Annotated in this window: 214 protein-coding genes, 4 tRNA genes and 1 pseudogene (1 of these 219 cut by a window edge); 116 read left to right on the top strand and 103 right to left on the bottom strand. The window is 65.0% G+C overall.

Going from position 1 to position 230686, the window contains the following annotated elements:
* The 7 genes in view from puhA to hemA are tightly spaced (at most 23 nt apart) and all read left to right on the top strand, a layout consistent with a single transcriptional unit that may run on beyond the window.
* Positions 1-712 carry the 3' portion of a photosynthetic reaction center subunit H gene (gene puhA, locus I603_RS11745; RefSeq protein WP_068865277.1) on the top strand. Its footprint begins 95 nt before the window's first position, so 712 of the gene's 807 nt are visible here — the last part of the coding sequence; its start codon lies off the left edge, out of view; it ends in the stop codon at positions 710-712.
* The gene (puhB, locus tag I603_RS11740; RefSeq protein WP_068865275.1) at positions 703-1476 is read left to right on the top strand and encodes a photosynthetic complex putative assembly protein PuhB; all 774 of its coding nucleotides are present in this window, start codon (positions 703-705) and stop codon (positions 1474-1476) included. Before puhA ends, puhB begins: the two co-directional genes overlap by 10 nt.
* Complete coding sequence (gene puhC / locus I603_RS11735; protein WP_068865274.1) at positions 1473-1958, top strand: photosynthetic complex assembly protein PuhC; 486 nt, start codon at positions 1473-1475, stop codon at positions 1956-1958. Before puhB ends, puhC begins: the two co-directional genes overlap by 4 nt.
* A complete protein-coding gene (locus I603_RS11730) occupies positions 1958-2266 on the top strand; it encodes a hypothetical protein (RefSeq protein ID WP_068865272.1) in 309 nt (102 codons plus the stop codon). Before puhC ends, I603_RS11730 begins: the two co-directional genes overlap by 1 nt.
* Positions 2263-3345 carry a magnesium-protoporphyrin IX monomethyl ester (oxidative) cyclase gene (gene acsF, locus I603_RS11725; RefSeq protein ID WP_068865270.1) on the top strand — a complete coding sequence of 361 codons (1083 nt, stop codon included), beginning with the start codon at positions 2263-2265 and terminating at the stop codon, positions 3343-3345. The genes I603_RS11730 and acsF overlap by 4 nt, the downstream gene beginning before the upstream one ends.
* Complete coding sequence (puhE, locus tag I603_RS11720; protein ID WP_068865268.1) at positions 3339-4157, top strand: putative photosynthetic complex assembly protein PuhE; 819 nt, start codon at positions 3339-3341, stop codon at positions 4155-4157. The genes acsF and puhE overlap by 7 nt, the downstream gene beginning before the upstream one ends.
* Before the next feature lie 23 nt (positions 4158-4180).
* Positions 4181-5401 (top strand): 5-aminolevulinate synthase, encoded by a 1221-nt coding sequence (gene hemA / locus I603_RS11715; protein ID WP_068865267.1) that lies wholly within the window; start codon positions 4181-4183, stop codon positions 5399-5401.
* Positions 5402-5494: 93 nt separating this feature from the next.
* Here the strand turns inward: hemA and I603_RS11710 are convergent, their stop codons facing one another.
* From I603_RS11710 to I603_RS11700, 3 genes are read right to left on the bottom strand one after another with little or no spacing between them, the layout of a single operon-like run.
* Positions 5495-7582, bottom strand: coding sequence for a glycoside hydrolase family 97 protein (locus I603_RS11710; protein WP_084440076.1), 2088 nt, complete (start codon positions 7580-7582; stop codon positions 5495-5497).
* 31 nt (positions 7583-7613) lie between these two features.
* Complete coding sequence (locus I603_RS11705) at positions 7614-8978, bottom strand: alpha-amylase family glycosyl hydrolase (protein ID WP_068865262.1); 1365 nt, start codon at positions 8976-8978, stop codon at positions 7614-7616.
* Positions 8978-10564, bottom strand: coding sequence for an MFS transporter (locus I603_RS11700; protein WP_068865260.1), 1587 nt, complete (start codon positions 10562-10564; stop codon positions 8978-8980). The genes I603_RS11705 and I603_RS11700 overlap by 1 nt, the downstream gene beginning before the upstream one ends.
* A gap of 310 nt (positions 10565-10874) precedes the next feature.
* Between I603_RS11700 and I603_RS11695 the strand changes: the two genes are divergently transcribed.
* Genes I603_RS11695 through I603_RS11680 form a run of 4 tightly spaced genes read left to right on the top strand, consistent with a single transcriptional unit; the run spans position 10875 to position 16927 of the window.
* Positions 10875-12701 (top strand): alpha-amylase family glycosyl hydrolase, encoded by a 1827-nt coding sequence (locus I603_RS11695; protein WP_068865258.1) that lies wholly within the window; start codon positions 10875-10877, stop codon positions 12699-12701.
* The gene (locus tag I603_RS11690; protein WP_068865257.1) at positions 12701-14362 is read left to right on the top strand and encodes an alpha-amylase family glycosyl hydrolase; all 1662 of its coding nucleotides are present in this window, start codon (positions 12701-12703) and stop codon (positions 14360-14362) included. Before I603_RS11695 ends, I603_RS11690 begins: the two co-directional genes overlap by 1 nt.
* Positions 14363-14364: 2 nt before the next feature.
* Positions 14365-15393, top strand: a complete 1029-nt coding sequence (locus I603_RS11685; RefSeq protein ID WP_068865254.1) for a LacI family DNA-binding transcriptional regulator — start codon at positions 14365-14367, stop codon at positions 15391-15393.
* A gap of 1 nt (position 15394) precedes the next feature.
* Positions 15395-16927 carry a tryptophan halogenase family protein gene (locus I603_RS11680; protein ID WP_267889884.1) on the top strand — a complete coding sequence of 511 codons (1533 nt, stop codon included), beginning with the start codon at positions 15395-15397 and terminating at the stop codon, positions 16925-16927.
* A gap of 191 nt (positions 16928-17118) precedes the next feature.
* Here the strand turns inward: I603_RS11680 and I603_RS11675 are convergent, their stop codons facing one another.
* Positions 17119-19896: a TonB-dependent receptor gene (locus I603_RS11675; RefSeq protein ID WP_068865252.1), complete on the bottom strand. Its 2778-nt coding sequence runs from the start codon at positions 19894-19896 to the stop codon at positions 17119-17121.
* Between the two features lie 478 nt (positions 19897-20374).
* Here I603_RS11675 and I603_RS11670 point away from each other — a divergent pair, with 478 nt between their 5' ends.
* Positions 20375-21001: a DUF6445 family protein gene (locus tag I603_RS11670; RefSeq protein ID WP_068865498.1), complete on the top strand. Its 627-nt coding sequence runs from the start codon at positions 20375-20377 to the stop codon at positions 20999-21001.
* Positions 21002-21021: 20 nt separating this feature from the next.
* Entirely contained in the window at positions 21022-22548 is a 1527-nt protein-coding gene (locus I603_RS11665; RefSeq protein WP_068865250.1) for a tryptophan halogenase family protein, read from the top strand.
* 87 nt (positions 22549-22635) lie between these two features.
* Here the strand turns inward: I603_RS11665 and I603_RS11660 are convergent, their stop codons facing one another.
* Entirely contained in the window at positions 22636-23181 is a 546-nt protein-coding gene (locus I603_RS11660) for a c-type cytochrome (protein ID WP_232305369.1), read from the bottom strand.
* Positions 23182-23391: 210 nt separating this feature from the next.
* Here I603_RS11660 and I603_RS11655 point away from each other — a divergent pair, with 210 nt between their 5' ends.
* A complete protein-coding gene (locus I603_RS11655; RefSeq protein WP_068865246.1) occupies positions 23392-24204 on the top strand; it encodes a DUF1499 domain-containing protein in 813 nt (270 codons plus the stop codon).
* On the opposite strand, the gene I603_RS11650 is transcribed toward I603_RS11655, so the two are convergent.
* From I603_RS11650 to I603_RS11635, 4 genes are read right to left on the bottom strand one after another with little or no spacing between them, the layout of a single operon-like run.
* Positions 24201-24806 carry a CDP-alcohol phosphatidyltransferase family protein gene (locus I603_RS11650; RefSeq protein WP_068865245.1) on the bottom strand — a complete coding sequence of 202 codons (606 nt, stop codon included), beginning with the start codon at positions 24804-24806 and terminating at the stop codon, positions 24201-24203. The two genes, I603_RS11655 and I603_RS11650, sit on opposite strands and share 4 nt — an antisense overlap.
* Positions 24799-26115: a NupC/NupG family nucleoside CNT transporter gene (locus tag I603_RS11645; RefSeq protein WP_232305368.1), complete on the bottom strand. Its 1317-nt coding sequence runs from the start codon at positions 26113-26115 to the stop codon at positions 24799-24801. Before I603_RS11645 ends, I603_RS11650 begins: the two co-directional genes overlap by 8 nt.
* Positions 26079-28220 carry an FAD-dependent oxidoreductase gene (locus I603_RS11640; protein ID WP_068865242.1) on the bottom strand — a complete coding sequence of 714 codons (2142 nt, stop codon included), beginning with the start codon at positions 28218-28220 and terminating at the stop codon, positions 26079-26081. The genes I603_RS11645 and I603_RS11640 overlap by 37 nt, the downstream gene beginning before the upstream one ends.
* A gap of 53 nt (positions 28221-28273) precedes the next feature.
* Positions 28274-29401, bottom strand: a complete 1128-nt coding sequence (locus tag I603_RS11635; RefSeq protein ID WP_068865240.1) for an FAD-dependent oxidoreductase — start codon at positions 29399-29401, stop codon at positions 28274-28276.
* A gap of 309 nt (positions 29402-29710) precedes the next feature.
* Here I603_RS11635 and I603_RS11630 point away from each other — a divergent pair, with 309 nt between their 5' ends.
* From I603_RS11630 to I603_RS11620, 3 genes are read left to right on the top strand one after another with little or no spacing between them, the layout of a single operon-like run.
* Complete coding sequence (locus I603_RS11630; protein ID WP_068865238.1) at positions 29711-31486, top strand: ABC transporter transmembrane domain-containing protein; 1776 nt, start codon at positions 29711-29713, stop codon at positions 31484-31486.
* Positions 31483-32514, top strand: coding sequence for an HlyD family secretion protein (locus I603_RS11625; protein ID WP_068865236.1), 1032 nt, complete (start codon positions 31483-31485; stop codon positions 32512-32514). The genes I603_RS11630 and I603_RS11625 overlap by 4 nt, the downstream gene beginning before the upstream one ends.
* A gap of 2 nt (positions 32515-32516) precedes the next feature.
* On the top strand, positions 32517-34004 hold the full coding sequence (locus I603_RS11620) for a TolC family protein (protein WP_084440075.1): 1488 nt from the start codon (positions 32517-32519) through the stop codon (positions 34002-34004).
* Here the strand turns inward: I603_RS11620 and I603_RS11615 are convergent.
* The 9 genes from I603_RS11615 to rpsU form a co-directional block, all read right to left on the bottom strand.
* Positions 33973-34968, bottom strand: coding sequence for a YfjI family protein (locus I603_RS11615; protein ID WP_068865234.1), 996 nt, complete (start codon positions 34966-34968; stop codon positions 33973-33975). The two genes, I603_RS11620 and I603_RS11615, sit on opposite strands and share 32 nt — an antisense overlap.
* Positions 34965-35558, bottom strand: a complete 594-nt coding sequence (locus tag I603_RS11610; RefSeq protein WP_068865232.1) for a hypothetical protein — start codon at positions 35556-35558, stop codon at positions 34965-34967. The genes I603_RS11615 and I603_RS11610 overlap by 4 nt, the downstream gene beginning before the upstream one ends.
* A gap of 104 nt (positions 35559-35662) precedes the next feature.
* Positions 35663-36118 carry a tRNA (cytidine(34)-2'-O)-methyltransferase gene (locus I603_RS11605; protein ID WP_068865488.1) on the bottom strand — a complete coding sequence of 152 codons (456 nt, stop codon included), beginning with the start codon at positions 36116-36118 and terminating at the stop codon, positions 35663-35665.
* 29 nt (positions 36119-36147) lie between these two features.
* Positions 36148-37644, bottom strand: a complete 1497-nt coding sequence (gatB, locus tag I603_RS11600) for an Asp-tRNA(Asn)/Glu-tRNA(Gln) amidotransferase subunit GatB (RefSeq protein WP_068865229.1) — start codon at positions 37642-37644, stop codon at positions 36148-36150.
* On the bottom strand, positions 37641-37799 hold the full coding sequence (locus tag I603_RS11595) for a glutamyl-tRNA amidotransferase (protein WP_232305367.1): 159 nt from the start codon (positions 37797-37799) through the stop codon (positions 37641-37643). The genes gatB and I603_RS11595 overlap by 4 nt, the downstream gene beginning before the upstream one ends.
* Positions 37796-39277, bottom strand: a complete 1482-nt coding sequence (gene gatA / locus I603_RS11590; protein WP_068865225.1) for an Asp-tRNA(Asn)/Glu-tRNA(Gln) amidotransferase subunit GatA — start codon at positions 39275-39277, stop codon at positions 37796-37798. The genes I603_RS11595 and gatA overlap by 4 nt, the downstream gene beginning before the upstream one ends.
* A gap of 1 nt (position 39278) precedes the next feature.
* Complete coding sequence (gatC, locus tag I603_RS11585) at positions 39279-39581, bottom strand: Asp-tRNA(Asn)/Glu-tRNA(Gln) amidotransferase subunit GatC (RefSeq protein ID WP_068865223.1); 303 nt, start codon at positions 39579-39581, stop codon at positions 39279-39281.
* A gap of 10 nt (positions 39582-39591) precedes the next feature.
* Positions 39592-40176, bottom strand: a complete 585-nt coding sequence (locus I603_RS11580; protein ID WP_068865220.1) for an FKBP-type peptidyl-prolyl cis-trans isomerase — start codon at positions 40174-40176, stop codon at positions 39592-39594.
* Between the two features lie 138 nt (positions 40177-40314).
* Positions 40315-40521: a 30S ribosomal protein S21 gene (gene rpsU / locus I603_RS11575; RefSeq protein ID WP_066772550.1), complete on the bottom strand. Its 207-nt coding sequence runs from the start codon at positions 40519-40521 to the stop codon at positions 40315-40317.
* A gap of 231 nt (positions 40522-40752) precedes the next feature.
* On the opposite strand from rpsU, the gene crcB reads away from it, so the two are divergent.
* The 5 genes from crcB to I603_RS11550 are packed head-to-tail and all read left to right on the top strand — an operon-like array spanning position 40753 to position 43976.
* Entirely contained in the window at positions 40753-41166 is a 414-nt protein-coding gene (gene crcB, locus I603_RS11570; RefSeq protein WP_068865217.1) for a fluoride efflux transporter CrcB, read from the top strand.
* Positions 41163-42383 carry an RluA family pseudouridine synthase gene (locus I603_RS11565; protein ID WP_068865215.1) on the top strand — a complete coding sequence of 407 codons (1221 nt, stop codon included), beginning with the start codon at positions 41163-41165 and terminating at the stop codon, positions 42381-42383. The genes crcB and I603_RS11565 overlap by 4 nt, the downstream gene beginning before the upstream one ends.
* Positions 42380-43048 carry an HAD-IA family hydrolase gene (locus I603_RS11560; protein ID WP_068865213.1) on the top strand — a complete coding sequence of 223 codons (669 nt, stop codon included), beginning with the start codon at positions 42380-42382 and terminating at the stop codon, positions 43046-43048. Before I603_RS11565 ends, I603_RS11560 begins: the two co-directional genes overlap by 4 nt.
* Positions 43045-43275 (top strand): hypothetical protein, encoded by a 231-nt coding sequence (locus tag I603_RS11555; RefSeq protein ID WP_068865211.1) that lies wholly within the window; start codon positions 43045-43047, stop codon positions 43273-43275. Before I603_RS11560 ends, I603_RS11555 begins: the two co-directional genes overlap by 4 nt.
* Entirely contained in the window at positions 43275-43976 is a 702-nt protein-coding gene (locus tag I603_RS11550; protein ID WP_068865487.1) for an ATP12 family chaperone protein, read from the top strand. The genes I603_RS11555 and I603_RS11550 overlap by 1 nt, the downstream gene beginning before the upstream one ends.
* Here the strand turns inward: I603_RS11550 and I603_RS11545 are convergent.
* From I603_RS11545 to I603_RS11530, 4 genes are read right to left on the bottom strand one after another with little or no spacing between them, the layout of a single operon-like run.
* Positions 43973-44593: an ABC-type transport auxiliary lipoprotein family protein gene (locus I603_RS11545; RefSeq protein ID WP_232305366.1), complete on the bottom strand. Its 621-nt coding sequence runs from the start codon at positions 44591-44593 to the stop codon at positions 43973-43975. The two genes, I603_RS11550 and I603_RS11545, sit on opposite strands and share 4 nt — an antisense overlap.
* A gap of 11 nt (positions 44594-44604) precedes the next feature.
* The gene (locus tag I603_RS11540; protein WP_068865207.1) at positions 44605-45552 is read right to left on the bottom strand and encodes an MlaD family protein; all 948 of its coding nucleotides are present in this window, start codon (positions 45550-45552) and stop codon (positions 44605-44607) included.
* 51 nt (positions 45553-45603) lie between these two features.
* Positions 45604-46410: an ABC transporter ATP-binding protein gene (locus I603_RS11535; RefSeq protein ID WP_068865204.1), complete on the bottom strand. Its 807-nt coding sequence runs from the start codon at positions 46408-46410 to the stop codon at positions 45604-45606.
* A 3-nt stretch (positions 46411-46413) separates the two neighbouring features.
* Positions 46414-47526 carry an ABC transporter permease gene (locus tag I603_RS11530; protein WP_068865203.1) on the bottom strand — a complete coding sequence of 371 codons (1113 nt, stop codon included), beginning with the start codon at positions 47524-47526 and terminating at the stop codon, positions 46414-46416.
* A 95-nt stretch (positions 47527-47621) separates the two neighbouring features.
* Here I603_RS11530 and I603_RS11525 point away from each other — a divergent pair, with 95 nt between their 5' ends.
* On the top strand, positions 47622-50441 hold the full coding sequence (locus tag I603_RS11525; RefSeq protein WP_232305365.1) for a valine--tRNA ligase: 2820 nt from the start codon (positions 47622-47624) through the stop codon (positions 50439-50441).
* Between the two features lie 124 nt (positions 50442-50565).
* The gene (gene thiD, locus I603_RS11520; protein ID WP_068865482.1) at positions 50566-51387 is read left to right on the top strand and encodes a bifunctional hydroxymethylpyrimidine kinase/phosphomethylpyrimidine kinase; all 822 of its coding nucleotides are present in this window, start codon (positions 50566-50568) and stop codon (positions 51385-51387) included.
* Here the strand turns inward: thiD and I603_RS11515 are convergent.
* From I603_RS11515 to I603_RS11505, 3 genes are all read right to left on the bottom strand, one after another.
* Positions 51384-51923 carry a GNAT family N-acetyltransferase gene (locus I603_RS11515; RefSeq protein ID WP_068865201.1) on the bottom strand — a complete coding sequence of 180 codons (540 nt, stop codon included), beginning with the start codon at positions 51921-51923 and terminating at the stop codon, positions 51384-51386. The genes thiD and I603_RS11515 overlap by 4 nt on opposite strands.
* The gene (locus I603_RS11510) at positions 51904-52779 is read right to left on the bottom strand and encodes an LOG family protein (RefSeq protein WP_068865199.1); all 876 of its coding nucleotides are present in this window, start codon (positions 52777-52779) and stop codon (positions 51904-51906) included. The genes I603_RS11515 and I603_RS11510 overlap by 20 nt, the downstream gene beginning before the upstream one ends.
* Before the next feature lie 95 nt (positions 52780-52874).
* A tRNA-Gln gene (locus I603_RS11505) sits at positions 52875-52948 on the bottom strand.
* Positions 52949-53135: 187 nt separating this feature from the next.
* On the opposite strand from I603_RS11505, the gene I603_RS11500 reads away from it, so the two are divergent.
* Together I603_RS11500 and I603_RS11495 are read left to right on the top strand one after the other, a co-directional pair.
* Positions 53136-54377: a Ppx/GppA phosphatase family protein gene (locus I603_RS11500; RefSeq protein WP_068865197.1), complete on the top strand. Its 1242-nt coding sequence runs from the start codon at positions 53136-53138 to the stop codon at positions 54375-54377.
* Positions 54374-55039, top strand: a complete 666-nt coding sequence (locus I603_RS11495; protein ID WP_068865195.1) for an RlmE family RNA methyltransferase — start codon at positions 54374-54376, stop codon at positions 55037-55039. Before I603_RS11500 ends, I603_RS11495 begins: the two co-directional genes overlap by 4 nt.
* A gap of 50 nt (positions 55040-55089) precedes the next feature.
* On the opposite strand, the gene I603_RS11490 is transcribed toward I603_RS11495, so the two are convergent.
* Positions 55090-55782: a c-type cytochrome gene (locus I603_RS11490; protein ID WP_068865193.1), complete on the bottom strand. Its 693-nt coding sequence runs from the start codon at positions 55780-55782 to the stop codon at positions 55090-55092.
* A gap of 119 nt (positions 55783-55901) precedes the next feature.
* Here I603_RS11490 and I603_RS11485 point away from each other — a divergent pair, with 119 nt between their 5' ends.
* From I603_RS11485 to bla, 8 genes are all read left to right on the top strand, one after another.
* Positions 55902-56795, top strand: coding sequence for a prephenate dehydratase (locus tag I603_RS11485; RefSeq protein WP_068865191.1), 894 nt, complete (start codon positions 55902-55904; stop codon positions 56793-56795).
* A gap of 61 nt (positions 56796-56856) precedes the next feature.
* The gene (locus I603_RS11480; RefSeq protein ID WP_068865189.1) at positions 56857-57561 is read left to right on the top strand and encodes a hypothetical protein; all 705 of its coding nucleotides are present in this window, start codon (positions 56857-56859) and stop codon (positions 57559-57561) included.
* Positions 57558-58814 carry a DUF4350 domain-containing protein gene (locus I603_RS11475; protein ID WP_068865186.1) on the top strand — a complete coding sequence of 419 codons (1257 nt, stop codon included), beginning with the start codon at positions 57558-57560 and terminating at the stop codon, positions 58812-58814. The genes I603_RS11480 and I603_RS11475 overlap by 4 nt, the downstream gene beginning before the upstream one ends.
* Positions 58815-58836: 22 nt before the next feature.
* Positions 58837-59793, top strand: coding sequence for an AAA family ATPase (locus I603_RS11470; protein ID WP_068865480.1), 957 nt, complete (start codon positions 58837-58839; stop codon positions 59791-59793).
* 4 nt (positions 59794-59797) lie between these two features.
* Positions 59798-61156 (top strand): DUF58 domain-containing protein, encoded by a 1359-nt coding sequence (locus I603_RS11465; RefSeq protein WP_068865184.1) that lies wholly within the window; start codon positions 59798-59800, stop codon positions 61154-61156.
* Positions 61157-61166: 10 nt separating this feature from the next.
* Complete coding sequence (locus tag I603_RS11460) at positions 61167-62237, top strand: stage II sporulation protein M (protein WP_068865181.1); 1071 nt, start codon at positions 61167-61169, stop codon at positions 62235-62237.
* Positions 62234-63169 (top strand): RDD family protein, encoded by a 936-nt coding sequence (locus I603_RS11455; protein ID WP_068865179.1) that lies wholly within the window; start codon positions 62234-62236, stop codon positions 63167-63169. Before I603_RS11460 ends, I603_RS11455 begins: the two co-directional genes overlap by 4 nt.
* Positions 63166-64116, top strand: coding sequence for a class A beta-lactamase (bla, locus tag I603_RS11450; protein WP_084440074.1), 951 nt, complete (start codon positions 63166-63168; stop codon positions 64114-64116). The genes I603_RS11455 and bla overlap by 4 nt, the downstream gene beginning before the upstream one ends.
* Here bla and I603_RS11445 read toward each other — a convergent pair whose 3' ends face one another.
* Positions 64117-65262 carry an isoaspartyl peptidase/L-asparaginase family protein gene (locus tag I603_RS11445; RefSeq protein ID WP_068865177.1) on the bottom strand — a complete coding sequence of 382 codons (1146 nt, stop codon included), beginning with the start codon at positions 65260-65262 and terminating at the stop codon, positions 64117-64119. It abuts the gene before it with no gap.
* 74 nt (positions 65263-65336) lie between these two features.
* On the opposite strand from I603_RS11445, the gene I603_RS11440 reads away from it, so the two are divergent.
* Both I603_RS11440 and I603_RS11435 read left to right on the top strand, forming a co-directional pair.
* On the top strand, positions 65337-65849 hold the full coding sequence (locus tag I603_RS11440) for a GNAT family N-acetyltransferase (protein WP_068865175.1): 513 nt from the start codon (positions 65337-65339) through the stop codon (positions 65847-65849).
* Between the two features lie 15 nt (positions 65850-65864).
* Positions 65865-66815, top strand: coding sequence for an SDR family NAD(P)-dependent oxidoreductase (locus tag I603_RS11435; RefSeq protein ID WP_068865173.1), 951 nt, complete (start codon positions 65865-65867; stop codon positions 66813-66815).
* Here the strand turns inward: I603_RS11435 and I603_RS11430 are convergent.
* On the bottom strand, positions 66812-67813 hold the full coding sequence (locus I603_RS11430) for an alpha/beta hydrolase (RefSeq protein WP_232305364.1): 1002 nt from the start codon (positions 67811-67813) through the stop codon (positions 66812-66814). The two genes, I603_RS11435 and I603_RS11430, sit on opposite strands and share 4 nt — an antisense overlap.
* A 35-nt stretch (positions 67814-67848) precedes the next feature.
* Between I603_RS11430 and ispG the strand changes: the two genes are divergently transcribed.
* From ispG to I603_RS11400, 6 genes are all read left to right on the top strand, one after another.
* Positions 67849-69006, top strand: a complete 1158-nt coding sequence (gene ispG / locus I603_RS11425; protein ID WP_068865170.1) for a flavodoxin-dependent (E)-4-hydroxy-3-methylbut-2-enyl-diphosphate synthase — start codon at positions 67849-67851, stop codon at positions 69004-69006.
* Positions 69003-69536, top strand: coding sequence for a thioredoxin family protein (locus tag I603_RS11420; RefSeq protein WP_068865168.1), 534 nt, complete (start codon positions 69003-69005; stop codon positions 69534-69536). Before ispG ends, I603_RS11420 begins: the two co-directional genes overlap by 4 nt.
* A gap of 12 nt (positions 69537-69548) precedes the next feature.
* A complete protein-coding gene (locus I603_RS11415; protein ID WP_198157250.1) occupies positions 69549-70100 on the top strand; it encodes a manganese efflux pump MntP in 552 nt (183 codons plus the stop codon).
* Positions 70101-70107: 7 nt separating this feature from the next.
* Positions 70108-71040 carry a histone deacetylase family protein gene (locus I603_RS11410; RefSeq protein ID WP_068865166.1) on the top strand — a complete coding sequence of 311 codons (933 nt, stop codon included), beginning with the start codon at positions 70108-70110 and terminating at the stop codon, positions 71038-71040.
* Positions 71041-71072: 32 nt separating this feature from the next.
* Positions 71073-72569, top strand: coding sequence for an NAD(P)-binding protein (locus I603_RS11405; protein WP_068865164.1), 1497 nt, complete (start codon positions 71073-71075; stop codon positions 72567-72569).
* 65 nt (positions 72570-72634) lie between these two features.
* Entirely contained in the window at positions 72635-73351 is a 717-nt protein-coding gene (locus I603_RS11400) for a murein L,D-transpeptidase catalytic domain-containing protein (RefSeq protein ID WP_068865475.1), read from the top strand.
* 4 nt (positions 73352-73355) lie between these two features.
* Here I603_RS11400 and I603_RS11395 read toward each other — a convergent pair whose 3' ends face one another.
* Positions 73356-74795 carry a L,D-transpeptidase family protein gene (locus I603_RS11395; protein ID WP_068865162.1) on the bottom strand — a complete coding sequence of 480 codons (1440 nt, stop codon included), beginning with the start codon at positions 74793-74795 and terminating at the stop codon, positions 73356-73358.
* A gap of 148 nt (positions 74796-74943) precedes the next feature.
* Between I603_RS11395 and I603_RS11390 the strand changes: the two genes are divergently transcribed.
* From I603_RS11390 to I603_RS11360, 7 genes are all read left to right on the top strand, one after another.
* A complete protein-coding gene (locus tag I603_RS11390) occupies positions 74944-75834 on the top strand; it encodes a DMT family transporter (RefSeq protein WP_169711372.1) in 891 nt (296 codons plus the stop codon).
* 117 nt (positions 75835-75951) lie between these two features.
* On the top strand, positions 75952-78624 hold the full coding sequence (acnA, locus tag I603_RS11385; RefSeq protein WP_068865159.1) for an aconitate hydratase AcnA: 2673 nt from the start codon (positions 75952-75954) through the stop codon (positions 78622-78624).
* An 8-nt stretch (positions 78625-78632) separates the two neighbouring features.
* Complete coding sequence (locus tag I603_RS14325; protein WP_084440073.1) at positions 78633-79151, top strand: rhodanese-like domain-containing protein; 519 nt, start codon at positions 78633-78635, stop codon at positions 79149-79151.
* 35 nt (positions 79152-79186) lie between these two features.
* Positions 79187-79885, top strand: coding sequence for a prolyl hydroxylase family protein (locus I603_RS11375; RefSeq protein ID WP_084440072.1), 699 nt, complete (start codon positions 79187-79189; stop codon positions 79883-79885).
* Positions 79886-79995: 110 nt separating this feature from the next.
* On the top strand, positions 79996-80343 hold the full coding sequence (locus I603_RS14840; RefSeq protein ID WP_068865157.1) for a hypothetical protein: 348 nt from the start codon (positions 79996-79998) through the stop codon (positions 80341-80343).
* Between the two features lie 108 nt (positions 80344-80451).
* Positions 80452-81045: a hypothetical protein gene (locus I603_RS14585; protein WP_143736713.1), complete on the top strand. Its 594-nt coding sequence runs from the start codon at positions 80452-80454 to the stop codon at positions 81043-81045.
* Between the two features lie 246 nt (positions 81046-81291).
* On the top strand, positions 81292-81549 hold the full coding sequence (locus I603_RS11360) for a hypothetical protein (protein ID WP_068865153.1): 258 nt from the start codon (positions 81292-81294) through the stop codon (positions 81547-81549).
* Between the two features lie 52 nt (positions 81550-81601).
* Here I603_RS11360 and ruvB read toward each other — a convergent pair whose 3' ends face one another.
* From ruvB to ruvA, 3 genes are read right to left on the bottom strand one after another with little or no spacing between them, the layout of a single operon-like run.
* Complete coding sequence (gene ruvB, locus I603_RS11355; protein WP_068865151.1) at positions 81602-82654, bottom strand: Holliday junction branch migration DNA helicase RuvB; 1053 nt, start codon at positions 82652-82654, stop codon at positions 81602-81604.
* A complete protein-coding gene (locus tag I603_RS11350) occupies positions 82651-83196 on the bottom strand; it encodes a DsrE family protein (protein ID WP_068865150.1) in 546 nt (181 codons plus the stop codon). Before I603_RS11350 ends, ruvB begins: the two co-directional genes overlap by 4 nt.
* 47 nt (positions 83197-83243) lie before the next feature.
* Positions 83244-83852: a Holliday junction branch migration protein RuvA gene (gene ruvA / locus I603_RS11345; RefSeq protein WP_068865149.1), complete on the bottom strand. Its 609-nt coding sequence runs from the start codon at positions 83850-83852 to the stop codon at positions 83244-83246.
* A gap of 121 nt (positions 83853-83973) precedes the next feature.
* Here ruvA and aroC point away from each other — a divergent pair, with 121 nt between their 5' ends.
* Positions 83974-85044 carry a chorismate synthase gene (gene aroC, locus I603_RS11340; protein ID WP_068865148.1) on the top strand — a complete coding sequence of 357 codons (1071 nt, stop codon included), beginning with the start codon at positions 83974-83976 and terminating at the stop codon, positions 85042-85044.
* 96 nt (positions 85045-85140) lie between these two features.
* Here aroC and I603_RS11335 read toward each other — a convergent pair whose 3' ends face one another.
* From I603_RS11335 to I603_RS11300, 8 genes are all read right to left on the bottom strand, one after another.
* Positions 85141-86751: a hypothetical protein gene (locus I603_RS11335; RefSeq protein ID WP_068865146.1), complete on the bottom strand. Its 1611-nt coding sequence runs from the start codon at positions 86749-86751 to the stop codon at positions 85141-85143.
* Positions 86752-86962: 211 nt separating this feature from the next.
* Positions 86963-89329, bottom strand: a complete 2367-nt coding sequence (locus tag I603_RS14730; protein ID WP_198157249.1) for a glycosyltransferase family 2 protein — start codon at positions 89327-89329, stop codon at positions 86963-86965.
* Positions 89326-89718: a GtrA family protein gene (locus tag I603_RS11325; RefSeq protein WP_068865144.1), complete on the bottom strand. Its 393-nt coding sequence runs from the start codon at positions 89716-89718 to the stop codon at positions 89326-89328. Before I603_RS11325 ends, I603_RS14730 begins: the two co-directional genes overlap by 4 nt.
* On the bottom strand, positions 89715-91790 hold the full coding sequence (locus tag I603_RS11320; RefSeq protein ID WP_068865142.1) for a hypothetical protein: 2076 nt from the start codon (positions 91788-91790) through the stop codon (positions 89715-89717). The genes I603_RS11325 and I603_RS11320 overlap by 4 nt, the downstream gene beginning before the upstream one ends.
* Positions 91783-92940, bottom strand: a complete 1158-nt coding sequence (locus I603_RS11315) for an FAD-dependent oxidoreductase (RefSeq protein WP_068865140.1) — start codon at positions 92938-92940, stop codon at positions 91783-91785. The genes I603_RS11320 and I603_RS11315 overlap by 8 nt, the downstream gene beginning before the upstream one ends.
* A complete protein-coding gene (locus I603_RS11310) occupies positions 92940-93962 on the bottom strand; it encodes a hypothetical protein (RefSeq protein ID WP_068865137.1) in 1023 nt (340 codons plus the stop codon). The genes I603_RS11315 and I603_RS11310 overlap by 1 nt, the downstream gene beginning before the upstream one ends.
* On the bottom strand, positions 93955-94800 hold the full coding sequence (locus I603_RS11305) for a sugar phosphate isomerase/epimerase family protein (protein ID WP_232305363.1): 846 nt from the start codon (positions 94798-94800) through the stop codon (positions 93955-93957). The genes I603_RS11310 and I603_RS11305 overlap by 8 nt, the downstream gene beginning before the upstream one ends.
* Before the next feature lie 8 nt (positions 94801-94808).
* Positions 94809-95789: a Rossmann-fold NAD(P)-binding domain-containing protein gene (locus tag I603_RS11300; RefSeq protein ID WP_068865132.1), complete on the bottom strand. Its 981-nt coding sequence runs from the start codon at positions 95787-95789 to the stop codon at positions 94809-94811.
* A 433-nt stretch (positions 95790-96222) separates the two neighbouring features.
* Between I603_RS11300 and ahpC the strand changes: the two genes are divergently transcribed.
* The 4 genes from ahpC to katG all read left to right on the top strand — a co-directional run bounded on the left by ahpC (position 96223) and on the right by katG (position 101175).
* A complete protein-coding gene (ahpC, locus tag I603_RS11295) occupies positions 96223-96789 on the top strand; it encodes an alkyl hydroperoxide reductase subunit C (RefSeq protein ID WP_068865130.1) in 567 nt (188 codons plus the stop codon).
* A gap of 226 nt (positions 96790-97015) precedes the next feature.
* A complete protein-coding gene (ahpF, locus tag I603_RS11290) occupies positions 97016-98605 on the top strand; it encodes an alkyl hydroperoxide reductase subunit F (RefSeq protein WP_068865128.1) in 1590 nt (529 codons plus the stop codon).
* 59 nt (positions 98606-98664) lie between these two features.
* Positions 98665-98790: a hypothetical protein gene (locus tag I603_RS14895; RefSeq protein ID WP_267889882.1), complete on the top strand. Its 126-nt coding sequence runs from the start codon at positions 98665-98667 to the stop codon at positions 98788-98790.
* Positions 98791-98970: 180 nt separating this feature from the next.
* The gene (gene katG, locus I603_RS11285; RefSeq protein WP_068865126.1) at positions 98971-101175 is read left to right on the top strand and encodes a catalase/peroxidase HPI; all 2205 of its coding nucleotides are present in this window, start codon (positions 98971-98973) and stop codon (positions 101173-101175) included.
* A gap of 64 nt (positions 101176-101239) precedes the next feature.
* On the opposite strand, the gene I603_RS11280 is transcribed toward katG, so the two are convergent.
* A complete protein-coding gene (locus I603_RS11280) occupies positions 101240-102064 on the bottom strand; it encodes a LytTR family DNA-binding domain-containing protein (RefSeq protein WP_068865124.1) in 825 nt (274 codons plus the stop codon).
* Positions 102065-102229: 165 nt separating this feature from the next.
* Between I603_RS11280 and I603_RS14890 the strand changes: the two genes are divergently transcribed.
* From I603_RS14890 to I603_RS11250, 6 genes are all read left to right on the top strand, one after another.
* Positions 102230-102781: a DUF2306 domain-containing protein gene (locus I603_RS14890; protein WP_068865121.1), complete on the top strand. Its 552-nt coding sequence runs from the start codon at positions 102230-102232 to the stop codon at positions 102779-102781.
* Positions 102782-102878: 97 nt separating this feature from the next.
* Positions 102879-103481 (top strand): hypothetical protein, encoded by a 603-nt coding sequence (locus tag I603_RS11270; protein ID WP_068865119.1) that lies wholly within the window; start codon positions 102879-102881, stop codon positions 103479-103481.
* On the top strand, positions 103478-104653 hold the full coding sequence (locus I603_RS11265; protein ID WP_068865115.1) for a GNAT family N-acetyltransferase: 1176 nt from the start codon (positions 103478-103480) through the stop codon (positions 104651-104653). Before I603_RS11270 ends, I603_RS11265 begins: the two co-directional genes overlap by 4 nt.
* A 117-nt stretch (positions 104654-104770) precedes the next feature.
* Entirely contained in the window at positions 104771-105676 is a 906-nt protein-coding gene (locus tag I603_RS11260) for an SPFH domain-containing protein (protein WP_068865113.1), read from the top strand.
* Between the two features lie 7 nt (positions 105677-105683).
* Positions 105684-105899 (top strand): type II toxin-antitoxin system antitoxin, encoded by a 216-nt coding sequence (locus I603_RS11255; RefSeq protein ID WP_068865111.1) that lies wholly within the window; start codon positions 105684-105686, stop codon positions 105897-105899.
* The gene (locus tag I603_RS11250; protein WP_068865109.1) at positions 105892-106212 is read left to right on the top strand and encodes a hypothetical protein; all 321 of its coding nucleotides are present in this window, start codon (positions 105892-105894) and stop codon (positions 106210-106212) included. The genes I603_RS11255 and I603_RS11250 overlap by 8 nt, the downstream gene beginning before the upstream one ends.
* Here I603_RS11250 and bchJ read toward each other — a convergent pair.
* The 4 genes from bchJ to hppD all read right to left on the bottom strand — a co-directional run bounded on the left by bchJ (position 106209) and on the right by hppD (position 110318).
* Positions 106209-106814: a bacteriochlorophyll 4-vinyl reductase gene (bchJ, locus tag I603_RS11245; RefSeq protein WP_068865107.1), complete on the bottom strand. Its 606-nt coding sequence runs from the start codon at positions 106812-106814 to the stop codon at positions 106209-106211. The two genes, I603_RS11250 and bchJ, sit on opposite strands and share 4 nt — an antisense overlap.
* On the bottom strand, positions 106804-108417 hold the full coding sequence (gene bchE, locus I603_RS11240) for a magnesium-protoporphyrin IX monomethyl ester anaerobic oxidative cyclase (protein WP_068865106.1): 1614 nt from the start codon (positions 108415-108417) through the stop codon (positions 106804-106806). Before bchE ends, bchJ begins: the two co-directional genes overlap by 11 nt.
* Positions 108418-108642: 225 nt before the next feature.
* The gene (locus I603_RS11235; protein WP_068865104.1) at positions 108643-109206 is read right to left on the bottom strand and encodes a VOC family protein; all 564 of its coding nucleotides are present in this window, start codon (positions 109204-109206) and stop codon (positions 108643-108645) included.
* Positions 109203-110318 carry a 4-hydroxyphenylpyruvate dioxygenase gene (hppD, locus tag I603_RS11230; RefSeq protein WP_068865102.1) on the bottom strand — a complete coding sequence of 372 codons (1116 nt, stop codon included), beginning with the start codon at positions 110316-110318 and terminating at the stop codon, positions 109203-109205. The genes I603_RS11235 and hppD overlap by 4 nt, the downstream gene beginning before the upstream one ends.
* Positions 110319-110444: 126 nt before the next feature.
* Here hppD and I603_RS11225 point away from each other — a divergent pair, with 126 nt between their 5' ends.
* Together I603_RS11225 and I603_RS11220 are read left to right on the top strand one after the other, a co-directional pair.
* A complete protein-coding gene (locus tag I603_RS11225; RefSeq protein ID WP_068865100.1) occupies positions 110445-110987 on the top strand; it encodes a VOC family protein in 543 nt (180 codons plus the stop codon).
* Positions 110987-111625 (top strand): carboxymuconolactone decarboxylase family protein, encoded by a 639-nt coding sequence (locus tag I603_RS11220; protein ID WP_068865098.1) that lies wholly within the window; start codon positions 110987-110989, stop codon positions 111623-111625. Before I603_RS11225 ends, I603_RS11220 begins: the two co-directional genes overlap by 1 nt.
* Here the strand turns inward: I603_RS11220 and I603_RS11215 are convergent.
* Both I603_RS11215 and I603_RS11210 read right to left on the bottom strand, forming a co-directional pair.
* A complete protein-coding gene (locus I603_RS11215; RefSeq protein WP_232305362.1) occupies positions 111622-113154 on the bottom strand; it encodes an acetyl-CoA acetyltransferase in 1533 nt (510 codons plus the stop codon). The genes I603_RS11220 and I603_RS11215 overlap by 4 nt on opposite strands.
* Positions 113147-114415 (bottom strand): acetyl-CoA C-acetyltransferase, encoded by a 1269-nt coding sequence (locus I603_RS11210; protein WP_068865096.1) that lies wholly within the window; start codon positions 114413-114415, stop codon positions 113147-113149. Before I603_RS11210 ends, I603_RS11215 begins: the two co-directional genes overlap by 8 nt.
* A 115-nt stretch (positions 114416-114530) precedes the next feature.
* On the opposite strand from I603_RS11210, the gene I603_RS11205 reads away from it, so the two are divergent.
* Both I603_RS11205 and I603_RS11200 read left to right on the top strand, forming a co-directional pair.
* On the top strand, positions 114531-115304 hold the full coding sequence (locus I603_RS11205; RefSeq protein WP_068865095.1) for a crotonase/enoyl-CoA hydratase family protein: 774 nt from the start codon (positions 114531-114533) through the stop codon (positions 115302-115304).
* Between the two features lie 148 nt (positions 115305-115452).
* Entirely contained in the window at positions 115453-116616 is a 1164-nt protein-coding gene (locus I603_RS11200) for an acyl-CoA dehydrogenase family protein (RefSeq protein WP_068865093.1), read from the top strand.
* Between the two features lie 191 nt (positions 116617-116807).
* On the opposite strand, the gene I603_RS11195 is transcribed toward I603_RS11200, so the two are convergent.
* A complete protein-coding gene (locus I603_RS11195) occupies positions 116808-119381 on the bottom strand; it encodes a TonB-dependent receptor (RefSeq protein ID WP_232305361.1) in 2574 nt (857 codons plus the stop codon).
* 343 nt (positions 119382-119724) lie between these two features.
* Here I603_RS11195 and I603_RS11190 point away from each other — a divergent pair, with 343 nt between their 5' ends.
* Genes I603_RS11190 through I603_RS11175 form a run of 4 tightly spaced genes read left to right on the top strand, consistent with a single transcriptional unit; the run spans position 119725 to position 124008 of the window.
* Entirely contained in the window at positions 119725-121233 is a 1509-nt protein-coding gene (locus tag I603_RS11190) for a flavin-containing monooxygenase (RefSeq protein WP_068865091.1), read from the top strand.
* Positions 121234-121293: 60 nt separating this feature from the next.
* The gene (locus I603_RS11185; RefSeq protein ID WP_068865089.1) at positions 121294-122055 is read left to right on the top strand and encodes a competence/damage-inducible protein A; all 762 of its coding nucleotides are present in this window, start codon (positions 121294-121296) and stop codon (positions 122053-122055) included.
* 57 nt (positions 122056-122112) lie between these two features.
* Positions 122113-123090, top strand: a complete 978-nt coding sequence (locus I603_RS11180) for a polysaccharide deacetylase family protein (RefSeq protein ID WP_068865087.1) — start codon at positions 122113-122115, stop codon at positions 123088-123090.
* 9 nt (positions 123091-123099) lie between these two features.
* A complete protein-coding gene (locus I603_RS11175) occupies positions 123100-124008 on the top strand; it encodes a GNAT family N-acetyltransferase (protein WP_068865085.1) in 909 nt (302 codons plus the stop codon).
* Here I603_RS11175 and I603_RS11170 read toward each other — a convergent pair.
* From I603_RS11170 to secE, 8 genes are all read right to left on the bottom strand, one after another.
* Positions 123976-124287 (bottom strand): hypothetical protein, encoded by a 312-nt coding sequence (locus I603_RS11170; protein WP_068865082.1) that lies wholly within the window; start codon positions 124285-124287, stop codon positions 123976-123978. The two genes, I603_RS11175 and I603_RS11170, sit on opposite strands and share 33 nt — an antisense overlap.
* 286 nt (positions 124288-124573) lie before the next feature.
* Entirely contained in the window at positions 124574-125266 is a 693-nt protein-coding gene (gene rplA, locus I603_RS11165; protein ID WP_068865080.1) for a 50S ribosomal protein L1, read from the bottom strand.
* Positions 125267-125270: 4 nt separating this feature from the next.
* Positions 125271-125702: a 50S ribosomal protein L11 gene (gene rplK, locus I603_RS11160; protein ID WP_068865077.1), complete on the bottom strand. Its 432-nt coding sequence runs from the start codon at positions 125700-125702 to the stop codon at positions 125271-125273.
* Between the two features lie 455 nt (positions 125703-126157).
* Positions 126158-126547, bottom strand: coding sequence for a VOC family protein (locus I603_RS11155; RefSeq protein WP_068865075.1), 390 nt, complete (start codon positions 126545-126547; stop codon positions 126158-126160).
* 96 nt (positions 126548-126643) lie between these two features.
* Positions 126644-127126: a VOC family protein gene (locus I603_RS11150; RefSeq protein WP_158093649.1), complete on the bottom strand. Its 483-nt coding sequence runs from the start codon at positions 127124-127126 to the stop codon at positions 126644-126646.
* A 466-nt stretch (positions 127127-127592) separates the two neighbouring features.
* Positions 127593-127787 carry a hypothetical protein gene (locus tag I603_RS14305; RefSeq protein ID WP_084440069.1) on the bottom strand — a complete coding sequence of 65 codons (195 nt, stop codon included), beginning with the start codon at positions 127785-127787 and terminating at the stop codon, positions 127593-127595.
* A gap of 139 nt (positions 127788-127926) precedes the next feature.
* Positions 127927-128463, bottom strand: coding sequence for a transcription termination/antitermination protein NusG (gene nusG / locus I603_RS11145; RefSeq protein ID WP_068865074.1), 537 nt, complete (start codon positions 128461-128463; stop codon positions 127927-127929).
* A 60-nt stretch (positions 128464-128523) separates the two neighbouring features.
* Positions 128524-128751, bottom strand: a complete 228-nt coding sequence (secE, locus tag I603_RS11140) for a preprotein translocase subunit SecE (RefSeq protein ID WP_068865073.1) — start codon at positions 128749-128751, stop codon at positions 128524-128526.
* 298 nt (positions 128752-129049) lie between these two features.
* Here secE and I603_RS11135 point away from each other — a divergent pair, with 298 nt between their 5' ends.
* Entirely contained in the window at positions 129050-130573 is a 1524-nt protein-coding gene (locus I603_RS11135; RefSeq protein WP_068865072.1) for an alanine/glycine:cation symporter family protein, read from the top strand.
* 124 nt (positions 130574-130697) lie between these two features.
* Here I603_RS11135 and I603_RS11130 read toward each other — a convergent pair.
* A tRNA-Trp gene (locus I603_RS11130) sits at positions 130698-130773 on the bottom strand.
* An 80-nt stretch (positions 130774-130853) separates the two neighbouring features.
* Between I603_RS11130 and aat the strand changes: the two genes are divergently transcribed.
* A complete protein-coding gene (aat, locus tag I603_RS11125; RefSeq protein WP_084440068.1) occupies positions 130854-131606 on the top strand; it encodes a leucyl/phenylalanyl-tRNA--protein transferase in 753 nt (250 codons plus the stop codon).
* Here aat and I603_RS11120 read toward each other — a convergent pair.
* From I603_RS11120 to I603_RS11105, 4 genes are read right to left on the bottom strand one after another with little or no spacing between them, the layout of a single operon-like run.
* The gene (locus I603_RS11120) at positions 131510-132037 is read right to left on the bottom strand and encodes a DUF2155 domain-containing protein (protein ID WP_232305360.1); all 528 of its coding nucleotides are present in this window, start codon (positions 132035-132037) and stop codon (positions 131510-131512) included. The two genes, aat and I603_RS11120, sit on opposite strands and share 97 nt — an antisense overlap.
* A gap of 8 nt (positions 132038-132045) precedes the next feature.
* Positions 132046-132474 carry an NADH:ubiquinone oxidoreductase subunit NDUFA12 gene (locus tag I603_RS11115; RefSeq protein ID WP_068865069.1) on the bottom strand — a complete coding sequence of 143 codons (429 nt, stop codon included), beginning with the start codon at positions 132472-132474 and terminating at the stop codon, positions 132046-132048.
* 45 nt (positions 132475-132519) lie between these two features.
* On the bottom strand, positions 132520-133023 hold the full coding sequence (locus I603_RS11110; RefSeq protein ID WP_232305359.1) for a DUF192 domain-containing protein: 504 nt from the start codon (positions 133021-133023) through the stop codon (positions 132520-132522).
* Positions 133017-133577, bottom strand: a complete 561-nt coding sequence (locus I603_RS11105; protein ID WP_232305358.1) for a regulatory protein RecX — start codon at positions 133575-133577, stop codon at positions 133017-133019. Before I603_RS11105 ends, I603_RS11110 begins: the two co-directional genes overlap by 7 nt.
* Positions 133578-133799: 222 nt before the next feature.
* Between I603_RS11105 and I603_RS11100 the strand changes: the two genes are divergently transcribed.
* Positions 133800-135533: a fatty acyl-AMP ligase gene (locus I603_RS11100; RefSeq protein ID WP_068865064.1), complete on the top strand. Its 1734-nt coding sequence runs from the start codon at positions 133800-133802 to the stop codon at positions 135531-135533.
* A gap of 4 nt (positions 135534-135537) precedes the next feature.
* On the opposite strand, the gene I603_RS11095 is transcribed toward I603_RS11100, so the two are convergent.
* Positions 135538-137193: a TIGR00341 family protein gene (locus I603_RS11095; RefSeq protein WP_068865062.1), complete on the bottom strand. Its 1656-nt coding sequence runs from the start codon at positions 137191-137193 to the stop codon at positions 135538-135540.
* 214 nt (positions 137194-137407) lie between these two features.
* Here I603_RS11095 and I603_RS11090 point away from each other — a divergent pair, with 214 nt between their 5' ends.
* The 5 genes from I603_RS11090 (at position 137408) to I603_RS11070 (ending at position 143024) form a co-directional block, all read left to right on the top strand.
* On the top strand, positions 137408-138619 hold the full coding sequence (locus I603_RS11090) for a toxic anion resistance protein (RefSeq protein ID WP_068865060.1): 1212 nt from the start codon (positions 137408-137410) through the stop codon (positions 138617-138619).
* Positions 138619-139434, top strand: coding sequence for a hypothetical protein (locus tag I603_RS11085; protein WP_068865058.1), 816 nt, complete (start codon positions 138619-138621; stop codon positions 139432-139434). Before I603_RS11090 ends, I603_RS11085 begins: the two co-directional genes overlap by 1 nt.
* A 4-nt stretch (positions 139435-139438) precedes the next feature.
* A complete protein-coding gene (locus I603_RS11080; protein ID WP_068865056.1) occupies positions 139439-139738 on the top strand; it encodes a polyhydroxyalkanoic acid system family protein in 300 nt (99 codons plus the stop codon).
* Between the two features lie 158 nt (positions 139739-139896).
* A complete protein-coding gene (locus I603_RS11075; RefSeq protein WP_084440066.1) occupies positions 139897-140484 on the top strand; it encodes a biliverdin-producing heme oxygenase in 588 nt (195 codons plus the stop codon).
* Positions 140481-143024: an HWE histidine kinase domain-containing protein gene (locus I603_RS11070; protein ID WP_068865054.1), complete on the top strand. Its 2544-nt coding sequence runs from the start codon at positions 140481-140483 to the stop codon at positions 143022-143024. The genes I603_RS11075 and I603_RS11070 overlap by 4 nt, the downstream gene beginning before the upstream one ends.
* Here I603_RS11070 and I603_RS11065 read toward each other — a convergent pair.
* From I603_RS11065 to I603_RS11055, 3 genes are all read right to left on the bottom strand, one after another.
* Positions 143021-143794 (bottom strand): class I mannose-6-phosphate isomerase, encoded by a 774-nt coding sequence (locus tag I603_RS11065; protein WP_068865455.1) that lies wholly within the window; start codon positions 143792-143794, stop codon positions 143021-143023. The two genes, I603_RS11070 and I603_RS11065, sit on opposite strands and share 4 nt — an antisense overlap.
* A gap of 26 nt (positions 143795-143820) precedes the next feature.
* Positions 143821-144864 (bottom strand): mannose-1-phosphate guanylyltransferase, encoded by a 1044-nt coding sequence (locus tag I603_RS11060; RefSeq protein ID WP_068865052.1) that lies wholly within the window; start codon positions 144862-144864, stop codon positions 143821-143823.
* Positions 144865-144966: 102 nt separating this feature from the next.
* Positions 144967-145689, bottom strand: coding sequence for an energy transducer TonB (locus I603_RS11055; RefSeq protein ID WP_068865453.1), 723 nt, complete (start codon positions 145687-145689; stop codon positions 144967-144969).
* Positions 145690-145811: 122 nt separating this feature from the next.
* Between I603_RS11055 and I603_RS11050 the strand changes: the two genes are divergently transcribed.
* The gene (locus I603_RS11050; RefSeq protein ID WP_068865050.1) at positions 145812-148766 is read left to right on the top strand and encodes an ATP-binding protein; all 2955 of its coding nucleotides are present in this window, start codon (positions 145812-145814) and stop codon (positions 148764-148766) included.
* 100 nt (positions 148767-148866) lie between these two features.
* On the opposite strand, the gene I603_RS11045 is transcribed toward I603_RS11050, so the two are convergent.
* The 3 genes from I603_RS11045 to I603_RS11035 all read right to left on the bottom strand — a co-directional run bounded on the left by I603_RS11045 (position 148867) and on the right by I603_RS11035 (position 155004).
* Complete coding sequence (locus tag I603_RS11045) at positions 148867-152301, bottom strand: TonB-dependent receptor (RefSeq protein ID WP_068865048.1); 3435 nt, start codon at positions 152299-152301, stop codon at positions 148867-148869.
* A 249-nt stretch (positions 152302-152550) separates the two neighbouring features.
* Positions 152551-153480: an isopenicillin N synthase family dioxygenase gene (locus I603_RS11040; protein WP_068865046.1), complete on the bottom strand. Its 930-nt coding sequence runs from the start codon at positions 153478-153480 to the stop codon at positions 152551-152553.
* Between the two features lie 45 nt (positions 153481-153525).
* Positions 153526-155004 carry a NupC/NupG family nucleoside CNT transporter gene (locus I603_RS11035; RefSeq protein WP_084440065.1) on the bottom strand — a complete coding sequence of 493 codons (1479 nt, stop codon included), beginning with the start codon at positions 155002-155004 and terminating at the stop codon, positions 153526-153528.
* 193 nt (positions 155005-155197) lie between these two features.
* Here I603_RS11035 and I603_RS11030 point away from each other — a divergent pair, with 193 nt between their 5' ends.
* Positions 155198-155908, top strand: a complete 711-nt coding sequence (locus I603_RS11030; RefSeq protein WP_068865043.1) for a queuosine precursor transporter — start codon at positions 155198-155200, stop codon at positions 155906-155908.
* A gap of 53 nt (positions 155909-155961) precedes the next feature.
* Positions 155962-156285, top strand: coding sequence for an MliC family protein (locus tag I603_RS11025; RefSeq protein WP_068865041.1), 324 nt, complete (start codon positions 155962-155964; stop codon positions 156283-156285).
* A gap of 103 nt (positions 156286-156388) precedes the next feature.
* Here I603_RS11025 and I603_RS11020 read toward each other — a convergent pair.
* From I603_RS11020 to I603_RS11005, 4 genes are all read right to left on the bottom strand, one after another.
* Positions 156389-156464: transfer RNA gene (locus tag I603_RS11020), tRNA-Lys, on the bottom strand.
* Between the two features lie 32 nt (positions 156465-156496).
* Positions 156497-156997, bottom strand: coding sequence for a 2-amino-4-hydroxy-6-hydroxymethyldihydropteridine diphosphokinase (folK, locus tag I603_RS11015; protein ID WP_068865039.1), 501 nt, complete (start codon positions 156995-156997; stop codon positions 156497-156499).
* Positions 156994-157872 carry an N-carbamoylputrescine amidase gene (aguB, locus tag I603_RS11010; RefSeq protein WP_068865037.1) on the bottom strand — a complete coding sequence of 293 codons (879 nt, stop codon included), beginning with the start codon at positions 157870-157872 and terminating at the stop codon, positions 156994-156996. Before aguB ends, folK begins: the two co-directional genes overlap by 4 nt.
* A gap of 18 nt (positions 157873-157890) precedes the next feature.
* Positions 157891-158769, bottom strand: coding sequence for a class I SAM-dependent methyltransferase (locus I603_RS11005; protein ID WP_068865035.1), 879 nt, complete (start codon positions 158767-158769; stop codon positions 157891-157893).
* A 110-nt stretch (positions 158770-158879) separates the two neighbouring features.
* Here I603_RS11005 and msrA point away from each other — a divergent pair, with 110 nt between their 5' ends.
* Positions 158880-159422: a peptide-methionine (S)-S-oxide reductase MsrA gene (gene msrA / locus I603_RS11000; RefSeq protein ID WP_068865033.1), complete on the top strand. Its 543-nt coding sequence runs from the start codon at positions 158880-158882 to the stop codon at positions 159420-159422.
* A gap of 12 nt (positions 159423-159434) precedes the next feature.
* Here the strand turns inward: msrA and I603_RS10995 are convergent, their stop codons facing one another.
* Positions 159435-160658, bottom strand: coding sequence for an NRAMP family divalent metal transporter (locus I603_RS10995; RefSeq protein ID WP_068865030.1), 1224 nt, complete (start codon positions 160656-160658; stop codon positions 159435-159437).
* Between the two features lie 56 nt (positions 160659-160714).
* Positions 160715-161965, bottom strand: a complete 1251-nt coding sequence (locus I603_RS10990) for an RsmB/NOP family class I SAM-dependent RNA methyltransferase (protein ID WP_068865028.1) — start codon at positions 161963-161965, stop codon at positions 160715-160717.
* Between the two features lie 54 nt (positions 161966-162019).
* Between I603_RS10990 and I603_RS10985 the strand changes: the two genes are divergently transcribed.
* Positions 162020-162190, top strand: a complete 171-nt coding sequence (locus I603_RS10985) for a DUF1674 domain-containing protein (RefSeq protein WP_068865026.1) — start codon at positions 162020-162022, stop codon at positions 162188-162190.
* A gap of 218 nt (positions 162191-162408) precedes the next feature.
* Here I603_RS10985 and I603_RS10980 read toward each other — a convergent pair whose 3' ends face one another.
* From I603_RS10980 to I603_RS10965, 4 genes are all read right to left on the bottom strand, one after another.
* Complete coding sequence (locus tag I603_RS10980; RefSeq protein ID WP_068865024.1) at positions 162409-163824, bottom strand: cytochrome P450; 1416 nt, start codon at positions 163822-163824, stop codon at positions 162409-162411.
* A gap of 66 nt (positions 163825-163890) precedes the next feature.
* Positions 163891-164925: a ferrochelatase gene (gene hemH, locus I603_RS10975; RefSeq protein ID WP_068865022.1), complete on the bottom strand. Its 1035-nt coding sequence runs from the start codon at positions 164923-164925 to the stop codon at positions 163891-163893.
* A 79-nt stretch (positions 164926-165004) separates the two neighbouring features.
* Entirely contained in the window at positions 165005-167278 is a 2274-nt protein-coding gene (locus I603_RS10970; protein WP_068865020.1) for a xanthine dehydrogenase family protein molybdopterin-binding subunit, read from the bottom strand.
* A gap of 4 nt (positions 167279-167282) precedes the next feature.
* On the bottom strand, positions 167283-168290 hold the full coding sequence (locus I603_RS10965) for an Mrp/NBP35 family ATP-binding protein (protein WP_068865017.1): 1008 nt from the start codon (positions 168288-168290) through the stop codon (positions 167283-167285).
* Positions 168291-168423: 133 nt separating this feature from the next.
* Here I603_RS10965 and hflK point away from each other — a divergent pair, with 133 nt between their 5' ends.
* The 3 genes from hflK (at position 168424) to I603_RS10950 (ending at position 172092) form a co-directional block, all read left to right on the top strand.
* Positions 168424-169524 carry a protease modulator HflK gene (gene hflK / locus I603_RS10960; RefSeq protein ID WP_068865449.1) on the top strand — a complete coding sequence of 367 codons (1101 nt, stop codon included), beginning with the start codon at positions 168424-168426 and terminating at the stop codon, positions 169522-169524.
* Positions 169525-169528: 4 nt separating this feature from the next.
* Complete coding sequence (hflC, locus tag I603_RS10955; RefSeq protein WP_068865016.1) at positions 169529-170374, top strand: protease modulator HflC; 846 nt, start codon at positions 169529-169531, stop codon at positions 170372-170374.
* 191 nt (positions 170375-170565) lie between these two features.
* Positions 170566-172092 carry a Do family serine endopeptidase gene (locus I603_RS10950; RefSeq protein WP_084440064.1) on the top strand — a complete coding sequence of 509 codons (1527 nt, stop codon included), beginning with the start codon at positions 170566-170568 and terminating at the stop codon, positions 172090-172092.
* A gap of 69 nt (positions 172093-172161) precedes the next feature.
* On the opposite strand, the gene I603_RS10945 is transcribed toward I603_RS10950, so the two are convergent.
* The 4 genes from I603_RS10945 to I603_RS10930 form a co-directional block, all read right to left on the bottom strand.
* Entirely contained in the window at positions 172162-174345 is a 2184-nt protein-coding gene (locus tag I603_RS10945) for a transglycosylase domain-containing protein (RefSeq protein WP_068865014.1), read from the bottom strand.
* 120 nt (positions 174346-174465) lie between these two features.
* The gene (gene msrB, locus I603_RS10940; protein WP_068865012.1) at positions 174466-174876 is read right to left on the bottom strand and encodes a peptide-methionine (R)-S-oxide reductase MsrB; all 411 of its coding nucleotides are present in this window, start codon (positions 174874-174876) and stop codon (positions 174466-174468) included.
* A gap of 105 nt (positions 174877-174981) precedes the next feature.
* Entirely contained in the window at positions 174982-175650 is a 669-nt protein-coding gene (locus tag I603_RS10935) for a glutathione S-transferase family protein (RefSeq protein ID WP_068865011.1), read from the bottom strand.
* Between the two features lie 74 nt (positions 175651-175724).
* Complete coding sequence (locus tag I603_RS10930; RefSeq protein ID WP_068865009.1) at positions 175725-176120, bottom strand: hypothetical protein; 396 nt, start codon at positions 176118-176120, stop codon at positions 175725-175727.
* A 110-nt stretch (positions 176121-176230) separates the two neighbouring features.
* On the opposite strand from I603_RS10930, the gene I603_RS10925 reads away from it, so the two are divergent.
* Positions 176231-176623, top strand: coding sequence for a VOC family protein (locus I603_RS10925; RefSeq protein ID WP_068865007.1), 393 nt, complete (start codon positions 176231-176233; stop codon positions 176621-176623).
* Positions 176624-176625: 2 nt separating this feature from the next.
* Here I603_RS10925 and metW read toward each other — a convergent pair whose 3' ends face one another.
* Positions 176626-177213 carry a methionine biosynthesis protein MetW gene (metW, locus tag I603_RS10920; RefSeq protein ID WP_068865004.1) on the bottom strand — a complete coding sequence of 196 codons (588 nt, stop codon included), beginning with the start codon at positions 177211-177213 and terminating at the stop codon, positions 176626-176628.
* Entirely contained in the window at positions 177210-178322 is a 1113-nt protein-coding gene (gene metX / locus I603_RS10915; protein WP_068865002.1) for a homoserine O-acetyltransferase MetX, read from the bottom strand. Before metX ends, metW begins: the two co-directional genes overlap by 4 nt.
* 106 nt (positions 178323-178428) lie before the next feature.
* On the opposite strand from metX, the gene hisC reads away from it, so the two are divergent.
* Entirely contained in the window at positions 178429-179529 is a 1101-nt protein-coding gene (gene hisC, locus I603_RS10910) for a histidinol-phosphate transaminase (protein ID WP_068865445.1), read from the top strand.
* Entirely contained in the window at positions 179526-180434 is a 909-nt protein-coding gene (locus I603_RS10905) for a prephenate/arogenate dehydrogenase family protein (RefSeq protein ID WP_068865000.1), read from the top strand. Before hisC ends, I603_RS10905 begins: the two co-directional genes overlap by 4 nt.
* Positions 180435-180560: 126 nt before the next feature.
* Here I603_RS10905 and I603_RS10900 read toward each other — a convergent pair whose 3' ends face one another.
* The 4 genes from I603_RS10900 to ftsE are packed head-to-tail and all read right to left on the bottom strand — an operon-like array spanning position 180561 to position 183471.
* Positions 180561-181259 (bottom strand): lysophospholipid acyltransferase family protein, encoded by a 699-nt coding sequence (locus I603_RS10900; protein ID WP_068864998.1) that lies wholly within the window; start codon positions 181257-181259, stop codon positions 180561-180563.
* Complete coding sequence (locus I603_RS10895) at positions 181256-181789, bottom strand: YdcF family protein (RefSeq protein WP_068864995.1); 534 nt, start codon at positions 181787-181789, stop codon at positions 181256-181258. Before I603_RS10895 ends, I603_RS10900 begins: the two co-directional genes overlap by 4 nt.
* A 9-nt stretch (positions 181790-181798) precedes the next feature.
* The gene (locus I603_RS10890; RefSeq protein ID WP_198157248.1) at positions 181799-182731 is read right to left on the bottom strand and encodes a cell division protein FtsX; all 933 of its coding nucleotides are present in this window, start codon (positions 182729-182731) and stop codon (positions 181799-181801) included.
* Positions 182728-183471 (bottom strand): cell division ATP-binding protein FtsE, encoded by a 744-nt coding sequence (gene ftsE, locus I603_RS10885; RefSeq protein ID WP_068864994.1) that lies wholly within the window; start codon positions 183469-183471, stop codon positions 182728-182730. Before ftsE ends, I603_RS10890 begins: the two co-directional genes overlap by 4 nt.
* 154 nt (positions 183472-183625) lie before the next feature.
* Between ftsE and I603_RS10880 the strand changes: the two genes are divergently transcribed.
* Both I603_RS10880 and I603_RS10875 read left to right on the top strand, forming a co-directional pair.
* The gene (locus tag I603_RS10880; protein ID WP_068864992.1) at positions 183626-184639 is read left to right on the top strand and encodes a zinc-ribbon domain-containing protein; all 1014 of its coding nucleotides are present in this window, start codon (positions 183626-183628) and stop codon (positions 184637-184639) included.
* Between the two features lie 142 nt (positions 184640-184781).
* Positions 184782-184868 (top strand) — tRNA-Leu (locus I603_RS10875).
* Positions 184869-185229: 361 nt separating this feature from the next.
* Here the strand turns inward: I603_RS10875 and I603_RS10870 are convergent.
* Entirely contained in the window at positions 185230-186399 is a 1170-nt protein-coding gene (locus tag I603_RS10870; protein WP_158093648.1) for an OprO/OprP family phosphate-selective porin, read from the bottom strand.
* A gap of 190 nt (positions 186400-186589) precedes the next feature.
* On the opposite strand from I603_RS10870, the gene I603_RS10865 reads away from it, so the two are divergent.
* The 4 genes from I603_RS10865 to I603_RS10850 all read left to right on the top strand — a co-directional run bounded on the left by I603_RS10865 (position 186590) and on the right by I603_RS10850 (position 190601).
* Positions 186590-187678 (top strand): DUF1611 domain-containing protein, encoded by a 1089-nt coding sequence (locus I603_RS10865; RefSeq protein ID WP_068864988.1) that lies wholly within the window; start codon positions 186590-186592, stop codon positions 187676-187678.
* Positions 187675-188700 carry an ABC transporter ATP-binding protein gene (locus I603_RS10860; RefSeq protein ID WP_068864986.1) on the top strand — a complete coding sequence of 342 codons (1026 nt, stop codon included), beginning with the start codon at positions 187675-187677 and terminating at the stop codon, positions 188698-188700. Before I603_RS10865 ends, I603_RS10860 begins: the two co-directional genes overlap by 4 nt.
* A complete protein-coding gene (locus tag I603_RS10855) occupies positions 188697-189482 on the top strand; it encodes an alpha/beta hydrolase (protein WP_086621794.1) in 786 nt (261 codons plus the stop codon). The genes I603_RS10860 and I603_RS10855 overlap by 4 nt, the downstream gene beginning before the upstream one ends.
* 66 nt (positions 189483-189548) lie before the next feature.
* Positions 189549-190601 carry a porin gene (locus tag I603_RS10850; protein WP_158093647.1) on the top strand — a complete coding sequence of 351 codons (1053 nt, stop codon included), beginning with the start codon at positions 189549-189551 and terminating at the stop codon, positions 190599-190601.
* A gap of 87 nt (positions 190602-190688) precedes the next feature.
* On the opposite strand, the gene I603_RS10845 is transcribed toward I603_RS10850, so the two are convergent.
* Together I603_RS10845 and I603_RS10840 are read right to left on the bottom strand one after the other, a co-directional pair.
* Complete coding sequence (locus I603_RS10845; RefSeq protein ID WP_068864980.1) at positions 190689-191486, bottom strand: hypothetical protein; 798 nt, start codon at positions 191484-191486, stop codon at positions 190689-190691.
* Positions 191483-191992 carry an RNA polymerase sigma factor gene (locus I603_RS10840; RefSeq protein WP_068864978.1) on the bottom strand — a complete coding sequence of 170 codons (510 nt, stop codon included), beginning with the start codon at positions 191990-191992 and terminating at the stop codon, positions 191483-191485. Before I603_RS10840 ends, I603_RS10845 begins: the two co-directional genes overlap by 4 nt.
* A 170-nt stretch (positions 191993-192162) precedes the next feature.
* Between I603_RS10840 and I603_RS10835 the strand changes: the two genes are divergently transcribed.
* Both I603_RS10835 and I603_RS10830 read left to right on the top strand, forming a co-directional pair.
* Positions 192163-193761 (top strand): S8 family serine peptidase, encoded by a 1599-nt coding sequence (locus I603_RS10835; RefSeq protein WP_068864976.1) that lies wholly within the window; start codon positions 192163-192165, stop codon positions 193759-193761.
* A complete protein-coding gene (locus I603_RS10830; RefSeq protein ID WP_068864974.1) occupies positions 193761-194417 on the top strand; it encodes a hypothetical protein in 657 nt (218 codons plus the stop codon). The genes I603_RS10835 and I603_RS10830 overlap by 1 nt, the downstream gene beginning before the upstream one ends.
* Here I603_RS10830 and I603_RS10825 read toward each other — a convergent pair.
* The 7 genes and pseudogenes from I603_RS10825 to rpoB all read right to left on the bottom strand — a co-directional run bounded on the left by I603_RS10825 (position 194414) and on the right by rpoB (position 207090).
* Positions 194414-194998 carry an aspartyl/asparaginyl beta-hydroxylase domain-containing protein gene (locus I603_RS10825; RefSeq protein WP_068864972.1) on the bottom strand — a complete coding sequence of 195 codons (585 nt, stop codon included), beginning with the start codon at positions 194996-194998 and terminating at the stop codon, positions 194414-194416. The two genes, I603_RS10830 and I603_RS10825, sit on opposite strands and share 4 nt — an antisense overlap.
* Before the next feature lie 442 nt (positions 194999-195440).
* A pseudogene (locus I603_RS14830) lies at positions 195441-196185 on the bottom strand (IS3 family transposase); the annotation flags it as partial.
* 13 nt (positions 196186-196198) lie between these two features.
* Entirely contained in the window at positions 196199-197560 is a 1362-nt protein-coding gene (gltX, locus tag I603_RS10805; protein WP_068864966.1) for a glutamate--tRNA ligase, read from the bottom strand.
* 42 nt (positions 197561-197602) lie between these two features.
* Positions 197603-198043, bottom strand: coding sequence for a DNA-directed RNA polymerase subunit beta' (locus tag I603_RS10800; RefSeq protein ID WP_068864964.1), 441 nt, complete (start codon positions 198041-198043; stop codon positions 197603-197605).
* A 160-nt stretch (positions 198044-198203) separates the two neighbouring features.
* A complete protein-coding gene (rpoC, locus tag I603_RS10795; protein WP_068864961.1) occupies positions 198204-202499 on the bottom strand; it encodes a DNA-directed RNA polymerase subunit beta' in 4296 nt (1431 codons plus the stop codon).
* Positions 202499-202900: a hypothetical protein gene (locus I603_RS10790; protein WP_068864959.1), complete on the bottom strand. Its 402-nt coding sequence runs from the start codon at positions 202898-202900 to the stop codon at positions 202499-202501. The genes rpoC and I603_RS10790 overlap by 1 nt, the downstream gene beginning before the upstream one ends.
* Positions 202897-207090: a DNA-directed RNA polymerase subunit beta gene (gene rpoB, locus I603_RS10785; RefSeq protein WP_068864957.1), complete on the bottom strand. Its 4194-nt coding sequence runs from the start codon at positions 207088-207090 to the stop codon at positions 202897-202899. The genes I603_RS10790 and rpoB overlap by 4 nt, the downstream gene beginning before the upstream one ends.
* A gap of 353 nt (positions 207091-207443) precedes the next feature.
* Here rpoB and I603_RS10780 point away from each other — a divergent pair, with 353 nt between their 5' ends.
* From I603_RS10780 to csgH, 15 genes are all read left to right on the top strand, one after another.
* Positions 207444-208484 (top strand): 50S ribosomal protein L11 methyltransferase, encoded by a 1041-nt coding sequence (locus I603_RS10780; protein ID WP_068864955.1) that lies wholly within the window; start codon positions 207444-207446, stop codon positions 208482-208484.
* A gap of 152 nt (positions 208485-208636) precedes the next feature.
* On the top strand, positions 208637-208774 hold the full coding sequence (locus I603_RS14725) for a hypothetical protein (RefSeq protein ID WP_169711371.1): 138 nt from the start codon (positions 208637-208639) through the stop codon (positions 208772-208774).
* Positions 208775-208800: 26 nt separating this feature from the next.
* On the top strand, positions 208801-209349 hold the full coding sequence (locus I603_RS10775) for a DUF2975 domain-containing protein (RefSeq protein WP_068864953.1): 549 nt from the start codon (positions 208801-208803) through the stop codon (positions 209347-209349).
* Complete coding sequence (locus I603_RS10770; protein ID WP_068864951.1) at positions 209349-209591, top strand: helix-turn-helix domain-containing protein; 243 nt, start codon at positions 209349-209351, stop codon at positions 209589-209591. Before I603_RS10775 ends, I603_RS10770 begins: the two co-directional genes overlap by 1 nt.
* 320 nt (positions 209592-209911) lie before the next feature.
* Positions 209912-210427: a 50S ribosomal protein L10 gene (gene rplJ / locus I603_RS10765; protein ID WP_068864949.1), complete on the top strand. Its 516-nt coding sequence runs from the start codon at positions 209912-209914 to the stop codon at positions 210425-210427.
* Positions 210428-210496: 69 nt separating this feature from the next.
* Positions 210497-210874, top strand: coding sequence for a 50S ribosomal protein L7/L12 (gene rplL / locus I603_RS10760; RefSeq protein ID WP_068864947.1), 378 nt, complete (start codon positions 210497-210499; stop codon positions 210872-210874).
* Positions 210875-211159: 285 nt separating this feature from the next.
* On the top strand, positions 211160-211579 hold the full coding sequence (locus I603_RS10755) for a curli assembly protein CsgF (protein ID WP_068864945.1): 420 nt from the start codon (positions 211160-211162) through the stop codon (positions 211577-211579).
* 10 nt (positions 211580-211589) lie between these two features.
* On the top strand, positions 211590-212555 hold the full coding sequence (locus I603_RS10750; RefSeq protein WP_068864942.1) for a CsgG/HfaB family protein: 966 nt from the start codon (positions 211590-211592) through the stop codon (positions 212553-212555).
* Positions 212556-212727: 172 nt separating this feature from the next.
* Complete coding sequence (locus tag I603_RS10745) at positions 212728-214695, top strand: beta strand repeat-containing protein (protein WP_084440059.1); 1968 nt, start codon at positions 212728-212730, stop codon at positions 214693-214695.
* Positions 214696-214784: 89 nt separating this feature from the next.
* Positions 214785-216086, top strand: coding sequence for a hypothetical protein (locus I603_RS10740; RefSeq protein ID WP_068864939.1), 1302 nt, complete (start codon positions 214785-214787; stop codon positions 216084-216086).
* Positions 216087-216286: 200 nt separating this feature from the next.
* Positions 216287-217765 (top strand): hypothetical protein, encoded by a 1479-nt coding sequence (locus I603_RS14580; RefSeq protein ID WP_158093646.1) that lies wholly within the window; start codon positions 216287-216289, stop codon positions 217763-217765.
* Between the two features lie 116 nt (positions 217766-217881).
* Positions 217882-219120, top strand: coding sequence for a hypothetical protein (locus tag I603_RS10730; protein ID WP_068864935.1), 1239 nt, complete (start codon positions 217882-217884; stop codon positions 219118-219120).
* A gap of 108 nt (positions 219121-219228) precedes the next feature.
* On the top strand, positions 219229-219873 hold the full coding sequence (locus I603_RS10725; protein ID WP_084440058.1) for a hypothetical protein: 645 nt from the start codon (positions 219229-219231) through the stop codon (positions 219871-219873).
* Between the two features lie 16 nt (positions 219874-219889).
* Positions 219890-220654, top strand: a complete 765-nt coding sequence (locus tag I603_RS10720; RefSeq protein WP_143736711.1) for a hypothetical protein — start codon at positions 219890-219892, stop codon at positions 220652-220654.
* A gap of 68 nt (positions 220655-220722) precedes the next feature.
* A complete protein-coding gene (gene csgH, locus I603_RS10715) occupies positions 220723-221019 on the top strand; it encodes a curli-like amyloid fiber formation chaperone CsgH (RefSeq protein WP_143736710.1) in 297 nt (98 codons plus the stop codon).
* Positions 221020-221041: 22 nt separating this feature from the next.
* On the opposite strand, the gene I603_RS14575 is transcribed toward csgH, so the two are convergent.
* Positions 221042-222043: a hypothetical protein gene (locus I603_RS14575; protein ID WP_143736709.1), complete on the bottom strand. Its 1002-nt coding sequence runs from the start codon at positions 222041-222043 to the stop codon at positions 221042-221044.
* A gap of 118 nt (positions 222044-222161) precedes the next feature.
* Here I603_RS14575 and I603_RS14570 point away from each other — a divergent pair, with 118 nt between their 5' ends.
* Positions 222162-222509, top strand: coding sequence for a hypothetical protein (locus tag I603_RS14570; RefSeq protein ID WP_143736708.1), 348 nt, complete (start codon positions 222162-222164; stop codon positions 222507-222509).
* Between the two features lie 276 nt (positions 222510-222785).
* Positions 222786-224210: an MATE family efflux transporter gene (locus I603_RS10705; protein ID WP_068864925.1), complete on the top strand. Its 1425-nt coding sequence runs from the start codon at positions 222786-222788 to the stop codon at positions 224208-224210.
* Here I603_RS10705 and I603_RS10700 read toward each other — a convergent pair.
* Positions 224158-225057 (bottom strand): mechanosensitive ion channel family protein, encoded by a 900-nt coding sequence (locus I603_RS10700; RefSeq protein ID WP_068864923.1) that lies wholly within the window; start codon positions 225055-225057, stop codon positions 224158-224160. The genes I603_RS10705 and I603_RS10700 overlap by 53 nt on opposite strands.
* Positions 225058-225281: 224 nt before the next feature.
* On the opposite strand from I603_RS10700, the gene groES reads away from it, so the two are divergent.
* Positions 225282-225569, top strand: a complete 288-nt coding sequence (groES, locus tag I603_RS10695; RefSeq protein ID WP_068864921.1) for a co-chaperone GroES — start codon at positions 225282-225284, stop codon at positions 225567-225569.
* Between the two features lie 54 nt (positions 225570-225623).
* Positions 225624-227255: a chaperonin GroEL gene (groL, locus tag I603_RS10690; RefSeq protein ID WP_068864919.1), complete on the top strand. Its 1632-nt coding sequence runs from the start codon at positions 225624-225626 to the stop codon at positions 227253-227255.
* A 184-nt stretch (positions 227256-227439) separates the two neighbouring features.
* On the opposite strand, the gene ssb is transcribed toward groL, so the two are convergent.
* From ssb to I603_RS10675, 3 genes are all read right to left on the bottom strand, one after another.
* Complete coding sequence (gene ssb / locus I603_RS10685; protein ID WP_068864917.1) at positions 227440-227973, bottom strand: single-stranded DNA-binding protein; 534 nt, start codon at positions 227971-227973, stop codon at positions 227440-227442.
* Between the two features lie 128 nt (positions 227974-228101).
* Positions 228102-228788 (bottom strand): COQ9 family protein, encoded by a 687-nt coding sequence (locus I603_RS10680; protein ID WP_068864915.1) that lies wholly within the window; start codon positions 228786-228788, stop codon positions 228102-228104.
* Position 228789: 1 nt separating this feature from the next.
* Positions 228790-229431 carry an ankyrin repeat domain-containing protein gene (locus tag I603_RS10675; protein WP_232305357.1) on the bottom strand — a complete coding sequence of 214 codons (642 nt, stop codon included), beginning with the start codon at positions 229429-229431 and terminating at the stop codon, positions 228790-228792.
* Positions 229432-229505: 74 nt separating this feature from the next.
* On the opposite strand from I603_RS10675, the gene I603_RS10670 reads away from it, so the two are divergent.
* Together I603_RS10670 and I603_RS10665 are read left to right on the top strand one after the other, a co-directional pair.
* On the top strand, positions 229506-230114 hold the full coding sequence (locus I603_RS10670) for an SCO family protein (protein WP_068864910.1): 609 nt from the start codon (positions 229506-229508) through the stop codon (positions 230112-230114).
* Complete coding sequence (locus tag I603_RS10665; RefSeq protein WP_068864908.1) at positions 230102-230587, top strand: YcgN family cysteine cluster protein; 486 nt, start codon at positions 230102-230104, stop codon at positions 230585-230587. The genes I603_RS10670 and I603_RS10665 overlap by 13 nt, the downstream gene beginning before the upstream one ends.
* The last annotated feature ends 99 nt before the right edge of the window (positions 230588-230686 follow it).

The raw sequence follows: 230686 nt of genomic DNA, 5'->3' as shown, positions 1-230686 counted from the left end.
CAAGGAAAGCCGCCGCGAAGGCTACCCGCTCGAGGACGAACAGACCGGCAAGATCCATCCCGGCAGTCTGTTCGACGGCGACAAGAAGAGCTTCCCGCTCCCCCACGGCCGCGGCACCTACGTTCCCGAGGATGTTGCCCGTGATGATGTCAGCGTCCCCGCGACGCAGGCCTTCCGGGCCCCCGGTGCGCCCTGGGTGCCGACCGGCAATCCGATGAAGGACGGCTTGGGTCCGGCCGCTTGGGCCAACCGCTCGAAATATCCCGACCTGACCTTCGATGGCCGCCCGCGCATCGTGCCGATCGCGAACAGCCACGAATTGATCGTCTCGCCCAATGATCCCCAGCTGATCGGCTGGCCGGTGATGGCGGCCGACAAAAAGATGGTCGGCAAGGTCAGCGATATCTGGGTCGATCAGGCGGAACACATCATCCGCTATCTCGAAGTCGAGACCAACACCGGCAAGAAGGTGCTGGCACCGATGATGGTGGCCGTCGTCCACGGCAACAGCCTTATCGACGCGCTGCTGCCGATCGTGGAAGACAAGCCCAAGTTCGTCGAGATCGACGCGATCACCGCTGCCCAGTTCGAAGATGTTCCGGCGATCGAGACACCGGGAATCATCACCCGCTATGAAGAAGACCGCATTCAGGCCTATTTCGGCGGCGGCTACATGTATGCGACGCCGGAAAGGGCCGAACCGTGGATCTGAACAACGCCGAAAACCCGGCGACCGCCATCGCGCAGGTCGCCGGGATCGATCACGCCGAACTGGAGAATGACGGCCCGACCGCCCACGGCGATCGCCTGGGTACCCCGGCACCTGATGAAAAGGTGCTGTGGAAGGGCCGTCCCAGTCTTGGTCTGCTTGCTCGCACCGCTTTTCACACCCGCACGCTGGGGCTCTACATGTGCGCCTTGGCAGTGATTGCGCTGGCGACGGGGCGTCCGGATGCGGCACTGGTTGCGATCGGTGGCGGAGTGATCCTGATCGCGCTGCTCTATTTCCTCGCCTGGCTGAGCGCGCGCAGCACGCTCTACATCCTCACCGATGTCCGCCTGATCATGCGCATAGGCATGGCGATCGAGACGCGCATCAATGTGCCGCTGAAGCAGGTCAAGGCAGCTCATCTGCGCGACCGGGGCAAGGGCTACGGCGATATAGCGCTCGAACTCAATGGCGAGCGGCTGCTGGGCTACGTGCTGTTGTGGCCGCATGTGCGCCCGCGCCGCTATGCCCATCCGCAGCCGATGTTGCGCGCGGTGCCAGAGGCCGCGGCACTTGCGCAATTGATCGCGGAGGTCAGGGCACGCTATGGCGAGATCGCCACGAATTTGACCGAGATCAAGGATGAACCGGCTTTGACCGGTCATCAGCCTGCGGTCACCGCTCCGGCAGCAGCCCGGGTCGCGATGACCAATCGTGTGGGCGAAACTGGCCTCGGCGACAAGGGACTGGAGGGAGCTCCCGCATGATCATTCGCGAGTACGAGAAGGACGAAGTCACCGTCGACAAGGTGCCGCTCATGCTCATGGGCGGGATCGTGCTGATCTCGCTCGTGCTGACGGCGCTGGTGCAATTCGGCTTTTTCGAGAAGACCGCAATCCCCGACAAGGCGCGCGCGGAAGCGGGAATCAAGCCCGCGGCGATGCAGACCCTGCGCTTCTTCGACGAGGAAGACGGCACGGTGCGGGTCGAAAACGGGCCGCGAACCGAGGTGCTGGGCCGTTTCGGTCCGGGCGAAGGCGGCTTCATTCGGGCCAGCGTGCGCAGCCTCGTCCACCAGCGCCGGATCCGCGGCGAGGGTCCCGAGGTTCCCTTCGAACTCACCGAATGGGAAAACGGCAACATCACGCTCAATGATCCGGTGACGGGCAAGAGCGTTGAGGTCGCCTCCTTCGGGCCGGACAACCGCGCGATCTTCGCCAATATGCTGCCTGCGAAGGAGTCGCGCTGATGCCGCTGCTGTTCCTCGGTCAGAGCCAACGCATCTTTGACGTGCCCTGCACCGTCACGATCGAGCAAAGCCCCGAGCACTTCCACGCGCATGTCGAGCTAGAAGGCGATATCCGCCTTTATCCCGGTGACGAGGTCAAGGTGCACGGTGCGCCCGTGACGGTGGATTTCGGGCAGAGTCTGCAATTCACCCGCATGGCAACTGTCAAACGCGCCACCCCGCTGACCCGCGCCTGGACGCGCATGGCCGCCTATTTCGATCTCACCGAACTTTATGAAGTCAGTTTCAACCCCGGGAGCCTGAAATGAACGCCCACTCGACCATCACCGCCGCAGGACAGGATGCCGCGAAGCCCGATACTTTGGCGATGGCGACCCATGAGACCGTGCTCTCGCCGCGCTTCTACACCACCGATTTCGACGCGCTCGACAAGATCGACGTCAGCCTCGTGCGGGCCGAGTGGGATCAGCTGATGGCCGACATGGTGGCCGACCCCAACAAGAAGCATTTCAAGAAGAATGCGACCTTCGACGGTGTGATCGAAGCGCTGGAGCCGGAACTGCGCGCGGAATTCATCGATTTCCTCGTCAGTTCGCTGACGTCGGAATTTTCCGGCTGCATCCTCTATGCCGAAATCGCCAAGCGGACCAAGAACCCCGACATGAAGCAGCTGTTCAAGCTGCTGGCGCGCGATGAGAGCCGTCATGCCGGCTTTATCAACGAAACGCTGAAGGATTCAGGGATCGGCATCAATCTGGGCTTTCTGACCAAGTCCAAGAAATACCACTATTTCAAGCCCAAGTTCATCTGGTATTCGGTCTACCTGTCCGAGAAGATCGGCTACGCGCGCTACATCACGATCTACCGCCAGCTCGCCAAGAACCCGGAATACAAGTTCCACCCGATCTTCGACTGGTTCGAACAGTGGTGCAATGACGAGTTCCGCCATGGCGAGGCTTTCGCCATGATCATGCGCGCCGATCCCAAGCTGCTGACCGGCCTCAACAAGCTGTGGATCCGCTTCTTCCTCGTGGCGGTCTATGCCACGATGTATGTGCGCGACCATGCGCGTCCGGCGTTCCACAAGGCACTCGGGGTCGATCCGACCGAATATGACTATCAGGTGTTCGAGGTGTGCAACCAGATCACCCGGCAGGTCTATCCGATCGAGCTCGACATCGACAGTCCGGCCTTCCGGCGCCAGATGGAGAACATGCGCCTTGCCTCGCTCAAGATCGAGGAAGGCAAGAAGCGCGGCGGTATCTCGGGCCTCGCCATGCGTGCCTCGGGGATGGCGGGCGCCGCGCTCAGCTTCGCGCGGCTCTATTTGCACCCGACCAAGTCTAACGCCCTGCCCCAGTCGATCAGGCTGCAACCCGCGTGGTAAGCTGGGAAGGTCATGTTGTGCCGTTCATCGCGACGGTGGCGATCTGGTTCATCGCCACCGGCCTGATCGCATGGGCGGACAACCGCGAACACACTACCTTCTCGCGCAGCATGAAGATCGGCGGCGTTGCCGGGATCGGCGGACTGGTCGTGATCCTGTTCGCCTCGCTTTCGGCCGAGGTCTGGGCCGTCTATCTCGGCTTTGTCGGGGCCTTGATGGTCTGGGGCTGGCATGAACTCGCCTTCCTCACCGGTGCCGCCGCAGGGCCGCGCCGCGGTCCGATTGATCCCGGCCTTACCGGGATCGCGCGTTTCCGCCAGGCCGCCTCGACGGTGATGCACCACGAAGTCGCCCTTGCCCTCACCGCGCTACTGTTGATCTCGCTGTCCTGGGATGTACCCAACCAAATCGGCGCCAGCGTGTTCGTTCTGATGTTCGGGATGCGATTGACCTCGAAGATCAATCTTTTCGTCGGGGTGCCCAACACCACCTCGGAAATGCTGCCCGAACATCTTGCCTATCTTAAGTCCTATTTCGGCCCCAACCGGATGACCTTACTTCTGGTATTCTCGATTGCGGGGATCACGGCGGTCTCGGTCTGGTTCGCCCAGATCGCGCTCGCCGCGCCGGTCGGAAGTGCCGAGATGGTCGGGGCCAGCCTGCTGTTCACGCTCAGCCTGCTGGGCGTGCTTGAGCATTTCTTTCTTGCCCTGCCGTTCCGGGACGGCATGCTGTGGGGATGGGCCCTGCCCAAGCGGGCCGCTCCGCAGCGCGACAGTGCCACGCTGCAGGGACGGAACATAACGACATGACAAAAATGAACGAGGAATGCCCGATGGATTTCGAAGCTTTTTTCGCCAGCGAGTTGGACGCTGTTCGCGCTGACGGACGTTATCGGGTCTTTACCGACATCAAGCGCCATCGTGGCCGTTTCCCGCACGCCACCCGCTTCATCGAGGAAGAAACGCAGGCCGTCACCGTGTGGTGCTCGAACGACTATCTGGGCATGGGCCAGCATCCCGCCGTGCTTGAAGCGATGCATTCGTGCCTCGACGAATGCGGCGCCGGCGCGGGCGGCACGCGCAACATTTCGGGCACCAATCACTACCACGTGCTGCTGGAACAGGAACTGGCGGACCTCCACGGCAAGGAAAGCGCGCTGCTCTTCACCAGCGGCTATGTGTCGAACTGGGCAGGCCTCGGCACGCTGGCCAGCAAGATCCCGGGCTGCGTCGTATTTTCGGACGCGCTCAACCATGCATCCATGATCGAAGGCATCCGTCATTCGCGCGCGCCCTACAAGGTCTGGCGCCACAATGACGTCGAACATCTTGACGAGCTGCTGTCGCAATACGGCCCCGAGGTACCGAAGCTGGTCGCCTTCGAAAGCGTCTATTCGATGGACGGGGACATCGCACCCATCGCCGACATCCTCGATGTATGCGAAAAGCACGGCGCGATGAGCTATATCGACGAAGTCCACGCCGTCGGCCTCTACGGCCCGCGCGGCGGCGGGATCGCCGAGCGCGAAGGGCTGATGGATCGCATCACCGTGATCGAAGGCACTCTGGGCAAGGCCTTTGGCGTGATGGGCGGCTATATCGCCGCAAGCCGCAACCTCGTCGATTTCGTGCGCAGCTTCGCCAGCGGCTTCATCTTCTCGACCGCGCTGCCTCCTGCCGTCGCCGCTGGCGCTACGGCGAGCATCCGTCACCTCAAGGTCAGCAGCGTCGAGCGTGAAATGCAGCAGGAACGCGTGGCGCAGGTGCGCCGCAAGCTCGACATGATGGGCATCCCGCACCTCGACAATCCCAGCCACATCATCCCTGTGATGGTTGGCGATGCCAAGAAGTGCAAGATGATCAGCGACTGGCTGATGGACAATCACGGCATCTATGTGCAGCCGATCAATTACCCGACTGTGCCGGTAGGGACCGAGCGGCTTCGGGTTACGCCCTCGCCGGTGCACACAGATGGCGATATCGATCGCCTGATCAAGGCTCTGTCCGAGATCTGGTCGCATTGCGAACTCGCGCGGATGGCCACCGCCGCATAGCAGCCGACTACCGACGTTTCCGGTTCTCCCTTGGACGGGAGTGCTTGAGGGCGGGCACCTTGGGGGAGGTGCCCGCCTTCTTTCGTTATCGGATCAACGGTCAAGCGGAAGGAAGCGCACCGCCACCCCGCCCGAGGCAGCCAGCCGCACAGCGAAGCTCTCCCCGCCGGTGACGATCTTTTCCTCGATCACGAGGTCGTAGGGATTGCTGTCCCAATGCGCGTCCGGCCCGTCGCGGTAGATCTGCGCGCGGTATTTCTGGCCGGGTTCAAGGAACGAGAGCGGCAGCACCAGATCGCGCGCTTCTTCATCCGTCACCGCGCCAAGGAACCACTCCTTCGACTTCCTCCCCTGCCGCGCGAAGGCGACAAATTCGCCCACCTCACCCGCCAGCGCGATGCTCTCTTCCCAGTCGGCCTCGACATCCTTGATGAACTGGAAGGCGTCCATGCGCGCTTCGTAATTCTCCGGCAAGTCGGCGGCCATTTGCAGCGGCGAATAGAGCACCACGTAAAGCGCCAGCTGCTTCGCCAGCGTGGTCTGCGGGCGGTTCGCCGGATCGCCACGCGGGATATCGGCCCTTACCGGAGGGCGTTCATTGGGCCTCAGATCGAAGATGCCGGGGGTAAAGTCCATCGGCCCCGCCAGCATCCGGGTGAAGGCGAGCATCGGCACATGGCTGGGCGGATTGGGCGGCGAGCCCCAGGCGTTGAACTCCATGCCGCGCGCGCCTTCGCGGGTCATCCAGTTGGGGTAAGTCCGCCTGAGGCCCGTATCCTTGACCGGCTCGTGCGCGTTAATCGAAATCTGCCGCTCGGCCGCCGCCTTCACCACCCGCAAATGATGGCCGACCATGAACTGGCTGTCGTGCCATTCGTAGCGGCGTACGCCGTTTTCATCGACGCGCACGACATCGCCCGCATCGGCGACATAGCCGGTCTTGACCTGCGCCACGCCGACCTTGCGATAGAGATCGAAGGCGGCCTCCGTCTGGCTTTCATAGTTGCTGATATTGGCCGAGGTTTCGTGGTGCCCGATCAGCCGCACGCCCTTGGCCTGCGCATAGCGGCCCAGCTCCGCGAGGTCGAAATCAGGCATGGGCTCGGTGAAGCGGAAAAGGTCGCCATTATTGAACCAGTCGCCGTCCCAGCCGATGTTCCAGCCTTCGACCAGCACGCCGGCAAAGCCATGCTCCGCGGCGAAATCGATATAGCGCTTGGTCTCTGCGGTGGTCGCGCCGTGGATTCCGTCGCGGCCCCAGCTGCGGTCGCGGATATGCATCGCCCACCAGATTCCGACATATTTGCCCGGCTCCACCCACGACACATCGCCCAGCGCGTTGGGCTCGTTGAGGTTGAGGATGATGTCGGAATTGATCAGGCCGACCGCCTCGCGTGCGATCTGGATGGTGCGCCAGGGCGATTTGAACGGCGCGCGGGTCTTCACCTTAGGTCCGCCCTGCCAGCTGCGAAGCCGCGCCTCGAAGGTGCCTGGCCTGAGCGCGCCGAGCGACATGGCCGAGTAATCGACTAGAGCGGCCTCGTGGATCGCGAAATGCACCCCGCTCGCCTGGCGGAAGGTCGCGGGCGTATGTGCGTCATCGACCTTGCCTGCGGGCGCGGTGCGGGTAACGTATTCGTAGCGGTTGAATTCGTCGGAAGGCGTATACCACATCGTGGTCTGCTCGCCGACGGCGAACTGGGTCAGCTCCTCAACGATGGCGATATCGCCCGTCAGCGCCGCCTGCTCGGGCAATTCATAACGGAAGCCGACGCCGGTATCGAAGGCACGGAAACGGACGGTCATCTGCCGCTCCGGGCCGGTGGCGGAACGGAACGTCACCGCGAGCTCGTTGTGCTGGTCGCGCACCAGCCAGCGTTCGCCCCAAGGTTGCTCCCAGGTGCTGTCCTTGCTCGCGCGGGTTGATCCGGCAATGGCAAGGTCCCGCTCGAAGCCGTGGTGATCGGCAAACAGCATCCCGAGACGCGAGGGCGCGATCACCTCTTCACCTTCGAAGCTGACGGCATAGGTCGCCTGTCCGCCATCATCGCTGACCGTGACGGTGATCTTTCCATCGGGTGAGGCGAGCGTCAGGCTTTCCGCATGGGCGGGCGCTGCCGCCCCCATGGCCGCCCATGCGATCGCCGCGAGCGCGACCAGTGGTTTCCAGTGCTTCGTCATGCGTGCCTCTCCCGCGCCTTGATGCGGCGCCTCACTTGGTCTCTGCGAAAATCCTGTAGCCCCAGGCGGGCAGCTCGAGCGTCTCGCCGCCAGCGAAGCGCGCGGGCGTGCCGCTCAAGGCATCGGCATAGGTGCCGTGGTGACGCGCCTTGTCGAAGGTCACGCTGTGCGGCCGCGGCGAAAGGTTGAACACGGCGAACACCCGGCCACCCTTCTCCCCTCGCGTGAAAGCATAGACATCGGCGGTATCGCTGGTCGGCACCTCGATCATCGGTGCGCCGAAGCGCCCGTTATGGAGCGCGGGGCTTGCGGTCTTCAGCGCGATCAGCTTGCGCAGCAACGCATCATAGCGCCCTTCGCGCCAGGTAATAGGATCGCGCTCGAAGAAAGCCAGCTGACGGTCGTTGTCCGCCTCCTGTCCATTGTAAATGAGCGGCAGGCCAGCGCCCATGAAAGACAGCGCAATAGCCGCCTCGTAGGCCGGGCCGTAGATGTCGCTCGCCACCCCGTCCCACGAATTCTGGTCGTGGTTGTCGGTATAGACCATGCGCATCGCCGCGTGCGGCCAGGTTTCTGCCTGTCCGGCGTAATAGCCGCGCATCGGCCCGGCGCCCTCGCCGCTTGTGACAAGGCGCTGCATCGCCTCTTTCCATCCCCAGCCATAGGTCGCATCGAAGGCGCGGTGGTGCAGATCGCGCTGCTCCCATTCAGCGAGCATGAAGACCGGCTTCACCTCGCCGAGCTCGGCGCGCGCGGTTTCCCAGAAGTCGGTTGGTACATAGCCCGCCACGTCGCAGCGGAAGCCATCGATCCCGTATTCGCGCACCCAGTAGACGAGGCTTTCGGTCATGTAGCGGCGCAAGGCGGGCTGGCTGTAATCGAAATCCGCGACATCCGACCAGTCGGTGCCTTGCGGGCTCATCAGCGCGCCGTCGGGGGTGCGGGTGTACCATTCCGGGTGGCTGAGGGTCAGCGGATTGTCAGTGGCCGAATGGTTGGCGACCCAGTCGAGGATCACCTTGAGTCCCAGCCGGTGCGCCTCCTCGACAAAGTCGCGGAATTCGGCTTCGGTGCCGAGCTCCGGATTGACCGCGCGGTAGTCGCGCACAGCGTAAGGGCTGCCAAGGCTTCCCTTGCGATTGGCCTCTCCGATGGGATGAATCGGCATCAGCCAGATGATATCGACGCCCATGGCGGCGAGGCGCGGCAGCTGCTTTTGCGCGGCGGCAAAGGTGCCTTCGCTGGTAAACTGGCGGGTGTTGAGCTGGTAGAGCACCGCGTCCGCCGTCCATGGGGCGTTCTCCACCTGCACCATCTCGCGCGGGGCGTAGTCCGGTTCGGCCAGCACCGGGGCCGCGCCCAGCGTGCTCGCCAGCAGGACAAGGGCGAGACGCATCACGCCTCACCCGCCCGTAGTGGCGAAACGCCCGCAGCCTCGCCATCACTCACGAACAGGGTCGCCGCCGCCGCCAGAACGAAGCTCACCGCCGCGATGCCCATGGCGTAGATCGGCGCGCCGCCAAACAGGTTGGTGACGAGAAAGCCCAGCACCGTCGCGGCGAGCAGCTGCGGCACGACGATGAAAATGTTGAACACCCCCATGTAGATGCCCATTTTTTCCGCCGGCACGCAGCCTGCCAGAATCGCATAGGGCAGCGAGACGATCGAGGCCCAGGCGATGCCGACCCCGATCATCGACACCCACAGTAGCGCCGGATCGCGGATCAGCAGCATGGACGCGAAACCCGCTGCGCCGAGGGTCAGGTTGATGGCATGCAACCGCCGACGGTCGATCCGCGCGGCGATAAGGATGAAGCCGAGCGCCGCCGCCGCTGCAAGCCCGTTCCGCACCGACCCCAGCAGACTCCACCAGTCAGCCGCATCCTGATAGCCCCGGGTGGCGGGATCAGGGGCGGTGAAATGGTACTCGGCGACGGCAGGCGTGCCGTAGATCCACATCGCAAACATCGCGAACCAGCTGAAGAACTGCACCACGGCGAGCTGACGCATGGTTCTGGGCATGGCGAAAAGATCGCTCACTACCTCCATGAAACCGCTGTCATTGCGCCCTTGCCCGCGCAGGACACTCGCGACAAGCTGAATGATACCGAAACCGCCAAGCAGGGCGGCGAGCACGAAAAGCTCCTTGGAGATGGCAATATTGCCCAAAATGGCGGGGCGAGCCTCGCTGCGGGCGACAGCAACGAAGAACGCAAACACCAGCCCGGCGATAACCCAGGCAAGCCCGCCTCGGGCAAACTGCGCCGCACTGCGCCGGAGCGGAGCGGAGGCGTGTTCGCCAAGGCCGAGTTCGCCGCGTCGTGCCGCCTCGAAGCGCGCCATTTCCTCGGGAGAATATTCCCTGGTCGTGAACACCGTCCAGCATACCGCCGCCAGCAACGCCGCTGCGCCGATATAGAACGCCCAGCGCACTGTCTCGGGAATATCGCCCGCAGGCGCGACATTGCTGAGTCCCAGCCAATTCGTCATCATCCATGGAAGCGCGCCCGCCACCACGGCGCCCACACCGATAAAGAAGCTCTGCATCGCATAGCCAATGGTCCGCTGGCGATCGGGCAGATTGTCGCCGACGAAGGCGCGGAACGGTTCCATCGTGATGTTGAGCGAGGCATCCATGATCCACAATATCCCTGCCGCCACCCACAGCGCGGGCGAATTGGGCATCACGAACAATGCGAGGCTGGCGAGCAACGCGCCGACGAGGAAATAGGGCCGCCGCCGGCCGAAGCGCCCCCACGTCTTGTCTGAAAGGTGGCCGATGATCGGCTGCACGATCAGGCCGGTCATGGGGGCTGCGATCCAGAGAATGGCGAGTTCGTCGACCTCGGCGCCGAGGGTCTGGAAGATGCGGCTGACATTGCCGTTCTGCAGGTCGAAACCGATCTGGATTCCGAGAAACCCGAAGCTCATGTTCCAGATCTGGCCTGCGCTCAGCGCAGGCTTGTGGCCGGCTTGCGTCATGATTGTCTTGCCCTCTCCCCCGCTTCTCACCCATGCTCGGATGACGCGGCATCGCACAAGTTGTAGCCTGTCCGCTCTTCCCGCCAGACTTCGCGCCACAACCCCGTGATGACAGTCTGAAGCTCCTGCAAAAATTTGCAAGAAACTTTACAAATTTCTCCCGTGAATTTCGCGAAGGTCGTCGGATTATGACTATATATCTCTTTTTTTCATAATCTTAAAATCAAGCCCTCCCCTTGCGCCGCGCTGCTACAAAGATTTGCAAAAATCCCGACATGGTGTCAGAAGCCCTCTCGGAGGGAGTTGGGTCATGACGCGAATCTTCGTGAGCCTCGCGGCTGCTCTGTGCGCCAGCTCGGCAATCGCGAGCGGTCCGGCATCGCCGGCAGCTGACATTGCCGCAAGGGCGCCGGAGGACGAAATCATCTATTTCGTCTTGCCCGACCGCTTCGCAAACGGCGATCCGGCCAATGACCGCGGCGGGATCAGGGGCGACCGGCTGCGACACGGTTTCGATCCCACCCACAAGGGCTTCTACCATGGCGGCGATCTCAGGGGGCTCACCGCAAAGCTCGACTATATCCAGGGCATGGGCGTCACCGCGATCTGGTTCGCGCCGATCTTCAAGAACAAGCCGGTACAGGGCAAGCCGGGCGAGGAAAGCGCCGGCTATCACGGTTACTGGGTAACGGATTTCACCAGCGTCGATCCGCATTTCGGCACCAATGCCGAATTCAAGGCCTTCGTCGATGCTGCCCATTCGCGCGGGATGAAGGTCTATATGGACATCATCACCAACCACACCGCCGACGTGATCGACTATGCGGAGGGCGAGGCCACGGGCTATGCCTATCGGTTCAAGGGCGAATACCCCTTCTCGCGCCGGGGCGGCCCCGATGGCGCGTCGATCAACCAAGGGTTCACAGGCGACGACAACCCCGACCCTGCCAACTGGGAAAAGCTGACCGATCCGACCTTTGCCTACACCCCGCAGGTCGCTGATGCGGAAAAGAACGTGAAGGTGCCAGCCTGGCTCAACGACGTCACGCTCTACCACAACCGCGGCAATTCGCACTGGATAGGCGAAAGCAGCGTCTACGGCGACTTTTCGGGGCTTGACGATCTGGCGACCGAGAATCCGCGCGTCGTGGCGGGGATGATCGAAATCTTCGGCGCATGGATCGACGATTACGGCATCGACGGCTTCCGCATCGACACCGCGAAGCATGTGAACCCCGAATTCTGGCAGGCCTTCGTCCCCGCCATGCTGGAGCGCGCCAAGGCCAAAGGGATCGACCATTTCCACATCTTCGGCGAGATCGCCTATGAGGAGCCGACCGCTACGCTCGCCGCGCAGGTCATGGCGGAAAGCGGCCTACCCTATGCGCTCGACATGGGTTTTGCGAAAGCCGCGCAATTGGTGGCGAGCGGCAAGGCGCCCCCGCGCCTGATGGCAGAATTCCTCCAGCAGGACGCGATCTATCCGGGCGGGGCCAGGACCGCGCTCGGCCTGCCGACTTTCCTGGGCAACCACGATTTCGGCCGCTTTGCCATGTTCGTGGCGCAGATGAGCGCAACGCAGGACGAGGACGAATTGCTCGCACGCGTCAGCCTCGGCCATGCGCTGATGTTCCTGCTGCGCGGCGTGCCGACAGTCTATTACGGTGACGAACAGGGCTTCATATCCGACGGCAATGACCAGCTCGCGCGCGAAGACATGTTTCCGAGCAAGGTCACGGTCTACAACGACAACCGCCTGATCGGCACCCGCGCCACCACCGCCGAGAACAATTTCGACACCGCCCATCCACTCTATCGCCTGATCGCCGATCTCGCCAAGGCACGCATGGCCAGTCCGGCGCTTCGGCGCGGGCTGACCGAAGTACGCGCCTTCGAGGAAGCGGCGCCCGGCTTGCTTGCCGTCGAGCGCCACGATCCCGCCAGCGGACAGCGCGTGTTATTGGCCTTCAACACCGGCGCATCGGCGCTTTCGCGAAATATCGAGGTAAGCTACCGCGCCACCGGCGTGACACCGCTGGTGAAGGGTTGCCAGGCAATCCTCGCTGCGCCCGGCACGCTGCGCATCGCGCTGGAGCCGTTCGGCTTTGCCGCCTGCATTCTGGAGACCGACGACTAATGGCAACCGCTCTTGCCACAACCACCTCTGCCGCCACCCACCCGCTGGCGTGGTGGCGCGGCGCGGTCATCTACCAGATCTACCCGCGCTCCTTCCGTGACACCAACGGCGACGGTATCGGTGACCTTGCGGGGATTGCCGAGGGGCTCGACTACATCGCCGGTCTCGGTGTCGACGGGATCTGGATCTCGCCTTTCTTCACCTCGCCGATGCGCGATTTCGGATATGATGTGGCCGATTATTGCGGGATCGACCCGAGCTTCGGCTGCTTCGCGGATTTCGACCGGATCATCGAAAAGGCCCACGGGCTGGGCCTCAAGGTAATCATCGACCAGGTCTATTCGCATACCTCGGACGAGCACGCCTGGTTCCGGGAAAGCCGGCAGGATCGCACCAATCCCAAGGCCGACTGGTATGTCTGGGCCGACCCGAAGCCGGACGGCTCGCCGCCGTCGAACTGGCAATCGGTGTTCGGCGGCTCGGCATGGCAGTGGGACGGACCGAGGAAGCAGTATTACCTGCACAATTTCCTGACCTCACAGCCCGATCTCAACGTCCACAATCCCGACGTGCAGGAAGCACTGCTGGATGTCGCGCGGTTCTGGCTGGAGCGGGGCGTCGACGGGTTCCGGCTCGATGCCCTGAACTTCTCGATGCACGACCCCGAACTGCGCGACAATCCGCCCTCGGACCTGCCGATGGAGCTGGTTACGCGGCCCTTCGACATGCAAATCAAGCGCTACAACCAGTCGCACCCCGACATCACCGCCTTCCTCGAGCGCATCCGCCAGACCATCGACGAGTTCCCGGGCCGCTTTACCGTCGCCGAAGTCGGCGGGCCGGAGCCGCTAGCGGAAATGAAGGCCTTCACGGCTGGAGGCAAGCGGCTGGATTCGGCTTACAATTTCGATTTCCTCTACGCTCCGCGCATCACCGCGCCGCTGGTGCGCGCCTCGCTCTCGCAATGGAGTGGGGAGCCAGGCGAGGGCTGGCCTTCCTGGGCTTTTTCCAACCACGATGCACCGCGCGCGGTCACCCGCTGGACGCTGGGCGGCGACATGGCACGCATGGCACGGCTCAACATGCTGCTGCTGCTGGCGCTGCGCGGTAATCCGATCATCTATCAGGGCGAGGAACTGGGCCTCCCGCAGGGCGAGGTCGCCTTCGAGGACCTGCTCGATCCCGAAGCCATCGCCAACTGGCCGCACACGCTCGGCCGCGACGGCGCGCGCACCCCGATGCCATGGCAGGCACTTGCGCCCCAGGCAGGATTTTCGAGCGCCAACCGCACATGGCTCAAGCGTGATCCTGCCCATGCCGAACTTGCTGTCGACCGGCAGACCGAGGACCCGCGTTCGACCTTGCGCTATACCCGCAAACTGTTGCGGCTCCGCAAGCAGCATCCGGCGCTGGTCTGCGGCGACATGACGCTGCTCGATACGCCCGAGGCGATCGTAGCCTTCGTGCGCCACGAGGGCGAGAGCGCGGTGCTGTGCGCCTTCAACCTCAGCGATGAGGCGCTGGACTGGACCCCGCCCGAGGATTTCGTCGATGCTTGCCTGCTGGCCAGCGAAAGCGACGTGGACGAGCCTGCCAAACCGCCCATGGTGCTTGCGCCCGGTTCGGGTTATTGGGCCGCGAGCAAAGCGGAGCAAGCCTGACAATGAACGCCAATCGTCCTGCATCGCGGCGCAGCGCCACGCTGGAGGATATTGCGCTCGAAGCCGGGGTCTCGGTCTCCACCGTCAGCCGCGCCTTGAACGACAGCCCCTCGGTCAAGCGCCGCACCAAGCAGCAGATCTGGCAGATCGCGCGGGCGCATGATTACGAATTTCGCGCCTCGATGCCTGCCGGGCCAAGCGGTGCGGATGCCACCATTGCGGTGGTCGTGCCTGCCCCGCAGGCGCGCGAGAGCCGCGTCGCGGACCCCTTCTTCCTCGAGCTTCTCGCCGGGATCGCGGAGGCCGCGCGCGAGCGCAACGCCGATCTCATCATCAGCCATCTTACCCCGCGTGCCGGAGAGGATCTGGACTACGCCATGAGCACCAGCCGTGCGACCGGCGTGATCTTCATCGGGCAGAGCTCGCTGCATCATGCCTTCAATACCCTGGCCGCGCGTGACAATCGCTTTGTCGTCTGGGGCGCTGAGTTTCCCGATGCGCAGTATTGCTCGGTCGGATCGGATAACGTGGCAGGCGGGCGCAGGGCCACATCGCATCTGGTGCGTCTCGGACGCCGTCGGATCCTCTTCCTTGGCGATACAGAGGCTCCCGAAGCGGAACAACGCTCGCGCGGGTATCGACAGGCGCTGACACAGGCCGGGATTACCGTGGACGAGACCCTCATCGTTCCCGCCCATTTCGAGGTGCACTCGGCCGAGGCCGCTGCTCGCAGCGCGATTGCCCGCGGGCTCGAATTTGACGCGGTCTTTGCCGCCAGCGACCTTATCGCGATCGGCGCGATTCGTGCGCTGACCCGTTCCGGAATGAGCGTGCCGGGTGATGTGTCGGTGGTCGGGTATGACAATATCCCCGCCGCGCGGCTCGTTACTCCGCAGCTTACCACTATCGATCAGGACGCAAATCTTGCAGGGCGGATGCTGGTGTCCAAGCTGATCGACCGCGGCGATGGTCCGGCGATTTCCGAACGGCTTGAAACCAGCCTCATGATCAGGGAAAGCTGCGGCGGCTAGCGTGACGATCGAAGCCAGTTCTCCCCCTGCCCCGCTCAAACGCATCGTCATCGTCGGCGGCGGCAGCGCAGGCTGGATGACGGCCGCGGCGCTGGCCGAGGCGGTGGGGCGGGACTGCTCCATCACCCTGATCGAAAGCGAGGCGATCGGCACGGTCGGCGTGGGCGAGGCGACGATCCCGCCGATCCGCCACTTCAACCGCCGGCTGGGGATCGACGAAGCGACCTTCGTGCGCGAGACGCAGGGGAGCTACAAACTCGGCATCGAATTCGTCGACTGGGGACGCAAGGGACATCGCTACTTTCATCCCTTCGGCCAGTATGGTGCTGAATTCGATAGTGTTCCCTTCTATCATCACTGGATGCGGGAGAGCCTGGCCGGGCGTGTTGACGGGCCAATCGACGATTTCGCGATGTGCTGGGCGATGGCGAAGGCGGGCAAGTTCGCGCACCCTTCTACCAACCGGCGGCTGATCCAGTCGACTTTCGACTATGCCTATCACTTCGACGCCGGGCTCTATGCCGCCTTCCTGCGGCGCTTTGCCGAGGCCCGCGGTGTTGTGCGCAAGGAGGGGCGCGTCGCGGACGTTGCCTTACGCGGGCAGGACGGGTTCATCGAGAGTGTCACGCTCGAGGGTGGGGAGCGCATTGATGGTCAATTCTTCATAGATTGCAGCGGTTTCCGGGGCCTTCTGATCGAAGAGGCACTGGCGGCGGGCTACGACAACTGGCAGCATTGGCTCCCCTGTGACCGGGCCGTTGCCGCGCCCTGCGAAAGCGGGGAATTCACTCCCTATACCCGCTCCACCGCGAAGGAGGCGGGCTGGCAGTGGCGTATCCCGCTCCAGCACCGCACCGGCAACGGCTATGTCCATTGCAGCGAATTCCTGTCGGAGGACGAGGCGAGCACGGAGTTGCTTTCAACCCTCGACGGCAAACCGCTCGCCGATCCGCGCACCCTGCGCTTTGTCACCGGCAAGCGGCGGGAATTCTGGAAGAAGAACTGCGTTGCGATCGGGCTTTCGGCAGGCTTCATGGAGCCGCTGGAATCGACCTCCCTCCACCTCATCCAATATGGCATCCTGCGGCTCATCGCACTGCTGCCCGACAGCGCGATGTCACCCTTGCTGGCACGCGAATATAATGCCCAGACTTCAAGGGAATACGAGCTGATCCGGGACTTCCTGATCCTCCACTACAAGGCCTCGACGCGGGACGATTCCGCGCTCTGGCGCTATTGCGCCGCCATGCCGATCCCCGACAGCCTGCAATACAAGATCGACCATTTCCGAGCGCACGGGACGCTGGTTTCCGATCCGGGCGAACTGTTCGCCAATCCCAGCTGGATCGCGGTCTATCTCGGCCAGGGGATCGTGCCGCGGCGCGCTCCGGCGCTGGCGGCGATGCGCAGCGGTGTGCCTGTAGCAGAACGGCTGGCGCAGATCCGCCAGGCGATGGACGAGGCGGTGGCGGCCATGCCGACCCATCGCGAATTCATCGCCCGCCACTGTGCCGCTCCGATCCCTGCCGCCTGAGAGTGTTTCACGTGGAACAGCGCCGATAGAGGGGGGCGAAGGGGGGTCTGACACGGGTCTAACCCGCCGTGATGCGGCGCAAAACCAGCGCAAACCCCCTGTAACCTGCCACCTTGCCGCCCAAAGGAAAGGGCCCGCCGTTTCCGGCGAGCCCTTCCTGCAACCCTGGTACGACCCGAGGGCGCGGGACGTCAGAAGTTCTTGCGGATCGTGAAGTTGAACGTCCGGCCATACAGCTCGTGGCGGCTCGGGAAGGCCCCGATGTTGTTGCCACCCGCATCGAACAGGTCGTTCTCGGTCACGAAAGGCGCGTTGGTCAGGTTGAACACCTCGACCAGCACGCCCAGCCCGTTGAGGAAGCTGCCGGGCCGGTCGAAGGTGTAGCCGATCTGCGCGTCGAGAATGGTTTCCGGCTGCGCATTGGCACCCGACAACGACCCGTCGAAGTTCTGCACTTCCGACAGGAAGCCGCTGCGGTAACGGGCCGCCAGCTTGGCGCGGAAGCCGTTCTTCTCGTAGAAGATGTCGCCCGACCAGGTGAGATCGGAATAGCCCGGGATCGGCAGCGGGTTGAAGTTCTGGTTCTGCACCTCGGCATCGGCATAGGTGATCGAATAGAACCCGCCGAACCCGTCGAGCGCGCTGGTCAGGTCGCCGAAGTTGACCCGGACCGTGCCTTCGATACCGGTGATGCTGCCATCAGCGAAGTTGACCGGACCGCTGAAAACACCGGTGGCGAGTTCGGGCGCGGTGTTCAGAATGCCACCGAAGCCCGAATTCACGATCGGCTGCGTCAGATCGATCAGCTCGTTGAAGTCGATGATCCAGTCCGACAGGTCCTTGTGGAAGGCGGCGACGATGATCGCCGAGCCGGGCGAGAAATACTTCTCGAAGGAGATATCGTAGGCGGTCGAGCTGTAGGGCTGCAGGAACGGGTTGCCGCCGCTCAGGTTGAAGCACACCAGCTGTGGCGGGTTGAACCCGATCACCGTGTCCGGGAACTGGTCGCCGTCGGTGTCGGTGCAGCTCAGCGGGTTGAAGTTGATGTTCTGGTTCGCGGTCATCTGGTCGAGCCGCGAGCGGGTGATGGTCTTGGCCGCGGCAAGACGGATAAAGGTGTCGGGCATGATCTCGAAGGAGAGGTTCATGCTCGGCAGCCAGTTGTCGTAGCTGGTGCCGACGGTGTTGGTCAGCCCGCCGCCGATCGTGCCGGTCGATTCCTGCGAGGTGTCGGCATAGCGCAGACCGATATTGCCGCGCACCGGGACCGGGCCGAGATCGCCGTCGATATTGGCCTGGATGTAGAAGTTGTGAACCTGCTCCTCGACGATCCACTGGGTATCGAAGGTGGCCTTCTCGACCAGATAGGTGCCATCGGTCAGGAAGCGCGAGGGATCATAGGCCAGAATGTCGTTGTTGAGGCTCTTGGTGTTGGTCGCCCCGACAATCGAGCCGGTCGGAACCGCCAGCCCGTCACCGAAAGCGGCGGTCGGACGCAGGAAGCTCTCGTTGGAATCGAAGTTCTTGGAACGGTCCGTGTAAAGCCAGCCCACCACGATGGAATCGATGATACCGCCGTCGAATTCCCAATAGGCCTCGGCACGCAGCTGGTGCAGCTCGTCCTCGATGATCGGCTGCTTGATGAAGCCGACCTGGCCCCACCCGCCCGGATCGGTCAGCAGCACGTTGGCCGGATCGGTGTAATCCAGCAGGCCATCGATGCTGTACTGTCCGTCGGGAGCGAAGTTGAAGGTCAGCGTGTCCTGCGCGCCCGAACGCGCGCGGCCGGTGCCGGCGTAGCTTTCATAGTCGATGTCGTTGCGATCAAGCGTCGAATAGCCGTAGTCGAGGACGAAGCCGAGATTGTCGGTCGCCTTCCATTCCATGTTGCCGCCGATTGCGAAGATTTCGGATTTGCTGCCCTCGGTATCGGTGCGCAGGATCGGCACCACCGCCGAATAGGTAGCGCTGTCCGCGAAAGGACCGCTGCCGGTTGCGCCTTCGAACTGGGCACCGCTCCACGAGGCGATCGGGGTTTCGGTACCACGGAAGATGCCTGAGTCCTGCGTGTCGGTGTAGAAGCCGTCGATGTTGAGCGAGAAGCTGTCGCTCGGTTCGAACTGCAGGGTGCCGGCAATCGAGGTACGCTCGAAATTGCGGCTCACGACGCCCTGGCGCGGGTTGTCGGCGGGATAGATGACCCCGTCGGCAGTGCGCGCGACCTGGAACTGGTTGGTCTTGAGCTCGCGGCTGATGAACTGGGTCGGAATCGACTGGATCGTGGCACCCAGCGACCAACCGAGCGTGCCGGCTTCGTTCTGGTCGATATAGGATGCGAAGAAACGGTAGCCGTCATCCGAAAAATCGGGGTTGAGCGAGCCGTTGTCGTTGATGGTGTAGGTGGCCTGCGCGGTGATCTGGCGATCCTTGTAGTCGAGCGGCTTGATCGTGCGCAGATCGACCGCGCCGGCAATACCGATGGCGGCCAGTTGCGCATCGCCGGTCTTGTAGACAACGCCCGAGCCGATCAGTTCGGACGGGAACTGGTCGAACTCGATCCCGCGGTTGTTGCCTGCCGAAACCACTTCGCGGCCGTTGAGCAGCGCGAGGGAGAAGTCGGGGCCGAGGCCGCGGATCGAAATCTGCTGCGAACGGCCGCGCACGCGCTGGGCGGTAACGCCCGGCAGGCGCGCGAGGGTATCGGCAATCGAGAGGTCGGGCAGCAGGCCGATGTCTTCCGCCGCGATCACCTCGACGATCGAGGTGGCGTTGCGCTTGGCATCGAGCGAGGTCTGGATCGAGCTGCGGATCCCGGTGACGATGATCGCATTGTCTTCGCCTTCGGCGGTGGTGACAGCCTGTTCCTCGGCATCCTGCGCGAGCACGGGTGCGCCGGTCGCGGTCAGCGCCAGAAAGGTCGCGGCCCCGCTCAGCAGGCGCGCGCTCATAGTGATCCCGTTGGTCTTCATCGAAACTCCCCTCCCGCAAGCAACATCATGCGTGTGCTTTTGCAGATTTTTTCATAGCGCAATCACAGGCACAGGTAAATTGCCATTCGCACTTTGCCGGCCGAGGCAGGCTGATTTTCTTATTATTGTTTTATTTCATTAGTTTGAGCAGAACCTTTGCGCCCGAGTGACGTCCCCTTCGGCAAGCTTTCAACAATTTGTTGCCGGATTGTCACAGTCTTGAGAGCAGCCGTGTCCTCGTCGCCCGATCGAGGCCGGAAGGCAATGACGCCGTCGCACCAAGGCGGCAGGATGGCGTGGTTTATAGCACTGTTATTTCTACATTACCTTATATTCCTTGGCCCACTTGAGGCGCTCTGATAGGCTTGCCTCCATGGCGAAAGCGCACACATTGGCCCCGGATCCGGCAGCACCCGGATGGCAGATTGCCCCGGAAGACGCGCGCATCACGCATTTCTCCTCGCAAAACCACAGGCTTGTGGCAGTCCACGGACTTCTGGAGAACGCTTCCCATGCCGTCTCCCAAGCTTTTTTGCAAAAATTTGCAAGAATCACGCCGCAATATCCCGGCGTGCGCGCGCCGCTCGCTCCCGAGGTTTGCGCCGCATGGCTCGGCCGGCTTGGCCCGTTGCTCGCTCGATGGTTCGATGCGCCCGGCACGGTCTGGGAAATGCAGGCGTGGTATTCGCTCGTCACCACCCCGCCCGCAGGTCTCGCGCCGATCCAGCGCCTGCCCCATGTCGACGGCACCGATCCGCGCCAGATCGCGATGATGCTCTACCTCCACCGGACCGGGCACGGCGGCACGGCCTTCTTCCGCCACCGTTCGACCGGGCTGGAGGCGCTGACGCAGGCGGACTACCCGCGCTATGCCGCCGCCTTGCAAGCCGACGTGGCGCGTACCGGCCTGCCGCCCGCGGCCTATACCACCGACGGCGCCCCCCACTTCGAGCGCATCCACGCGGTGCCGGGCCATTTCAACAGCGCCGTATTCTATCGCGGCAACATCCTGCATAGCGGGGTGATCGACAATGACACACCGTTGAGCGCAGACCCGCACGAGGGGCGGCTGACGATCAACGCCTTCTTCCGTCCGGCGGAATGAAGGGCACGACGGGGACGAGGATGACAGGCGAAGGATCGGTGCAGAAGCTGGTGATCGTCGGCGGGGGCACCGCAGGCTGGATTACCGCGGCAGCCTTTGCCCGGCTGCTGGGCGGACGGCTCGACATCGAACTGGTCGAATCCGAAACCATCGGCACGGTCGGCGTGGGCGAGGCAACGATCCCGCAGATCATCCGCCTCAACGCGATCCTCGGCATCGACGAGAACGAATTTCTCAAGGCCACTTCGGGCACTTTCAAGCTGGGGATCGAGTTCGTCGACTGGGGGCAGAAGGGCAGCAGGTATCTCCACACCTTCGGGGATACGGGGATGAACCTCGGCAATGTCGCCTTCCACCATTACTGGCGGCGCAGCATGGGGGCGGGCGGCAACCCCAAGGGGCTGTGGAACTACTCGCTCCACCAGCGCGCCGCCGACGAGGCGCGCTTCGGCAAGCTCGACCGGGTCGGCAACACCGCCATGACGGGGCTGGCCTATGCCTATCATTTCGACGCCAGCCGCTATGCCCTGTTCCTGCGCGCCTATGCCGAAGGACGCGGCGTCACCCGCACCGAGGGTATCGTCGAGCGCGTCGAGCGCGATGGCGAGAGTGGCGACATTACCGCCATTGTGCTCAAGGGCGGGGAGCGCGTCGCGGGCGATTTCTTCATCGACTGCACCGGCTTCCGCTCGCTGCTGCTCGGCGGGGAGCTGGGGGTCGGTTATCAGGACTGGTCGAAGTGGCTCCCCTGCGACCGCGCGCTGGCCGTGCCGAGCGAGCGGCTGGAGACCCTTGTCCCCTATACCCGCGCCACCGCGAAGGACGCAGGCTGGCAGTGGCGCATCCCGCTCCAGCATCGCACCGGCAACGGGCATGTCTATTCCTCAGGCTTCACCACCGATGCCGCCGCCGCCGATACGCTGCTGGACGGGCTCGATACAAAGGCGCTGGGCGATCCGCGCCCGATCCGCTTCACCACCGGACGGCGCGAGGCGTTCTGGGCGCACAACTGCGCCGCGATCGGCCTGTCGAGCGGCTTCCTCGAACCGCTCGAATCAACCTCGATCCACCTGATCCAGTCGCATGTCAGCCGGCTGATCCAGCTCTTCCCGCGCTCCGCCAACGCCGCGGCAATGCGCGCCGAATACAACCGCAGATGCGCCGCCGAATTCGCGCAGATCCGGGACTTTCTCATTCTCCACTACCACCGCACCGATCGCGAGGACACGGAGTTCTGGCGGTACTGCAAGCACATGAGCGTCCCCGACAGCCTGACCCACAAGCTGGAGCTGTTCGCCGCCTCGGGCCGGGTGGGACGCGACACCGACGATCTTTTCCGCGATGCCAGCTGGGTGCAGGTAATGCTGGGTCAGGGCATCATGCCCGCCGATTACGATCCGATGGCCGACCAGATCGACGATGCCCAGCTGACCGGTTTCCTCGAAAGCCTGCGCGCCATCATCGAACGCAGCGTGGCAGGGCTGCCGCGCCACGAAGACTATCTGGCCCGCCATTGCCCCGCCGAAAAGCTGAATGCCGCAGCCTGAAAGCAGCGGGGGCGAGCGCCCACGAAAAAGGGCGGCCCGGTTGTCCGAGCCGCCCCCTTCGATTTCAGCAAGCCTAAACCCGTGCGCTTACTTGGTCTGGCTGTCGAGATAGGCCACCAGGTTGGCGCGGTCCTGATCGTTCTTGATGCCCGGGAAGGCCATCTTGGTGCCCGGCATGAAGCCCTTGGGATCCTTGAGGTACTCGAACAGCACGTCGGTGGTCCAGGTCACGCCGCTGTTCTTGTTGGCTTCCGAGTAGTTGAACCCGGCGACCGAGCCCGACTTGCGGCCGACGATGTTGTAGAGCGACGGGCCGACGCGGTTCACGCCTTCCTCGAGCACGTGGCACGAACGGCACAGCGCGAAAGTCTTTTCACCCTTGGCCGGATCGCCGGTCAGGCCGGCGAGCTGGAGACCGGCACCGGCAGCAGCGGTTTCGGTCGCCGCAGCATCGGTCGCCTCGGTGGCTTCGGTCGCCTCGGCTTCAGCCGGAGCAGCTTCTTCGGCAGCCGGAGCAGCCGCGGTTTCTTCGGCCGCCGGGGCCGGGGTTTCGTCCGCCGCACCGCCGCCGCAAGCCGAAAGAGTCATCAGGCCCGCCAGCGCGGCCGCACCCATCAGGAAATTACGCTTCATGGTCGTTTTGTCCTCTGAACAATTATGTCCTCCCGTGTCCGCGGGCCGACATAACTTAGTTTTCCCGGCATGGAAAGCAGGACTTCGGCATGCCTTCAGACCCTGCCCCTCCCGTCGCCGTAGCGTTCCAACGCATGAATGCCAAAGGGTTTCCCGACCAGTTTTCAACCGGCGATTGCCTTGGCGCGCGCGTTTGTTAAACAGCATGCCATGACCACACTTCCCTGGCACACCAAGCTCGTCCTCGCCTTGCTGGCGTTTCTTCCGGCCTTCTTCCTTGTTTCCGCGCTGGGGACGAAGATCGGGCTGTGGGGCTGGCAGATCGGCCTGCTCGCCCTGACCATGGGCGGCGGGGTCATCCTGCTCGGCATCACGGCCCTGGCGGCGCTGGTATCGCTGATCATCGCCCTGCGCGCCAAGCCGCGCCGCAATCCAGTGCTGGCGGCGGCGATCGTCGGCCTGCTGGTGCCGGGCGCGATCTTCGTGATGTTCATGGCGGCGGGCGTGAAGGCCGGGGAGAACCCGATCCACGACATTTCGACCGACACCGGCAATCCGCCCGCTTTTTCGGACGAGACGCTGGCCGCGCGCGAAGCCGCCGGCGCCAATCCGCTCGCCGACTACCAGACGCCGCTCGGCGAAATCGAGATCTACCAGCAGGGCATTGCGCCCGAACTGGCGGTCAAGTCCCACGCCCAGATCATCACTGCCCGCAAGGACCGCCCCGCCCCGCTGCCATTGGGCGGCGCAAGCAAGGCTCAAGGCGTGGCCGCAGTCGCCGCGGCGATGAGCAAGATGGGTCTCAAGGACATCCGCACCGATGCCGAAGGCGGACGGGTCGAAGGTGTCGACGAGACCTTCTGGTTCGGGTTCCGCGATGATGTCGTCGCCCGGGTCGGCGACCAGCAAATCGATTTCCGCTCGGTCAGCCGGGTCGGGCAGAGCGATCTGGGTGCCAATACCGCGCGTATCGAGGAATTGCGCAAGGAAACCGAGGCGCTGCTCGGGTCGGCCAGTCGCTAATCGCGAAACACGCTCACCGCGACCACACTGCGCTGGAGCACGGTGAGCGCGCATAGCGCCGCATAGCCATAGGCGAGCACCGCGAACCACGCCGGGAACAGGCACATCGCGATGAATACCGCGATCGTCTCGGTCCCCTCGGCGATGCCCGTGGAATAGAAGAAGCTCTTGCGCCCATGCGCCTCGGTCGTGGTGCCGCGCTTGGCCGCGATCACCGCGAAGGCAAGAAAGCTCACCCCGGTCAGCACGAAGCTTGCCACCAGGACCAGCGCCGGAACAGAGTTGGCAGGAGCGAGGATGCCGAAGCCGAGCGGGACGGAGACATAGAAGGCGAAATCCGCGACAATATCGAAATAGCCGCCCAGATCGCTCGGCCCGCGTACGCGTGCTACCGCGCCGTCCAGCCCGTCGAGCAGCCGGTTGGCGATAATCAGCGCAAGACCCCAGCCGACATGGCCGAATGCAATCGCCCCCGCTCCCGCCAGCCCCAGCGCCAGCCCGGTGAAGGTGAGGCCATTGGCGGTAACGCCCAGCCCTGCCAGCACCCTGCCCACCCGGTTCAGCGGCGGATCGATCAGCGGGCGCAGCCGCGCGTCAAGCATAGGTCACCAGCCCGATCCAGGCACCGGTCATGGCGCTGGCGAGATTGCCGGCAATCCAGCTTTTCATGCCCAGCCCCGCGGTTTCCGCGCGGCGTTCGGGGCAGAGCGTGCCGATGGTCGAGACCAGCAGGCCCACGCTGGCTAGGTTCGCCACCCCGCACAGCGCGTAGGTGACAATCAGCAAGCTGCGCGGCCCGAAGGTGCCGGGGGCAAGCGCGGCGAGTTCGAGATAGGCGACATATTCGTTGAGCACCGCCTTGGTGCCCATCAGCGCGCCTGCCGCCTGCGCCTCGGCCCAGGGAACGCCAAGCAGCCACATGAAGGGCGAAAACAGCCAGCCGAAGATCCGCTTGAGCGTCAGCGGCTCGCCCTCCACCAAGGGCAGCAGCGCCAGCGCCTGATCGGCCAGCGCCACGAAAGCGAAAACCACGATGATGACGGCGATCACGGCAAGGAACAGCTGCATCCCGTCCATCGTGCCTTTGACGATCGCGTCGATGCTGCCTTCGTATTTCAGGCCCGGGTCTTCCCTTTCCACCTCGGTCGCGATGTCCTCGAGCGTTCCCGGCACCATCAACCGCGCAATCAGCAGCGCAGCGGGGAGCGAGATCAGCGAGGCGGCAATCATGTGGCCGACCGCGTCCGGCACTGTCTGGCGCAGGGTCGTCGCGTAGAGGATAAGGATCGCGCCCGAAATGGTCGCCATGGTCAGCACCATGATCTGGAACAGTTCGCCACGGCTCATGCGGGCGAACCAGGCACGGGTGACAAGCGGCGCCTCGACCACGCCGAGGAACATGCTCGCTCCGCCCGACAGTCCGACAACACCCGACACGCCGAGGCTCCGGCGCAGCAGGAAGGCAAGGCCGTTCACCATCCAGCGCAGCACGCCCCAGTGCCACAGCAAGGCGGCAAGCGCGGAGAAGACGATCACCAGCGGCAGGATCTGGAAGGCGATGACGAGCGGCGGCTGCGCGCCCTCCTTCAGGGCGAAGGGCAACTCCGCCCCGCCGAGATAGCCGAACATATAGGCAGAACCCTTCAGCGTCGCGGCCTCGATGGCGCTGACGGCGGAATTGGCGAGGCCCACTGCGGTCCACACCGCCGGCACCCGCAGGATCAGCACCGCCAGCAGCCCCTGCAAGGCGAGCGCGCCCAGGGTCCAGCGCCAGCCGGGATGGCCCGCGCGGTTCTCGCTGAGGGCCCAGGCAAGGCCCAGCAGCACCGCCAGCCCGATAAGTCCCCTGAACTGGTCGAACAGCTCCATGCGCGTCAGCCCCGCATCCAGTCGTGATACTTCCCGACCCACTTCAACAGGCCTTCGGGCTTGTGAGCCTTCTTCCAGTTGCCGGCAGCGAACTTGTTGGCCTCCACCATGGTCGGGTAGGCGTGGATCGTGCCGAGGATCTTGTTCAGCCCGATCCCGTGCTTCATCGCCAGCACATATTCGGCGATGAGTTCGCCCGCATGTGCGCCCACGATGGTTGCGCCCAGCACTGTGTCCTTGCCGCCCGCAGGGGTCAGCACCTTGACGAAGCCCCTCGTCTCGCTTTCGGCAATCGCGCGATCGAGATCGTCCAGCTCGTAGCGTGTGACTTCGACCGCGATCCCCTGCTCGGCCGCCTCGCGTTCGTTGAGGCCCACGCGCGCGACTTCGGGATCGAGGAAGGTGACGGCGGGGATCACGCGGTAGTCCGCCTTGAACTTCTTGAACGTCCCGAACAGCGCGTTGACGCTGGCATACCACGCCTGATGGCTGGCGGTGTGGGTGAACTGATACGGCCCCGCCACATCGCCCGCGGCAAAGATGTTGGGAAACTTGGTAGCGAGGAATTCGTCGGTGTTGACGGTCCTGGCGGTGTCGACCCCGATATCCTCCAGCCCGAAGCCGGTCAGCCGCGCCTTGCGCCCCACCGCGACGATCAGCGTATCGAAGGGGATGCGAAGCTCCGCCCCGCCATTTTCAGCAACCAGCACATTGCCTTCGATCCGCACCGCCCGGTGATCTGTGTGAACGCTCACACCATCATCCTCGAGCATCTTGCGGGCGAGCGCGGACACGTCCTCGTCCTCGCGTCCAAGGAGCTGACCGGCCATCTCGACCTGAGAGACTTTCGAGCCGAGGCGTGCAAGTGCTTGCGAAAGCTCGCATCCGATCGGCCCGCCTCCGAGCACCACGACCCGCGCCGGCGCGGTGTCCATCTGCGCAAAAGCCTCCCACATAGTCTCGCTGGTAAGATAGCCGCTATCGGCGATTCCCGGGATATCAGGCACGACGGGCTCTGCGCCTGAAGCTATCACGATGGAGCGGGTGGTCAGCTTCTGGGTACCCCCGTCGTTCAGCGCGATCTCGACCGTCCAGGGATCGATGATGCGGGCATAGCCCTTGACCACATCGACCCCGAGACCTTCGTAACGCTCGACACTGTCATGCGGCTCGATGGCCTTGACCGCTTCCATCACCCGCGCAATGACCGCCTTGAACGGCACCTGCGGTTCGACCGGAGCAAGGCCATAGCTGTCCGCACCGCGCATCATCGCGGCCACCTTGGCGCTCTTGATCAGCGCCTTGGACGGCACGCAGCCGGTGTTGAGACAGTCGCCGCCCATCTCCTTAGCCTCGACCAGCGTCACCTTCGCCTTGACCGTCGCGGCGATATAGGCCGACACCAGCCCCGCCGCGCCCGCGCCGATCACCACCATGTTGCGATCGAATGTCTTGGGCCGATTGAAGCCGGCATAGACCCGGCGGCGCTTGATGATGCCGGTCACCAGCTTGGCGATCCACGGGACGATGCCGAGAAATGCGAAGCTGCCGATCAGAACGGGCGAAAGCAGCCCGCTCGTGCTTTCGATCCGCGCCAGCTGCGTGCCCGCATTCACATAGGCGATGGTGCCCAGCAGCATTCCCAGCTGGCTGACCCACACATAGGTGAGGGTCGGGATACGCGTCAGGCCCATCACCAGATTGACGACGAAAAACGGGAAAACCGGGATCATGCGCAGGGTGAAGAGATAGAACGGCCCGTCGCGCTCCAGCCCGGCGTTGATCGCCTTCAGTCGTTCGCCGAAGCGCGCCTCGATGGAATCGCGCAGCAAATAGCGCGAGGACAGGAAGGCGAGGGTAGCCCCGAGCGTTGAGGCAAAGGAGACGAGGATCGTCCCGGTGACCACCCCGAACAGCGCGCCCGCCGCCAGCGTCATGATCGCCGCTCCGGGGAGCGAGGCTGCGGTAACCGCGACATAGGCAAGGAAGAACACGGCCAGCACGACAAGCGGATTCTCGGCGTAGAAGGCCTCCCACTGGCCCACAGCCTGCTTGATGCCGTCCAGCGTGAGATATTGCCCCAGATCGAAGGCGAAATAGGCGGCCACGACAGCGGCCAGTGCGGCAAGGATAACGAGTTTCTTCAAGGGGCCTCCCGATTGGCTTTCGCGCCCTGCTTTCGGCCAAAGCGCGCCGGTGGTTACGCCGTTCCCGCCAGCTTCGCGTATTGCGCGATCCAGCGCTTGTCGATGGCATGCTTGAGCGCCAGCACGAAAGCCCCCTCCGCCGCCAGCCGCCCATAGCTGGCAATCGCGCGCCCGTCTCCGGTATTCATCAGGTAGAGACTGTTCCCGCGCGGGCGATAGGTGCTGGCCGGGTGCTTGCCTGCCAGCACGCTGCGAAGATTGCCGGCAAGCACCGGCCCGGCGAACACCGCGTGGACGCCGGAATGCGCCAGTGGACGGTCGGCGCGCGCGCTGACGTCGCCGGCAGCGAAAATGCAAGGGTGGGACAGCGAGCGGTGGTGTTCATCGACCAGCGCAAAGCCCGCCTCATCGACGGCGATGCCGCTGGCGCGCACCCAATCGGGCGCGGCGCTACCCAGCGCGGCGACGATAAGATCGGCCGGTTCGAGCTTAGTCTCGCTCGCCGGTATCGCCCCGCCTTCCAGCCGCGCATCGGCAAGATGCAAGGCAATGCCCTGCCGCACCAGCGCGGTTGCGACGCGGCGGCGGACCGCATCCGAAAAGCCCGGAAGCAGACCATCCGCGCCGGTTGCCAGCGCGACTTCAGGCCGCACCTCGGCCCAGGCGAGGTTGCGCAGGCCGAAGGCCAGTTCGACTCCGCCCGCTCCTCCGCCTGCCACCACCACGCGGCGCGGGGGCGGCATCGCGGCGATGCGGGTGACGAAATCCTCGATCGGGCGAATATCGACGAGCCGCGGATCATCGCCCAGCACCGCGCTCCCCCGCCCGACCCCGCCGGTGTCGAGCGAAACGCAATCGAAGGCGAGGCGCGCGCCGCTGTCGGTGGTGACTTCCCGGACTAGCGGGTCGAGCGCCGCACAGCGCCCCGGCAGCCATTCCACTCCCGCACGGCAGGCGAGCGCGGCGAGATCGACCAGCCCCTCGTCCTGCCCGTGCTGTCCCGCCAGCCAGCCCGGCACCATGCCCGAATAGCGCAGCACCGGATGCGGGGTCAGCAGCACGGTGCGCGTGCCGGCGGGAGGGCCTTGGCGGATCCAGTCAGCCAGAACCGCGACATGGGCATGGCCGCCGCCCACCAGCAGCAGCGTGCGCCCTTGCGCGGCGGTTGGGGCCGAAGTCATCGGGGCCTCATGCCCGATTGCGCCCGGTTCAGCTACCGGCAAGGTTGATGCGCTAACGCGCTCGCCAAGCGACAATGCCTCGCAATAGCTTGATTTAGGTTCATATCTTCATGATTTGGCACATTAGCTCGGGACCGGAACCCTCGGCCCGCTGGGCGATTAAACATTTGCAGCCGAAGCTGTTGCGCGGCATGCACCGGGCCTGCACAAGCCGGAGCGCAGGCAACGGGGAAGCGCACGCATGTGAAACGCGTGCTATCCGGTGCCCGATGGACGGCACGAATACAGGTTCTGGACAGAAAGGCTTCCATGGCGGTTGAAGGCCCCTCCTACGGCTCGCAGATATCGCTGACCAAATTCTTCCGGATCTTTGCCGAGATCCTGAAGCCGGAGAGCAGTTTCTACTGGCTGGCCGTGGTCTACGGCATCGGCATCAGCCTGCTCAGCCTCGCCACGCCGATTTCGGTGCAGATGCTGATCAACACCGTCGCCAACACCGCCATGCCCGCGCCGCTGGTGATGCTGTCGATCACGCTGTTCGTGCTGCTGCTGTTTTCCTCGCTGCTCTATGCCCTGCGCATTCACCTGATGGAGCTGTTCGCGCGGCGCTTTTACGCCCGTATGGTAAGCGAGATTTCGCTGATCGCGATCTACGCCCAGAACCCGTTCTTCAGCGACACCACCCGCGGCGCGCTGTTCAACCGGTATTTCGACGTGATGGTGATCATGTCGCGCATGCCGATCCTGATCCTCGACGGGTTCTCGATCCTGCTCGGCATCGCCGTCGGCTTTGTGCTGGTGTCGCTCTATCACCCGCTGTTCCTGATCTTCACGCTGGTGATGATCGTGCTGATCTGGATCGTCTGGCTGACCTGGGGCAGCCGCGCGATCCGCGCAGCGATCGACGTGTCCCACGCCAAGCACGGCACGGCAGTCTGGCTGGAGCAGATCGGCGAATCCAACGGCTTCTTCAAGTCGCAGCAGCGCGTCGACTATGCCATTGCCGAGACCGACCGGGTCACCCACGGCTATCTCAAGGCGCGGCGGCATTACTTCCGCCAGCATTTCTCGCAGACGCTCTCGTTCCTGTTCATGTATGCGCTGGCAAGCGCGGTACTTCTGGGGCTGGGCGGCTGGCTGGTGATCCAGTTCGAGTTGACCCTCGGCCAGCTGGTAGCGGCCGAACTGGTGCTCTCGGCAGCCTTCTTCGGGGTGTCGCAGCTGGGCAACTATCTCAACTATTTCTACGAAATGTGCGCGGCGGGCGAGGAAATCTCGCTGTTCTTCGATGTCGAGCAGGAAAAGCCCGGCGGGGCCGACCCGATCAGCGGAGAGGATCACACACTGGCATTCCGACAAGTGCGAGGTCGCGCGCGCTACGAGGAAGCCGAGCTCGATTTTACCATTCCCAGCGGCGCGGTGGTGATGGCCTCGACCAGCCAGCACGGCCTCCAACGCCTGTTCACCAATGTCATAAAGCTCTACGAATTCCCGGCCACGGGCTATTGCACGCTCGGCGGCACCGACATCAAGGATATCGAGGCGCATCACCTGCGCATGGCGATTTACGTGCTCGACCGGCCGACCTTCGTGCCGATGACGATCCGGCAATATCTCAGCCTGTCCTGCCCCAGCGGAGAAAGCTGGCGGATGCTGGATGCGCTGCAGGCAGTCGGGCTGGCCGAAACCATCCCCGGCCTTCCGAACGGGCTGGACACCAAAATCGCGGCGACCGGCTATCCGCTCTCCACGGTCGAACTGCTCAAGCTCAAGCTGGCGAGCGCGATCCTCGCCCGGCCGCGGGTGCTGGTGCTGACCCGCCTGTTCGACCTGATCGAGGCCGATGACCTCGCGCGCGCGCTCGCCGCATTGCGCGCCCAGGCCTTCACCACGGTGGTCTATTTCTCCAACCGCGAGACAGCGCTGGGCTGCGACCGCTTCCTGCATATGGAGGCGCGCGCGCAGCGCTGGTTCGACAACTTCGCCGAATTCGCCGCAGTTCGCCGCGAACGGCGCAGTGTCGCAGGCGACGCCGCCAGCCTGCGCGCCGAGCTTGGCTCTTCGGGCACGGGAGGCGAGGCATGAGCGCGCTGCAACGCCTGCCGCACCGCTTCACGGCGCTGGAATCGGTCAAGATCCCGCGCGTGATGCGCACCGTGTTCTACATGCTGCTGGTGGCCTTTCTGTCGGCGCTGGTGTTCCTGATCTATGCCCCCTGGGTGCAGACCGCGACCGGACGAGGGCAGGTCAACACCCTCAATCCCAATGAACGCAAGCAGGATATCAACGCCCTGGTGCCGGGCCGGATCGAGGAATGGTATGTGCGCGACGGCAGCGCCATCAAGGCGGGCGATCCGATCGTGCGGATTGCCGATATCGACCCGCAACTGATCGAGCGTCTGCAGGCCGAGCGGCAGCAGGTCCAGCTGCAATTGCAGGCCGCCCAGAGCGCGCTCGCCACCGCGCGGCTCGATGAACGCCGCGCGCGCGAACTGTTCGAGGCCGGCCTTGCCGCAAGGCGCGATTTCGAACAGGCGCAGATCCGTATCGCCGAGATGGAAGGCCGGGTTGCCGCAGCCCAGGCCAATCTCAACCGCGCCGACGTCAACCTGTCGCGCCAGTCGGTGCAGATCGTGCGCGCGCCGCGCGACGGGTTCATCCAGAGCCTCAACGCCGGCGACGCGGCAACCTATATCAACGCGGGTGACGTGCTGGCGACCTTCGTTCCCGACGGTGCCGAGCGGGTGGTCGAAATCTTCATCGACGGGCGCGACGTCGCGCTGGTCAAGCGCGGTGACAAGGCGCGGGTGATGTTCGAAGGCTGGCCTGCGGTGCAATTCTCCGGCTGGCCCTCGGTCGCCGTCGGCACCTTCGGCGGGATCGTCGTCGCGGTCGACCAGTCGGCCCAGCCCAATGGCCGTTTCCGCGTGCTGATCGCCGAGGACAAGGCCGATGCCCACCCCTGGCCGGAAGAGCGCTTCGTTCGCTTCGGCGCCAAGGCGCAGGCCTGGGTGCTGCTCGAGACGGTACCGGTCGGCTACGAAATCTGGCGCCAGCTCAACAATTTCCCGCCGGAACTGCCGCCGGGTGAAACAGCCGCTGCCGGCGAGTGACGATGCGCGGCGGCCTTGCCCTTGCCGGATGGCCCTGGCTCGCCTGCGGTGCCGCGCTGCTGGCGCTGGCGCCCGCAGCGGCACTGGCACAGGATATCGCGCCGCTCGGCGATCCGATCGAAGAGGCGTTGACCACCGGCCCGCTGCTGCCCGAAGAAGTGCTGCGCTCCTCGGCGCTCACCTTCCCTTCGATCCTCGAGGCCTTCGAACGCGAGGCCGCGGCGCGTTCCGACCAGCTTGCCGCGGACGGGGCCTTCGACCTGATGCTCAAGGGCGAGGCCTATGATCGCGTCACCGGCACATTCTCCGGCGGTTTCGCCAAGGCCGAGGCCCGCCAGCCATTGCGGCCCTTAGGCGCGGAAGTATTCGGCAGCTACCGGGTCTCGGACGGGCGATTCCCGATCTACGAGAACATCAACAATACCAACCAGCTGGGTGAGGTAAAGGTCGGCGCGCTGTTCTCCCTGCTGCGCAACCGCGACATCGATAGCCGCCGCTTCGGGATCGAGGACACCCGGCTGGCCGCCAGCCAGGCGCAGCTTGATGTTATGCTGGTGCAGCTGAACGTCCAGCACGAGGCACTGCGCGCCTATTGGCGCTGGGTCGCGGCGGGCGAGGAAATCCGCGTGTTCGAGGAGCTGCTCGAAATCGCCGAGGCGCGGCAGGTGGGCCTTGCACGCGAGGTGAGCGAAGGCGCGCGCCCGCGCATCGCGCTGACCGAGAACGAACAGAACCTGCTGATCCGCCGCTCGCTGCTCGAAGAGGCGAAGCGCAATTTCCTGATCGCCGCGAACAGTCTCGGCTTTTACCTGCGCGGATCGGACGGGAAGATGATCGTGCCCACCCGCGAGATGCTGCCCGATCAGGCGCGCATGGAGGCCGTCGCCCCGGTCGAGGAACTTGTCGCGACCCCGGTGAGCGAGGTAATCCAGCGGCGGCCCGAACTCCAGACCTTCAAACTGGCACTGGAGCGGGCCAACAACCGCGTGGCGCTGCGGCGCAACGACCTTCAGCCCAGGCTTGACGCCAGCGTCGAATTGTCACGCGATTTCGGTGCGATCGGCGATGGCGGACCCACCTTCGATTCGACCGATACGGTGGTGGGCCTGACCTTCACGGTTCCGCTCCAGCGGCGCGAGGCTCGCGGACGATTGCAGCGCGCCGAGGCCGAACTGCGCGAAACCGAACTGCGCCAGCGCCGGATTGCCGACCAGATCACAACCGAGGTCAGCAATATCATCGACAATCTCTCGGCCGCCCTAAGGATAGCCGATCTCGCCGATGCCGAGGTCAAGCAGGCGAACACGATGGTGCAGGCCGAACGTACCCGTTTTCGCCTCGGCGCGGGCGAGTTCTTCCTCGTCAACGCGCGCGAGGAAGCCGCCGCCAACGCCCAGGTCAAGGCGATCCGCGCCAAGCTCGCCGGCCGCCTGGCGGAGGCGAGCTATAATGCGGCGACTATGAACCTTGACGCGCTGGGTCTGGAGTAGCCAGAGGCTCTCCCTCGCCGCCCATGCCCGCTTCGGTTTCGGCAGCCGCCGCTCCGGTCGTCTCCGTGGCAGGGGCGGGGGCAGGCTCGACCTCGACCTTGCCCTCGGCCAGTCCGACCAGATCGATCGGAATGTCACGGTCATACCCCAGAACCCCCGGCACCGGCGGAATCCGTCCGACCAGCGCGCTCAGGAAGTTGTTGCGCTTGCCCGCGGCACGCAGCTCGGCTTTAGCGTGGGGATACTGCGCCAGCGCCTCCGGCACGCTCCAGTCGGTGGGAACCGCCGGGCGATCGGGCAACAGGGTGCGTTCGAAGGTCGATTGCTCCAGCGCCGCGCGGTCAGCCCAACCCAGGCTAAGGAAGTCGCCGAGCGAGGTAATCTGCCCCGCCTTGGCCTCGAACTTCACCGAACCCATGCAATAGCAAACACCAAAGGTCTGCGTGCCGGGCAGGTAGAGGATCGGCCCGAGATAGGTATATTCGCCCGGCTCGACCTCGACGAGGTAGCTGTAGGTCTTTGTCTCGCCATCGGTCTTCTCGAAGACGAATTGCGGACCGAAAGGCACGATCATGCGCGTTTCGATCGGGGCGATGGCAAAGTTTTCCTCGGTCGGCTCGATCGGCTTTTCGGCTCCCTTGCGCCCGCTCTTCTGGATCACCTCCCAGCTTGCCAGCCGGCGAGGATATCGTTTGACTTCCTCTTCGAACTCCTCGCGCCACTTCGCCTCGAAATTGGCAATCTCCCCGGTGCTCGGGGTCTTGAGGAAGACTCCATTGGTGCGGTTGGCCGGGCTGCGCACGAAGATGTAAGCCTTCGCCGGATCGATTTTCTGCTTGCCCGAGACAAGGTTCTTGGCCTCGACCGCCTTGTATTCGGCGATGTCGGGCTTCGTCTTCTCGGCGGCGACAGGCGCGGCGACGAGCGCGAGTGCGCCCGCGATCAGGGTCACTATGCGCTTCATGGTTCAAGCACCTCGTATTGCGGTTTGGGGCCGGAGGCGACGCGCGCCTGCTTGAGCAGCGCGGCCTCGCGATCCTTGGCATTCTCGCGGTTCAGCCCTTCCTCGAAATGGAATTCCTGCCACAGATCCTTTTCCAGGCCGTAGCGGTCATAGCCCTTGTAGAACATGCAGTTGCGCAGGTTGATACGCTTGATCCGGCGCCGTTCGGCGCTACCGAAGATGGCATCGGCCATCAGCCCGCCAATCGCCCCGCCGATACCTCCGGCCAGCATGCCGTAATTCGCCGAGGCCGCCGCAATCGCCGCGTCATTGGCGCCCATGTAGAAATTGATCCCGCTGGCGAGCGAATCGCATTCTGTGATGTCGGCATAGGCGCGGCTGAAGTCCGTCCCTTCGCGGTGGAAGAAGAAATACTTGTCGAAATCCGCCGCGATCCTTTCATCGGGCGTGTAGGCAAGTTCGGGCATGGCAATCGCCTCGATCTCACCGGCGGAGAAGATCTTCATCTCCGGCTCGCTCTTGATCGCCTGCGCCTGTGCCACCGCGGCAAGCGGCAGCAGCGCAAGGCCCGTCCATCGGACCATTCGCATAGTGTAAGGTTCCCCCGTTGTGATCCCTGCCTGCGAATTCGCACAAGTCGGCAGATGCGACAAGCAGGCCGATTCTGGCGCGATCAAATATTGAGGTGGATAACCTAAAGCTTGCCGCGCAGCGCCTGATAGGCCGCTGCCGCAACGGTGTTGGCAAGGTTCAGTGAGCGGATGACATCGGATCGCATCGGAAGCTTGAACAGCCGCTCAGGGTGCTGGTCGATGATCGCCTGCGGGATGCCTTTGGTCTCCTGGCCGAACACCAGAAAGGCGTCTTCGGGATAGTCGGGCTCATAGAACGAGCGCGCGCCGTACTCCTCGAACAGGAACAGCTGGTCGGGACGCGGAGTGCGCGCCGTGAGGAAAGCCTCCCAGCTGGCATATTCGGTCAGCCGCACATGCGGCCAGTAATCGAGGCCCGAGCGTTTCACCCGCTTGTCGCTTATCTCGAACCCCAAGGGGTGGATCAGGATCAACTCCATATCCAGCGCCACACAGGTACGCCCCACCGCCCCGGTATTGCCGGGGATTTCGGGCTGGACGAGGACGATGGCGGTCATCGGGACGAGGCCCATGCGGGTCTTTGGCCTCAGCCCAGCTTGTCCTTCAGCAGCTGGTTGACCACGCCCGGATTGGCCTTGCCCGCCATCGCCTTCATCACCTGGCCGACAAAGAAACCGAACAGCTTGTCCTTGCCGCCGCGATAGTCCTCGACCTTGTCGGGATTGGCGGCGATGACGGCATCGATCGCGGCTTCGATCGCGCCGGTATCGGAGACCTGCTTCAGACCTTCGGCTTCGGCGATTTCGGCCGGATCGCGGCCGGTCTTCAGCACGATCTCGAAGATTTCCTTGGCCTGTCCGCCGCTGATCTCGCCCTTGTCCTGCATCGCGAGGATCGCCGCCTGCGCGGCTGCGGTGGCATTGGCGGGATCACCCTCGTCGCCCAGCGCCTTGACCACCCCCGGCGCGACCGAGAGCGACCAGTTGGCGACCTGCGTGGCGACCTCGGGTTCAACCTTGCCAATGGTGTTTGCGGTTTCGGCCAGCAGGGTTTCAAAGCGGGCGAAGGTTTCGACCTCGGCGGTCAGCTCACGCGCGTTGTAGGGCGTGAGGCCAAGCACCTCGACGTAACGCTTGCGCTTGGCATCGGGCAGCTCCGGCAGGCTGGCGCGGCATTCGGCTAGGAAATCCTCCTCCAGCACCAGCGGCAGCAGATCGGGATCGGGGAAGTAGCGATAGTCGTGCGCGTCTTCCTTGCTGCGCATGGTGCGCGTGGTGCCGGTGCCGGGGTCGAACAGGCGGGTTTCCTGCACCACCGTGCCGCCGGCTTCCAGCACATCGACCTGCCGCATCGCCTCATGCTCGATCGCCTGCATGACGAAGCGCACGGAGTTGACGTTCTTGGTCTCGGTGCGGGTGCCGAACGGCTCGCCGGGGCGGCGCACCGAGACGTTGACGTCGGCGCGCATCGAGCCTTCTTCCATATTGCCGTCGCAGCTTCCGACATAGCGCAGGATGCTGCGCAGCTTCCTCACATAGGCCCCGGCTTCCGCGGGCGAGCGCATGTCGGGCTTGGAGACGATCTCCATCAGCGCCACGCCCGAGCGGTTGAGGTCGACATAGGACATGGTCGGGTGCTGATCGTGCATCAGCTTGCCCGCGTCCTGTTCGACGTGGATGCGCTCGATGCCGATGACCTTGTCTTCGGGAATGCCCGCCTTCTCGTCCGCCTCGATCAGCAACGAGCCCTCACCCACCAGCGGGTGATAGAGCTGGCTGATCTGGTAGCCCTGCGGCAAGTCGGCGTAGAAGTAGTTCTTGCGGTCGAACCGCGACCACGCGTTGATCTGCGCCTCGATCGCCATGCCGGTGCGCACCGCCTGGCGGATGCATTCGCGGTTGGGCACGGGCAGCATACCCGGCATCGCGGCATCGACGAGGGAGACCTGGCTGTTCGGCTCGGCCCCGAACGCGGTCGCCGCACCACTGAACAGCTTGGAGTTCGAGGTCACCTGCGCGTGGACTTCAAGGCCGATCACGACCTCCCATTCGCCGGTAGCGCCCTGAATGCGGTAGTTGCTCATTTCACTTCCTCGTCCTCGATCACCTTGCCATCCGGCCCGAACCGCATCTCGCCGTGATCGACGTTCTTCCTGACCCAATTCGCGACCATGAAGGTCACCGGCACCGCAAGGGCAATGCCGATCCCGGCAAGCAGCAGCGGCGTATCGAGACTCACCACCACTTGTCCGGCATCGCGGTGAAACCCGCGCGTTCCTGGATCGCCAGCCCCGCATCGAGCACGCCCTGTTCGTCGAACGGGCGGCCCACGAGTTGCAACCCAAGCGGAAGGCCATCGGCGTTGACCGTCGCCGGAACGCTCATCGCGGGAAGGCCCGCGAGGCTGGCGGGGACCGCGAAGACGTCGTTCAGATACATCGTCAGCGGGTCTTCGTTCATCGAACCCAGCGGGAAGCTCGCCGTCGGCGTGGTCGGCGCGAGGATCACGTCGCACTGCTCGAAGGCACGCTCGAAATCGCGGGCCACCAGCGCGCGAACCTTCTGCGCCTGCGTGTAATAGGCATCATAGAAGCCCGCCGAGAGCACATAGGTGCCGATCAGGATGCGGCGCTTGACCTCGTCCCCGAACCCGGCGGCGCGGGTGGCGGCATACATATCCTGCAGGCCGACGCCATCGGGCAGATCGCGCATGCCATAACGCACCCCGTCATAGCGTGCGAGGTTGCTCGATGCCTCGGCGGGGGCGACGATGTAATAGGCGGGCAGCGCATATTTGGTGTGCGGCAGCGAGACGTCGACGATCTCCGCGCCCGCGTCCTTCAGCCACGCCTTGCCCTGCTCCCACGAATCGAGGATCGCTTGATCGGTGCCCGCCATCCGGTATTCGCGCGGGATGCCGACCTTTTTGCCGCGCAGGTCGCTGTTCAGCGCGGCTTCCCAGTCGGGAACGTCCATCTGCAGCGAAGTTGCATCCTTGGGATCGAAGCCGGCCATGGCGCCAAGCATGATCGCGCAATCTTCCACCGAGCGCGCCATCGGCCCGGCCTGATCGAGCGACGAGGCGAAAGCGACGATGCCCCAGCGCGAACAGCGGCCATAGGTCGGCTTGATCCCGCAGATGCCGGTAAAGGCCGCGGGCTGGCGGATCGAGCCGCCGGTGTCGGTGCCGGTCGCGGCAGGCGCAATTCGCGCAGCCACAGCCGCCGAGGAACCGCCCGAGGACCCGCCGGGCGACATGGCCGCGTTGGAACCGGCCTTCTTCCACGGCGAGGTGACATTGCCAAAATAACTCGTCTCGTTCGACGAACCCATCGCGAACTGGTCGAGGTTGAGCTTGCCCAGCATCCCTGCGCCCGCGTCCCACAGCTTCTGCGAGACGGTGGATTCATAACGAGGCTCGAAGCCTTCGAGAATGTGGCTCGCAGCGGTGGTCTGCACGCCATGGGTAGCAAACAGGTCCTTCATGCCGATCGGCACGCCTGCCATGCGGCCCAGTTCCTCGCCAGCAGCACGCGCCGCGTCCACCTTGTCGGCGGCGGCAAGCGCGTGATCCGGGGTGGTGACGATGAAGGCGTTGAGCGCGGCGGCTTCGGCCACTGCGGTATTGAAAGCTTCCGCCACTTCGCGGGCGGTGAAGCTGCCACCACGAACGCCGTCGCGGATGTCCTTGACACCAAGAGAGGTCAGGTCGGTCATGCTATTCGATCACTTTCGGAACGCCGAAGAAACCATGCTCGGCAGCAGGCGCGTTGGCGAGCACATCGGCCTGCTTGCCGCCGCCGGTTAGCGGATCGGCATCGACCACGTCATCGCGCAGACGAAGGGTGTTGGGGATCACCGCCGCCATCGGCTCGATCCCGGTCACGTCGACCTCGCCCAGCTGTTCGACCCACTGGAGGATGCCGTTCAATTCGGGGACCATCCGTTCCAGCGCATCATCGTCCATGCGGATGCGCGCCAGCGACGCGATCTTGGCGACGGTTGCCTTGTCGACCGACATGCGCGCCTCCTTACTGACCCGGCACCGGCGGCGCACCCACCGGACCACCCGGACCGCCCTGCCCCATCTGACCCTGCATCGCTTGTTGCAGGATCGAGAGATTGCGCTCGAAGGTCTGCTGGCTCATCACATCGATCACCTCGATCTCGAATTCGAGATCGGCATTGGGCGGGATCGGCGCGCCCGGCGGCGGCTCGGAACCATAGGCCATGTCGGCGGGGATGAAGAGCGTGTATTTTCCGCCTTTCTGCATCTGCTTCAGCCCCTCGAAGAAGCCCGGGATGGTCGCGCCTTCCTCGATCGGGAAGGGTGTGCCTTCGGGGAAGATGCCTTCGACGGGCAGCGGGATGTCGCGCGATTCGTCAAACACCGTGCCGTCGGCAGCCAGCTTGCCCTTGTACTTGATGAACAGGACGTCGCCGGTCTGCGGCGTCGGGCCGGTACCTGCAGTGATGGTATCGACGTCGAGCCCGCGCGGCACCGCCGACCAGGCGAGCCCCGCACCCACGGCGATGGCAAGGATGACGCCGATCCATAGCTTGGTCAGCGAGCCCTTGGCGACGGGCTGGATCGGAACGCGGGTGATCTCGGTCATGGTGTGGTCCTGAGTGACGGCGCGACCTGCGCCGTGATTGCACGGCAAAAGGGCGCGGGGATGAGCCGCGCCCTGATGGCTTATCGCAAAGAGGTATTCAAGCGGCTTCCGCTAGGAAAACAGCGCTTGAGAACGGGATTACTTGACCCCGTCGCGCTCCATCCGCTTGCGCTCGAGCTTGCGGGCGCGGCGCACGGCGGCAGCCTTTTCACGGGCGCGCTTTTCCGAGGGCTTCTCGTAGTGGCGACGCAGCTTCATCTCGCGATAAACGCCTTCGCGCTGCAGCTTCTTCTTGAGCGCGCGCAGGGCTTGATCGACATTGTTATCGCGAACGATGATTTGCATAAGTGACGACTACCTCATTTCCTCAAACGCCCATAGCCCGCCTCGATTCTCGCGGGGATGCGCGGTGTATTGCCAATGGAACGCGGGCGAATCCCAAGCAGGAGCCGCCCTTCAAACCGCGCCCCGATAGTCCAACAGCGCCCGAAAGGCAAGCCGCGAGCGCGCGAGGTATGTCGGGCGGGGTGCGACCCACGCTAGGCAGAGCGCCCTGCCCTCGCTATGGGCGGGGCCATGAACTCTGAACTCTCCCCTCTATCCGCAAGCCTCAACGTCGCCCTCGGCGGCGCGATTGGCGCGGTGCTGCGCTATCAGGTCGGGCTTGGCGTCGCGCGGCTGGCGGGTGCGGGCAACAGCTTTCCATGGGGAACGCTGGCGGTGAACATCGCCGGCAGCCTGGCAATGGGCGTGCTGCTGGGCTGGCTGGCGCGCGGCGGTATCGCGGCCCAGACTGCCGAGACCATGCGGTTGCTGATCGGCGTCGGCGTGCTCGGCGGCTTTACCACCTTCAGCGCCTTCAGCGCCGAAATGGTGACGATGCTTCACCGTGGTGAAGCGGGCTTCGCGCTGGGCTATGCCGCAGCCTCGCTGGTCGCAGGCATGGCGGCGATGATCATCGGCCTCGTGGCCGCGCAGAGCGTCCAATGACCCGGACCGATACCGACAACGTGCGCCAGTTCACCGTTGGCGAGGATGATGACGGAATCCGGCTCGACCGCTGGTTCAAGCGCAACCTCCCGCAGGTCGGCTTTGCGACCGTCTCGCGCTGGGCGCGAACCGGGCAGATCCGGGTCGACGGAAAGCGCGCCAAGCCGGAAGATCGGCTGGCGGCCGGGCAGGTGCTGCGGGTTCCGCCCGGCGGCGAGGATGCGCAGCGCAAGCCCTCTGCCCCCCGCGCCCGCCCGCTCAGCCCCGAACAGATCGCCGAGGCGCGCGAGATGGTGATCCGCGAGACGCCCACCGCGATCGTGCTGAACAAGCCCCCCGGCCTTGCCACGCAGGGCGGCAGCAAGACCACCAAGCATGTCGACGGGCTGCTCGATGCCTTTGTCGAAAGCGATGCCCCGCGCCCGCGCCTCGTCCACCGGCTCGACAAGGATACTTCGGGCGTCTTGCTGATCGCCCGCACGCCGGGGGCTGCTGCGAGTTTCTCCAAGCGCTTCGCCAGCCGCTCTGCGCGCAAGGTCTACTGGGCGCTGGTCGTCGGCGTGCCGCAGCTGGCCGAAGGCGTGATCGACGCGCCCCTCGCCAAGCAGCCTGGCACCGGCGGCGAGAAGATGCATATCGACGAGGAAAACGGCGCGGCGGCCAAGACCCGCTATCGCGTCGTCGACCGTGCGGGCCAGCGCGCGGCGTGGGTGGAGCTCGAACCGCTGACCGGCCGCACCCACCAGCTGCGCGTCCACATGGCGGCAATCGGCCACCCGATCGTGGGCGATGGCAAGTATGGGGGGCAGGATGCCTTCCTTACCGGCGCGGTCAGCCGCAAGATGCACCTGCATGCGCGCCGCCTCATCATCACCGAGCCCAAGGCGGGAGAGGGGGCCAAGAACAAGGAGGGGGGCGGCAAGCTAGACGTCACCGCCGAACTGCCGCAGCATTTCGCCATGAGCATGGAGGTGCTGGGCTTTGATCCGGCCCTGTCGGATGCTTCGCCCCTGCGCGAGGAAACGCCCGAAAAGACGCCCGAGGAGAAAAAGCAGGCCGCCCGCCGCCACTTCAAGCAGACGCGCAAGGAAACCCGCGCGCCCCGCCGCGCCCGCAGCACGGTGGCGGCGAAGAAGGGCAAGGCCAGGCCCGGCCTGAAATCCAAGCCCAAGCCCAAGCCCAAACCGGGGATCAAGCCGAAAGGCCCCCGCAAGTGAGCCGCACCCGTCTTGCCGTGTTCGACTGCGACGGGACGCTGGTCGATGGACAGGCCGATGTCTGCTGGGCGATGGAACGCGCCTTTTCGCGCGCGGGGCTGGCCGCGCCGGACCCGTCGCTCGTGCGGCGCATGGTCGGTCTCAGCCTGCCGGTCGCGGTGCGCGAGCTAGCGCCGGATCTCGGAGAGGAACAGACCCGCGCGGTCACCGAATTCTACAAGTCGAGCTTCCGCGCCCGGAGGGAAGAAGGCCTGCTCGACGAGCCGCTGTATGATGGCATCGCCGACCTGCTGGCGGGCCTGCGCGATGCAGGCTGGAGCCTTGCGGTCGCCACCGGCAAGTCCGACCGCGGGCTCGCCGCCTGTCTCGCGACGCACGGCATCGCCGACCTGTTCGTATCGCTCCAGACCGCCGATCGCCACCCCAGCAAGCCGCATCCCGCGATGCTGGAGGCCGCGCTGTTCGAGGCAGGCGCCGAACGCCAGGAGGCAGTGATGATTGGCGACACCAGCTTCGACATGCTGATGGCTCGTAGCGCTGGAGTACGCGCAGTGGGGGTCGCATGGGGCTATCATGCACCCGCCGAACTCATGGCGAGCGGGGCGCTTTCGGTGGCCGAAAGCGTCGCCGCGCTCGAAACGGCCCTGTCCGAGGCGCTACCATGAGCCGCGGACAGGACGACGCGCAGACCCGCAATCGCTACCTTGTGCTGAACGCGGTGCGCGTCGGCGGGCTGGCGATGCTGATACTGGGCCTCGCCATCGCGCGCGGGGTGATCGACGCGCCCTATTGGCTCGGCGTGAGCCTTGCCGTGGTGGGCCTGCTCGACTTTTTCTTCGGCCCGCGCCTGCTTGCACGCGGATGGTCATCGCAAGGCAACACGCGCCGATGATCCGCCGGTTCTACAACGAGGTGACGCTCGCGGAAAACGCGGGCGGGTTTCAGGTGATGCTGGACGCGCGCGCAGTGAAGACCGTGGGCGGTAGGCCGCAGATCGCGCCGACGCGGGCGCTAGGCGAGGCGCTGGCGGCGGAATGGCGGCGGCAGGGCGAGAAAATCGATCCCCAAAGCCTGCCGCTGCGCGACATGGCCGATTACGCGATTGACATCGTTGCATCCGGGCCGGCTGCCGTGGCCGAGGGCCTCATTGCCTATGCCGAAACCGATACGCTGTGTTACCGCGCCGACCCTGACGAACCACTTCACGCACGCCAGCAGGAGATGTGGGAGCCCCTGCTCGCCAGTTTCGAAGCGGCCCATGGTATCAGCCTTACACGGGTGAGCGGCGTGCTCCACCGGCCGCAGCCACCGGCAAGCCTTGCCGCCCTCAAGGCGCGGCTCGCCGCGCTCCAACCCTTCGCGCTGGCAGGCGTCGAGGCGATGGCCAAGCTCGCCGCCTCGCTGGTTATCGCGCTGGCTGCGCTTGATGCCGAGGGCGAGGATGCCCCGCTGGCGTTGTGGCAGGCGGCCTGTCTCGAAGAGGAATGGCAGGCAGAGCTGTGGGGCCGCGACGCAGAGGCCGAGGAACGCCGGGCGCGGCGCGAGGCCGATTTCCTGCGCGCCTGCGGCTTTGCGCGGCTGGCTCGGGTTTAGCTCCCCACTGCCCAGTCGGCGGCCTGGCCCGCGACCTCGTTGGCGGCCCGGTTCAGTGCCGCACCCACCGCGCGAGCCTGCGCGGGAACCCCGCTTTCACGCGCTTCGAAACGTCGGGTAATGGCATTGCCCTGCGCATCGACGCGGATCGCGTCATAGCGCACGACCACCGAAGAGGTGGGCGCGTCGTAGCCCATGTCGATCAGCGTGCCGCGCAAGGTGGTGGTGGCAAGCGCCACGGTCTCGTCCCCGTCCAGCACCAGCGCCGCACCGCCGCTGCGCGCCCGCAGTGTCTCGCCCAGCAAATGCCGGAACAGGCGCGCGGGCTTTTCCACCCAGAAGGCTTCCTGCAGATAGGCCAGCTCGGTGTCGGACACCTGCACCGGCACGCGCAACACGTCGAGCTTGGCCGGCGTGTCGAGCGCAAGCACGGCGATCACCTTGCGATCGTCCGATGCCGTCGCACCGCTTCCGGCAGGCGCGCGGGTGCTCGGGCTAAGGGTCAGCAGGCTCTCGGGCGGGGGCCCGCCAAGGCTGATGCAGCCCGCCAGCCCGAGCGCCAGCAGCGCCGGAGCGGCAAGGCGCAGAGCCACCTTCGTCATGCCTGTTTTCGTCACGGCCATTTCCTTCACGGCTTGTAGTCCGGCAGCGCCTTGCCGCCCACCAGCGCGCCCGCGCCTTCGCTTTCGAGCTTTTCGGTGATCGAACGCAGCGCGCGGCTGGTGGCGCGCAGGTCCTGCAAGGTCGCCTCGGCATTGGGCAGCGTGCTTTCGCGCAATTGCCTTGCTGCGGGGCGGGTATCCTCCAGCGTAGCGGCAAGCGAGGTGGCGGCCGCATTGGCCGATCGCAGCGTGGCGCGCAGTTCGGCGGCCAGCGGCTTGCCCTCGTCATTGACCAGCTTTTCGGTGGTGAGCGTCAGCTGCTCGATCGAATCGAGTGTCTGGTTGAATTCCTGGAGCGTGGTCTGGAATTCCTCGAGATTGGCGACCAGCGCCGGGGTCGCGTCCGCCAGACCGCTCGACAGGCGGTTGGTGTTCCTCAGGATCCCGGCAATCTCCTGCTGGTTTTCCGGCCCGAGGATGGTGTTCAGTTGCTCAGTAAGCGTTGCCAGTCGTTCGAGCAGCAGCGGCGCATTGGCGACGATCTCTCCAAAGCCCCCGCGCCCGGGCGGGATCACCGGCCGGCCTTCGGGGCAGGCGGTGGTCTTGCAGGTAATTTCGGGCGCCCCCTTGCGCGCGCCGTCGAGCAGGATGGTCGAAACCCCGGTGAAGCTTGCCTCGATGGTCGCACGCGTGCCGACGAGGATCGGCACGTCGTCCTTGACCTTGATGCGCACCCGCACGAATTCGGGATTGCCCTTGGCCAGCGCGATTTCGGTCACCTGCCCCACCGGCACCCCGGCAAAGGAGACCTGGCTGCCATTGGCAAGGCCGGATACCGATTGCCCGTAGAAGATGTCGTATTCGTCCTGCTGGCCCTGGCCGAGGCGGGCGATCCAGATGATGAATGCCGCCAGCGCCGCCAGCAGCACCAGTGTAACCGCACCGACCCAGAGATGGTTCGCTCTTGTTTCCATGTGCGTTCCCTATGCAGCCCGGCGGGCGTGAATGTCCAACATTCTCTCGCCCTAGCCTTTCGCCCGCGCATGCGAATCGCGCGCCGCCCGCCCGCGCGGGCCGTTGAAATACTCCTCGATCCACGGATGGCCCGTCGCGATCAGTTCGGGGATGGTACCTACCGCAATGATCCGCTTCTCGGCGATCACCGCCACCCTGTCGCAGATCTCGTAAAGCGTATCGAGGTCGTGGGTTATGAGGAACACGGTAAGGCCCAGCGTTTCCTTGAGTTCGCGGGTGAGCCGGTCGAACGCGGCAGCGCCGATCGGATCGAGCCCGGCGGTCGGTTCATCAAGGAACAGCAATTCCGGATCGAGCGCCAGCGCGCGGGCCAGACCGGCGCGCTTCTTCATGCCGCCCGACAGTTCGGACGGATATTTCGTCACCGCGCTTTCGGGCAGGCCGGAAAGCATCACCTTGTAGCGAGCGATCTCCTGTCGCAGTTCGGGGCTGAGATCAGGGTAGTATTTGCGCAAGGCCACTTCGACATTCTCGCCCACGGTGAGCGTCGAGAACAGCGCTCCGCCCTGGAACAGCACGCCCCAGCGGCGGCGCACGCCGATACCGCGATCAAGGTCGACCCCGGTGATGGTATGCCCCAGCACGTCGATCCGCCCCTCGCTGGCGCGTTGCAGGCCGATGATGGCGCGCATCAGCACCGATTTGCCGCTGCCCGATCCCCCCACCACGCCAAGGATTTCTCCGCGCCGCACGGTCAGGTCGAGATTCTCGTGAACGACAAAATCGCCGAACCGGATCCCAAGCCCCTCGACCACGATCGGGGGTGCATCATCGGGAGAAGAGACAGAACCGCTCATCGCCTACCCCCAGCCCACTTCGGTGAAGAACACCGCGAAGAAGGCATCCAGCACGATCACTGCGAAGATTGCCGAGACCACGGCCATCGTCGTGCGGCGGCCGACTTCCTCGGAATTCCCGCGCACCTGGAGCCCGTGGTAGCATCCGGCCAGCGCGACGATCAGGCCGAACACCGGTGCCTTGATGAGGCCTACCCACAGATCATGCGTGGGCACCACTTCCTGGATGCGGGCAAGGAAGGTCCAGAACGGGATGCCCAGCGCAAGCTCGCCGACCACCGCACCGCCGACAATCGCCACAACCGAGGCATAGAAGCCCAGCAGGATCATCATGAAGGTCGCGGCCATGATCCGCGGGATAACCAGCACCTCGACCGGCGAGATGCCGATGGTGCGCATCGCGTCGATCTCCTCGGTCAGCTTCATCGTGCCCAGTTGCGCGGCAAAGGCGCTGCCCGAACGGCCGGCAACCATGATTGCCGTCATCAGCACGCCCAGTTCGCGCAGCGTTATGCGTCCGACCAGATTGACCGTCAGCGCCTCGGCCCCGAACTGCTCAAGCTGCACCGCGCCCTGCTGGGCGATGACGATGCCGATCAGGAAGCTCATCAGCCCGATGATCGGCAAGGCGGTGACGCCGACCAGCTCCATCTGGTGCACCAGCGCCTTGACCGGGAAGCGGGCGGGATTGCGCGCAAGGCTCGCCGCGCCAATCAGGATCTGCCCGAAAAAGCCAACCACGCCGTACAATCCAGCGCGGGCTGCATAGACCTTCTCGCCCAGCTTCACGGGCACGCGCTCCCATGCCGGAAGACGCGGTGGGTGAATTTCGCTGCCGGGTTCGATCCCGCGGACCGCGCCAAGCAGGCGCTGTGCCGCCTCGCTGGCTGCGGTAATCTCGGCCTCGTGCGCACGGGCGAATTGCAGCACCACCCATGCGCCGACGGTGTCGATATCCTCGACCCCTGAGAGGTCGATCGACGCGATCGGACCGGGCATGGTGTGCAGCGCGCGTTCGAGAGGAGCAATCGCGGCAAGCGTAAGCGTGCCGGACAGCATCAGCCTGGGGCCGCCCGCGCCGTCCTCTACCAGCGAATATTGCGCGGATTTCTCCATCGGGTGTCAGCTATGGGGAGATTTTGTGCCACGGGCAAGGCTCTCGGGCCATGCGGCGTGCGCTTGCATGATTGCATCGCAGCATCGCTGCTGGCATGGCGCGGCCCATCATGCCAAACCCGACCGACACGACCTTGCCCACCACCTTCGACCCCGCCGATATCGAGGCGCGCTGGTATGCCCATTGGGAGACGAACGGCCTGTTCCGGCCCGAGCGCCCCGAGGCGGAAGCCTTCACCATCGTCAACCCGCCGCCCAACGTCACGGGCAGCCTGCATATCGGCCACGCGCTCGACAACACCTTGCAGGACGTGGTGATCCGCTATGAGCGCCTGCGGGGCAAGGACGCCTTGTGGGTTGTCGGAACCGACCATGCGGGCATCGCCACCCAGATGGTGGTCGAACGCCAACTTGAAGAGCGGCAGGACAAGCGCACCAATTATACGCGCGAGGATTTCATCGCGAAGGTTTGGGAGTGGAAAGAGGAAAGCGGCGGCACCATCACCCGCCAGCTGCGCCGTCTGGGCTGCTCGATGGACTGGAGCCGCGAGCAGTTCACCATGGACCCGCACTTCACGGCTGCGGTGATCAAGACCTTCGTTGACCTTTACAACGACGGTCTGATCTACCGCGACAAGCGGCTGGTGAACTGGGACCCCAAGCTCAAGACCGCGATTTCCGATCTGGAAGTCGAGAGCCGCGAAGTGAAGGGCCACATGTGGCACTTCAAATACCCGCTCGCGAATGGCGCGACCTACACATATGTCGAGCGCGACGCGGAAGGGAACGTCGTGCTCGAAGAGGAGCGCGATTACATTTCCATCGCCACCACCCGTCCCGAAACCATGCTGGGTGACGGCGCGGTGGCGGTGCATCCCTCGGATGCGCGCTATGCGCCGATCGTGGGGATGATGTGCGAAATCCCGGTCGGACCGAAGGAACACCGCCGCCTGATCCCGATCATCACCGATGATTACCCGGATCCAGACTTCGGCTCGGGCGCGGTCAAGATCACCGGCGCGCATGACGAGAACGATTACGGCGTTGCCACCCGCAACGGCATCCCGATGTACCGGCTGATGGACGAGGTCGCGGCGATGCGCAGCGACGGCGCGCCCTATGCCGAATGCGCCGCCCGCGCCCGCGAGATCGCCGCCGGGGCGGAATTCTCGGCCAAGGAAGTCGATACGCTCAACCTCGTGCCCGACGAATATCGCGGGCTTGATCGCTACGAAGCGAGAAAGCGCGTCGTCGCCGACATCGATGCCGAAGGCCTGATGATCAAGGTGGAAGACAAGGTCATCATGCAGCCCTTCGGCGACCGCGGCGGCGTGGTGATCGAGCCGATGCTGACCGACCAGTGGTATGTGAACGCGGCGGAACTGGCGAAGAAGCCGATCGCGGCGGTGCAGACCGGCGAGATCCAGATCGTCCCCAAGAGCTGGGAGAAGACCTTCTTCAACTGGATGAACGACATCCAGCCGTGGTGCGTCAGCCGCCAGCTGTGGTGGGGCCACCGCATTCCGGCGTGGTTCGATGCCGAGGGCAATATCTACGTCGCCGAAAATGCCGAACAAGCGCAGAAGCAGGCTGGCGAAGGCGTGGCCCTTCGCCAAGACGAGGATGTGCTCGACACGTGGTTCTCCAGCGCGCTGTGGCCCTTCGCCACGCTCGGCTGGCCCGAAGGCGACGCGCCGCTGCTCGCGAAGCACTTCCCCAACTCGCTCCTCATCTCCGGCTTCGACATCCTGTTCTTCTGGGATGCGCGGATGATGATGATGGGCTTCTACAATATGGGGCAAAAGCCCTGGGACAGGCTCTACCTCCACGGTCTCGTGCGCGCGGCCGACGGGGCGAAGATGTCGAAGTCCAAGGGCAATGTGGTCGATCCGCTCGGCCTCATCGACCAGTACGGCGCGGATGCCTTGCGCTTCTTCATGGCGGCGATGGAAAGCCAGGGCCGCGACATCAAGATGGATGAAAAGCGGGTCGAGGGATACCGCAACTTCGCCACCAAGCTGTGGAACGCGGCGCGCTTCTGCCAGTCGAACGGCATCGGGGCGTCCGACACGATCAAGGCTCCGCTAGCGCGCCTTGCCGCCAACCAGTGGATCATCGGCGAGGTGCAGCAATGCGTCACCGCGATCGAGAACGCGATGGCCGACCTGCGCTTCGACGCGGCGGCCAATGCGATCTACCAGTTCACATGGAGCAAGTTCTGCGACTGGTATCTGGAACTGATCAAGCCGGTCTTCGCAGGCGACGCCGACAGCCCGCCCGCCATCGAGACCCGCGCCGTCGCCGGATGGGCGCTCGACCAGATCCTCGTCATGCTCCACCCCTTCATGCCCTTCATCACCGAGGAGCTGTGGCACAAGCTGGGCGAGCGTCCGTATGAGTTGATCGTGGCGCAGTGGCCGAAGCCGGAGGCGGAAGTCAGCAAGGAAGCGACCGACGCGATCGACTGGGTGATTGACCTTACCACCAGCACCCGCAGCGCGAAGAACGAACTCGGCATCGCACCGGGGGCGAAGCTGGCGGCATGGTTGGCGGCACCTTCGAACGTGGCGGCGCGCACCATTGAGCGCTCCAGCGCCGCGATCGAACGCCTTGCGCGCCTGACCCCGGTGACCATCGGCGATCCGCCCGCTGGCCCGGCGATGCAGGTGACCGCAGGCGAGGACGTGTTCGTGATCCCGCTCGAAGGGATCGTCGACATCGCGGCCGAAAAGGCGCGGCTCGAAAAGGCGCTGGCAGCCTCCCAGAAGGAGGCCAAGAGCCTGGAAGGCCGCCTGTCGAACCCCGCCTTCGCCGAAAAGGCCAAGCCGGAAGCGGTGGAGAAGGCGCGTGCCGATCTCGCCCACCACTCCGGCGAGGTCGAACGGCTGACCGCCGCGCTGGCACGGCTGGGGTAGTCCCCCGTCCCCGCGCGGGCCGAAGCCAGCAGGGAAGGTTTTCCCAATCGCCCCTGTCTCCTGCCGGTCTGCCCGCCCCGAAAAACCGTCCCGCCTTGCCGGTGAGCTTGCTATGGAGCTTGGCATGACGACGCGCCCCCCACCTCGCATCCTCGCCATCGCCGGCTCCGATTCCTCGGGCGGTGCGGGCATTCAGGCCGACCTCAAGACCATCGCCATGCTCGGCGGATACGGCATGACCGCGATCACCGCGGTAACAGCGCAGAATACGGTGGGGGTGCAGGCCATCGCGCCGATGGCGGGCGACATGGTGGCAGAACAGATTGCCTCCTGTATCACCGACATCGGGGTTGATGCGGTCAAGATCGGGATGCTGCATGATGCCGACATCATCGCCCATGTCGCCCGCGCGCTGGAGGGTGTGACCGCGCCCGTGGTGGTCGATCCGGTGATGATCGCGACCAGCGGCGCGGCGCTGATCGATCCCGAGGCCATCGCCGCCTTGCGCGAGAGCCTGTTCCCGCGCGCCGCACTGATAACGCCGAACCTGCCCGAACTCGGCCACTTGCTGGGCCGCAAGCTTTCCACGAGTGCCGAGATGGTCGAGGCGGCCGAGGAGCTGTCGCACCTGACCGGCGCGGCAGTGCTGGCCAAGGGCGGGCACACCTCGGACGCGCGGATCATCGACGTGCTCTACATCCCCGGCTCGGCCGCGGGAGAGGGGCGCGCGGTGCAGTTCGACCACCGCCGGATCGACACGCCCCACACTCACGGCACGGGTTGCACCCTGTCATCCGCCATCGCGACGCTGCTGGGCCACGGCCAGCCTTTGGAGCACGCGGTCAGGCTGGGTCGCAACTTCGTGATCCGGGCGATCGAGGCCGCTCCGGGCTTCGGCGCGGGCAATGGCCCGCTGGGACATCACGCGGTCCGGCGGCTGGATTAGGCGCGCGCCAGCCAATCTTCCTGCGACAGCGCGAAATAGACCGAATCGCACCATTCGCCGCCAATCAACATGGTCCGTTCGGCGCGATGGGTTTCGGCAAAGCCGAGCTTCCCGAGAAGCCGGATCGAGGCGGTGTTGCGCGGATCGACATCGGCAATGATCCGCTCCTGTCCATGCAGTGTAAAGGCCCGCGCGATGACAGGCACCAGCGCCTCGGCCACCAACCCCTGCCCCCACAGCGCCGGGTCGATGATGTAGCCGATGTCGGGAAAGCGGAAGAACCCGACCTTGCCGACCGCGCGCCCCTGATATTCGATGATGAAATCATCGCCCTCTTCGGGCGCGGTCGCAGCCATCGCTGCCAGCCAATCGCGGGTCTCGGCCTCGGTCTCGTGCGGCGGCGTGGCCCAGTAGGCCATGGCCTGCGGATCGCACAGCAGGCGGTGCATCGCGGCGAAGTCCGCTTCGGGCCGCACCCGGCGAAGCACCAGCCGCCCGGTTCGGATGATCGGGCTGTCAGTCGCGGGCGAGCTCATAGAAATCCGCGATGCAATCCCAGGCTTCCTCGGCGGTTTCGCACCACTGGAACAGGTCGAGATCGGCCTTGGAAATCGTGCCTTCCTCGGCCAGTGCCTCGAAATCGATCACGCGGGTCCAGAAATCCTTGCCGAACAGGATGATCGGGATCGGCTTCATCTTGCCGGTCTGGATCAGGGTGAGCAGCTCGAAGAATTCATCGAAGGTGCCGAAACCGCCCGGGAACACCGCCACCGCCCGCGCGCGCAACAGGAAGTGCATCTTGCGCAGCGCGAAGTAATGGAACTGGAAGCTGAGGTAGGGTGTCACGTAGGGGTTCGGCGCCTGTTCGTGGGGCAGCACGATGTTGAGGCCGATCGATTCGGACCCTGCGTCCGAGGCGCCGCGGTTGCCAGCTTCCATGATCGACGGGCCGCCGCCGGTGGTGACGACGAACTGGCGCTTGCCATCCTCGATGATCGCCTTCTCGCTCACCATGCGGGCAAGCTTGTAGGCCTCGTCGTAATATTTCGCCTTCTCGGCGAGACGCTGGGCGACCTTTTTCTCGTAGTCGGAGCCGTTCTGCGCCGCCTCGATCCGTGCCTCGGCCTGAGCAGGCGAAGGGATGCGGGCCGAACCATACATCACCAGCGTCGAGCCGACCCGCGCCTCGTCGAGCAGCATTTCGGGCTTCAGCAGTTCCAGCTGGAAGCGGATCGGCCGCAATTCGTCGCGCAGCAGGAATTCGGTGTCGCGGAAGGCCAGCTTGTAGGCCGGATGCGCGGTCTGCGGGGTGCGCTCGGGCACGCCCTCGGCAAAGCGGGTTTCCTCGCCAGCGCGGTAGAACTTGCGGTTCGTCAGGTCTTTTTCGGTCATTCCAGACCCCTAGTAGGGGTGCCGTTGACCCGCAATAGTGATGCTTTGGCAATGTTTCACATGGAACATTGCGGACAGGTTTCAGGCGATGTGGCTGGATGCCCCGCGAGGATTCGAACCTCGATTGACGGAGTCAGAGTCCGTAGTCTTGCCATTAGACGACGGGGCATTGGCCGGGGCGCCGGGATTCGGCGGCCTCAAGCGAGGGCGCTCACTAGTTTCGCAGGCGCGCGAGGTCAAGGCCATGCTGCGTGCGCCCTTCCCGCCCGCTTGCCCTGCGACAGCGGTTGCGTTAGCTTGCCCGCAGGTGCCGCGCGCAAGCTCTGCGCGTATGGTGATTTGAAAGTACCAGAGACATGGCGGACACTCTGCCGCCGGACAGGAATGCCAGGGCTGGCAAGAAACGGGGCGCAAGGTCCGGCAAGGTAGCCGATTTTCGCTACAAACATGCCCCTCAGCCCGACAAACGCAATCACGGCTTCGACAGCCGGGGCAGTGGCGCAGGCGCCGTCTCCCGTCCGCGCGCCGCGCATGATCTCGACGCGATCGGAACGCTGCGTCCGGGCCATTCCGGCGAGGCCTATGCCGCCCTTGACCTTGGCACCAATAATTGCCGGTTGCTGATCGCGCGTCCTTCTGGCCGCGACTTTACCGTGATCGACGCCTTCAGCCGCGTCGTGAAGCTTGGCGAGGGGCTGGCGACAAGCGGGCGCCTTTCGGACAAGGCGATGGAACGCACGCTCGCCGCCTTGGCAATCTGCGCCGACAAGCTCCAGCGCCGCAATGTCCGCCTCGCCCGCTCGGTCGCGACAGAAGCCTGCCGCAGAGCCGAAAACGGCCCCGATTTCATCGAACGTGTGCGGCGCGAGACCGGCATCGCGCTCGACATCATCAGCGCCGAGGAAGAAGCGCGCCTTGCGGTGCTGGGCTGCCACATCCTGCTCGAGGCGGGCGAAGGGCCGGCGATGATCTTCGACATCGGCGGCGGATCGACCGAACTGGTGCTGGTCGAGGCGGGCGGGCCCGAGGCAAGCCGCGTACCGCGCATTCTCGACTGGCAGAGCGTGCCGTGGGGTGTCGTATCGCTTACCGACACGGTCGGCCGCAGCGAGGAAGGCGAAGCGGCGCGCGCGGCGCGCTATGCCGAGATGCGGCGACTGGTTTCCGAAAGCTTCGCCCCCTTCGCGATGCGAGTCGCCCATGCAGCGCGCCATTCTGATATTCGCCTGCTCGGTACCAGTGGCACGGTCACGACGCTTGCCAGCCTCTATCTCGAACTGCCCAGCTATGATCGCAAGGCGGTAGACGGGCTGATCGTTCCCGCCACCGAAATGCGTGACATCAGCGCGCGGCTGTCGGTGATGACCCCTTACGAGCGAAGCACACTGCCCTGCATCGGGCAGGACCGCGCCGATCTGGTGGTCGCCGGATGCGCGATCCTCGAATCGATACTCGACCTGTGGCCCGCGCGGCGGCTGGGTGTGGCCGACCGCGGCATCCGCGAGGGCATCCTCAGAAGCCTGATGGCGGCCGAGCGGCGCTCCGCACATTCCCTGCGCGCGCTCCAGCAACAACGCTCCGGTCAGGCTGGCTCGTGAGCCGCGGCGCCAAGACCCCCGGCAAGCGGGTCAAGACCGCGCGCGGGCGCACCGCGTCTCAAGTGCGCTGGCTCGAACGCCAGCTCAACGACCCCTATGTCAAGCAGGCCAGAGCCGATGGCTATCGTAGCCGCGCGGCCTACAAGCTGATCGAGCTCGACGAGAAGTTCGGCCTCCTGAAAGGCGCCGAACGGGTGGTGGATCTCGGCATCGCGCCAGGTGGCTGGACGCAGGTGGTGCGCCAGAAGGCGCCCAAGGCCGAGGTGGTGGGAATCGACCTGCTTGCCGTCGATCCGATCGAGGGCGTTACCATCTTCCAGATGGACTTCATGGCCGACGAGGCTCCCTCGATGCTGGCCGAAGCACTGGGCGGAACGCCCGATCTGGTGCTCTCGGACATGGCCGCCAACACCGTCGGACACAAACAGACCGACCACCTGCGCACCATGGGTCTGGTCGAGGCGGCGGCGTGGTTCGCGGTGGATAATCTTGCACCTGGCGGCGCTTTTGTTGCCAAGGTGCTTGCGGGCGGCACCGATACCGAGCTGCTCAACCTGCTCAAGCAGCACTTCGCCAGCGTGAAGCACGCCAAGCCTCCGGCGAGCCGCAAGGGTTCGTCCGAATGGTATGTGGTGGCGCAGAAATTCAAAGGGCGGGGATAACCCGTCCTTCGCTTGATCGGCAATGTCGGGGTAGCACCCGGGCGACAAGATTACTCGGTCGCGGCAACCGGATCGGTGCCGGCCTCGGCTTCCGCCACGGCCTCGGCTTCTTCTGCAAGCGCAGCGTCGGCGGGAGCCTCCTCGGCAGCGGCCGGCGTGAAGGCCGGGAGCGGCAGGTTCGAGCCCTGTGCGTTGAGATAGGCGGCAATCGCGGCGCGATCCTCGACCTTGGACAAGCCGGCAAATCCCATCTTGGTGCCAGGCACATAGGCCTTGGGGTTCTTGAGCCAGGCGTCCATCTTTTCCCAGTCCCACTGGCCGCCCAATGCCTGCAATTCGCCGCTATAGGCAAAGCCCGGCTTGGCCGCCACGCTTGCGCCCATGATGCCGTGGAGATTCGGACCGACCCCGTTGGCACCGCCCGCGGCGATCGAGTGGCAGCTCTGGCACTTGGCGTAGGCTTTCTCGCCCGCAGCAACCAGATCGGCCACCGGCATCGCGTTCAACGCTTCGGCGATCGAGACTTCCGCCGGTCCGGCGGTTTCTTCCACCGCACCTTCGATCACATAACCGAGCTGTTCGGGACGCTCCGGCTTGTCGCCGTGGAAATACTTGCCCGACAGGATCGACAGGCCAAGCCCGACGACGCCCGCGAACAGCACCCAGCCTGCGGCGGTATTGAACAGATCGCCGCCGCCGGTCTGGCCTGCAGCTTCAGCTTGCGAAGGAGTGTCCTGAGTCATTGCGGCTCGCCCATAGTGGCGGCTGTTCGCACACGCAAGGGCGATCGTGGCACGAATTCTTGCACCTTTTGCAAGCAGGCTTGCCGCTTGGCTCCGGTGGCTCTAGCAGCCTTCCCATCATGCGATCCTTTCCCGGCCCCGCTCTCGAAATCGTCGACAGGATGCGTGCGGCCGCAGCCGTCGATCCCGCGCGCGCCATCGCCCTCCAGGGTTCGCCCGGCGCCAATTCGCACCGCGCCGCGACCGAGGCGCGGCCGGATCTGCTGCCGCTGCCCTGTTTCAGCTTCGAGGATGCGCTGGATGCGGTGAAGGACGGGCGCGCGGGTCATGCGATCATCCCGATCGAGAATTCGCAGCACGGCCGCGTGGCCGACATCCACTTTCTGCTGCCAGAAAGCGGACTGCATATCGTCGGTGAATTCTTCATGCCGATCCATCACGCGCTGATGGCCCTGGGTGAAGGCCCGTTCGAAGCAGCCTACAGCCACCCGCAGGCATTGGGCCAATCGCGTCGCTACCTGCGCGAAAAAGGCATCGTGCCGCTCAGCCATGCCGATACGGCGGGTGCGGCGGCCTTCGTTGCCGAGCGCGGCGATCCCACGGTCGCGGCCATCGCCCCTGCGATTGCCGCCGACCTCTACGGCCTGAAGATCATCGAACACAACGTCGAGGACAGCCCCGACAACATGACCCGCTTCGTGATCCTGGCCGCTGCCCCCCTCGCCCCCGAAGCGTTGGCGGGCAAGCCGGTGATGACGACTTTCGTGTTCGAGGTGAAGAATATTCCCGCTGCGCTATACAAGGCACTCGGCGGCTTCGCGACCAACGGGGTCAACATGACCAAGCTGGAAAGCTATCAGATCGGCGCGAGCTTTTCCGCGACGATGTTCTACGCCGACATCATCGGTGCGCCGGGCGATCCGGCTGTCGACCGGGCGCTTGAGGAATGCGCGTTCCATTCCAAGGAATTGCGTATCCTCGGCACCTACGGGCAGGCCCGCGCGCGGGGGTAAAGGGCGGCAAGGCGGTTTCCCGGTTGCGCCTGCCCGCGCGCCATGCCACCACCGCGCAGGCATGACCGCAGCGGCTGAGACCCTTCCGACCGAATCCGCCCAAGATTCAGGCGTATCCTCCGCCTTCGATGCTGCCGCATGGCAGCGGCTGCGCGATGACGGCGACCTGCAATTCGCGCCGGTCGACATCCCCGAGATCACGCCCCCCGAACCGAACTGGTTCGAACGGATGCTGGCGGCGGTCTATGACTTTCTTGCCGAACTTTTTGCTCCGCTCGGGCAATTGCTGGGCGCTTCGTGGTGGTGGCTGCAATGGGTCCTGCTCGCCGCGGTGGCTGGCTTTGTGCTGCTCCAACTGGTGCGCGCCTTCGGTCCATGGGCCGGAGGCCGTCGCCAGACCGCCGCCCATGAGCAGCCCGAATGGCAGCCCGAACGCGCCGCCAGCCTTGCGCTGCTCGAAGATGCCGATGCACTCGCCGCGCAAGAACGCTTCGACGAGGCCGCCCGGCTGCTGCTGCAGCGCAGCGTCGGGCAGATCGCCGCCGCACGCCCCGACTGGGTCGAACCGGCCAGCACCGCGCGCGAACTCGCCGCGCTGCCCGCCCTGCCCGAAGCCGCCCGCACCGCTTTCCATATCATCGCCGAACGGGTCGAACGAAGCCTGTTCGCCTTGCGCGCGCTCGACCGGGCCGATTGGGAAGCAGCGCGCGCAGCCTATGCCGATTTCGCCCTTGCCCGGCTTGATCCCGGCGGGCGGGCAGGATGACCGGTGGTGCGTCCTTTTCGCGCGGAGGCGCACTGGCGCTGGTGGCGCTGGGTTTCGCGCTGTTCCTCGCGCTGATCGTGCTGATCGCCTCTGGCGCGTCATTCGGCGGGGGCGGCAACAACGGGCAGGCCCATGCCGCGGGCAAGGGGCTCAATGGCTATGCCGGTCTAGTGCGCCTGCTCGAGGGAGCGGACTACAGCGTCACCCGCTCGCGCAGCCCCGCGGGACTGGAGACCGAAGGCCTGCTGGTGCTTACTCCGCCGCCCGCGACAGATCCCGAAGAGCTGGGCGAACTCCTGAAGAAGCGCGAGAATATCGGCCCGACGCTGGTCATCCTGCCCAAGTGGAGCGCGCTGCGCCCGCCGCAGGAGCTCCCGCGCGAGGCTCGCAGCAAGTTCAAGCCGGGCTGGGTCATCCTCGGCGATGCCTACGAACTGGAATGGCCCTCCAAGCTGCCCGCACCCTACCGCTTCACCCACAAGCGCGAGGTGCTGGGGCAGGACGAGAGCGCGGGCTGGGACGGGCTGAATCTGTCGGGCGAACTGCCGACCCGCACGATCCTCCACACCGACGAGGACGCGCTACACGAACCGCTGGTGGCCGATGCCGCCGGGCACTGGCTGGCGATCCGCGTGCTGGGCGAGGAAGGCAGCGCCTATTACGAGGATGCCCATTGGACGACCTTCGTGGCCGAGCCCGATCTTCTCAACAATTACGGCCTTGCCGACGAAGCGCGCGCCGCGGCAGCGCTCGCGCTGTTGCGCGATGCCGCCTACGACGGCGACATCACCGATATCACCTTCGATCTGACACTCAACGGTTTCGGCGCCTCGGAGAACCTGCTCACGCTGGCCTTTCGCCCGCCTTTCCTCGCTGCGACCCTGTGCCTGCTTATGGCGCTGCTGATCATCGGCTGGCGCGCGTTCCAGCGCTTCGGTCCGCCCGCAGCCGAGGCCGGGCCGGGCATCGCCTTTGGCAAGGAGCGGCTGATCGCCAATGGCGCAGGCCTGATCCTGCGCGCGCAGCGTTTCGGCCTCTTGGGCGCGCCCTATGCGACGCTCGCCGGGCGCAGGCTGGCCGACCGGCTGGGGCTGGCCGGTCACGAGCCAACGGCCATCGATGCCGCGCTTGCCCGCCGCCTGCCGGACGAGGAACCCTTCTCGCGCCGCGCCGCGCGGCTGCAATCTGCCGAAAAACCCGCCGACATCCTCGAGGCCGCACGGGCACTCGACGATCTGACCTACAAGCTGTGACAGGATAGACGAACCCATGACCATGAGCCTTACGGACGTGCGCGCGCTTGCCGATGCCATCCGCGCCGAGATCGCCAAGGCGATCGTCGGGCAGGACGATATGGTGGATATGCTGCTGGTCGCGCTTCTCTCCGAAGGCCACGTGCTGATGGAAGGCCCTCCCGGCACTGCCAAGACCTTCCTCGCCAATGCCTTCGCGACCGCGCTGGGCCTTGATTTCGGGCGCATCCAGTTCACCCCCGACCTGCTGCCCGGCGACATTCTCGGCTCCAACCTGTTCAACTTCCAGACCAGCCAGTTCACCCTGACCCGCGGGCCGATCTTCTGCGACCTGCTGCTGGCGGACGAGATCAACCGCACACCGCCGAAAACCCAGGCCGCACTGCTCGAAGCGATGCAGGAACGGCGTGTGACGCTAGACGGGGAAACCCACCACCTGCCCGAACGCTTCATGGTGGTCGCAACGCAAAACCCGATCGAGAACCAGGGCGTCTATCCTCTCCCCGAAGCCCAGCTCGACCGCTTCCTGTTCAAGCTGCTGGTGCCCTATCCGGCCGAGGAGGAGGAAAACCGGATCGTCGCAACCTTTGGCCGCAGAAGCGGGCCGCAGCGTCCCGCTGATCTGGGCGTCGCTGCGGTTACCAATGCGGCCGGTATCGGGGCGGCGGCCGGGGCGCTGTCGCAGGTCACCGTCGCCGACGAGATCACGTCTTACGTGGTGCGGCTGGTGCGCGCCACGCGCGAACATAGCGAACTGACTGTCGGCGCATCCCCGCGCGCCGCCGTGCTGCTGGCCGGAGCCGCTCGCGCCCGCGCCGCGCTGGAGGGCCGCGACTATGTCATCCCCGACGATGTCAAGGCGCTGGCCGTGCCGGTGCTGCGCCACCGCCTGACGCTCTCGCCTGCGGCCGAGATCGAGGGGCGCGACATGGAGGCGCTGGTCGCCGAGCTGGTCGAGAGCACCGAGGCGCCGCGCTAAGCTCATGGCCCGCCTGCGCCTTCCCTCTGTCAGCCTGCCCGCCCTGCCGCTGGTCCCGACCGAGCGCGCAGCATGGGCCATGGCCGCGCTGGCGCCGGTCGCGCTGGTGATCGCCGCCACCGCGCCCGGTGCGTGGGTGGCAGCGCCGGTGCTGGGAGGCGTGCTGCTGGCGCTGGTGGTGATCGATGCGGCGCTGGCGGGACGCAGCGCCGGATGGGAGATCCACACTCCTGCCGATGTCGAAGTCGGCCAGCCGACGCCGGTCGCGGCCAGTGCGGGCTTTGCGGACGGGAGGCGCGGAAGCGTAACAGCCGCGCTCGCATGTGATCCGCGCCTTGCACCTGGCGGACGGGTGACCTTTGCGCTGGCACCAGCGCAGGATGGCGCAGGGTGGCGCGGGCAGACCACGGTCACCCCTGACCGCCGCGGCACTGCTGCCATCACCCGCGCATGGCTGCGCTGGGAAGGCCCGCTCCGCCTTGGCGCGCGACAGGTCAGCACGGAGCGAGGCGAGGCGGTGCGCATCTGGCCCGACCTGTCGCCGGTGCGCTCGAAAGACCTCCAGACCTTCCTGCGCAACGCCCAGACCGGCCTCATCGCCCGGCGCATCCGCGGCGAGGGCACCCAGTTCGAGGCGCTGAGCGAATACGAGGCCGGGATGGACCGCCGCCGCATCGACTGGAAGGCCAGCGCGCGCCACAACCACCTCTATGCCCGCGAGAACGAGAGCGAGCGTAACAACCAGATCGTTTTCGCCTTTGATTGCGGGCAAGCGATGTGCGAGCCGGTCGACGGCCTGCCGCGCATCGACCGCGCCGTGTCGGCGGCGCTCACCTGCGCCTATGTGGCGCTCAAGGGCGGGGACAAGTGTGCGCTGTTCGGCTTTGCCCGCCGCCCGCAGCTGATGACCCCCTTCATCGGCAACGCGCGGGCCTTTCACCGCCTGCAAAGCGCCGCTGCCGGGCTCGACTACGAGAGCACCGAACCCAATTTCACGCTCGCTCTCGCCACCCTCACAGCCAGGCTCAGGCGCCGTTCGCTGGTGGTGGTGTTTTCCGACTTCACCGATCCGACCGCCGCCGAACTGATGGTCGAAAGCCTCGGACGGTTGGCGAACAAGCATCTGGTGCTGTTCGTCACCATGGCCGATGCCGAGATCGAAGAGATCATCGCCGCCCCGGCTGCCGACATCGCCACACTCGCCCGCAGCGTGACCGCAGACACCCTTGCCCAGCAGCGCAAGTTGGTGCTCCAGCGGCTCAGGCGCATGGGGATCGACGTGATTGAGGCACCATGGAACAAGATCGGCCCGCAGCTTATCGACCGCTATCTGCTGATCAAGAACAGCGAGACGATCGGATGAGGTTGGGCGGATGAAGACACCGATCCTGTCATCCTGGTTCGGACGCGGAGCGGTGGCCGCACCGCCCGACATCGAGAGCGCGACCTTGCGTTCCGACCGCTTCCGGCTCGAACGCGAGGGGGACTGGCGGCGGCTGGAGGATATCGTCGCGCGGATGGAGCGAGGGGGGCTGAAGCGCATCCCGGACGAGGAACTCCTCGCCCTGCCCGCGCTCTACCGCACTGCCGCCTCAAGCCTTGCAGTGGCGCGCGAGACCAGCCTCGATGCAGCAACCATCGCCTATCTCGAAAGTCTGGTGCAGCGCGCATGGTTCCAGGTCTACGGACCGCCCAGGGGCTTTGCTGCATGGCTGCGGGATTTCATCGGCGGCGGGTGGAGCCGGGCGGTCAGGGGAATGTGGCTCGACATCTGCGTAGCGCTGTTCGTGATGGTCGCGGGCAGCGTCGTCGGCTGGTTGCTCGTGGCGCGCGACGAGGCCTGGTATTACCGGCTCGTACCGGGCACCATGGCCGATGCTCGGGTGCCGGGCGCCAGCCGCGAGGACTTGCTGGCGACGCTGGCGACCGAGGAAAGCGCGGCGGGACTATCGACCTTCGCGGCCTATCTGTTCAGCAACAATTCCGCCGTCTGCATCCTTGCCTTCGCGCTCGGCTTTGCCTTCGGCATCCCCTCGCTGCTGCTGCTGGTGCACAACATGGCCCTGCTGGGCGCGATGGTGTGGCTGTTTTCTGGACAGGGCCTGACCGTCGAACTGGCTGCCTGGCTTTCGGTCCACGGCACAACCGAGCTGTTCGGCATCCTGCTGTCGGGTGCGGCGGGGCTGCATATCGGGCGCTCGATGGCCTTTCCGGGCACCCGCCCCGTGCTGACAGCCGCTTCCGAGGCAGGCCGGCGCGGCGCGGTGGTGATGGTCGGCGTGGTGATCATGATGGTCATCGCCGCTCTGCTCGAGGCCTTCCCGCGCCAGCTGGTTGACGGCACCGGCCCGCGCTTCCTGATCGGCGGGACCATGCTGGCCTTCTGGCTCGCCTATTTCTTCCTCTACCGCCCGCGCGCAGCCCGGAACGAGGCGCTCGAATGACCGCTGCTACCCTGCCCGGTCGCAATGCCGACAAGCGCGAGCGCGTGATGATCACGCCCGAAGGACTGACATTGCCTGTCACCGTCGCTTCGCGCGGGAGCCGCGCGGGCGCGCTGATCATCGACGTGATGATCATTGTCTTCGGCTTGCTGGCCTTTCACGCGCTGTTGTTCTGGATCGCGGGGGGGCTGCTCGAGGGGACCGAACTCGACCCCTCGGCTGCCCCGCGCGGCGCGCGCGAGTTCCTGCAGATCCTGCTGATCATCTTCGTCTTCGTCAGCTGGTACGGCTATTTCCTCGTGCAGGAGCTGTCTCCGCGCGGCGCGACATTCGGCAAGCGGATGGTCGGCATCCGCATCGCCCCGCGACATGGCGGGCGGCTCGCGCCCGAAGCGGTGATCGCCCGCAATCTGCTGCGAGATATCGAGCTGTTCTATCCGCTGGGCTTCATCATCGTCCTGCTGCTGGGTTCGGCGATCGGCGAGGATGTCGGACCGCTGGCATGGATCGCGACAGGGTGGTTCGCGCTGTTCCTGCTGCTACCCTTTTTCAACCGTGACCGGCTGCGGGCGGGCGACATCATCGCCGGAACCTGGGTGGTGGAAAGCCCGCGCACGAAACTTGCCTCCGCTCTGTCGACGCAGGGCGCGGCGGCGCGGGGGGCCAGCGATCTTACCGGCGTGCGCTACGAGTTCGGCGAGGCGGAGCTGTCCATCTATGGCGAGAAGGAATTGCAGACGCTGGAGCGGATGCTGCGCGAATCCCCGCCTGAGGCGCTCGCGAAGGTCCACGCCACGATCTGCCTCAAGATCGGCTGGGATCCGGGCGCTGGCGATGAAAGGGCTTTTCTCGAAGCCTTCTATGCGCAATTGCGGGCAAAGCTCGAAAGCGAACTCAGGTTCGGCAAACGCAAAGCGGACAAGTTTTCATGATCATCGACCGGCGGTTCTTCCTTGGCGGCACGCTCGCGCTCGGCGCAGGCGCACTCGGCGCGGCGGCCTGCGTCCCGCGCGACCAGCCGCGCGCAGGGCGGCTGGAGGCCGAACTGCGCCGGATCGAGAGCGAGGCGGACGGGACGCTGGGGGTGGAGCTGTTCGACACCGCCACGGGCCTTGCGGTCGGCATCAACGAGACGCGGCGCTTCGGCCATGCCTCATCGTTCAAGCTGTCGCTGGCAGCACTGCTGCTTGAACGGCATGCGGCCGGCGCGATCAATGCCGACAAGCAGGTGAGGTGGAGCGAAGCGGACATGGTCCATCATGCGCCCTTCACCCGCGATCGCATCGGCACCGGCGCCACCTTGCGCGAATTGGCGCGGGCAACCCAGATTACCTCGGACAACCCGGCGGCCAATATCCTCATGCGCGAACTCGGCGGTCCGGCAGGGCTGACGGCGTTCTGGCGCAGCATTGGCGACAATATCAGCCGCGTCGACCGCATCGAGCCGGAGATGAACAACGTCCCCACATCCGAGTTCCGCGACACCACCACGCCTGCCGCCATGGCGCGGACGGTGGCGAAGATCGTTTATGGCGACGTGCTGCCACCTGCCGAGCGGGCCGAGCTGAAAGGCTGGATGGTGGAGACCCAAACCGGTCGCAACCGCGTGCGCGCCGGGCTGCCCGAAGGCTGGCTTGCGGGCGACAAGACCGGCACCAGCGGGCTGATCGCCGGGGCTGAATATAACTACATCGACATCGGCTTTGCGGAAGGGCCCAAAGGCGAGGCACCGATCACCTTCGCCTGCTATTTCCGCGCCCGTCAGGACGCGGACGAGATGCTCCCGCGCGGCGAAGCGGTGCTGGCGCAGGTGGGCCGCCTGATCAAGGAATTCGCCGAACCCGATACCGGGTTGCCGGTGGTGGGGAAGATTTACTGATCAGTGATCAGGCGTGGCCGACGCCTTTTCCTCACCCCCGAAGATCGCCACCTCGCGCACCCCGGAACTGGTCGCGCGGCCGCGATACATGCCGCTGGTGTTGAAGCTGAAGATCGCATCGCCCTGCGGCGTGACAAGGATCACCCCGCCATCGCCGCCGAGCTGCGCGACTTCGGCCATGACATCGTCGGCGATGGTCTGCGCTTCAGCGGACCAAGCACTCGAGACGGTCTCGCTTGCCTTGGCCCTAAACGCTTCGAGCGCTTCGGGTGTCATTCCTGAATACTCCTCGGTCGACGGTAGCGTAGCGAGCAATCCCTCAACCATCAGACTTTGATTGATCCGCAGCCGCGCGCAGATCTCGTGCGCCACGCCGACCCGCAGGAAATACTCGCCCCACCCCGTTGCCGAGACCGCGCAGCTGCGGTTGTCGGCATAGGTCCCTGCCCCGATCACCGGTGCATCGCCGACGCGGCCCCAGCGCTTGCCGGTCATCCCCCCGGTCGAGGTCGCCGCGGCGAGGTTGCCCTCCATATCAAGCGCCACTGCACCCACCGTGCCGAACTTGTGATCGACATCGAGCGCGGAAAGCTTGTCGGCCTTCATCCGTTCGAGCGCGCGGCGGCGGGCCTCGGTGGCGAAATATTCGGGCGGGGTGACGGCAAAGCCCTTCTCGAGCGCAAAAGCCTCCGCGCCCGCGCCCATCAGGAACACGTGCTCGCTGTCGGTGCGCACCTTGTCGGCCAGCAGGATCGGGTTCCTGACCGTCTTCACCCCGGCCACGGCCCCGGCGCTGCGATCACGCCCGTCCATGATCGAGGCGTCGAGCTCATTCGTTCCGTCCCAGGTGAACACCGCGCCCTTGCCCGCATTGAAAAGGGGCGAGTCCTCCATCACGATCACCGCCGCCTTGACCGCGTCCATCGCATCGCCGCCAGCGGCCAGAACCTTGGCCCCGGCATCAAGCGCGGCCTGCAAGGCGGCCTCGTATTCCGCCCGCTGTTCAGGCGTCATCGCCGTCCGGCTGAGTGTTCCGGCCCCGCCATGGATCGCCAGCGACCATTTGGGCGCTTCGGGCGCGTCCTCTTGGGCATGGGCGGCGGTGGACATCAGGGCGAGCGCGACAGCGGCGATAAGGTTCTTCATGAGCCACGGCATAACGCGCCCCTGCGGCTTTCGCCAGCTTAACAGCACGCCGCTTCCCCGCTAGGGCAGGGCCCATGATCCTGCGCCCCGCAACCATCGCCGATGCCCCGGCCCTCGCCCGCCTCGGCGCGGAGAGTTTCACTGCCGCTTTCGGCCATCTCTACCGTCCGGAAGATCTCGCCGCCTTCCTCGCCGAGGTGCACGATCCCGAGGCCGTGGCCGGAGAGATCGCGGGACGCGAATGCACCCACCGTCTGGTCGAGCACGAGGGCGGTCTGGTCGCCTATTGCAAGCTGCGCTATCCGAGCCACTATGCCCACCACTCGAACGCGGCAAACCCGATCGAGCTGGGCCAGCTTTACGCTCTGCCCGGCCATACCGGCAGCGGGATAGGCGGCAAGCTGATGGACTGGACGCTGGGTGTGGCGCGTACAGGCGGTCACGATGCGGTGCTGCTGTCGGTCTATTCCGAGAATTACGGCGCACAGCGGTTCTACCAGCGCTATGGCTTTGCGCATGTCGCCGACATTACCTTTCGGGTAGGCGAGCATCTTGATGCGGAATATCTCTACGAACTGAAACTATAACAACGGGAGAGGGACATGAGCGAATTCGGTTGGAGCAGCACCACGGACGAGGTGCTGGCAGGCATCGACCTTTCTGGCATGAGCGTGTTCATCACGGGAGCCAATTCCGGACTGGGGCAGGAAACCGCCCGCGCCATGGCGGCGACAGGCGCCCATGTGATCATGGCGGGGCGCGATCAGGCCAGGCTCGATGAAGCCGTGGCCGCCATCAGGCAGAGCGTGCCGCAGGCCCGGCTCGATACCATCACGCTCGACCTTGCCTCTCTCGAGAGTATCCGCGCCGCGACTTCGCGCGCGCGGCAGCGGTTCGAGAAGATCGACCTGCTGATCAACAATGCGGGCGTCATGGCCTGCCCGTTCGAACACACCGCCGACGGGTTCGAACGGCAATTCGGCACCAACCACCTTGGTCATTTCGCGCTCACAGCCGAACTGATGCCGCTGATCGAGAAGGGGACGGCCAAGCGCATCGTCAACCTGTCGAGCCGCGGGCACCAGTTTGCGCCGGTGGATTTCGACGACCCCAATTTCGAACGACGCCCCTATGATCCGTGGATCAGCTACGGCCAGTCCAAGACCGCCAACGTGTTGTTCACTGTCGGCCTCGAACAGCGTTTTGTAGTGCTGGGCATTCATGCCTACGCGGTTCATCCGGGCGGCATCCAGACCAATCTCGGCCGCCACATGACCGAAGAGATGGTCGCCGCGCTGATGCAGCGCGTCACCAGCAGCGACAGCGGCTTTCAATGGAAAACGATTCCCCAGGGCGCCGCAACGAGCTGCTGGGCCGCGACCGCACGCGAGCTTGAAGGCAGGGGCGGGGTCTATTGCGAGGACTGCCACGTTGCCGAGGTGGACGACGTGTCCTCCACCGGCGGTGTGCGCTCTTATGCGGTGAATCCGAGCTATGCCGACCAGTTGTGGAAGCTGAGCGAGGAACTGACGGGGGCGAAGTTCCCGAGCTAGGCGGCGAGGAAATCCTTCAGCAGCGCGAACACGTCCTTCGCCTCGCGCGTCGGGGTGATCGCCATGAAGACATGCGGCGCGGCCTCGTATTCGTAGAGCTTTGCGTCGACGCCGGCTGCGCTCAGGCGTCCGACAAAGGTGCGCGAATCGACGATGAACAGGTCGTGCCGCCCGGTCCAGATGCGGGTCGGCGGCAACAAGGCCAGTTCCTCTGGCGGCGTGTAGAGCGGGCTGACTTCGGCGCTTGCCGGATCGCGCCCGCCCGCCACCATCGCCCCGCATGCCCGCAGGGTGCCAATCTTGAGCATCAGGTCATGCGGCTCTACCGCTGCGATTGCGGGATCAGCCAGCGTCAGGTCAAGCCAAGGCGCGAACAGCGCCAGCTTGCCAGGCATAGGCCCACCCTTCCTCGCCAGCCGCAGGGCAAGCGCCAGCGCCATGTGGCCGCCCGCCGAATCCCCGTTGAGAATGATCTTCGCCGGATAGTGATGCTCGGCCAGTGTCGCCCAGGCCGCGTCGGCAACCGCGTCCTGCTCGGCATGGTCAGCCTCCGGGACGACCGGATAGAGCGGCACGGTGACGCTGATCCCGCAAGACTTCACCATCGCTGCAACCAGCGGCCAGTGTACCTTGAACATCGGCTGCACGAACCCGCCGCCGTGGAAATAGAGCATGTGCCAGTCTGCCGGGCCGCTCTTGGGATGGATCGTGACGACCGGATGGCCTGCCGCATCCCATCCGCCGACCAGAAAATCGCGATAGAAGCTTGCCGGCATAGGGGCATCGGCAGGCAGCGGGCGGTCAGCCATCGCGGCATGAAATCCCGCCTCGTCATGCGGGAAGACCGGAGGGCGGCGCGCAATCAGCCACTTTATCGCCCGCATCAACAGGCTGGGTGCTACGGAGCGCAGTTCAATCGCGGCGTCGGTCAGCATGGCCTCTCCCCTTGGCGCCGCCAGACTGACGCGTGACGTCGGCAAGTCAAGCTTGCGGGTCATTGCTCCGTCACGCGCGCAAGGCTATATGCGCTTCCATGTCCAGCATCCGTCCTTGGCGCACCATCGAGCGCCGCAAATGTCGCCAGATCATGGTGGGGAATGTCCCCGTCGGCGGTGATGCCCCCATCACCGTGCAGACCATGACCAATACCCCCACCGAAGACGTCAAGGCGACGATCGACCAGATCCGTCGCTGCGAGGATGTGGGGGCGGATATCATCCGCGTGTCCTGCCCGACCGAGGAATCGACCGCCGCCTTCAGGCAGATCACCCGCGCCGCGCGCATCCCGGTCGTCGCGGACATCCACTTCCACTACAAGCGCGCGCTCGAAGCCGCCGATGCGGGCGCCGCGTGCCTGCGCATCAACCCGGGCAATATCGGCTCGGCCGACCGCGTCGCCGAAGTGGTGCGCGCAGCCAAGGCCAATGGCTGCGCGATCCGCATCGGGGTCAACGCCGGGTCTCTGGAAAAGGATCTGCTCGAAAAGTACGGCGAGCCCTGCCCCGAAGCGCTGATCGAAAGCGCGCTCGATCACATCAAGCTGCTGCAGGATCACGATTTCCACGAATTCAAGGTGGCGGTGAAGGCCTCTGACGTATTCCTCGCGGTCGCGGCTTATCATGGCCTTGCCGAAACGGTCGATTGCCCGCTGCACCTCGGGATTACAGAAGCAGGCGGCCTGATCGGCGGGACGGTGAAATCCTCGATCGGCATCGGCTCGCTGCTGTGGGCGGGGATCGGCGATACCGTGCGCGTCAGCCTTTCTGCCGAGCCGGAGCAGGAGATCAAGGTCGGCTACGAAATGCTCAAGGCGCTGGGCCTGAGAACCCGCGGCGTGCGCATCGTCTCCTGCCCCTCGTGCTCGCGTCAGGGCTTCGACGTGATCCGCACCGTGGAGGCGCTGGAAGCGCGGCTCGAACACATCAAGACCCCGATGAGCCTCTCGATCCTGGGCTGCGTCGTGAACGGCCCTGGCGAAGCGCGCGAGACCGATGTCGGCCTGACCGGCGGCGGCGCGGGCAAGCACATGGTCTACCTGCGCGGGGTCACCGACCACACGGTGCAGGACGAGGACATGCTCGACCACATCGTGCGCCTTGTGGAAGAAAAGGCCGCCGAGATCGAGCGGGGCGAAGCCACCGCCTTCGATCCCCACGCCGCCCCGCAACAAGCCGTCGAAGCAGCAGAGTGATCCGCGCCCTGATTGCCGGAAGCGCAGCGCTTGCGCTGGCTGCCTGTGCGGGCGGGCCCGGACCCGAATCCGCCGCCGCTCCGGCCCATCCCGAAGCGCGCTCATACACCGTGTCGGACAACGCCATGGGTGATGTCGATGCCGCGCTCTCGCGCGCTGCTGCCAACGGCAAGCGCGTGCTGCTGGCGATGGGCGGCAACTGGTGCCACGATAGCCGCGCGCTGGCCGGATGGCTGGAAACCCCTCGCTTCGCAGCGCTAGTGGCAGAACGCTACGAACTCGTTTTCGTCAATGTCGGCCTGCCGCAAACCGGCGACGGGCATAATCTGGCTGTCCCGCGGCGCTTCGGCCTGGCGGAGCTGGCCGGCACGCCTGCGCTGCTGGTGCTGACCGCGGACGGACAGGCGGTAAACCTCGACACAGCCGCCAGCTGGCGCAACACGGCGAACCGCAGCGAGGACGCGATCTTCGCCGAACTGACGAGCCTGGCAGAGGCTCCGGTTCCCGCATCCGCGCCTGACAGCGAGTAACCGGCTCCGTTTGTGATCGCAGCCCTTCTCCTCGCGCTCGCGCTGGCGATGGATGCCTTTGCGGTGGCCCTGACGCAGGGCGCGCGGTTCCGGCCGGGTATGGCGGGCGGGCTGGCGATTGCGCTGACCTTCGGGATATTCCAGGCGGTGATGCCGCTCGCCGGATGGGGGATCGGGGCAAATGCCTTCGCCTATGTCGAGGCGGTCGATCACTGGATCGCATTCGGATTGCTCGTCTTCCTCGGAGTGCGGATGCTGGGTGGACATGTGGGCGAGGAGGAAGCCGCCCATGCGCTCACCGGCAGGGCCTTGCTGGTGGCCGGAGTGGCGACAAGTGTCGATGCGCTGGCGGCAGGAATCACCCTGCCGACGCTCGATGTCGCACCACTTCTGGCAGTGGCGCTGATCGGCGGGGTAACCTTCGCGCTATCGGGCGTTGGGGTATTGCTGGGCCGGATCGCAGGCGACAGGTGGGGCGCATGGGCCGAACGGGCGGGCGGCATCATCCTGATCGCGCTCGGCTGCAAGATCCTTGCGGAACACACAGGCTGGCTTGCGGTTTGACAGGGCGATGCTCCACGTCGTCCACCACGCCGACTACATGGCCCCGCGCCCGGAACGCGGCACCTTCCGTTTCGACAAATACTATCTGGTGATGGAGGAATTGCGCGGGCAGGCGGCTTCCGGGGGCGCAGCGATCACCGAACACGCACCCGAGCCGATGCCCCGCGAATGGCTGGAAGCGGTGCACTGCCCGGACTATGTCGACGAGGTGCTGCGCGCCGCCGTGCCGCGCGAGAAGGAACGGCGGATCGGCTTTCCGGTGACCCCTGCAATTACGAGCCGCGTCAGGCACACCAACGGCGGCACCTGGCTGGCCGCACAGCTGGCGATGGACCACGGCTATGCCGCCAACTCGGCTGCCGGCAGCCACCACGCGCTGCACGATACCGGCGCGGGTTACTGCGTGTTCAACGATCTTGCGGTCGCCGCCAACCGGCTGATCGCCGAAGGGGATGCGCGCCGCATCCTGATCGTCGATCTTGACGTGCATCAGGGCGATGGCACCGCCAGCCTCACCGCAGGCCGCGAGGACATATTCACCCTGTCGCTCCATGCCGAGAAGAACTTCCCGGTCAGAAAAGCGCGCTCGAGCCGCGACGTGGGCCTGCCCGATCGCGTGGATGATGATGGCTACATGGAGGCCCTCAGCCGCCACTTGCCCGAAGTCATGGCCGACTTCGGGCCGGATTTCGTGCTCTATCAGGCCGGCGTCGATCCCCATGTCGAGGACAAGCTGGGACGGCTCGCGCTGAGCGATGCGGGCCTTGCCGCGCGTGACCGCTTCGTGATCGCCGAAGCGCGCCGTCGCGGGCTCGCGATCGCTTCGGCGCTCGGCGGGGGCTATGGCGACGATCCGCGTATCGTTGCCGCACGCCACGCCCGCTCGATGCTGGCCATGGCAGACGAGAATGCCCGCACCCTTCCATCCGATTTATGTTAGGGCATGCGGAGTGCATCTTGGGGGGATAGACGATGAACGATTTTGCCACCGATTATCTCGTGGTTGGCGCCGGCGCGGTTGGCATGGCTTTTGTCGATACCTTGCTGGACGAGGATCCCGATTGCCATATCACCATCGTTGATAGGCACGCCCGGCCCGGTGGGCACTGGAACGACGCCTATCCCTTCGTCGCCCTGCACCAGCCAAGCGCGACCTACGGGGTCAATTCGCTGGAACTGTGCCCAGACCGGATCGACACCCACGGTCATAATGCGGGCATGTATCCGCTGGCACGCCACGCCGATCTTCTCGCCTATTACGACCGGCTGATGAACGAACGCCTGCTGCCGAGCGGGCGCGTGGCCTACCACCCGCTCACCGATTATGCCGGGGGCGAGGCCGGGCTTCATCATGTCCGGCCGATCCTGTCAGGCGATGAACGCGCCATCACCGTGCGCCGCAAGCTGGTGGATGCGACATGGTTCCAGACCTCGGTACCTTCGACCCACACCCCGTCCTTTGCGATTGGCGAAGGGACGCGGCTGGCGATCCCCGGCGATCTGCCCGGATTGTGGAAGCAGCGCGGCAATATGCCCGATCACTACATCATTCTCGGCGGCGGCAAGACTGCGATGGATACCGGGGTATGGCTGATCGAGGCCGGAGTGGACCCCGACCGGATCGGCTGGGTGCGCCCGCGCGATTCGTGGATGTTCAACCGCCGATTTCTTCAGCCCGCCCATGCGCGGATCGAAGGCCTGCTGGAATTCCAGCTTGCGCTGGTCGAATGCGCGGCGGCGTCCGACAGCGGCGGCGAAATGTGCGAAAAGCTGGGGGCGCGCGGCGTGATGCTGCGGATCGACCCGCAGGTTACCCCCACCATGATGCACTATGCCGTGATTTCCGAAGGCGAGATCGATCTGCTGGCACGGATCGAGGCCGTTTACCGGCAGGGCCATGTCACAGCCATCGCGCCGGGCCGGATGACGTTCGGCGACGAGGCCGTGACGGTGCCTGACAAAACCCTGTTCATCGATTGCACCGCCACCGCCGTGCCGAAGGCGGTGGGCGACACGGTCCGCCCGATCTTCGCTGCCGAATCGATCACCCTGCAATTGGCGCAGACCCCCTTCGTGCCCTACAGCGCGGCGCTCTGCGCCTTTCTCGAAGCCAATTTCGATACCGACAACGAACGCAACACGCTATGCCCGCCCGCACCGCTGACCGATACCCCCGATACCTATCCCTACGCGGTGATGGCCAACCTGATGAGCGCCGGGCGGCTCGGCCAGAATGAAAAGACCAACGCCTTCAACGCGCGCAGCCGCTTGCATCCCACCGGACCGGCGATTGCGGCGATGATGGCGACGGGCGATCCGCGGCTGGCGCAGCTTGCCAAGGTGGGCGAGGCGATTGGCGCCAACATGCCCAGCGTCATCAAGCTGGGCATGAAGGCCAAGGCGATCCACGAGGCTGATCCGGGTTGGGGCCGTCCTTCAGCCGCAGCGGCGCGCCACGAAGCGGTCTGAAGCTGCGACGAGTTGCAATTTTTCGCTCACCGGAACGCAAGGGCTGGTTTATACATTATGCGATGATGCAACGGCGCGATCTCATCAAGGGCACGCTGGCGGTCGGGGCGGCACTGGCAGTGCCTGCGCGCCTGCTTGCGAGCACGCTTCCCGCCCAGCCGATGGCCGGCACCCCGCGCGACCGGGTGCTGTTTGCCCTCGCCAAGCGCGAGCTTGACCGGGCGGGCGCGGCGATCTGGAAGCGCGACATCGTCGGCATCGCCGATTTCGGCCTCCATTCAGCCAAGCCGCGGTTCCATTTCGTCAATCTCGAACGGGGCGAGGTGCAGTCCTACCATGTCAGCCACGGCAGCGGCTCCGACCCGCAGCATGACGGCTGGCTCAAGCAGTTCTCGAACACCGAAGGCTCGAATGCGACCAGCCGCGGGGCTTATGTCACGTGGGAATGGTACAAGGGCCGCTACGGCACCTCGGTACGGCTTGGCGGGCTGGACGAGACCAACAATGCCGCGCTCAGGCGTTATATCGTCATGCACCGCGCCGACTATGCCGAGCCTTCGCATATCGAGCGCTGGGGCCGCCTCGGGCGCTCCAACGGCTGCTTTGCGATGGGCGAGGAACAGTTCCGCATCGCGCTGATGCACCTTTCGGGCGGGCGCCTGCTCTATGCGGATTCGCTGGGGCTGGAAGAGGACGGCTCGATCCAGCCGCTGCCCGACCTCGCTATGATCGAGCGCCAGCCGCTCGACCTCTTGCAGCGCCCGGCGACCAGCGCGTTCTAGGCGCCTAACCGTCCTGCAGATCGTCCTCGATGACGATCACCTCGTCGTCGATCACGTTGCTGCGGTTCCTGACCCGAGGCTTGTCGAGGCTGGCGAGCACCGGCGCATCGCGATTGTAGATGTCCTTGAAGGTCGCCATCTCGCCGTTGATGTCGGAAGCCATGGTGAAATAGGTGATGTAGGCTGGAAACTGCTTTTCCAGCATCACCTTGGTGTATTTGCGCGAAGTCGAGATTGCCACCGCTTCATCCTTGGTCGCGCCCTTGCCCAGGATCGCCATTGTGATCGCCAGCTCCAGCGCGCGTTCGGTGCGCACGCAGCCGTGGCTCAAGGCGCGCTGGTCGTTGGCGAAGAGGTGGCGCGAGGGCGTGTCGTGGAAGAAGATCGCGTGCGGATTGGGCATTTCCAGCTTCATCATGCCCAGCGAATTGCCCGGCCCGGGCTGCTGCACCACGCTGATATAGCCATTGGCGCCGCGGGTTGCGACATAGCCGTTGCGCTTTGCCCAGGCGGGATTGGCCAGCGCGCGCGCGCCCAGCCCCTCGCCCTTGACGATCGACTGCGGTACCGTCCAGGTCGGGTTGAACACCACGCCCTCGACCATCTCGGCGAGTTGGGGCGTGGCAGTGCGTCCGGGCTTGCCGACGATCGTGCGATAGGTGCTGATGATGCGGTCCTTGACCGTCAGGCGCAGCTGGAATTCGGGAACGTTGGTGATCAGGTATTGCGGACCCAGATCGCGCGCCAGCCAGCGCCAGCGATCCATGTTGGCGCGGATCAGCTTGCGCTTGGCGGTCTCGGTCTCGGGCGTGCTGGCCAGCGCTTCGCGCAGGCGCGCGTAATCGGGATGGGTCGGGTTGAGCGTGGCCAAAGTGCCCGCGATATCCCCACTTGCCAGCGCCTGTTCGAGCACATCGCCGGTGCGGAACAGCTCGCGGTCGGGATCCTCGACGAACCATTGTTCGCGCGCGTCCATCGGGGTGCGTCCGTCGCGCAAGTCCTCGACCAGCCAGGCAAAGCTCTGCGAGGCAAGCTGGTCCAGCTCCTCCGAAGGCCCCGAAGCAAGCGCCACCTTGAGCGGTTGCAGGTCGTAGTCGGCCGGATCGAGGCCCTCGGCGCCGATCCCCTCGATCACGGAGACCAGCTTCGTCGCATTCGCGATGGTCCAGGGCTGCACCAGCGGCGCGGGGATTTCCATCCCGCCCTGCACAACGGGTTCGGACACCATGCGCGGGAAGGCCTGATCGAAAGCATCGCCGTTGCGGGGCGGAACCGGCGCAGGGGCCGGAGGCTCGGTAGGCATCTCCATGCGCGCCGGGCCACCCTGTTGCTGGCCGCCGGGAATCATGTCCTCGCGGCTCACTTGCGACTGGGCGATGGCCGAGCCCGCCAGCAGCGACGCGACCGCGACACCGGATGCGAATTTGCCCGGAAACCTCTTCATAACCTGCTTTCCACCCCGTTGCGCAGCACCGCGCCGCGCAAACCGTCGAACACTATCATACCCGCGACGGGCACACCCTATCAACTGCCTTCGCTTGCGCGGCGCTGAATGGACGCGCGTCGCACTCGCCTCTATGCGCTGTCGCATCATGTCCACCCGTGCGAGTCCCTTGCTGCCCTTTGCCGCCGCGCTCGCAGGAGTCGGTTTCCTCGCGCTGATGGACGCCTTCATGAAGGAAGCGGCGCTGATGATCGGCGCCTATACCGCCACCGTCCTGCGCGCGCTGATCGGCGCGGCGATCATCGCCCCGGTGTGGCTGTCGCGCGGACCGGCAATGCCGACGCGGGCAGTGTGGAAGCTGCATCTGGAGCGCGGGGTGGTTTCGGCTTTCATGGCGCTCAGCTTCTTCTTCGCGCTCACCAGGCTGCCGCTGGCCGAGGCGATTGCGCTCAGTTTCATTGCGCCGCTGGTGGCGCTCTACCTCGCTCGCGTGCTGCTGGGCGAGACGATCAGTCGCGCGGCGATCGGGGCCAGTGCGCTTGGCTTTGCCGGAACTCTGGTGATCGTAGGCGGACGGATCGGCCAGGGCGAATTCGACGAGCGCGCCGCGCTCGGCGTTGCCTCGCTATTCGTCTCGGCGCTGCTTTATGCCTATAATTTCATTGTCATCCGGCGGCAGGCACAGGTCGCCGGCCCGCTCGAGATTGCGACCTTCCATAGCGGTATCGGCGGCTTGGTGCTGCTGACCCTCTCGCCCTTCCTATGGGAAATGCCCTCGGGTGAGGCGCTGATGCCGCTGTTGGCGGCAGGCGCGCTGACGGTGGCGGGCTCGCTGTCGATCGCCTGGGCCTATGCCCGCGCGCCCGCGAGCGCACTGGTGCCGACCGAATATTCGGGTTTCGTCTGGGCGAGCGTTTTCGGGTGGCTGTTCTTCCGCGAGAATGTCACCTGGCCGACGCTGGCGGGAACGGCGCTGATTATCGGCGGGTGCTGGCTGGCGACCCGGCGCGATCCGGCGGGCGAAAAGGCACCCGCCTGAGACCATTTCCCGAGGGTCTCCCCCTTGACCTCGCGCGCGAGTCAGCGCAGGTGCGCGGGCGAAATCCGCGCCTTTCTGGATCGGGGCGCGGGAAACCTGAAAGGATGGACACCCCCCATGACCGACATCGGCAAGGATACGCTCGGCACCCGTCAGACTCTCTCGGTCGGCGGCAAGGACTATGCCTATTATTCTCTCGCCAAGGCGGCCGAACAACTGGGCGACATCAGCAAGCTGCCGATTTCGATGAAGGTGCTGCTGGAAAACCTGCTGCGCTTCGAGGATGAAGGCTTCACCGTCGGGCGCGAGCATATCCAGGCGATCGTCGACTGGCAGAACAACCCCGTCACCGGCGAGGAAATCCAGTACCGTCCGGCGCGCGTTCTGCTGCAGGACTTCACCGGCGTGCCCTGCGTGGTTGACCTCGCCGCGATGCGCGATGCGATCAAGAAGCTCGGCGGCGACACCGCCAAGATCAACCCGCTGGTGCCGGTCAACCTCGTGATCGATCACTCGGTGATGGTCGACGAATTCGGCCACCCCAAGGCGATGGAAGCCAACATGGCGCTCGAATACGAGCGGAACGCGGAACGCTATGACTTCCTCAAGTGGGGCTCCAAGAGCTTCAAAAACTTCTCCGCCGTGCCTCCGGGCACCGGCATCTGCCACCAGGTGAACCTTGAACACATCGCCCAGGCGGTGTGGTCGTCCGAAGGGCCGGACGGCATGATGGTCGCCTATCCCGACACCTGCGTGGGCACCGACAGCCACACCACCATGATCAACGGCCTCGGCGTGCTCGGCTGGGGCGTGGGCGGGATCGAGGCGGAGGCCGCGATGCTTGGCCAGCCGGTCTCGATGCTGATCCCCGAAGTGGTCGGCTTCTACCTCGAAGGCCGCATGGCCGAAGGCGTGACCGCGACCGATCTGGTGCTGACCTGCGTGCAGATGCTGCGCGAAGTCGGGGTCGTCGGCCGCTTCGTCGAATTCTACGGCCCGGGTGTGGCCAACCTGACGCTGGCCGACCGCGCGACGATCGCCAACATGGCCCCGGAATATGGCGCGACCTGCGGCTTCTTCGGGATCGACGACAAGACCATCGAATATCTGCGCCTCACGGGACGCAGTGAAGAAACCATCGCCCTCGTGGAAGCCTATGCCAAGGCGCAGGGCATGTGGTTCGATCCGGCCAACGTCCCGGTCTTCACCAAGACCCTCTCGCTCGACATGGCCGCCGTCGTCCCCAGCCTCGCCGGCCCCAAGCGCCCGCAGGACAAGGTGATCCTCCCCGAGGTGGACGAGCTGTTCAACGGCGATCTGTCGAAAGTCTATGGCAAGTCTGCACCCGCGCGCGTGGGCGTGGAAGGCAAGGACCACGACATCGGTGACGGTGACGTGGTGATCGCCGCCATTACCAGCTGCACCAACACCTCGAACCCCGACGTGCTGATTGCCGCGGGCCTCGTCGCCAAGAAGGCCAACGAGCGCGGCTTGAAGCCCAAGCCCTGGGTCAAGACCTCGCTCGCCCCCGGCTCGCAGGTGGTGACCGACTATCTGGTAAAGTCGGGCCTGCAGGAGCACCTCGATGCGGTCGGCTTCGACCTCGTGGGCTATGGCTGCACCACCTGCATCGGCAATTCCGGGCCGCTCGCCGCACCCATCAGCGCTGCGATCAACGGCAATGATATTGTCGCTGCCTCGGTGCTGTCGGGCAACCGCAACTTCGAAGGCCGCGTCTCGCCCGATGTGCGCGCCAACTTCCTCGCCTCGCCGCCGCTGGTGGTCGCCTATGCGCTCAAGGGCACGGTCACCGAGGACATCACCACCACGCCGATCGGACAGGACCAGAACGGCAATGACGTAATGCTCGCCGACCTGTGGCCCTCCAACGCCGAAATCGCCGAGCACCGCGCCGCCAATATCGATCGCTCGATGTTCGAAAGCCGCTACGCCAACGTCTATGACGGTGACGAACACTGGCAGGCGATCACTGTCGAGCCGTCGGACACCTATCAATGGCGCGCTGGGTCAACCTATGTCGCCAACCCTCCCTACTTCGAGGGCATGACCATGACTCCGGCACCGGTCACCGACATCATCGACGCCAAGCCGCTGGCGATCCTCGGGGATTCGGTCACCACCGACCACATCTCGCCGGCCGGCTCGATCAAGGAAGATAGCCCGGCGGGCAAGTTCCTGATGAGCAATCAGGTCACCAAGAAGGACTTCAACTCCTACGGCTCGCGCCGCGGGCACCACGAAGTGATGATGCGCGGCACCTTCGCCAATATCCGCATCAAGAACGAAATGGTGCCGGGCGTCGAAGGCGGGTTCTCGACCTACAAGGGCGAAACCATGCCGATCTATGATGCGGCGATGCGCCACAAGGAAGACGGCACGCCGCTGGTCGTCATCGGCGGCAAGGAATACGGCACCGGCTCCAGCCGTGACTGGGCGGCCAAGGGCACGATCCTGCTCGGCGTGCGCATGGTGATCGTCGAGAGCTTTGAACGTATCCACCGCTCGAACCTTGTCGGCATGGGCGTGCTGCCGCTGCAGTTCAAGGACGGCGACACCCGCGAGACGCTTGGCCTGACCGCCGATGATACCTTCTCGATCCGCGGGCTTGCCGATCTGCAGCCGGGTCAGGACGTGACGGTCGAAGTCACCCGCACCGACGGCACGCAGTTCAGCTTCACCGCGCTGTGTCGCATAGATACCGCAAATGAAATGGAATATTACCGCCACGGCGGAATTCTCCATTACGTTCTGCGCAAGCTTGCGGCATAAGGAGCCCGATGGAAGCCCGATCCCCCGCCCTTCTCGCTGCTTCGGCCCTGCTGGCACTGGCTGCCTGCAGCGGCGGTTCCCATGAAAAGGGCGATCGGGACGCGCCGTCAATTCCGCTGGGCTTCGAGCTGGCCTTCGCAGGGGTAGCGGCAGCAGCATCGGACGATGCTGCTCCCCTTCCCGAGGTCAGCGGGGCGGAAAAGCCTGCCTTGCCGATGATCGACGTTCTGCCGGAAGAACTGGCGGCGAGGCTCAAGGCCGGCAATGTCCGGCTTATCGACGTGCGCACCGATGAAGAGGTCGCCGAGGGCATGATCCCCGGCGCCGAGCACATTCCGCTCGACAGCTTCGATCCGGCGATGCTTGGACCGGACGACGGGCGCGAGGTGGTGCTCTACTGCCGTTCGGGCCGGCGCTCGGAAATGGCGGGCGAAAAGCTCGCCGAAGCGACCGGCGCGCCCGTGGAACATCTCGCGGGCGGGATTCTTGCCTGGGAAGAGGCCGGACAGCCGCTCGAGAAGCGCTGACGGGGCATTAACCACCGCCTGCTAGGCTGTCCGGCATGGCAGACCTCACGCTCGCCCCGCACGATCCCATGGCCGACCCGCGCAAGCTCGCGTGGTTCGGGGAGATCGTGCGCCGCCGCCTCGTCGTCCATCCGGCGGTCGAACAGGTCCCTGCCGAGGGGGCCGAGATCTTCCGCGTGCCCGGCTTCCTCAAGCGCCGCGACTGCCGCGAGATCGTGCGCGTGATCAATGACCGCGCCGAGCCTTCAACGCTCTATCAAGGGACCGAGCGTGCCGGCTTCCGGACCAGCCACACTCACCACTTCGGGTGCGACGACCCGCTCACCCGCAGCTGCGAACTCTACATCTCCGATCTGCTGGGGATCGACGACAATTACGGCGAGGTTATGCAGGGCCAGCGCTACCAAGCGGGGCAGGAATTCAAGCACCACTTCGACTACCTGCATGTCGGCGCGGGCTACTGGCAGAGCGAGGCGCCGCGGGGCGGGCAGCGCACCTGGACGGCGATGATCTGGCTCAACGAACCGCGCGAAGGCGGGGAGACCGACTTTCCGAAGCTCGGTCTCAGGTTCCGGCCGCAGACCGGCACGCTACTGGTTTGGAACAACATGACGCGCGAAGGTCATCCGAATACCCGCACGCTCCATGCCGGGATGCCGGTGAATCGCGGGATCAAGCACGTCATCACGCGGTGGTACCGCCAGGAGCCCTGGCGGCTGCTCAACCCGGCATGACCGGGCGGCGTCAGTCCTGACGCTGGAGCTTGCGGCGTCGCAGGATCGCCGCGGCGGCCAACCCGAACAGCGCCATCATCGGCGGGGCGGGCACTTCATGACCGCCACTCGTGCTGGACGAGGAACTGCTGCTGCTGGAACTCGACGAGGACGAGGAACCGGATGACGACGATCCGCTGCTGCCCGATGAACCGCTCGATCCGGTGGACGTGCCGGTAGAGGACGAGCTCGACGACGAGGAACTGGACGAGGACGACGAGCTGCTGGTGCTGCTGGTCATGTCACCCGAGGTGCTGCCCCCGCTTGTCGCCCCGCCCGAGGATGACGAGGACGAACTGCTGCTCGAGGACGAGGACGAGCTGCTGCTCGAGCCGCTGCTGCCTCCGGAAGAACCCGAGGATGACGATCCGCCGGAACTGGAGCCCGAGGAGCCCGACGAACTCGAACCACCCGGATGATCGGGGTCGCCGCCACTGCCTCCCGACGAGCTCGACGAAGAAGACGAGGACGACGAGGAAGAAGACGAACTGCTCGACGAACTCGAGGTGCTCGACACATTACCCGACGTGGTCGATGTCGAGGAGACGTTCCCCGACGTAGTCGATGTCGAGGAGACATTCCCAGACGTGGACGAAGTCGAGGAGACGTTGCCGGACGTAGATGTGCTGCTTGAGCTCGAGATGTTCCCGGACGTCGATGACGTGCTCGACACGTTACCGGAGGTCGACGTCGACGACGTGCTGGACACGTTGCCGGAGGTGGTCGTCGTCGTGGTCGTCGTTGTCGTGGTTGATCCACCCGTGCTGCCACTCGAACTGGGCGGCGGCGGCGGCGGCGGACCCGGAGGAGGCCCGGGTGGCGAGCCCGGAGGAGGCCCGGGTGGCGGGCCCGGAGGAGGCCCGGGTGGCGGGCCCGGAGGAGGCCCGGGTGGCGGGCCCGGATCGCCCGACGTCGTACCGCTGGTGCCGCCGCTCGTGCTGGTGGTGGTCGAAACCGAAACATCGCCCGAGGACGAGCCGCCCCCGCCGAAGAAACCGCCAAAGAAGCCGCCGCCGAAGCCCAGCCCCCCTCCGAAACCGCCTCCTACGGGCGCGAAGCCACCGCCGAAGCCGCCACCGCCCTGGATCGGGGGAAGCGGGGGCAGCGGCGCTGGCATGTAGGCGACCTGCGCGATCGGCGGACATTCATTGGGGTCGAAATAGGCCTGCACGGCCCCCGCCGGGATCGAGGCAGCGTTCTGTCCCGGCGCAACCGGCTGGCACTCGATCGTGCGCTCGACAATGCGGCGACGGCGCTGTTCGGGCACCGGAATCTCGCGCTGGCGGGTCTTGATGTAGCGCGCGCCGGTTTCCGGATCGACCGCGATCAGCTTGCCATCAATATTGGTCGAATAGTCGGGCGCGTCAGTGTTCATCGGCTCGGCCACGCGCACCGCGCCGCCTTGCAGCAGCGCCACACCCGCGGCGGCGGCGGATAGCTTTGCGATGGCCAGTTTGAGCGACATTGCGATAACCCTGCTTTCCCGTGTCGGCGAGGAGCGGAGCTTGCGCCCGTCTCGCCTGATGCAATCTTCTTTTGATGGGATAAGGTCACCAGGGGCAATCGGGTTAACCCTCGGCGCGGACGCCAAAGTGCAGAAATTGCCGCAAAATCGCGGGATTTGAGCGCCGCTGTCCCGATCTGGCACCGAAAAGCGGGTCTCGGTTAGCCCGAAAGTTAACCTTCTTCGTCAAACAATCCCGACTGGCGGGAGAGAGAATCGCGCAGGTCAGTCTGGGGCGGCGTCATTTCCAGATGCTCCCAGCCGGCATCGTTGAGCACGCGACCGCGCGCGGTGCGGGCAACGAGACCCAGCTGGATGAGATAGGGCTCGACCACGTCCTCGATCGTGTCGCGCGGCTCGGCAAGGCCCGCCGCGAGGGTCTCGATGCCGACAGGCCCGCCCTTGTAGGTGGTGGCGATCATGGCGAGATAGCGCCGGTCCATCAGGTCAAGGCCCAGCCGGTCGATCTCCAGCCGGGTGAGCGCCTCGTCGGCGACAGCGCGCGTGACGGAGCCTGCACCTGCCACATCGGCAAAGTCGCGCACGCGGCGCAGCAGCCGCCCGGCTACGCGGGGCGTCCCGCGCGAACGGCGCGCAATCTCGCGCGCGCCTTCGGGTTCGATGGCAAGGCCAAGCAAGCCCGCGGCACGGGTGACCACCCGGTCCAGTTCCTCGTGGGTGTAGAAATTGAGCCGCACCGGAATGCCGAAACGGTCGCGCAGCGGCGTGGTCAGCAGCCCCTGCCGCGTGGTCGCGCCGATCAGGGTGAAGGGCGGCAGGTCGATCCGCACCGAACGCGCCGAAGGCCCCTCGCCGATGATGAGATCGAGCGCGCGGTCTTCCATCGCCGGATAGAGCACCTCCTCGACGGCGGGCGAGAGACGGTGAATCTCGTCGATGAACAGAACGTCATGCGGTTCGAGATTCGTCAGCAGCGCAGCGAGATCGCCCGCCTTGGCGATGACGGGGCCGGAAGTAGCGCGGAAGCCCACACCCAGCTCGCCTGCGATGATCTGCGCCAGGGTGGTCTTGCCGAGACCGGGGGGGCCGAAGAACAGGGTATGATCCATCGCCTCGCCTCTTGCCCGCGCGGCGGCGATGAAGACGGCAAGGTTGCCCTTGGCCGCCTCCTGCCCGACGAACTCGGCCAGGCGACGCGGGCGCAGGGCTGCGTCCGGATCGCCCGGCTGGCGGGTCGGGGAGTGCAAGGTATCAGGCTCGCTCAAAACGGGTTCACCGTAAAGCCGCGCTGTTGCAGCAGCGCGTGCGCGGTCATGGCGGAAAGTGACATTTCCACGCCGGGGATCAGATTCTCGGGCTTGATCCCGTAAACCGCAGCGCTCTGGCCGCACAGAACGAAACGCACGTCCGCCTCCAGCAGCGCCTCGACCAGCGCACGCGAGGGATTGTCACCCTGCCGCGAGAGAGGATTCGCGGCGTGGGCTTCATCACTAAGCAGTTCAAGCGCGGCCTTGCCATGGACCACTACCACCAGCCGGATGTTGTCCTGCGGCACGCCGTGGGCGACATGCATGTTGAGGAAGCGCGCGGCACTGTCGAAGCCGCGATTGACCCCACCCTCGGGCGCGGGAGTTGCCACGTCGAAGGCGATGGCGAATTCACTGTCGACGGGAAGCTGATCCACTCCCGGCACCGGAGCATGCGCTCCGAAGCCCTCCAGCACGGGGCCAGGCTTGAAGGCGCTCATATCCTGCGCGGCAAGCGGGGCGGCAGCAAGCGCCAGAGCAATGGTGATGATGGTGCGCATGGGGTTCTCTCCTCTCCTGTCCTGTCCTGTCCTGTCCTGTCCGTGTTCTAGCCCGCCGCCTTCTTCAGCGCGACCCGAATAAGGTCACCCTCGCTGGCGCCCTCGCCCAGTTCCTCCAGCGCGCGGGCCACGGCCTGGGCGGCGACGGCGGGCTTGAAGCCGAGGTTTTCGAGCGCGCTTGCCGCATCCGCGCCGACGCTGCCCGCCGGAGCGGCCGCCGCCGCGGCTGCGAAGCCGCCCGACCCGCCCGGCATCGCGCCGGCCTTGTCCTTCAGCTCGTTGACGATCCGGCCCGCAAGCTTCGGCCCCACGCCCTGCGCGCGGGCGACCATGGCCGCGTCGCCTTTGCCGCACGCGTCGCGCAATTCTCCGGTCGAGAGGGCGGACAGGATCGCAAGGCCGACCTTGCTCCCCACCCCCTGCACGCCGGTCAGCAGCCGGAACCAGTCACGCTCGGCGCTTTCCGCGAACCCCAGGAGCCGCATGTCGTTCTCGCTCACCTGCAATTCGGTGTGCACGGTGCAGGCTTCTCCAACCTCGCCCAGCGCGGCGAGCGTGCGGCTGGAACAGTGGACGAGATACCCCACCCCGCCCACGTCAACGATCGCCCAGTCATCGCCGGTCGCATCAAGCCTGCCTGTGAGTTTGGCGATCATGAGTCCCTGCCCGCGCTACCGCTACGCTTCGGGTTTGGCGGACAGAACAGGAACAGTCCAGAGGGCGCACGCGCTTATAGTCAGGTGGACAATCGCGCAGACTTGGGCAAAAGCGCGAGGCATGAGCTGGAACACCTTCGGGCGCGTGCTGCGCTTTACCACTTGGGGAGAGAGCCACGGGCCCGCATTGGGCGCGGTCGTTGACGGGTGCCCGCCGGGGCTGGCGATTTCCGAGGACTTCATCCAGCCCTTCATGGATGCGAGGAAGCCGGGCACCAGCCGCTTCACCACCCAGCGGCGGGAAGATGATCTGGTGCGGATCCTGTCCGGCACCTTCGAGGGCAAGACCACTGGCACGCCGATCAGCCTGATGATCGAGAACACCGACCAGCGCAGCAAGGACTACTCCGAGATCGCCCAGCGCTATCGTCCGGGCCATGCCGACTACGCCTATGACGCCAAATACGGCATCCGCGACTATCGCGGTGGCGGGCGCTCCAGCGCGCGCGAGACGGCGGCGCGGGTGGCGGCGGGCGCGGTGGCGCGGCTTGTGATCCCCGAAGTCACCATCACCGCTTACGTGTGCGAGCTCGGCGGCGACCGGATCGATCCGGCAAACATCGACCATGCCGAGATCGCCAGGAACCCGTTTTTCTGCCCCGACGCGGCTGCGGCCAAGCGCTGGGAAGAGAAGGTCGATGCTGCCCGCAAGGCCGGGTCGTCACTCGGCGCGATCGTCGAGTGCGTCGCGGAGGGCGTCCCCGCAGGCTTTGGCGCGCCGATCTATGCCAAGCTCGACAGCGATCTGGCCGCCGCGATGATGAGCATCAACGCGGTGAAGGGCGTGGAAATCGGCGACGGCTTCGAAGCCGCGCGCCTGACGGGCGAGGAAAACGCCGACCGGATGCGCCCCGGTCCGGACGGCAAACCGGTCTACCTCGCCAACCACGCGGGCGGCACGGCGGGCGGCATTTCGACCGGCCAGCCGGTGGTGTGCCGGGTGGCGTTCAAACCGACCTCGTCGATCCTGACCCCGGTGGAGTCGATCAACAGCGCCGGCGAAGCGGTCGAGGTCGTCACCAAGGGCCGCCACGACCCCTGTGTCGGCATCCGCGGCACGCCGGTGGTCGAGGCGATGATGGCGCTGGTGCTGGCCGATCACAAGCTGCTGCACCGGGGTCAGGTGGGGTAGGCGGCAGGGCAGCTTTGCCTCGCTTCTGGAAAAAAGCCGCCATTCAGCAATCGACCCCTTGCCGGACTCAACCAAACTCGTTGCCCCGTGATTGACCTACCGCGAATGGCGCATGGCAAAGGCGGGATAGCTTTCCACATCGCCCCGGCGAATCTGCGCTTCCATCAGCGCAACCGCCATATCCACCTCGTCATTGGTGGCTCCCGTTGCCTGCGCCAGCTTCAGGCCGTGATAGACTGTCGCGGGATATTCGGTGGTGTAGGGATAGGCGCTCGGGTCATCCACCGGCAGATCGAAACTGACCCATGGTTGCCGAGCAATATCGGCAGGCAGGCCCAGAACCTGCGCCATGTGCCGCCAGTCGCTGAACCAACGCCCCTCCAATCGCGCTGGCAGATTGAGGAAACAATAGGGCCCGGTCGCAAGAAAACGCCGCGCCAGAAACCTCTCTGCAAAGGCCAGTTGCAATTGCAACCACCGCTGATCGTCATGCAATCGCCGCCCCCAATCCAGCACGTACCCAATGTAGTAGACGATTGAGCCCGTGTAGACCCCGGGTCGCTGCCCTGTCCGGATCGATGCCCAGAATGTCGGATTGGGCTGGCTATCGCCGGCCTCGCCTTCCCAGAACATCCCCAATTGCCCCATACCCGGCACCGCGAGCGCCCTGACGGCGCGGTCCAGATTGGCGGACAGGATCGCATCGAAACGTTCTGCCGATGGCAACCAGTCAAGCGGCGGCATGGAGCGGAGCAAGGCAGAGGCCAGCACCAGATCGCGCATGGACCACGCCCAGTCGCGGCCCTGATCCTGATCGACCAGCTTGCCGCTGGTACCGCGATAATCGGGACCAACCGTATTGAGCACGGTGCAGGCGGAAAACACCTGCTCCTCGACGAAAAAGGGATGCAATTCGGTAAGCAAGGCCGGAATCAACGAGGGGCACGGGCGGTGCGCATTGTCGATGTCCCAATCAAACCGCATACCGGGGCTTACCGAGATTATCCTTTCTTCGGGATAATTCTGGTAATATTGCTGCACTTTCAGCGGCGTATTGGGTTTATCGAGCAGCAGCGGCAAGCCATCGGCCCCGCGCACATGCCAGGGGATTGATGCAGCGGTCAGCCCGTAAGCCATGGTGACGCGCCGCATCTCTGCGCTGCGTTCCATGATGTAGCGCGCTTGCCGGTGAATAATCGGCCCCACTTCATCGCGTAATCCCGTGGTTCCCATGGAAGGCGTCAGCCCGCCCTTGTCCAGCGGCGTATAATTGGGGACCGGGTCCAGATAGGGCCATTCCGAAGGGGCCTGAAGCCTTGGCCCGATGCCCCACGGCAGCAACCAGCCCCCGGCTTGCCACCGGTTCAGTTCACGATCGGAGACAGGCCAGGCCCGCGATGCCATGACCCAGCGCTGGAAGTCGCCATGGCCGTAGAGCGGGAAGCTGCGGCCAAAGACGCTCGCCTGATAGCTGACCGCCGGGGTCTCCGAAGCCAGATTGGTCCAGCGCTGCCGCTCTACCACCACCACATCAAACGGCTTGCCATCTATCGGGGATGCGGCCTGCAGATACCAGATCAGCGCCCATGGCCCCTTGCGCAGGAACACCCGCACGGTGTGCAGCCCCGCGCTCTGCCACAAGGCAGCGGGATCATCCGCCGTGAAGATCGTATCGCCAAGGCGCACGGGGGGCGCGGTAGCCGCCATGGCGGGATCACGCGGGATTGCACCGCCCCGGGTGTGTCCTTGCGCTCGCAATGGCGCAGACGCGGGGCTGGACGAAAGAAGACCGGGCGCAACCATTGCTGCCGCGCCACAGGCCATCATCAATCGGCGAGACATCATCTTGTGTTTCTCCCGTGGAGCGCCTGACTCTGTGCCGATGTGGCCAGTTGTATGATCGCCTGTGCGCTGTTCCTCAACCATCATTGCCGCCCCGCGAGACCCGGTACAGCGTAAGCGGGCAGTCCTTGATCTCGACAACATCCAGGTTAGACGCTGCCCATCGCGCTCGCGCCGGGTTTCTGGGGAGCACGTAATCGACCTGCCATTCGGCGACGAAAGCACGGCTGGCCTGAATGCCGAGCCGCCCGTGCGCCATGTTGCGCGGCTCCATCATGGTCGCAAATCCGCCCAGCGCGCCGGCGCGGGCGGCGAAAAGATCGTCGCCCAGCACCAGAATGCGTGGCCGGGGGGTGTCCTTCACGCAAGTCTGCAGCGCCTTCAGATCGCCGGGTGCATCGAAGCGGGCCCATTCTGCCCGATCCATGCGACCCGCGGCCAGTGACTCTTTGACCTGTCCGATTGTCAAAACTGCCATCGCCGCGGCCACGCTCATGAACGCCAGCCGCGCGGCAAGGGCGCGCTGGTGGAATGTGGCCCCCTTCGCAATGCACCAACACCCGGCCGCCAGCAGTCCGGCCCAGATTAACGCTGCGAAATAGCGGTGTTCAAGATAGCCTGTCAGCACCTGCGGCGCCAACAGCAGCGCCGTGATCACCGTAAACACGGTTAGCACCTTCAGACCATCATTCCCGCGCGGTCGCCCGGCTGCAAGGGCCGCAAGGGCAGCAAGCGCCACAAACGCCGCTGCAGTAAGCCCCATGCCCGTCGCCAGCAGCGCCGCAGCTGTGTAGGAATACCCCCACACATTGGCCGCCACCCGCGCAGCCCATGCCGCAGGATCATCGGCCAGTCCCGGTTGCGGCGCTGGCCACCAGTCGGTGACATAAGCGGCCGGGTCCAGCGAGGCGGCAGTGCTGCTGTTGTCAGTCGCAAACGCCGTGCCGAAGGTCATGAGGGAATAGGTGACCCATGGCGCCACGGCGACCCCCGCCGCCGCCACCGCCGCCAAGGCCCGCTTGGGGCTGCGCGTCAGCCACAAGATCATCGCAGTGATGAGCAGTGGTAACAGCACCGCATCAAACCGGTTAAGCACCCCAAGACCGGCGAGGAAACCGATCCGCGCCGCGCCGGCCAGACTGATCCGTGCGCCTTGAAGCAGGCCGCTCAGGATCAACGCAAACAGCAGCAATTGCAGCGGGATCGTGCGGCCCGCACCCAGTTCGGCAAGAAGCATGTTGGGGCCGAGCAGCCCGATCAGAGCCGCCCCCAAACCGAGCCACGGCGCGCCGCTCACAGACCGCCCAATCCGTTCCGAAACAATCGCAAACCCGGCAAAACACACAAATGACAGATACAGCCCGGTGCGCGGACCGGTACCCAGCAGCGCATCGGCAAGGGCGAGCATGGTAGGATAAAGTGGCGGGAAGCTGGCAGAATAGGGCGATGCGCTGGCATAGCTGCGCCAGTGGTTGAAGCGGTAGAAATCGCCGAACACCGTCTGCGACAATTCATACAGCGCCCATGAATCGGGCGAATAAGGCGGCGCGACGATCATGCTCAGCAGCAACGGGGCGAGCACCAGCAGCAGTATCGCAAGCGGCCACAGCAGCGACGCGCGCCCGCGCACCGCATCATCAGGCGTATAGCCGCCGGTTGCGGCGATCACGGTTTCCTTCAGCAATGCCAGCTTGGACGCGAAGCCGCCGATCTTGGTCGGCACCTTGCCGTCTTCGGGATAGCGCCGCACCACTGGCACATGCGCGACCTTCAGCCCCAATTGGCCAGCGCGCACTGTGAGGTAGAACAACAGGTTATAGACCTGAAACTCGTCCCGGAACGGACGCACATCGGAGCGGGTCAGGTAGGCCGCGGAATAGGCACGGAACCCGTTGGTGGTGTCGGTGAACCAGTGCCGCCCCGACAGGCTCAGCAGCGGGGCATGGATCAACCGGTTGGCGATGGTGCGTTCCAGCGGCGTGTTCTCCGCCGCGCCGCCGGGAAGATAGCGCGAGCCCTGCACATAATCGCAGCCCTCCTCCAGCTTGGCGACCATGGCGGCGACCGCTTCGACCCCGTCCTTGCCGTTGCCGTCGATGGTAACAATGCCCGCGTAGCCCTGCCTGAGGCACCAAGCATAGGCCATCCGCAGCTGCGCAGAGAGCTTGCCCGGCCCGGTCTTGGTCAGCACCGCGCGCACGCCCGCTTTCGTCACGAAGTCAGCATCAAGCGATCCGTCGGTCGACCCGCCATCGGCGATGACCACGTCCACCGGCAGGCCCGCCGCCTGAATACGCAGCAATTGGCCGCGAATCCTTTCGCCCTCGTTGATCACCGGAATCACCAGCGCATGACGATGCTGCCGCGCCGCATAGAGCGCGATTTCGTGGGCTGGCACGTCCCAATCGCTGTCGTCGAGGATTGGCGGAGAATCCAGGGTCATGGCGTATCCGGTGCGGCAGCGAAGACAACGAACTTGCTCAGCGCAAAGTTCACAAAGAACGATCCACCCGCGCCACAGATCAGGATCACGAGCGCCAGATCATCGGCCAGCACCCGGTCGAGCAGCGCGACAAGCGCCACCCGGACTGCGAGCGTGGCGAGCGCGACCATTGCGTAAAGCCCTGCGCGCCGGGCCGAAAGGCTGCGCGGGCCGCTTTGAAAGCTCCAGGTCTGATGGATGACGTAATTCGCGCTCGCCGCCACCGTAAAGCCGATCGCCGCAGCCAGCCACAGCGGCACGCCAAGCCCGGTGTGCAAGCCAAAGGCTATGGCGAGGTCGATAACCACCCCCAGCACTGTCACGGTGAAGAATCGCAGCAGTTCGGTCATGGTGCAGCTTGTGCCAGATAGCGGGCGATGCCTTCGGGCATGCGGGGCAAAGCGGCGGTATCGACCGGGGCATAGATCTGCGCAGTGCAGGTGGCCGTACCGATATCTGACCCGTCAAGCACCTCGATCGTCAGCCGGGTTGTGGTGCCCGCAGTGACAGGCGTAACAAGCGACACCAGCGCGGTGTTGCCGATGCCATAGCGGGGGAAGTCGGCCCAGCGGTCGGCCTTGGCGGCGGTATCGGGCGAAGCCTCGGTCACGGTCAGCATAGCGCTGCGCCTGGTGGCAAAGGGCGGTTGGCGGGTGACGCTGACAGAGGCCAGCCCGGAGGCGGGCGCTGCGATGTCGAGCGCCAGCGTGCTGCGCGACGGCGCGGAAACCCGGCAGGTCGCGGCGGCGATGGGCGGTGTCGCAGTCTCGGCGCGCACCCACAGAACCTGCTGATCATTGCGGGCGATGGGCGTGTAGTTTTCGTGCAGCGCCCGGAAAAATGGCCAGTTGGCGCGGCGTATCCACCCCTCCCATCCGCTGTAGTCGGGCGCGATAGTGGTCACGGCGGCGACCTTGCGCTCACCCACCAGCGCGGTGAAATTGGCCCGGTTGTCCGCGCCCAGTGCGTGGATCAGCGATCCGACCGGCGCCGGGCTTTCCACTCCGGCGGCGATATCCAGCGGCGAAGTATAGGCCGACAGCAAGCGCCGATCCTGCGCGATGCCTTGTGCATCCCACGCTTGCGCCAGTTGCCGCATTGCCGCCAGATCCGCGGCATATTCGGGCGTCACGTGGAAGCCCAGACCTGCGTCATACGTGGTGCGGTCAGTGCCTGCGCAGACCGTCACCAGCCGCGCCGCTTCGATCCCGACGATAGCCAGCGCCGCCACACCAACAGCCATGCCGGTCTTTGCCGGGGAGGCGTTGCGCAGCAGCGGCTTGGTCCAACGCAGCAGTATCCGCTGACCGATGATCAGCGGCGCGCAGGCACCCAGCACGAAAGTGATGGCGTTGTATTCGGCCCCGATATGCCCGCCGATCTGCGGGATCAGCGCGGTGCCGATGACACTGGCGCCGACGACAATGAAGGCGCTCCCCCGGACCGGCGCACTGCGGCCGCGCAAGCGCTGGACCACCGCCCACAGCATACACAGCGTCAGCACAATCAGGCTGGCGGTGGAGAGCAGCTCGCCGTGGCGCAGGATGTTGGGCAGGTCACCCACGCCAAGTATGCGGGTGCTGCGCTCCCACGGCGCGAAGAACCAGAACTGGTCGCCCGCGACATCGCGGAAATTGTATTGCAGCCACGGCCCCGGCGCAGCGTGGGTCACCGCCAGCAGGATTGCGCCCGCCGCCGCGATGACGCCAAGCCCGAATGCCGCCATGGTCCGCGCCAACAAAACCAGCCGCCGATGCAACGCCATCACCAGCCCAAGCACCAGTGCAATCACCAGCGGAATCCCCGCATCATTCGACCACAGCAGCCCCACCCCCGCGGCCAGACCCAGCAGCAGGCCGCCCGACAGCGCCCGGCCTTGGAGCAGCACCCGGCGCACCTGCACGACAAACAACGGCAGGACGATGAACGGCAGAAACCCGCGCAAGGGCCGAAGCGAAACGCCGGGATCGAAGGTCGCAGGCCAGCGCAGGCCCGCGCCCTCTGCCACCAATGGCGCGGCGTAATAGAACCCGAAAATCAGCACCAGCGCCGCCTGCCAGCTCGCGCGGGGCGGCACCGCCCGGATCAGCCACACGGTCGCATAGGCCGCGCCAAAGGCCCCCGCTATCATCGCCACATTCGCGGCCAGAGTCGAGGCGAACAGCGTTTGCCCGAACAGGAGAAACACCGGCAGCAGCGCCAGCACCATGGTGATGCCGAGATAGGACTGGAACCCTGTCCCCAGCTGATCGCCATCAGCAAAGTGATCGAGCGCGAACCATGTTTGCAACGCCCCGTCGATCGAATTGAGGCTGTGATCGAACAGCAGCCCGCCTGCGCGCAAAGCACAGATCAGCGCTGCCAATCCCCCCAGCGCCCACCATCCGCGTCCCTGTGCCCCTGCCCGCAGCCGATCAGGCATAGGCGTGCCCGAAGACAAAACCGGAATTGAGGGATGCGAATTCGGGCGCTGTCTCCTTCACCGCTTCAAACAGGTCGTAGATATTGTCGATCTTGCCGCCGAGGATCGAGATCACCCGGCTATCCTCCGGCTTCTGGTGGTAAAGGATCGGGCGGCCATCGTCGGCCTCGTTCTTGATCAGGATGGTCTTCACATCATAGATCGACCGGCGATAGGTCGCCCCGGCAAGGCACGGTAGATAACGCTGGGCATCGCGCTGCATGAAGGCAAAGCGCGTTTCGGGCAACGCCGCGGCAAGATGGCGATAGGGATCACGCGCCTGCGGGTTGTCGGCCCAGCTTTCGTGCGGGGTATAACGCACGTGGGTCAGCGAATAGAGCTGTTCCGACGGGTAAGGCATGGCCGAAAAAAACGGCCCGTCCATCACCGTCACGCCGATCTTTTCCAGTTCGCATGGGGGTTCGATCAGCGCCAGTTCGGCGATTTCGTGCTTCAGCCGCGCGCCGGGCAGGCCGGCCTTGGCCAGCACCGCATTGATCTGGGCATAGGTGATGTTGAAGGCATAGCGTGCGGTCACTTCGCTGCCATCCGACAACGCGACCACCACGCCGCTGCGATGGTCAGCAAGGCCGACCAGCTCAGTTTCGAGACGCACTTCGATACCGGCATCGGCCATGCGCGCTGCGACCTGCTTGCCGAGGACCTTGTGATCGAAGGCGACCTCGAAACAGGCGAACACGTCTTCGATCATGTCGGGATTGAACAGCGCCCGGTGGCTCGGGGTGGCCGGTTCGATCGGCGCGCCCATGTCGCGGAACATGCGGTGGAATTTCTTGGCCGTGACCTTCGAGCGGCGCCGCGCGATGGCGTAGAGCATCTGGAAATCGCCCACCACGGCATCGGGGAAATCAGCCAGAAAGCGGCGGTGCAGCAGCATGGATTTGACCGCGGTGGCGGCTGATCGGGGATAGTGAAACCCGGTGTGCACCCGCGCCTGATTGACCCGCGAGGCCCGGTCCATCAGCCGCGGCCCCACCTCCACCACCAGCACCCGCGCCGAGATCGAGCGCAGGTAGAGCGCAAGGCAGCAGCCATAAAAGCCGCCGCCGATCACGACGTAATCATACTGGGTGGCAGCGGTGGGCGGCATCAATCCGGTACTTCCGGGCCAGCGCGGCCATCGCTTTCAAGTTCGACATTGAGATCGAAGGCGACCTGCTGGAACAGATCGATCCGGTTGACTTCCTCGGGCACGATCCCGCCCTTCAGCCGCCGCTGCTGTTTCAGCAGGTGTTGCAGGCCAAGACTGAGGCCCAGCGTCGACAGCCCCATGAACACCGCGCTGACCGCCAGCATCGCATTGGTGGTCAGCCAGCCCGGCGCGAGGGTGTCGACCAAGACGAGCGCGCCCACGATCCAGGCAGCATAGGCTATGCCGAGCAGAGTCAGAATGGTCGAAGAAATCGCCACCACCGACAGGATCGTCGGCGTCAGGTGGATCAGCAGCGTCTGGAGCAGCTGCATGCGGCGCGCCAGCCCCATGAAGGCGGTACGCGCCGCCACATTGCGGTCGGTCCGAAACCAGTCGAGCTGTAGGCGCGGATCGCGCGGGGGAAAGCGCAGCGCAAGGCGTGGCTCGTCATGCTCCAGCAGCAGGTTGAGCTGCGTCCGAGGCACAGCGATGGACTGAAAGTCGCTCGGATCGACATTGAACCCGGCCAGCTTGCCCAGCGCGATGAAGGGCCAGGCCAGCAGCCGCTTTACCGGGCGGCGGACCGCGCGAAAGGCCATCGTCACGGAACTCTCGCGCTCGGAATGGCCCAGGAAGGCGATCAGGTCGAGCTGCGCGATCTCGTCGAGATTGCCGATCACCACCAGATCGCCAATCGCTTCCTCGGCGGCGATCACCCGGCGGTCGTAATACTCGGTGCCGCGCTGCACCACGAACAGGCGGGTGTTGGACACCTCGGCGATCAGCGGCAGGAAGGCTTCGCGCTGGGTGTCGTCGACCACGAGGATGATCTCGCGGAAGCGGAAGGCGCGGTCGAGCGTGGCGGCGACATCGCGCAGGGCGGCGAATGTGGCAGGGTTTGCGGCAAGGTCGGAAAAGCACACCGAGACGACCATGTCTTCGCGCGGTTTCTTGAACTGGCTTGCGTCGGGTTCACGCACGGATCGCCCCCTCGGCCTGATGCGCTGCCTTGTCCGCTTCGACCAGCCGCGCGACGGCACGCCGAACATCGGCAAGGCCCTGCGCCGGGCGCTTCATTTCGATAGACACCGCCTTGGCATAACCCGACGCGCGCAAGGCTCGTAGCACCGGCACCAGCGCCCCGGCATCCGCCGGGGCCGGGGCCAGATCAGGCTCGCTGACGTGGACATGATTAAGGCGCGGGGCAAGGCCGGGCAGGCGGGTCGGTACGCTGGCAAAACTGCCGTTCATGTGCATCGCACCCAGATCGAGGATCAGGGCAATCGCCGGATGATCGACAAGCGCAACGAACGCCTCGGCCTCATCCAGCGTGGTGAGGAAATTGGTGCCATAGGCGGCCGGGTTGGCTTCGATGGTGATGCGCGTTCCGGCGGCAGCAGCGACATCGCCAAGGCGCCGGAACACGGCGGCGGCCTCTGCCAGTGCGTCAGCCATGGCCATGCCCGCAGGCACGCGGCGCTGTGCCGGGGAGCCGAACACCAGATTGGGAATGCCGAACCGCCCTGCCAGCGTGATTGCGCGCGTCATCCCGCGTTGGAACAGGTTGCGCGCCTCGGCACCTCCAAACAGGGCCGCACCCGTGACGCCGAACAACAGCGATTGCATCGACACCGGCGAAAGCCCCGCATCCGCCGCTTCGCACAAGGCCTCATGAGCGCTCGCTTCGTCAGGCACGAAGGGATCGTCGGCGGCGTGGAAGAAGATACCCGGCGCGATTTCAAGGCTCGTGATCCCCGCTTCGGCAAGGATGGCATAGGCCTCCAGCCTTTCGTCCGCCGACCAGGCAATATTGGACATGGCGAGCCTCATGCCGCGGCCCTTTCGCTGGCGTAAAACGCGGCGAGCTGGTCGAGCGTCGCAGCAGCGCTGAATTGATACGGCCCGTCAGCACCCCACAAGCCGGCATGGCGGGTGCGCATATCCTCACGGTGCATGCGTGCGGGCGTGTCCGGCATGGCGCGCCCGGTCAGCCGCGCATGGATCGCGGCGGCGGTCAGCGGCTCTGCCACCAGATGCAGGTGCGACAGCCCCGCTCCCAGCGCGATGCCGATGTCCTGCCACAGCCGGTCGATAGAGTAATACTGGTAGGTCGTATCGGGATGATGGAACTGCGTCGCCGAAGCGCCCAGCGCCGTTACCGCATCCTCGAGCGCCGCGCGCCGCCTGTCGGCATTGAGCGCCGCCCGGTCAAGCTTCAGCAACCCGGTGACCGCATCGGGCGCATAGAGCGACGCCGCCCACGCAGCGAGCGCGGGATCGAGTGCCTCCGTCAGCGCATCGCGTTTTGCCTCGGTCAGCAGCGATGGCACCGGGTTCATCAGATCGAACAGGAAATTCTTGCGCAATCCGTGCCCGAACAGCGCGGGCAGGCGGACAATCAGGCTGCTGGCGAAATGGCTTTCGACAAAGGCCTCCAGCGCGCGGCGATGGCGGCCATAGGCCAGGTCCTGCTGGAAGGCCTGCGTGCCTTCGTCATTGCTGCCTGCAAAGTCGGCCAGCACGGCGATGGAGGAAATCAGCACGAACCTTTCTGCCCGGATCGTGGCCAGCCGCGCGATTAATCCGTCGATCTGCGCGGCGTCACGCTCTGGCGAACGGTTGGCTTCGAACATTGAACCTGGCGCAGCGGCGCAGATCAGGGTGCCAAATGCCTGCCCTTCGATAGTGGCAATAGTGGTGCTGTTGTAGCAGGCATCAAAGCCGGTTTGCCGCAGCACCGCGCCGCCGACAAAGCCGGAGTGGCCGATCAGGCCGGTATCGTGGTGTGCATTTCCGAAACTTTCCATAGCGTCTTGGGCCCGTCGCTGCACTCGTGCTTGGGGAATTGGTCTCTTCGGGCACACGGAGGCAGAGCGGCTGCGATCCGCGTGGCAGGGTGACTGTGCTGGTAATTCAGAATGATATCGATAAGGTTAACCAAACCGTGCCATCAGAGAGCGGCCTGTGAGGCTCTAGGGCTGGCTCCTGCGGTGCCTCTTGCAAAGCAGATCTTCCGCTTCCCACCCACTAGCGGTCATAGCGAAATCAGCCGCCAGTTCCCAAAAGCGGACCACGCGCGGCGTGAGCCACACCGCCAAATCCGATCGGTTCCCGCCCCGCTGATTGAAAAAACCGATTTACGCAATCGCACAAATCAACTTTTGTGCAGCGCAATAATCCCTATTTGGGCAGCGCCAGTCTAATCCCAACCTCTCAACCCCATCAAAAGGACAAACTCCCATGGGTATTATCGGTTCGACCATCCAGCCCTTCACCGCCACCGCTTTTCAGGCGGGCAAGGATTTCTTCGACGTCACCAATGAAGACCTCGCCGGCAAGTGGTCGGTGTTCTTCTTCTACCCGGCCGACTTCACCTTCGTGTGCCCGACCGAACTCGAGGACATGGGCGAGAAGTACGAGATGCTCCAGTCGATGGGCGTCGAAGTCTATGCCGTCAGCACCGACACGCATTTCAGCCACAAGGCCTGGCACGACACCTCGGACAAGATCGGCAAGCTGAAGTTCCCCTTCCTGGGTGACCAGAACCACGTGCTGTCGAACCAGTTCGGCGTCCTGCGCGAAGGCGTGGGCCTGGCTGACCGCGCGACCTTCGTGGTCGATCCGGACGGCGTGATCCAGATCATGGAAATCACCTGCGAAGGCGTGGGCCGCAATGCCAACGAACTGACCCGCAAGATCAAGGCCGCCCAGTACGTGCGCGCCAACCCCGGTCAGGTCTGCCCGGCAGCGTGGGAAGAAGGCGCGGAAACCCTCGCCCCCTCGCTCGACCTTGTCGGCAAGATCTAAGGTCTGACCTTACAGAACCGGCAGGCGCGCCGCCCTCCCCCCCCCAGGCGCGCCGGCCGAAAAATCCCGAGAGCGATTAAAGAGCCCTCGGGTCGTAGCCGGGACCGGATGCCATTCCTCCCTTCCCCCCTTTAGGGCGATGGCATCCGGTTCCGCGTTACCCGAATACCGATTGATTTTCGGGATCACCCCAGTTTTCGCGCGTCCGCCGCGCCCGGAGGAAACCATGCTCGACGCCGCCATGCAGGCCCAGCTCAAGACCTATCTCGCCAATCTGCGCGAAGGCGTGGAACTGGTCGCCTCGCTGGACGACAGCGAGAAGTCGCGCCAGACCCGCCAGCTGATCGAACAGATTGCGGAACTGCACGATCTCGTCACTGCGCGCTTCGACGGCACCGATGCGCGCAAGCCGAGCTTCGTGATCCGCCGCGCGTCGGACGCCAACAAGTGGGTGCGCTTTGCCGGCCTGCCGATGGGCCACGAATTCACCTCGCTGGTGCTCGCGCTGCTGTGGGCCGGCGGACACCCGCCGAAGGTCGATGCCGACCTGATCGAGCAGGTGCGCGCGCTGGAAGGCGATTTCCATTTCGAGATGTTCTTCTCGCTCACCTGTCACAACTGCCCGGACGTCGTGCAGGCGCTGACGCTGATGGCGCTGGAAAACCCGCGCATTACCGCGACCCTGATCGAAGGTGGCACCTTCAAGGACGAGGTCGAGCGCCGCGACATCATGGCCGTGCCCGCGACCTTCCTCAACGGCGAGCCGTTCTACAACGGCAAGATGGAACTTGCCGAGATCCTGTCGAAGCTCGACAAGAACGCCGATGCGAAGCAGGCCGAAAAGCTCAGCGCCAAGGCGCCGTTCGAGGTGCTGGTGGTCGGCGGCGGCCCGGCGGGCGCGGCGGCGGCGGTCTACACCGCGCGCAAGGGCTTCAGCACGGGTATCGCGGCGGAGCGCTTCGGCGGGCAGCTGATGGACACTCTCGGGATCGAGAACCTTCCCGGCACGACCTACACCGAAGGGCCGAAGCTGACTGACAGCCTCAAGGCGCATGTGGGCGATTATGACATCGACCTGATGGACTTGGCCCGCGCGGTGGAACTCAAGCCCGCCAAGGAAATCGGCGGCTATCACGAAGTCGTGATGGCCAACGGCGCGAGCCTCAAGGCGCGCTCGCTGATCCTCTCCACCGGCGCGCGCTGGCGCAATCTCGGCGTGCCGGGCGAAGCGGAGTATCGCAACAAGGGCGTGGCCTATTGCCCGCACTGCGACGGCCCGCTGTTCAAGGGCAAGCGCATCGCGGTGATCGGCGGCGGCAACTCCGGCGTCGAAGCGGCGATCGACTTGGCCGGGATCGTCGGCCACGTGACGCTGATCGAATTCGACACCAAGCTGCGGGCCGACGAGGTGCTCCAGCGCAAGCTGCGCTCGATGCCCAATGTCGAGATCATCACCAACGGCCAGACAACTGAGATTCTGGGCGAGAACGGCAAGGTCAGCGGCCTCGTGGTCAAGAACCGCGCCAATGGCGAGGAACGCCGCATCGCGCTGGAAGGCGTGTTCGTGCAGATCGGCCTCGTGCCGAATACCGAATGGCTGCGCGAGACGGGGCTGGAACTCAGCAAGTTCGGCGAGATCGTGATCGACGATCACGGGGCGACCAATATCCCCGGCATCTATGCGGCAGGCGATTGCACCACGGTGCCGCACAAGCAGATCGTCGTCGCCATGGGCGAAGGCGCCAAGGCAGGCCTCGGCGCGTTCGACTTCCTGATCCGGAACGAACCGGTCGAGGACGTGGCGAAGGCAGCGTAAACGCCCCGCACCGGCCAATTTCCCTTTTTTTTCCGTTAAATACTATAGGCAGGCGACCCATGGAGGGTCGCCTGCTCCATTTTCTGATGGCGCTCATCGTGCGCCCGCATCGCTGTCCGTATCACGAGACGGATTGCGAGAGCGGGCACCTGTGCGTGCGCTGCGAGGATGATCGCCAGTACTGACTGGCAGCCATGATGGCGCGACGGGGTCGCCTCGACCCGGCATCACTAATCGTCCCAATCAATCAAAAAACGCGCATTAATCGATTGGACGCGCCATCCTGAAAGCGTAATCTTCCTCTTATAGGCTCTCCCCCGAGGGGCGAGTCTCACAAGACAACAGGCGAGAGGAGGACGAAAATCATGGATGCCAAGACCGGAGAAATGAGCGGCGGCTGCCCGTTCCACGGCAGCAGCGAAATGCGCAATCTGCTGGGACGCACCAACCGCGACTGGTGGCCCGAGGCATTGCAGCTCGACATTCTGACCGAGGGCGGGCGCAGTGCGAACCCCTATGGCGAGGATTTCGACTATGCCGAGGCGTTCAACGCGCTCGACTATACCGCCCTCAAGGCCGATCTCACCGCGCTGATGACCGACAGCCAGCCGTGGTGGCCGGCCGATTACGGCCATTACGGCCCCTTCTTCATCCGCATGGCCTGGCACGCGGCAGGCACCTATCGCACCGGTGACGGGCGCGGCGGTGCAGGCAGCGGGCAGCAGCGCTTTGCTCCGCTCAATTCCTGGCCCGATAATGGCAACCTCGACAAGGCCCGCCGCCTGCTGTGGCCGATCAAGCAGAAGTACGGCAAGAACATCAGCTGGGCCGACCTGTTCATCCTCGCCGGGAATGTCGCGATCGAAAGCATGGGCGGCCCGGTGTTCGGCTTCGGCGGCGGGCGCGCGGACGTGTATGAGCCCGAAAGCGTCTACTGGGGCACCGAGGAGCAATGGGTCAACGAAGGCGTTGCCACCCGCATCCAGCCCAAGGAAGGCAAGGCGCTCGAAAACCCGCTGGCCGCGATCCAGATGGGCCTCATCTACGTCAATCCCGAAGGGCCGCAGGGCGATCCGCATGATGCGGAAGGCATGGCCCGCGACATGCGCGAAACCTTTGCCCGCATGGCGATGAACGACGAGGAAACCGTCGCGCTCACCGCTGGCGGTCACGCCTTCGGCAAAGCCCACGGCGCGGCCCCGGCGGACACGTTCGGCGGCGCGCCCGAAAGCGAGGCGCTAGAGCTGATGGGCTTCGGCTGGCTCAATGACGAGGCCGAAATCGCGGCCGGCAACATCACCACTTCGGGCATCGAAGGCGCATGGACGCCCAATCCGACCGAGTGGGGCAATGACTATTTCCGGCTGCTGTTCAAGTATGACTACAAGCTGGTGAAGTCGCCCGCTGGCGCGTTCCAGTGGGAGCCGATCAATCCCGATCCCGAAGACATGGCCCCCGACGCGCGTGACCCGTCGAAGAAGGTGCCGACGATGATGACCACCGCCGACATGGCGCTGAAGCGTGATCCGGAATATCGCAAGATTTCGGAGAAGTTCCTGAACGATCAGGCGGCGCTGGACGATGCCTTTGCCCGCGCGTGGTTCAAGCTGTGCCATCGCGACATGGGGCCGAAGATCCGCTACATGGGCCCCGAAGTCCCGGCCGAAGACCTGATCTGGCAGGATCCGGTACCCCCCGGCCGTCCGGCCTCCGATGCCGAGGTGGCGCGCTTCAAGGCGGCGATCCTCGGCTCGGGCCTCAGTGTGTCGGAACTGGTCAAGGCGGCCTGGGCCTCGGCCTCGACCTACCGCAATTCGGACCACCGCGGCGGCGCCAACGGCGCGCGGGTGCGGCTTACCCCGCAAAACGGCTGGGCGGCGAACGACCCGGATGAACTCAGCCGTGTGCTCGGCGTGATCGAGCAGCATCGCGGCGAGCTTTCCATGGCCGATGCGATCGTACTGGCAGGCTCTGCGGCCGTCGAGAAGGCGGCCAAGGATGCGGGCTTCGACGTCACCGTGCCGTTCATGGGCGGGCGCGGCGATGCGACCGAGGAACACACCGATGCAGCGAGCTTCGAACCGCTCGAACCCTTTGCCGACGGTTTCCGCAACTACCTGCGCACCAAAGCCGATGTCCGCACCGAGGAGATGCTGATCGACAAGGCGCATTTGCTCGGCCTGTCGATCCCCGAAATGACCGTGCTGGTCGGCGGGATGCGGGTGCTCGGCGCGAACAGCGGCAACCGCAAGCACGGGGTGTTCACCGACAATGTCGGCGTGCTGACCCCGGACTTCTTCCGCAACCTGCTCGACATGGGCACCAAGTGGGCTCCGGTCGATGGTTCGGGCGACGAGGAATATGTCGGAACCTGCCGCGCCACCGGAGCGGAGAAATACCGCGCCACCCGCGCCGATCTGGTGTTCGGCTCGAACTCGATGCTGCGTGCCCAGGCCGAGGTCTATGCCGAGGCCGGAGCCGAGAGCAAGTTCGTGTGCGATTTCATCTCGGCCTGGAACAAGGTGATGAACGCGGATCGCTTCGATGTGACCTGCGCCAAGTATCACTGAGGCAAGCGGGTCTGACACCAAAGGGGCCTCCGGTGGCGACACCGGGGGCCTTTTTTGCTGTGCATCAGATCCAGCGCGCGTCCCGCAACTCGGCAAGCTTGGCGCGGGCGACCGGTGCCTCGATCCCGCGCGGCAGTTTCAGCCGGACATTACGTCCCTCACGCAGCACATCCTCGACAGCGCCGCGCGCGACCCACCAGCTGCGATGCACCTGCATCCCTTCCATATCGCCGAGCAACGCCACCGCATCGCGCATCCGCATCAGCACCAGTGCCGAGCCCAGCATCGTGTGGACGCGGACATAGTGATCCTCCATCTCCAGCGCGATGATTGCGCTGCCCAGTTCGGCGGGAAGCTGCTCGAACAGCGGGTTGGACGGCGCGGCAGGCGGTGCGGGCTCAGGCGCGACCGGATCGTGCGCCGGCGGGGGGGCACTGGCAGGCGGCACCGGCACTGCGTCCGGCGAGCGTCCCGGCTGCAGCAGGTTGAACAGCAACGTCACCCCGCCGCCGATCACCAGGACGGCCGAATAATGCGCCATCATCATCTCGAGCCCGGGCCACAGCACCGGATCGGGCATGCTGTCGAGCAATTGCACAGCAAAGCTCATCGGCACGGTCGCGACCAGCACCGCGGCCACCCACAGCCCGGCGCGCGGCAGGGCCAGCGTGCGCTCGGCCCATGTGACCACCATGCCCATCGGGCGATAGATCGCATAGCCGAGATAGGCGAAGGCCAGCCAGCTCAGCAGCCGCGGCGCGAGCGGGATGGCATCGCTGCCGAACGGCCCGATCAGTCCGAGAAACAGCCCGATCACGCTCATCACCCCCAGATCGACGAGAATCTGACGCAAGGGATGGGGCGTGACAGGCGCTGCGGCTTGGCTCATCGCACGACTGGTGCCTGCCCGTTCGCGCTTCGTAAAGTGGCAAAGCGCGGCTTTTCAGGCGATTTCACGCATGGCACGCACCAAACGCGCAAGCGCGATTGCCCGCAAACGGCGTCGGGGCATCCACGACAGGCAAGTGAAAACCAGCCTTTGAGGAGACCTGCCATGAACGCCCTTTCGTTGAACCTCACCGCCCGCCGCGCCCCCGCAGCCCAGCCCGCCGCCGCCGGTTTCGACATCGGGCCCGTCGCCCGCACCGCGGTCAGCCTCGCCTGCTTCACCATGAGTTTTGCCGTGCTGGTCGCGCTGGGCCGGGCGGGACTGGGGTTGGTCGAGAACCTCCACCACTACAACAAGCTGCCGGTCATCATCCATGTCGCAACAGTCCTGCCGACCATTCCGCTGGGCGGCTGGCTGCTGCTGGCGAAAAAGGGCACCGCGCTGCACAAGCAGCTCGGCAAGGTCTGGCTGGTGCTGATGCTGGTGACCGCGACCTCGGCGATCTTCATCCAGTCATCGGGCGGCTATAGCTGGATCCACCTGTTCGTGCCGATCACCTTCCACGCAGCCTGGAAAGTGGTGGCAACCGCCCGGCGCGGCGACATCCGGGCGCACAAGAACCACCTTGTCCGGATCTATCTGACCGCGCTGATGATCCCGGGCATCGCCGCCTTTCTGGTGCCGGGCCGGTTGATGAATGTCATGCTGCTGGGCTGAGGCCTGCGCAAACACCCCGGATGCGTTAACCAGCCTTTCACGCGATATCGGTAAATTGCTGAAATCTGATATGGTTTTTCCGGCACAGGGCCGAGAGATGTCGCTGATAGACCCTGCTTCGATTGCGCAGCTTGCGGCGGCCTACCCGCGTGCTCCCGCCGGGTTGCGCCACAATCTCGTCGCCGAGGCGCTACTGGCCCATGCGGCGCTCGCCGATGTCGCGCGGCGCCTGCCGCCTGCCCATGCGGAGCGGCGGGTGCACGATGCCGCCGACGGCGAGGCCTTCGGGATGACCGAAGACCAGCACGGCACGGCCGATGCGATTGCCGCAGGTGGAGCGGACAAGGCGTGGATCATGCTGCGCGGTATCGAACAACTGCCGGACTACCGCGCGCTGCTGCATCGCCTGCTGGCCGGACTTGCCCCCGCCATTACCCCTGTCAGCGGGCCGGTGCGCGATATCAGGGGCTTCGTGTTCGTCTCCGCACCCCGTACGCATACCCCGTTCCATTTCGATGCCGAGTACAACATCCTGTTCCAGATCGCCGGGGACAAGGTGTTCGCGACCGATCCTCCGCCCCCGCCGTTCCTGGATCTGGCGGCACGCGAGGCCTATCATCGGTCGGGCGAGAACCTGCTCGCGTGGAAGCCGGAGTTCGCGTTGGGCGGACGGATCGCACAACGGATAGGGCGGTCATGAAGTCCTTTCCCGAAACCGCTTTCGCATCCGCAGCGCAAGGTCACGCAAGGGCGAAACACCCAGACGCCACGCACGGGCTCAAGGTCGATTTTCTCGCCCCCAGCGGCCTCGCGATCGAGGAACGCGCGCGTTGGGCGCGACTGAGCGCCCGCGCCGGGCCAGGCAACATCTTTGCGCAGGACTGGTTCATGGAGCCCGCGCTGAGGCATTGCGGCAACGCAACTTCGCTACGGCTCGCGGTGGTGCGGCAGCTGACGGGCGAATGGCTGGGCGTCGTGCCACTCACCTTCGAGACGTCTCTGGGAAATGGTCCGCTGCCCAGCCGCCATACATGGCTCGCCACCAACCAGTTCATCGGCACGCCGCTGATCCTGCCCGGTGCGGAGCGGGTATTCTGGTACGCCTTGCTTGCCCGCTTAGACCGGCGCCCCGGCGTGTCACTGGCGCTATGCTGCGAAGGATTGCCGCTCGATGATCCGTCAACCCTTGCGCTTAACAGCCTGTGCGCCGAACAGGACCGGCTGATCCACTGCACGAGCCGCTTTGAACGTCCGGCGCGCCTCGCCCGCAGCAAGCACGCAGAGAACCCGGGCGCGACGCGCAAGCTCGACAAGCGGCTCGACGGGCTGGAGCAGCGGCTGGCGCAGGCGCTGGGGCCGGTCAGCTTCACGCTCCATACCCGCCTTGAAGAAACCGATGCGTGGATCGCCGCCTTTCTCGCGCTGGAACGGGCGGGGTGGAAGGGACGCGCCGCCAGCGCGCTGGCCTGCTGCACCTCTACCGCCGGCCTGTTCCGCGAGGTTATCCGCAATGGCCAGCGCCTGGGCGTCGCGCGGCTTGCCTCCTTGCGGGCAGGCGACAGGATCGTGGCCATGAGCTGCTGGTTCGTGGACCGCGGACAGGGTTTCGGCTTCAAGATGGCCTATGGCGAGACCTGGCGCAGCCATGCGCCGGGGCGCCTCCTGATGCGCTATGTCGCGGGGCATCTCGATGATGACCCGCCGGTGCTGTTCGATACCTGCAACCGGCCCGGCACGCCGAGCGATGCCTTGTGGCCCGACCGCCGCGAACTGGGAAGCTTTGTGGTGGCGATAGGAGGCTGGTGCCGGCGAGCGATGCTGGCAGGCCTGCTCGATGCGCGCAGCCGCTGGCAGGAACGCAAAACCGCTTAGCCCCCCTGCGCGGGCCCACTGCACAAGGCGGTCTTCCAAAGCAGCACGAAAGCGCTTGACCCGCCTCCGATTCGATATAAATATGATATCATAATTATATCGTTTTGGAGATTCGTCATGGCGTTTGGTGATACCCCCGCTCTTAACCGCAGCCGCGAAGTGCCGGCGACCACGCAGAGCGGATACGTGATGCTGCTTGTCTCGCTTCTGCTGGTCGCGCTGGCGGTGTGGTTGTTTATCGGCGCGGTGGCGCCCGATCCCGGCGTCGACGGGCTGAAGATGGCCAGTGCGCTCATCACCGGCCTCATCGGCCTGCTGGCGCTGTGCGGCTTCTACATGATCAACCCGAACGAGGCGGCCGCGATCCAGCTGTTCGGCGCGTACAAGGGGACCGACCGCACCGAAGGGCTGCGCTGGGTGCTGCCATGGCTGAGCCGCAAGAAGATTGCGGTGCGCGCCAACAACGTCATTTCCGACAAGATCAAGGTCAACGATGCGCGCGGCAATCCGATCGAGATGGCGGCGCAGGTGGTCTGGCGCGTGACCGATACCGCGCAGGCGCTGTTCGATGTCGATGACTATCGCGAGTTCGTCGATGCCCAGATCGAGGCGGCAGTGCGTTCCATCGGCTCGCGCTACCCCTATGACGATATCGAGCATCTCGAAGTCACCCTGCGCGGCAATCACGAGGAAGTCGGCGCGGAACTGCGCGTGGCGCTGATCGAGCGGTTGGCGGTAGCGGGGATCACGGTCGACGAATGCGGCCTCACCCATCTCGCCTATGCCCCCGAGATTGCGGGTGCGATGCTGCGCCGCCAGCAGGCCGAAGCGGTGATCGCGGCGCGGCGCAAGCTGGTGGAAGGCGCGGTCTCGATGGTGGAGATGGCGCTCGATCAGCTGAGCAAGAACAACGTGGTCGAACTCGATGACGAACGCCGCGCGGCGATGGTGTCGAACCTGATGGTGGTGCTGTGCGGCGAGCGCGAGACCCAGCCCGTGGTCAATGCAGGATCGCTCTACTGATTGTCCGATGGTTGCGAAAAAGGCCTTTGCCCTGCGCCTCGATCCGGCGCTCCACGATGCGATACAGCGGCTCGCGGATGCCGAGCTGCGCAGCGTGAACGCCGAGATCGAGATGCTGCTGCGCGAGGCGCTGGCGCGGCGCGGGGTGAAGGTTGAACGCAGCTCGACCGCAAAGCGCGGGCGACCGCCGGGCACGACAGGAAAAGGAAGCGATCATGCGTGACGAAGACAAGCCCTTCGTTCTCTACCGGGCAGGCCGCTGGAGCTTCAGGATCGTGCCGCGCAATGGCGAGGGGTGGCGGATCATGGCCGTTTGGATCGCCTTGTCGACGGTGCCGACCGGGCTGTTCATCTGGTTTGCGACGCGCCACCCCGAAGGCCCGGTGCATTTTGCCGGGCTGGGAGTCTATCTGCTCACCTTGCTGATCTGGATCATCGCCAGTGTGCGGTGGATGAAGGCCCGCGCCGTGGAAGTCGATGTGAGCGACCCGCTTGCTCTCAAGCGCGAGCAGGATCGCCAGCGGCGCAGGCGTTAGCCGCGTTCGATGCGGTAGTGCCGCAAGGGGGCTTCGGGCCGGGCGGTCAACTGGACAAGGCAGGTGCAGTCCCCCGCGACAAGGCAGCGGTAGAGCCGGGTGAAGACCGCAGCATACCAGACGAACAGGCTGTCGGGCGGCGGTATGCTGTCGTCGGCCGCGCTGCGATCAATGCTGAAGTGCCATGCGCCCTGCGTCTCGAACACCCCGGAACCGATGAAGGTCCAGGCATGCTTGCGGATCGCCGCCATCAGCAGCGGCGCGGCGATGAAGGCAGGCAGGTGCCGCAGGAGCCATGCCGCCGGTCCCGGGATGCGGTTGGCGATGATGTAGTCCGCTGTGCGCGCACCCGCCTCCTCGGCGATCACGAAGCTGCCTATCGGATCGTGCAGGCTGAGCCAGCGATGCAGCCGCAGCGCGTGGACTTCGGGGATCATGTGCTGGCCCGAAGGCAGCGCGCCAATCTGTGCGTCGGCCAGCACCGCGCGGGTTTCCGCATGGCCCAGCCGCGCTTCCATCACCGCCACCGCCTGCAATATCGCGTTAGGCCCGATCAGCGCGCCCTCGCGTCTGCGCGCGACAACCCGCGCCTCAGTCGACATCGATCCGATCCCGGCGGCGGTCTGCCCCGCGCTCTTTCATCTGTGCGCGCACCGCCTCGCGCCGCTCGGCCGCTTGCGCGGCGCGGTCGGCGGCGGTCTGCCAGTCGGTGGCGGCATCGAGCGCCGCGGCGCGGCTTTCGTCGAAGTGGAATTCGACTTTCTTGGCCGTCTGCGGGCCCCAGTAGCCCGCCTTGCCGAGATCGTAGAAGGTGCGCTTGAAGCCCGCCCGCAGGAAGGCATAGAGGCACCCCAGCAGATAACGCCGCCGGAAGCCGGTGCCGCGCCACGGATAGTGGAACAGCGCCTTTTGCATGTAAAACCGCCGGTAGTTCTTCATCACCCCGTTGAGCAGCTCCCCGCGCTCCATCGCGGCCGGCTTCATGATCGGGGTGACGAAATTGTACTTGCTGAAATCGTGGACCTCGACCTGGTCCTTCAGCGTCTCGAACAAGGGCGTATAGGGCCAGGGCGTGTACATCGCCCAGTTGGCGAGATCGGGCTGCCAATCCCACGCCATGCGATAGGTTTCCTCAAGCGTCTCGGGCGTTTCATTGTCCAGCCCGACGATGAACTGCGCTTCCACGAAGATGTCGGCATCGCGCAGCAGCTTGATCGCCTGCTTGTTCTCCTCGACCCTGGTTTCCTTGTTGAACCGGTCGAGCTTCATCTGCGCCGCTGCCTCGGTGCCCAAGCTGACATGGACGAGGCCGGCCTTGCGGTAGAAGGGCAGCAATTCCTTGTCGCGGTAGATGTCGGTAACGCGAGTGTTGATGCCCCACTTGACCTTGTCGGGCAGGCCGCGGTCGATCAGCTCCTGGCAGAACTTGATGAAGGCCTTGCGGTTGATGGTCGGTTCCTCGTCCGCAAGGATGAAGAAGCCGACGCCGTGCTTTTCGTGCAGCTCCTGGATTTCGTCGACCACATCCTTGGGGTCGCGCACGCGGTAATCGCGCCAGAACTTCCATTGCGAGCAGAAGGAACAGGTAAACGGGCAGCCGCGCGCGAGGTTGGGGATGGCGACGCGGGTACCGAGCGGGATGTAGGTATACTGGTTCCAGTCGAGGATATCCCAGTCGGGCTTGATCGAGCCCATGTCCTTGATCGTGTCGGCCGCCTCGGTGGCGATGACCTTGTCTCCCTCGCGGAAGGCGAGGCCCTTGATGGTGCGGGCTTCGGCGGGAAAACGGCCTTGCGCAATCGCGGTGAACAGTTCGACGGCGATCTCCTCGCCCTCGCCGCGCACGATCACGTCGATATGCGGCGCCTCGGCGAGCACCTGCTGGTACATGAAAGTGGCATGGATGCCGCCCAGCACGCGCACAGCGTCCGGCACGGTGAGCGCGGCGACTTCGAGCACGCGCTCGGCCGCATAGATCGACGGCGTGATCGCCGTGGTGCCGACAATGTCGGGCTGGATTTCGCGCATCCGCTCGGCCAGCTGCTCGTCCGAAAGGCCCTCGGTCATCGCGTCGATGAAGGTGATGTCATCAAACCCGGCGCGCTTCAGCGGCCCGGTCAGATAGGCGACCCAGGCGGGCGGCCATGTCCCGGCAATCTCGGCCCCGCCGGAACGGTAATTGGGATGAACGAACAGAATGCGCATGGACCGAATCCCCCTCTTGAGTTGGCTCAAGGTGGGGCAGACGGCGGCGGCGCGCTTTGCGCTGGATCAAATGTGAAAAGCACCCGTCTTCTGAAGGTAACGGGGCAGACGGGACGCTCGGACGACCCGCCTTCCCGGGCTTGACCCGCGACCCCGCTTTCTTGGCCATTTGGCGCGGAAGAAGGCAGCGGGGCCCCGGATCAAGTCCGGGGAGGCGTAGGGGAGTTAAGCGCCCTTCGCGTGCTCCGCGCGCGCGATCTCGTGGAGCCAGTCGGCGTGGCGGGGGGCCTTCTTGGTCTGGCTCCATTCGTCGAGCATCAGCGGTGCGACGCGGGCAAGTTCTTCATATTGCTCCGCCGTCCCGATATCGGCGGCGAGTTCCACGCGGTGGCCGTTGGGGTCGAAGAAGTAGATCGACTTGAAGATGCCGTGATGCGTGGGCCCGAGCACATCGATGCCCTGCGCCTCGATATGCGCCTTGGCCGCGAGCAGCGCCTCTTCCGAAGGCACCTTCAGCGCGAGGTGCTGCACCCATTGCGGCGTATTCGGGTCCTTGCCCATCTCCGGCTGGCCCGGCAGCTCGAAGAAGGCGAGGATGTTGCCGTTCCCCGCGTCGAGGAAGATGTGCATGTAGGGATCATATTCCCCGGTCGAGGGCACATGATCCTCGGCAAAGGCGGTGGTGTAGGTCATGCCGAGCACGCGGGCGTACCACTCCACCGTCTCCTTGGCGTCCTTGCAGCGATAGGCGGCGTGGTGGATGCCGGCGAGGTTTACGGGGTGGGTCATTGCGCCGGTTCCTCGACGCTGAGCACCCCGCGCTGGATCTGGTCGCGCTCCATGCTTTCGAACAGGGCCTTGAAGTTGCCCTCGCCGAAGCCTTCGTCGCCCTTGCGCTGGATGAATTCGAAGAACACCGGGCCGACCTGCGCCTGCGCGAAGATTTGCAGGAGCAGGCGGGGGGAGCCGCCCTCCGTCGTGCCGTCCAAAAGGATGCCGCGCATCTTGAGCGCCTCTGCATCCTCGCCGTGGCCGGGAAGGCGTTCATCGAGCATCTCGTAATAGGCTGCGGGCGGCGCGGTCATGAAGGGCACGCCGAGCTTTTGCAGGCGATCCCAGCAGGCCACCAGATCATCGCAGATCAGCGCGATGTGCTGGATGCCCTCGCCGTTGAAGGCACGCAGGAATTCCTCGATCTGGCCCTTGCCGCCCTCGCCTTCCTCGTTCAGCGGGATGCGGATCTTGCCGTCGGGCGCGGTCAGCGCCTTGGAGGTGAGACCGGTATATTCGCCCTTGATGTCGAAGAAGCGGATCTCGCGGAAGTTGAACAGGGTCTCGTAATAGTCGGCCCAGTACTTCATCCTGCCCGTGTAAACGTTGTGGGTCAGGTGATCGATGGTGTGGAAGCCCGCGCCCACCGGGTGCCTCTCGACGCCGGGCAGGTATTCGAAATCGATGTCGTAGATGGTGAGGCCGTTGCCGCCTGTCGCGCCGTCATAGCGATCGACGAGGTAGAGGATCGCCCCGCCGATCCCGCGGATCGCGGGAATGCGCAGTTCCATCACCCCGGTCTGCACAGCCACCGGTTCGGCACCCTTGGCGATCAGGTGGTCATAGGCCTTGGCGGCGTCGCGCACGCGGAATGCCATGCCGCAAGCCGAGGGGCCATGTTCGCGCGCGAAGTACCATGCGGCGCTGCGCGGCTCGTAATTGGCGATGAGGTTGATGCCGCCCTGCCGCCACAGGTGCACGTCCTTCGAGCGGTGCTGCGCGACGCGGGTGAAGCCCATCGCTTCGAAGACCGGTTCCAGCACGCCCTTTTCCGGCGCGCAGAATTCGACGAATTCGAAGCCGTCGAGCCCTGCGGGATTGTCGAACAGGTCTTTGCTCTGGACATTCATGGCGGGGATCCCCTGTGCTCTGAATATAGTTTCAATTGAAACTATCTAGCCGAAAGCGGCGATTCGCGCAAGCAATTGCCACAGGGCCGCGATCAGGGCAGGTTCGCAGGCGCAAGGAGAGCGGCAATGGTGCAGGATACGGGGATCAGGACCAAGGGCATCAACCACATCGCGCTGGTGTGCCGCGACATGGCCGAAACGATGAAGTTCTACGTTCAGGTGCTGGGCATGCCGCTGTTCAAGACGGTCGAGCTGCCTGACGGCGGCCAGCATTTCTTCTTCGATTGCGGCGGGGGCAATGCAGTGGCGTTCTTCTGGTGGAAGGACGCGCCGCCTGCCGCCCCCGGCATCGCGTCGGTGAAGAAGTTTCCCTTCGACGCCAAGACGGCGGTGGGATCGATGAACCACCTCGCCTTCCACATGGAGGAGGCCGAACTGGAGGCGGCGCTCGACCGGCTCACCGAGGCAGGCGTTCCGCACACCCACATGGTGTTCAACCACGATGACAGCCCCTCGGGCTATGCGAAGGAGACACATGAGGGCGTGTTCGTGCGCTCGGTCTATTTCACCGATCCCAACGGCATCATGCTGGAATTCGCGGCGACCACACGCGCCTTCGGGCCTGATGACGTACGCCATACGCCCGCGACGCAAGTGGAGGACGCCTGATGCCCCGCCTGCGCGAAGTCCCCCGCGCCGAGGCTGACGAAAAGGTCGCCCTACCGCTCTATGCCCATCTGTTCGGCAGCCGCGATCCGGTGAGCGAACCCGGCACCGCCACCGGCACGCGCGGCGACTGGTGGACGGTGTTCGCCAATTCCCCCGATACCCTGCGCCACGCCGCGCAGGGCTTTGCCTATTACCGCTCGTCCAACAGGAAGCTCGATCCCGTGCTGCGCGAGCTGGGCCAGACCTGGGCGGGGTGGGCGACGGGGAGCCAGTTCGTCTTCTCGCAGCACTGCAAGTCCTTGCGCGGGCTGGGCGTGAGCGAGGCAAAGATCGCGGCCCTTCCCATATGGCAGACCTCGGACGTGTTCGACGCGAAGGAACGACTCGTCCTAGCCTATGCCGACCGGCTGGTGTGCCACGGCGGACGAGTGCCCGATGCCCTGTTCGCGGAACTGAAGGCGGCCTTCAGCGACGAGGAAATCCTCGAGCTGACCTACATCACCTGCCTTTACCACATGCACGCGATCATGAGCCGCGCGCTGCGCACCGAGTTCGACGACCGCGACGATCCGATCGTGGAAGTCCCCGCGCCCGAGGGTTTCGATGCGCTCGACTTTCTGGGCGGGGAGCGGCGCTAGGCCAACCGCCCCACTGTCCGCCCGCGCTCGTCCTGCGTCAGCGTCAGCCGCTTGCCGAAGGGCTCGCCGCTTTCGAAGGCTTGCGCCGTCGCAGCGTCCGCAAGATCGGCATTGCCCACCACCCGCTTGCCCGCGTCCGAACGGCCGATGAAAATCGCCTCGGCACCTTTAGGTCCGCGATTGATGGTGTAGGTCTCGACCACCGCGCTCTCCACCGGCTCCTTGGCAAGCGGCACCTTGTCGGTAGCCTTGGGAAGCACGGCAAAGCGATCGTTCGCGCCCCAGTCGGCAGGCAGGCACGAATAGATGCCGGTCGCGTACTTGCTCATCCAGCCGCCATTCGCGCCCACCAGAGCAAAGCTCCCGCGATCGCCGCGCACCCGCTGCACCGCCTCGGCGATGGCATGGGCCGAGTAATTGTTCCCCGCCCCGCCGAAGAACGGCAGGCCGCCCGTCAGCGTCAGCCCGCGCGGGTCGTCGGCGGAAAGCCCGAAATGGTCGCACTGGTTGAAGACGGGGATCGCGAAGCACGAATAGAAATCGATATAGCGCATGTCGGCCATCGACTTGCCCGCCCGATCCAGCGCCGCATCGACACTGGCGAGCGAGGCCGGGTTGCCCGCCAGATCGGGCCGCTGCGAGAGCTTCAGCTCGGTCGCGGCGGTCACGGCGTGGATATGCACCCACTTGTCTTCGGGAACCCCCAGCGCGCGGGCGAGGCCCGCCGAGGCGACGATCACCGCTGCCGCCTGGTTCACCTGATCGCGCGCCACGGTCATGCGCGGATAGGGTTCGGCCACGATGCGGTTGCGATCGGTGACGGTGGCCAGTTCCTCGGCGCTGCGCTCGACCGGCGCGGCGGAATGTGGGTTCGCCGCCGCCACGCGCGTGAACGGCGCAAACAGCTTGCCGATTTCGAGCCGGTATTCCTCCAGCCCCATGCCCAGCTTGCGCCGCCGGGCGTTCTCCGCCAGCGCATAGAGCGGGATCGCGCCGCTCGCGCCGTGCATGAACAGCGCGGGCTCCATCAGGTCCTCGACCCCGAAGCCCTGATCCTCGAAGTCGCCGCCGATCGCTTCCGACCAGTCGGGGATCTCGCCCTTGGCCGACAGCGCCAGCACGGTCGAAATCGCCTCGGAACCGACGATCACCGCGCAACTGCTATCCCCCGCCGCGATGGCGGTCGCGAATTCGCCCACCAGTTGCTGGTTGGTCTGCCCGCCGGTGGTGGTCAGGATCGCGCGAGCGGGGTTCGCGCCGACCCGCATCGCAATCGCGCGCGGCACATTGTCCGCCGCGCCGAAGGGCGGCTTGCGGTCGGGCCGCGACATTTCGAAAGCGCGGATCGCGGCGAGGGTGTCGATGGCGCCTGCCACATCACCGCTCGCCCCCGAATCCGCAATCGCCTCGGCCAGCGCGCGGCCCGCGAGGTCCATATAGGACAGGGCCTCGTAACCCGGCTCGCCGACCCGCTCCGAATACTGCCCGACGCCGATGATGACGGGCGTATCGTCAGCGATCTCAGTCAACGAAATCGTCCACCCGCTCGACAATGATCGCAGGCGCCATACCGCCCGCCGCGCACATGGTGACGAGGCCGTAGCGCCCGCCGCGACGCTCCAGCTCGTCGACCACGGTGCCGATCAGGATCGAGCCGGTCGCACCGATCGGGTGGCCGAGCGCGATCGAGCCGCCGTTCACGTTGACCTTGTCCCAATCGAGTTCGAGATCGCGCACGAACTTGGCCGCAACGACCGCGAAAGCTTCGTTGATCTCGTAGAGGTCGATGTCGTCCTTGCTCAGGCCCGCCTTGGCGAGCACCTTTTTCGCGGCAGGCACCGGCGCGTTGAGCATCAGCGTGGGATCATCGCCCATGTTGGCGGTGGCAACGATGCGCGCGCGGGGCTTCAACCCGTGCTTGACCGCATAATCCTTGCTGGTGATCAGCACCGCCGCCGCCCCATCGACCACGCCCGAGGAGTTGCCCGCGTGGTGAAAGTGCTTGATCTCGAGATCGGGGTATTTCTGGTTGATCAGCTTGCGGAAGGTCGTGCCCGCCTCGTCGAGCGGAACGTCGGCGATCTTGGGGAAGGCCGGTTCCAGCTTGGCGAGGTCTTCGCGGGTGGTCTGGGGGCGCGGATATTCCTCGCGGTCGAGGATTACGTTGCCCTCGTCATCCACCACCGGCACGACCGACTTGGCAAAGCGGCCTTCGGCAATCGCTTCGGCGGCGCGGGCTTGCGAACGGTAGCCCACCTCGTCCAGTTCCTCGCGGGTGAAGCCTTCTTTCGAGGCAATCGCATCGCCGCAGATGCCCTGGTGCGACTGCGGATGCACGGCTTGCAGGCGCTGGTTGTAGCTGCCCATCATCGGCGGCTTGATCCCGGCGCGCATCTTTTCCTGGCTCATGGCGGCGGTGAGGCTCATCATCTCGGTCCCGCCGGCGACGACGCAATCTTCCATCCCGCTCATCACCTGCGCGGCGGCGAGCGCGACGCTGGTGATGCCGCCGCCGCAGAAGCGGTCGAGCGTGGTGCCGGACGAGGTGATGTCATAGCCCGCATCGAGCGCGGCCATGCGGCCCATGTCGCCCGCCTGCATCCCGTCCTGCGTCGAAACCGACCAGATCACATCATCGACGGTCGAGGTATCGAGGTGATTGCGCTCGGCAATCGCCTTCAGAACGGTCGCGGCGAGGTGCTGCGGGTGGCACGCGGCGAGCGCGCCCTTGCCCTGCTTGCCGATCCCGCGCGGGGTGCGCACTGCGTCGATGATATAGGCTTCAGCCATGGTGATCCTCTCCACTACTCGCGAAATTGCAGTTGACGCGTCCGTAAAGCCCCTGCACCAGACGCACAAGATTTGAGTTTCAAATCGCAATGCCAATTTCGCTAGGGAGAGAGCCGTGAGCGAGAATACCGCACCCGAAGTGCTGACCGAAGTGGAGGACGGTGTCCTCATCGTCACCATCAACCGCCCGGAAGCCAAGAACGCCATGACCAAGGCCGCGGCCGAGGGGATCGCGGCGGCAATGGACCGGCTCGATGCGGAAGACGATCTGCGCGTCGGCATCCTGACCGGCGCGGGCGGGACTTTCTGCTCGGGCATGGACCTCAAGGGCTTCCTGCGCGGCGAAAGCCCGACGGTGGAAGGCCGGGGCTTTGGCGGGGTGGTGCAGGCTCCGCCGAAAAAGCCGCTGATAGCGGCCGTGGAAGGCTACGCGCTGGCCGGCGGGCTCGAACTGATGATCGCCTGCGATCTGGTGGTCGCAAACAGCGGCGCGAAGTTCGGCATTCCCGAAGTGAAGCGCGGCCTTGTCGCCGCTGCCGGGGGCGTGATGATGCTGCCCGACCAGATCCCCGAACGCATCGCGATGGAACTGGCGCTGACCGGCGATTTCATCGGTGCGGAGCGGGCTTACCAGCTCGGCCTCATCAACGAGGTGACCGAAGGCGCGGCGCTCGATGCGGCCAAGGCGCTGGCAGCGCGCATCGCGGCGAATGGCCCGCTCGCGGTGCGGGTGTCCAAGCAGGTGATGAAGGAATCGCGCGGCTGGGCGATGGAAGATCGCTACAAGAACCAGGCGCAATTGATTGCTCCGGTATTCGTCAGCCATGATGCCCGCGAAGGCGCAGCCGCCTTTGCCGAAAAGCGCAAGCCCAACTGGACGGGGAAGTAAGCCCGGCCTTGCGGGGGTCTTGATCGGGTTCAGCGGGGTCCAGACCCCTGCTCGCCCCCTCCCAGACCCCCTCCAGCCCCCCGTTCGCAAGGGGGGTTTCACGTGGAACATTCTGATCGCGCGCCGGACCTATCAAGAGGAGAGAGAAATGCCCGTCATCGACGTGCCCCAGCCAGCCTTCATGGAAGACGAGGAAATCGCCATTTTCGCCGACGCGGTCGGCAAGTTCTACCAGCAGCACGCCCCCGAAAAGCGCGTCCACAAGTGGCGCGAGGATGGCCAGGTCGAACGCGACTTCTGGCGCGAGGCGGGTGCCGCCGGCCTGCTCGGCGTGTCGGTACCGACCGAATATGGCGGCCATGGCGGCGACTTCCGGCATGACATGGTAGTCATCGACCAGCAGGCAAAGCACGGGGTCGAAGGCTTTGCAGCCTCGCTCCACAACACCATCATCCTGCCCTACCTGGTGCGGCATGGCACTGAAGAACAAAAGAAAAAATACCTCCCCCGCCTCGTCACCGGTGATCTCGTCAGCGCCATCGCGATGAGCGAACCCGATGCCGGATCCGACCTCCAGTCGATCAAGACTACCGCGCTGAAGGACGGCAATGGCTATCGTCTCAACGGTTCCAAGACCTGGATCTCGAACGGCCAGCTGGCGGACTTCATCATCGTCGTCGCCAAGACCGACCCGAACGAAGGAGCCAAGGGTATCTCGCTGCTGTTGCTCGAAACCGACGGCGCGGAGGGCTTCCAGCGCGGCAAGAAGCTCGACAAGATCGGATTGGATGCGCAGGACACCAGCGAGCTGTTCTTCGACAATGTCTTCATTCCGGGCGAGAACGTGCTCGGCGGCGTCGAGGGGCGCGGCTTCTACCAGCTGATGGGCGAACTGCCGCAGGAACGCCTTGTGATCGCGATGAACGCCATCACCGGTATCGAGAAGGCGCTCGATGTGACGGTCGAATATGTCAAGAATCGCAAGGCGTTCGGCAAGACCATCTGGGATTTCCAGAACACCCAGTTCACCCTCGCCGACCTCAAGGCACGCGGCACCGCAGCCCGCGTGTTCGTCAATGATTGCATCGCCAAGCTGCTCGAAGGCAAGCTCGACGTGGCGACCGCGAGCATGGCGAAATACTGGGTGACCGAATTGCAGAGCGAAGTGGTCGACAAGTGCCTCCAGTTCCACGGCGGAGCGGGCTATATCAATGATTACGCCATCGCCCGGATGTACCGCGACACCCGCATCGCGCGCATCTACGGCGGGTCGAACGAAATCATGAAGATGCTGATCGCAAGATCCATGTGAGCGTGCCCGCCTCCGCGGGCACGTCCTCGCTAGACGTCCTCCCCCCGGATCAAGTCCGGGGTACGGACCCGCTGCGGGCGGCTATCGGCCTTGCGGTCGCTAGAGCGACCGGTTCAGCGCGATGAGCACCGAAAAAGGGGCGGCCCGGTCATCCGGGCCGCCCCTTCTGTTTGGCCGAAGCCCCTTGAAGTCTAGAACCGCGCGCGCAGTGTCACGCCGTACTGGCGCGGCGGCAGGGTGAAGGCGGAACGCGAGTTGGCCGCGCCCGAACCGCGCAGCGTGGTGTTGAAGGTCACCCCGCGCACCACTTCGTCGGTCAGGTTGTTGACCCAGCCTTCGATCGCATAGGCCCCGTCGCCGAAGCGCAGACCCGCACGCAGGTTCACGAAGGCCTTGCCGTCCTGCACGTCGGCAATGATCAGCGGTTGAGCGGCGGCAGCGGCACGGACCTGGTCCTGGGTCGAACCGGCCGGCACCGTTGGCGGCACGATCGCCTGTGTCGAGGTGCGCTGGTCGCTCTCCATGCGGACCTGGCCCGAGATGAAGAACTCCATCGAGTCGTTGATCGGCTTTTCCCAGATACCGCCGATCAATGCGACAACCTGCGGTGCATTGGTGAGATCATAGCCGCACAGCGACACGACCTGCGGCGCCGTCTGGGTGCCGTCACAATCCTCGGGATAGCTCGCTTCCAGGATCGTGGCACCGACGTTGAAAGTCAGCTCGCTGTTGGGCCGGATCAGACCTTCAATTTCAACGCCCTTGGTTTCGGCCTTGGGCACATTGAAGGTCTGGAACGCGGTCCCGGTGAATTCGAGCACCTGGAAGTTGGTGAACTCTTCATAGAAGGCCGCGATGTTGAGCGTAACCGCATCGTCGAGCATGCGGGTCTTGAGACCGACTTCCCAAGCATCGACCTCTTCCGAGAGGAAGGTCGGATCGGCACCATTGACCGCTGCCGTCGTATCGAGGTTGATCCCGCCTGCCTTGTAGCCGTGGGTGAAGCTCGCATAGACATTGGTCGCGTAGCTGAACTCATAGCCGAGCTTGACGGTGTAGATCAGTTCCTCGTCGTCGAAGTCGGACTGGAAGGTGCGCACCAGCGGCAAGGCGGCGGCCTGCGGCAGGTCGGCCGGAGCGGTGAAGCCGAAACAGCCCAGCGCCACGAAGGTCGGCACCAACGCCCCGGGCACAACCGGCGGATTGCCCGCAGCCCCGATCGCGTTGAGCGTCGCCGGGCAGATCTGGTTGTTGATGGCAGTCTGCGTGAAACCGCCGCTCTTCTCTTCCCAAGAATAGCGCGCGCCCAGAGTCAGTTCGAGCCCGTCGGTGATCTCGAAGCTGTTATGCGTGAAGATCGCGTAGCTCTTGGCATCCTGCTGGAAGCGGTTGGTATTGGTGGTGCCGGCCGGATCGACCCCGGTGAACAGCGTGAGCGGATTCGCCCCCAGCGCGCCTTGGGTCGCCGGGAACAGCAGCGCGCCGACATTCTCGCCATAGTCCTGCCCCAACTCGAAGCTCACCGACTGGTCGATGTTTTCGTCGGAGAAGAAGCCGCCGAACATGTAGTTGAGCCGGCCGCCCATGCCTTCACCCTGCAGCCGCAGTTCCGCGGTCCAGGTCTCGAGGTCGAGGTTCAGCGCCGGCACATTGAAGATGTCGAGCGCGGTGAAATCGGAATCGTAGTTCTCGAAGCTTTCATACTTGCGCCACGAACCGATGAAGATCAGGTCGGCATTATCCGAGATCGGAAACTCGACCTCGCCGGTCACACCGTAGTTGTCGATATCCGCGCGCGGCGCGAAATTGAGCGAGACCGCACGATTGTCCATCGCCCGCTCGAAGCCGGGTTGGTCGAACGCGGTGGTCGCCACCGAAGGCTGGCCGTTGCCGCCGTTGAGGCCGAGACCGACCGCAGCATAGGCACCTGCCGTCACCAGCGGCGACTGGTACAGCTCGATCGCGCCGCAACAGCTTGACTGGCTCTTCGAGTAGTCGACGATAATGCGACCACGCATGCCGCTGTCGGTGTCCCAGCCAAGCTGGCCGCGCACCAGCCACTGGTCGGCATCGTTGGTGTCGCCGATCCTTGCTCCGTTTTCGTCCACTACGTCGAGGAAACCGTCACGCTGACGGAAGGCCCCGGTGACGCGCAGTGCGAGCGTGTCCTGCACCAGAGGCACGTTGATCGCGCCTTGCAGGCTGATCTCGTCGAAATTGCCATATTCCGCGTTCACGAAACCGCCGAATTCGGTGACGTCGGGGCGCACGTTGGTGATGTTGAGCGCGCCCGCCGAAGTGTTGCGACCGAACAGGGTGCCCTGCGGACCGCGCAGCACTTCGACCCGCTCGACATCAACGAATTCGCTGAGCGCAACGCCCGGACGCGACTGGTAGGCACCATCGACAAAGATACCGACCGCGCTTTCGAAGCCGATATTGTTCGAGGTCGTCCCGATACCACGCACGCGCAGCACCACCGAGCCCGACGCGAGCTGCGCCTGACTGGCGGTGAAGCTGGGCGCGAGCGCGGAGATCTGCTGGATGTTCACCACGCGCTGGGCTTCGAGCTGCTGCGGCGAGATTGCGGTCACCGCCAGCGGAATATCCTGCACGTCCTGCGCGCGGCGGGTAGCCGTCACGATGATGACGTTATCGTCGCGAACGGCGGGCTCCTGGCTCTCCGTGTCCTGCGCAAGGGCGGGGGTGGTAAGCGCGCTGCAGGCCATCAGGCCGCCAGCAAAGGCTGCAAGCTTGCGTGTCATTCTATCCCTCTCTCCACAATCCAGCCGGCTTTGCGCCGATCTTGGGTTAGCGGAACGAAACCTATCAGGGTCGCGCGCCCTAACAAGAGTCACAGGCAAGTTCTGGCGAACAGTAGCAAAAATGCAACATATTGCGCTGCGGCGCAGCAAATATGCGGTGCCATTGCCTTTGCGGCAACAATGCTTCCATGCCCGAAACTATCAAGCTCTTCCGGGCCGTGGGGAGAAAGGGACCACTAGCACGGGGCCGCAAGTCGCAAACTCAGTTGCAGATTGCCATTCAAGACTCGCTTTTGGGCGGCGGCTGTGGTTACATCCGTGTCAACAAGGGAGAGAGAGGCCCATGCTTGCGACACCGCCAGATTTCGACGTGTTGATCGTCGGCGCCGGGATTTCCGGCATCGGCATGGCCGCGCACATGGAAATGAAAGCGCCGCACCACACCTATGCGATCGTCGAAAGGCGCGACAATCTGGGCGGCACCTGGGACCTGTTCCGCTACCCCGGCATCCGCTCGGACAGCGACATGCACACGCTGGGCTTCGATTTCGAACCGTGGCGGCACGAAAAAAGCATCGCAGATGCGCCCGCGATCCTCGAATATCTCGACCGGATCGTGGACGATCGTGGCATCCGCCAGCACATCCGTTTCGGTCACAAGGTGATCAGCGCCGATTTCCGCCACGACGAGGCGCGCTGGCATGTCGAGATGGAACTGGCCGACGGGTCGCGCACGCGCCTCACCGCCAACTTCCTCTACCTCGGCTCGGGCTATTACGACTATGATGAGCCCTATGACCCCGGCTTCGATTTCGGGGAGTTCGAAGGACAAGTGATCCACCCGCAATTCTGGCCCGATGATCTCGATTACGCGGGCAAGAACGTGGTGGTGATCGGCTCGGGCGCGACGGCGGTGACAATCGTCCCGTCGATGGCCAAGGAGGCTGGCCACGTCACCATGCTCCAGCGGACGCCGACGTGGATGTTCACGCGCCCGGCCAAGGATGCCGTCGCCAATTTCCTGCGCGCCATTCTGCCGGAAAAGCTGGCTTACCGGATCACCCGTTTCAAGAACATCAAGATGCAGGATTTCAGCTTCAAGCTGGCACGCGACAATCCACAGAAGGTCAAGGACGCGCTCTACAAGAAGATCGAGAAGGCGCTCGGCCCGGACTATGACAAGGACGCCTTCACCCCGCCCTACAACCCGTGGGAACAACGCCTGTGCCTGGTGCCCGACGAAGACCTGTTCCGGGCGATGAAGGCAGGCAAGGCAAGCGTCGTCACCGGCCATATCGCGAAGTTCGAAAAGGGCGGCGTGCGGCTGACCGACGGCGAGTTCCTGCCTGCCGACATCGTGGTGACGGCGACGGGGCTGAAGCTCGCGGTTGCGGGCAAGATCGCGATTTCGGTCGACGGCGAACCGGTCGCTTTCAACGAGCGGTTCTACTACAAGGGTTGCATGTTCTCGAACCTGCCCAACCTTGCGGTAGTGTTCGGTTACCTGAATGCCAGTTGGACACTGCGCGCCGACATCAACTCCGACTATGTCTGCCGCGTGCTCGAACATATGCGGCAGACCGGCACGACTATCGTCACCCCGGTTCTGACCGCGCAAGACGAGGCCAGGATCGTCGAGGATGACGTGTTCGATTTCTCGTCCGGCTATATCCAGCGCGGCAAGCACATCATGCCGCGCAACGCGATCAGCTATCCCTGGCGGCTCAACCAGGAATATGTGATCGATCGCAAGCGCATGCAGGAAGATCCCCTGCTCGACGGGCTGCTTACCTTCACACGCGCCGGATCCAATGCGCAGCGCGGCGAGGAGCAGCTAGAAGCCGCGGAATAAGGCAACAAGGCGGGCGATGAATCTCTTCCGATTGCGCCCGCCTTCGCCTAACCATTGCGCATGACCTCTCCTGAAAAGATCTGGACCGCCGGGCTCATAGTGATCGGCGACGAAATCCTCTCCGGCCGAACGCAGGACAAGAACATCGCACAGGTCGCCAGCTGGCTGCAGGTGCAGGGGATCCGTCTGGCCGAAGTGCGGGTCGTGCCCGATGTCGAAAGCCGCATCGTCGCCGCGGTCAACGATCTGCGCGCAGCCTTTGACTACCTCTTCACCACCGGCGGGATCGGGCCCACCCATGATGACATCACTGTGGATGCCGTGGCCGCTGCGCTGGGCGTGCCCGTGGTCATCCATCCCGATGCCCGGGCGCTTCTGGAACGCTACTACGCGAACAAAGGCGGGCTGAACGAAGGCCGGCTGCGAATGGCACGAGTGCCGGAAGGGTCAGAACTCATCCTCAATCGGATGTCTGGAGCCCCCGGCATCCGGCGCGGCAACCTGTTCCTGATGGCGGGCGTGCCCCACATTACCGCGGGAATGCTGGATGCCCTGACCGGCCAGCTGGAAGGCGGCGCACCGCTGTTGACGGAGACGATCGGCTGCTGGGTCGCCGAAAGCGAGGTCGCAGACCTGCTCCGCCGGGTGGAAGCCGCACACGAAACCTGCCAGATCGGCTCCTATCCCTTTTTCCGCGAAGGCCGGGTCGGCGCGAATTTCGTGGTCCGCTCGACCAGTGCCGAGGACCTGAAGAGCTGCTGCGACAGCCTGACGGATGGCCTCGCCACTCACGGTCACGACTTCACGCCCGGCGGGATCTGAGGGCGCAATATAGGGCAACACCGGGTCTTAACCCTTTGTCGCTAGGGCAAAGTCAGAATGACCCGGGTGTTCATCACGATCGACACCGAGTATTCCTCGGGACTGTATACCGGGCCGGGCGCGGCTGACCGGGCAGACAATTACGCCCGTTCAATTGCCTGCATTACTCCCGATGGTCCGGCTGGCATCACGCACAAGCTGGAACTGCTCGGGCAATACGGCCAGAAGGCGGTGTTCTTCGTTGATCCCATGCCCGCACTGGTGTGGGGGGTGGCAGCGATCGAGGACATCGTCGGCCCGATCATCGCCGCCGGACAGGATGTACAACTGCACTGCCATACCGAATGGCTCGAACTGGCGGGCACAGCCAACCCGCTGCACTCGATGCGTACCGGACGCAACATCGCCGATTTCCCGTTCGAGGAACAATGCGAGATCCTTGATTATGCCCGCCAGACGCTGGTAGCCGCGGGTGCGCCGTTGCCGGTCGCCTTCCGTGCGGGGAATTATGGCGCCAATGATGCGACCCTGCGCGCGCTTGCCCATATCGGCATGACCTATGACGCGAGCCATTGCCCTGCACTCTCCGATGGCGACTGCCGAATCAGCCTCGGCTCCGAAGACCGCGATCCGGTGCTGCACGAAGGGGTAATCGAAGTCCCCGCCGGGACCATCGGCACGATCAGCGGGGGCCAACGCCATGCCCAGATCACCGCGCTCACGCTGGCCGAAATGCTGGCTGCGATCCGTCATGCCCGCGACGGCGGGCGGGAAAGCTTCACGCTGGTCAGCCACTCCTTCGAGCTTATCAACCGCCGTCGTCTCGCAGTAAACCGCATCGTCCGGCGCCGCTTTACCGGACTGGTCCGCGCGCTTGCGACCATGCGCGGGGTCGAGACCGGCAATTACCGCGACAACCCGCCGCCAATCGGCGCACTGGGCAGCACGAGCCACCCGCTTCCGGCGAGCACAATGCGCACAAGCATACGGCTTGCCGAGCAGTTCGTCTCGAACACGCTCTACGGCGCGCTCTAGAGGCAAGCGATGGCCGACACCCGATCCGTTGCGATCGACTTCACGATCGGCGCGCGCCGCCTGCTCGCCGTGCCGCGGCAACTGGCCACCTGGAGCTTCGGCCTTGAACAGGTGCTTGCCCGAGACCTGCCCGAACCACCCCGCCCCGGCCGCGACGGACTGCGCATCCTTTCGGCTCCGACCGAGCGGCTGGGCGAACTCGGCGCCCGCTACCCCGCCTTTGTCGCCGGCGGCCGGCAGGACTACCGGCGCCACTACATCGACATGAGCACGAGCTTTGCCGATTACCTCGCGCGGTTTTCGGGCAAGACCCGCTCCACCCTCAGACGCAAGGCGCGCAAGCTGGCGGAGGAGACCGGCGGCTATACCATCACCGAACACCGCAGTCCGGCAGAGATCGAGGCCTTCCTCGCCGCTGCCCTTCCCTTATCCGCGCGCACCTATCAGGCCCGCCTGCTCGATGCCGGTCTGCCCGACAATCCCGCTGCGCGCCGCACGATGCTGGAGGCGGCGGAGCAGAACCGCATGCGCTGTTTCCTGCTTCACGCAGGCGGTCAGCCGATCGCCTATCTGTCGCTGCCGGTCACAGGCGCGACGCTCGTCTATGCCCATCTGGGCTACGACCCCGACCATGCCCGGCTGTCGCCCGGCACGGTGCTGCAGATGGATGCGCTGGAGCGGCTGTTCGCCGAAAGTCGCTATCGCTGGTTCGATTTCACCGAGGGCGAAGGCGCGCACAAGGCAATGTTCGGGACCCATAGCGCGGCTTGCACCAGCCTAGTGCTGCTGTCCCCGACGCTGGCGAACAGGACGCTGCTGGGCGCGCGCGGTGCCTTCGATACGGGCGTGGCGCAGGTCAAGGCGCTGGCCGAACGTTCGGGCGCCTTAGGGCGTATCCGTGCCGCGCTCCGCGGGTGACTGATCGGCCCGGTCACGGGTCGCCGCGCGGCTGCGATTGCTGACCTGCTGACGAAAACGCTCCTGCATCACCCGCCGTTCGGAGGGTTGACCGCTGCCCAGCAGGCCGAAGCGCACCACCAGATAGAGCCAAACGGCGGCAAACACGCCCAGCAGCGCGCCGGCCGCAAGGCCGAGGCGAAGATCGTAATGGAGGATAAGCGCAAAGGCAGCGACAGCAAAGCCGACAACAAACCACTTGGGATCGAGAAAGGACCCGTCGTCGGGTGAAGCGGGCATCTCTTGTCCTTTTTTCGACACGGCGGGAGAGGGAGAGGATGCGCGCGTCGTGGGATCGAATGTGGTGATACCTCGCGGAAAATCAAGGGGGTGAATGACGTAAAGCGCAAAGCAAAGGGGCCGGCCAGCCCGATGGCTTGCCGACCCCTCTATTCATTCCGTCACGCGGTAGGAAAGCGTTTTAGGCCCGAAGGGCCGCAAGGCCGACCGGTCGCCCGCAGCGATGCGGCCTTAGGGCCACATGAGCGAGGAAGCGAAGCCGCGGAGGCGGCTTCGCCCCATCAAATCACGCCCCTTCGACCTCGGAAAGGTCGACCTTGAGGCCCGGGCCCATCGACGAGGTCAGCGAGACCTTGCGGACATACTTGCCCTTGGCGCCCGCCGGCTTGGCCTTCACCACCGCCTCGGTCAGCGCCTTGAAGTTGGCCTTCAGCGCGTCATCGGAGAAGCTCAGCTTGCCGATGCCGGAGTGGATGATGCCCTGCTTTTCCACGCGGAATTCGACCTGGCCGGCCTTGGCGTCGGTCACGGCTTGGGCCACGTTCGGGGTCACGGTGCCAAGCTTGGGGTTCGGCATCAGGCCCTTGGGGCCGAGCACCTTGCCGAGACGGCCGACCACGCCCATCATGTCGGGCGAGGCGATCACGCGGTCGTAATCGAGGTTGCCGGCCATCATGTCTTCCATGAGGTCTTCCGCGCCGACCTTGTCGGCACCGGCGGCCAGCGCCTTTTCGGCGTTGTCGCCGCGGGCGAACACCGCAACCTTCACATCCTTGCCGGTGCCCGAGGGCAGCGACACCATGCCGCGCACCATCTGGTCGGCGTGACGCGGATCGACGCCGAGGTTCATGGCGACTTCCACGGTCTCGTCGAACTTGCCCTTAAACTGGCGCAGCGTGGCCAGGGCTTCTTCAACCGAATAGAGCTTTTCGCGATCCAGCGCGGCCAGCACCTTTGCCTTCTTCGTCAACTTAGCCATCGGATCAGCCCTCCACCACTTCAAGGCCCATCGAACGGGCGGAGCCCTCGATGATGCGCATCGCCATCTCGACGTCGTTGGCGTTGAGATCGGCCATCTTGGCTTCCGCGATCTCGCGGATCTGGCTCTGGGTCACCTTGCCCGCGACGACCTTGCCCGGCTCCTTCGAGCCCGACGACAGCTTGGCCGCCTTCTTGAGGAAGTAGGACGCCGGCGGGGTCTTGGTGATGAAGGTGAACGAGCGATCCGCATAGACCGTGATCACGGTCGGGATCGGCATGCCCTTGTCCATTTCCTGCGTGGCGGCGTTGAACGCCTTGCAGAATTCCATGATGTTCACGCCGCGCTGACCCAGCGCCGGGCCGATCGGCGGCGAGGGCGTGGCAGAGCCCGCGGGCACCTGCAGCTTGATATAGCCTTCGATTTTCTTGGCCATGAGGCCGTACTCCTATCGCACTGTTGCCGTGCTGCTTCCAGCAAGGCTCATGTTAAGCGGTCCAGCGCCCCGGCCTTGTGCATGGCCCGGGCTCCCGCACGGAATCACCCGCCCGAGGGCAAGCGAAGGCGCGCGGTTAGGGGCATCCGGCGCAAAAAGCAACCCGCTGCGCCCGCCGCCCGATCCCGCTTGACAAACTTGACACCCTGTCAAGTAATTCCATCTCAGGCAATATCATGATATAAAACAATAAAACCGCACGTCCCGCCACTTGACGGACAGGGGGAGCGGGGCCTTGTCATGCGCTTCGCAGATCCAACGGCCTAGGAAGCCGAGCAGCACGTTGGGAAAGAGCGGACGCCGAGGGTAGCGGCTGGCAGGCGTGTAGGAAATGTCCGCAATCGCTCACGCTACGCCGAAAGCGGATATTCGGCTTACGACCCCGAAGCGGACGCTCAATCGGCCACCTCGATCAGCTGGATCAAATTGCCGCACGTATCGTCGAAAGTGGCAAATCTGGTGCCTCCGGCCTCCGTCGGCGGGGTTCGGAATTCAACGCCGAGCGCTGCAAGGCGTTCATATTCGGCTGCAAGGTTTGGAACGCTGAATTGCGTCCAGGGAATGCCATCCTTGTGAAGCGAGTCTTGCAACGAACGGGCGGCCGGATACACGTTTGGCTCGAGAGCAAGTTCGACGCCGTCTTCTTCTTCCGGCGATACGAGCGTAAGCCACCTGTGTTCGCCAAATTCGATATTGTGCTTAGTCTTGAAACCAAGGACGTCGGTGTAGAATTTGTGAGCTTTGGCCTGGTCGGCAACCATCACGCTCTTGATGTGCATCTTCATAATTTGTCTCCCGAGTGTGAACGACGTTGACAGCGAACGCGAAAATCAACCCTGCTACCGATCCGGATACCCGCCGACATGACGCATCAAATGAACTTACGTGAGCGCTGGCTCCCAGAGCTGAATGCCGTTGCCTTCGGGGTCGGTCAGGGTTGCAAATTTCCCGTGCGGGTATGTTTCGAGCTCGCTCACCGCCACCCCTGCAGCCTTCAACTGACCGATCATCCTGGCGAGATTTCCGACACGGAAATTGATCATCCAATGCTTGCCGCTAGGTATCATGGTGTTACCGACAGGGAAGGGATCAAACACCGTAAATCCTGCTTCTTGCTGCCAGGGTGCACCACCGGAAAACTGTGGCGCAAGGTCGATACCGAGGTGATCACGATACCAGTTTCGCAAGCCTTGCGGATCGTTAGCAACGAAAAAGAACCCCCCAATTCCTGAGACCTTCTCTTTCGCTGGTTCGGCTGACGATACAGCCTCGGTTGAGGTCAATGCCGCTGCAAGTGGAATAAAGGCCGCCTTGGCCGAAAAATCCCGCCTGCTCACAGATCGAAACAATGCCTTCCAATTCATCCGCGGGACTCTTTTTCGTGCAACTATCGAGGCACAAAATCAGCAACCTTCGCAAGCGCTTGATGACCATCCGAGCCTCAATTAGATGAACTTATTACTGAGAGCTCCGGAATACCCATAACATGCAGGGCGCGTTTTGTCTGCTTCCCGCCCGGGTGCAATCATCATCGGGCTCTAGCCGCGATCCCGAAAGCGGTATGGCTGTTTTCAGCAAAAGCAGACGTTGAGCATGATCATCCCGAATGGCTTGGTCTGGGTCGGCAGCCCTCACTGCTCAGATCCGGCCGCGAACGGCTGACTTGCCCCGCTTCTGGAAAGTACCTGCCATTCAGGAAGCGACCCCATACCACCCCTTACCGTCACCCCAGCGAAAGCTGGGGCCAAGGGCGGCAAGCGCGGCACTTTGAGGCCCTAGGTCCCAGCTTTCGCTGGGATGACGAAGGCGGCAGCAATCCACCCAGAACAGTCATAACGGATCTGGAAGGCCGTCCCCGACTCGCGGGCGTCGCAGGCCCTTGGTGCGGCTGGTGAGGTGATAGTGATGGCACAGCGCGCACTTGTAGGTGCGCAAGGAAATCCCGCCCGCCAGCGCCGCCGCGTCCGCCGCCTCCCGCGAGGCAAAGCGGCGCTTCTTCTGACAGATGCCGGGCCGGGTTTTCAAAAGCTGCCTTCAAAGCCGCGGTCGTCGCGCCGGATCGGCCTCGCTAGAGGCCGCAAGGCCGACCGGCCGCCCGCAGGCGCCCGGAGCGAAGCGGAGGAATAGCGCCGAGGACGCCCGCGCGGAGGCGCGGGCGAAAGACTCATTTCGCCAGTTCGACCTGCTCGAAGTCCAGTTCGACCGGCGTCGCGCGGCCGAAGATCGACACGCTGACCTTGACCTTGGCCTTGTCGAAATCGAGCTCTTCCACCACGCCGTTGAAGCTGGCGAAGGGGCCGTCCAGAACCTTGACCGAATCGCCGATCTCGTAATCGACGCTGATATCGCGCTTGGGCGCGGCCTTGGCTTCTTCCACCCCGCCGAAATAGCGCGCGGCCTCGCGCTCGGAAATCGGCTGCGGCTTGTTGCCCGAACCGAGGAAGCCAGTCACCTTCGGGGTGTTCTTGACGAGGTGATAGATATCATCGGTCATGTTCAGCTTGGCGAGCACGTAGCCGGGCATGAACTTGCGCTCGACCTGCACCTTCTTGCCGCGCTTCACCTCGGTCACGGTCTCGGTCGGGACCTGCACTTCCTCGACCCCTTCGCTGAGGCCAAGCCGTTCGGCCTCCGAAATGATCGCGTCGCGCACCTTGTTCTCGAAACCCGAATAAGCGTGAATGATGTACCAGCGAGCCATGGGAAATCCTTGGAAAAGTCGTCTGACAGGCAGAGCGTGAAATACGTGTGCCGGGCCTTGTTACAACAGGCCGATCGCGCCGCGCACGAGCGCCCCGAAGGCGCTGTCGATGCCGAGGAAGAACAGCGACAGGATCACCATGAAGATGAACACAAAAATCGCGGTGCGGACCGTTTCCTCGCGGCTCGGCCACACGATCTTGCCGGTTTCCGTGCGCACCTGGCCGACGAATTCCGCGACCGAAGTCTTGCGCTTCTTTTCTTCTGCGACTTGTTTCTGTTCGGCCATGATAGCCCGTGTCCTTCGCGTATAGCCCGTGTCTTTCCCGATCGGCTTTCAGGTAGGGGGCCGCGCCGCCCGGGACAAGGTCGCCGGAGGGGCCTTCATGATTGCCGATGTCGGAAAGACGGCTGCGTCCTTACGCGGGCCTCGCGGCAATTGCAAGATGATGCAGGCCTGCATCATGCCCGGGCCGCCTTGCGGAAAATCGCGCAGGCGGGGCTAGGCAAGGCCACACGTCGCCTCTAGCGTGCGCGCCCGAAACAACAGGGTCGTAAAAGACCGCATTATTCGGGGATCACATCACATGGCAGCAGGCAGCACGATGACGCTGGGGGAACGGCTGGTCGCGCCGGTCACCAATGTCTCGGACTTCATCTGGGCAGGCACCTGGAACGGGGTCGAGTTGCTGCCTTTCCCGCCGATGACGATCGTGCTGCTGGGCATTGGCCTGTGGGTGATGGTGGGCCTCAAATTCTATCCCATCGTCAAGCTGGGCAGCGCCTTTGCCGGTCTCTTCGCGAGCCGCAAGGGCTCCGGTGCGGGCGAGATCTCGCCCTTTGCCGCGCTCTCGACCGCGTTGTCCGGGCAGGTCGGAACCGGCAATCTTGCAGGTGTCGCCACCGCGATCGCGCTGGGCGGGCCGGGCGCTGTGTTCTGGATGTGGATCACCGCGCTGTTCGGCATGGCGCTCGCCTTTGCCGAGGGCAGCCTCGCGATCCGCTACCGCGAGCGCACATCGGACGGCAGCTATCGCGGCGGGCCGATGAGCTACATCATGCTGGGACTGGGGCCGAAATGGACCTGGCTGGCGGTGGTATTCTGCCTCGGCACACTGTTTTCCGCCTTGGTCACGGGCAATTCGATCCAGGCCAATGCGGTGGCCGACGGGCTCAAGGAACTGTTCGGCATCGACGAGGCAATCGGCGGGGCGATCATCGCGGTGCTGGTTTTCATCGTCATCATCGGCGGGATCAAGTCGATCGGCAGCTTCGCGGAAAAGGTCATCCCGCTGATGGCCGGTGCCTATGTCGTGATGGCTGTGACGGCGCTGGCGCTGAATGCCGGCGACCTGCCCGAAACCTTCGCCCTGATCATGGGCGGCGCGTTCAATCCGCAGGCGGCGAGCGGCGGCTTTGCCGGGGCGGCGATCATTATAGCCATTCGCGCAGGCGTGGCCCGCGGGCTGTTCTCGAACGAGGCGGGACAAGGCTCGACCGCGATTGCCCATGCCGTGGCGCAGACCGACGATCCCGAACAGCAGGGCCGCATGGCGATGATGGGCACCTTCATCGATACCATCGTGATCTGCACCATGACCGCGCTCGTGATCCTCACCGTGCGCGGCGATTTCACCGCTGGGGGCGAGGCAGTGCTGCACGCCTGGCAATCCGACCGGGTCGGGTTCGAGATGACCAGCGGCGCCTTTGCCGCCGCCTTCCCGTTCGAACTGGCCGGAATCGCGCTCGGCACGCTGGTAGCGAGCATCGCGCTGATCCTGTTCGTGTTCACCACCCTTTTGACCTGGAGCTATTACGGCGAGCGGGCGATCACCTTCCTCTACGACCGCATCCCCGGCTCCTCGCGTCAGGGGGAGAAGACGCTGCACATCATCTGGCGGGTGCTGTGGTGCGTCGTGATCTGGCTCGCCGCAGCGCAGCCTTCCGAGCTGGTATGGCGGCTGGGCGACATCTCCAACGCGGCGATGGCGCTACCCAACCTGGTCGCGCTGGTGCTGTTGTCGGGCGTGGTGTTCGCCCTGGCCCGCGGCGAGCGCACGGCGGGCAAGGACTTCCACGCCGATACGCCCGAAGAGCCCGAGGAATACTGATCAAGCGACAAACCGGAGCGCGGTGACGGCGGCATGACCGCCGCACGCGCGGCCGTGCGCCGTGATCGAACACCTGAAGAGCGGGAAAATCGCGGCGCGCAAGAGCTGCGGAAATACCGGCGCTTGGCAGGGGTGACAGGATTCGAACCCGTGGCCCTCGGTTTTGGAGACCGATGCTCTACCAGCTGAGCTACACCCCTGCAGCGCGTTGGAAGGCGCCCTTTATCGAAGGGGCGGGGGATAGGCAATCCTATTTCCCGTCTGTATTGTGCAGTGCAAGATGCACGCCCCTCTGCGCCCTCCCATTCCGGTCGAGACCCTGCTGCTGGCCTATCGCAGCGGGATCTTCCCGATGGCCGACCGGCGCGAAGATACCGAAGTGTTCTGGGTCGAGCCGCGCGAGCGAGCAATCCTGCCGCTCGATGGGCTGCATGTGTCCAAGTCCTTGCGCAAGGTGCTGCGCGCCGACCGCTTCACCGTCACGCTCGACCGCGCTTTCGAACAGGTCATCCGCGCCTGCGCCGAGCCGCGCCCCGATCATCCCGAGACCTGGATCAGCGAACGCATCGTGCAGAGCTATATCGGCCTGCACCGCGCGGGCCATGCCCATTCTGTGGAGTGCTGGCAGGCGGGCGCCGATGGTGCGCCGGAGCTGGTCGGCGGGCTCTACGGCGTCAGTTTCGACCGGGTGTTCTGCGGCGAGAGCATGTTCTCCTGCGTGCCCAATGCCAGCAAGGTCGCGCTGGCATGGCTGGTGGCGATCCTGCGCGAGGCCGGTTTCGCACTGCTCGACTGCCAGTTCATGACCGAACATCTCAGGAGCATGGGCGCTATCGAGCTGCCGCAGCGCGACTATCGCCGCAAGGTCGAGCAGGCCCATGGCCGCCCGCTCGCCAGCCTTGGCACGGCGTGGCGGCGCTTCAGCGAAGGCAGCGGTTATGGTGCGGGTGACGGGGGCGTTGACGGAGACCGAACGGAACGGGCGTCTTCGCCCGGCCAGCGCATCGTGCAGTCCTTGACCCAGACATCATAGACCGGGTGCTCGACCACGTTGAGGCTGGGCGATTCGCGGAAAAGCCAGCCGGAAAAGACGCGGGTGTGCGCCTGCGACCCGCGTTCGCGGATATCGACCTGCACGAAGGCGCCCGTTTCCTGCGGCAATTCCCATGGCGCGGTGCGTTCGCAGGCCGAAAGGCGGATGATCACCGGACCGACCTCGGCGCTCTCGCCCGGCTTCAGCGTAATGTCTTCCGAGACGTTGTTGCGCTTGTTGAGCAGGCCGAGTGTCGCCACCCGCTCGTCCATGGGCGTGGCACCATTGTCGCCGGCACTGTCCGGCGCGGAAGAGGCAGCAGCAGCCGGTGCGGGCTGATCGAGCGGCACGTCAGCCGTTTCCGGCTCGGCCGCGTTATCGCAGGCCGCAAGCAAAAGCAGCAGCGCCGCGGGAAGGCAGGGACGCCGCACCGCGCGCCTCAGCTGTCCGCGCCGCCGGGCGTCCACGCCTCGTAATCGCCGACAGCCCGGGCGCGCTTGCCGCCCCGCTCGAGCGCGCCTTGCGGGAAATAGGCCTGCGCCGTGCCGGTGGCATTGGGGGTGTAATCGGCTTCCCACACCTTGGGTGGCGGCAGATGGCTTTCGGGCACATCGTCATAGGTGCCATGCAGCCAGCCGTGCCATTCGGCCGGCACGCGGCTGGCATCATTGGCACCATTGTAGATCACCCAGCGTTTTTCGCGCTGCGTGTAGGAGCCGGTATTGACCCCGCCCTTGGCCGTGGCACGGTAATACTTGTTGCCTGCCGCATCGGTGCCGACATGCTCGCCGCCCACACGGCTCGCCCACAGGTGGGTGCCGATGGTGGCGCCGTCCCACCAGGTGAAGATCTTTGCTAGGATACCCATGGACGCGCGCCTAGCCGAATTGCTCCCGAGCGCCAAGGAGGAAGATTAGCGCGGCAGGGCGTAGATCACCCTGTCGCCGGGCACGATCCCCAATTCCCGGGCCCTGCCCGCGCGCAGTTCCAGCACCGCGCTGGCCGGGCCGACAGAGCTGACCGGATCGAGTGAATAGGGCACGGTATCGGCAGCGATGTTGAGGATCCGCCCGTCCGGCCCAACGAAGATGATGTCGAGCGAGAGCGGCGTGTTCTTCATCCAGAAGCTGCGCGGTTCCGGCGCTTCGGAGGGAAACAGCATACCCTCGAAATCGCCGAGTTCGGTGCGGAACATCAATCCGCGCGTCTGGGCCGCAGGGCTCGCGGCGAGTTCGACCCGGAAGGCAATGGTATTGTCGCCGCGCACGACAGCAAGATCGATCACCTCCAGCCCCGAAACCGGATGGCGTGTTTCCCCGGCAGCCGCGGCCGGAGCCTGCGCGCGCGCTGTCGCGCCCTCTCCGGGAGAACACGCCGCCAGCAGCGCGAGGCCTGCCACCATCCAGAATTTCACCATGATCCCTCGAATCCCTCCTGATCGGCGACCTCGTCAAGCCATGCTTCCAGTTCAGCCTCCCCCGGACAATCGAGGAGGAAGCGGACATGATCGTAATCGTGGCCTGCCCGCAGCATTGCTGCAACGGCTTTTTCGCGGGCCTTGTGCACGGCGAGCGGATCACCTTCCTCGGCAGCGGCGCGTCGATAGGGACCGAACCCCCGCTTCTTCGCCATCAGTACCGCCGCGCGGCGCTGCGCCGCCTCGTCGGGCGCCGTATCCGCGCGGATAGTCTCGTCCACGCCCGCCGCCCACAAGGCCTGCTCGACCCGCCTTGCACCATAGCCGCGGCCAGCCAGATCGCGCGTGCGCATCCGCGCATAGGCGGCATCATCGACATAGCCGAGTTCCACCAGCCGCCCGACCAGCGCCGGAATATCGATCTGCATGCTGCGACCATCGCCGTCCTCGGCCACACCGCGCTCCTTCAGCTTGCGCGCAAGATAGGCTTCCAGCCGTGCTCCGGTGCTGGCGTAACGGGCGGCATAGGACAGGGCGAGATCGCGCAGCGCCACCTCGTCAAGCGGCGGCCTGGCCCGCTTGCGCCCGCCCCTTTCACTACCGCGGGATGACGAATTCGCTTTACCTGAAACCATTTCGCCTTATTCGTGCCACTTTCCTTACCGATGCGGAAAACCGGACAAGGCCGGACTATGCCCGGTGCAACGGGGTTATGCCAGAGCGCAACAGGAGACATCCTCGAAAAGCGCCGCAACTTACGGGTATCGCTAGATAATATGACCGACGCCGCTTTGACGCCGACGCCGAATGATTGCAACCTGCCGCGGGTACGTGCGCAATTTGCAACCTTCAACGAAGCGATCGATTACGCCGCGCGCAGCCGCAAGGGGCTCAACTTCCACGACATGCGCGGGGAATTGGCGCGGGTCTATCCCTATTCCGAAATGCGCGAGGATGCCCTCGTCATGGCGCGCCGCCTGACCGCGGCGGGCATCGGCAAGGAAGACCGCGTCGCGCTGATCGCGGAAACCGGGGCGGAATTCGCCGCGCTGTTCTGCGCCTGCGTCTATGCCGGGGCATGGCCGGTCCCGCTTCCGCTGCCCACCAGCTTCGGCGGCAAGGAAAGCTTTATCGATCAGCTGGCAGTGCAGCTGATTAGCTCGGATCCGAAGATCCTGCTCTATCCCGAGGAAATCGCCGAAATGGCCTCGACTGCGGCCGCCCGTCAGGGCTGCGCGGCCGAAAGCTGGCAGGATTTCGCCCAGCGTCCCGCACCCGAATGCGAACTGCCGCAGGCCAACCCCGACGACATCTGCTACCTGCAATATTCCTCAGGTTCCACGCGCTTCCCGACCGGGGTGGCGGTGACCCACAAGGCGCTGCTGCACAATCTCTACGGTCATGCCGAAACCATGAATCTCGGCGAGAATGATCGCTGCGTCAGCTGGCTGCCATGGTATCACGACATGGGCCTCGTCGGCTGCCTGCTCTCGCTGATCGCCAACCAGGTCTCGGGCGATTACCTGAAGCCCGATGCCTTCGCGCGGCGCCCGCTGGCGTGGCTCGACATGATCAGCCGCAACCCGGGCAACACGCTGTCCTATTCGCCGACCTTCGGCTACGACATCTGTGCGCGCCGCATTTCCAGCCAGAGCAGTGTCGCCGAACGCTTCGACCTCTCCCGCTGGCGGATCGCGGGCAACGGCGCGGACATGATCCGCCCCGACGTGATGCAGAACTTCGTCAATGCCTTTGCCGAAGCGGGCTTCAAGGCCTCCAGCTTCACGCCCTCCTACGGCCTTGCCGAAGCGGTGCTGGCGGTGACGGTGATGCCGCCGGGCGAAGGCATCCGCGTCGAACTGGTCGAGGAGGAGCGCCTGTCGGGCGCCCCGCGCGATCTTTCGCGTCCGGCGCGTTACCGCGCGATCGTCAATTGCGGCAAGGCCCTGCCCGACATGGAGGTGGCCATCCGCAGCGAGGACGGTTCGCCGCGCGGCGATCACCAGATCGGCAAGGTATGGTGCCGCGGCCCGAGCGTGATGCATTCCTATTTCCGCAACCCCGAAGCCACGGCAGATTGCCTCGCGGACGGTTGGCTCGACACCGGGGACATGGGCTACACGGCCGATGGCTACCTGTTCATCGTCGGCCGCGCCAAGGACATGATCATCATCAACGGCAAGAACCACTGGCCGCAGGATATCGAATGGGCGGTCGAGCAGCTTCCGGGCTTCAACCACGGTGATATCGCCGCCTTCGCGATCGAGATGGAGAACGGCGAGGAAGCCCCTGCGGTGCTGGTCCATTGCAAGGTTTCCGACCCCGAGGAGCGCGTGCGCCTGCGCGACCAGATCGCCGACAAGGTGCGTTCGGTCACCGGCATGAGCTGCATCGTCGAACTGGTACCGCCGCGCACCCTGCCGCGCACGTCCTCGGGCAAGCTGTCGCGCGCCAAGGCCAAGAAGCTCTACCTCGCGGGCGAGATCGTGCCGATCGCGCTGGCAGCCTAGCTGCCTACTCCTCTTCCTCGGCCCACGCGACCCTGACCGGCCCTGTATCCGGTCGGACAACCACCTCGGCTCCGCGCGCGCGGAGCAGTTCGGCGGCCTTCTCGCATTCCTCCGGGTCGCCGGTGAGCACTACACCGCGGTTCTTGCGCTGCGATGCCCAGGCGATAACCGCCAGCGCCTCCCGGCCTTCCGCGGTCGGCGCGCCTTCCTCGGCAAAGCGGACTTCCGCGGGCAAGGCCCCCATGGGCGGGATCAGCTCGATCGTCCAGTCAGGCTCGGTCACGGCAATCCGCGCTTCGAGCGTGCGGTAGACTCCCAACGGCGCACCCTCGATCCGCTTGGCCCGCACCAGTGCGCGGCGGCGGTTACGATCGATCAGCACGTCGGTCTCGGGCACTCCGGCCGCAAGCGAGAGCCGGTTGACCAGCGCCTGCTCGCGGGCGGCTGCGGCGGCCTGTTCCTGTGCGCGCGTGGCGGAAAGCTGTGCCCGCTGGGCCGCACCCGCACCAGTCTCGATCTGGGTCTGGGTCAGCGTCAGCGTCACCTTGCGCCCGAGCTGGCGTTGCAGGGCGCGGGCGATGTCGGCCTCGGCATCGGGCCGGATGACGGGGGTGAACATGATTGCACTCACGCCCAGTGGATCGGACGCGAAATCGATCTCCAGCGCATCAAGCTGCGCGGGGCGTTCGAACCGGTCGCGGATCGCATCGCGCACGATCCGCTGGGCATTGGTCTCCCATGCGATCTGCTGGAGCGAATAGCCGAGCGGGATGGCGAGCGCGACGAACACCGCCACCACCGCGAAATTCTGTGCCTTGGTCTGCCCCTTGGTCAGGGTGCTGCGGAAACCGTAGAGCTTGGCCATCGCGAAGGCTGTGAGCGCGATGGTCAGCAGGTTGGTGACGAACAGTAGCAGCGCGCCGGAAAAGACCGTCCAGTTGAACGTCGCCAGCCCGAAGCCGACCACCGCGAGCGGCGGCATCAAGGCTGTCGCGATGGCAACACCCACGATCGTGCCCTCGCGCCCGCGGATCAGCGCATAGGCACCGGCAAGCGCGGAAAACAGCGCCACGAACAGGTCGAACAGGTTCGGCCGGGTTCGCGCCGCAATCTCGCTGGTAATGGTCTGGATCGGCGACGGAAACACCAGCGCCGCACACAACAGAACTGCCAGCACGCTGCCGACCAGCAGCGTGCGCCCGGCCTGCTTGAGCCAGTCCCAGTCGCCGATGGCCAGCGCAAAGCCCAGCCCGATGATCGGGCCCATCAATGGAGAGAGCAGCATCGCCCCGATCACCACCGCCGGCGAGCCGAGCAGCAGGCCCAGCACCGCAATACCGGCGCTCATCGCGGTCATGAAGAGGTAGCGCTCGGACAGCGCGCAATCATCGCGCCGCCGCTCGATCACCTCGGCCTGGTCGATCTGGCCAATGACCTGCTCCGCCCACCAGTCGCGCACCGTAACCAGCGCTGCACGCAAGGACGCGCGCGCAGGCGATGCCGCCGCCTGCGAAGAACCATGCGAGGTGGTGCCTGAGGCCGCCTCATCCTTCGGCGGATCCTCATCCTCCTCCATGCTGGGCTTTGCGAGCTCGACATCTTCGGCGCCGATATCGGCTCCCGGTTCGGGGGTAGTATCGGACCCGGGCTTGTCGTTCATCGAATGGCCTTTGCGTCATGTCACGAAGGGCTTCTCCTAAACGCGCAAGTCGGGAATGCCAAACCTGCTGCCATTGATCGCAACAGCAATGGACGCGGGACGCCGTTCCGGAGTAGCGTGCAGGTGCAAACTTGAAAGGCGTGTTTTAGATTACTAATACAGTGGGGATCGCCTCGCGCTCTGGCGCCGGGCCGCAAGGGAGCACAAGACAGGCATGAGCACCGAAACCAAGACGGCGACCGCAACAGATTTCTCGCTTACCCCGCCCGATCCGGTGCCGCAGGTGGCGCCCGAACAGGCGGCGGGGCTGGTGCCGGTGACCGAGGAGCAGAAATCCAAGCTCGACGTGAAGGTTGATGCCTTCGTCAACGACCTAGTCTCGGCCGATGCCAATTCGCCCGAATTCGGCGAAAAGGTCGACCAGATCACGCGGATGGGCCAGGAACAGATCCGCGCCGCGGCGGCGATGTCGAACCGCTTTCTCGACCGTCCGGTGCGAGCGATGGATGCCGATGGCAGCGTGGGCAAGGATCTGGCCGAACTGCGCCGCACGGTCGAGGATCTCGATCCCGGCCGGCAGGGCAAGCTGTCGGGGCCACGCAAGATCCTCGGCATCATTCCCTTCGGCAACAAGATCAAGAACTACTTCGACAGCTACACATCCGCGCAGGGCCACATCGCAGCGATCCTCACCCGGCTGGAAAGCGGCAAGAAGGAGCTGCATCTCGATAACGCCGCCATCGATACCGAGCGCCAGAAGCTGTGGGCGGCGATGGGCGAGCTGGAGCAGATGATCCACATCGCCAAGACGCTCGACGAGCGGCTCGAGCAGAAGGCGCTCGAACTCGATTCGGTCGATCCGGCGAAGGCCAAGGCGCTGCGGGAGTCTGCGCTGTTCTACGTCCGCCAGCGCACGCAGGACCTGCTGACCCAGATGGCGGTGAGCGTGCAGGGCTACCTTGCGCTTGATCTGGTCAAGAAGAACAATGTCGAACTGGTGAAGGGTGTCGACCGCGCCAGCACCACGACGGTGGGCGCGCTGCGCACTGCCGTCACCGTCGCGCAGGCAATGACCAACCAGCGCCTCGTGCTCGGCCAGATTACCGCATTGAACAAGACCACCAGCGACATCATCGATTCGACCAGCACGCTGCTGCGCGAACAGACCGCGCAAATCCACGAGCAGGCGGCGTCGAGCACCATCCCGCTCGAAACGCTCCAGCGCGCCTTCCAGAACATCTACGACACGATGGACGAGGTGGACAATTTCAAGGTCCGCGCGCTCGAATCGATGAAGCAGACGGTCGGCGTGCTCACCGCCGAGGTCGAGAAGTCCAAGGGCTATATCGCCCGCGCCGAAGGCCAGGCGCAGGCCCAGGCCAAGGTCGCTGCCTCCGAGCCTTCGCTGCTGGCGCTGGATCGCTGATGCCCGACACGACCCGCGACAACGACCGCATCCTGCGCGAGGCGAAGACCAGTCTCGCCGTGCAGCGCGACGGCGGCACACACCGCGCCGCGCCAAGGGGCAGCATCGGCAAGGGCTCGGCGGATCTCAAGCGCCGGAACCTCGTCAAGCGGATGAAAGGTCTGGGCGTGACCTTGCTGGCGATTATCGCGACGGTGATTGCAGCGGGGATCATCATCGACGGCATCGGGTTTGCGGGTGTGATGATGGCGGCAGCCGCGGTGGTCGCGGCGGTTCTGTTCTTCGCTTTCGTGCCGCGGACAAGGACGCCCAAGCGCGCCGAACTCAAACAGGGCAACCCGCAGCAGATGGTCGCCCGCACCGAGCTGTGGCTGGAAGCGCAGCGCCCCGCCCTGCCCCCGCCCGCGCAGGCGATTGTCGACCGGCTGGGAGTGCAGCTCGATGCGCTCGGACTGCAATTGAAGGGCCTCGGCGACAACGAACCGGCGATGGCCGAGGTGCGCGAACTGGTCGGCGAATATCTGCCAGAGACGATCGACAACTACCGCAAGATCCCCGCCCACCTGCGTCAGGAACAGCACGCCGGAAAGAGCGCGGACGAACGCCTGACCGAAAGCCTCACCAAGCTTTCCGGCGAGGTCGACCGCGTCACCCGGCGGCTGGCCGAAGGCGCGCTCGACGATCTGGCGATCAAGAGCCGCTATCTCGAATACCGCTATGGCGGGGCGGAAGCGCTGGAAGATATGCGCGGATCCCCCGATACCGGCGTACCACTGCCCGATTTTTCGGCCGTGCCGGGCAAGCAGGAGCGTTGAGACGATGCGCGTGACCCTTCCCCATGATCTGCCCAAGGAAGAAGTCTGTCGCCGGATGCGCGCCCATGCCGACGAAATCGTCGGATTCTTCCCCCCCGGTCTCGCCAGCGTCACCACCGGCTGGCCCAGCGAGGACCGCATGAGCATCACCGCCGAGGTCATGGGCATGACGATCCCGGGCGGCGTCGATGTGGAAGATGACCGGGTGGTGATCGAGATGGACCTGCCGATGCTGCTGTCGGTGATGAAAGGCCCGCTCGAAGCGGCAGTAAAGAAGGAAGGCCGCCGCCTGCTGGCGCCCTGAGCGGCCAGCTATATGCAAATCTCGCAAGATTAATTGCTTCCTTCCATTTGATCTGGCACAATTATCCGCGAGGGAATCGTGCCTAACTTGCTTACCGCGGACGGCGGGCAAGTCAGACCGACAAATCTGCTCGTTTGAAGCAGGGAAGGTAAGGTCTCATGGCGAGGGGCAAGGACGAAACAGCTGCGGATGGCGATCTGCGCACCCGATTGCGCGCCGCGACCATGGCCGCACACGATCTGCTTGACCATTCGATGCAGGCAGCAAGCGGCTGGCAGAACCGCGATGATTATGCCCGCTTCCTCGAACTTCAGCACGCCGCCCGCGCGCCGCTGGAAGACTGGATCGAACATCACGCTCCGGCCGAACTGCGCCCCCCGCTGCAGACCCCGCTGATCGCGCGCGATCTTGCCGCGCTGGACCATGCCGTGCCCCCGCCTGCGCCGCTGTTCACCATGGGCAGAACCGCGACGGGCCATGCCTTGGGCGCGGCGTGGGTGCTGGCGGGTTCCGCGCTCGGTAACCGCAGCATTGCCGCGCAGGTCAAACGCATCGGCGGCGGCAAATGGCCGGTCGCCTTCCTTGGCGATGCGGCGATGCTCGGCTTCTGGCAACGCCTTCGCGAACGGATCGAACAGCAGGCGCAAGAGACCGAAGCGGCTGGCGCGACCTGTGCGGCAAGCGCCGTTTTCGCGCACTTTCTCGCCGTGGCGGAGGATGCCCGAACCGAAGGTGCGACACAGTGAACCTTCACCAACCCGAAGATGCGCTGACCGAGTGCGACCGCGAGCCGATCCATCACATCGCCGCGATCCAGAACTTTGGCGGCCTGATTGCGATCAACGCCGAGGGTGCGCTGGTTCATGCCTCTGCCAATGTCGCCGACATGCTCGGCCTTGCCGCGCAACCTGTTCCCGGAACGCCGCTGGCGGACATCCTGGCGTCTCCCGCACTGGCGCTGATCGAGACGGCGCTGGCCGATCTGACAAAGGCCGACGTGCCCGAACGCCGCTTCGGAGTCGATCTGGCGGGAACGGGCGCGCGCTTCGATTGCGCGGTGCATCGCAGCGGCGCCCTGTCGGTGATCGAATTCGAACCCCACGCCCGCAACGATTTCGCCGACCATGTCAGCATGATCGTGCCGGTCATCGCCCAGCTCGAGGCGATCGGCAATCCGAAGGAGCTGTGCGATACCGCCGCGCGGCTGGTGCGCCAGATGCTCGGCTATGACCGGGTGATGATCTACCGCTTCCATCCCGACGACAGCGGCGAGGTGGTCGCCGAAGAACGCGCCGAGGAGATGGAGCCCTATCTCGGCCTGCGCTATCCGGCAGCCGACATTCCCCGCCAGGCGCGCGAACTGTTCCGTCGCAACCGCTTCCGGGTAATCGCCGAAATGGACGCCGAAGCCGTGCCGATCGTCCCTGCGCTCGGCCCCGGCGATACCCCGCTCGATCTGTCGATGAGCATGCTGCGCGCCCATTCGAAGATGCACCTTGCCTACATGCAGAACATGGGCGTGGGCGCCTCGCTGGCGATCGCGATCGTGCGGCACGAGAAATTGTGGGGCATGATTTCGTGCCATCACCGCACGCCCCGCCTGCCTCCGTTTTCGCTGCGGACCGTCGCCGAATTGCTGAGCCAGACCTTCTCGCTGATGCTCGACCGGATCCTCGTGACCCAGTCCGAGGCTTTGCGCGAACGGGCACGCGAGCTCAATGACAGGCTGCTGTTGCGGCTGGCGGGCGGTCTGGCGCTGGCCGACAGCCTGCCGCTGATCGCGGAACTGCTGGGCGGCGCGGTGCCGCATGACGGCCTGTCGCTGCTGGTCGACGGCGAATATCGCGCCAGCGGTGCAGCACCTGACGAAGCTGCCTTCCGCACCATCGCCCCGCTACTGGCGGGTACGCTGGGCAGCGGCGTGCATGTCACCACCAGGCTGGCCGACGAGATCCACGAGGCGGGCGCCTTTGCCGATACCGCAACCGGCGCGCTGGTGCTGCCGCTTTCGCACGGCGGGCGCGATTGTCTGGTGCTGTGGCGCCGCCCGCTCGACCGCACGATCACCTGGGCTGGCGATCCGGCCAAGGCCAAGGCTCCGCAGGGCGAGATGCTCCAGCCGCGCGCCAGTTTTGCCGCCTGGACCGAAACCGTGCGCGGGCGCAGCGCCGAATGGGATGCGGAGCAATGCGAAATCGCGGCGCGTCTACGGCGCACCCTGATCGAGGTGGTGCTGCGGATGAACGAGGAGCTCGGCCGCGAGCGCGCCCGCATTGCCGAGCAGCAGGATCTCGTCATCGCCGAGCTCAATCACCGCGTGCGCAACATTCTCGGCCTGATCCGGGCGCTGGTGACCCAGTCGCAGGCCGAGGCGCTGAGCGTGCCGGGCTTTGCTGCCATTCTCGGCGGGCGGATCGCCGCGCTTGCCGCCGCGCACGAGAACCTCACGGCCAAGAACTGGGGTCCAGCCTCGCTCCGGCATCTGCTCGAGACCGAACTGGCGCCCTATTGCAGCGAGGATCGCGCAAGGTTCCGGCTGATCGGCGATGACGTGGCGCTCGGCCCCGAAGCCTATACGGTGCTGGCGCTGGTCGTGCACGAGTTGGCGACCAATTCGGCCAAGTACGGCAGCCTTTCGGCCCGTGCGGGCACGCTCGAGGTGCGGCTGGCGCGCACCGCTTTTGGCGATCTGGCGATCGCCTGGCGCGAGGCGGGTGGCCCCCCGGTCAGCGCACCAACGCGGGAGGGCTTCGGTTCGACCATCATCCGCCGCTCGATCCCGCATGATCTGGGCGGCGAGGCAGATATCCGCTTCCGCATTTCCGGACTGGAGGCCGATTTCCTCGTACCGCAGCGCCATCTCTCTGCGGCCGCACCTGCCAAACGACCGGCACCTGCTTCGGCCCCCGCCCCTGAACCTGCATCGGATCTTCCCGTCCTGCTCCCCGCCAGCGTGCTGGTGGTGGAGGACAGCATCATCATCGCGCTCGATATCGAAGAAAACCTCAAGCGGCTCGGGGTCGGCGAGGTGCGGGTCGAAAGCAGCGTTGCGGGAGCGCTCGCCGCGATTGCCGAAAGCCCGCCCGATTTCGCAATGATCGACTTCAATCTCGGCGGCGAATCCTCCGAGCCGATCGCCGCAGCCCTGCGCGCGGCGGGCGTGCGCTTTGCGCTGGCCACGGGCTATGCCGAGGGAGACGGGGCCTTCGAGCGGCTCGGCGCAGACACAGTGCTGCGCAAGCCCTATGGCCAGAGCGATATCGCCCGCGCGCTCGGCAGCGGCTAGGCCGCGCGCACCAGCAGGGTCACTTCGGCGCGGGCAAAATCGAGCGCTGCAAGACTGTCGGCGTAAAGGCAATCGCCCGCGCGCGCGCGGGCACTGCCATCGCGCGCGGTGATTTCGCCCGCCAGCGGCAGGGCAAGCAGCCCGCCCGGAAAGGCGGCGCACGTTGCAGCGCCGGGTTCGCCCTCGATCCGGTCCAACCGGAAGTATGGCCCGTCCACCAGCACCGGCCCGGCGGCGATGCTGCGTCGATGTTCAGCCCCGTAGGGCTTGCCCCGCGCCACCGCCAGGCCGCGCTCCAGATGCAGCTCGCGCGGCCGACCGTAGTCATAAAGGCGGAAGGTGGTGTCGCTGTTCTGCTGCACCTCGACCAGCGACAGGCCCGGCCCGATCGCGTGGACCGTACCGGCCGGCAGATAGAACAGATCGCCCGCACGCGCAGGGTGCCATGTCAGCAACTGTTCGATCGTTCCGTCCATCGCCGCGGCGGCGATTTCGGCGGCCTCGACCTCCCGCTCGAACCCGATTGCAAGCCGCGCATCGGGCTCGGCATCGAGCACCAGCCAGCATTCCTCCTTGCCCGCCTCGCCCGGCAGGGCCTCGGCATCGGAAGGATGCACCTGCACCGAAAGCTTTTCCGAGGTGAAAAGATACTTCACCAGCACCTGCGGCAGCTCGGGCGGGGGTTCGAACCAGATCTCGCCGATCCGCTCGTCCGCCGGGGCCACGAACGGCGCGGGCAGCTGCTCGCGGCCCCAGACCTTTCCGACCATCCGGGTCGGCAGCAGGCGCGCGCGCGTCACTGGTTGACTGCTCCGGGCAGCTTGCCAACGGCCTGCGCCCCGTCACGGGTGGTGACCAGAACTTCGCCACCGGAAACGATGATGCACACATCCTCCAGCCCCACAGCCGAGATGCGCGGGCCGTCGGTCAGCGCGAAGACGCCTTTGCAGCCGGCCAGATCGACTGGGCCGCCGCGCGCGATATTGCCTTCGGCGTCTGCCTGATCGGCCAGTGCATCGGCCAGCGCGGCCCAGTTGCCGATGTCGGACCAGCCCATGTCGGCCGGCACCATCGCCGCGCTGCGAGTGTTTTCCATCACCGCATAATCGATCGAATCCCCGGCAATCGCGGCAAAGGCTTCGGCCGCCGGGTGGAACCGCGTACCATCCTCCCGCCCTTCGGCCACGGCCTCGGCGACCAGGCGCGCCATTTCTGGGCGGTAGGCGGCGAGTTCATCGAGCAGATGGCCTGCACGGAAGGCGAAGATCCCGCCGTTCCAGCTGAAATTGCCGCTGGCAAGATAGTGCTGCGCTTTGGCGAGATCGGGCTTTTCGACGAAGCGGGCAATGGCAAACCCGCCCGCCAGCGGCGCGCCCCTTTCGATATAGCCATAGCCGGTCTCGGGCCGGTCAGGCGCGATGCCGAAGGAGACGAGATAGTCCTGCGCCGCCAGCGCGGCCCCGGCGAGCGCTGCGGCGCGGAAAGCAGCACTGTCGGCAATGTGATGATCGCTCGGACAGACCAGCATGACAGCGTCGCGCGGCAGCAGCGCCGCGGCGAGCGCGATCGCCGGCGCGGTATTCTTCGCCGCCGGCTCCACCACCAGCCGCGCTCCGGGCGTATCGCTCAGCTGGGCCGTGACAAGATCGGCATGGGCAGCGCCCGCCACCACCATCGGCGGAGCGAAGCGATCATCGCCGGCAACGCGGCGCACGGCCTGTTCGAACAGGGTTTCCTCGCTCACCAGCGGCAGGAACGGTTTGGGCAGGGCCTTGCGGCTGAGCGGCCAGAGCCGTGTGCCGCTGCCGCCGCACAGGATAACCGGGTGGATTTGCGTCACGCGTCTTGTCCCTTCTCGTGAAAGCGCGAGTTAGATCAAGTGGATGGGCGATGCCAGCGGGAATCCCTCCAGCGGTTCGGTATTGGCGCCGATCCGGTGCTTTCAGAACCACCGCTGGCGCCAGTAAAACGGGGCCGGCACCGGATTTCCTTCGCGATCGGTCGCAGGTCGGAAGCCAAGGCGGCTTTCGACCAGCGCGCAGGTGATGCGGTCGGCCTCGGGATCGGGACTGGGCCGGTAGATCGTGCAGTCGCGTGCGCGCCCGTCGATGCCGACGGTCACCCGCACGATCACCTCTGTGCCGCGCCGGGCGCTGCGTCCGCCCTCGGGAACGGGAAAATCCCGCGCGTTGTCAATGCTGCCCGAAACATGGACGGGTTTGGTCACCGCCACCCCGCCGCGCCCGCCCCCGCTATTGCCGCTGCCCGTGCCGAGCCCGCTCCCGGCAGCCCCCGTGCCTTCGCCCGCCTCGGTCGCGCCGGAGCGCGAGGCAGTACCGGTAGAGGAAGCGCGCGGACGCGGCGGCTCGTCGCGCAGATCGCGCGGAGACGGCGGACGGGTAACGGGTTCGGGCACCGCATCCTTGCCCGGATCGCCCTGCGCGCCCTCATCGGGCTCGGGCTGGTTCTCGGGCGGCGGCGGTGACGGCGGCGAGGTGATCGTGACGGTAAAGGCCGAGACCACCTGGTCCTGGACCGAAGCCGTAAGATCGGGCGCCAGCGCCCGCGCCAGACCATAGAGCGCTGCCATATGCAGCAACAGCAGCCCCGCGACCAGCGGCAGGCTGAGACGGCGCCGACGACGGAACTGGCTTTTCCCATTCATGCGGGTCTCGATGCCAATGGCGGTTACCTCCATTTCGGTCGAGGTTCTGCCGGAAACCTTTCACGAGTTCCTATAGCACAGCGGCGGATTTTGGCGATGGAGCGCTAAGGATCGATCGCGCGATGCACCATGTCGAAGGTGCCGGGCATGATGCACCGGACACCCGCAGCTCTCCCGCTGTTCGGGCCGGTGGCCCCGTGCTCGCGCGACTTGCGGGCCTTCGCATTGCGTCCGGGACGATTGGCCCTCGCACCCTCGCCGCGAGCTTGCTGGGCACGACGGGCTTTCTCGCGCTGGCCTGCCTCAGCCTGATACTGGCGCGCGCCGGCAGCGTGGTTGCGCCGGTCTGGCTGCCCAATGCCTTTGCCGTGGTGCTGCTGCTCAGGGCGCGTTTGGACAATGAATGGCTGTTCCTCGCGCTCGCCCTGCTTGCCAGCCTCGCCGCAAATGCGGTGGCGCGGCTGCCATGGGAAATGGCGCTTGTCTATGCTCTCGCCAATACGGTCGAGATAGCGGTTGTCACAGCGCTTGCGCGGCAGGCCGGCCGCGATACCTGCGACATGACCCGGCTCGGCGATCTGGCGCGTTTCGTCTGGGCGGGCGGACTGGTCGGTCCACTGGTCTCAGGGCTGATCGCCGCGCCGATGATGGGCCAGGATCTTGCCACGGTGCGCGATGGGGTGGTGACGTGGTTCCTGACCGACAGCATGGCAATGGTGCTGATCGTCCCGGCCGGACTGCTGCTGGTCGATCGGCTGCGCGACACCCTGCCACGCGCGCCGGCGCGTCCGCTGGAACGTTTCAGCCTGCTGCTTGGCGGCATCACCTGCGCGCTGCTGGTATTCAGCCAGACGCAATACCCGCTGATCTTCCTGATCCAGCCGATCACGCTGCTGCACGCCTTCCGGCTCGGCAGTCTCGGGACGGCGGTACATGTAACGGGCGTGGCGCTGGTGGCTGCCGTCATGAGCTGGACGGGCACAGGCCCGATCGCGGCGGCGTCGCTGGATACGACTGCGCAACTGCACCTGTTGCAGGCCTTCATCGCCGCCAATTTCCTCACCGGCCTGCCGGTCGCCGCGATCCTTGCAGGCCGCGACCGGATGATGGACGAACTCGCGGCAGGCAAGGCCCGCGTCGATCTGCTCGCAGACAACATCACCGATGCGGTGCTGCGCTACGATTTGGAGGGCGTGTGCACCTATGCCTCACCCTCGGTGCGCGAAGTGATGGGAGTGCCGCCGGAAACCTTCATCGGCCAGCCGGTGACCAGCCGGCTCCATCCGGATACGCGCGACCGCGCCCTACTGGCGCTCGGCCGCCTGCTTGACGGGACATCGGACAAGGAGCGGGTGACCTATCGCCGCTTTCGCGACAATCATGACGGCACCCCGGTATTTCTCGAGGCCGATTGCGCGATCATCCGCAATCCCGAAACGGGCGCACGCGAGGGTGTGGTGGTCGCCGCCCGCGACGTGACCGAGCGGGTCGAGCTGGAACTGCTGCTGACACGCGCGCGCCGCCATGCCGAGAACGCAGCGCACGCCAAGAGCGAGTTCCTCGCCAACATGAGCCACGAGATCCGCACGCCGATGAACGGCGTCCTCGGCTTTGCCGAACTGCTGCTGCGGGGAGAGCTTGATGCAGACCAGCGTCGCCATGCGGAGATGATCGTTCAATCGGGCCGATCGATGATGGTGCTCCTCAACGACGTGCTGGACCTGTCGAAGATCGAAAGCGGGCAATTCACCGTCGACCATGCGCCGGTCGATCTTCATGCAAACCTCGCCGAATGCGCCGCGCTGCACCGCCAGGCAGCTCAAAAGAAGAGCCTGCAGCTCGAATTCGCCTGCGATGGCGGCGACGGGACGGATTACCACTCCGATCACCGGCGCCACCCATGGATCGTGACCGATGGCCTGCGGCTGCGCCAGATCGTGCTCAACCTGCTCGGCAACGCGGTCAAGTTCACCGAGGCCGGCAGTATCCGGCTGACCTACATGGTCGGCGAACGCGACGTTCGGATCACCGTCGAAGACACCGGCATCGGTATCAGCGAGGCGCGGCTGGAAACGATCTTCCAGCCTTTCATCCAGGGGGAAAGCGATACGGCACGGCGGTTCGGCGGCACCGGGCTCGGCCTGTCGATCAGCCGCCAGCTTGCCGCGCTGCTGGGCGGGCGCATCGAGGTTGCGAGCACGCCAGATAAAGGCTCGCGCTTCACGCTGGTGCTGCCCGCAAGGCTGGCTCCGCCCGAAATGACGCAAGAGGAAAGCCCTACTGCCGAACCGGCCGATCTTCCCCGCGCCTCGCGCATCCTGCTGGTCGAGGATCACGACATCAACCGTGCGCTGGTCACCGAAATGCTCGAATATTGCGAGCAGCAGGTCGCGATCGCCCATGACGGCACCGAAGCGATCGCCATGGTAATCGACAGCATGATGCGCGGGCAGCCCTTTGATCTGGTGCTGATGGACGTGCAGATGCCGGGCTGTGACGGTTATGCCGCCACCCGCGCCATCCGGGCCGAGGGCATCGGGCCGGACGTGCTGCCGGTCATCGCGCTGACCGCCAATGCCTTCCCCGAAGATATCGCCGCGGCCCGCGCGGCCGGGATGCAGGCGCACCTGCCCAAACCGATCGCGCTGGCCCAGCTCGTGCGGGCGCTGCAGCGCTGGCTCCCGACCCGGATCGTGGAGATGCCCGACCGTGCTCCGGCAGTGCCTGCACAAGGACGCGTGGGCAAAGCGCCCTCGCCGCACGTCCGGGCTCGCTGGGAAAACCGGCGACGCGAAGCGGTCGAAGCGGTGCGGGCCGCGCTGCATGACGGAAGCTTCCCGCAAGCGGTTTCACCCGGATCAGGCGCGCAGCGATTGGCGGCGCTGCTGCACAAGCTCGCCGGAACCGCAGGGATGTTCGGGGAGGCAGCCCTCGGCGAAAGCGCGGCAGCGCTGGAACGGGCCCTGACAAGCGGGCAGGCCGCCGAGACCTGCATGATGCTGGCGCGCGAGATGCTGGCGCTGGCCGACCAGTCCGGCTTGGCAGACCTGCGCAAGGCCGGCGACGGCGCAGGCTGAAGGCCACTCCGCCGCGTCCCGCGCGTCCCCCCAAAAGCAAACGGCGGAGCCCGAAGGCCCCGCCGCTCACATGTCCTGACCAATCAGGCGGGCTTACGAATTAGAATTCGTAGCGCGCACCGACCTGGATCCGCCATGCCGACGGCCCGGGAGCGATGAAGTTCTGGTCGTCCGGCGCGAAGCCGGTGATGATGTAGCGACCCTGCGGATCCACACCGCCATCGACCACGTCGACGAATTCCGGACGGCGACGCAGCACGTTCCAGTCATTGTCGAGCAGGTTGAGGAAGTTCTGGAAGTCCGCGAACAGCGTCACACGGTCCTGCGTGATGCCGGTGAGCTTGCCGATGAACGGCAGTTCCTGGCTGAAACGCAGGTCGACATCGAAGTGCCAGTCCTGACGGCAGGTGTTACGCTCGATCGACTGGCCCGGCGTGAAACCGCAGTTCGTGCCGTTCACATAGTCGATCAGGTCGGCAACCGCTTGCGCGTTCGACGAGGGCGACACGTTCGGATCGCTCGGGCCGCTCGGGATGTAGAGCAGCGCGTTGTCCGAACCCGAAGCACCGTCGTTGAACACCCCGCCGCCATCGAAGGTCAGGCTGTAGGGCAGACCCGAACGGGCGCGGAAGAACAGGCCGATATTGGTATCGTACCCGTCGATGAATTCCTCGCGCAGGTTGAAGGTCGCCGTGATGTTGTGACGCACTTCGAAGTTCGAGGTCGAGACCGCCGGGTTCTGCCGGTCGAAGGCCGCGGTGATATCGTAGGACGAAGTCGCGGTCGACGAACCGTTGTTGCGGTTGTTGTTCGAGTCGGTCCAGGCGTAGCCGAGGTTCACGTTGAACGAGCCGCCCTGCGTGAAAAGACCGCCCTGGAACCGCTTCGACAGGATGATCGAGGCGACGTGGCTGTCATAGCTCGGCCCGTTGGTGAGCTGGATTTCGTCGTCACGACCGATGCGGTTGAAACACGCCGCGGTCACGTTCTGCCACACCGGCGGCGTGCCGCCCGAGTAGTCGAGCGTGGCGTTGCAGCCCACTGCGTCGGGATCGTTCGGGTCGATCGAGGCGTAGATCGGACGACCGTCCACCGTGAAGCCGTTGAGGCCACGGGTGATGTTCGGGGTCTGCGACAGATCGACGAAGTTCAGCGTGTCGTTGAACCGCGAGTAGATGTAGTCGAGGTTCAGCTTCCAGTTGCTGAAGAAGCCCGTCTCGGTGCCGATATTGGTGGCAAAGCCGATGTTCGCGCGCACCACGGTCGGCACGTCGAACTCGGGATCGGTCGACTGGGTATCGGCCAGACCGCCGGCGGCAAGTGCCGAACCGGCAGCGGTGATGCAGCTCGGGAAGCCGGTGAACCCGCCTGCGGCATTCAGCACCGTCGGACGGCCCGACACCGGATCGATCGGGATCTGGCCCGGAGCGCAATCATTCGAGGTGCCGAGGCCCGTCGAGAAGCCGTTGTTCGAGAAGGCGTTGGAGAAATACACCACCGGATCGCCGCCCGAGAACACGCCGACGCCGCCGGTCAGACGCGAATTCGAGAAGAACCCGTCATTGTCGAACTCGTAGGTCGCCGAAATACGCGGCAGGATCACCGGATCGAGACGGCTGAACGGGTTGGCGTTGCTGAAGCCGTAGCGGTCGAGGAACTGCGGGTTCGCCCGCGGCGCATCGCCATCATACAGCTGGACACGAATACCGGCGTTGATCGACAGCTGATCGGTCGCCTGCCATTCGTCCTGGGCGTAGAACGACCAGATCTGGCGGCTGAACAGCGCGGCGGCTTCGTTGATGTCACCGCTCGGCGTAGCGTTGATGTCACCGGCAATCGCGGCACCGCTGGCGATTTCGTCGTTGTTCGGGCCATCCTCGTCACCCGGCGAAAGCAGACCGTTGCGGAAATCGTCGAGGTTCGAGAAGTACAGCGAACCGGTCGCGTTGATCGCGAACAGGTTGAACACCTGCAGGTCGTTGAGTTCGGCACCGATCTTGAAGAAGTGGCCGCCGCCCGCATCGATGTTCATCTGGAAGCGGGCCTGGTCGATCTTGGTGTCGAGCTGGTTGGCCGAACGGAAGATGCCCGGGCCGGTCGACAGGTTGCCGTTGATGTCGTCCGGCGTGCCGAGGATGCCGTCCTGGCCGGGCTGCTGCACGCCGACCACGAGACGGGTGATCGGATTGGCGGACTGGGCTTCCCCGCCGCCGACCGGACCCTGGACGTCGCCGACTTCGGCGCGGCTGAGGCGCAGTTCGGTCGAAATCGATTCGTTCCATTCGGAATAGAGACGAACCGAGTAGTAGTCCGAGATCGTGCCTTCGTCCTCGAACGAGTTGAGGCCGGTCAGGTTGCTCGCGCCGCTGTCGCTTTCGACATTGGTTTCCTCGAGGCGCTGGTAGGTGGCTTCAAGACGGTGGCCTTCGGCGATCACGGCGTCGAGACGACCGAAATAGCGCACGGAGGCTTCGGGCAGGGCGCGCGGATAGCCGCCGGTGTCCTGGCCATAGACATCGCGGGCGATCTGCGAGAACTCGTCGAACTGGGCCTGGGTCACGAAGTTGGCTTCGTTGAGGAAGCCGCCGCCGGCCGGGCCGAATTCGTTGCCGTCGCCAAGATCGGTTTCTTCATAGCCGAAGCTGAAGAACAGGCGGTCCTTGATGATCGGGCCCGACAGGGTAGCACCCCAGCGCTTTTCCTGGCTGCCGGTGTCGAGATCGCCGACCATGCCGCCGTCGAAATAGGTGATGAAGGCAGAGCCGTGGAACTCGTTGCCGCCGCCCTTGGTGACGACGTTGACGAGACAGCCGGTGAATTCCGAATATTCGACGTCGAACGGCGCGAATTCGACCGAGACCTGGTCGACCACGTCGAACGGCAGCGGCAGTGCGTTGCGCGCGGCAAACGGCGTGCCGTTGAGGCCGAACGCGTCGGCCTGCACGATACCGTCAACGGTGAAGGTGTTCGAACGGTCATTGCCGCCGAGGCAGGAGATACGCTCCACGTCGTTCTGGTTGTCGAGCGCAACGCGCGGGTCGATGCGGATGATGTCGCGGATGTCGCGGGTGATCGACGGGAAGGATTCGAGCTCTTCCGCACCGAAGGCGCTGCCCGGACCGACCGCGACCTGGCTGACGCGGGCGCGGGCGCCGGTCACGATGATGGTGTTGTCGGCGCCGCCGGCAGCGGTGGAGGCCAGCGAGAAGCTGAACGCTGCAGGACGGCCGGTGATGGCGGAGAAGCGCTCCACCGTCTGGCCTTCATAGCCGGCGGCAGTCACGGTGATCGAGTAGCTGCCCGGCTGCAGGGCAATGATGCGAAAGCCGCCATCCGAACCGGTGGTGGTGGTGCGGGTCGCATTATTGGCGGTGTTGGTCACGGTCACGACCGCGCCGGCAATCGCTTCGCCGTTCTCGTCGGTGACCTGACCCTCGACGCCCGAGGTGATCTGCTGGGCCGCGGCCGGAGCGACGAAGGTGGTGGTGGCGGCAAGGCTGACGACGCTTGCTGCGAGAAGATACTTAAGCTTCATTGAAGTAGCCCCTGGTGACGGTGGAGAGAGAGGTGTTACCGGGCCCCCCTAGGCCCGCGTGACTTCGGAAAAGCGACGGTTCTGTGACAATTTGATGAAACCGCGTGAGCCCATAACGCGATTCCGCGGAAAACGTGACGCCAGGCACACAGAATCAAGCGGATTCGCGCGAGTCTTTGCCCAGGTGTTGCATCTGCGCAACGAATGGAGGTTTTTTTGGCGGCGCCCCTGTCCGGTGCCGCGCCACGGTCAGGCGAGATTGATCTCGCGCAGGCGCTGCATGAGGAAATCGTGCGCGCTGATCGGTTCGGGCGGCGGTGCCGCGTCATCGGCAGAGACGCATTCGGGCAGCGGCTCGATCAGGAAATCGGGCCGGAAATGGAGGAAGAACGGCATCGAATAGCGCGAACGCCGGGCCGCTTCCCCCCGCGGGTTGACGACCCGGTGCGTGGTGGAGCGCAGCCGCCCGTTGGTCTGGCGTTCGAGCATGTCCCCGACATTGATGACCAGCGCGCCCTTGGTCGCCGGGATCGGCAGCCATTCGCCCTGCTTCGTCAGCAGTTCGAGGCCCGCCTCCTCGGCTCCCAGCAGGAGGGTAATGGTGTTGATGTCGCCATGCGCCGCGGCACGGATCGCACCTTCGGGCGCATCCGGCCCGAGCGGCGGATAGTGGAGCAGGCGCATCACCGAATTGCCGTCCTCCACGCTTGCGGCGAAGAAATCGCGCGGACGGCCAAGATGCAGCGCGATCGCCTCGAGCACCCGGCCCCCGGCGGTCTCGAAGGCGGAGAACAGCGCGCTCATGGTCTCGCGGAAGCCCTCGACCTCGGCGGGCCAGATATTGGGGGCCATGAATTCGGCGAGAGGATGACCGGCAGGCAAATCGCGGCCGACGTGCCAGAATTCCTTGAGGTCGAAGACAGCAGCGTCCTTGGCCTTCTCGGTGCCGAACGGGGTATATCCGCGCGCACCGCCGCCGCCTTCGATCTTGTAGGCGCGCTTGACGCTGTCAGGCAGCGCGAAGAACGCCTTGGAGACGGCTTCGGCTTCGTCGATGAGCTCCTGCGGAATGCCGTGATCGCGCACCACGGCAAAGCCGTACTCGGCAAAGCTGCGCCCGAGTTCGTCGGCAATGGTCTCGAGCGGCTGGGCGAGTGAAACAGAAGCAATGTCAGTCATGCCCGTGCCCTTACACCCGGGTGCGCCGCACTGCCAAGCGTTTCCCTAGAGCGGCAGGAACAGGCTCGCCAGTGCCGCGCTCATCAGGTTGGCGAGGCTTCCGGCGGCGAGCGCCTTCAGCCCCAGCCGCGCAATCACCGGGCGCTGGTTGGGGGCCAGACCGCCAGTCACCGCCATCTGGATCGCGATCGATGAGAAATTGGCAAAGCCGCACAAAGCAAAGGTGATGATCGCGCGGCTGCGTTCGGTCAGCTGGCCATCGGTCATCGCGCCCAGATCGATGAAGGCGACGAATTCGTTCAAAACGATCTTGGTGCCGAACAGCCCGCCCGCGATCTGCGCCTGCTCCCAGTCGGCGATACCGATCAGGAACATCACCGGCGCAAACACGTAACCCAGCAGCTTCTGGAAGCTCAGGGTTTCAAGCCAGGCCGCGCTCTCCGCTCCGAGCGGCGCGCCCGCCCCGGCGGCCAGCGCGACAATCCCCGATCCGACCCCGCTCAGCATCCCGTTGGCAAGCGCCACCAGCGCGACGAAGACCATCACCATGGCGCCCACGGCGACAGCCAGCTTCACTCCCGTCTGGGTGCCCTGCGCCGCCGCCTCGATGATGTTGGCCGGGCGCTGACCTTCCTCGAAGGTTTCGGCCGCAGTCACTTCCCCGGCCTTGCCGCTTTCGGTGATCGAGGCCGGGCCGACCGAACTTATGCGTGCCTGGGGAAGTTCGATTTCCTGCCCGTTCTCGTCATACATGACCACGCGGGTCGCCTCGGCCACCGCATTGGCCTTGCCGCGCGCACGCGCCACCGCGGCGGTGGCAACCGCATCGTCACGGGCGTCGGCATCGCCGGGCTCGTCGGGCATGATGATCTTGGCCATCAGGATGCCGCCGGGAGCCGACATGAAGGCCGCCGCCAGCAGGAAGGGCACGGCCTCGGCCCCGATGAAGCTCGCATAGGCGGCAAGGATCGTGCCCGCGACACCCGCCATGCCCACGGCCATCAGCGTGAACAGCCGGGCAGGCGGCAGCGCGGCAAGATAGGGACGCACCACCAGCGGGCTTTCCGACTGGCCGACGAAGATGTTAGCGGCCGCGCCCAGCGCCTCGACCTTGCTGATGCCCGTCACCCAGCCGATCGCCCCGCCGACCCAGCGCACAAGCCGCTGCATGATGCCGAGATGATAGAGGATCGAGACAATCGCGGCGAAGAACACGATCACCGGCAGCGCGGCGATGACGAAAGTGTTGGCGAAGGGATTGCTGTCCATCGGGCCGAACACCGAGGTGATCCCGACCTTGGAGAAATCGAGGAGCGCTATCACCCCGTTCGACAATCCGCCGATCACCGCCACGCCGATGTCGGTGCGCAGCACGATGAGCGCGGTGAAGGCCTGGAGCGCAAAGGCCGAGCCGACCACCCTGAGGTTGATCCGGCGCCGGGCCGAAGACAGCGCCAAGGCGATTGCCAGAATGGCGAGAACCCCTGCAAGACTGAGCAGGATGGACGTGATACTCTCGTTCACGGCAGCGAATGGCCCCTTGTTTGCCCGGAAGCGATGTGATCCTAGAAGGCACAGGCGCAGCGCCGCGCTGCGCGTGATTGTGCGAGGGCGTGGCAGCTTGCGCGCCCAGTTGCAAGCCGCGATGCGACATTATGGTGACATCGCTGCGGGCGGCGCTTTTCTTTTGGCTGCGCGCTGGCTAGGCCGGACAACAATGAGCGACACCGAGCCCGCGTCCCCCGCCCCTGCCCCGCACCCAGCCCCGACCATGCCCCTGGGCCTGTTCGTCTTCACCCTGCTATACGGCGGGATGACGGTGCTGGCGGGCGTTCTGGCTTTCAAGCAGGTGCAGCTGTGGCCGACCGATCTCGCGGTGGAGAGCGGGATTTTCGCCTTCCTGCTGCTGGTGGTGATCTCGAGCACAATCTCGCAGCTTTACGGTCGTGCGCTTGCCCAGCGGATCGTGTGGTGGGGGTTCCTGCCGCTCGGCCTCTCGGCCCTGCTGATGCAGCTGGTGCTGGCGCTTCCGGCCTCCTCGGAGATGATCGCCTTCCGGCCCGATGATCTCGCCGCATTCGAGCAGGTACACCGCTCGACCTGGCGGGTGTGGCTGGCAGGGCCGGCGGCCTACATCACCTCGCTGTTGCTCAACATCTGGATCTTCGACCGGTTGCGCGGTGCAGGCCAGGACAGCACGATCGGCCTGATGCTGCGCGGCGCGGTCGCCTCGGCGCTGTCGCAGGCGCTTGATTCGGTGATCTTCGTGACCCTCGCCTTCTATGGCGAGTTCGACATAACCGACCTGCTGATCGGCCAGGTGCTGGCCAAAGTGGTACTAAGCCTGGTGCTGGTGCCCTTCCTCATCACCTTCGGGGTGCGCGCGGCGCGCTCGCTTGACCGGCGGAGCGGCGATTCCGCGCTTTGAGCGCGTCTGAGGCTCGGCTATTCTCCCGGCCGAACGGAGCGGGAGGATATTTCATGCAGAGCAAGTTCATCATTGTCCTTGCGGGCGCTGTGGCGCTGGCGGGATGCAACGAGAGCGTCGGGGGCGTGGGTTCCAGCACCTTTTACGACTGCGGCAGCGGCACGCGGCTGAAGGTCGACAATCTCGATGACAACCGGATCATGGTGCAGATGAATGACGACCAGCCGGTGACCCTGGCCGGCGAGCCGTCCGCCTCGGGCGCCAAGTTCATGAGCGCGACCCACCAGTTCTGGAGCAAGGGTAACGAGGCAACCTGGACCGTGGGCCGGATGGTGCCGATGACCTGCAACAAGGTGATGCTGCCGCGCGGAATGTGAGGCGCGGCCCCATTCCGGAAGATTCTGCCGGAGTGCCGATCGGTCCCCCGGCGACCGCGAAGGCGCAAAGATCCTCAAGCAGCGAAGCGGTAGGAGGCAAGAATGGTGAGCCCGACAGGATTCGAACCTGTGACCCGCTGATTAAAAGTCAGCTGCTCTACCTACTGAGCTACGGGCCCACGCGCTCCGGCGATGGGCCGGGAGCGAGCGCTCACCTAGGCAGGGGGCGGCAGCGGGTCAAGCGGGCATGAGCTTGCGCGATGGTCAATCCGCTTTCCGGATCGCGCCAGGCGGGCGCAATCGCAAGCGCGGGGGCCAGCACGAAGGCGCGGCGGCGGAACTCGGGGTGCGGGATGACGAGCCCTGTGGAACGCGAACCCGAACGCCATGCGCCGCCGCTCCACAGGATAATGTCGCAATCGAGCACCCGGTCGCCCCAGCGCTGGCCCCGACGGCGGCCATATTCGCGCTCGGTGCGCTTGAGCGCGGCCAGCAGGGCTGGCGGAGAAAGCTCGCTGTCCAGCACCAGCGCGGCATTGGCAAAGCGGCGCTGCGCGGCTCCCATCGCGGCACTGGCGATGACCGGCGAGCGCGCCAGCACGGTACCGAAGGCGGCAAGCTCTTCCATTGCCGCGCGCACCACGCCTTCGGGCGCGCCGTAGAGCGCGTGCCGCCGGTTACTGCCGAGCGCGACCAGGTAGAGGCTGCTCAAATGTCTTCCGCGATGCGGCCGTAGAGCTGCGGGCGGCGGTCGCGGAAGAAGCCCATTCCCGCCCGGTGCATCGCCGCGCGCGCGAGATCGAGCCGCGCGACAAGCACGCCGGTCTCGGCCGCGCCATAATCGGCCACGAAGTCCCCCCATTCGTCGGTAATGAAGGAATGGCCGTAGAAACGCTGCGCCGCGGAGTCCGGGCCTTCGGTCCCGATGCGGTTGGCGGCGACCACCGGCATGCAGTTCGACACGCTGTGGCCGATCATCGCGCGCCGCCACATGCGGCTGGTGTCGAGGGTCGCGTCATAGGGTTCGGAGCCGATCGCGGTCGGATACATCAGCAGTTCGGCCCCCATCAGCGCCATCACCCGCGCGCATTCGGGGTACCACTGGTCCCAGCAGATGCCGACGCCGACGCGCACGATCGCCCCGCCCTCTCCGGCCACGTCCCACACCTTGAAGCCGTCATTGCCGGGGCGGAAATAGTATTTTTCCTCATAGCCCGGCCCGTCGGGAATGTGGCTCTTGCGGTACGTGCCCATGATCTCGCCATCGGGCCCGATCATCGCGAGGGTGTTGTAATAGTGATGCCCGTCCCGCTCGAAGAAGCTGGTGGGGATCGTCACCTTGAGCCTGGCGGCAAGCGCCTGCATGGCGATGACGCCGGGGTGCTCAGGCGTAGGGCGCGCGAGCGCGAACAGCGCCTCGTCCTCCTCGCGGCAGAAATAGGGGCCGGAGAACAGTTCCGGCGGCAGGATCAGCTGCGCGCCTTGTGCAGCAGCTTCTTCCACCAGCGCGCTCACAGCGGCGATGTTGGCAGCTTCGTCCTGCGATCCTAGGGCGAGTTGAAGGGCGGCGACGGTGATTGCAGTCATGCCGCCGCCCTTAACCCATCACTTCGCTTTCTTGAACAAGAGAGTCATGCGGTCGCTTTCGCCCTTGTCCTTCAGATCATCGCGCTTGGTGGCGAGCGTCGGGGGCATTTCCCACACGCCCTGCGGGTGATCGGCGGTGTCCATCGGGTTGGCGTTGATATCGCTGCGGGCCACCAGTTCGAAGCCCTGCAGGCGCATGAAATCGATCATGTCCGCCTCGCGCAGATAGCCCCTGGAGCCATTGGCATAGGACCACGGCGCGCTGGCGCGGGCGCGGTGCTGGATAATGCCGATCAGCCCGTCGTCCTTGAGCAATTCGCGCATCGCGCGGATCTCGGTATCGGCGGTGCCGGCACGGGTCGGACTGTGCAGCGCGCGGATCACGAGGATGCGGTCGAAGGTGCCCTTCTGGTCGTCAGGGATGGCATCAAGCGTGATGCTGGCGAATTTCTCTGCCGGAAGGCCGGTGTAGCCCGCGACCTCGGCGGGGAAGCCTGCCGCCATGTCGCGCATGCGCTGCTGGCGGGCGGGGTCCGAAGTTGCCGTCAGCGGGTTGGCATAAAGGCCGACAAGCTGCCCCTCGCCGCCCAGATAATGGCCGAGCAGGCGCGAATACCAGCCGCCGCCGGGGGCATATTCGCCCACCTTCATGTGCGGGCCGACATGGAAGAAGGCGAGCACTTCGGCCGGATGGCGATGCGTGTCGCGCTTGGCATCTTCGGCGCGGGTCGGATGGTTGATCGCGGCCGACACCTGTTCGCCGTGCATCCTCATGAAGGCGGCCGTATCGCGGATATGGTCATCGCCGTGTTCGCCGTGGCCTGCGTGCATGTGCGCCATCAGCGGGGCGGCAAGGACAAGACCGCCTGCGGCGGCAGCAAGGATCAGTTTCTTCACTTCCAATCTCTCCCTTGAGGATATCGGACGGGCGTTGATACGCGCGTCTGGCAAATCCGGTTTCGCGGACTATGTCTGGCATAAACCAGCGGAGAATTCGAGTGAGCAATATGGAAACGGCAATTGTTGCAGGCGGCTGCTTCTGGTGCACCGAGGCGGTGTTCCGCGATGTGGTGGGCGTGAGCGCGGTGGAGAGCGGCTATATCGGAGGCACCAAGGCGAATCCCACCTACAAGGAAGTGTGCACCGGCACGACCGGCCATGCCGAGGGCATCCGCGTCACCTTCGACACCGATGTCATCAGCCTTGCGGAAATCTATGACGTGTTCCTCGGCACGCACGACCCGACGCAGCTGAACCGGCAGGGCAACGATATCGGCACGCAGTACCGCAGCGCGATCTTCCCGCTGTCGGCAGAGCAGGGCGAGGAAGCCAAGGCCGCGATCGGGCGCTGGAACGCCGAGAACGGCAGACAAGCAGTGACCACCATCGAGGGCCTTTCGGGCGAGGAGCAGACCGCCGAATGGTATCCGGCCGAGGACTATCATCAGGAATACTGGGACGGCGAAGGCCAGCGCAATCCCTATTGCCTCGCGGTGATCCCGCCCAAGCTGATGAAGCTGAGAAAGTCGTTCCAGAAATATGTGAAGTGACCAGGCGCCGGGTCAGAGCAGGAAATAGGCCGCCGCAAGGCTCGTCATCACGATGATGGCCGCGATATTGAGACCCCGCATGGCCCGGCTTGGCCGACTGCCTTCCGGCATGTCACAGCGCGTCACCACGAGGTGATTGAGGACCGCGATGACCGGCGCTGCCACAAAGGCCGCGCTGGTCGCAAGGTCGAGCAAGGCGGTGAAGGTGCTGGTGAAGAGGTAGAGCACGGCCGCCGTCGCGACGACCATCGCCGGGATCGTGATCCGGTAGGCCCGCTGGAACACCGCCTCGCTTTGCTGCCCGGTGATCTCCTGCCAGGTCGAGGCCGCATTGCGGCCGCCGATATCGAGAGCCGCCAGAACGGTCGTTGCCATCACCGAAAGCGCGGCAATCGCGGCCAGAACCGCCGCGCCCGGGCCCAGCGTTTCGCTGTAAAGCGAAATGATCTGCTGCGCGAAACCGGGGGCGCTCGTTTCCGGGGCAATCTGGCGCGCGTGCATCACGCCGGCGCCGATGATGCAGAAACACAGGGCCAGAAACGCGGTCAGCAGATAGCCCGCAAGAAAGGTCAGCCGGGCATCGCGCAGGGATACCTCGGCCTTGCCCTGTCCGCGCTCGGCCTCGGCCGTCCACATCGATAGCGTGACCGACACATCGAGCGGGTTCGGCATGAAACCCGCCAGTGCGACAATGAACAGGATCGCCCGCGGGTCGCTCGCCCAGCCCAGCTCGCCCAGTGTCCCCCATTCCACCCGCGGCAGAACCAGCGCGGTCACGATCAGCGTCGATACCACGAGAAAGGCGACCAGCACCCGGTTGACGACATCCAGCCAGTCATAACCACCCGACAAAAGCAGGGCTGTCGCAAGCACCAGGATGATCAGGCCAAGGGCGGGAACCGGCACGGTCAGGCCGAAGACCGCGACCACGATCCCCGCCGTCGCCGAAGCGAGCGCGGCGTAGATGACCGGGAAGACGGCCAGCGAAATCGTCGCGAAAAGCAGCGGCGCCCACCGGCCAAGCTCGCGATAACCGGCCAGCAGTGACCGGCGCGTGGCATGTCCGTAATCCACCCCGAAGCGGAACGCGGGATATTTCAGCACGCAGATCAGCACGATGACGATCAGCAGGCCGAGCCCGTAGAGCGCGCCGGCACGAGTCGCCTGCACAAGATGCGAGGTGCCGATCGCCGCCCCCGAAAACAGCAAGGCCGGACCGATAACGCGCCACATCATGAAATCTCCCCCAAGTCAGGGGGATTGCATGCCTGCCCGGCGCTGCAAAGCGTTTTTCAGGCCTTGCGCCAGCGTCCGACGAAAAACCCGTCGAGTCCGCCCTCGTCCGCCAGCATCCCCGGATGGGTGCGCAGCCAGCCTTCGAGGGTGGGCGCGAGGCCTGCGGGCAATTCCTCTGCCGTGATCGGGGCGGGCGTCAGGCCGAGATTTGCATCGATCCACGCCGCCTGTTCCTCGCCCTCCTCGACCTCCAGCGAGCACACCGCATAGACCAGCACGCCGCCCGGATTGAGCCAGCCCGCTGCCTTTGCCGCCAATGCGCGTTGCAGTTCGACCATCTCGGCCACCTGCCCCTTGCCGATGCGGTGCAGCACGTCCGGGTGGCGGCGGCAGGTGCCGGTGGCGGTGCAGGGCGCATCGATCAGGATCGCGTCGAAGCGGTGCTTCGGCTCCCACGTCAGCGCATCGGCACGCACCGGCGAGGCCTTGAGGCCGGTGCGCTTCAAGTTGTCCTTCAGCAGGTCGAGCCGCCGTTTCGACAGGTCGAGCGCGGTGACCTTCCATCCGGCGGCGGCGAGTTGCATCGTCTTGCCGCCTGGTGCTGCGCACAGGTCGAGCGCGCTGCGCCCGTCCCCCTGCCCCAGCAGCCGGGCAGGCAGCGATGCGGCGAGATCCTGCACCCACCAGTCGCCCGCCTTGAAACCGGCAAGGCTCTCCACCGCCGTTCCCCGCGGGAGGCGGATATGGCCGGGGGCAAGGCTGATGCCGCCCATCGCCACAGCACGGGCCTGCGTTTCGCCCGCGTCCTTCAGCGCCAGATCAAGCTCGGGCGGGAAGGCAAGACCGGGCGCGATCACGGCGGCCTTGTCCGCGCCCCAGCGCACGATCACCCGCTCCGGCAGGGTCGGCGCACCGGGAAGGCTCGCGCCCTGCTTTGCCAGCGCCGAGAACACCCCGTGCGCAAGCCTGCGCGGACCGCCTGAAAGCAGCGGCAGGCCGGTGGCGATTACGGCATGGGGCGGCGTATCGAGCCTCAATGCCTGCGCCAGCATCAGCCTGAGCACCATGCGCGCCTTGGCGTCATCGGGGAGATTCTGCTGCGTCGCGCTGTCGATCAACCCGTCGAGGTCGGTCAGCCAGCGCAACGTCTCGCCCGCAATCGCGCGGGCCAGCGCGCGGTCCGGGGCCTTGCGGATATCGGCCAGCGCCGGCCCTTCCGCCTGTTCCAGCGTCTCGCCCCGGCGCAGCACCGCATCGAGCAGTCGGAGCGCGGCACGGCGCACGGGAAGTCCGGGGGGTAAGGCCATCGGGCGCCCCTAACCTTCCTTGAAACAAAGCGCCAGCATGGGCATTTGGTTCATATGACCAAGGAAAAGTCCGAAGCCGCAAAGAATTTCAAGAAGCCCGCGCACTGGACCAATGATCCGGTGCCCGCGCCGAAGAAGACCGATCCGCTGAAGGACGAGCCGCGCGACCTTTCCCCCACCCGCTATGGCGACTGGGAGAAGGACGGGATCGCCTGGGATTTCTGAATCCGGAATGAGGGTGCGCTGTCCTACAGGGTGCAGCCTGCGCTATGCGGAGGCATGGCAGGCACCCGATCGCACGGATTTTTCGCCAAAACAGCGCCTCGGCCAGAAAGAAGTCATTCTATAACAAAGGTTTGATGGGGAAAAGGCGGAATTCCAGGCCCGGTCCAGACCCCTGCCAGACCCCCTTTAGCCCCGTTTAGACCCCCGCTTGCCTCGCCTCAGAGCGGCTTGAACGACACTTTGAGCCCGTCCTTGGGCTGCGGGATCGGCCAGTCCTGCCATTCGGGGTTATAGCCCGGCGCCGCCTCGATCCGGTAACGCTGGAGCAGCTGGGCCATCAGGATCTTCACCTGCATGTAGGCAAAGTGCAGGCCGAGGCACATGTGCGCGCCCCCGCCGAAGGGCACCCAGGCATATTTGTGCCGCGCCTTCACCTTGTCGGGGGTGAAGCGCATCGGATCGAAGGTGAAGGGGTTGTCCCAGTATTCCTCCGAATGGTGGGTCCAGTAGATGTTGATCCCCACCATCGCGCCCGCCGGAATGCGGTAGCCGCCATATTCGAATTCGCGCAGCGCCCGGCGCGGCATCGAAGGCACCGGCGGCACCATCCGCAGCGATTCCTTGAACGCCATTTCGGTGAGATCGAGCTTCGCCAGATCGTCATAGTCGAGCGGGCGGGGATTGCCCTCGCCGTCCGGCCCGCCGGTGACCGCGAAAATCTCCTCGCGCAGTTTCTCCTGCCATTCGGGGTTGGTGGCGAGGTGGAAGATCAGCGAGGTGGCTGAAGAGGTGATGGTGTCATGCGCCGCCATCATCAGGAAGTTCATGTGATCGACCACCTCGTCGACCGGCAGCAGCGAGCCGTCCTCGCGGGTGGCGGTGGCGAACTGGCTGAACATGTCCTGCCCGCCGCCTTCCGCGCGCCGCCGCAGCGTCTCGCGCGTGAAGTATTCGACCAGGAAGGCGCGCCCGTCGACGCCCTTCTTCATCTTGGTGAAGGGCAACGGCTTGCGCACCGGCGCGACCGAGGCCTGCACCATGTCGACGAAGGCTTCGTTGATCTTGTCCGCCTCAGGCCCCCACGGCAGGCCGATGAAGCTGTCCGCCGCGAGATCGAGGGTGAGCTTCTTGATCGCGGGGTAGAACTCCTTCGGCCCCGCCCAGCTTGCCACTTCGCGGGCGATGCCGCGATTGAGCGCGCCGGAGTAGTGACGCATCGGCTCGGGCTTGAAGGCGATCGAGAGGGCGCGGCGATCAATCCGGTGATGCTCGAAATCCATCAGCATCAGACCCCGCGGGAACAGCTGGTCGAGCACCGGACCCCAGCCCTGTTCGCTGGAGAAGATCTTGTCCTTGTTGAACAGCAGCAGCTCGTTCGCCTCCGCGCCGATCAGCGCGACCTGCCAGCCGCCGAAAGCGCGGTTCTTGTAGACCTTGCCGTGGCGCGCGATCATCCGCTCGGCAAAGGCGTGCGGATCGGCCAGCATGGTGAAAGTGTTGCCGACCAGCGGCCAGCCCGCATCGCCGGGGATATGCGCCAGGTCCGCCTCGGTCAGACGCCGCTCGCTCCAGTGGCGGGGTGCATCGGCGGGGGCAGTGTCAACAGAACGCGGGGCTTCGGCAAGGGTAGCCATGAGGGTCTCGATGCTCCGTATCGGGTTCGGATTCGCAACTGACTTTGATGTAAACAGGTGCCTGCGTCAAATCCATCCCGAAAGCTCGCGCCGCAGCATGGTCTCGATCATCGCAAGGCCATCGCTCGAGGTGTTGAGGCAATCGAGCACGGCGAAATCCTCGCCGCCCGCTTCGCAGAATTCCTCGCGGCCCTCGATCGCCAACTCTTCCAGCGTCTCGACGCAGTCGGCCGAAAAGCCGGGCGCGGCGACGATCAGGCGCTTGGTGCCCTTCTCGCCTTCGGCAATCAGGGTGGTGTCGGTCGAGGGTTCGAGCCAGCGCGCCGGGCCGAAGCGCGACTGGAAGGTGGTCTCGAAACGAACCCCGGCAAATTCGGGCCGCTCCGCCAGCCTCTCGCGCAGCAGGCGCGCGGTCTTCATGCACTGGCAGTAATAGGGATCGCCCTTTTCCAGCGTGCGAAGCGGCATTCCGTGGAAGCTGAGCAGCATGACTTCGGGGCTGAAGGACAGCCCCTGCACCTGCCGCGTCAGGTCATCGGCCAGCGCAGCCAGATAGGCCGGATCATCATGATAGGGCGGCACGAAGCGCAGCGCCGGCTGCCAGCGCATGTCGCCCAGCACGCGCGCCACCTCGTCGAACACGGTCGCGGTGGTGGCGGCACAATATTGCGGATACATCGGCGCGATCAGGATGCGGTCGCAGCCCTGCTCCATCAACCCGGTCAGCCGCGCCTCGATCGAGGGCTTGCCGTAGCGCATGGCGTAATCGACCACGACCTTCTCGCCGAAGCGGCCGACCATCGCCTCGGCCTGGCGGGCGGTGATATCGGCGAGCGGCGAGCCGCGCTCGGTCCAGATCTTGGAATAGGCTTCCGAGCTTTTCTTGGGCCGGGTATTGAGAATGATCCCGCGCAGGATCGGCTGCCAGGCGATTGGCGGGATCTCGATCACACGGCGGTCGGACAGGAACTGCCTGAGGTAGCGCTTGACCGAATCCGGATCGGGGCCGTCGGGCGTGCCGAGGTTGACCAGCAGCACACCGATCATTCCGCTCGATACGGGGGGATGGCCCTCCGGAAGGCGCTGGGTCTGCCAGGTCATAGCCGTCCCAACGGTTCGCAGCGGTTTCGTTTCCGGACAGGAAGCGTCGCCCGGACGGAGAATTGCAGTTTTGTCCGGGTCATATGCCGTCCGAAAGTAGGGGCAGTCGCCTGAGGCGCAAGCCTGTAGCCGAAAACAGCGCATTGGCAATCGCCGGCGGCACTACCACGGCACCCAGCTCGCCCGGATCGGCGGGCGGCGCCTCGCTGGGCAGGAATTCGATCCGCATCTGCGGGCAATCGGCAAGGGTCGGCAAGCCAAGGCTGGCGTAGTCGAGGTTCTCGGGCATTCCGGCGCGCAGCTTGAACGGATTGCCCAGCGCCACGCCGAGGCCGAACACCAGTCCGCCTTCAATCTGCTGGCGGGCGATGTCGTGGTTGATGATCCGGCCGATGTCGACTGCGGCGGCAAGCTGGGTCACGCGCACCCCGCCCTCGCCCTGCCGCGCGGTGGCAACGCAGGCGATGCGCGCGGCATCCGGCCCATCGCCGATCCGCGCGATCGCCAGCCCCTGACCGCTCTGGTCAGCGCCGCCATCCCACCCCGCCAGCTGCGCGGCGCGCTGGAGGCAGGCCGCCAGCCGGACGTCGCTGCCCAGCATGGCAATGCGGAAGGACAGCGGCTCGCGCCCGTATTTCGCGGCAATCTCGTCGATGAAACATTCGATCGCGAAGGTCGTCGGCCCCCAGGCATTGCCGCGCACCCGGCCCACGGGAAGGCCGATATCGACCGGCACATGCTCGGCCACCACACCGGGCAGTTCATAGGGCGGCACCGCGCCCTCGCAGGCCAGCGGGTCGGCATCGCCCGTTGTCTCGCGCATTGCAGCCGTCGGCGTGAGATTGCCGAACAGGCGCTTGCCGAACTCGCGGGCGGCGGGCGGTGTGGCGATGCGCAGGCGGAGGCCATCGATCGCGCCTTCCTCGCTCTCGGACACCTGCGCGCCGAGCAGCATCCAGACCGGCGGGCGCGGTCGCGAGCGGATCAACTCGTCGCGGCGCGGCCATGTCAGTTGCACCGGACGGCCGAGTTCGCGCGCAATCAGCGCGATCTCGATGGCGTGGTCGTGTTCCAGCCGGGAATCGAAACTGCCGCCCGCGGGCATGGGATAAAGCGCTACGTCCTCGGTCGCGATGCCAAGCGCGCGCGCAGCGGCGATCCGGGCCTGTTCGGGCGCCTGGCAGGCGATCCACAAGTCCAGCCTGCCGTCGGCATAGCGCGCTGCGGCGCAGGCGGTCTCGACCGGTGCGGCGTGGTGCAGTTCGACCTCGTAGCGGCGCCCCATGTCGACCCGGGTCATTGCTTCGGCGCCAAGGCCGGTCTCGGCAATGGTGATGCCCTTCGCGCCGGTCAGGAAGGTATCGAGCCGCGCCGCAAGCTCGTTGCTGCTGACCGGCGCGGAAGTGGAAAAACGCGGCTTCATCGCCTCGAGCGCGGCTTCGGCGCTCCACCATGTCTCGGCCGCGACCGCCAGCCAGCGCTTGCTTTCGACGATGCCGGCAAGTCCGCGGATGCCGGCCGCCGCATCGCGATCGAAGCCGGTCAGCTGCGAATCCCCGGTCGGCCCGTGCCGGATCGACGCGAACACCATGCCGGGCAGACGCACATCCCCGGCGAAACGCCACGAACCGTCGACTTTGGACGGCAGATCGAGCCGCGGATAGACGGGCGCGACCTCGGCATCGGCCGGCAGCGGCGCCTCGCGCGGGGGCTCTGGCCTCAGCGGCGGCGGATCGGGCGGAGAATAGCGCGCCGCGGCCTCGGCCAGCTCGCCGAAGCTGGCGCGCTGCTCCCCGTGACGCACAAAGCCGCCTTCGACCTCGCATTCCTCCCATGTCACACCCCAGCGCGATGCTGCCTCCTGCGCCAGCATCGCCCGGGCAGCGGCAGCAGCCTCGCGGCAGGGCAGTTCGTAGGCGGCCAGCGACGTGCCGTCGGCGGTGGCGGTGAAGCGCTGTGCCCCGGCGAAGCGTTCGGCCATCAGCGCATCGGTGCGTTCCGAAAGACCTGCAAAACTCGGATCCCACAGGGCGATCCATTTCTTCGCCAGCGGAATGTTGCCATAGGCGCCCGATACAGGCGCCGGCTCGACCGCGATCTGCCGCCAGTCCGCCCCCAGTTCATAGGCGACGATCTGCGGAAGCAGCGTGGTGATGCCCTGTCCCATCTCCAGCTGCGGGACAGCAACCGAGACCACGCCATCGCGGGCGATCTTGAGCCACGCGCCGAACACGTGCTCGCCCTTGGCCGCCACAAGCGGCGTCGCGTAGCTGCGCGGCATCAGCCACCAGGCGATCAGCAAGCCCCCGCCCGCAGCCGCCCCGGCCAGAATCCCGCGCCGCGTGATCTGCATCGTCTCAGAGCCTGCCCGTGTCTAGCCAGCGCGCCAGCCGCTCGGCGATCGCAACGAAGGGCTGCGCCTCCTCGCCAGTGCCCGCCGCCGGCGGCTCGCCCTTGTCGCCCGCGATCCGCGTCGCCAGCGTCAGTGGCACCCGCCCGAGGAAGGGAATCTCCAGTGCAGCGGCGAATTTCTCGACCCCGCCCGAACCGAAAGGATCGCTGATGTGACCGCATTCGGGGCAGCAATAGCCCGCCATGTTCTCCACGAGGCCGATGATCGGCACCTCGCCCTGCTCGAACAATTGTCCCGCGCGCGCGGCATCGATCAGCGCGAGATCCTGCGGAGTCGACACCAGCACCGCGCCATCGGGCTTGTGGGCCGAAAGCATCGATAGCTGCACATCGCCCGTGCCCGGCGGCAGATCGACCAGCAGCAGATCGGTCTCGCCCCAGTCGGCATCGACCAGCTGGGTCAGCGCCTTGCCCGTCATCGGCCCGCGCCATGCCAGCGCCTTGCCGGGAGCGACGATGTGGCCCATCGACAGGACCTTGACGCCGTAGGGGCTGTCGATCGCAACCAGCTTGTCGCCCTCGGGCGTGGCGGTGGGCTTGATGCCTTCGGTCCTGAGCAGCTTGGGCTGCGAGGGGCCGTAGATGTCCCCGTCGATCACTCCGACACGGCGGCCCATCCTGGCCAGCGCGACCGCGAGATTGGTGGTCAGGGTGGACTTGCCGACCCCGCCCTTGCCCGATCCCACCGCGATCAGGCGGCGGCGGCGGCGTTCACCGGTCAGCGCGACGCGCACCTCGTCGATCTCCGCCAGCGGAGCCAATGCGGCCGTGATCGCCGATTCGAGTTCGTTGCGCGCAGCAGGCGGCAGGTCGCCGGCCTCGGCGACGATCACCGCACGGCGGGCGATGATCCGCGCAGAGCGCACGCGATGGTTGATTTCCGCCGTCAGCGCCGAGCGAATCAGCGCTTCTTCGGCATCCGGTTGGCGGGGGGTGTCGTATGGTTTGCTCATGACGCCTGCGCCTCTACCATCAATTTCCGTCAGCCAACCCCTGTTTTTCGCGCGAGGGCATACCTATAAGAGCCTCATGCAGAGATTGGACGGTTGGAGAGAACGTCTTGGCATGGCCGCACGCGGCCTGGCCATGGCTGGCGACAAAAGCCCCTGGGGCAACACCGGCAAGGGTGACGAGCCCGGCGATGACAGCCCCGGTGCGGATCGCGGTGCAGGCGGCGGGGACGGCCCGCGCAACCCGTGGCTGCCCGGCGGGGGTGAGCCAGGCAAGCGCCGCTCGGCCAGCATCGAGGACATCTTCAAGAATCGCGGCCCCGAAGGCCCGCGCCGCGCCGGTGGCGGCCCCGGCGGCCCGACCTTCCGCCTGCCCGAACGCCCCGGCGGCAAGAGCTGGATGCCGGTCATCCTCGGCGCGGTGGCGGCGATCTGGCTGGTGGTGACCAGCATCCACTTCGTCCAGCCGGGCGAACAGGCGGTGGTGACCTGGGTCGGGGGGAAATATTCCGACACGCTCGATTCGGGCACCAACTGGACTGCGCCCTGGCCGATCCAGATGGTCGAGAAGGAGAACGTGACCCAGATCCGTTCGGAAGAGATCCCCGGCACCAATACCGAAAAGCTGATCCTGACCGCCGACCAGAACCTGGTCGACCTCAGCTATCTGATCCGCTGGAACATCTCCGACCTCGCGCTCTACAAGTATCAGCTGTCGGACCCGCGCAACGCGCTGCTGGAAATCGGCGAGGCGGCCATGCGCGCCGCGGTGGCGCGCAAGAGCCTCGACACCGTGCTGACCGGCGAAGGCCGCGCGGATATCGAACAGGATGTGCGCCAGCGGATGCAGGCGCGGCTTGATGCCTATCGTTCGGGGATCACCGTGCAAGGGATCGAAATCAACAAGACCGACCCGCCGGGCCGCGTCGAAGAGGCGTTCAAGGACGTGTCCTCGGCCCAGCAGGATGCCGATGCCGCGATAAACCGTGCCCGCGCGGTCGCCCAGCAGCTGCTCGCCCGCGCGCAGGGTGATGCGAGCGAGTTCAACAACATCTACGCCGAATACCGCCTCGCTCCCGAAGTGACGCGCCGCCGGCTCTATTACGAGACCATGGAATCGATCCTGTCCAAGACCGACAAGACCATCGTCGAATCCGGCAATGTGCTGCCCTACCTGCCGCTGCCCGAACTCAAGCAGCGTTCGCAGGCTCAACCGCCGCGGCCGCAGGGAGAATGACGCGATGGACGCTCTGATGCAGAACTACAAGACGATCGGCGTGGCCCTGGCCGCGCTTGTGGTGGCAGTACTCGCCAGCGTGGTGATCGTGCCCGAAACCCACCAGGCCGTGGTGATCCGCACGGGTCAGCCGGTGCGCATCTTCAACATGTTCCGGCCTGACGAGCCTTACGGCCAGACCGGGGCGGGCATCCAGTTCCGCATCCCGATCGCCGAACAGGTGCAGATGGTCGACCGTCGCGTGCGCGATCTCGACATGCAGCGCACGCAGGTGCTCTCGAACGACCAGCAGCGTCTCCAGGTCGATGCCTATGCCCGCTATCGCATCATCGATCCGGTCAGGCTGGTCGAACGGGCCGGTAACGAGCGCCAGCTCGAAAGCCAGCTGCTGCCGATCCTCACCTCGGTGGTGCGGCAGGAACTCGGGCGGCGGCCCTTTTCCTCGCTGATTTCCGCAGAGCGCGGCACGGCGATGGCCAACATCACCCGCACGCTCGACCGGCAGGCGCGCGAATACGGGGCGCAGGTGCTCGACGTGCGGATCAAGGCAGCCGACCTGCCCGAAGGCCGCCCGCTCGACGCCGCCTTCACCCGGATGGAGACCGACCGTCAGGAAGAAGCCGCGACGATCCGCGCCGCGGGCAATCGCGACGCGCAGATCATCCAGGCCGAGGCCCAGGCCGAAGCCGCGCGCATCTATGCCGATGCCTATAACAAGGACCCGGAATTCTACGATTTCTACCGCGCGATGCAGTCCTATCGCCAGACTTTCCTGTCGGGCGAGGGGCAAAGCTCGATGGTGCTTTCGGAAGACAGCGAATATTTCCGCCAGTTCCGGGGCAAGAAGTAGGCCGTTCGACGGACGCCAAACGACGTCCGGCGAAGCGCCGCGCGCGTTCAATCGGCGTTCAGGCCCGGAAGGCTTTTTCTGGGCCCGCATTCGGCAAGGCCGCGCGATACGCCGTGAGGCCGCTGTGACAGAGTTGAAGGAACGCGGCAGGCTGCCTGCGCATTCCCTCACAGGATAAGGATCAAGAGGACGTGAACAAAGTGCGCTATGTATATGGTCTTTCGAGCGCGCTGCTGGTGGGCGGCGCGGCTGTTTCGCTGATCACCGGCCAGCCTCTGGGCGCGCAGGTGGCACAGAATGACGATGCGGTGATGGAGCGCGTGGTGCCGGTGGCAGGCGCGCCGGCGAGCTTTGCGGACCTTACGGCGCAGCTTCAGCCCGCAGTGGTCAATATCGCCACCCGCCAGCGGATCGAGGTCAACAACAATCCCTTCGCCGGAACGCCCTTTGCCGACCTGTTCAGCCGGCGCGGTGGCACCCAGCCGCAAACCCGCGAGGCGCAATCGCTGGGTTCGGGCTTCATCATCTCGGCCGACGGCTATGTGGTGACCAACAACCACGTCGTCTCGCCCGATGCCCGGGCAAAGCTTGAATCGATCACCGTCACCCTGCCCGACGGCACCGAATACGAGGCCGAACTGGTCGGCGCGGATGCGCAATCCGACCTTGCCGTGCTGAAGATCAAGTCCGGCAAGGCCTTCCCCTTCGTTACCTTCGGGGATTCGAGCACTGCGCGTCCGGGCGACTGGGTGGTGGCGATCGGCAATCCCTTCGGCCTCAACGGGACGGTGACCAGCGGGATCATCTCGGCGGTCTACCGCAACACCGGGCAGGGCGGCGCCTATGACCGCTATATCCAGACCGATGCCAGCATCAACCGCGGCAATTCGGGCGGCCCGCTGTTCGACATGCGCGGCAATGTGATCGGCATCAACAACGCGATCTTCTCGCCCTCGGGCGGGAGCGTCGGCATCGGCTTTGCCATTCCGTCGGAAATCGCCGCGCCGATCGTCGAGCAGCTCAAGGCCGGGCGCGAGATCGAGCGGGGCTATCTCGGCGTCGGCCTTGCCCCGATCAACGAGGATTTCGCCGCCTCGCTCGGCCTTGAAAAGCGCCGCGGCGAATTCGTGCAGACCGTGCAGGACGACAGTCCGGCGGCCAAGGCCGGCCTCAAGCCCGGCGACATCATCACCAAGGTCAATGGCAAGGACGTGACCGCCGACCAGACGGTATCCTTCCTCGTCGCCAATCTCGAACCCGGCGCGCAGGTGCCGGTCGAACTGCTGCGTGACGGCAAGCGGCTGGCGGTCAACGTCACGCTCGGCAAGCGTCCGAGCGAGGCCGAGCTGCGCCAGCAAACCCAGACCTTCGATCCTGACGCGGAAGAACCCATGGCTCCGGGCAGCTCGGACGGCACGATCGAGGAGAAGCTCGGCCTGCAGGTGCTCGGCATGACCCCGCAGATCGCTCGCTCGCTCGGCGTTCCGCCCGAGACAAAGGGCGTGGTAATCGGCGCGGTCGATCCCAATTCGGACGCGGCGCGCAAGGGCCTGCGCCGCGGCGACATCATCCTGTCGGCCAATTATCAGGACGTCGCCTCGGTCGAGGATCTGCTGGCGCAGGTCAACGCGGCGACCGGCGAGGGACGCGAGGCAATGCTGCTGCGCGTCCAGCGACGCACCCAGGCGCCGGCCTTCATTCCGGTACGCCTGCGCTGAGCACGATTTCCGTGACGCAAAGAGGGCGCCGGGAGCTTATCCCGGCGCCCTTTTTCCTTGCTGTTCGGGCTATTCGTCGGGCTGTGCCTGAGGCGGTGGGGGCGGCGGCGGGGCCTGCTGGCGGCGCGGATCGCGCTGCCCTTGGGGTAACGCGCCGCCGGTCGCCTGTTCGAGAAAATCCTGGCTCGCCGCAGGGGGCGCATCGCGGGGGCGTTCGCCCTCGACGCCGAACAGGCTGGGTGCCGGCTCGCGCCGTCCCGGTTCCACCAGATTGCCCTGCTCGTCGATGAAATAGTAATCCTCCGGCTCGCCGAACATCGCCTCCTCGTCGGGTTCCAGCTGCCATTCGGGCAATTCGACGGTCGTCTCGAATTCCTCGACCGGGCGATCCTTGACGGCATAGCGCATGAAGGCGGCAAAGGCCTGCGCCGGCGCGCGCCCGCCCTGCAGGCCGGGAACCGCCTTCGCATCGTCGCGCCCCATCCATACGCCGGTGGTAACGCCCGAGGAAAACCCGATGAACCAGCCGTCCTTGTTCGACGAGGTCGTGCCGGTCTTGCCGGCGACCGGGCGTCCGATCTGCGCCGCGCGGCCCGTCCCGGTCTGCACCGCAGCCTGCATCAGGTCGGTCATCCCGGCAACGACATAATCGGGCACCAGCGCCCGGTCGCGCGCCGCCTGGTGCTGATACAGCACGTCCCCGCCCACAGTGGTGACCTTGGCGATACCATAGGGTTCCACCCCGATTCCCTTGGCCGAGATCGCGGCAAAGGCGCGGGTCATCTCGATCAGCCGCACCTCGGAAGAGCCGAGCACCATCGAGGGGAAGGTCGAAATCTGCGAGGTGATCCCGAAACGCTTGGCCATCGAGGCGACGGTGCCGAAGCCGACCTCGTTGCCCAATTGTGCCGCGACGGTGTTGATCGAAAAGGCAAAGGCGGTGCGCACATCGGTCTCGCCGATATTCTTGCCGTTCGAATTGCGCGGGCTCCACCCGTCGATCGTCACCGGCGTGTCGACCACCATGTCTTCGGGCGTATAGCCCGCTTCGAGCGCGGCGAGATAGACGAACAGCTTCCACGAGGAACCCGGCTGGCGCATCGCGGTGGTCGCACGGTTGAAATTGCTCGCGACATAATCCGTGCCGCCGACCAGCGCGAGGATCGCTCCGTCGCGGTCGAGACTGACCAGCGCACCTTGCGCCCCGTCCGGCGTATTGGCCTCGATCGCGGCAGTGGCGGCGCGCTGCATCCCGATGTCGAGCGTTGTCCAGACCTCGATCGGCTCGAAGGTCTCGGGCAGGATGATGTCGAGCTGTGGCAGCACCCAGTCGGTGAAGTAGCGCACCGAGTTCTGCCCGGCCTGCTCCTTCAGTTGCACCTCTGAGACGTCGACCATCGCCTGATCGGGGGTGATGTAGCCCTGCTCGCGCATCAGCCGCAACACCACCTTGGCACGGTCGACCGCAGCCTGGACATCGGCGGTGGGGGAATAGCGGCTCGGCGCCTTGACCAGCCCGGCGATGATCGCCGCCTCGCCAACGCTGAGATCGGTTGCGGGGTGGCTGAAGAACTTGCGGGACGCGGAATCGATACCGTAGGCGCCGCCGCCGAAATAGACCTTGTTGAGATAGAGCTCGAGGATCTCCTCCTTGGAGAACTTCCATTCGATCGCCATCGCCAGCACCGCCTCGCGGGCCTTGCGGTCGAAGGTGCGGTTATTGTTGAGGAACAGGTTGCGGGCAAGCTGCTGGGTGATGGTGGAGGTCCCGCCCAGCCGCGCGCGCGAACCGGTGATCCCCTCGACAAGCGCGCCGGTGAGGCGGATCGGATCGACCCCGAAATGGGAATTGAAGCGCTTGTCCTCGACCGCGACCATCGCATTCTTCATGTTATCGGGGATCTGGTCGTAATCGAGCCACTCGCCGAAACTCGGACCCAGTTCGACAATCTCGCGCCCGTCGCGCGCGCGCACGACAATGGTCTGGCCGGGCTGGTTCGCCTTGAGCGTGGAATAGCTGGGGATGGTGCGCGCCGCCATGGCGACTGCGATGCCGAGCACGACCAGCCCCATCACCGCGAGGCCCGCACCCCACAAGGCGCCGCGCTTCAGCCACACCCCGAGGCGCGAGGGCGGCTTGCGGCCGCTGCCGCCCGACGCGGCTTTTGACACAGGCCTTTCGGCCCGCTCCGCCGCCGCCCGGCGCGATCCGCGAGCGCCCTTCTTCTGCAACCGGTCACCCCTTCTGGACATGGCGTGATGTTCTATCCGTTGGTACCCGTCACCTGCGGGCGCACCCTGCCCTGTGCATAGGCAAGTTCTAACCGCGGGTGAACCGTGCGGGCGCGCTCGTCCCCCGCGGCGATGCCGGTATCAGCCCTCGGCAGGAGTGAAGACCAGCGCGGCCGAATTGATGCAGTAGCGCAATCCCCCCTGCTCGGGCGGGCCGTCGGGAAAGACATGGCCCAGATGCCCGCCGCACTTGCCGCAGCGCACCTCGGTGCGGATCATGCCATAGGAGGTGTCCCGGTGCTCCTCGATCACCTCATCGTCGGCCGGACGGGTGAAGGCTGGCCAGCCGCAGCCCGAATTGTACTTGGCGGTCGAATAGAACAGCTGCGTGCCGCATGCGGCGCAATGATATTCGCCCTCGTCGTAGAACTTGTCGTATTCGCCAGTGAAGGCGCGTTCGGTGCCCGCCTCGCGCAGGATGTGATACTGCATCGGGGTGAGCCTTGCGCGCCATTCGGCGTCGGTGATGGTGCGGGGGTCGGGATTGTCCATGAGCTCTCCTCTCAGAAGGGCACTATATCGGTTCATCGCCGATGAACCGCAAGCGCGACCGCGCGCCTGCAGCGATAGGACCGTCAGGCCTCGTGATCGAGGACGCTAACCGTCGAGCAGCGCATAATGCGCGGGCGGCTGGATCACGTCCATGCGCTCGGTCAGCAACGGACGGAAGCTCGGGCGGCTCTTGAACACCGCATACCAGCCACGCGACTGTTCGTGTCCCGACCAGTCGATTCCGCCGAGATAGTCCGCGACCGAAATCTGCGCCGCCGCCGCGAGATCGGCGAGGCTCATCGTCGATCCCGCGACCCAGGGGCGGTTGTCGATCAGCCAGTCGAGATAATCGAGATGGCCGTGGGCCAGCTTCATCGCATTGCGCAACGCGCCGCTGTCGGGCGGCTGGCGCAGGATGCGCTTGCGCATGCGTTCGGACAGCAGCGGGGCGGTCACGTCAGCGTAGAAGTTCTCGTCGAACAGCGCCACCAGCCGGCGGATCTCGGCGCGCTGGGAGGCGGTGCCGTTGATCATCGGATTACGATCGACGGTTTCCTCGAAATATTCGGCGATCGCGCGGCTGTCGGGGATGGCGAGGTTTTTCTCGCGGTGGACGATCACCGGCGTCCGGCCTGCCGGATTGAGGTTGAAGAACATGTCGGAAGCCGCCCAGGGCTCTTCGCGCACCAGATCGAACGGGATGTTCTTTTCGCTCAGCAGCAGCCGGATCTTGCGGCTGAAGGGGCAGAGCGGGAATTGATAGAGGAACCACATACGGCCTCAGGCTCTGCCGCAATTCGCGTGGCAAATCCAGCGGTGCATGGCGCGCGCGGGGGATATATCCAGCGCTATAGCCCGGCGGCGGATTTCATCATCAGGCAGGCCGGCATGATCGCGGGGATATCCCCCGGACTGGCATTCAGCTGTTCTGTCTGCAATGCGACAAGATCAAGCACGCCGCGCCGGTCGAGCCCGCGCCGATCCATGAGCTGCGCCATGGTGCGAACGAAGAATTCGCGGCCGCCATTCTCCGCCAGACCCGGCCAGGCTTGCCCGCGCGGATCGCTGTCCTTTTGCCAGTCGCTGATGAAAGCAAAGGCGACCGAGCAGCGCAGCGCGGCGGATTCCTCGACGGTCAGATCCTCGATCCGGGTCGGCGGAGGCGTGGCGGGCCCTGCGGGCGTGGCAGCTTCGGGCACGGCCTGAAGCAAGAGCGCGGCGGGGAGAAGCATGGTCGTCAGCATGACTTGTCCTATGCCCTGCAAGATGAACCCGTGGCTACCGGAATCCGCATTGCCGCTCGCCCAATTCCGGCCTAACCCGCAAGGCGTCCTTTGAGAGGAGACTTCAAGCAATGTTCAGTCACATCATGGTCGGCACCAATGATTTCGACCGCGCCAAGGCATTCTACGACACCGTGCTCGCCACGCTGGGTGCGGGGCCGGGAATGATCAATGTCGCAGCCACCGGCCACAAGCGCGCTTTCTGGATGCACAATGGCGGCATGTTCTCGATCAGCGAGCCGATCAACGATCAGCCCGCGACGGCATCGAACGGCTCGACCGTCGGCTTTGCGTGCGACAGCCTCGAGCAGGTTCAGGCCTTCCACGATGCGGCCGTTGCCGCTGGGGGCAAGTCGATCGAAGACCCGCCGGGTCCGCGCACCGGCTCGATGGGCACGTTGAACCTGGGCTATGTGCTGGACCTTGACGGCCACAAGCTGTGCATGCTGCACCGCGCGGGCTGATCTTACCGACTTAACTCGAACACCGCGAATTCGGCGCGCCAGTTAGCCCCTGTCGCGCCGATTTCCGTTTCATTGGCGAAAAACCACGCACGCTCGATCGCCGCGCCCTTCATCTTCGCGAGGTCGCGGAAATCCTCCACCGTCACGTGGTGGATGTTCTGCGTCTCGTACCAGCTCACCGGCAAGGCGCGGGTGACCGGCATCCGCCCGCCGAACATCAGCGCGGCACGGGTGCGCCAGTGAGCGAAATTGGGGAAACTGACGAATGCCCGCCGCCCTACCCGCAGCAACTCGTCGAGTATCCGGTCAGGCCGGGCAGCGGTCTGCAGCGTCTGGCTCAGGATTGCGTAATCGAACGCCTTGTCGGGGTAGTCCGCAAGGTCGAGATTGGCATCGCCCTGCACCACGCTGAGGCCGCGCGCGACGCAGCGTTCGACCAGTTGCCCGTCCAGCTCCATCCCGCGCGCATCACAGCCGCTTGCAGCTTCCAGCTCGGCCATCAGCGCACCGTCGCCGCAGCCGATGTCGAGCACCCGGCTGCCGGGCGCGACATGGGCGGCGATGGCGGCAAGATCGGGCCGCAAACTCACTCGACAAACCCCTTCACTACCCGGTCAAGCTGGTCATGTTCCAGCAGGAAGCTGTCATGGCCGTGCGGCGCGGAAAGTTCGACGAAACTGACCTTGGCACCGGCAGCGTTGAGCGCGTGGACAACGTGGCGGCTTTCGCTGGTGGGATAAAGCCAGTCGGTGTCGAAGCTGACGATGCAGAAGCGCGCCTGCGTTCCGGCAAAGGCATCCGCCAGCTTGCCGCCCCCCGGAACTTCGGAAAATTCTTCGGCAATGTCGAAGTAATCCATCGCGCGGGTGATGTAGAGGTAGGAGTTGGCATCAAAGCGGCGGGTGAAGCCAGAACCCTGATAGCGCAGGTAGCTTTCGACCTGGAACTCGGCATCAAAGCCGAAGCCCTTGGACTCGCGGTCCTGCAAACGGCGCCCGAACTTTTCGGTCAGCCCCGCTTCGGACAGGTAGGTGATATGTGCCGCCATCCGCGCCACGGCGAGACCATTATCGGGCTTCGCATCGGCAGCGTAGTATTCGCCCTCGGCCCAGGCCGGATCGGCCATGATCGCCTGGCGCCCGACTTCGTGGAAAGCGATATTCTGCGCCGAATGGCGCGCGGTGGAGGCGATTACCAGCACCCGCGCGGCGCGCTCCGGCCAGTTGGCGGCAAGGCTCAGCGCCTGCATCCCGCCCATCGACCCGCCGACGACCGCGTGCAGCCGGTCGATCCCGAGCCCGTCGAGCAGCGCCACCAGCCCGCGCACCATGTCGCGGATGGTGATGACGGGAAAACGCATCGCGTAGGGCTGGCCGTCCGGCGCGAGGCTGGCCGGGCCGGTCGAGCCCATGCACGAGCCGATGACATTTGCGCAGATGACGAAATGCCGGTCGGTATCGATCGGCTTGCCCGGGCCGACCATCCGCTCCCACCACCCCGGCTTGCCGGTGATCGGGTGCGGGCTGGCAAGATACTGATCGCCGGTCAGCGCATGGCACACCAGCACGGCGTTGCCCTTGTCCGGCGCCAGCGTGCCATAGGTTTCATAGGCAATCTGCGCAGCCTCCAGCGCCTGTCCGCTGTCGAGCGGCAGGGGATGGGGGATGCGGTAGACCGGAGAGGCGGGGGCGGCGTTCATTCGCGCTGCGAATTGGGGTAGCCCCCCGCTCATGTCAATCACCGCCCGCTCTGCTTGCGTTTTCGCGCTGTATTCGCCGCGCCAAACTGGCTATCGCGCCAATCCCATGTCCAAGCCTGAACCCAAGCCCTGGATCCTCGGCATCCACGCCTACCAGCCCGGCAAGTCCAAGTCGGCGAGCGGCAAGCCGCTGGTGAAGCTGTCCGCCAACGAGAACCCGCTCGGCACTTCGCCAGCGGCGCTTGAGGCTCTCGCGCAAGCACGGGGGGAGGCGGCGACCTATCCCGATCCGGATTCGCGGGCCCTGCGTGAGGCGATTGCGAGCCTGCACGGGCTCGATCCGGCGCGGGTGGTGTGCGGCACGGGCTCGGACGAACTGCTCAACCTCGCCGCGCAGGGCTTTGCCGGGCCGGGGGACGAGGTGCTGTTCAGCCGCTTCTCCTTTGCCGTCTACGACATCGCCGCAAGGCGCTGCGGCGCGACCCCGGTGGAAGCCCCCGACCGGGACTTCGGCACCGATGTCGACGCGCTGCTCGGCGCGGTGACCGAACGCACCCGCGTCGTCTTCCTCGCCAATCCCAACAATCCGACCGGAACCTTCCTGCCCCCGTCCGAAGTCGCGCGGCTGCATGCGGGCCTGCCGTCCGACGTGCTGTTGGTGGTGGACGAGGCTTACGGCGAATATGTCGATCCTGCCTTGCAGAGCGCCGCCTTTGCGCTCGCAGCGGCGCATGACAACGTGCTGGTCACGCGCACCTTCTCCAAGATCTATGGTCTCGCTGCCGAGCGGATCGGCTGGGCGACCGGTGCGCCGAGCCTGATCGATGTTCTCAACCGCATTCGCGGGCCGTTCAACGTAACCATCAGCGGGCAGAGAGCCGCGCTTGCGGCACTCGGCGATCAGGACTTCGTGCGCGCCAGCCGAATCCACAACGCCGCCGAACGCGCGCGGCTGGCCGAAGCGGTGGCGGCGCTGGGCAATCACGGCCTGTCCTTCAGCCCGAGCGAGGCCAACTTCCTGCTTGTCCATTTCGAGGGCGAGGTAACAGCGGCCCAGGCGCTCGAGGCGCTCGGCGAGGCCGGCTATGCCGTGCGCCATCTGCCGGGGCAGGGTCTACCCCGTTCGCTGCGCATCACCATCGGCAAAACCGACGACATGGCCCGCGTCATCGCTGCCCTGCGAACCCTGTGCGGGGAAGCCGCATGACCATTGCCCGCGTGGCCATCATCGGCCTCGGCCTTCTGGGCGGCTCGATCGGCCTGGCAGTGAAGGCGCGCGCGCCCCACATCGCCACCACCGGCTGGGACCGCGACGTCTCCGTGCGCGAACGGGCGTCTGCCAGAGGCCTGGTCGGGACGGTCTGCGATACACCCGAGGGCGCCGTGGCCGATGCCGATCTCGTTATCCTGTGCGTCCCCGTCGGGGCGATGGGCGATGCCGCGCGGGCGATTGCGCCGGGCCTCGCGCCGGATGCGATCATCAGCGATGTCGGCTCGTCCAAAGCCGCCGTGGCCGATGCCCTGGCAGCTGCCCTCCCCGGTGCCTGCATCATCCCAGCGCACCCGGTCGCGGGGACCGAGCAGAGCGGGCCGGAGGCGGGCTTTGCCACACTGTTCGCCGGGCGCTGGTGCATACTCACCCCGCCCGAGGGCGCCGACCCGGCGGCGGTCGCGGCGCTATCGGACTTCTGGACGCAGCTGGGCTCCAAGGTCGAGCTGATGGACGCTGCCCACCACGATCTGGTGCTTGCCGTCACCAGCCACATTCCGCACCTCATTGCCTACACCATCGTCGGCACCGCGAGCGATCTGGAGGATGTGACCCAGAGCGAGGTGATCAAGTATTCCGCCGGGGGCTTCCGCGACTTCACCCGCATCGCCGCCTCCGATCCCGTCATGTGGCGCGACGTGTTCCTCACCAACAAGGGCGCCGTGCTGGAGATGCTGGGCCGTTTCACCGAGGATCTCACCGCGCTGCAACGCGCGATCCGTTCGGGCGACGGCGACACCCTGTTCGACCTGTTCACCCGCACCCGCGCCATCCGCCGCGCGGTGATCGAGCAAGGGCAGGATGACGAGCGTCCCGATTTCGGGCGCGAACACGGGCAATAGTCCGCCAGCCGGTGTTTCACGTGAAACCCGCGCGCTGACGGGGATCTGACGGGGGTCTGGCGGGGGTCGAACAGTGGCTGACGGGGGTCTGGCCCGGACTTTACACGGGCAAACCCGATGGAAGCATCAGCCGGCCGCATTCAGCGCGTTGATCGCCTCATGCACCCGTGTTTCTATCTCCTCGCGGGCCAGGCCCGCCGGGATCACCTCGCCGACCTTGTAGGTGATCCGCCCCGGACGCTTCACCACATGGTGATAGGCCCGCCCGCTGTCGACCGCGACCGGCACCACCGGCAGGCGCAGCAGCTTGTAGAGCCCGGCGAACCCCGCCTGGAGCGGTGGGCGGGTGCCGTGCGCCACGCGGGTGCCTTCGGGAAAGATGACCAGCGGACGACCCTGCCCGACCCGCTCCTTCGCGGTCGCCAGCATCTGCCGCAGGGTCTTGGCCCCTTCCTCGCGCGCCACCGGGATCAGGCCATAGACCAGCGCGGAGAATCCCCAACCCGGAATACGGAAGAGCTCCTGCTTGGCGAATACCGCCGGAAAGGCGAACAGGCGCGGCATGTCGATCGCCTCGAAGAAACTTTCATGCTTGATCGCCACCAGCACCGGACTGTCAGGAAGCGCCCCTTCGAGCACAACCTCGATGCCCAGCAGGTGCTCGACACACCACAGATGCCAGCGCCCCCACAGCGCGACCACCGGTCGCAGCCAGCGCCGCTGTGTCAGCACCGCCACCACCGAAGCGGCAACCAGCAGGGCCGAGCCGCCATAGAACAGCACGTAGAAGACAAGCGAACGAAGCGCGGCGATGAGCCAGCTCAAAGGTCCGCCAGTCCCGCCGCCCGGCTCGCGAGCAGCTTGTGATATTCGAGGAACAGCGTTCCGAGGTCAGGCTGCGAGGACACGGCATCGCGGATGACCGTGACATGTTCGGGCAATGTCCGGTCAAGCTCGCCGGCCGCGCGGCGCATATGCCAATCGGTCGTCACCAGCCGCAAGGAACGCACCTCGTTCTGTGCAACCCACTTGGCAGTCTCGGCGGCATTGGAGCGGGTGTCAACCGCGGCAAATCCGAGGGTGACGCAGCATTCCATGGCTTGCGGAGCAACATCGAACTCGGCGGCGAATTCGGCCGGTTTCACTTCGGGATCGACCCCGCTGACCAGCATCTTGCCCGCCAGCCCCTGATCGAGCACCTCAAGTCCGCGCGCGATACGCCCGGCTCCCCCGGTCGGCACGATCACCGCATCGGTCCTGATCGTATCGGCCGCCGGCTGCGGCAGCGCGACCACGAACCACAGGAAGCCGATCGCCCAGACCAGGAACAGTACGGAAAGGATGCGGCGGATCATGGCGCGCGCCTAAAGCATGTCGCGCAGGGCAAGCGCAATGGTCATGCGTGCGGTTCCCAGTGCCAGCAGCACGCCCGCCACAGGCACAAGGGCGATCGCAAGCCAGTCGGCAAGGCGCAGCACACCGGCGCCCACCATGCCTGAATCCAGCGCCGCGAACTGCTGCCCCAGCAGCCATGCCGCGCCCAGCCCCAGCATCGTGCCAAGCAGCGCGCCAAAGGCCGCCTCGCGCAGCACGGTGCGCAGAAAGATGCCGGTGATCTGGTTGTCCGTCCCGCCGAGCAGGTGAATAATCTCCACCGTATCGCGCGCGCTGGCAAAGGCATTGCGCGACGAGAGCCATACGGCTGCAGCCGTCGCCAGCGCGACCAGCGCGATCAGTCCCAGGGCCAGCCATTGCAGAGCAGCGAGCGCCCGATAGACCGGGCGCAGCCAGTCCCCCTGGGCATCGACGCGCGCCTCGGGAACAACATCCGCAAGCGCGGTCGCGATTGCCGCGACCTCACCGGACGATGCGCGCCGCACCAGTTCCACATCGATCAGCGCGGGAATCGGCACATCGCCGCTCGTGGCCGCCGCACCGAGCCAGGGTTCGAGCAGTTCGGCAAGTTCGTCCTGCGGAACCAGCCGGACCGAGCGTACCAGCTCCATGCCCTCAAGGGCCGCTACAGCCGCCTCGGCACGCTGGCCGCGCAAGTCGGGATTGGGCTCGATCACCTGAACCGTCACCGCTGCCGCCAGATCGGAACGGGCCGCATCGGCGAGATTGCGCAATGCCAGGCCGCCGGCGGCTGCCATCACCACCAGCGCGATCAGAATCGCTATCACCCACGGCATCGGCCCGGCGATGCGCGGCTGCGGCAGCAGCGCGGCTGCACGCGCGTGTGCGGTAATGGTGGCGGCCGCTTCCTCCGGCGCCTCGGGGAGTGGCGGCACGCTCATTGCTTGCTGCCCGGAACAGATGACGGCGCAGGCCGCGGCGGATAGCGCAAGGCTCCGGTGGGATCGGACAGCTGGCCCCTGTTCAGCCGCATGATCAGCGAATCCGGCACCTTCTTGAGCAGATGGACATCATGCGTCGCGACCACCACGGTCGTCCCCACCCGGTTGTTGAGCGCCTCGAACAGGCGCAGCAGCTTCAATGCCATATCGGGATCGACATTGCCTGTCGGCTCGTCGGCGATCAGCATCCGGGGCCGCGCGATCACCGCACGGGCAATGGCGACGCGTTGCTGCTCGCCGCCCGACATGGTCGCAGGGATGGCCTGCGCACGGTGGCCGAGCCCGACCCATTCGAGCATGTCGGACACCGCTTTGGTCACCCGCTGCTCGTCCGCGCCCGCCAGCCGCAGCGGCAGGGCGACATTGTCGAAGGCCGTGAGATGCGGCACCAGCCGGAAGTTCTGGAACACCACGCCCAGCCGGCGGCGCAATTCGGGCAGCTTCTCGCGGGGCATGGTCATGAGGTCCTGCCCGAACATCCGGATCGCCCCGCGCGAAGGCCGCTGGGCGAGGTAGAGCAGCTTCAACAGGCTGGTCTTGCCAGCCCCGCTCGCTCCGGTGAGAAAATAGAAGCTGCCCGGATAGAGCGTGAAGCTGAGATTGCTCAGCACCTCGGGATCGGTGCCATAACGCAGCCCGACATTGTCGAATTTCACGATCTCGGTGCTGCGGTCGATCATGCCGCGCACCTATCAGCGGCCGCGCGCGAGGGGAAGCCGGACATGATCGAGATGGCGATATCGGGCCGGCAATGTGGAAAAATGCGCCGAATTGCACCCGTTCTCCTTGCTTGCTCTTGTGCGGACGGGCCTGCTGACTATTGCGTTAACGACAATGATCATCGCTTGTCCCGCCTGCGGTACCCGCTATGCCGTGCCGGATTCTGCCATCGGCAGCGAAGGCCGCACGGTGCGCTGTGCCAAATGCAAGCACAGCTGGTTCCAGGAACCGCCCGAACTCGAACTCGACAGGCCGATCGAAACGCCCGCCCCCGCTGCCCCGGCAAGCGCTTCTCCGTCTAGCCCGGCGCCCCCGCCGCCTCCCGCGCCCGAGCCCCGGGCGGAACCTGCGCCTGCCGCGGCAGAGCCTCCCGCTGCGGCGGAGGACACGAGGGAGGAGCCTGCACCGCCCGAGCCGGCAGCCGATGCCGCCCCTTCGATCAGCCACTGGCGCACTGAGGGCCAATCCGCCGCGCCGGAGGCGATCGATCAGACCTTGGCCGTGCGGGCCTTGCGGCGGGGCATGGCCCAGCGTGAGGGGCAAGGCGGGCAGGACGAGCCGCCGGTGATGGCTGCGACGGTTCCGACCCAGGCAGCCTCCGAACCCGTGTCCACCGAGCCGGATCCGCCTTTCGCCGATGAAGACGGCGACGATGATGACGGGGTTTCCCAGTTCGATTACCGCGCGCCCTTCACACGGCGCCGCAATACCTTGCGCATGTGGACCCTCGCTGCAGCGATTTTCGCGGTGCTGGCGGCGGGAACCGTGGCTGCGGTCAATTACTACGGCCTGCCCGAATGGGTTCCCTTCAACCGCCCGACGTTCGGAATCGGCAAACCGGGACTGGAACTCGACTTCCCGAAGGAAGAACAGCGCAGCGAAACGCTGGAGAACGGCGAAAAGATCTTCCGCGTGCGCGGTACGATCAGCAATACAGCGCGCGAAAAGCTGGCCGTACCCAATCTGCTGGTGGTGTTCAGTGACGGGCGCGAGCGCAAGGTGGGTGACTGGGTCGTCGTCCCTGCCAAGCGCGAACTTGCGCCCGGCGAAAGCGTGAACGTGACCGAGGCGATTGCCAATATTCCCCCGGGTGCTGCCGTTGCCGACCTTGGCTGGGCGCCGGGCTGAGCTGTCCTGCGGGCGCGCTCACGGACTTTTTGCGCTCGGCCCGAAGCAACATCGTCAAAGAGCTTGCGCAGGGCAAAACCCCTTGCTAGTGGCCCGCTCCTACCGCGGGGCCGGCATCGCGCCGCCCCGGCAAAACCCGAGTGCGGTCGTGGCGGAACTGGTAGACGCGCAACGTTGAGGTCGTTGTGGCCGAAAGGCCGTGGAAGTTCGAGTCTTCTCGACCGCACCACTCTCGCAAAATGGCGGAAAACCGGCATTCTCTGGCACCCCATAGAGGACGCCTGCGAACTCTGGACCGGAATTCCTCAGCAATGGGCTTCCAGGTCGGCCACAGTCGACCACCTGCCGATCGCCTGAAAGCGGATGGGTTCGCCAGCTGACTTTCATGAACGGATCTGCGCGGTTTATGTCGTTCGCCGCTACCAACGGGAATACCCGATTTCGCCGAACGCGGCGGTTGATGCAGCAGCACAGAAAGCGCTGGTGAAGCCTTCACGTGTCACAAGACAGGCTAAGCAGCAACGGCCAGCCTCGGCGAGAGACTGGCCGCGCCACTTGTTCTGCGGGTATGATTGGGGGGGAGAACCCGGTCAGAACGCGAGTTGGAAGCGCACCACGCCCAGATTTCCTTCGGCATCGGGCGTGATCAGGCTGTCGGTGGTTTTGGTGCGGGCATAGTTAGCCATCACCCGGATGTTGCGGTCGAGATACCAGGTCGCGCCAAGCGTGAGGATGGACGCGCGGCCGCGGTCGAGTGTCGCATCGTCGATGTCGGCCTCGCTGTAGCGTGCGGCCAGTTCGACGGCACCGTTCTTGTCCAGCCGCGGACCGGACGGCATGCCGGCCGAGCGCGAATAGCGATGGGTCTCGCCGGTAACCATCCAGCTCGTCTGGGCATACCAGCCCGAATAGTCGAGGCTGGCGAGGCCGGCGCGGTCGATCTGCACCGCGACATATTGCGCCTGCACCTGAACGGGCCCGCGCGCATAGGCGAATTCACCATTATAGGCGGTGAGATCGGTGGCACCGGTAAGCGCGCCGGTCCGCGCCAGACGCGGCGCGAGGCTGGAGGCTGAAATGACGGTGAAGCGGGGCGGTTCAAGCGCATCGAACGAACGGCTCTCGTAGGCCGCGCCGAAATGCAGATAGGTCTTGCGCTTCACGATCGGCGCAACCGTGCCGCGCACCGAGAAACCATCACCGCGGACGCGAGACTGGCCGACCTCGTCGTCCAGTGCATCGGTGAAGTATCCGCCTGCGAGAGTGAAGTTGTCGTTGGCATAGCGCACGCTGCCGCCGAGCCCGAACGCAGGCGCAAAGGTGTTCACCAGCGATCGTTCGACAAGTGCCATGTTGTTCGAACTCTGCATGTCTTCCATGCTGAAGGGCACGACCTGGTTGCCGCCACGGATCTCGAGATCCTTGACCGGCTTGATACCGACCCAAAGGTTCCGCCATCCGTCTGCCTGGGCGAATTCGCGGTCTGCACGCACTTGCACCACATCCCCGATCCGGGCCGAGAATTCCAGCCGCGCGCGGCGCACGTCGGCTGCACTGCCGTCGTCGATGCCATGATCGAAGACGCTGGCATCGAGATGCAAGCGTCCGCCGAGATTGAATTTAATATCGCCGAGCTCAGCGGTCAGTCCGTCCTCGTCGGCTTCGAAGCCGTCCCTCGCAAGGGCCAAAGTCGGTGTCGAAAATGCGATGGCCGCGCCCGAAAGGGCAAGGACAAGACGCAAGGAAGAATATCTGGTCACGTGTGGGCTCCTGTTGCTGCATCCCGGTGCGTCATGGTCCGCCGTGGCGAAGACAAGCGCAGGTTGAGCGGCTAACGGCATCGGCACGCCGGTTATTCCCGCGACTGAAAAAATAATTTCTGGCGGGCTTCGGGAATAAGCTGAAGACTGCAGTCGTTGTGCTCCCGACCACGGCAAAGGAGCCACCCCGATGACCATCCACGATCTCAGCACTTTCGTCGGTAGCGACCGGATCGCGCGTCTTAGCGCCCGCATCGCGGCGGCCAAGCGCGCCTTCACGACGCGCAACGTTGATCTGACCCGCGCGGCGCGGCTGGCGCGCTCAGATCGGGTTCCCCGTGCGGGCGACATCATTCTCGCCCGGGTGACCACAATCGGGCAGCACCGCCGGATAGAGAACATCCACGGTCGGCGCGGCGATCTTTACGTCGGGGACGAGATCATCGTCGCTTACGGCAACCGTTATGCGCCCGACCAGTTCGAAGCCTATGTCCCCGAAGACCTTGGCCCTTGCGAACTCGTCGCCGGTGGCGGGGTTGCCGCCCGGGTCACGGCGAAGCACGCCCGCGTCCGGCAGGCGACCGCCATCGAGGTGCTCGGCGTGTTGCAGGACAGGACCGGCCGAACGCTGAACCTTGCAGATTTCGGCGCCGACCAGCACCCGCGCTCGCGCCCGCCGCGGGTAATCGCGGTCGTCGGCAGTTCGATGAATGCGGGCAAGACGACAACCGTCGCCGGGCTGGTGCATGGCCTTTCGCGCAGCGGGTTCAAGGTCGGCGCGGCCAAGCTGACCGGCACCGGATCGGGCGGAGACCTGTGGTCGATGCGCGATGCCGGTGCGGCGCTCGCGGTCGATTTCACCGACGCCGGTCACGCCTCCACCTTCGGCGTCGCAACCGAGGAACTCGGGCGGATCACCCAGACGCTGCTGGGCCGACTGGCCGATGCCGATGCCGACATCGCTGTGGTCGAGATCGCCGACGGCCTGCTGCATGGGGAGACCGCGCAACTGCTCGAGACGGGCCATGCACACGGCTGGTTTGACGCGGTGCTGTTCGCTGCTTCCGACGCCATGGGCGCAGCGTTCGGCTGCCAGTGGCTGGCCCAGCGAGGGCTTGTGCCGGTGGCGGTATCGGGGCTGGTCTCCGCCTCACCGCTGGCCTCGCGCGAGGCGGAGCGTGCGACCGGCATCGCGGTTGCGACCCTTTCCGAACTGCGCGACCCGATCAGCGCCAGCCGGATCGTCTTCAGCCAGCCGTCCCGCCAGGTAGCAGCATGAGCGCAGCCCCGCGCCTCCTGGCGGGACGGCGCCGTTATCTGGCCGTGCTGCTCGCGCTGATCGCGGTCGGCGAGGCGTTGCTGGCGGTGCTGTTCGCCGGTGCGCTGGACCGGCTGATGACGCCGGCTGGTGTGGCACCGGGCGCGCTGCCCGCAGCCGTCGGCATCGCGCTCACCGCTGCTGCAGCGCTGCTGCTGCAACGCTGGCTGGGGGAGGCGTTCGCGCAAGGGTTCGTCACCGACTGCCGCGGTGCCTTGTATCATGCGGTCACTCGTCATCACGGCGAGGGCGGCGATGCGCGCTGGCTGACTGTGCTGATCAACGACATGGCAGCCCTGCGCAACTATGCCCTTCGCGGAACGGTGCGGCTATGGACCAGTGTCACCGCCGTCGTCGCGACCGCGCTTTGGGTGGGCTTGACCATGCCGCAGCTGCACATGGCGCTGGCGCCGATGGCGATTGCGGTCGCCGTCATCCTGCTGATCGCCTGGCGGCTGACGCATGCGATTGCAGCGCAGCGCATCGATCGCGGCAGGCTCAACCGCTGGCTCGTGCGCCGCGTTCGCGGACAGTTGGGCGGGCTGCCGAACACCAATGGCCGGGGCTTTCGCAAGCTCGGCGAATTGTCCGATGCCATCGCGCGCACATCGATCCATCGCGCCGCTCTCGCGGGCGCGATGGATGCGAGCGCGACCCTGGGTGGGTTGGCCGCAATGCTGGTCATTGTCGTGCCGGCGGCGGGGGGCGGCCAGCAAGCCGGCCTTGCCGGGAACCTGATGCTGATCGGCTTCATCGCTGCCCGCCTGCTGGAAAGCGCGCGCGCGCTCCATGCCCGGATCGGTGGCCGGATCGCGCTGCTACGGCTTGAGGAGCGGCTGGTCGCAGCCGCCCGCCGTCAGCGCAGCCGTGACCGCGCGCAACCTGCCGTCCGTTCTTCTGCGGCCCGCGCCACTCTCCCGCGCCAACATCCATCCCTTGTCCCTGCGCAAGCAAAGCCCCCGCCGACGGAGTCCGGTTCATGAATGCTATGATGATGTCGACCGGCAGCCTGCCGACCTACCGTGCGTCCACCACGCCCGATGTTCCTGAGTGCTTTGTCGCCAATCTGCGGCCGGATCAGCCGGTGCTGGTGGCGATCCATGGGATCAGCCGCAACGCGGCGGAGATCGCGATGCGCTTTGCGATCCATCCCGCCTTTCGCCAGGTCTCGATCATCGCGCCGCTCTTCACGCGCGAGCGGTTTGGCCAATACCAGCAGATGAGGACCCGCAAGCCCGGGCAGACACAATCCGATGCGGCCCTGATCCGGCTGCTGGAAGAAGTTGCCGAGGAGCACGGGGTCCCCGTGACGCGCTTCCGCCTGTTCGGCTTTTCGGGCGGGGCCCAGATGGCGCACCGCTTTGCCATGTTCCATCCGGAACGGGTCGAGCGTCTGTGTGCGGTTTCGGCGGGCTGGTATAGCCTGCCGCGCACCGATCTTGCCTATCCCTATGGCATCGGCAACGGACAGGGCGATCCGCTGGTCGGGCCCGACTTTCTCGACATTCCGACAACGGTGATTGTCGGCAACCGCGATACCCGCGTCGACGAGTCGGTGCGCCAGGATCCCGAAATTGTCGAACACCAGGGCCGCAACCGGCTGCGCCGCGCGCGTTGCTACGTCAGCGCGGCGAGCGCCTACGCCGATAGTCTGGGCAGGCCGGGCCGCCCGCAGATCCTGACGCTGCACGGGGTGTCGCATGATTTCACGCAATGCGTCGCTGAAGGCGAACTTCTCGAATTCGTGGCACAAAACCTTGTCTGAAGGGTTTTGGCCGGGACATAAGCCGGTGTGCATTATTCTGAAGGTATGAAGATGAGGCGAATATTGATGCGACGCGCCCTTGACGGTGCAGCCGTGTGCGGGGCGATGTTGTGCGCTGGCGCGGCGCATGCAGATCAGGGCTTGCCGAGGATCGAGGTCCAGTGGGAAGGCTTCGACATCCGCCTTACCGGGGGCGCGGCGACGCAAGGCGCGATATTTCGCGATGACGAGGCCACCACCAACTCTCCGGATGCCAAGGTCGATCTGTTCGCAAGGCTCAACGCGCAATGGACCTCGCCCGACGGCATCATCATCGGCCTCAATGTCGAACAGAACAGCCGCCGTCGTGCCTCCGAAGTGCTCGAGGCGGGCGAAATCTACGGCTTTGTCGCCAGCGATTACGGGCGTGTGGAAGTGGGCCTGCAGGATGGCCCGGCCGATCGGCTCGCCTTTGCCGCACCGCTGGTTGCCCTGGGGCAGGTGCGCGGCGAGTTCTCGCGCTATGCCGGCACGCAGGCGTTGTTGCGCGCGCTCGACACGCAGGATGCGTTCAAGGTGATCTACCTCTCGCCGCCGATCGGGGGGCTGCGCGGGGGCGTCTCGTGGTCGCCCAAGGTCCGCCGCAACGCCGCTGCGGTGGACTCGCGCGAGAGCATCCAAGTCGACAACGCCTTCGAATTCGGCCTGCAATACCAGCAGCCGGTGGGCGACTGGATCCTCGGCGCGAGCGGTGGCTATGTCACCGGCGAGGCCGATCCGGTCACCACCCGCGAGGACCTGCGTAGCTGGAGCGTGGGCGCAGAGGCGCGGCGCGGGCCGCTGCGGATCGGCGGCGCCTATGTCGATCGCGGGGATTCGAACCGCCTCGCTCCCGGTTTCGACCAGTGGGAGCTGAATGGCGGCATCGGCTGGGTCACGCCCGAATGGGGTGTGGCCGGCAGCGCCGCCTATACCAAGGCCTCGGACCGCAGCAACCGGCTGTTCGGGGTCGGCGGCTTCTACCGGGTCCATCCCAATATCGAGCTGCGCGCCGACATCGTGCAGTTTCGCGAAAAGCGGTTCGGCCTGGTCGATAACGACGGGATCGCGAGCGTCGTGGAAGTTCTGCTGACGATCTGACCGCCCGCCCTGCGGCACAGGCCATTGCCCGGGCGGTCAGACAAGCGGCCCGGGCTTTTTCTTGTCGGTCAGGGCCCCGTCTGGGTCCTACTTCTTGCTCAATTCGGTCGCTTCGTCCGCACCGATCAAGGGATCGCTGTCGATCATGGCATCGACCGCCGCGATCACCGCAGGCGCGGCATCGCCGCCCGCAAGCCGCATCTCGCCGATCGGGGCTGCGCGGCGGCCATAGGCCTCAATCTGCCAGCCCTCCCCGGCGCCCCCCGCGCAGGCGAGCGCATCGCTGGTGGCTCCGCCAACGGACTCAATCATGAACTGGCGGCACAGCTGGCCGTCGATATTGCGGAAAGTGAGCACAACCTCGCCCTGCCCGAGCGCGGCAAGTTCGACCAGCTGGCCACTCGGCGCATTGTCGAGCATGGCGTCGAGATCGGCGCTGGCGAGCACCAGGCTAGCGCCTTGCGGGGCATCGGAGCCGGCCTTCAGCAACGGCCCGCCGATCATCACGCCCAGCGCCAGGCTGGCGGCCATGGCGCCGATCTGCGCCCAGCCCCAGCTGCCGCGAGCGGTATCATTGGCGGGGATGGGCGCGGCGCGCGAACGAGCGGCGCGGACTTCATCCAGGCTGACCACCTCCGCTTCGTCCGGAGCATCGCGCATGGTGGCCGCAGCGATCAGGCGTTCGGGCACGGGCGCATCAAGCACCGGGGCAAAGGCCGCTTGCACCAGCGGATCAATTTCATGACCTGCGGCCAGCGCTTCGGTCCGCGCCGCCAGATCGGGGTCGGCGTTGATCGCGACCTCGATGGCATCGATCAACGCCTCGTCTACAAGCGTTCCGGCGAGAAAGGCGGCCAGCTGGGCATCGGTGAAGGAAGCGCTCACTGCACCGCTCCTGTCCCCGCAATGCGCTTCGCCAGAGCGGCTTTGGCACGCGACAGGCGGCTCATCACCGTGCCGATCGGCAGACCGAGCGTGTCGGCCGCCTCGCGGTAGCTCATTTCCTCCAGTATCACGAGCGCGACCACGTCGCGCTGATCGGGCGGCAGTGCATCGACTGCGGCGCGCACCATCCGGGCTTCGTCACCAGCCTCGACCACCGCCACCCCGTCATCGCCGACCAGATCCGGCATCTCGCTGATATCATCGTGCCCCATGCGGTTGTGCGCGCGGCGGCGGTTGTCCAGCCAGTGATTGCGGGCGATCCGGAACACCCAGGCATCAAGCCGGGTGCCGGGCTGCCATTGATCGAGGTTCAGCATCGCTTTCTCCAGACAAGCCTGCACGACATCGTCTGCGTCGGCCATATTGCCGGTCAGGACACGGGCGAAGCGCCGCAGGCGCGGGATCAGAGCGACGAGCGCCTGTCTTGTCGTTTCGTCCGTGTTCATCAGCCGGTTCACGATGCCAACGGTTCAGCAAGAGGAAATATTCCGTTCATAGACCAGGGGGGTCATAGGTAAAGCCATGGCTTAAAGGAACTGGAAGCTTCGCAGATTGGCAGGTTTGCGGGAACGGAAGCTTCGCAGGAAGGTTTCAGCGGGCGTGGGGAATCGCGGCGATGATGATCAGGATTTTCATTGCATGGCTGTTTGTGGCCGGACTGACGTTCGGGCCGCTGGGTCAGTTCGCCACCTTGCCGCTCGCCGCCCAGGACTCAGGGGGCGATGACGATGACGGCGATGATCCGGACGATGACGACCCCGATGATCCCGACGACGGCGATGACTTCGACGATGGCGGCGATGTCGGGGAGGACGACCCCGACGGCGGCGGCGACCTCGATGATGGAGCCGATGGTTCCGATGGCGACGACCTTGGCGGCGACGGCTTCGACGAGCCCGACGGCGACGATGACGTAGCCGCCGACAATGAGGCTGGCGACGATGATGATGGCGACGACGACGTAGTCGACGACGACGTTAGCGGCGATGACGATGACGACGGTGATGATCGCGACGATGACGACGATGGCGAAGTCGAAGACGACAACGACGAAGAAGATGATGACGCCGATGGCTACGGTGACGACGACGTCGATGGATACGATGATGATCGCAGCGAAGGCCAGTGGGAATACCCGCTTGGCGAAACGGCAGCGGAGCGCGCAGAGCTCGACCAGCGCGATCTGATCGACACCGACGGCGAAGGCTTTCGCTACCGGCGCAGCGAATTTGTCGCGCTCGGCCTGGACGAGCAGGATCTTGCCGAATTGCGCGCAAACGGGTTCGAGGTGGTAAGCCGCGAAAGGCTGGCGGTGGCCGGCACCCTCCTCCTGCTCCGGGGGCCGGCCGAGCTGACGGGAGAGGCGGCACTCGATAGGCTCGATACCATCGCCGACCCGGACAGCATCGGCTATAATCACCTGTTCGACAGCGCTGCAGTGCAGACCAGCCGCCGGCGCGGCAAGAGTGTCCCCGAACGGATCGCCTGCGGCTGCGATATCGGCCTGATCGATACAGGCGTGGCAACAAGCCTCGATTTGTTCCGCCACATCACGCTGACCCAGCGCGCCTTTAACGGCAAGACGCCGCAACCGCGTCTTCACGGCACAGCGGTCGCGCACCTGATGGCCGGGACGAAGCGTAACCCCCGGCAACAAACCAGGATCTTCGTCGCGGACATTTTTGGCGGTCCGCGCGAGACCTCGGGTTCGAGTTATGCCCTGATCAAGGCGCTCGACTGGCTGGCGGCTCAGGGAACGCCGGTGATCAATATCAGCCTGTCCGGCCCTCGCAACGCGGCCGTGGCCGAAGCGATCGCCCGGATCACCAAGCGCGGTCACATCGTGGTAGCCGCCGCCGGCAATGATGGCCCTGCCGCCCCGCCGGTATTCCCCGGAGCCTACGAAGGCGTCATCGGGGTAACCGCCGTCGATGCGAAGGATCGGATCTATCGCTATGCCAATCGCGGCGCTTACGTCGATTTCGCCGCACGCGGCGTGGCGGTAACAGCGATCGATGCCAAAGGCGCGGTGCGCGATGCGACCGGCACCTCCTTTGCGGCACCGGTGGTCGCTGCGCGTTTGGCGGGGCAGTTGCGCAAGCCCGACGCTGCCCTTTCGCGACAAGTCGTGCGCAAGCTCGAGGCCGAAGCGCGCGACCTTGGACCGCGCGGGCGCGATCCGATTTTCGGCGCAGGACTGATCGGAGGCAATTGATGCTCGCTCTGTTGACGACAGGCGCCGCCACCGCTGCGCTGATGCTGCCGACCGGACTGCCACGTTACCGCGAGGGCGATGCCTTCGTCTATTCCGATGGCCGGGTCGAGCAGGTGGTTAGAGTCGAGGAGAAGGCGACGATCTGGCGCGGGCTTGGCAGTTCGCGCTACCGGCGCAGCCGCAATTTTGTCGTGCCGGTGCTGCAATGGCGCAGCGGCCGCGCAACGGGCCGGCGAGAAGTGCGGGGCAGTCCGGATTCGCTCTGGCCGCTCGACCGCCCGCGCTCGGCACGTTTCCGGGTGATCACCGAAACCCGCGCCAACCCCCAGGCCGGCGCGAAGCGCTCGGTCAGCCTGTGGGTCTGCAAGAGCGGCAAGATGAAGCCCTTCACGGTCGAGGCAGGAACCTTCGATGCGGTGCCGGTGAAGTGCGATCGCTATTCCTCCACGACCATGCGCCTGCTGGAACGGCGCGAATGGGACTACGCACCGGAAATCGGGCATTATGTCCGCAGGGTGACAATCAACTATCTGCGAGGGACCAACCGCAGCATCGAACTGGTCGCGGCCCTGTCGGGCCCCGCGGCAACAAGGGCACGGCTGCGGGCGCTCGCGCAAAAGGCCCGCAGCGCGCAGTTGGCCCGCTCGGCCCCCTAGGACGCGGCCATGGCCGCAGCATCAGCGCGGATTTCGTTCACCCGTTCGCGCGGGAGCAAGTCGAAAATCATGTGGATGCGATCACTCTTGCCGTCGTTGCAGGCTTCGTGCTCCTGATCATTGTCGAACCACCACAATTCGCCGGTCTTCATCCGCACCTCCTCATCGCCCGCGCGCATCCATGATCCGCTCGAGGCGAGCACCAGGTGATAGCGGTTGCGCAGGCGGTAATATTCGCCGCGGTCGATATGCGGATAGACCTTGTGGCCGGGCGGCAGGCAGACAATCTTGGCGCGCGACAATTCGCTGTCCAGCTTTGTGGCAAGATCTTCGAGAAAGGCCCGCGCGACAGGATATTTCTGCGAGGTCGTGGTCCAGCGGCTTTCGTGGACGTCGCGGCGCTTGCGATTGCCGATCGCCGAGGCCCTGAGGCCCCGCAGCGGGATCGCCAGGGCCTCGCGCTGAACAGCGATTTTCTCTTGCCGCCCGCGGTTCTCCTCGAAAGCGTTCTCCTGGGCGGCAATCTCGGCAAGGAACGGAGCAGGGTCGATCTGCACTTCCAAAAGACGGAAATTCTTCATGGCCGGCCTCTCAATCTGCGGTTGGGACTGTGGACCCAACGTGGCGAGGGGCGGATTTATTCCCGGAAGTGCTGGCAGGCAGAAGATTGTGTTTGACGACAACCCGGTAGGGGCAGTGAGCAGCATCGGCATGCGATTCTGAAAACGGAACGCCGGATGCTTGAGAAACCGGGCGCTCCATGGGGGAGGTGGATGGCTGCCCCTCGTCCCGGAGCTGTATTCCTTGCCGACTTACGGGATTTCGAGAGAAATTCCCCAATGACTTGAGTGCCCATCTTTGTCCTCCGCAGGGCACCAAACAGTCTCTCCCGAAATCCAGAAATCGCCTTCGGGCACACCGTGCGACGGAAACGGAGCAGTTCTGCGGGATTTCCGCCGCGACTGACGCCGGGTGTGTGTCAGATGCACCGCCCCGGGATTGCCGGAGGCCAGTTCCGTCAGATTATGCTGCCATGGGTGTGTCGTCGCGCATCGCGCAGCAGCGCTCTGCGGCCTCGGCAGGCGGGAAATTGCCGATGGGCCCGAGCAAGCGGCGGTTGTTCAACCAGTCTACCCATTCGAGCGCGGGCGTATTCCACCGCCTCATCCGGGCGCCACGGACCTCACCGATGGATGACCTCGGCCTTGTAATAACCGTTGATGGTTTCGGCCAAAGCGTCGTCATAGCCGGCGCGAACGCTACCGGCCGCCGGCCATGGATCGTCTGCTCGAGGGCATCGAGCATAAAGCCGGCATGTGCCGTCCTGCTCACCCCCGGCCCACGACGCAGGAGGCCAGGCCTTCGATCATTAAGGAGACATAGACGAACCCGGCCAGCGTCGCGGCGCCCGGTAAAGTCCGAGACCCATAGCATGTCCGGCACCGGTGCATGGAACTGACGGCTGGCCTGATCGAGAGGACGGGCGCGGCCTTGTCGGTCATCATCGTCTTGACCGGCTTGCCGCGGATCACACCCTGCAGGCCGCGTTCACGCATCAGCCGTTCGGCCGTGCAACGGGCAATATCGAAGCCCTCACGTTGCATCTGTCGCTACACCATCATGGCAATTGGATGGGGCGCCCAGGAGGTCAGGCCCACTCTGCCAAGGCAAACCATGCGGAAGCCTTGCGCAGCATCTCTTTGGTCTGCTGCAGCTCCCGGTTCTCGCGCTCCAGCGCCTTGAGCCGGTCGGCCACCTCGACCGGCACCGGCCCGCAGCCATTAAGCAGCAGCGCGGGCGAGTCGGGCGCGGGCTTCCCCTTCGCCGATAAGGGGAAGGAGTTCGGCCATGTCCGGGCCATGATCCATCCCGGTCAGCGCCTGCCGCAAAGGCAGGAACAGTGCGCGCCCCTTGCGTCCGGACACCTGCTTGAGCGCCTCGGTCAAGCTTGCCCACGGATTGTCGCCCCATGCCAGCAATCGCGCGGCCTCCGCCAGATAGGCACGGTCTTCCGAAGTGAACTCCGGCGGCTCGATAGGACCCGTCACCAGGCGCCACCATTCCGCCGCGTCGTCGACACGCGCAAGGTTCGGCCTGACCGCATGCCAGCCGGCCTCGTCCATACCTGCCGGCAGGCGTTCTTTGACTGCATCGAAGGGCAGTTGATGCACGATCGCGGCATTGAGGCGATCGAGATCCTCCTCGTCGAACTTTGCAGGGGCGCGGCCGAAGCTGGCCAGATCGAAGGTCGCGATCAGAGCGGCGCGGTCGGCAATCGGTTCGACCGGCTGCGAGGTTCCCAGCCGAGCAAGCAGGGCGATGATCGATTCCGGTTCGATTCCGCGCTCGCGGAAGGCATCGCATCCAAGCGAGCCGAGACGCTTTGAAAGCTTGCCCTCGCGCCCCACCAGCAGCGCCTCGTGGGCGAAGGAAGGAAGCGAATTTGCTGCAGGGCTTGCTGCAGCAAAGCCTGCAGCATGAAGTGCGGTAAATATCTGTATTTGAACGGCAGTATTCGATACGTGATCCTCGCCGCGAAGGACTTGCGTTACCCCCATGTCGATGTCGTCGACGGTGCTGGGCATCATGTAGAGCCATGATCCGTCAGCTCTCCGGATGACCGGATCCGAAAGCTGGGCCGGATCGAATTTCTGCATTCCGCGAATGCCGTCCTCCCATGCGATCGGCTCGTCATGGTCGAGCAGGAAACGCCAGTGCGGGGCGATGCCTTCGGCCTCTTTCGCCGCGCGTTCGGTTTCGGTCAGCTTGAGCGCCGCGCGATCATAGATGGGCGGCAAGCCGCGCCCAAGCTGGATCTTGCGCTTGACCTCTAGCTCCTGAGCACTTTCGTAGCAGGGATAGATGCGGCCCGTTGCCTGGAGAGCAGCGAAAGCGGTCTGGTAGCGTTCCAGCCGTGACGACTGGCGTTCCTCGTGGTCCCAATCGAGGCCCAGCCAGGCAAGATCGGCCTTGATCGCTGCAACATATTCCTCGCGGCTGCGTTCGGCGTCGGTATCATCAATCCGCAGGATGAAGCGGCCACCGGCGCGGCGTGCCAACATCCAGTTATGCAGCGCGGTTCGGATATTGCCGACATGGAGACGGCCGGTCGGAGACGGGGCGAAGCGGGTGATCGTGCTCATGGCGCGAGCGGTAGAGCGCTGTGCGCCCGGCCGCAAGCTGGCTCACGCAGCGCGCATTTCGGCAGCGACAAGAGCAAGAGCGCATTCCCACAGACGATGCGCGCGGTCCGGTCGTACCAGGCCGTCAAGCGCGCGCTCACATCCCTGCCGATGCCCCGTGGCCGCAGCATCGATGATGGTGCCGATGGTGGCTTCGTCGTGGCTGAGCACGCGGCAACAGAAGCGCGAGACATGGACATTCTCCGGCCAGGTTGTCGTGATGGCCTGTGCAAGAATGAGAGATTTGGCGGCCACCTCCACACTGCCCAGCCGCGCCGCCAGTTCAGGGACAGGATCCCGCCCGGCACGCTCGTGCAGGGCAATCAGCCGCAGCGCATGGATGAAGCGCGCTGCATAGGGGCCGAGCGTTTCCACCCTTGGCGGCCGTGCGAGCGCTTCGATGATGTGCTGGTGGGTGGCACTGGATGATCGGTGGCCGGACATGAAATCTCGCCTTGCTGCGTCTGGAGAACGGATGAACCCTTACAGAAATGCGAGTGATTTGCAATAGCATTTTATCCAAAGGCCGGCTGATACGAAAAGCCCCGCCGGAGCGACAACTCCGGCGGGGCAATCCTTGTTTCAAGAGGCCGAGAGGCCCGGCTTATTCTTCGCCGTCATCCTCCGCGCCGGCGGCGGGCGATGCCGCTGCCATGCTTGCCATCGCTGCCTTCATCGCCTCTTCCGAGCCGATCGCATCGGCTTCGGGTTCGGCTTCGCGCTGCCCGGAAGCGGCAAGCGCGTCCTGCTGCTTCTTCCACGCCGCCTTGAGCGCGGCGTCGCGGCTGTTGGCGGTGACGCGCAGGCGGTTCATGCCCGCACCGGTGCCGGCGGGAATGAGACGGCCGACGATGACGTTCTCCTTGAGACCGATCAGCGTATCCTTCTTCCCTTCCACCGATGCCTGCGTGAGCACGCGCGTGGTTTCCTGGAACGAGGCTGCCGAGATGAAGCTGCGGGTCTGCAGGCTTGCCTTGGTAATGCCCAGCAGCACCGGCTTGCCTTCCGCCGGCTGCTTGCCCTTGGCGAGCTTGGCGTTGACCTCGAGCATCTCGGCCAGATCAACCTGTTCACCCGGCAGCAGGGTGGTGTCCCCGCCATCGGTGATCTCGACCTTCTGCAGCATCTGGCGAACAATCACCTCGATGTGCTTGTCGTTGATTTTCACGCCCTGCAGTCGGTAGACTTCCTGGATTTCGTTGACGAGATACTCCGCCAGCGCCTCGACACCCAGCACCTCGAGGATGTCGTGCGGGTTGGGCGAGCCGGAAATCAGGGTATCGCCCTTCTTTACGTAGTCGCCTTCCTGCACGTCGATCGCCTTGGTCTTGGGGATCAGGTACTCGACGGCTTCACCCTCCTCGGGGATGATCGCAATCTTGCGCTTCGCCTTGTATTCGCGGACGAATTCGATCCGGCCGGAAATCTTGGCGATGACCGCGTTATCCTTCGGCAGGCGCGCCTCGAACAACTCGGCCACGCGCGGCAGACCACCCACAATATCGCGGGTCTTGGCCTCGCGGCTGACACGGGCGAGAATGTCGCCCGCCTCGACCGTCTGGCCATCCTCGACCGAAATGGCGGTGCCGGGCGCCAGCATGTAGCGCGCAGCCTCGGTATCGCCATCGCCTTCGCCCAGCAGGGTGAGGCGCGGACGCAGGTCTTCCTTGCGCTTGCGGCCGGTCGCACGGTTTTCAGTGACAACGCGCTGGGTGATGCCGGTGGCATCGTCGACCTGCTCCTCGAGCGTTACGCCCTCGGCAAGGTCCTGAAAGCGCACGACGCCCGAATATTCGGTGATGATCGGCAGGGTAAACGGATCCCATTCGGCAAGGCGGTTGCCCACCTTTACCAGGTCGCCATCCTTGAACATCAGCACCGTACCATAGGGCACCTTGTGCGTCTCGCGCTCGCGCCCTTCGGCATCGATCACCGCCAGCTCGCCGTTGCGGGCGAGGCTGAGGATGCGTCCCTTCTTGTCGGTGATGGTCGGCATGTCGCGGTATTCGATACGGCCTTCCGAAATCGCCTCGAGATGCGAGGTTTCGTTGAGCTGTGCCGCGCCGCCGATGTGGAAGGTCCGCATCGTCAGCTGGGTTCCGGGCTCGCCGATCGACTGCGCCGCAATGACGCCCACGGCTTCACCGATATTGACCGGCGTGCCGCGTGCAAGGTCACGTCCGTAGCAGGTCGCGCACACGCCCTGTTCGGCCTCGCAGATCAGCGGCGAGCGGATCTTGGCCGACTGAACTTCGGCAGCCTCGATCTCCTTGACCATCGCTTCGTCGAGCAGCGTGCCGGCCGGAACGATCACCTCGCCGGTGGCGGCGTTGATGATGTCCTCGGCAACGGTGCGGCCGAGAATGCGCTCGCCGAGCGAGGCGATCACCGAGCCGCCCTGAACGATGGCGCGCATTTCGAGCGCGTTCTGGGTGCCGCAATCTTCCTCGACGATGACGCAGTCCTGCGACACGTCGACCAGACGGCGGGTCAGGTAACCCGAGTTCGCGGTCTTCAGCGCGGTGTCCGCGAGGCCCTTGCGCGCGCCGTGGGTCGAGTTGAAGTATTCAAGAACGGTCAGGCCTTCCTTGAAGTTCGAGATGATCGGGGTCTCGATGATTTCGCCCGAGGGCTTGGCCATCAGGCCGCGCATCCCCGCGAGCTGCTTCATCTGCGCCGGGCTACCGCGCGCACCCGAGTGGCTCATCATGTAGATCGAGTTGATCTGGCCTTCCTTGCCATTCTCGTCGATCGGCTGGGCCTTGATCTCGGCCATCATCGCCTCGGCGACCATGTCCCCGCACTTGTTCCAGGCGTCGACCGCCTTGTTGTACTTTTCCTGCTGGGTGATGAAGCCGTCCTGGTACTGCTGCTCGTAGCCAGCCACGAGCGCCTTGGTTTCCTCGACCAGCTTTTCCTTGGCGGCGGGGATGATCATGTCGTCCTTGCCGAAGCTGATGCCGGCCTTGAACGCATGGCGGAAGCCCAGCGCCATGATGGCGTCGGCGAACAGCACCGTGTCCTTCTGGCCGGTGTGACGATAGACCTGATCGATCACGTCCGCGATCTCGCGCTTGGTGAGCAGGCGGTTGACGATGTCGAAGGGCACCTTGTGGCTCTTCGGCAGGCACTCGCCGATCAGCATGCGGCCCGGCGTGGTGACGAAACGCTTCATGCCCACATTGCCCGCTTCATCCGCCTGCGGGACGCGGGCGAGGATACGGGTGTGGAGCGTGACCGCCTTGGTTTCGAGCGCCTGGTGCACTTCGGCGATATCGCCAAAGCGCGGCAGCTTCTCGATCTTGGTGCCGTCAGCCTCTTCGATGAATTCGGGCGTCTTTTCCTGACGTTCCATCGACAGGTAGTAGAGCCCCAGCACCATGTCCTGCGAGGGCACGATGATCGGGGTGCCGTTGGCGGGCGAGAGGATGTTGTTGGTCGACATCATCAGCACACGCGCTTCAAGCTGGGCTTCCAGCGACAGCGGCACGTGGACCGCCATCTGGTCACCGTCGAAGTCGGCGTTGAAGGCCGAGCAGACCAGCGGGTGCAGCTGGATAGCCTTGCCTTCGATCAGCACCGGCTCGAACGCCTGGATGCCCAGACGGTGCAGCGTCGGCGCGCGGTTCAGCAGCACCGGGTGTTCGCGGATCACCTCGTCGAGGATGTCCCAGACTTCCTTGCGCTCCTTCTCGACCCACTTCTTCGCCTGCTTGAGGGTCATCGACAGACCCTTGGCATCCAGACGCGCGTAGATGAACGGCTTGAACAGCTCGAGCGCCATCTTCTTGGGCAGGCCGCACTGGTGCAGCTTGAGTTCGGGACCGGTCACGATCACCGAACGGCCCGAATAGTCGACGCGCTTGCCGAGCAGGTTCTGACGGAAGCGGCCCTGCTTGCCCTTGAGCATGTCGGACAGCGACTTGAGCGGACGCTTGTTGGCGCCGGTGATGACGCGGCCGCGGCGGCCGTTGTCGAACAGCGCGTCGACCGCTTCCTGCAACATGCGCTTTTCGTTGCGCACGATGATATCCGGCGCGCGCAGTTCGATCAGGCGCTTCAGACGGTTGTTGCGGTTGATGACGCGGCGATAGAGATCGTTGAGGTCCGAGGTCGCGAAACGACCGCCATCGAGCGGCACCAGCGGGCGAAGTTCGGGCGGGATCACGGGGATCACTTCGAGGATCATCCATTCCGGGCGGTTGCCGGAATCGATGAAGCTCTCGACGACCTTCAGACGCTTGATGATCTTCTTGGGCTTGAGCGCCGACTTGGTGGTGGCGAGCTCTTCCATCAGCGCGTCACGCTCGGCCTCGAGGTCGAGGTCCATCAGCATGCGGCGCACGGCTTCGGCACCGATATCGGCGCTGAAGGCGTCCTCGCCGTATTCGTCCTGCGCTTCGAGCAGCTCGTCCTCGGTCAGCAGCTGGTACTTTTCAAGCGGGGTCAGGCCCGGCTCGATCACCACGTAGCTTTCGAAGTAGAGGATGCGCTCAAGCTGCTTCAATTGCATGTCGAGCAGCAGGCCGATGCGGCTCGGCAGCGACTTCAGGAACCAGATGTGCGCGACGGGCGCGGCCAGTTCGATGTGGCCCATACGCTCGCGGCGAACCTTGGTCACCGTGACTTCGACGCCGCACTTTTCGCAGACGACGCCCTTGTACTTCATGCGCTTGTACTTGCCGCACAGGCACTCGTAGTCCTTCACGGGACCGAAGATGCGCGCGCAGAACAACCCGTCCCGCTCCGGCTTGAAGGTGCGGTAGTTGATCGTCTCAGGCTTCTTGATCTCGCCATAGGACCACGAGCGGATGCGCTCGGGCGAGGCGATGCCGATCTGGATCTGGTCGAAGGTTTCGGGCTTCGCCAGCTGGTTGGTGAATTTGGTCAGGTCGTTCATTAGGCTTTCTCCGCCTCGGAAATTGCTTCGCCGCAGGTCTTGGTCCTGCTCACCATGTCAGCCATCGCATTAGGCTTTGTCAGGATGGACTGGGTCACCCCGAGCTGGACCTGCGCGTAATCCATACCGATCAACGGATCACGCTTGCCCAGCTTGCGCCCCAGCATCAGAGTCAGCCTGCGATAAAAGCTTTCGGTCCCTTTGACGGTCTCGATCGCTTTGGCCTGTTCTTCGTTCGCTGCTTCCTGACGATTGAGGCTGATGAGGAGGCTGTCTGCGGCAACCCGGCATTCGAGGGCTTCCCGGTATACCGCCTCAACCCCCTTGTCCGCAGCGTTCGACGGGGTGGCGACAAGCACCATCCCCGCCATCGCCGCAGCGGTCAGGGCCTTGCGCATCATTCGGCCGCCTCCAGCATCTCGCCGTCGTCGTCCTCGTCATCGAGGATCGACTTCAGCTCGACGTTGAGGCCGAGGCTGCGCATTTCCTTGACGAGCACGTTGAAGCTCTCGGGAATGCCGGCTTCGAAGGTGTCGTCGCCCTTGACGATCGCTTCGTAGACCTTGGTGCGGCCGACCACGTCGTCGGACTTCACCGTCAGCATTTCCTGCAAGGTGTAGGCCGCTCCGTAGGCCTGCAGCGCCCAGACTTCCATTTCGCCGAAGCGCTGGCCGCCGAACTGCGCCTTGCCGCCCAGCGGCTGCTGGGTGACGAGCGAGTAGGGACCGATCGAACGCGCGTGGATCTTGTCGTCGACGAGGTGGTGGAGCTTGAGCATGTAGATGATGCCCACGGTCACCTTGCGGTCAAACGCCTCGCCGGTGCGGCCGTCATAGAGGACGCTCTGGCCCGAGGAATCGATTCCCGCCTTCACCAGCATCTCCGACACGTCCGGCTCGCGCGCGCCGTCGAACACCGGGGTTCCCATCGGCACACCGGCCGAAAGGTTGCCCGCCAGCTCGACGATCTCGGCGGTCGAGCGGCTTTCGAGATCCTCGAAATATTGCTCGCCATAGATGTCCTTGAGGCGCTCCACGACCGCTGCGGGCGGCGCCGCATTGGCGTAATCTTCGGCCGCGTTCGGATTGGCGGCGCGCCAGTCTTCCAGCATGCCCTTGATCTCGTGACCGAGCGCACGCGCGGCAAAGCCGAGGTGGGTCTCGAAGATCTGCCCGACGTTCATGCGCGAAGGCACGCCCAGCGGATTGAGCACGAGGTCGACCGGCGTCCCGTCTTCGAGGAACGGCATATCCTCGATCGGCAGGATGCGGCTGATCACGCCCTTGTTCCCGTGGCGGCCGGCCATCTTGTCGCCCGGCTGCAGCTTGCGCTTCACCGCGACGAAGACCTTGACCATCTTGAGCACGCCCGGCGCGAGTTCATCGCCACGCTCCAGCTTTTCCTTGCGGTCCTGGAACTTGGCATCGATCAGCGCGACGGCTTCGTCATATTGCGACTTCACCGCCTCGATCTGCGTCTGCCGGCTGTCGTCGGCGACCGCGAACTTGAACCATTCGTGGCGATCGACTTCCTCGAGCAGCTCCTCGGTGATTTCGACGCCCTTCTTCAGCCCCTTCGGCGCTGCCGAGGCGGTCTGGCCCACCAGCATGTCCTTGAGGCGGTTGTAGGTCGCACGGTTGAGGATGTTGCGCTCGTCGGCGGCATCCTTGCGCAGACGCTCGATTTCCTCGTTCTGGATCGCGCGGGTACGGTCGTCGATCTCGATCCCGTGGCGGTTGAAGACGCGAACTTCCACGACCGTCCCGGCCACACCAGGAGGCAGACGCAGCGAGGTGTCGCGCACATCGCTCGCCTTTTCGCCGAAGATCGCGCGCAGCAGCTTTTCTTCCGGGGTCATCGGCGATTCGCCCTTGGGCGTGATCTTGCCGACCAGAATGTCGCCCGGATGCACTTCGGCGCCAATATAGACAATGCCCGCTTCGTCGAGGTTGCGCAGGGCTTCCTCGCCGACATTGGGAATGTCGCGGGTGATGTCTTCCGGCCCCAGCTTGGTGTCGCGAGCCATGACTTCGAACTCCTCGATGTGGATCGAGGTGAAGACGTCGTCCTTCACGATGCGCTCGCTGATCAGGATCGAGTCTTCGTAGTTGTAGCCGTTCCAGGGCATGAAGGCGACGAGGCTGTTCTTGCCCAGCGCCAGCTCGCCCAGATCGGTCGAAGGGCCGTCGGCGATGATGTCGCCGGCTTCGATCACGTCACCCACCTTCACCAGCGGACGCTGGTTGATGCAGGTGTTCTGGTTCGAACGCTGGAACTTCTGGAGGGTGTAGATGTCCACGCCCGACTGGCCGGGTTCGACATCGCCGATCGCGCGGATCACGATGCGGGTCGCGTCGACCTGGTCAACGATCCCGCCGCGCTTGGCCGCGATCGCCGCGCCCGAATCCCGCGCAACGGTCTCTTCCATGCCGGTGCCGACCCACGGCGCCTCGGCCTTGACCAGCGGCACCGCCTGGCGCTGCATGTTCGAGCCCATCAGCGCGCGGTTGGCGTCATCGTTTTCAAGGAACGGGATCAGCGAGGCAGCGACCGAGACGAGCTGCTTGGGGCTGACGTCCATCAGCGTCACATGCTCGCGCGGCGCCATCAGGTTGTCGCCGTTGTGACGCGCCGAGACCAGTTCCTCGACGAAAGAGCCGTCTTCGTTCAGCTCAGCCGAGGCCTGCGCGACGGTGTGCTTCTGCTCTTCCATCGCGGAGAGGTAGATCACGTCGCCGGTCACCTTGCCGTCCACCACCTTGCGGTAGGGGGTTTCGATGAAGCCGTACTTGTTGACGCGGCTGAAGCTGGCGAGCGAGTTGATCAGACCGATGTTCGGACCTTCGGGCGTCTCGATCGGGCAGATGCGGCCATAGTGCGTCGGGTGAACGTCGCGCACTTCGAAGCCCGCACGCTCGCGTGTGAGACCGCCCGGGCCAAGCGCCGAAACGCGGCGCTTGTGGGTGACTTCCGACAGCGGGTTGGTCTGGTCCATGAACTGCGAAAGCTGCGAGGAACCGAAGAACTCGCGCACCGCAGCGACAGCGGGCTTCGCGTTGATGAGGTCGTTCGGCATGACGGTCGACACGTCGACCGAGCTCATGCGCTCCTTCACGGCGCGCTCCATGCGCAGCAGGCCGACGCGGTACTGGTTTTCCAAGAGCTCGCCCACCGAACGCACGCGCCGGTTGCCGAGGTTGTCGATGTCATCGACTTCGCCCTTGCCGTCCTTGAGGCCGACCAGCTCCTTCACCACCGCAAGGATATCTTCCTTGCGCAGGATCGTCACGGTGTCCTCGGCGTCGAGCCCGAGGCGCATGTTGAGCTTGACGCGGCCGACAGCCGAGAGGTCATAGCGTTCGGCATCGAAGAACAGGCCTTCAAACAGCGCCTCGGCGGTTTCCTTCGTCGGCGGTTCACCCGGACGCATGACCTTGTAGATCGCCTCAAGACCCTCGTCGCGGTTCTCGGCCTTGTCAGCCTTCAGCGTGTTGCGGATCCAGGGGCCGGTGTTGATCTCGTCGATGTCGAGCAGTTCAAGCGCGTCAATGCCCGCCTTGTCGAACATCTCGACATGTTCGAGCGTCACTTCGTCGCCCGCCTCGATGTAGATACGACCAGTGCTCTCGTCGATCATGTCGCGCGCGGCGTAGCGGCTCACGACTTCCTCGGTCGGGAGCAGCAGTTCGGTAAGCCCGTCCTTGGACGCCTTGTTCGCGGCGCGGGGGCTGATCTTCTGGCCGGCCGGGAAGACTTCCTCACCGGTCTTGGCATCGATCAGGGCGAAGGTCGGCTTGGCACCGCGCCAAGCTTCCGCAACGAAGGGGATCTTCCAGCCATCCTTCGCGCGCTCCCAGGTCACGGTGTTGTAGAAGTGGTGCAGGATGTCTTCGGCATCGAGGCCCAGAGCGTAAAGCAGCGCGGTCACCGGCAGCTTGCGCTTGCGGTCGATGCGGACGTTGACGATGTCCTTGGCGTCGAACTCGAAATCGAGCCACGAACCGCGATAAGGGATCACCCGCGCGGCAAACAGCAGCTTGCCCGAAGAGTGGGTCTTGCCGCGGTCATGATCGAACAGCACGCCCGGCGAACGGTGCATCTGCGAGACGATCACGCGCTCGGTGCCGTTGATGATGAAGGTGCCGTTCTCGGTCATGAGCGGCATGTCGCCCATGTAGACGTCCTGCTCCTTGATATCGAGCACGGAGCGGGTCTCGGTTTCCTGATCGACCTCGAACACGATAAGGCGCAGCGTCACCTTCATCGGGGCGGCATAGGTGATGCCGCGCTGACGGCACTCGGTGGTGTCGTACTTGGGTTCTTCGAGTTCGTAATGCACGAAATCGAGTTCGGCGGTGCCGGCGAAGTCGCGGATCGGGAACACCGAACGCAGGGTCTTCTCGAGGCCCGACACGTAGCCGGTGGCCTTGTCCGAGCGCAGGAACTGCTCGTAGCTTTCGCGCTGCACCTCGATCAGGTTGGGCATCTCCACGACTTCGTGGATGTCGCCGAAGATCTTGCGGATACGCTTCTTCGCGGTCCCTTGCGCCTTGCGGCTGCGGGTTACGGGCGGCTTCGCCTTGGTTGCCATGGAGACTTGGGCCTCTTCGTTGTGCGCGCAGGAGCAGCTCTGTGCCCGTCGCGCCGGACAAAAAATTTCCTCGGGGGCGGGAATTCCGGGACGCAAAAACGACTGCACGGGCAACACCGAAGGGTGCCGCCCTGCAGCCTGTTTCACGAGTCCCACGGAACCTCCGGGCTTCCTTCCATCTGCACACCCCCGCGAAAGGCATGCATTGCTCGAAACCTTCGGATAGCGGCGCATATAGGCCGCCGTGCGCCCGAGTCAATCCGCAAGCACCCCGGCCCTGCCCCGCGGACTATTCCCTATCCCGCCAGCGCGTGCCATGGGTCGGCCGGAACAAACAGGGGCAGACAGGCATCATGAGCAAGTCGACGAGTGCGGAGGTGTTCGACCGGCCGGAGATCTTCCTGTCGCTGGGACTTGCGTTGCTCGACCAGAACAAGGCCGCAGCGGTGGAGGAACTGATTGCCGACACGCTGGCGCGTCATCCGGACGATCCGCTTTACGAAAACGTGGCGCGCATCATCCGCACCCGCAAGCTGCCGGCCTGGCACGCCTCGATGCTGCGCGACACGCCGCGCAACGTGGCCTATCGCGCCGCGATCGAAGGCTTGGCTGCAGGCCGTGTGGTGCTTGATATCGGCACCGGCTCGGGCTTGCTGGCAATGATGGCGGCCCGTGCCGGAGCGAAGCGGGTGATCGCCTGCGAGGCAAATCCGCTGGTCGCCGCAGCGGCACGGCGGATCGTGGCGGCCAACGGGTTCGAGGACGTCATCACGGTTCACGCCTGCCATTCGACCAAGCTGACGCGCGAGATGATCGGCGATGCGGGGGCCGAACTGGTGGTATCCGAAATCTTCGCCGCGGATCTGGTCGGAGAGGGCGTTCTGCCCGCCCTCGAGCACGCACGGGCAGAACTTTGCGCACCGGGCGCGTTGTTCGTTCCAGAGGCTGCGGGCCTGCGCGTGGCGCTCGCCGAACTGGACAATGTGGAGGCGCCGCCGCGCATGGTCGAAGGGTTTGATCTGGCCGAATTCCTCGCGCTCTATGCCAACACGGAATTCATCGACCCTGTCGGCAGACGCGTCTGCTTGCGCAGCGAGCCGGCCGATCTGGCGGTTCTGAACTGGAACATCCCCTCGCCGGTTCCGGTCACCGGCCATGCGCAAACCTCGGTGACCGCCACCGGAGGCATGATCAATGCGGTGGTGCAGTGGCTGAAAATCGATTTCGGTAACGGCATTACCTACGAAAACCCGCCCGGCGGAGACGCCGCAGCACACTGGCACCCGATCGCCTATTTTCTGCCGGAGCCTGTGAATACCGAAGCCGGGCAGACATTGGAGGTAGAGGCCTTCTATCACGCGACCACCCTCAAAGTCTGGTCGAGGTCGGGCTAGCCTGCGATCTGGCCAAGGCAGCCCGCGGGCGGCGACTTTTCGAAAAACAATTAGCGACACATCGTTTTTCAATATTATTGATTGACGATAAGCCGCGAATCGGATTATAGGCTCTTTATCGAATATCAATGTGCTCGATAAAGGAGAACGATATGACCCGCTTTGCCAACACCGCTCTCGCCGCGCTTGCCGCCGTTGTCCTCACGATCGGCTCGATCGGTGCAATTGTTACCGTCCCGCCGGCGCAGGCCGCCACCCCTGCCGTGCTCGCTCTGCCCGCACTGGCCTGAACCTTCCCCTCACAGGAGAGCGAAGCATGCATTCCCCCGGAAACGACTTACTGCTTGTTGCGGGCAAGGTTGTCGCAATCATCCTCCAGGGCCTGATGGCCATCGGCGCCGCGGCCCTCGTCATCGCCCTTCCCTTTGTCGCCTTCTTCAGCACCGATCTTGCCACAGATTTTGCCGACGGGAGCGCAATCGACGCGGCAGCCTTGCCGGTTCTGCCGCTGGTTGGTGCGCTCGCTATCGGCGTTGCTATCCTCGTTGCGCTGTTCCTGTTCTTCGGCAAGCTGCGCGCTGTGATCGACACGGTCGGCGAAGGCGATCCCTTCATCCCGGCAAATGCCGAACGGCTGAGCATGATGGCCTGGCTGCTGCTGGCCACCCAGCTTCTGACGTGGCCTCTGATCGCATTCGGTCTGATGCTGGCAGAATGGGCGCAGGAACTCGACGAGGTCGATATCAGCTTCGAGGCCGACGGGTTTGATCTTACCGGCATCCTGATGGTGCTGGTCCTGTTCATCCTCGCCCGCGTGTTCCGTCACGGTGCCGCGATGCGCGCCGATCTGGAAGGGACCGTGTGATGCCACCCAGCCCCGACGACATCGAAGGAGCGCGCATCATGGTGAAGCTCGACGACCTGCTCCACGCCCGCCGCATGACCCTGACCGAACTGGCAGACCGGGTTGGCCTCACCCTTGCCAACCTGTCGATCCTGAAAACCGGCAAGGCCAAGGCGATCCGCTTTTCCACCCTCGCCGCCATCTGCCGGGAACTGGAATGCCAGCCGGGCGACCTGCTCGGCTATGACGGCGGCGAAACCTGATCCCCCATTTCGCTTGACTCCTGCCGCCGATTCCCTAGAGGCCCGCTCCGACCGGCGGGCCTCGTGCTTTTGCCGCGTCATCCGTCCGAGACAGTTGGTGCAGGCAATCAGGCCCGCTTAATTTCCAGCCTAGACGGGGAAACGAGATTTCGCAGGCAGCCTTACGCAGGCGCGCCCTGCTCGTGCCCGATGGCACACCCTCCTTCCCTATCGACGGACTCGCCCGTGTTCGGAGCCCTTGCGGCCCCGCGCATGGACACAACGTAGCCGGTCGCCCGGGGGAGCCATTTCCCGTGCGATCACATGTGAAGGAGTATGGCATGGATCGTTCGCAGAAAGCCGACGCGGTTGCCCAGCTCAATGCGGTCTTCAACGAGGTCAGCGTGGTGGTCGTCACCCGCAACCTCGGCATGACGGTGGCCCAGTCCACCGACCTGCGGAACAAGATGCGCGATGCTGGCGCTTCCTACAAGGTTGCGAAGAACCGTCTCGCCAAGCTCGCGCTCAAGGACACCGACTATGTCGGGCTGGATGACATGCTCACCGGTCCGGTCGGGCTGGCCTGGTCGACTGACCCGGTCGCGGCCGCCAAGGCCGCTGTCGATTTCGCCAAGTCGAACGACAAGCTTGAAATCGTCGGTGGTTCCATGGGCGCGGTCGTGCTCGACGAAGCCGGGATCAAGGCGCTCGCCTCGATGCCGAGCCTCGACGAACTGCGCGGCAAGCTTGTGGGCCTGATCAACGCCCCGGCGACCAAGATCGCCCAGGTCGTTACCGCGCCCGCAGCCAAGGTCGCCCGCGTGTTCGGCGCTTATGCCGCCAAGGACGCCGCTTAAGAGACGCTTTTCGCCAGACGAAACAATCTGGGGCATTTCCGCCCCGCCACATATTTGGAGTGAACCATCATGGCTGACATTGCCAAGCTTGTTGAAGAACTGTCGCAGCTGACCGTGCTTGAAGCTGCCGAACTCGCCAAGGCTCTCGAAGAAGCCTGGGGCGTCAGCGCCGCTGCTGCGGTTGCCGTGGCTGCTGGCCCGGCTGCCGGCGGCGATGCCCCGGCTGCCGAAGAGCAGACCGAATTCGACGTCATCCTGACCGGCGACGGCGGCAAGAAGATCCAGGTCATCAAGGAAGTCCGCGCCATCACCGGCCTGGGCCTGACCGAAGCCAAGGCGCTGGTCGAAGGCGCCCCGAAGGCGCTCAAGGAAGGCGTCAACAAGGCCGAGGCCGAAGAGATCAAGAAGAAGATCGAAGAAGCCGGCGGCACCGTCGAACTCAAGTAAGTCGATCGGGTCTTCGGACCGACGCACAAGAAGGCGGCGCCCGCGTGGCGTCGCCTTTTTTGTTTCCCCGGCCGCTGCCCCTGGTCAGGCCACTGTGCGAGCGGAGATGCAAGGATTGCACCTGACCGGCGGCTGGATGACCGCGCATGCAGCTGCAGGAAGTTGCTTTACTTGCTGTCGATTCGCACTAACCTAACGTTAACTAAAGGGTCGAGTCGCCCTGAATGCCCGCGTAATGGAGAAACTGCTCCGCTCGCGGCCCGAGTAAGTTAGTAAGGGGGAAAAATGTCCGCCAGCAAAGCAGGCCTTCTGGCTGCGTTGATCGTTGTCGCTTCGCCGGTAGCGGCACAGGATGTGGTTTACCGTCCCATCAGCCCGACCTTCGGTGGCAACCCGTTCAATTCGAATCATGTGCTGGGCGTTGCCAACGCCAATAACGACACTCGCGACCCGCGCTCGCGGACAACCAATTCGCAGGCCGACATCTTCGCCCGCCAGCTCCAGTCCCGGCTGCTTTCTTCGCTGTCGTCGCAACTCGTGAATGCCATCTTCGGCGATAACCCGCAGGAGCAAGGGCGTGTTAGTTTCGGCGGACAGACGATCGAGTTTTTCCGCTCGCTGGACGAGGTTACTCTCATCATCCGCAACGATGAAACGGGCGAGGAAACCCGCATCGTGGTGCCGCTCTTTGTTGACGTGGAGTGAGGCTCGGGTGATGCGCGCTGCGATTTTGAGTCTTTCCGGCGTTGCCGCGCTGGCTCTCGGCGGATGCATGAGCATGCCGCAGGATGGCCGGAATTCGCTCCCGACCACTACCAGCCTGGCCTACTTCCCGAAGAAGACGCAGACCCAGAACCTGCTTTACCAGCTGCCCCCTCCGCAGCGCCAGGTTGCCATCGCGGTCTATGGCTTCACTGACCAGACCGGCCAGTTCAAGCCCAGCGATGTGGGCCAGACCCTGTCGCGCGCCGTGACGCAAGGCGCCGGCTCGATGCTGGTCAAGGCGCTGCAGGACGCGGGCAATCGCAGCTGGTTCACGGTTGTGGAGCGCGAGCGGCTCGATAACCTGCTACGCGAACGCCAGATCATCGGCGAGATGCGCAAGCGCTATCTGGGCGAACAGGACGTTGATCCCAACGCCCTTCCCGCCTTGCTGTTTGCGGGCGTGCTGCTTGAAGGCGGGATCGTGGGTTATGACACCAACACCGTGACCGGCGGTGCGGGCGCAGCCTTCCTCGGCATCGGTGCTCGGACCGAGTACCGGCAGGACACGGTCACCGTATACCTGCGCGCGGTTTCGGTGCGCACGGGCGAGGTGCTGGCCAATATCACCGCATCCAAGACCATTGCGAGCCAGGCTCTGGGTGCCAGCGCCTTCAAGTTCGTGGCTTTCCGCGAGCTGCTTGAGGCCGAGGCGGGAATCACCTCGAACGAACCCGACCAGGTGGCGCTCCAGCAGGCGATCGAGAAGGCCGTTTACGGGCTGGTGCTTGAAGGCGTGGAGCTCGATTTGTGGCGGTTCGAGGACATGTCGGCAGCACAGCAGCTGCGCGCTGCCTACCGGGCCGAGCGGGACGGAATCTATGACGCCAGCGACATCCAGAAAGCGGTGAAGCGGGCCGGATCACTGACTGCGCTGACAGTGGTCGACAAAGGCAAGGATGAAGCGGACGGATCGTAAAAAGGGCCGTGACGGGAAAGACACAAGAGCGCGTACGGCGCCGCAGGGGTCGTGCACATAGCAATCGGATGAGGCAATCGTCCTGAAGTCTGTCCGACTTGGAAGAACCAGGCGGGCTCATGCCGATATCGTGCCGATATCAGCCTGTGGTCGGGAAATTTGGAGGGGGATTATGATGTATCGTCTTTTTGCTGCCGCATCGCTGCTTGCGATTGCTGCGGCCGGGAATGCCGCCGCGCAGGACAATAATGAAAGTTCTGTAACCCAGGCCGGCACCAACGGGCAGGCGACCGTCACCCAGACAGGCTCCGAAAACAAATCCACGATCGAGCAGGACAACACGCCAAACGGCGCCGCTACGAACATTGCGAATGTCGCCACGGTGACGCAGGAGGGCGTCGGGGGTTTTTCCCGCATCAACCAGACGGGTGACAACACCGCGACCGTGACCCAGAGCGATGACAGCAATGGCATGAACTCGCTGATCACCCAGAACTCCGACACCGGCAATAATCGCGCGATTGTCGAGCAGCACGGCATGGGCCTTGGCGAGGCCGACACAGGCGCCCAGAATTTCACCGGCTCGGAGATCATCCAGACCGGTCGCAACGGAAACGTGCGCGTCCAGCAGAACGAAGGCACCGTGGATGCGATCAGCCGCGTCTCCCAGAACGGCAATGGCAACCAGCGGATCGAGGTGATTCAGGAAAGCGGCACTGCCAATTCCATCGTCACCCAGGACGGCGGATCGTTCCAAGCCGAGGTCTATCAGGATGGTGCGAACTTCTCCACCGTCAACCAGACCGGAACCAACAGCACCGCAGCCGTGCGTCAGGAACTCGGAGATGGCAACGTCTCCAATGTCGTGCAGACCGGAACCAACGGCGAAGCGGGCGATCCTATCAACGACCCCGATGGCAATCCGCTGAGCACCAGCGACAACGAACTGGGCATCTGGCAGCGGGGTAACGACAACCGCTCGGATGTCTTGCAGCAAGGCGTCGATCAGGTGGTCGACGTGTTCCAGACCGGCGACGACAACGAATCCTACATCACCCAGACATCGACCGGACTCAGGGCCACCGCGGATATTACCCAGACCGGCAATCTCAACGATTCCTTCGTCGACCAGAGCGGCGCCGATAACCTTGCCACCGTCGTGCAGGCAGGCAACCAGAACGTCTCGGATGTCGACCAGACAGGCACGCTAGGCATTGCCCGCGTGACGCAGAATGCCAGCAACAGCTCGTCGCAGATCACCCAGTCCGGCGTCTACGCCGACGCAACCGTCACCCAGACCGGCACCAATCAGGGCTCGATCATCACCCAGGTCGGCTCGCCCAATCCGTTCAACCGGGTACCGGGAACGACCGTCACCCAGAGCGGAGCCGACAATCGTTCCAATGTCAACCAGACGGCGGTCCACGGTACCTGGCGCAACACGAATCCGCCATTCTCGCCGTCGATGTTCGTGACCCAGGCCGGCACCGCCAACAATGCGGACATCGACCAGACAGGGCGCTCTAACCTCGGCAACGTCACGCAGACCGGGGATCGCAACCGGATCACGCTCCTGCAGGATGGCAACAGCAACTTCGTGGGCTCGCAGCAGACCGGCGACGATAACGTTGCGACGATAACGCTGTCGGCCGGAACCGGCCAAGAAACGCTTGCCTTAACCAGCAACATCCAGAGCGGCAATCGCAACCAGTCCACCATTCTTCAGAACGGTGCGTTCAATCAGGGCGTAGCCTCGTTCCTTTCCGCCAGTGTCAACCAGAATGGTAACGACAATATCTCCGGCATCACCCAGTCCGGCACCAATGATATCGCGTTCATCGACCAGATCGGCGATCGCAACCGTTCGACCGTGCTCCAGAACGCAGGCGGCCTGAGCAACGAGGTCGATGTCAATCAGAACGGCGACGACGGCATTTCCGAGATCACCCAGTCGGGCACCGACAACTTCGCCCGGCTCAACCAGGACGGGACGTTCAACCAGTCCTTCGTCACCCAGGGAGGAAGCCTCAATCAGGCCCTGGTCAGTCAGGCCGCATCGAACAATGTCTCGCACATCAACCAGAGCGGCAGCAACAGCATCGCAAGTGTCGGCCAGAATGCGCCGCCGCCAACGCCGTAAAGGACAATGCACCAGCCGGCGCGGGGGAACAGCGAAAAGCATGAACGACCGCAGCTAGACGAAGAACGCAATTGCAATTGGAAGGAACGATGATGAAGCCAGCCATGACAACCGGAGCCTCGATGCTGGCGCTGGCGATGACGGCGCCACTTCTCGCCGCCCCCCAAGACATGGACAACAATCAAAGCGCCGTCGTCCAGGCCGGCACCGATGGACGTGCAACGGTCGTCCAGACAGGCTCTGAAAACGAATCCAAGATCGAGCAGGACAGCCAGCCCGCCCTCAATCCGACAAACCAGTCGAATACGCCGCCGGTCGGCAATGTGGCGACAGTGACGCAGGAAGGCCTGAAGGGTTATTCGTCGATCACGCAGACCGGCGACAACACAGCCAGCGTCAACCAGAGCGCGGCCTCGGCATCGATGAACTCGGTCATCGAGCAGAGCTATACGGGCAACAACAACAACCAGACCAACCAGGCCACGGTCATTCAGCGCGGCACCGGGGCCGGGAAAGACGCGAACCCCGAAAGTACGGGCTTCACCGGTTCCTCGATCTCCCAGACCGGGGTCAACGGCTACGCCTATGTCGTGCAGGACGAGGGCACGCTCGATGCCGTCAGCAGGATCACCCAGACCGGCGACAATTCTCGCGCCAAGGACGCCGAGGTATTCCAGATCAACGGCACCCCGGACTCCGAAATCATCCAGGGCGGTGACCGGGGCCAGAAGGCCGAAGTCTACCAGGATGGTTCGCACACTTCGCGGATTGAGCAGACCTTCCGGAACTCGACCGCGGGCGTTCGCCAGGAAGGCGGTGAGGGCAACTTCTCCGACATCTTGCAGGAAGGCTGGTTCGGGAACGTCGGCAATCCGGCGATCAACGGCAATCCGATCGGAACGGGCGATGCGCGGATCGGCGTCTGGCAGATCGGCAACGACAACCGGTCCGAGATTGATCAGGATGGCCGGCGCATTACCGCCGACGTGTTCCAGAACGGCGACGAGAACGAATCCTACATCGACCAGAACAGCCCCGACCGCATCAACGCAGCCAACAACCAGTTCGACAACAACCTGCAGGCCTTCGTCGAACAGGTCGGCTTCAGCAACCTGTCGAGGATCGATCAGGACGATGAAGCGAACAGCTTCGGCAATACGGCCAATGTTCGCCAGCTTGGCGACGAGGGCGAATCCACCGTTACGCAGGCCGGCAACACCAACACCGCCAATCTGCTTCAGGGCTTGGAGAGCGAGTTCAACATCTCCGCCATCACCCAGGGCGGCAGCGGCAACATGGCCAATGTCAACCAGTACAGCGACGACAACACATCCAGCGTGATCCAGAACGGCACCGCCGGCATGATCACCGTCAACCAGGGCGCGCCCTGAGCCACAGTTTCCGGGCGGGGCGAACAGGCCCGCCCACCCTTCGCCGGGGCGCAAGATCCCGGAAAGTCAGTCTTCCGACGGTCGCACGTCAATGGAACAAAAGGACTGAAAGAATGAAGAATGCCATCCTGACAGGCGCCTCGATAGCGGCGCTGTCCCTTGCAGGCCCGGCCCTGGCGCAGACCGCGCCCGACGACCCGTTGGACCCGACCGGAGCGCCCGGAACGCCCGAATGCACCGCGGCCGACAATAATTGCTCGCTCGTCACGCAAGACGGGACGGGTCTGCTCACGACAGTGTTACAGACGGGTAGCGGCAACGTGTCCGATGTTGACCAGATCGACGGGTCGGTGGGCATCCCCAACAACACTGGTGTGGGCGTTTTCCAGAGTGGCAGCAACGCCACATCCTACGTGCTGCAGTCCGGCGTCGGAAGTGCGGTTGGGCAAACTCTTGCACGGGTCGTGCAATCCGGGGAGGGTGCCAACTCTACCATCCGCCAGCTGGGAACCGCCGGTTCCAGGACAGATGTATTCCAGACCGGCGCAAACATGTCCTATGTTGAACAAGATGGTTCCGGACAGACCTTAACTCGGGGCACAGTAGCAATAGAGCAGTCGCAAGGTGAGGGAAATACAGCTGTCGCATTTCAGCAGAGCGGCAATTCCTCCATAGGCAATGTATTGGACGGCATTGTTCAACTGGGCGACCTTAACAATGCCGAAGTCTATCAGCTCGCGGGCGGAGAGCGGCTTTCCGCGCGAACCATACAAATCGGCGACCGTAACGATATCGTGATCATCCAGTCCAATTCGGGCGCAACTGGCACGGGAACTGCGGAATCAGTGCAGGTTGGCGACGACAACAAATCGTCGGTGGTGCAAACCGGGATCAATGGCACTGGCATTTCGGCCTTTGCCGGCAGGATGGTAACGATCGGGCAGAGTGGCAACGACAACCTGTCGCGGGTCGAGCAGGAGAATTTCCGGACCGGCCAACTCACCAGCAGCCTTAGGGTGACCCAGCGCGAAGATGGCAATGACAGCTTCATCCAGCAGCGTTCGGGCAGCGGGGTGATCGACGTCTCGCAGAATTCGTCCGACATGTCCGGCATGGTTTCGGGGACGGATCGCGACAACCCCATCAGCGGCGGGACCGACAGCGTGCGGGCCAATTTCTCGCGCATCATCCAGGAAGGCACCGGCCGCACGCTGGCCACGCTGACCCAGAACGGGTTGGGCAACCTATCCGACATCCGCCAGAACAATGCTGCGGCCCTTCCCTCGCTTGCCGACACCTCGACCGTTGGCGTCGTGCAGACCGGCCAGAACCAGTCCTCGTTCATCGAGCAGAACGGCACCAACGACATTGCCTTTGTCGACCAGATCAGCGGATCGGGCAATTTCTCCTATGTCGACCAGCAGGCGACCGGCAGCGGGAACAGGGCGGACATCGAACAGCGCGGCACCAATGGCCAATCCACCGTTACGCAATCGGGCAGCGGGGACACCGCGAACCTGTTGCAAGCCGCGCTGAGCGAAGGCAATATCTCGTCGATTGTCCAGCAGGGGGGGAGCGGCAACATGGCCAATGTCAATCAATACAGCAACGGCAACACCTCCAGTGTCACGCAGAGCGGCACCGCCGGCATGATCACCGTCAACCAGGGGATCCCCTGAACCACAGTTTCCGGACGGGCCCGCTGCGGTCCGCCCGGCCCCGACACCGGGACATTCGATCCCGGAAGAACCGTAAACCACGTCGCAAGCTACTGAACCACCAAAGGAGAAATGCAATGAAGATGATCTTTGCTGGCGCCTCGATCCTGGCGCTATCCATAGCCGCACCGGCCTTTGCCCAGGCAACCACGCCTGCCGCCTGCACCGCCGCGACCGGCAATTGCAGTGCGATCGAACAGTCGGGCGACGGGCAAAGTGCCACCATCAGCCAGACTGGCAGCAACGACGTTTCCGGCATCGTGCAGGAAGATTTCGACAACCTCGCCGACGTCAACCAGGGCGGCCTTAACGGGAGCCTGTCGACCATCGCCCAGTCTGGCAGCACCGCGACATTGGGCAACGAGGCCAGGGTCAGCCAGACTGACACCGGTTTGCTTATCGACCCGGACGACTTTTCCAACGAATCGGAAATTGTTCAGGATGGCCAAAGCAATTTGGCGTTCGTCCGCCAGGTCCATGACGACCTTTTTGATCCGACCCTCCAGAACACCTCGAACATCACGCAGTCGGATGGCCTGAACGACGCGGACGTGAGGCAGTCAGGTGCCGGTTTGGTCTCGACGGTGGTGCAGACCACCATTAGCAACACAGCCACTGTCATACAGGGCGAGGAACTGGATCTGGGCTTTGCCAATACCTCTTCGATCATCCAGGGCGGGATCGATGGTTCGGGCGGTGGCGGGAACGTCGCGACGGTCCGCCAGTTCGCGGTCGATCCCGAATTCGCGGTGTTCAACGACAGCAGAATCATCCAGAATGGTCAAGCCAACATCGCGGATGTGACGCAGTCGGGCAACAGCAACACCAGCACCATCAAGCAGGACGGTGACAATGCGGAGGCGCAGGTCGTCCAGTCCGGCGTCAACTTCCCCGATGGCGGTACCGATAATCCGTCTTCCGCGACGATCAACCAGGAGGGGATCGGCAGCCTGGCCTACATCGAGCAGGTCGGCGTCGGCAATACGGCGACCATCAACCAGGCCTTCGCGGCCGATGGCACGACCGTGAACGGCGGTAACGACAACGAGGCCGCCGTCTTCCAGCTCGGCAACGACAACACGTCGACCATCACCCAGGGCATCGGCAGCGACAACGATGCCTATCTGCTGCAGACGGGCAACGACAACACGTCGACCATCACCCAGCTGGGCGGCACCAACAGTGCCACCGTCTACCAGACCAGCAACGGCAACACGTCGTCGATCAGCCAGACCGGCAATGGTAACGCGGTGACCGTGACGCAGGGCGCTGCCCCGGCCTCCATCCCGACCTCGCCGCTGCCGAGCACGCCGTGAACTGAGCCGTACGTGACGGGCAGGTCTTCGATCGGCCCGCCCGTCACGACAGGATCCGGGCGAGACTTCGCGCTCGCCCGGATCGCCTTTTCAGGGTAGGATGATGTCATGACGAACCGCTTTGCCTCTTGTAGTCTTGCTGGCCGCTTGGCGAGCCTTGCCGCAGCGGCGACCCTTGCCGCGCCGGCGCTGGCCAACCCTGCGCCCGACAGGGGTGTGTTCGTCACCCAGATCGGCGATGACAATCGCACCACCGTCACCCAGACGGCGCCTGACGCAGCGGCCAGTATCGCACAGAGCGGGAATGGCAACGCCGCCACGCTGACCCAGCAGGGCAGCGCACCGCATTCAGCCCGCATCGCGCAGCAGGGCGATGACAACACAGCGATCGCGAACCAGAACGGCTCGGGCACCTCGACCTTGCTGATGGCCCAGCAGGGCAACCGCAATTTCGTCGACGTGTCTCAGAACCAGTCCGAGTCAGGTGCCGTCACCACCGCCAATCTTTCCCAGACCGGTGACGATAACCGCATTGTCCTTACCCAGGACGGGAGCGACAACGAGGCGACCCTCACCCAGGATGGCAATGGCAACCTGATGGGCGCGGTTCAGACCGGCACAGGCAACCGGCTGATCTGGAGCCAGATCGGCGATGGGCTGTCCGCGATCCAGGTCCAGCAGGGCAATCCGCAAATGGAAATCACTCAGACCAACGTGGGCGGTGCACAATTCGCGCCGCCGCCAGGGCAGTGATACGGGGAAACGCCAGATGAGCGGCCGCTCCGCAGTTCTGCTGTGGACAGTGCTTGCATCGGCAGCGGTGTTCGGCACGCTGCCCGCGGTGAACGCGCAGGAAGCGCAGGGCAGCCGCGTCGAGACCGTTCAGATCGGCGACGAGATCAAACGTCGCGCTGAGGATGAGGCGACCGGCAAGGCCTATCTCGGCCCGGCGCCCGCCGCTCCGACCGCCCGCGAGCGCCGCCTGGATATCGCCGGCGAGCAGGTTACCGACACCGGTGCCGAACGCGAGACAATGCAGATCAGCACCGGCGGCAGAAACAGCTCGAGCATGTCGCAATTGTCCAGAGCCGAGCTTGAAGCGCGCCTCGCCCAGCTAACACCGAGCGAGCGGCGCGTGTTGTTCCAGGCAATCGAAGGAACGGATATCTGCGACAACCCGCCCGACATCGACGCGATCCGGGCGCTCTGCCGCAACCGCATCGAGACGCGGTCAGGCGAATTCGCCGAGCGTTCATCACAGCCCGTGTCGGCAGAGGAGCGCTTGCTGCGCGGCGGCGTTGACGAAAACGGCGTCCCCAATGTCGAAAGGGTGATCGAGCGTCTCGCCCGCACCAAGGCTGCACCCGACGATTTCGATAACCAGGCGATCGCCTCGGTGGCACTCGCACCGCCGCCGCCCGCATCGGGGCCCGAAGAGGAAGCCGAGCCGCTCTCAGGCTTGCCGCCCGGGACCGAAGGCGTGATCAATGCAATCATCAACCAGCTCGGCGGCGGCGGCGCGGGCGGGCCGTGATGATTCGCCGCATCGCACCTCTCGCTCTCACGGCGGTCCTCGCAACCACAGCACAGGCACTGACCCCGATGAATGATGTACCGCGCGCCCTTTCGCTCAAGGTCGAACAGACCGATGGCGCGATCACCGTGGAGCTGGTCGGCCACTCCGCCCGGGCGCGGCAGGTCAGTTACGAGCTTGAGGTTTCGGGTCGCTCAAACTCGCGTCATCGCGGCTCCACCATGCTCGCAGCGAATACACCCGTGCGACTGTCAACGATGACAGCGAGCGTCGGCGAGAGCTGGTGTGTGCGGCTGCTGGCAGAGGAGGAAGGGGGCGATCCCTACGAAATCCTCGCAGGCGATTGTCCGGAAGCGGAAACCTGACGACGCTCGGCGCGGGCGCGGCCTAGCGGGGGCGCGGAACCTGCCCGACGAAAGCGCTACCGGGTCCGCGCTCCGGCGTGCTGATCTGGTCCATATGCACCTTGCGAGCCGCCTTGGGACGCGTGTCCAGCATCCCGATGTTGAACTCGTCATAGACGGGATCATAGCTGATCGGGATGCCCTGCGCCTGCAACTGAGCCAGCGAAAGATAGACGTTGCTGGCAGCAGACGAAGTCATCCGCTCACGCGTCGCTGCATCGAAGCGGTCGCCCAGCATTTCTGCCAGTGAACCGATCCGCACCTCGAGGCCGCTCGTGGTCTGCCTGAAATCGATCTTCCCGGCAGCCTTGCCGTCGATCCGGGTGAGGAGCTGCGACGTCACGTCGATCATGTAGGCAGATTCGACGCCGGCTCCGGGCGGGACGACCTGCTGCAAGGGACGCGGGATTCCGGCAAGGGCAGGTCGTTCGGCCCGCGGTGGCGCCGGGTTCGCGGTGGCGGCACTTGGCGGCGGTGCAACGCCCGGGTTCGCCCGCGGGCGCGAGGGTGCGGCAGCTGACAGGGCGGTAGGTGCAGAACGCGGTTGCGTTACCGGAGCGGACGGAAGAACCACGGGGCTGCCCGGAGCCGCATTCACCTGGATCGCCGCCGGGGCAGAGGAGATCCCGGACTGGTCCGGTCCCGGTTTGATCGCACCGGAAAAGTTGCCGCCAGCAGGATTGGGTAGCTCCACTGCGGGCCCGATCCGGACGGCAAAGCTTGAGAGGTCGGCATCATCGGCCGACACGGACGCGCCGGATAACGTCGGACCCGTCGGCTCATCCGCGGGCCTCGGCCGGGCCAAGTCCGCCGATGCCTCCGCATCAAGGTCTGGCGCAATGATGATCGTCCCGACGTCGACAGACTCGAACGGAATTGCCGACACGGCCAATGAGCCGGTCAGGAAATTAAAGCCCGGTGCCGAGGACGATGCGGAAACCGAAGGGCTACTGGCCGGCAGGTCGGCAGGGGTCACGATCTGCAAAGCCGACCGGGTGGGTTCGGTCGCAAGGGGAATTCCAGGCCTCGCGCCGACACTTGCGTGCTCGACCGGCACGGCACTTCTCGCCCATGACGCGGAACCCTCCAGAGCAGCAGGCCGCATGGCATCCGCCGATTCCGGCTCGGCTGCAACCGGGACCGAGACCAGACCCGTGCGTGTGCGCGGCACAGCCGGGAGCAGGGAAGCAGATGACGGGCTGGCAGGTTGCGCCACAGCGGGCATGACGGAAGGCAGCTCGAAAGAAGCGACCGGCTCGGCACCGGGTCGCAGCCCCGATAGGTCCCCCGCCCCTACCGAAAATTCCGGCAAGGCCAGCGCCGCCACGGCGACCACCGTCCCCGGCAAGGCGCGCGACCAGAGAAAGGAGGCAGGTGCAGCGGCACTGGCGCCGGTGCGGACCGTGCCCGCACCCGACGCTTGCCAACCCACCGCAAGATCCAGCGGGTAGGCGCCAGCAATATCTGCCTTCGAACTGGTCACCGCGTTATCCCCCGTTAACCAAACTTATGGTGGGCAAGGGCGATTCGGAAAAGCGAAAACAACGCATTTGCTAGGCTTACGGGGCACGATCACGCCAAATTCCGGACAATCCGCCTCCAGGGCCACCCCTACAGGAACGCATCACGGGCCTGTCTGCGCCGCCAGCCAGCCGGTTTTCCGCTTCCCATGATTCGCCGCTGGAACTATTGCGAACGGCTCGCCTGCTGGCGGGCAGGATCCGACCATGCAGCACACAATCCCACTCTCGACGCCCAGCTGGGGGCAGGAAGTCCGTGCGACGCTCGGCCTTGCAGGTCCGCTCGCAGCAGCAAACCTGCTGCAGATGCTGACCTATGCCATTGATGTGATCTTTATCGCCCGGCTGGGAGAACAGGAACTGGCCGGTTCAGCTCTGGCGGTTTCACTGTTCGGCCTGGTGTTGTGGGCGCTCACAGGGCTGACTGGCGCCGTTGCTCCGTTGATCGCCGAAGCGCTTGGCGCACGCGGACCGGCGGTGCGCGGGGTCAGGCGGTCGGTGCGCATGGCCTTGTGGTTGGCGGTGATCGCGGGGATTTTCGGCATGGGCGTGTGCCTGTTGCTCGATCCGTTGATGCATCTGTCCGGCCAGCAACCCGCAATCCGCGCAAGGGCGAATGAGTACAATACGGTCATCGTCTTCTCGATGGTGCCGATGCTCATGGCGGCTGTGCTGCGCAATTTCGTCTCGGCGCTGGGCCGCCCGATCTTTGCAACCGCGATCACCGGGCTCGGCATATTCGTGAATGCGTTAGCCAACTACGCCTTCATCTTCGGCAATCTCGGGGCGCCCGCTTTAGGGCTGGCCGGCGCGGCAGTGGCGACGATCATCACGTCGCTGTTCACGCTGGGTGCCTATGTCGCGGCGATCCGGTTCGACCGGAGGCTGCACCGCTACCATGTTTTGGGACGGTTCTGGGCACCCGATTGGCAACGCTTGAAGCTGATCCTTGGCATCGGCACACCGATTGCGCTGACGATCACCGCCGAGGCGGGAATCTTTGGCGGTGCAGCGTTCATGATGGGGCGCTTTGGCGCGGCCGAGCTGGCTGGCCATACGGTTGCGCTGCAGCTCGCGGCGTTGGCGTTCCAGGTGCCATTCGGGGTCGGGCAGGCCGCAGCCATCAGGGTCGGCTACTTCTACGGCGCGCGCGATCCGGTTGGCGTGCAGCGTGCCGGCTGGGTAGCGCTGGCGATCGGAACCGGGTTCATGTCGTTGACCGCACTTGCCATGCTGCTTGTCCCCGAATTGCTGCTGACGATCTATGTGGATCCGGCCGATCCGGCCAATGCCTTGCTGGTCATGTTCGCGCTCCAGTATCTGGTGCTCGCAGCGATCTTCCAGCTGGCCGACGGAGTGCAGGCCGTGGCGGCAGGCGCATTGCGAGGGCTTCAGGATACCCGCATACCAATGTGGATTGCGATCTTCAGCTACTGGGTTCCGGGTATCGGGACCGCGATCGGGCTGGGATTCTTCACCCCGCTGGAGGGAACGGGCGTCTGGATCGGCCTTGCTACCGGGCTGTTCTTCGCAGCGATCTTGCTGATCTGGCGCTGGAACCGGCGCGACGCACTCGGACTTACGCGCCGTGCGGGCGACCTGACCGCCACACCGCCGCTGCAATCGTCCTGACTTCGCGCTGCGGGAACGGAATGGTGAGCCCGGCCTTGTCGAAGCGGACCTTGGCCGCTTCTGTCAGGTCCCACGACAGCGCGAGATAATCGCCTGTCGCACACCAAACCCTCAGGCCCATCGTCACCGAACTGTCGGCCAGCGCCGAAACGAAAACTTCCGGTGCAGGATCGCCCAGCACCCGTGCATCGTCGCCGGCCAGCGACAGCAATTCTTCGCGTGCCTGCTGGATACTGTCTGAATAGGAAATGCCGATCAGCAACTCAAACCGGCGGGTCGGCATCCGTGTTAAATTGACGATCGGCTTGTTCCACAACTCGTTATTGGGAACCATCACATAAAGACCATCGGGTTGCACCATCTCGGTGGTGAACAATCCGATCCCGTTCACCGTGCCCAGCACGGGTCCTGCGCTGATCGTCTCGCCGACACGGAAGGGGCGCTGGATCAGTATCATTACCCCGGCCGCGACATTGCTCAGCGTGCCCTGCAACGCGAGGCCGACCGCCAGCGCGAGGCCACCCAAGGCTGCAATGATACTGGTGGTCTGCACGCCGAACTGGGTCAGCACGGTAATCGCGACCACCGCCCAAAGCGCGTACCTGATGATGTTGCTGAGGAACTTGGCGACGGTCGGTTCGATCCGTCCGGAGCGATTGAGCGCGCGGTCCGCCGCTTTCGACAGCAACCGGGCGACGATCACCCCGATAACGAGCACCGCCAACGCACCGGCCAGGTGAACCAGATTTTCGCGCAGCCAGCCGAGCGCGGTCGAGGCTAGGTTCAGCTCTGCTACCAGTTCGTTCGAAAGCTCGTTCTCAAGGGCAGCAAGCCGTGTTGCGGTCATGGGGCAAGGCTCCGATCTATCAAGTGCGTCGCGGCACATCAAAAAGGCGCGCCAATATAGGACCGGCGGCATCCTGGCCACCCTGCGCGCCAAGCGGCACCTGCAGAAAATTTTTTGTGTGCGGCGTCTTGATTCATTCCGGCCGCGCGACCAAATGCGCCGCGTTGGCACTCTCGAGGGGAGAGTGCCAAGCCAACTCATCCACTCTAGGAAAGGTCACAAGCATGGCATTTCGTCCGCTCCACGACCGCGTCGTGGTCCGTCGCATCGAAGCCGACCAGAAGACCGCTGGCGGCATCATCATCCCCGACAGCGCCCAGGAAAAGCCGAGCGAAGGCGAAGTCGTCGCCGTCGGTGACGGCGCACGTGACGACGATGGCGATCGCATCCCGATGGACGTCAAGGTCGGCGACCGCGTGCTGTTCGGCAAGTGGTCGGGCACCGAAGTCAAGATCAACGGCGAAGACCTGCTGATCATGAAGGAAAGCGACATCATGGGGATCGTCGGCTAAGCGCCGCGCCTCCTATCCCTTTCTAATCACAACCAATTCTCAGGAGTAACAATCATGGCTGCCAAGGACGTAAAGTTCGGCCGCGAAGCCCGCGAAGGCATTCTGCGCGGCGTCGATATCCTCGCCAACGCCGTCAAGGTGACCCTCGGCCCCAAGGGCCGCAACGTCGTCATCGACAAGAGCTTCGGCGCGCCGCGCATCACCAAGGACGGTGTGAGCGTCGCCAAGGAAATCGAGCTCAAGGACAAGTACGAGAACATGGGCGCGCAGATGCTGCGCGAAGTGGCCTCGAAGGCGAATGATGCTGCCGGTGACGGCACCACCACCGCCACCGTTCTGGCCCAGGCGATCGTCACCGAAGGCATGAAGTCGGTCGCTGCCGGCATGAACCCGATGGATCTCAAGCGCGGTATCGACCTGGCGGTCAACACCGTGGTGGAGAACCTCAAGTCGCGTTCGAAGGACGTCTCGGACAGCTCGGAAATCGCCCAGGTCGGCATCATCTCGGCCAACGGCGACCGTGAAGTCGGCGAAAAGATCGCCGAAGCCATGGAAAAGGTCGGCAAGGAAGGCGTGATCACCGTCGAGGAAGCCAAGGGCCTCGAATTCGAGCTCGATGTGGTCGAAGGCATGCAGTTCGACCGCGGCTACCTGTCGCCCTACTTCATCACCAACCCCGACAAGATGACCGTGGAACTGGATAACCCGTATATCCTGATCCACGAGAAGAAGCTGTCGAACCTGCAGTCGATGCTGCCGATCCTCGAAGCGGTGGTGCAGTCGGGCCGTCCGCTGCTGATCATCGCCGAAGACATCGAAGGCGAAGCGCTCGCCACCCTCGTGGTCAACAAGCTGCGCGGCGGCCTCAAGGTCGCGGCGGTCAAGGCTCCGGGCTTCGGCGATCGTCGCAAGGCGATGCTGCAGGACATCGCAATCCTCACCAAGGGCGAGATGATCAGCGAAGACCTCGGCATCAAGCTCGAAAACGTCACCGTCGGCATGCTCGGTCAGGCCAAGAAGGTCACCATCGACAAGGACAACACCACCATCGTCGATGGCGCCGGTTCGGCTGACGACATCAAGGCGCGCGTCGCCGAGATCCGCACCCAGATCGACAACACCACCAGCGATTACGACCGCGAAAAGCTCCAGGAGCGTCTCGCCAAGCTTGCTGGCGGCGTGGCCGTGATCAAGGTCGGCGGTGCGACCGAAGTCGAAGTGAAGGAGCGCAAGGACCGTGTCGATGACGCGCTCCACGCGACCCGCGCTGCGGTTGAGGAAGGCATCGTTCCGGGCGGCGGTACTGCGCTGCTTTACGCCACCAAGGCACTCGAAGGCCTGAAGGGCGCGAACGAAGACCAGACCCGCGGCGTCGATATCATCCGCAAGGCGATCACCGCCCCGATCAAGCAGATCGCCCAGAACGCCGGCCATGATGGCGCGGTGGTCGCGGGCAACCTGCTGCGCGAGGATGACGAGACCCAGGGCTTCAACGCTGCCACCGACGTTTACGAGAACCTGGTGAAGGCCGGCGTGATCGACCCGACCAAGGTCGTGCGCACCGCGCTGCAGGATGCGGCCTCGGTCGCCGGCCTGCTGATCACCACCGAAGCGGCCATCGTGGAACGTCCGGAAGAAAAGCCGGCCGCACCCGCGATGCCCGACATGGGCGGCATGGGGTTCTAAGCCGCCAGGGCGGGTCGGGGGCCAGCGCAAGCTGGCTCCGCACTCGCCCAAGGCCGGCCGGCGGGGCCGGAAGGCACCGCCGGAGTCGGCCCAAACACCGACAAAAGGAAAACCCCGGCGGAGTGATCCGCCGGGGTTTTTCATTGCCCGCCCAGGTCAGGACAGTTGCCGCCTCACGCAGGGATCAGAACGGGATATCGTCGTCGAGATCGTCATAACCGCCGCCGGACGAGCCGCCTGAAGGGCCGGTGTTTCCGCCGCCCTGATCCCAGCCGCCGCCCGACGAACCACCGCCGGAAGCGCCACCGCCATAGCCGCCCGAACGACCACCGCCGCCGCCGCCGCCGCCCATGCCGCCACCGCCCTGAGCGCCATCAAGCATGGTCAGCGTGCCGTTGTAATTGCGCAGCACGACCTCGGTCGAATAGCGGTCCTGGCCTTGCTGGTCCTGCCATTTGCGGGTTTCGAGTTGGCCTTCGACATAGACCTTGCTGCCCTTCTTCAGGAACCGTTCGACCACGCCGACCAGACCTTCGTTGAAGATCGCAACCGTGTGCCACTGGGTGCGTTCCTGACGTTCGCCCGTGTTGCGGTCCTTCCAGGTTTCCGAGGTGGCGATGCGCAGGTTTGCGACCTTGCCGCCGTTCTGGAACGTGCGGATTTCGGGGTCAGCCCCGAGATTGCCGATCAGCATGACCTTGTTAAGCGAACCCGCCATCGAAATACCCTTCCCGTCAGACACTTGCTTCGTAGGCGCAGGATGCGCTCCGAATCTCTGCCAGACAATAGGAAAGGTTGGCCAGCGGCGCACCAGCGCCGGCCCGTTAATCACCAGTTCGGGTGGCTTTAGCGCGCCGGGTAACGCAGCCTGCCGAGAAACCGCGTCAGGCTCGGCAATTCGCGGTCCTTGCCGAGGAATTGCGCCTTTGCCTTCTCGAACTTCATCACGCCCTCGATCCGGCGATCGAGGAAGGCGTGGGTATCGGCCTTGCCCTCGCTCTCGTCGTTCACGAACACGGCGAGCGTCGCCGAATAGATCCCGGCAAGGATCGCGCGCTTGGTGTAGTGGTTGTAATCGGTCGCGGTGTCCCCGGCGAGGCGCCACATGATGTCGGCCGAACGCCAGCCCAGCTTGAGGGCGCGCGGCGCATTCTGGGGCTGCGCCATCACCGCAAGCGCACGGCGCACGGCTTCGTCCACGTCCGCCACCGCATCCAGCCGGAAAGCGACCAGCGTGCAGATACGCTCGCGGATCTTGAGGGCGGCAAGCCGTTCGGCCGGCCATTCGGCTTCCATCGCCTGGTCGACGCTGGTGATCCAGGCCTCGATCATCTCCATCGCCAGGCCGCCCGCGCCATGGCCGGGAAAGGCCAGCCGCGCGATATCGGGATCGCAGCCGGCCATTTCCGCCGCAGCCAGCAGCGCAGTCTCGTTCCAGCCGTCAAAGATCGCCGAAGCGGCAATATCGGGCGCGAGTGCGACACGCAGCTCGTCGAGTGTCATGTCGGCGAAATCGGTGGTTGCGGTGTTCATATCAGAAAGAAGGCCCGTACTGGCGTTTCGGTTCCTTGCCGGCGCGCTTGTCGTCGGCATCCTTGAACACCTGCTTCATCAGCGTGTTCCCGCTCATCAGCTCCATGTATTGTCGCGCAGAACGGCCGGAATTGTCATTGTGGTCAGGGTCTGCACCCTTGTCGAGCAACACACGCACCAATTCGGTATTGCGCTGGTGAACAGCGGCAATCAGCGGCGTTTCGCCGGTCTGGTCGCCGACATTCACATCCGCCCCACCCTTGATCAAAGCCTCGGCCCCTTCGACAAAGCCGAGCGTCGTTGCCATCTGCAACGGGGTGAGACCCTTCTTGTTGCGGATGTTCGGATCGGCACCGCGCTGCAGGAGGAAGCGCGTCCACAAGGCATCGCGGCGCTGGACCACAATGTGGAGCCCGGTATCCCCGCTGGTCAGGTCGCGCGAATTGACGACCTGTGTCCCGGGCTTGTTAAGCATGTCGGTGGCCTTGTCCCCGTCACGGTCCTTGACCGCCTCCAGGAACTGGTAGCCTTCGGACTGGAACTGCGCCGCGACCGGAACCGCGAGCACAAGCGCGAGCGCCGGCAGGATTGCGCTGGCAATCCGCTGGGGAGACCCTAACTTGCGCAAAACATCCACAGCCACCGTTTGATCCTTTCGCATTCCCTGTCACACTCGCCGCCTGCGCGGCCATCTCGCAATAACCCGGTTAGCAGACCATGAACCGCCTCAACAACCCTTCGCCAAGCCTAACCGCCCTGTTTGCCGCCGTCACGCTGGCGCTGGCAGGTTGCAATGCCGGTGCGCCCGCAGCAGAACCCCCCCTTGCCGGGGCAGATATCGGCGGTGATTTCGCGCTCACAAGCAGCACAGGCGAAACCGTGCGCTGGAGCGACTTTGCCGGCAAGTACCGGGTGGTCTATTTCGGTTATGCCTTCTGTCCCGACATTTGCCCGACCGACATGCAGCGCGTCGCGCAAGGCCTGAAGGTGCTGAAGGCCGATGATCCGGACAAGGCGGCCAAGACCCAACCGATCTTCATCACCATCGATCCCGAGCGTGACACGCCCGAAGTCGTCGGCGAATTCGCTGCCGCCTTCTCGCCCGACATCATCGGCCTAACTGGCACACCGGAACAGATCGCAGCTGCGGCCAAGGCGTTCCGGGTCTTTTATGCCAAGGGCGAGCCGGTGGAGGGCGGCGGTTATCTCGTCGATCATTCCAATATCGTCTACCTGTTCGGCCCCGAGGGCGAGCCGCTGGCGACGCTCCCGGTCGACGAGGGCGCGGACGCTGTCGCCGCGGAACTCGACAAATGGGTGAGTTGAGAGAGCGCTTCTGGGAACTGCCGCTTGGCGCGCTCAACCGCGCCGAGTGGGAAGCGCTGTGCGACGGCTGCGGGCGTTGCTGCCTGCACAAGCTCGAGGATGCCGATACCGGCGAAATCCATGATACGAACGTGGCCTGCCGGCTGCTCGACACGGGGACAGCACGCTGCAGCGACTACAAGAACCGCAAGGCCTTCGTTCCCGATTGCCTGCGTCTGACCTTGCGGATCGTCGAGCAGGTAAGCTGGCTACCGCCAACCTGTGCCTATCGTCTGCGCGCCGATGATCGCCCTTTGCCGAGTTGGCACTATCTCATCAGCGGCGATCGCGACGCGGTGCGGCGGGTGGGCGTGTCCGTCATTGGCCGGGTGGTGAGCGAAACCGACGCCGGACCGATCGAGCACCACATTACCGACTGGCCCTCACCCCGCCCCGAGCGGACCACGCGCGAGGCAGAGGAGGAAGGCGCGTGATCGACTGGCTGCGCCGCGTCCCGCTGCAACCGGAAATCGAACTCTGCGGCAGAACCGTCCCGATCGTCTTGCGCCGGCTGCGCCACGCGAGGCGCCTGA

Origin of the sequence: Erythrobacter dokdonensis DSW-74 (assembly GCF_001677335.1) — a bacterium.
Classification (GTDB): Bacteria; Pseudomonadota; Alphaproteobacteria; order Sphingomonadales; family Sphingomonadaceae; genus Erythrobacter; species Erythrobacter dokdonensis.
Note: the sequence above shows the minus strand (reverse complement) of the source record. Positions and strands in the feature narration are given on the sequence as shown.

Coding starts and splice junctions, on each gene's coding strand:
- puhC (WP_068865274.1), top strand. CDS start 1,473: ATGATCATTCGCGAGTACGAGAAGGACGAAGTCACCGTCGACAAGGTG.
- I603_RS11730 (WP_068865272.1), top strand. CDS start 1,958: ATGCCGCTGCTGTTCCTCGGTCAGAGCCAACGCATCTTTGACGTGCCC.
- acsF (WP_068865270.1), top strand. CDS start 2,263: ATGAACGCCCACTCGACCATCACCGCCGCAGGACAGGATGCCGCGAAG.
- hemA (WP_068865267.1), top strand. CDS start 4,181: ATGGATTTCGAAGCTTTTTTCGCCAGCGAGTTGGACGCTGTTCGCGCT.
- I603_RS11710 (WP_084440076.1), bottom strand. CDS start 7,582: ATGACGAAGCACTGGAAACCACTGGTCGCGCTCGCGGCGATCGCATGG.
- I603_RS11705 (WP_068865262.1), bottom strand. CDS start 8,978: ATGCGTCTCGCCCTTGTCCTGCTGGCGAGCACGCTGGGCGCGGCCCCG.
- I603_RS11700 (WP_068865260.1), bottom strand. CDS start 10,564: ATGACGCAAGCCGGCCACAAGCCTGCGCTGAGCGCAGGCCAGATCTGG.
- I603_RS11695 (WP_068865258.1), top strand. CDS start 10,875: ATGACGCGAATCTTCGTGAGCCTCGCGGCTGCTCTGTGCGCCAGCTCG.
- I603_RS11690 (WP_068865257.1), top strand. CDS start 12,701: ATGGCAACCGCTCTTGCCACAACCACCTCTGCCGCCACCCACCCGCTG.
- I603_RS11685 (WP_068865254.1), top strand. CDS start 14,365: ATGAACGCCAATCGTCCTGCATCGCGGCGCAGCGCCACGCTGGAGGAT.
- I603_RS11675 (WP_068865252.1), bottom strand. CDS start 19,896: ATGAAGACCAACGGGATCACTATGAGCGCGCGCCTGCTGAGCGGGGCC.
- I603_RS11665 (WP_068865250.1), top strand. CDS start 21,022: ATGACAGGCGAAGGATCGGTGCAGAAGCTGGTGATCGTCGGCGGGGGC.
- I603_RS11660 (WP_232305369.1), bottom strand. CDS start 23,181: ATGAAGCGTAATTTCCTGATGGGTGCGGCCGCGCTGGCGGGCCTGATG.
- I603_RS11655 (WP_068865246.1), top strand. CDS start 23,392: ATGACCACACTTCCCTGGCACACCAAGCTCGTCCTCGCCTTGCTGGCG.
- I603_RS11650 (WP_068865245.1), bottom strand. CDS start 24,806: ATGCTTGACGCGCGGCTGCGCCCGCTGATCGATCCGCCGCTGAACCGG.
- I603_RS11635 (WP_068865240.1), bottom strand. CDS start 29,401: ATGACTTCGGCCCCAACCGCCGCGCAAGGGCGCACGCTGCTGCTGGTG.
- I603_RS11630 (WP_068865238.1), top strand. CDS start 29,711: ATGGCGGTTGAAGGCCCCTCCTACGGCTCGCAGATATCGCTGACCAAA.
- I603_RS11625 (WP_068865236.1), top strand. CDS start 31,483: ATGAGCGCGCTGCAACGCCTGCCGCACCGCTTCACGGCGCTGGAATCG.
- I603_RS11620 (WP_084440075.1), top strand. CDS start 32,517: ATGCGCGGCGGCCTTGCCCTTGCCGGATGGCCCTGGCTCGCCTGCGGT.
- I603_RS11615 (WP_068865234.1), bottom strand. CDS start 34,968: ATGAAGCGCATAGTGACCCTGATCGCGGGCGCACTCGCGCTCGTCGCC.
- I603_RS11610 (WP_068865232.1), bottom strand. CDS start 35,558: ATGCGAATGGTCCGATGGACGGGCCTTGCGCTGCTGCCGCTTGCCGCG.
- I603_RS11605 (WP_068865488.1), bottom strand. CDS start 36,118: ATGACCGCCATCGTCCTCGTCCAGCCCGAAATCCCCGGCAATACCGGG.
- gatB (WP_068865229.1), bottom strand. CDS start 37,644: ATGAGCAACTACCGCATTCAGGGCGCTACCGGCGAATGGGAGGTCGTG.
- gatA (WP_068865225.1), bottom strand. CDS start 39,277: ATGACCGACCTGACCTCTCTTGGTGTCAAGGACATCCGCGACGGCGTT.
- gatC (WP_068865223.1), bottom strand. CDS start 39,581: ATGTCGGTCGACAAGGCAACCGTCGCCAAGATCGCGTCGCTGGCGCGC.
- I603_RS11580 (WP_068865220.1), bottom strand. CDS start 40,176: ATGACCGAGATCACCCGCGTTCCGATCCAGCCCGTCGCCAAGGGCTCG.
- rpsU (WP_066772550.1), bottom strand. CDS start 40,521: ATGCAAATCATCGTTCGCGATAACAATGTCGATCAAGCCCTGCGCGCG.
- crcB (WP_068865217.1), top strand. CDS start 40,753: ATGAACTCTGAACTCTCCCCTCTATCCGCAAGCCTCAACGTCGCCCTC.
- I603_RS11565 (WP_068865215.1), top strand. CDS start 41,163: ATGACCCGGACCGATACCGACAACGTGCGCCAGTTCACCGTTGGCGAG.
- I603_RS11555 (WP_068865211.1), top strand. CDS start 43,045: ATGAGCCGCGGACAGGACGACGCGCAGACCCGCAATCGCTACCTTGTG.
- I603_RS11540 (WP_068865207.1), bottom strand. CDS start 45,552: ATGGAAACAAGAGCGAACCATCTCTGGGTCGGTGCGGTTACACTGGTG.
- I603_RS11535 (WP_068865204.1), bottom strand. CDS start 46,410: ATGAGCGGTTCTGTCTCTTCTCCCGATGATGCACCCCCGATCGTGGTC.
- I603_RS11530 (WP_068865203.1), bottom strand. CDS start 47,526: ATGGAGAAATCCGCGCAATATTCGCTGGTAGAGGACGGCGCGGGCGGC.
- I603_RS11525 (WP_232305365.1), top strand. CDS start 47,622: ATGGCGCGGCCCATCATGCCAAACCCGACCGACACGACCTTGCCCACC.
- thiD (WP_068865482.1), top strand. CDS start 50,566: ATGACGACGCGCCCCCCACCTCGCATCCTCGCCATCGCCGGCTCCGAT.
- I603_RS11515 (WP_068865201.1), bottom strand. CDS start 51,923: ATGAGCTCGCCCGCGACTGACAGCCCGATCATCCGAACCGGGCGGCTG.
- I603_RS11510 (WP_068865199.1), bottom strand. CDS start 52,779: ATGACCGAAAAAGACCTGACGAACCGCAAGTTCTACCGCGCTGGCGAG.
- I603_RS11500 (WP_068865197.1), top strand. CDS start 53,136: ATGGCGGACACTCTGCCGCCGGACAGGAATGCCAGGGCTGGCAAGAAA.
- I603_RS11490 (WP_068865193.1), bottom strand. CDS start 55,782: ATGACTCAGGACACTCCTTCGCAAGCTGAAGCTGCAGGCCAGACCGGC.
- I603_RS11485 (WP_068865191.1), top strand. CDS start 55,902: ATGCGATCCTTTCCCGGCCCCGCTCTCGAAATCGTCGACAGGATGCGT.
- I603_RS11480 (WP_068865189.1), top strand. CDS start 56,857: ATGACCGCAGCGGCTGAGACCCTTCCGACCGAATCCGCCCAAGATTCA.
- I603_RS11475 (WP_068865186.1), top strand. CDS start 57,558: ATGACCGGTGGTGCGTCCTTTTCGCGCGGAGGCGCACTGGCGCTGGTG.
- I603_RS11470 (WP_068865480.1), top strand. CDS start 58,837: ATGAGCCTTACGGACGTGCGCGCGCTTGCCGATGCCATCCGCGCCGAG.
- I603_RS11465 (WP_068865184.1), top strand. CDS start 59,798: ATGGCCCGCCTGCGCCTTCCCTCTGTCAGCCTGCCCGCCCTGCCGCTG.
- I603_RS11460 (WP_068865181.1), top strand. CDS start 61,167: ATGAAGACACCGATCCTGTCATCCTGGTTCGGACGCGGAGCGGTGGCC.
- I603_RS11455 (WP_068865179.1), top strand. CDS start 62,234: ATGACCGCTGCTACCCTGCCCGGTCGCAATGCCGACAAGCGCGAGCGC.
- bla (WP_084440074.1), top strand. CDS start 63,166: ATGATCATCGACCGGCGGTTCTTCCTTGGCGGCACGCTCGCGCTCGGC.
- I603_RS11445 (WP_068865177.1), bottom strand. CDS start 65,262: ATGAAGAACCTTATCGCCGCTGTCGCGCTCGCCCTGATGTCCACCGCC.
- I603_RS11440 (WP_068865175.1), top strand. CDS start 65,337: ATGATCCTGCGCCCCGCAACCATCGCCGATGCCCCGGCCCTCGCCCGC.
- I603_RS11435 (WP_068865173.1), top strand. CDS start 65,865: ATGAGCGAATTCGGTTGGAGCAGCACCACGGACGAGGTGCTGGCAGGC.
- I603_RS11430 (WP_232305364.1), bottom strand. CDS start 67,813: ATGACCCGCAAGCTTGACTTGCCGACGTCACGCGTCAGTCTGGCGGCG.
- ispG (WP_068865170.1), top strand. CDS start 67,849: ATGTCCAGCATCCGTCCTTGGCGCACCATCGAGCGCCGCAAATGTCGC.
- I603_RS11410 (WP_068865166.1), top strand. CDS start 70,108: ATGCTCCACGTCGTCCACCACGCCGACTACATGGCCCCGCGCCCGGAA.
- I603_RS11405 (WP_068865164.1), top strand. CDS start 71,073: ATGAACGATTTTGCCACCGATTATCTCGTGGTTGGCGCCGGCGCGGTT.
- I603_RS11400 (WP_068865475.1), top strand. CDS start 72,635: ATGCAACGGCGCGATCTCATCAAGGGCACGCTGGCGGTCGGGGCGGCA.
- I603_RS11395 (WP_068865162.1), bottom strand. CDS start 74,795: ATGAAGAGGTTTCCGGGCAAATTCGCATCCGGTGTCGCGGTCGCGTCG.
- I603_RS11390 (WP_169711372.1), top strand. CDS start 74,944: ATGTCCACCCGTGCGAGTCCCTTGCTGCCCTTTGCCGCCGCGCTCGCA.
- acnA (WP_068865159.1), top strand. CDS start 75,952: ATGACCGACATCGGCAAGGATACGCTCGGCACCCGTCAGACTCTCTCG.
- I603_RS14325 (WP_084440073.1), top strand. CDS start 78,633: ATGGAAGCCCGATCCCCCGCCCTTCTCGCTGCTTCGGCCCTGCTGGCA.
- I603_RS11375 (WP_084440072.1), top strand. CDS start 79,187: ATGGCAGACCTCACGCTCGCCCCGCACGATCCCATGGCCGACCCGCGC.
- I603_RS11350 (WP_068865150.1), bottom strand. CDS start 83,196: ATGCGCACCATCATCACCATTGCTCTGGCGCTTGCTGCCGCCCCGCTT.
- ruvA (WP_068865149.1), bottom strand. CDS start 83,852: ATGATCGCCAAACTCACAGGCAGGCTTGATGCGACCGGCGATGACTGG.
- aroC (WP_068865148.1), top strand. CDS start 83,974: ATGAGCTGGAACACCTTCGGGCGCGTGCTGCGCTTTACCACTTGGGGA.
- I603_RS11335 (WP_068865146.1), bottom strand. CDS start 86,751: ATGGCGGCTACCGCGCCCCCCGTGCGCCTTGGCGATACGATCTTCACG.
- I603_RS14730 (WP_198157249.1), bottom strand. CDS start 89,329: ATGACCCTGGATTCTCCGCCAATCCTCGACGACAGCGATTGGGACGTG.
- I603_RS11325 (WP_068865144.1), bottom strand. CDS start 89,718: ATGACCGAACTGCTGCGATTCTTCACCGTGACAGTGCTGGGGGTGGTT.
- I603_RS11320 (WP_068865142.1), bottom strand. CDS start 91,790: ATGCCTGATCGGCTGCGGGCAGGGGCACAGGGACGCGGATGGTGGGCG.
- I603_RS11315 (WP_068865140.1), bottom strand. CDS start 92,940: ATGCCGCCCACCGCTGCCACCCAGTATGATTACGTCGTGATCGGCGGC.
- I603_RS11305 (WP_232305363.1), bottom strand. CDS start 94,800: ATGTCCAATATTGCCTGGTCGGCGGACGAAAGGCTGGAGGCCTATGCC.
- I603_RS11300 (WP_068865132.1), bottom strand. CDS start 95,789: ATGGAAAGTTTCGGAAATGCACACCACGATACCGGCCTGATCGGCCAC.
- ahpC (WP_068865130.1), top strand. CDS start 96,223: ATGGGTATTATCGGTTCGACCATCCAGCCCTTCACCGCCACCGCTTTT.
- ahpF (WP_068865128.1), top strand. CDS start 97,016: ATGCTCGACGCCGCCATGCAGGCCCAGCTCAAGACCTATCTCGCCAAT.
- I603_RS14895 (WP_267889882.1), top strand. CDS start 98,665: ATGGAGGGTCGCCTGCTCCATTTTCTGATGGCGCTCATCGTGCGCCCG.
- katG (WP_068865126.1), top strand. CDS start 98,971: ATGGATGCCAAGACCGGAGAAATGAGCGGCGGCTGCCCGTTCCACGGC.
- I603_RS11280 (WP_068865124.1), bottom strand. CDS start 102,064: ATGAGCCAAGCCGCAGCGCCTGTCACGCCCCATCCCTTGCGTCAGATT.
- I603_RS14890 (WP_068865121.1), top strand. CDS start 102,230: ATGAACGCCCTTTCGTTGAACCTCACCGCCCGCCGCGCCCCCGCAGCC.
- I603_RS11270 (WP_068865119.1), top strand. CDS start 102,879: ATGTCGCTGATAGACCCTGCTTCGATTGCGCAGCTTGCGGCGGCCTAC.
- I603_RS11265 (WP_068865115.1), top strand. CDS start 103,478: ATGAAGTCCTTTCCCGAAACCGCTTTCGCATCCGCAGCGCAAGGTCAC.
- I603_RS11260 (WP_068865113.1), top strand. CDS start 104,771: ATGGCGTTTGGTGATACCCCCGCTCTTAACCGCAGCCGCGAAGTGCCG.
- I603_RS11255 (WP_068865111.1), top strand. CDS start 105,684: ATGGTTGCGAAAAAGGCCTTTGCCCTGCGCCTCGATCCGGCGCTCCAC.
- I603_RS11250 (WP_068865109.1), top strand. CDS start 105,892: ATGCGTGACGAAGACAAGCCCTTCGTTCTCTACCGGGCAGGCCGCTGG.
- bchJ (WP_068865107.1), bottom strand. CDS start 106,814: ATGTCGACTGAGGCGCGGGTTGTCGCGCGCAGACGCGAGGGCGCGCTG.
- bchE (WP_068865106.1), bottom strand. CDS start 108,417: ATGCGCATTCTGTTCGTTCATCCCAATTACCGTTCCGGCGGGGCCGAG.
- I603_RS11235 (WP_068865104.1), bottom strand. CDS start 109,206: ATGACCCACCCCGTAAACCTCGCCGGCATCCACCACGCCGCCTATCGC.
- hppD (WP_068865102.1), bottom strand. CDS start 110,318: ATGAATGTCCAGAGCAAAGACCTGTTCGACAATCCCGCAGGGCTCGAC.
- I603_RS11225 (WP_068865100.1), top strand. CDS start 110,445: ATGGTGCAGGATACGGGGATCAGGACCAAGGGCATCAACCACATCGCG.
- I603_RS11220 (WP_068865098.1), top strand. CDS start 110,987: ATGCCCCGCCTGCGCGAAGTCCCCCGCGCCGAGGCTGACGAAAAGGTC.
- I603_RS11210 (WP_068865096.1), bottom strand. CDS start 114,415: ATGGCTGAAGCCTATATCATCGACGCAGTGCGCACCCCGCGCGGGATC.
- I603_RS11200 (WP_068865093.1), top strand. CDS start 115,453: ATGCCCGTCATCGACGTGCCCCAGCCAGCCTTCATGGAAGACGAGGAA.
- I603_RS11195 (WP_232305361.1), bottom strand. CDS start 119,381: ATGACACGCAAGCTTGCAGCCTTTGCTGGCGGCCTGATGGCCTGCAGC.
- I603_RS11190 (WP_068865091.1), top strand. CDS start 119,725: ATGCTTGCGACACCGCCAGATTTCGACGTGTTGATCGTCGGCGCCGGG.
- I603_RS11185 (WP_068865089.1), top strand. CDS start 121,294: ATGACCTCTCCTGAAAAGATCTGGACCGCCGGGCTCATAGTGATCGGC.
- I603_RS11180 (WP_068865087.1), top strand. CDS start 122,113: ATGACCCGGGTGTTCATCACGATCGACACCGAGTATTCCTCGGGACTG.
- I603_RS11175 (WP_068865085.1), top strand. CDS start 123,100: ATGGCCGACACCCGATCCGTTGCGATCGACTTCACGATCGGCGCGCGC.
- I603_RS11170 (WP_068865082.1), bottom strand. CDS start 124,287: ATGCCCGCTTCACCCGACGACGGGTCCTTTCTCGATCCCAAGTGGTTT.
- rplA (WP_068865080.1), bottom strand. CDS start 125,266: ATGGCTAAGTTGACGAAGAAGGCAAAGGTGCTGGCCGCGCTGGATCGC.
- rplK (WP_068865077.1), bottom strand. CDS start 125,702: ATGGCCAAGAAAATCGAAGGCTATATCAAGCTGCAGGTGCCCGCGGGC.
- I603_RS11155 (WP_068865075.1), bottom strand. CDS start 126,547: ATGAAGATGCACATCAAGAGCGTGATGGTTGCCGACCAGGCCAAAGCT.
- I603_RS11150 (WP_158093649.1), bottom strand. CDS start 127,126: ATGAATTGGAAGGCATTGTTTCGATCTGTGAGCAGGCGGGATTTTTCG.
- nusG (WP_068865074.1), bottom strand. CDS start 128,463: ATGGCTCGCTGGTACATCATTCACGCTTATTCGGGTTTCGAGAACAAG.
- secE (WP_068865073.1), bottom strand. CDS start 128,751: ATGGCCGAACAGAAACAAGTCGCAGAAGAAAAGAAGCGCAAGACTTCG.
- I603_RS11135 (WP_068865072.1), top strand. CDS start 129,050: ATGGCAGCAGGCAGCACGATGACGCTGGGGGAACGGCTGGTCGCGCCG.
- aat (WP_084440068.1), top strand. CDS start 130,854: ATGCACGCCCCTCTGCGCCCTCCCATTCCGGTCGAGACCCTGCTGCTG.
- I603_RS11115 (WP_068865069.1), bottom strand. CDS start 132,474: ATGGGTATCCTAGCAAAGATCTTCACCTGGTGGGACGGCGCCACCATC.
- I603_RS11110 (WP_232305359.1), bottom strand. CDS start 133,023: ATGGTGAAATTCTGGATGGTGGCAGGCCTCGCGCTGCTGGCGGCGTGT.
- I603_RS11100 (WP_068865064.1), top strand. CDS start 133,800: ATGACCGACGCCGCTTTGACGCCGACGCCGAATGATTGCAACCTGCCG.
- I603_RS11095 (WP_068865062.1), bottom strand. CDS start 137,193: ATGAACGACAAGCCCGGGTCCGATACTACCCCCGAACCGGGAGCCGAT.
- I603_RS11090 (WP_068865060.1), top strand. CDS start 137,408: ATGAGCACCGAAACCAAGACGGCGACCGCAACAGATTTCTCGCTTACC.
- I603_RS11085 (WP_068865058.1), top strand. CDS start 138,619: ATGCCCGACACGACCCGCGACAACGACCGCATCCTGCGCGAGGCGAAG.
- I603_RS11080 (WP_068865056.1), top strand. CDS start 139,439: ATGCGCGTGACCCTTCCCCATGATCTGCCCAAGGAAGAAGTCTGTCGC.
- I603_RS11075 (WP_084440066.1), top strand. CDS start 139,897: ATGGCGAGGGGCAAGGACGAAACAGCTGCGGATGGCGATCTGCGCACC.
- I603_RS11065 (WP_068865455.1), bottom strand. CDS start 143,794: ATGGTCGGAAAGGTCTGGGGCCGCGAGCAGCTGCCCGCGCCGTTCGTG.
- I603_RS11055 (WP_068865453.1), bottom strand. CDS start 145,689: ATGAATGGGAAAAGCCAGTTCCGTCGTCGGCGCCGTCTCAGCCTGCCG.
- I603_RS11050 (WP_068865050.1), top strand. CDS start 145,812: ATGCACCATGTCGAAGGTGCCGGGCATGATGCACCGGACACCCGCAGC.
- I603_RS11045 (WP_068865048.1), bottom strand. CDS start 152,301: ATGAAGCTTAAGTATCTTCTCGCAGCAAGCGTCGTCAGCCTTGCCGCC.
- I603_RS11040 (WP_068865046.1), bottom strand. CDS start 153,480: ATGACTGACATTGCTTCTGTTTCACTCGCCCAGCCGCTCGAGACCATT.
- I603_RS11030 (WP_068865043.1), top strand. CDS start 155,198: ATGAGCGACACCGAGCCCGCGTCCCCCGCCCCTGCCCCGCACCCAGCC.
- I603_RS11025 (WP_068865041.1), top strand. CDS start 155,962: ATGCAGAGCAAGTTCATCATTGTCCTTGCGGGCGCTGTGGCGCTGGCG.
- aguB (WP_068865037.1), bottom strand. CDS start 157,872: ATGACTGCAATCACCGTCGCCGCCCTTCAACTCGCCCTAGGATCGCAG.
- msrA (WP_068865033.1), top strand. CDS start 158,880: ATGGAAACGGCAATTGTTGCAGGCGGCTGCTTCTGGTGCACCGAGGCG.
- I603_RS10995 (WP_068865030.1), bottom strand. CDS start 160,658: ATGATGTGGCGCGTTATCGGTCCGGCCTTGCTGTTTTCGGGGGCGGCG.
- I603_RS10990 (WP_068865028.1), bottom strand. CDS start 161,965: ATGGCCTTACCCCCCGGACTTCCCGTGCGCCGTGCCGCGCTCCGACTG.
- I603_RS10985 (WP_068865026.1), top strand. CDS start 162,020: ATGACCAAGGAAAAGTCCGAAGCCGCAAAGAATTTCAAGAAGCCCGCG.
- I603_RS10980 (WP_068865024.1), bottom strand. CDS start 163,824: ATGGCTACCCTTGCCGAAGCCCCGCGTTCTGTTGACACTGCCCCCGCC.
- hemH (WP_068865022.1), bottom strand. CDS start 164,925: ATGACCTGGCAGACCCAGCGCCTTCCGGAGGGCCATCCCCCCGTATCG.
- I603_RS10970 (WP_068865020.1), bottom strand. CDS start 167,278: ATGCAGATCACGCGGCGCGGGATTCTGGCCGGGGCGGCTGCGGGCGGG.
- I603_RS10965 (WP_068865017.1), bottom strand. CDS start 168,290: ATGAGCAAACCATACGACACCCCCCGCCAACCGGATGCCGAAGAAGCG.
- hflK (WP_068865449.1), top strand. CDS start 168,424: ATGGCTGGCGACAAAAGCCCCTGGGGCAACACCGGCAAGGGTGACGAG.
- hflC (WP_068865016.1), top strand. CDS start 169,529: ATGGACGCTCTGATGCAGAACTACAAGACGATCGGCGTGGCCCTGGCC.
- I603_RS10945 (WP_068865014.1), bottom strand. CDS start 174,345: ATGTCCAGAAGGGGTGACCGGTTGCAGAAGAAGGGCGCTCGCGGATCG.
- msrB (WP_068865012.1), bottom strand. CDS start 174,876: ATGGACAATCCCGACCCCCGCACCATCACCGACGCCGAATGGCGCGCA.
- I603_RS10935 (WP_068865011.1), bottom strand. CDS start 175,650: ATGTGGTTCCTCTATCAATTCCCGCTCTGCCCCTTCAGCCGCAAGATC.
- I603_RS10930 (WP_068865009.1), bottom strand. CDS start 176,120: ATGCTGACGACCATGCTTCTCCCCGCCGCGCTCTTGCTTCAGGCCGTG.
- I603_RS10925 (WP_068865007.1), top strand. CDS start 176,231: ATGTTCAGTCACATCATGGTCGGCACCAATGATTTCGACCGCGCCAAG.
- metX (WP_068865002.1), bottom strand. CDS start 178,322: ATGAACGCCGCCCCCGCCTCTCCGGTCTACCGCATCCCCCATCCCCTG.
- hisC (WP_068865445.1), top strand. CDS start 178,429: ATGTCCAAGCCTGAACCCAAGCCCTGGATCCTCGGCATCCACGCCTAC.
- I603_RS10905 (WP_068865000.1), top strand. CDS start 179,526: ATGACCATTGCCCGCGTGGCCATCATCGGCCTCGGCCTTCTGGGCGGC.
- I603_RS10895 (WP_068864995.1), bottom strand. CDS start 181,789: ATGATCCGCCGCATCCTTTCCGTACTGTTCCTGGTCTGGGCGATCGGC.
- I603_RS10890 (WP_198157248.1), bottom strand. CDS start 182,731: ATGAGCGTGCCGCCACTCCCCGAGGCGCCGGAGGAAGCGGCCGCCACC.
- ftsE (WP_068864994.1), bottom strand. CDS start 183,471: ATGATCGACCGCAGCACCGAGATCGTGAAATTCGACAATGTCGGGCTG.
- I603_RS10880 (WP_068864992.1), top strand. CDS start 183,626: ATGATCATCGCTTGTCCCGCCTGCGGTACCCGCTATGCCGTGCCGGAT.
- I603_RS10865 (WP_068864988.1), top strand. CDS start 186,590: ATGACCATCCACGATCTCAGCACTTTCGTCGGTAGCGACCGGATCGCG.
- I603_RS10860 (WP_068864986.1), top strand. CDS start 187,675: ATGAGCGCAGCCCCGCGCCTCCTGGCGGGACGGCGCCGTTATCTGGCC.
- I603_RS10855 (WP_086621794.1), top strand. CDS start 188,697: ATGAATGCTATGATGATGTCGACCGGCAGCCTGCCGACCTACCGTGCG.
- I603_RS10850 (WP_158093647.1), top strand. CDS start 189,549: ATGCGACGCGCCCTTGACGGTGCAGCCGTGTGCGGGGCGATGTTGTGC.
- I603_RS10840 (WP_068864978.1), bottom strand. CDS start 191,992: ATGAACACGGACGAAACGACAAGACAGGCGCTCGTCGCTCTGATCCCG.
- I603_RS10835 (WP_068864976.1), top strand. CDS start 192,163: ATGATGATCAGGATTTTCATTGCATGGCTGTTTGTGGCCGGACTGACG.
- I603_RS10830 (WP_068864974.1), top strand. CDS start 193,761: ATGCTCGCTCTGTTGACGACAGGCGCCGCCACCGCTGCGCTGATGCTG.
- I603_RS10825 (WP_068864972.1), bottom strand. CDS start 194,998: ATGAAGAATTTCCGTCTTTTGGAAGTGCAGATCGACCCTGCTCCGTTC.
- gltX (WP_068864966.1), bottom strand. CDS start 197,560: ATGAGCACGATCACCCGCTTCGCCCCGTCTCCGACCGGCCGTCTCCAT.
- I603_RS10800 (WP_068864964.1), bottom strand. CDS start 198,043: ATGTCCGGCCACCGATCATCCAGTGCCACCCACCAGCACATCATCGAA.
- rpoC (WP_068864961.1), bottom strand. CDS start 202,499: ATGAACGACCTGACCAAATTCACCAACCAGCTGGCGAAGCCCGAAACC.
- I603_RS10790 (WP_068864959.1), bottom strand. CDS start 202,900: ATGATGCGCAAGGCCCTGACCGCTGCGGCGATGGCGGGGATGGTGCTT.
- rpoB (WP_068864957.1), bottom strand. CDS start 207,090: ATGGCAACCAAGGCGAAGCCGCCCGTAACCCGCAGCCGCAAGGCGCAA.
- I603_RS10780 (WP_068864955.1), top strand. CDS start 207,444: ATGAGCAAGTCGACGAGTGCGGAGGTGTTCGACCGGCCGGAGATCTTC.
- I603_RS14725 (WP_169711371.1), top strand. CDS start 208,637: ATGACCCGCTTTGCCAACACCGCTCTCGCCGCGCTTGCCGCCGTTGTC.
- I603_RS10775 (WP_068864953.1), top strand. CDS start 208,801: ATGCATTCCCCCGGAAACGACTTACTGCTTGTTGCGGGCAAGGTTGTC.
- I603_RS10770 (WP_068864951.1), top strand. CDS start 209,349: ATGCCACCCAGCCCCGACGACATCGAAGGAGCGCGCATCATGGTGAAG.
- rplJ (WP_068864949.1), top strand. CDS start 209,912: ATGGATCGTTCGCAGAAAGCCGACGCGGTTGCCCAGCTCAATGCGGTC.
- rplL (WP_068864947.1), top strand. CDS start 210,497: ATGGCTGACATTGCCAAGCTTGTTGAAGAACTGTCGCAGCTGACCGTG.
- I603_RS10755 (WP_068864945.1), top strand. CDS start 211,160: ATGTCCGCCAGCAAAGCAGGCCTTCTGGCTGCGTTGATCGTTGTCGCT.
- I603_RS10750 (WP_068864942.1), top strand. CDS start 211,590: ATGCGCGCTGCGATTTTGAGTCTTTCCGGCGTTGCCGCGCTGGCTCTC.
- I603_RS10745 (WP_084440059.1), top strand. CDS start 212,728: ATGATGTATCGTCTTTTTGCTGCCGCATCGCTGCTTGCGATTGCTGCG.
- I603_RS10740 (WP_068864939.1), top strand. CDS start 214,785: ATGATGAAGCCAGCCATGACAACCGGAGCCTCGATGCTGGCGCTGGCG.
- I603_RS10730 (WP_068864935.1), top strand. CDS start 217,882: ATGAAGATGATCTTTGCTGGCGCCTCGATCCTGGCGCTATCCATAGCC.
- I603_RS10725 (WP_084440058.1), top strand. CDS start 219,229: ATGACGAACCGCTTTGCCTCTTGTAGTCTTGCTGGCCGCTTGGCGAGC.
- I603_RS10720 (WP_143736711.1), top strand. CDS start 219,890: ATGAGCGGCCGCTCCGCAGTTCTGCTGTGGACAGTGCTTGCATCGGCA.
- csgH (WP_143736710.1), top strand. CDS start 220,723: ATGAATGATGTACCGCGCGCCCTTTCGCTCAAGGTCGAACAGACCGAT.
- I603_RS14570 (WP_143736708.1), top strand. CDS start 222,162: ATGGCATCCGCCGATTCCGGCTCGGCTGCAACCGGGACCGAGACCAGA.
- I603_RS10705 (WP_068864925.1), top strand. CDS start 222,786: ATGCAGCACACAATCCCACTCTCGACGCCCAGCTGGGGGCAGGAAGTC.
- I603_RS10700 (WP_068864923.1), bottom strand. CDS start 225,057: ATGACCGCAACACGGCTTGCTGCCCTTGAGAACGAGCTTTCGAACGAA.
- groES (WP_068864921.1), top strand. CDS start 225,282: ATGGCATTTCGTCCGCTCCACGACCGCGTCGTGGTCCGTCGCATCGAA.
- groL (WP_068864919.1), top strand. CDS start 225,624: ATGGCTGCCAAGGACGTAAAGTTCGGCCGCGAAGCCCGCGAAGGCATT.
- ssb (WP_068864917.1), bottom strand. CDS start 227,973: ATGGCGGGTTCGCTTAACAAGGTCATGCTGATCGGCAATCTCGGGGCT.
- I603_RS10680 (WP_068864915.1), bottom strand. CDS start 228,788: ATGAACACCGCAACCACCGATTTCGCCGACATGACACTCGACGAGCTG.
- I603_RS10670 (WP_068864910.1), top strand. CDS start 229,506: ATGAACCGCCTCAACAACCCTTCGCCAAGCCTAACCGCCCTGTTTGCC.
- I603_RS10665 (WP_068864908.1), top strand. CDS start 230,102: ATGGGTGAGTTGAGAGAGCGCTTCTGGGAACTGCCGCTTGGCGCGCTC.